Consider the following 226,374-nt stretch of genomic DNA (forward strand, 5'->3'; position numbering starts at 1 on the left):
TAAGAAATCAGTGATCCCCCCGGAATCCATAGCGTTTCAGCACTCGCGAAAGTAGAACTCGCGAATGGAACGGGTAACGGGATGCCGCTGCGGACCGGGCGGATCCCGGCTTTTCGCTGCGCCGCCACATTTTGTGCCAAACTGCACCTGATCCTTGGCACTCCAAAATGCGGGCTCAAAGTCTGCTCTGATTGAAACGGTGGTGACGGGAGGCGCCGCCCAAAAAGGGTAGTTCGTTTGACTGTTGATCAAACCATTTCCTCCCGTATCAATTTGATGCGAATCCTTCTGATCTCGGGCATCGTGTTCGTCCACGTCCCGTTCGATCCGCAGACCAGCCCGTTCCTCGGCCAGAACGGTTTCTTCGATTGGCTCCGCGTGTTTTTTGGCGACAGCCTGTTTCGTATCGGCGTACCGTGCCTCAGCGCGATTTCCGGCTATCTGCTGTTTCGCCGTGGCTGGGATGCTTTCGACTACGGCAAGGTGATGCAATCCAAGGCGCGAACCGTGCTTGTGCCGTTCCTGTTGTGGAACCTCGGCCTGTTCGCCGTCGTCCTTCTGGTGCAGCGCGCCGGCATGGGCATCGGGTATTTCCCGGACCTGTGGAATGCATCCTCCCGTGAACTGGCGAACTATGCGTTTGCGAGCGAGAATTTTCCCGTCGACATCCCGCTCTATTTCCTGCGTGACCTTGTCGTCTGCATCGCCCTGTCGCCAATCCTTGCCTTCTTCGTGCGCAAGGCTGCGGTGCCGACGCTGGTCATCCTGTTCGTGGTGGCGATCTTGCCGGATCTCACGCTCTTCATCGTTTTGAAGAAGTCGATCCTGTTCTCTTTTACCTTCGGCATCTTCCTCGCTTTGAACCGGATCGATCTCTCGGCGCTCGACCGTTTTGCCGTTCCCGGCACTGCGCTGGTTGTGGCCGCCGCCGTCCTGTTGTCGATCGCGCTTTATCAGACGGGACCGGACTATTCCTGGTCGCTTGAGCTTCTGCGCAACGCACTGTCTATCATCGGTGCCGGCGGTTTCTGGCTGATGTCGGCGCTCGCCATCCGCTCGACGCTCGGCAAACGGCTGGCCGCCACCGGCAGCCTCAGCTTCTGGATCTTCTGCGCCCATTACCCGCTGCTCGTGGTGATGTGGATGGTCTGGAACCGCATTGCGGGCGATCAGCTTTACCCGCTGTTCTATGTCGGCGCGATTTCCTCGGCCCTCGTGATCCTGGTGATTTCGAATGCGCTGGTGTCGCGCCTTATGCCCGGCCTTTACCAGACGCTGACGGGCAGTCGCGGCCGCAAGGCAAAGCTTGCGCAGACACAGAACTCCAATTCGTCCGGGCATTCCGCGCATGGCCGCGAGCCCGCCCTGACCCACAGAAGAGGTGAAACATGACGGCACCAGCCAGACAGATTCGACCCGCTTTCCGAGCCGCTGCAACGGCAGTCGCCGCGTTGGCAGTGCTCGCCTGCGCTCCAGCTTATGCCCAGGCACCGCCAGCCCCCGAAGCTCCGGCGACCCAAGCGCAGAATCCGGCCGCAAAGCACCGTCCTGATACCAAACCCCATCCGGGCGGCAAGCCGCAGCCGGATGCCAAGGGCACGTCTTTCGTCGAGAATTTTGATCGGCTCGACCGGTCGTTCTGGTTCGTTTCGAACGGCTGGAACAATGGCGCTCATCAGAACTGCACCTGGTCGCAGCGCCAGGTGACGACCGATGGCGGCAATCTGAAGCTCACCTTCGAGGAGCGCCAGAACAAGGACCGCAAAAACGTCTGCGGCGAGATCCAGACCCGCGCCCGCTTCGGTTACGGTACCTATGAGGCGCGCTACAAATCGGCGACCGGTCCTGGCCTCAACTCAGCCTTCTTCACCTATATCGGCCCGACCGACAAAAAGCCGTGGGACGAGATCGACTTCGAGGTGCTCGGCAAGAATGTCGATCAGGTTCAGCTCAACCAGTATATCAATGGCAAGGGCAAGAACGAGAAGATCGTTCCCGTTGCCGGTGGTGCGGACAAGGGCTTCAACGACTACGCCTTCATCTGGGAGCCGGAGCGGTTGCGCTACTTCCTCAACGGCAAGCTGGTGCAGGAAGTCACCGACCCGTCGAAGATCCCGCAGAACGCCCAGAAGATCTTTCTGAGCCTGTGGGGCAGTGATACGCTGAAATCCTGGATGGGCCCGTTCGCCTATTCCGGCCCCACCACGATGGAAGTCGATCGCATCGCCTATACGGCGCTCGGCGAAGACTGTGCTTTCCCGCAATCCGTGCTCTGCACGCTCGACTGATCTTTCGACAGGGAGTTGAACGACGTGACACTGCAGGTCCTCTATCTGGCCCATGATCTTGCCGACCCGGCCATTCGCCGGCGGGTGCTGACGTTGAAGACCGGCGGCGCCAGCGTCACGGTCGCAGGCTTCAGGCGCGCGGGAAACCTGCTGGGTCAGGAGGAAGGCGTGCGCTCCATCGATCTCGGTTCAACGCAGGACGGACAGTTCAGCCAGCGCATCAAGGCCGTGATTGCTGCCCGGATGCAGTTGCAAAAGAGGCTTGTCGGCGTTCCGATGCCGGATGTCATCATCGCCCGCAATCTGGAAATGCTGGTTCTCGCCGATGGCGCCGCGTCGCTGTTCGGCGGCGACGTGCCCGTCGTCTACGAATGTCTCGATATTCACCGCCTGCTGCTCGACGAGGGTGCCAAGGGCCGGGTGCTGCGTGCCGTGCAGCGGCATTTCGCAAAGTCGGCCCGGCTGCTGATCACCAGCTCGCCGGCCTTTGTCGAGAATTTCTTCAAGCCAAAATCGGGGCTCGATCTTCCCGTGCTTCTGCTCGAAAACAAGGTCCTGCAGCTGGGCGATGCGTCCGTCACACAGCCGCAACCACGTCTGCCGAAGCAGGGTGCCCCCTGGAAGATCGGCTGGTTCGGTGCGATCCGCTGCCGCAAGTCGCTCGATATCCTGACCGCCTTTGCCGAAAAGATGAACGGCGGAGTCGAAGTCATCATCCGCGGACGGCCGGCCTATCGCGAGTTTGCCGATTTCGACGCGCAGGTGAAGAACGCGCCGTTCGTTCGGTTTGAGGGTCCCTACCGCAATCCGGAGGATCTGGCGGAGATCTACAACGAGGTGCAATTCACCTGGGCGATCGATTTCTTCGAGGAAGGGCTGAACTCCGAGTGGCTTTTGCCGAACCGCCTCTATGAAGGCGGGCTGCATGGCGCGGTCCCCATCGCGCTGTCGCGCACCGAGACCGGCCGCTTTGTGGCTAAGCGCGATATCGGCATCCTTCTCGACAACGCGACGCCTTCGGATCTGGAAACCCTGTTCTCGGGCATGACCGACGCACTCTACCTCGATCGGTTCACCCGGCTTGCGGCCGTCGATCGCAGCCAGTGGGTTACTGATGCTGACGATTGCCGCGCCCTGGTCGACAGGCTTGCGGGCCTCAATCGCAATATTTCGCTGGCCGTACCGTCGGTACCGGCCGTTTCAACCGTGCAGTCGTGAGGTGAGATAGGTCATGCGTGTGCCTTCGAATGCCGATGTTTCCCATGGCGACCTGTCCTTGATCCGGACACTGATCGTCGTCCCGTGCCTTGATGAGGCAAAGACCATCGAGCCGCTTTTGCGCAAGCTCGACCAGCAGCGTAGCTCGGCCAGCGACATGATCGTCGTTGCCGATGGCGGCAGCAAGGATGGCACGCAGGAGATCGTCCTTCGCGTCGCGCAGGAACTGCCCAACGTGGCGCTGATGCACAATGCCAAGCGCATCCAGAGTGCGGCGATCAATCTCGCCGTCCAGCGCTTCGGCGCGGAGTTCGAATATTTGATCCGCATCGACGCGCATGGCGATTATCCCGACGATTATTGTCGGACGCTTCTGCAGGAAGCGGTATCGCTGGAGGCGGATTCCATCGTGGTCGGCATGGAAACGGTCGGCTTTGGCCTGTTTCAGCGGGCAACGGCTGCGGCGCAGAATTCCAAGCTCGGCAACGGCGGCTCCAAGCACCGGGCCGGCGGCGGCGGCGAATGGGTCGATCACGGTCACCACGCCCTGATGCGCATCTTCGCGTTTCAGGCTGTCGGCGGCTACGACGAGAGCTTCAGCCATAACGAGGATGCGGAACTGGATTTCCGCCTTCGTCAATCCGGCTTCCGCATCTGGATGACCGGCAAGACCTACATGACCTATTATCCGCGTTCCACCGCGTCGGCGCTGTTCCGGCAGTATCTCGGCTATGGCCGCGGCCGGGCGAAAAACCTTTTGAAGCATCGGTCGATCCCCAAGATCCGCCAGGCCATTCCGCTGGCGGTCGCACCTGTTGTGATCGGCGCGGTGCTTGCGGTCCTCTACTGGTGGGCGGCCATTCCGCTGGTTGTCTGGGCGGTCGCCTGCCTCGGCTATGGCGTCTGGATGGCTGTGGGCCAAAATAACCCGCTCGGTCCGCTTGCTGCGGTGTCGGCGATGATCATGCATTTTGCCTGGTCGGCAGGCTTCTGGCTGGAACTGATCGGCATCAAATCGAGGAGGCGTGCATGATCGTGGCTGGCAGCGGCAAGCTCCGCATCGATATCGGCATCTGTACCTATCGGCGTCCGGAACTGGAGGTCACGTTGCGGTCGCTGTTCGCGCTCGACGTGCCCGAACACACGCAGGTCCGGCTGATCGTTGCCGACAATGACGCGGAGCCAAGTGCGCAAGCCTTGGTGGAGCGGCTGAAAGCCGTCTCACCCTTCGAGATCCAGTATGTTCACTGCCCGAAATCGAACATCTCGATTGCGCGCAATGCCTGCCTTGCTGCCTGCCAGGCCGATTATCTGGCCTTTATCGACGACGACGAGACGGCCGGTCCTGGATGGCTTGCAGCGCTTGTCGACCGCGCCGAAGCGACGTCGGCCGATGCTATCCTCGGGCCCGTGCGCGCCATCTATCCGGATGATGTTCCGGCCTGGATGCGCAGCGGTGATTTCCACTCCACCAATCCCGTGTGGGTCGATGGCCGTATCGTCACCGGCTATACCTGCAACGTGCTTCTCGACATGCGCTCGCCGAAGCTCGCGGCCCGCAAGTTCGCGTTGTCGCTCGGCCAGAGCGGTGGCGAGGATACGCATTATTTCACCCAGCTGACCGATGCCGGCGGACAAATCGAGTTTGCCCGTGACGCTCTGCTGGAAGAGCCGGTGCCGCAGAAGCGCGCCAGCTTCTCCTGGCTTGCCAAACGCCGCTTCCGCTCCGGCCAGACCCATGGCCGCATCGTTGCGGCAAAGAGTGCGGGTCTGTCGCGGATCAAGAAGGCCGCAATCGCTGCGATGAAATTCGCCTATTGCGCCGTGGTGACGGTCGGAGCGGTTGCCGTTCCCGTCACCCGCACACGCTATGCCCTGCGCGCAGCACTTCACGCCGGTTCGGTCATGGGGACGCTCGGCATGCGCGAGATCCGCCAGTACGGCATGGTGGAGGCTACATGACTTCCGTTGTCACCGCACCCGATGTCAGTTTCGTCATCGCCGCCTACAATGCGCAAGATACGCTCGAAAGCGCGATCGATAGCGCGCTCGCCCAGGTCGGCGTGTCCCTGGAAGTGATCGTCGTCGACGATAGCTCCAGCGACGGCACGCGCGAGCTTGCGCTTCGCTGCCGCGATCGCGACGATCGCGTCAAGCTGCTCGTCCAGCCCGCCAATGGCGGACCGGCGGCCGCGCGCAATGCCGGTTTCGATGCCGCAACCGGCCGCTGGATCGCCGTGCTCGATGCCGACGACACGATCCATCCGCAGCGCCTGAAGCGGATGATCGCACGCGCCGAGGCGATGGATGCTCGGATCGTGGTCGACAATATCGATGTCGTCCCGCTCGAGGGCGGTCAGCCCACGGCGATGTTTTCGCGCGCCGATCTCGAGACGCGCAAGGTGCTGGATCTCGCCGATTTCATCCAGTCCAACATCATCTTCGGCAGCACTTTCAATTTCGGCTATATGAAGCCGATCTTCCGCCGCGATTTCCTCAACGAGCACGGTCTGCGGTTTGACGAAAACCTGCGGATCGGCGAGGATTACATCCTGCTTGCCTCTGCGATCGCGAGCGGCGGCATCTGCGCCATCGAGCCCGAGGCCGGTTACGTCTACCATCTGCGCCACGGTTCGATCTCGCGGGTCCTCAAACCCGAACATCTCACGGCGATGCTTGCCGGCGACGAGAAGTTCCTCAAGCGCTTCTCTCTCGAGCCGCGGGCAACGAGCGCCCAGCGCCGCCGCACGCAGAGCATTCGCGAAGCGGCTTCCTTCCTCACACTCGTCGACGAGATCAAGAAACGATCATTCGGCGGGATTCTGAAAACGGCAATCGACAACCCGCGGGCGCTCAAGCACCTGCGCATGCCGATTGCCGTCCGTATGCGCCGGTTCGCAAGAGCTGCCGGCGTTTCTTGACAATCCGATCGACGGGGCGGGGGCGTCCCGGAAAGGACAACGACACTATGGAAATGAGACCTGTTCGCAAGGCGGTCATTCCGGTTGCAGGCAATGGAACACGGTTCCTGCCGGCTACCAAGGCGATGCCAAAGGAAATGCTGACGATCGTCGACAGGCCCGTCGTGCAATATGCGGTCGATGAGGCCATGCAGGCCGGTATCGAGCACATCATCTTCGTGACCAGCCGCAACAAGACTGCGATCGAAGACTATTTCGACAGCAATCCCGAACTGATCGCCAGCCTCACCCGCGCCGGCAAGACGGTTCAGGTGACCCAGCTCGAAAAGATGCTGCCGCTCGCCGGCACCGTCAGCTACACCCGCCAGCAGGTTCCGCTCGGTCTCGGCCACGCCGTCTGGTGCGCCCGCGAACTGGTGGGCAACGAGCCCTTCGCGCTGCTTTTGCCGGATATGGTGTCCTATGGCGCCCGCGGCTGCATGGCAGGCCTCGTTGATCTCTACGAGGAAGTCGGCGGCAACGTCTTTGGTGTCGAGCAGTGCGCGCCCGAGGAGACGTCGAGCTACGGCGTCGTCGCGATCGGCGAAAGCAAGCAGCACGGCTTCGAAGTGACCGGCATGGTCGAAAAGCCGGCACCGGCCGATGCACCGTCGAACTATTACCTTAATGGTCGCTATATCCTGCAGCCGCAGATCTTCGAACTGCTGGAAAGCCAGGAACGCGGAGCCGGCAACGAGATCCAGCTGACCGACAGCATGCAGAAACTGCTGCAGAAGCAGCCGTTCCACGCACAGCCCTATACCGGACGGACCTTCGACTGCGGTTCCAAGCGCGGTTTCATCGAAGCCAATGTGGCCTTCGCGATATTGCGGAGCGATATGGGCGAGGAGATCTATCACTCCGTCAAGGAGCTTCTCGCCAACCACGAATCGAAGGTTAAGGCGGCTTAAGGGCCGCTCCAACGTCGCAGTCAGACCAAAGCCCGAGGAACGGCAGTCCATTTCTGCCGTTCCTCTCGACAATTCCGGAAAGCGGACAAAGCCATGGACCAGGTTAATTATAGGCCGATGAACATCTTCCCGAACGAGCAAAAAGAAACTGACACGTTCATCGACCTCGACAAGCTGTGGTCGGCAGCTATGCGTCGGCTTGGCGTGATCATCATCTGCGTGGTCGCCATGGTCGCGCTTGCGGCAGCCTATCTGTTTACGGCGCAGCCGAAATACACGGCCGCGACGCAGATATTGGTGGACGACAACCTGTCCCGCTATGCGGAAGAGGAAACCGAAGGCCAGACCGCGCAGCAGATCGACAACCGCATGTCCAGTTCGGTCGAGATCCTGAAATCCAAGGCGCTGGCGCTCAGCGTCGTCGACAAGGGCAAGTTTGCGGAAAACGACCTGATCGTCGATCCGCCCAAATCGCCGGTCGATCTTGCCAAGGACATGGTGAAAAGCGTTGTCTCGCTGGTGTCATCAGGCGGCCCGTTGCCGAGCGAAGACCAGGTGCGCGCCGGGCGCCGTGAAAAGGCTGCCGCCATCCTTCAGCAGTCGATCACCGTCGAGCGCGTCGGACGCAGCTCGGTCATCTCGCTCTCCGTCCGCTCGCCAGACCCGGTTCTTTCCGCCCAGCTTGCCAAGACCTATGCCAGTTCCTTCCTCACGGAAGAGCTTAATGCCAATTTCGACGCGACCGAGCGCGCTTCCGTGTGGCTCCAGGAACGTTTGAACGACCTCAACATCCGCGCACAGCAGGCATCGCTGACGGTCGAGCAGTATAAACGCGACAACGGCCTCGTATCGCCGCGCGGCGAGCTGATGTCGGCCCAGCAGCTGTCCGATCTCAATACCCAGCTGATCTCGGCGCAGGCCGAAGTAGCCAGCGCCCAGGCCCGCTACAACCAGTACAAGGTGATCATCGACAAGGGCTCGGAAGCAGCCGTCGAAAACGCCGTCGTTGCCAACCGCGATACCGACAACACGGTGCTGCAGAACCTTCGCCAGCGCTACACGACGGTCAACGATCGTGAAAAGGGCGTGGTCGAGCAGTTCGGCGCCGATCATCCGCAGGCAGTCGCACTTCGCTCCGAAAAGCAGGACCTGGCACAACAGATCCTGCGCGAGTTGCAGCAGCTGACCGGTTCGTTCCGCAACGAGCTGGATGTCGCAAGCTCGCGCGAGCAGTCGTTGCGCGCCAGCATCGAAAGCGTGGCCGGCCGCAACCAGGATGCCAATGTCTCCATGGTGCAGTTGCAGGAGCTGCAGCAGCGTGCCGATGCGCTGAAGACGCTCTACCAGTCCTATCTGCAGCGGTTCGAACAGGCGTCGCAGCTGCAGTCGCTGCCGATCGCCAAGGCCCGCGTCATCTCGGAAGCCGGCGTGCCGATCTCGCCGTCCAGCCCGCGCAAGACGCTCACCATGGCTCTGTCCGTCGTGCTTGGACTGCTGCTCGGCGGCGCACTTGCAGCGCTTCTGGAATTTCGCGAGCGCTTCTTCCGCACCGGCGCCGACGTGCAGGACAAGCTCGGCGTCCGCTTCCTCGGTTACCTCCCGAAGATTGGCAGCGCCCAGACCGACGACAACGGCTCCGACAAGCCGGCCGATGCGATCGACGGCCAGATCCTGCCGGAGGGCGATCCGATCGCGCTTCGTCGCAAGATGCGTGTCGCCGTCGAAGCGCCGCGCTCGCAGTTTGCCGAAACGCTGCGCAATGCCAAGCTTGCCGCCGATATCGTGCTGCAGGGTCGCAAATGCTCGGTCATCGGCGTCGTCTCCTGCCTTCCCGGCGAAGGCAAGTCGATGGTCGCGGCAAACCTTGCCGGCCTGATATCGTCGAACGGCGTTCGCACGCTGGTCATCGATGGCGATCTGCGCAATCCGGGTCTCTCCAAGATGCTGGCGAGCGAACCGGATGTTGGCCTGATCGACGTCGTCCTGCAGAAGGTTCCGTGGACGGCTGCCGCCCGCGTCGACCGCCGCTCGCGCCTGACGATCCTGCCGATGACCACCCGCAGCCGTCAGCTGGCCCATACATCGGAGCTTCTCGCCTCGACCGGCATGAGCCAGTTCCTCGAAAGCATCAAGGACACGTTCGACGTCATCATCGTCGACCTGGCACCGCTGATCCCGGTCATCGATGCGAAGGCCTTCGAGCCCTATGTCGATGGCTTCATCTTCGTCACCGAATGGGGTGTCACGCCGGTCAAGGCCGTGCAGAGCGTGCTTCAGTCGGAACCGCAGATTGCCGCAAAGACGATCGGCGTCATTCTCAACAAGACCGAGATGGGCGAGCTGCGCAAATATGCCGATCCGGGCGCGCCAGAGCGCCTGCATTCAAGCTATTCATCCTATTACAAGGATGCCATTCCCGGCGTGCCGCGCTAAGTTGCGGCAAGTTACTAAAGCATGATCGAAGGCCGCCGCTCCCCTGGAACCGGCGGCCTTTGCGTTTCAATGGTTTGACCTGTCCATTTTCGAGATTTGCGCCAATCCACGCTTCCGTGCGGGAACAAAATTCCCTACCATGTCGCCAGTCCGATGATCAGCGAGGCCGATTTCATGAGCACTCTCAACCGTTTCTCCGTTCAATCGCTGGCATCCATGACGCGGCTGCTTGCCGACGTCGCGTCGGCACGGCGCGAGCCTGATCTGGTCATCCGGGATGCACGGATGCTCTCCACCTATTCGGAACGCATCCTGCCGGGGCGGGAAATCTGGCTCTCCGGCGGGCGTATCGCCGCGGTTAAGCCCACCGGTTCCTACAAGGGAACATCGGCGAAGATCTATGATGCCAAGGGCGGCATTCTGGCGCCTGGCCTCGTCGATCCGCATATCCATATCGAATCCTCGATGGTGACGGCCTGCGCCTATGCGGAGGCTGCCCTTCTCAACGGCACCACCACGATCTTCTGCGACAGCCACGAGATCGGCAATGTCATGGATGTCGCCGGTGTTGAGGCGATGCTGGAAGACGCGCGCATGGCGCCGCTGTCGATCTTCCTGACGGTGCCGAGCACCGTTCCCGCCACCTCGCCGGAACTGGAAACCGCCGGTGGCGACCTGACGCCGGACAAGATCGCGGCGCTGTTCGACAAATGGCCGGAAGCGGTGGCGCTTGGCGAAAAGATGGACTTCGTACCCGTTGCGATGGGCGACGAACGCAGCCATGCGATCCTCGCTGCCGCTCTGTCGCGCGGCCGTCCCGTATCGGGCCATGTCTACGGCCGGGAATTCGTCGCGGCCTATGCGGCCTCCGGCGTCACCGACACCCATGAGGCGATCGACCGCGATATCGCCGACGATCTGCTGGAGGCGGGCGTCTGGCTGTTCCTGCGCGGCGGCCCGCCCACCACGCCCTGGCATTCGCTGCCGCAGGCGATCAAGACGATCACCGAGCTTGGCGCCTCACACAAGCGCGTCGCCGTTTGCACCGACGACCGCGACGCCGAGGATCTGCTCGCCTTCGGCATGGACTGGGTGACCCGCGAGGCGGTCAAATACGGCATGACGCCGGAACAGGCCTGGGCGATGGGTTCGCTGCATGGCGCCACCCGCTTCGGCATGGAAAACGAGATCGGCGGTCTCGGCGGCGGACGCAGGGCGGATCTGGTGCTCCTCTCCGACAACCTGGAGCCGGTCAGTACCTGGTACGGCGGCGAACTGGTCGTGGACCAGAAGAAGATCACGCCTGTTCTCGATGAGGCTTTGTCCAAACCCTATCGCTATCCGGAAGCCGCCTATCATACGGTCAAGCTGCCGAAGAACCTCAAGCTGACGCCTGACCTGCCGACCGAGACCGTCATTGCCCACACGATCAAGACGGAGCTGCCCGGCATCACGCTCGGCCACGTCACCGTCACGCTCGAACCCGCCAACGACTGGCAGACGCAGTTCGATCGCCACGGTCTTTGCTTTGTCACGGTCGTGGAACGTCACGGCAAGTCGCCGGGCAATGTCGCGCATGGTCTGCTCAACGGTTTTGGTCTGAAGAAGGGCGCGGTCGCCTCGTCTGTCGGGCATGACAGCCACAACATCATCGTCGCCGGCACCAATGAACGCGACATGCAGGTGGCGCTCGATGCGATCGAGGCTACCCAGGGCGGCGTCTGCGTCGTGATGGATGGCAAGGTGACGGCCATGGTGCCGCTGCCGATTGCCGGGCTTTTGTCCGACAAGCGCGTCCACGCGGTCGCCGACGAGGTGAAGGCGCTGAAGCTCGAATGGGAAAAGGCCGAATGCACGATCGCCTATATGGGCTTCAACCTCATTCCGCTGTCGGTCATTCCGGATATCCGCATTACCGATAAGGGCCTGGTGCTGGTGCCGGAAATGCAGATCCAGACCCTGTTCGAACCGGCATGAGTTTTTGAGCATGACACCTGAAAACACCGATCTCGCCCGCGTTCTTGCCCATATCGATGCCAACAGCGACAGTTTCGTCGAACGGGTGATGGAGTATGTGAAGCACAAGTCGATCAGCGCCTCCAACGAGGGTATCACGGAGGCCGCCGATATCCTCGTCGGCATCCTCAATGGTCTCGGCATGCAGGCCCAGGCGATCACCACCCGCAACCACCCGATGGTGATCGGCCGCATGGAGAACCAGCCCGGCAAGCCCACCGTGCTTCTCTACGGCCATTACGACGTGCAGCCGCCAGAACCGCTCGACCTCTGGAAAAGCCCGCCCTTCGAGCCCGAGATCCGCGACGGCCGCATCTACGCGCGCGGCATCGGCGACAACAAGGGCCAGCATTTCGCCCAGTTGCTGGCGATTGAATCCTATCTCAAGGTGGTTGGCGAACTGCCCTGCAATGTCATCTTCCTGCTCGAAGGCGAGGAGGAGATCGGCAGTCCCCATATGGCGGAATTCGTCGCCGAACATGTGGACAAGCTCAATGCCGATCTTGTCGTCACCTCGGATGGCTCGCTGCACGACAGCGGTCGCCCGGTCGTCACCTTCGGCGTGCGCGGCGTCGCCTCGTTCGAGCTGCGCGCAAAGACCGCCAACCGCGACGCCCATTCCGGCAATTTCGGTGGCGTCATGCCGAATGCGATCTGGAAGCTCGTGCATCTGCTCGCAACGATGAAGAACGACCGCGGCGAGATCACCATAGACGGTATCTACGATCCCGTCGTGCCGCCGACCGATCTGGAACTGCAGGCCATGGCGGCCTTGCCGCTCGATGTCGAGAAGATCAAGGCCGAGCTTGGTATGACGGCGATCGACGAGCCGCTGGATCGTCCCTATTACGAGCGGCTGATGTTCCAGCCGACGCTCACCATCAACGGCCTGCATGGCGGCTATGGCGGACCGGGGCAGAAGACGGTTCTTCCGAGCGAAGCCTACGCCAAATGCGACATTCGACTGGTCGAGAGCCTGACGCCGGACTACGTGTTCGAAAAGGTCCGGGCGCATGTGGAAAAGCACGCGCCCGATGTGGAGTTCGTGCCGCAAAACTCGATGCTGCCGTCGAAAACGCCGATGGACAGCCCGTTCGCATCCGTGATCCGCGAAGCGATCGTCGCTGCCCGCGGCGTCGAGCCGCTGCTCTACCCAAGCCTCGGCGGCAGCCTCCCGGATTACGTCTTTACCAAAATCCTCGGCAAGCCAGCCTTCGTGGTGCCCTACGCCAATGCCGACCAGGCAAACCACGCCCCCAACGAAAACCTCAAGCTCGACCTCTTCCACGCCGGCATCCGCACCGGTGCTGCGCTGCTGGCGAAGCTGGGTGAGATGAAGGGGTGAATGGTAGGGCAGGGATGGTGGATTTCGCCAAACCGCTCAGTCGATCACCAGCATGTTGGCAATGGTCTGTCGAAGATCTATGCCGAGGCTGTGGTCGTAGGCTGCCCATGCGCTGGTTATAATAAGTGCCCATAGGACGCTGAACAGGGATCCGACCAGAAAATATTCGGCGAATTCACGCTGATCCAGCTTCTGGAACCTGGCGACCGTTTTCAGTGCTATCACGGCGGCGAGGATCTCCCAACTGTGAACAACGATCCCGGCCGCGAGTATCAGCCTCTCCAGAATGCCGATCACTCGTCCGGCGCTGATGGTCGAGGGAGGACTTTCCGAGACCATGTCCTTCAGGCCGGTCAGATCGAAAAGCTTGCGACATAGCCAGTTGCCTCCGTAAGTCAGCAAGCCCAGTGCGACAGCCGTATAGACGAGTGCGTGGATCATGCGTGCTGCCTTTCGAGCGACAAGGAACCGTCCAGTTCGGCAAGGGCCTCTTGAATGGCATTCCATTGAAGCAGGTAAAGATCAAAGTCTCCAGAGTTTCTGACCTTGTAGATGCTGTGCACGGAAACATTGCGTAGTTTCGCGATCTCGCTTGCCGTCTTTCCCGCCAGAAAGGCCTGGATGTCGTGACGCTGGGTCGGCGTCCATCGACGTTCGATGGCGGTCAGCGTTGCGCCGCCTGCCTCCAGCAGGGTCTCGAGCACCTGATAGCCTGGAATGTGGAACCGGTAATAGGTGGTGGCCGCTTTCTCGTTGAGCTTCGCCCTCGTGGCGGCGAGACCCGTCCCCATCATGTTCCAGGCGCGCTCTGGGTTGAGCGGCGTTTTCAACGCGGCAACTCCGATTGCAAACCGGCAGTCGATGGAATCGCGCATCAAATCGTATCGAATCTTGCGGGCAATCCGCATCGCACCAGCAAGCGAGGTCGCGAAACCCTGGAACTCGTCTCCCAAGGTGATCGTAAGCGGCGAGGCCAGGATTCGAGCAGATTCGGTGTTCTGACGGTCGATCGCTGCGTTAAATTGTTCATGGAGGCGTTCGATAGATGGGCTGATCTCGCTTTGAACGATATCACCCATGATGATCGCAAGAGGATTTTTGTTTGACCCTATCATGGGTCAAATCTACGATTTACCCAAAAAAGGGTCAATCAGAAAATTGACCCCAATCTGGTTCAAAGCTCCTGCCCCTTTCCAACCGGTTCAAACCCCACTGCAACGCTGCAGTTTACATTGCCGCGCTGGCCGCCTAGGCAGGGTGCCACATCAGGAACGGGTAGGTTACGGGTCATGTTGATCAAGCAGAGCGACTATCACCGCATTTATCGGGTCATCAACAGCCTGCTCGTAAACGAGAACGCCAACACCGCCGTTGCCGGGATGTATTTCAGCACGTTCGGGGCGTTCATCCTGCGCCAGCATTATGGTGTGACTGCCACGCCGAAAAGCGGGCTGGCCGCCTACAATCTCGGCGGCACCCGCATCCTCTTCGCAGACCAGCGCGAAGACGGGTATGTCACGGGTGCTGGCGAGAATTTTCATTGCTGGGTGGAGGCCGACGGCTGGGCGATCGATTTCATGGCGCCGGCGTTTTCGCAGAGCGCGTCCGAGCTTCGGGTGCCCTCTAAGATGTTCCAGAGGCCTCTTTCGGCCATGGCTTCAAGCATCAACGATCTCGAGCAATCCGGCGATTTCTTCTATCAGTCGGAGCCGCAAGCAAGCGCAAGGCGCTTCGCGGATTGGCACAAGCACGCGATGATCGGTGATCTCGCCTCGGTTGCCGCAAACTGGTTCCGGAAGTCGCCTAAGCAGATGCCGAAGTCACTGTCCATCGCGAGCGAGCCGGGAAAGAGCGTACCGTTGCTGGGGAATGCGCTTTCGGGCGCCTGGTGATGGCGGAGGCTTGCGGGCCGGGACAGGTTCGCCGATAGCGGCCAGCTCCGCTACGGGGGCGTTAGAGGGCGGGATGCTGTCGCACCCCGCCGCACGTGATGTCAGCCCTTCTTCAGCGCCGCATAGGCCACGGCCATCTTGGCGGCGAGGCGGGCGTTGTTTCGGACCAGCTCGATATTGGCTTTCAGGCTTTCGCCCTTCGACAGCTCGTTGATGCGGGCGAGCAGGAACGGGGTCAGTTCCTTGCGGCCGATGCCGCGCTCATCTGCTTCGCGTACCGCATCGGCAATCGTGCCGTCGATGAAGTCAGGGGTCAGGGCGGCTTCTTCCGGGATCGGGTTGGCGATCAGGAGGCCAGTGCCGGTGCCGAGCTGGTGGTGGAAATGCATGGCGCTTGCAATCTCTTCTGCCGTATCCAGCCGGTGATCGGCCTTGTAGCCGCTCTGGCGGGTGAAGAAGGCCGGGAAGTCCTCGGTGCCGTAGGCAATGACCGGCACGCGCTGGGTTTCCAGATATTCGAGCGTCTTTGCGATATCGAGGATCGATTTCACGCCGGCGCAGACGACGGCCGTCTTGGTGCGACCAAGCTCGGTCAGGTCGGCGGAAATGTCGAATGTCTGTTCGGCGCCGCGATGCACACCGCCGACGCCGCCGGTTGCGAAGATCTCGATGCCGGCGAGGTCTGCCAGAAGCATGGTGGCGGACACCGTCGTGCCCGCCGTCTGGCCGCGCACCATGGCAACCGCGAGATCGCGGCCGGAAGCCTTGACCACGCCCTTGGCCTGGGCGAGCTTTTCCAGCTCATCGTGTTCCAGGCCGACGCGGAGTTCACCGTCGATGACGGCGATAGTTGCCGGCACGGCACCGTTTTCACGCACGACTGCCTCGACCGATAGCGCCGTCTCCAGATTGGCCGGGTAGGGCATGCCATGGGTGATGATGGTCGATTCGAGCGCCACGATGGCGCCGCCGTTTGCGAGAGCGTCTGCAACTTCCTGGCTGAGTTTCGGCTTCAGCAGAGACATGGGATTTCCTTTCTGGAAGCAGTTCCGGCAAAGCCGTGGAGCGGTTTTGCGTCTGGACCTGCGTTGGGATTAAACACTGGAAGCACTTTTGTGCTTCAGGACAAACGGTGCATATGGGCCTGCAAAAAGGCCTCGGAGAGTTCGGGGTGGACGCTTGCCGCGCTTTCGGTCGTGAGCGTCGCAACCAGTGCGCCGATGCGGGCAGCGGTGTGAATGTCGTCGCCGGCAATCACGCGGTGCAGGGTGCCGGCAATCATCGCGTCGCCAGCGCCGGTCATGTCGATCGCCTTGGCTTCGACTGCTTCGAAACTGGCTGAAGCGTCGATGCCGGCGACCGCAATGCCGGCCGCCCCCATCGTCACCACCGCCTCGCGGGCACCGGCCGCCTGCAGGCCGCGTGCCGCCTTCAGCGCGTCGTCGATCGTCTCGCGGGCCGACAGGCCGAGAATGGCGTTGGCCTCGTCGATATTCATGAACAGAAGGTCGATACCGGCAAGGTCCTTCGGCAGGCGCATGGCCTTGACGGTCGAGACCGCATCGATCGCCAGCCGGAACCGCGCGTCGCGTCGCCGCGTGATCAGCGCTGCCAGCGTCTCGGCGGGCGGGTTACAGTCGGAGAACACGAAGCTTGCCGACGCCAGATGCGGCCAGACGCGGTCGAGATGTTCGGGTCGCAGCAGATCGAATATGCCCATGTCAGCGATACCGAGCGAAAGATCGCCGCGCGGATCGAGGATGGCCGCATATTCGGCGGTCGGTCGCTCGGTGCTGATGATCATCTGGCTGACGTCGATGCCGCGCTCGCGCATATAGGTCATCAGCGTGCGGCCGCCCTCGTCGTCGCCGACGATCGAGATGAAACCGGTTTGCGTGCCGAGACGGGCGAGGTTTTCAGCCACGTTGCGGGCAACGCCACCCATCGATCGGGTGCTGTCGACGGGGTTGGAGGTGCCCTGAACGATTTCCTGCTTCGCGTGATATTTCCGGTCGAGAACGGCGCCGCCGAGGCAGATGGCGCGCGACGGCTGCGGCATCACATAGCCGCGGCCGAGAACATGGCCCTTCTGCATCAGCTGCACGATATGCGCCGCCACTGTGGAGCGGGCGAGGCCCAGCATCTCGGCAATCTCCTGCTGTCCGGCAAAGGGATTGTCCCTGATAATGCCGAGAACGGCGGCTTCCTGGCTGGTCAGATCGTCCATCGTGGCTTCCCATGAAGGTTCACGGTGTATAAACAACTGTTTCTTTCGTCAACAGTTGTTTTGGATCGCGCTTCACGCCGTCAGCTGCGCACCCGAAGACCGTCCATCAAAAGCATGATCAGACGATTGCCGCTGGCGCGCCACTCGGGGGAATCGGGAATGGAATAGATGCTCGACATGGCATGCATCAGGTCCGCCTGGCCGATATCGCTGCGGATGAGATTTGCCTCGCGACCGTTTGTTAGAAGCCTGTCGAGTGCCTGCCGTATTGTCCCGAACCCCTCCGCAAACAGTGTCGTGTTGGAACTGGCGATGATTTTCAGGCTGTTGGCCATGCCGCGCTTGGTCGCCATATAGCCGACGAAGCGCAGCATCCAGAGCTCCAGTGCCTTGTCGGCCGGATGGTTGGCGGCAAGTTCGTCCGCTGCTGCCGCCAGTGCCGTCAGCTCGCGGCGATAGACGAGTTCGACCAGATGTTCGCGGGTCGGGAAATGCCTATAGAGCGTGCCAATGCCGACGCCGGCCTGGCGGGCAATCTCTTCCAGCGAGGTCTCGACGCCTTTTTCCGCAAATGCCTGGGCTGCCACCTCGACCAGCTTATCGCGGTTGCGGCGAGCATCCGCGCGAAGTTTCGGAGCCGGGGTCTGTGCATTATTCGGCGTGGCCAAAGCCCGAAATCCTGTTCCAGTGGTTAGGCTCTCTGGGGTCGTAATCCTGGTTTCCGGCATCCTGAAACGGATGTTTTCGAAATCCAGCCTTGACTGATCTCAGCGAGCGGCTAGTTTAAACGGAGTTGCCTCCGTTTGAGGCGGCGCATATGTCTTTTTAGATCAGAAGGCGGCCGGATGTCATGTCGAAAGATGTCACTCCGCCTTATCGACCGCGATCGGCGGCGCGCGTTTAGACGATAGTGACGACCAGTGCCCTCGCCAGACGGCCGGTCCAGCCTAATTCTTTGAAATTCTCTTCGTGAAGATTGCAGGAGCCTGTCATGACACGAACCATTCACCTCAACCTCGATATCAACGGCAAGGGTTACGACCTCGATGTCGAGCCGCGCGTGACGCTGCTCGATGCGCTGCGCGACCATCTTGTTCTCACCGGCACCAAAAAGGGTTGCGACCAGGGCCAGTGCGGCGCCTGCACGTGCCATGTGGATGGCCGACGGGTGTTATCCTGTCTCACCCTGGCGGCCCAGGTCGAAGGCCGTCAGGTAGAAACGATCGAAGGACTGTCCGGGGCCGACGGAACCCTGCATGCGGTTCAGGCGGCGTTCCTGGAGCAGGACGCTTTCCAGTGCGGCTATTGCACACCGGGCCAGATCATGTCGGCGGTTGCCTGCATCCGTGAGGGCCATGCGGGATCGGATGCGGAAATCCGCGAATACATGTCCGGCAATCTCTGTCGCTGCGGCGCCTATAACAGCATCGTCGCTGCGGTGCGCCAGGCAGCGCAGGCCGTCGTTCCTGCAACTAAGGAGATGGCCGATGCGTGATTTTTCCTATCTTCGCGCCGCCACCCTCGATGAAGCCCGCCAGGCGGTGCTGCAGGCGGGGGCCTCCATCCTGGCCGGCGGCACGACCCTGATCGATCTTGCCAAATGCGGCGTTGCCGATCCGGAAACGGTCGTCGATATCTCCCATCTCGAAGGTCTCTCCGGCATCGAGGTCACGCCCCAGTCCGTCACCATCGGCGCGCTTTCGCGCATGTCTGATGTTGCCGATCATGCGGGCATCCAGGCGGAACTCCCGGCTGTCTCGGAATCGCTGCTGCTTGCGGCATCGGCGCAGCTGCGCAACATGGCGACGATCGGCGGTAACGTGATGCAGCGCACGCGCTGTCCGTATTTCCGCGATCCCGGCGCGTTCCCGGCCTGCAACAAGCGCAATCCCGGTTCAGGCTGTTCGGCGCTTGGCGGCATCACCCGCAACCATGCGGTTCTTGGAACCAGCGAGCACTGTCTCGCCTCCAATCCGGGCGATCTGGCTGTGGCGCTTGTTGCGTTCGACACGGTCGTCGATCTCGGTTCCCGCACGGTCCCGTTCGACGAGTTCTTCCTCCTGCCCGGCGATACCCCGGACAGGGAAACCGTGCTTCAGCCCGGCGAGATGATCGTCGGCCTGTCGATCCCGAAAAGCGCTGCCGCGAAAAACTCCACCTACCTGAAGGTCCGCGATCGCCAGTCCTACGAGTTTGCGGCCGCAAGCGCTGCGGTCGGCCTGGAACTGGAAGACGATGGCCGCACGGTCAGGGATATCCGAGTGGCACTTGGCGGCGTTGCCACCAAGCCATGGCGGGCGCGCGCCGTCGAACAGGCGCTGATCGGCAAAGTGCTCGACGATGCCACCATCAAAGCAGCGAGCCTGCTTGCCATGGAGGGCGCCGTTGCCCAGGTCGACAATCAATACAAGATCGATCTTGCGCCACGGGTCGTTGCCCGGGCGATCGAGACGGTCTCGACGGACAAATCTGGAGGTCTCGCATGACTATTATTCCCCCCGCAAACACGGCGATGCCTCCGACGGCATGGTCGGCGGACGTCTGACCCGGTTCGAAGGCAGCCTCAAGCTCACAGGTGCTGCCACCTATGCGCTGGAATACCCGATCAAGAACCTCGCCCACGCGGCCCTCGTGCAGAGCACGATCGCTGCAGGCCGCGTCGTCAGCGTCGATGCGACCAGAGCGCTCGCCTCGCCCGGCGTCCTGATGGTGCTGACACCGGAAGACGATCTCGGACTGCGTGTTTCCGCCGACTGGCAGGGCAACCGGCCGGAAGACAAGCCCTATCATCCGCTGCCGCGCGAGGTGCAGTTCAACGGCCAGTCGATTGCAGCCGTGATTGCCGAAAGCCGCGAACAGGCGACGGAAGCCGCAAAGCTTGTTGTCGTCACCTATGAGGAAACGTCGCCGGTCATGAGCATCGACGATCCGGCGGCTGGCGAAGGCAAGCTGATGGACAATCTCACCATCGGCTGGGGAGATGCGGAGGCCGCCCTTGCGGCATCGCCGGTCCGGATCGAAAGCGAATACAGCACGCCGCGCGAGTATCACTGCGCCATGGAGCCGCACGGGCTGACGGCCAAGTGGGATGGCGACGAGCTGACGATCTGGGAACCGAGCCAGTGGTCGCACGGCATGGCCCGCATGTATGCCGAATGGTTCGGCATGGACTATGAAAAAGTGCGGATCATCTCGCCCTATATCGGCGGCGGTTTCGGCTCCAAGGGCCAGCCGCTCGCCTATGGCGCTGTGGCGGTGGCGGCATCAAGAAAGCTCGGCCGACCGGTCCAGCTTGCCGTCACACGGCCGCAGAACTTCACCAGCTACGGCGGTCGTGCGGCAACCCGCCAGACGATCGCGCTCGGCGCCACCGAAGACGGCGTGCTGCAGGCAATCGTCCATCGCGGCCGGACAGAGACATCCGTCTACATGGATTACCCGGAACAGACGGGGGCGGCGACGCCCATCCTCTACAAGGTGGAAAACTTCTCCTCTCAGTCGCGCGTCGTGCCGGTCAACACCGTCACGCCCGGCGCGCTTCGGGGCCCGGGCAAGAACCCCAGCGCCTACGGCATCGAAAGCGCCATGGAAGAGCTTGCCTACAAGCTCGACATGGATCCGCTGGAACTGCGGCTGAAAAACTATGCCGATCACGACTATCAGTCGGGCAAGCCGTGGTCGACGCGGATGCTGCGCGAAGCCTTGACGCAAGGGGCTGCCGCCTTCGGCTGGGAAAAGCGCAGCCATCAGCCCCGCTCGATGCGGGACGGCAAGACGCTGATCGGCTGGGGCATCGGTTGCGGCACGTTCCCGGTTATCCGGGCACCGTCGGAAGCGATGATCCGCGTGCTCGCAAACGGTCGCGTCGAGGTGGTCAGCGGCTCGATCGACATGGGGCAGGGCACCTATACGATCCTTGCCCAGACGGCCGCCGAAGCGCTCGGCGTGCCGGTCTCCCAGGTCGACGTACTGCTGGGTGACAGCCGCATGCCGGGTTCATCGATCGCCGGCGGATCGATGCTGGCGGGATCCATCACCGGTGCCGTGCACAAGGCAGCGATCGCAGCGCGCGACGAGTTGATCGGCCTTGCGCTCAACGAGACCGGATCGCCGTTCCGCGATACCGGCGCCAACACGCTTTCGCTCACAGGCGGGCGGATCGAGGCATCGCGCGGCGGTGGACCATCGCTCTCGCTGCAGGAACTGATGCAGGCTGTCGGCCGCAATGAGCTGGAGATCCGCCGCAACACGCTTGCCGAAAACGCGCAGACGGCTGACGATCAGAAACAGGCCTGGACCACCATGTCGAAAGTGCAGGGGCCGACCTCGGGCGACCTTTCCATGCACAGCTGGGCTGCGCATTTCGTCGAAGTCCGCATCGATGAGGATTTCGGGACGATCCGGGTGTCGCGCATGGTCTCTGCCTTTGATTGCGGCCGCCTCTACAATCCGAAGCTGGTGGAAAGCCAGTGGAAGGGCGGCATCATCATGGGCATCGGCCAGGCGCTGCTCGAGGAAGGTGTCGTCGATCCGCGCAACGGCCGCACCATCAACAGCAACATGGCCGACTATCTGGTGCCGACCAATGCCGACATTCCGGATATCGAGGTGATCTCGGTCGGCGTGCCGGATCTCGACGCGTCCACGCTCGGCGGCAAAGGGGTTGGCGAAGTCGGCATCGTCGGCGTCGCCCCGGCAATTGCCAACGCCGTCTTCCACGCGACCGGCAAACGCATCCGCGACCTGCCGATCACGCTGGAAAAACTGATGTGATCTTATGGGCTGTCGCCTCTGGCGGCAGCCTTTCTCACACTTTGCGGTATCGGCTGGCTGGAATCCCCGTTTGCAGTGTCACCGCAACCCGAGCGGTCCCCACACCCTTACGTCGCCAGAACTTGTTTTCGGATCACCAACTACCGCATGGATGTAGGTGTGGTTAGGCTTCGCATGCGGAACTCTGGAAGGAAACGTCGTGCGCGCATACAGCATGACGCGGGCATCTGCCTTGGGATTTCCAGTCGATTTCCGCATGGAAACTGTGGCCATTTTTCCCGCCGCATCTGTCCTGATCAGGACTTCTCCAATTCTTTCGCCAGGACTGCAGCCGACAACGAGAAAGCTCAGTAAGAATAGGGCTATCGGACGCATGAAAATTCCTGGAGCAACGGAAAGGTGATCAACTTTCCGTTGCATATTCTTTCAGGCAAAGCAACGGGATAGGCTGCAGCCGCTCAATCCTCCGAATACCGTTCCTCGGCCCAGGGGTCACCGCGCATGTGGTAGCCGTTCTTTTCCCAGAAGCCGGCATTGTCGATGCCGAGGAAGTCGATCCGCTTCAGCCATTTGGCGCTTTTCCAGAAGTAGAGATGAGGCACGACAAGGCGCACCGGTCCACCATGCTCTTCCGTCAGCGGCTTGCCCTCCCAGTGGGTCACGATGAGCGCGTCGGGAACTGCGAAATCGGAGAGGAGAACGTTTGTCGTGTAGCCGTCATAGGCCGTCAGCATCACCGCGGTCGCCTTGTCGGTCGGTTCAACGGCATCGAGCAGGTCGCGAGTGGACACGCCCTTCCAGTCGTTGTCGTAGCGCGACCAAGTCGTCACGCAGTGGATATCGGAGCGCATCTCGGTCTGCGGCAGCGCCTGGAAACTGTCCCAGTTGAAGGTCGTCGGCTTGTTGACGAGGCCGTAGATGTCGAGCTTCCACTGCGCCGGCGAAATGCTGGGCTGCTGGCCGAGATCGAGCACCGGCCAGTTCTTGACCAGATGCTGGCCGGGCGGCAGGCGATCGGTATCGGGCCGCGCATGCCGGCCTGTCAGGAATTTCCCCTCATCGGCCCATTTGCGCTTGGTGCTGGTGAGCTTGGAATCCTGCGGAAGATTGTCGTCCATAAGTGGTTCTCCTTGCCTCCGAGGATAATCTGATAAACAACAAGGGCAATCAATTCCTGACTCCCCCGCCCGAGATTTCGTCGAGACCCCATGCCCGCCTCCCATCCGCGCCTGAATGCCCGCTTCAACCCCTTGATCGAACAACTGTCCCTGCCACCGGTTCCCGCCGTCGCGGCCTGGGGTCGTGCCTATGACAAAGCGCTGGGTCCGCTGATCGACCTGTCGCAGGCGGTGCCCGGCTATCCCGCCCATCCGGACATGCTGCGGCTCCTCGGCGAGGCGGCGTCATCCAAGGCCTATACCGGTTACGGCCCGATCGAGGGCGAGACGGTTCTGCGCTCCGCCTATGCAAGCCATGTCGCGGAAGTCTATGGCGCAGCGCTTGCCGAAGAAAACATCCACGTCACCTCCGGCTGCAACCAGGCTTTCGTCTGCGCGGCGATGACGGTCGCGGGCCCCGGCAGCACCATCCTGATGACCGAGCCGTTCTATTTCAACCATGAAACGACGCTTGCGATGATGGGCATCGGCACCGCCTTCGTGCCCTGTTTTGCCGAAAACGGGTTCCTGCCGGATCTGGTGTCGCTCGAAGCGGCGATGACGGATGGGGTCAAGGCGCTGGCGCTGGTGTCGCCCAACAATCCCACCGGCGCAATCTATCCTGCGTCGCTGCTCGAGGCGATCTTCAAACTCTGCCAGGACAAAGGCATCTGGCTGATCCTCGACGAGACCTATCGCGATTTTCTGCCGCAAGCCGGAAACCGTGCCCATGGCCTGTTTTCGCAGTCCGGCTGGGAAGAAACGCTGATCAGCCTCTACAGCTTTTCCAAATCCTTCTGCATTCCCGGCCATCGTCTCGGCGCCATCACGGCCGGCGAAGAGGCGATCGGTCAGATCGCCAAGATCATGGACAATCTGCAGATCTGCGCGCCGCGAGCCGCCCAGGCAGCCGTTGCCGAAGCACTGCCGCTGCTGACTGCCTGGCGCGAGGAAAACCGCCAGGAAATCGGCCGTCGCGCCGAAGCGCTGAAAGCGGTCATGCGCAGTGTCTCCGACTGGAAACTCGATGCGATCGGCGCCTATTTCGCCTTCGTTCGGCATCCTTTCCTGGGCAGGGGCTCGGCGGAAGTGGCCGAACAGCTCGCCAAACGCGCCGGCATCAGCTGCATTCCCGGCGTCTACTTTGGGCAAGGCCAGGATGGCTATCTGCGGTTTGCCTTCGCCAATGCGGATGTCGAAACCATCGGTCTTCTGGAAGAACGTTTGCGGAACTTTTCGCTGTCGTAAAGCGGCGGCCGGTTCTATAAGGAACCATGGTTCAAAGAGCAGGCAGCGCCGATCTTCCGCTTCATGGTGGCCGGGTTCCCCGGTGGCTTGGCGACCGCATGACAAAGCTCGGCGCCGTCATCACCGAAGCCATCGTTCTGCATTACGGCCGTGACGAGCTGCTCAGCCGGTTGGCGCATCCGTTCTGGTTTCAATCCTTCGGGGCGGTGATGGGCATGGACTGGCACTCGTCCGGCATCACCACCAGCGTCATCGGCGCGCTCAAACGCGGGCTGACGCCGATGTCTGGCGAACTCGGCATTCACGTCTGCGGTGGTCGCGGCCGCAATTCGCGGCAGACGCCGGATGAGTTGATTGCCATCGGCAACCGCGTCGGCATCGATGGTTTCGCCCTTGCCAAGACTAGCCGGCTCGTCGCCAAGGTGGACAGCGCTGCGGTGCAGGACGGTTTCGATCTCTATCTGCACGGCTTCATCGTCACAGACGATGGCAAATGGGTCGTCGTCCAGCAGGGCATGAACGGCGACCGGAAACAGGCGCGGCGCTATCACTGGCAGTCGCAGGGCCTGAAAAGTTTCGTGGATTCGCCGCATGCGGCGATCGAGGGCCGCGGCCAGGGCGATATCGTCAACCTCGCCGATCACCGGGCACAGGCGTCGCGGAACGGTCAGCTCGATCTTCTCGCATCGCTTGGCCCCGATCGCATCGTGCGCGAGGTGATCGCGATCGATCCGGGCCGGCAGCGCAAGAAGGATCTGGCGCAGCCGATGCTGCCGCATCTGATCATGCCTGATCATCACGACGTCCGCCAGGAAGACGTCAACATGAAGCGCCTGCATGGCACGCTTGCTGCTGCTGCCGATCGTGGGCCGAAGGATTTCGAGGATCTGCTTCTGACGCCCGGCGTCGGCGCCCGCACCGTGTCGGCGCTCGCGATGGTCGCCGAAGTCGTGCACGGCGCGCCCTGCCGGTTTTCTGATCCGGCGCGGTTTTCGCTCGCCCATGGCGGCAAGGACCGGCATCCGTTTCCTGTGCCGATTAGGGTCTATGACGAGACGATCAGGGTGATGAAATCCGCCGTCGGCAAGGCAAGGCTTGGCCGCGACGAGGAAATGCAGGCGCTGCGCCGCCTCGACGACCAGGCCCGCCAGCTCGAAAAATACGTGACCGGCCCGGACCTCAAGGAAATCGTCGCCGGCGAATTTTCCCGCTCGCACGAATGGGGCGGACGGAGTGTGTTCGGTTGGGAGCCGGAGGCAGAAGACGATAAACGGACGGGGTAGTTGCCTGCTGCGATCGTCCCATATGCACCGAAACTGAAGGCGCCTCGTTTCAGTGGGCGCCGGGAGACCAGCAATTTGTTGCATGAAACGGAGACGCGAAGCGCCGGGTGGCGATCGTTCGCGGCCGATACGTTAGCCCTCATCCTGTTCTTCACCACGACCGGCATCATCAACGAGCGGTTCGTTGCAGGAATGAGCTGGGAGCAGGTGTTTGACGCTCGCCTTCTCGGCGCCGTGCTCATGGTTCCTTCGGGACGGCCATACGGTCTCTGGCGAGACTGGGTGATGCGCTTTGCCGGCCCCGGGCGCATGTCGCAGATCCTGTGGGATACGCTCGCGCTCGTCAGCTTCCAGGTGCCCCTCTATGCGGCGATTCTGGCCATCACCGGGGCTGATAGCGCTGAGCTTTTGCGGGGAACACTGGGTGTGATCGTGATCATGCTGGCATCGGGTCGGCCCTACGGAGCCTTCCTCAACTTCATCAGGCGCCGCTTCGGTCTGTCGCCGGGCGGAACGAAGCCAATGTCGCTCAACACGTGAATGCGCCCGGGAAGAACGCCCGGGCACATGATTCTATCGGCGCTCGCTCCCTTACGGGATCAGACGGTTTGCGCGCAGATCTTCGAACAGATCGAAGAAGGCATCGTCGGTCGGCTGGTATTCGAGGAAGCCGAGGCGACGGCTTTTCGACATGTCGGTGACGACTTCGATCGGGCGACCGAGATCGGCGTCCGTATGCCACGGCGAGACGAGCCGGTTCATATCCGGTTCGGCCAGATTGTGGCGTTCGGCAATCTCGCGCCAGATCGCGGCATCCTCGGCCATCTGCTTCTCAAGCGGCTGTACGGTGCCATCGAAGGTGGCGGGTTCCAGCTCGAACCAGGCGGCAATGCGGCTCCACATCCACTTCCAGCGGAAGACATCGCCATTGACGACGTTGAATTCGCCGTTGGCTGCACCCGGTGTCGTGGAAGCCCAGAGGAGATGGCGGGCGAGAAGGTTGGCGCTGGTCATGTCGGTCAGCCCCTCCCACTGCATCTCGACGCCCGGGAAGCGGAAGGGGCGGCCGGTGTGCTTGCAGATGGCAGCGTAGACGGCAAGCGTCGTGCCCATGTTCATGGCATTGCCGACAGCCTTGCCGACAATCGTATGCGGGCGATGGACGCTCCAGGTAAAGCCGTCGCGGGCGGCTGCCGCAAACACTTCGTCTTCCTGGGCGTAGTAGAAATTATCGACCTCGAGCCGGCCCTGTTCCTCGCGGAACGGCGTCTGCGGCAGGGCGCCCTTGCCGTAGTTCTCGAATGGTCCGAGATAATGCTTGAGGCCCGTCACCAGCGCCACATGCTTGACGGAGCCTGCCGGAGACAGCGCGTCGAGGACATTGCGCACCATCGACGAGTTGACGCGGATGTTTTCGGCTTCGGTCGACTGCCGCAGCCAGCTCGAGATGAACACATGCGAGGGATCAAGACCCGCCAGCGCTTTGGAAAGCGAGGCCGGATCGAGAAGATCCGCTGCCACCGGTGTCACGTTGGTCTGCTGCTGCGGTGTGCGCGACAGGCCGAGAACCTGCCAGCCGTCGTCACCCAGAACCTTTGCCGTTGCGCTGCCGACAATGCCGCTTGCGCCCACGATCAATGCTTTTTTTGTCATAATTGCTCCTGTCGTTCTGAGCCTGATCTAGTGTCTTGCGGCAGACTGTGCCAGAAGGCACCCGAATGGGACATAGGCACCCTGACGTAACCAGATGGGAAACAGATCATGCAGCCAGGCTCACCAGACAACGAATGGCGCGAAGACTGCGCACCGCGCCGCGTCCTCGACCTTTTCTCCTCGAAATGGACGAGCATGATCCTGCATGTGCTCGATACGCGGCTGGAGGGCTGTGCGCGGACCGGCGTTCTGCTGCGCAGCCTGCCCGGCATTTCCAAGAAGATGCTGACCCAGACCCTGCGCGACATGGAAGCCTCGGGTCTTGTCATCAGGCGCGTCTATGGCACGGTGCCCCCGGCAGTCGACTATACGCTGACGCCGCTCGGCAAGCGTTTCGTCGAGCTGATCGATCTGCTCTACGGTTGGGGTCGAGACAATGCCGATGCGCTGGACGCGCTCAAAGCGAAGAAGGGCGAGGGAGCCTAGATCAGGGATTGGGCCTCCCAGTTCGGATGGAACGATGGTGGCCGGCCCGTGTTCTCCTTGGAACAAGGGAGACTTGCTATGTCAGACCACAAAGACGTCGACCCCGCAGCCGATACGGCTTCCAAGGAAGCGACCCGGTTCGGCAGCAGCCAGCCCAAGGTGTCCGAACAGTCAAGGGATAGCATCCACCCGGCCGCCGATGCGGCTGAGGATGTACAGGCTGACCACAAGGTCGAGAAGAGCTTTGGTACCGGCGAGGATGGGTCAGTGCGCAAGACGGATGCGGCAACCGTCGAACTCAATCGCGCCCGCAAGGCGGCTGGAGCCGAAGGCTCCGGTGTCCCAAGCGATCATGAGGCCGACGCCGGCGACATCGGCGGCTGAGTCTCTCACCCGCGGTCGCCGCGGGTGAGAGACTACTGGATATGCGGCGGCGCTTCTTCGCGCGCCGCGATCCGGCCGGCGAGTTCGCCGATGCGGCGGATCGCTCCCTCCAGCACATCATCAGGCACCGTCAGCGATATGCGCAGAAAGCCTGCCGCCTGATCGCCGAAGGATGTGCCGGGCATGACTGCCACCTTTTCCTCGCGCAGCAGTTCCCAGGCAAATTCCTCGCCACCGAGGCCTGTTGCCGTCACGTCGAGCAGGATGAACATCCCACCTTCCGGCGTCATCGGCTTGACCAGATTGTTGCCCTTCAGCACAGTTTCGACGATCGCGGCGCGCCTGTGATAATTGGCGCGCATCACGTCGGCTGTCGGGAAGTTTTCAGATAGCGCCATTGCGGTCATGTCGGCAATGAAGGGCTGCACGCCGAACAGCATGATTTCGGACACCGGCAGCAGACGTTCGCAAAATTCCTCCGGGCCGGCTGCCCAGCCGGATCGGAAACCGGGTGCCGCATGCGACTTGGAGATGGACGAGACCACGATCGTGCGCTCCGCCAGTTCCGCCATGTCAAAGGGTGAGGCAAAGCTGGTGCCGTCGAAGATCAGCTGTTCATAAACCTCGTCGCAGATGATCCAGAGATCGTGCTTGCGGCAGATCTCGCCGATCCTTGCGATTTCGGAGGCTGACAGAACGGCACCGGTCGGGTTGTGCGGCGTGTTCAGAAGCAGCACGCGTGCTTCCGGCGTCACGGCCCGTTCCAGATCGTCCGGCTGCATGTGGAATTTCTTCTCCGGCCGCAGCGGCACGGGGATCATATGGGCGCCGGTGGAGGCAATCACGCCTTCATAGGTCGCGTAGAGCGGATCGCCGACCAGCACGCCATCGCCAGCGCCAACCAGACCGGTCATGACGCAGTAAAGCGCGCTCTGGGTGCCTGGAAAGCAGAGGAAGTTCTTTTCCGTCACGCTGCTGCGGCGTTTCGAATATTTCGCAACAAGCGCCTTCAGCGTATCCGGCTCGCCTCTTCCGTTGGAATAGCGGGTGCGGCCGGCATACATGGCGCGCGCGGCTTCATCCAGCAGCGCCTTGTCGGGCACGACGTCAGGCTCGCCGATCGTCAGCTCGACCACGTCCTCCCCCTCGGCCTTCATGCGCCTTGCGGTCAGATGCAGCGCCCAGCGGCCTGAACCGAGATGGGCGAGACGGTCGGTGATCGTGGCATAGCGCATGAATAGGCCTCATGTTCGAGGATTAGGATGGGCCGCCTCTAGCAAATACGCCGCGCCGGAGCAAATGGCGCGGCATGGGTGATCGGCACTCAATCCTTGTTTCCCGTCCGGTAACGACCGCCCACATGCCGGGCCGGCAATCTCGGTGCACCGAACAGTTTTTCGCGCAGCGTGCCCTCGCGATAGCCGGTTTTGTAGACGCCGCGTTCCTGCAGAATGGGGATCACCAGCTCGATCACGTCGTCGAAACATTCCGGCACCACGGTGCGCGACAGGTTGAAGCCGTCGACATCGGCTTTCTCCATCCACTCCTGGAGACGGTCGGCGATCTGCTCGGCAGAGCCCACCATCGGCATCTGGCGGCTGCCGAGAATCATCTGGTCCAGCAGCTTTCGCTTCGTCCATTGCGGTCCGGCGCTGCGGGTCATCGCCTCGACATTGGAGACGATGGCATCGCTCTTGCCGGTCTGGATCGGTTCGTCGAGATCGTAGCGCGCAAAATCGATGCCGAGCGATGCGCTGGCATGCACAAGGGCCGCCTCGGAACTGGCATGGCTGCGAAAATCCTCGAACTTCTCCTGCGCTTCCTTTTCGGTGCGGCCGGTTATGATCGTCGCGCCGACAAACACCTTCAGGTCTTCCGCCATGCGGCCACCGCTGAGCGCACGGGCGCGAATATCGTCGACGAGGTCGCGCACGCCTTCCATCTTCTGGCCGTTGACGAAGACGCATTCGGCATGGGTTGCGGCAAACGCCCGGCCGCGGGTGGAAGAGCCGGCCTGATAGAGAACCGGCGTTCTCTGCGGGGAGGGGGCGGAAAGATGCATCGCGTCCAGCCGGTACTGCCGGCCTTCGTGGCTGATCTTTCGAACCTTGGCCGGGTCGGCGTAGATACCGGCGGCGCGGTCGAACACGACGGCATCGTCGTCCCAGCTGCCTTCCAGCAGCTTGTAGATCACGTCCATATATTCGTCGGCGAGATCGTAGCGATCGTCATGCGCCATCTGCGCGTCGAGCCCGATCGCCTTGGCCGCGCTGTCGAGATAGCCAGTCACGATATTCCAGCCGATGCGGCCACCGGTGAGGTGATCGAGCGTCGACATGCGCCGCGCAAACAGGAAGGGCTGCTCGTAGGTGAGGTTCGCCGTTACCCCGAAGGAAAGGTGCTTCGTCACCGCCGCCATGGCCGGCACCAGCAGCATCGGATCATTCACCGGCACCTGCACGGCGCCCCTCAAGGCCGCGTCCGGGCTTTCGCCGTAGACGTCGTAGACGCCCACCACATCTGCCAGGAAAATCCCGTCGAACAGGCCGGCCTCCAGCCGTTTGGCGTAATCCGTCCAGTAGGCGAGTTCGGTGTAACGGTTGGACTGGTCGCGCGGATGCGTCCACAATCCGTGCTGGATGTGGCTGACACAGTTCATGTCGAAGGCGTTGAATCGGATTTCGCGCAAAGAGCATTCCCCCGCGTTGCAGATCTGGTGCGTCTCTTATAAGTTCCTATCGTCCACTATAGAAGACGATCGTTCGGAGGCAAGCGGATAAGGCCATGGAAGCAGATGTTGGAGATGCCATCGCATCGCGGCTCAGAACCGAGCGCGAGACACGCAAATGGTCGCTTGCGGACCTCGCCGAACGCTCTGGCGTGTCGAAGGCGATGATCAGCAAGATCGAGCGTGGCGAGGCGAGCCCATCGGCCGCCGTGCTTGGCCGGCTGTCCGGCGCCTTCGGCCTGCCGCTGTCGGTGCTTCTGGCACTGGCGGAAGGCGGGGAGGAGCGGCTGCGCGTCCAGTCCGGTCAGCCGGTCTGGACCGATCCCGAGACCGGCTATACCCGCCGGGCACTGTCGCCGCCCAATGCGCCGCTCGAACTGATCGAGGTTCTGCTGCCGCCTGCCGTGCGCGTTCCCTATCCGGCCTCCGCCTTCGCCTTCCAGCATCAGCAGATCTGGCTTCTCGCGGGCGCGCTCGATTTCATCGAAGGCACGGTGCTGTATTCTTTGAAGGAGGGCGATTGTCTCATGCTGGGGCCGCCCGCCGACTGCGTCTTCTTCAATCCCGGTAAGGTCCCGGCGCGTTACGTTGTGGCGCTTTCCCGAAGGTAACGGAGCAGAACGGCAGACGTGAAAAAGGCGCTTCCCGAAGGAAGCGCCAGTTGGGGAGATTGTGACTTTGCCGGTCGCGCTGATGGATGCGACCTACAAGTCCGTGAACACGAACCCCTAGCGGTTTGTTCCCGCAGAAAGTGTGAAATCCTTTTCTTGCCCGGAACGATCCGATATCCTGTCGGTTACACCGCAAGAACGGATCGAAGCCTGGGAGGAGGATGCGATGCTGGGATTGGGTCATTTCTGGAAACGGGTGCAGGCCCGCAAGGCGGAAACGGCAACGCCCGAGTTTGCCGATCGCAGTGATGCCGGCCGGCAGCTGACCGAGGCACTGCAAATCTCACAATCCTTGTCCTCTGTCGCCGGCGATCCCGTGGTGGTCGCCATGCCGCGCGGCGGCGTGCCGGTGGCGTTCGAAGTGGCGCAGCGGCTTGGACTTCATCTCGATCTCTTGATCCTGCGCAGGATCGCTGCCCCCGGCCACCCGGAATTTAACATCGGCGCCGTTGTCGACGCCAAAGAACCAATCGTCCATATCGACGAGGCAAGCGTGCGGCGCTTTCCCCTGCCTCCCGGCTATCTTAACACGGAGCGGCAGCATCAGATCGCCGAGGTCGACCGCCATCACCGGATGTATTTCGGCGAGGATCACGCCGACGAGCACGATCTTGCCGGGCGTCACGTCATACTGATCGATGAGGGGCTTTCCGATGCCGGGTCGATGGAGGTCAGCATCCACGCGCTCAGGCAGCTGGGTGTCGCGATCATTACCCTTGCCGTACCGGTCGCCTCGCAGGACACGCTCGATGCAATCAGGGACAAGGTTGAAGACGTGGTCTGCCTGTCGATCCCGCCAACATTCGGCGATGTGGGTGACCACTACGAGGATTTCCCGGAAACCACCGATCAGGACGTCGTCCGGCTGCTCAAGGAAGCCAGACGGTCGGAGCGGTTGCTCAACTAGATTTCAATCGTCGCCAACAACGGCAAGTGGTCGGATGCCCGCCGCGTCAGCGGTGTTGAGATCACTTCCGCATCGATGACCTTGATGCTGTCGGAAACAAAGATGTGGTCGAGACGAAGCAGCGGAAAGCGGGACGGAAACGTTGCCCGCCAAGGTTTGACAAGCGCCGTCTGCACATCGGTCAGGCGCTTGGCCGCATGCCGGTAGGTCCTCGTGATCGGTGTCGAGTTGAAGTCGCCGATCAGGATGCGCGCCGGGTTTTCCTTCTCGAGGCCGCCGAGCCAGTCCGGGCCCGTCAGCTCCGCCATCTGCGCCATCCGGTCTTTACCGCGGAGTCCGAGATGGGTGTTTAAGACCTGCAGCGGTTTGCCACCGACGTCGATTTCCACCCAGACTGCGCCGCGCTGCTCGCCGATCGAGGAAAGCATGTCGGCCTTGATCACTTTTAGCGGCAGGGATGTCAGAATGGCGTCGCCGTAGCGTTCCTCGGCCACATGCAGCGCCGCGTGAAAATGGTAGTCCATCTCCACCTCGCGGGCGATGATATCGACCTGGTCGACGCCGCCGGTGCGCGAGCGGCCGACATCCAGTTCCTGCAGGCCGATAATATCAGGCTTCAACTCCGAGATGACGTCGGCGATCCGCGCGGGATCGAGCCGTCGATCCGTGCCGATGCAGCTATGCACGTTGTAGCTCAGGATTTTCAGGCGGCGCCGGGAGGAAGTTTGAGGCGAGGTGTTGAAGGGCGGTTTGGGAAGCGCATCGATCATAGCGCGGGAACACCTTGGACAGTCATTTCGTTCCACCCTGCACAGCATGAATGGAGATGGAATGAAGATCTGGCGGCCCCTCATCAAATGTCTTGTGGTTGCCGCGGTCTGCCTTGCCGCACTCCTCGTCTACCGCAGCCTGCAACGCTACACATGGGACGAAATCGAGGAGTCCGTGCTGTCCATCGCCGGCATTCGGTTGGTGGCCGCGTTCGGCTTCGTCATTCTCTCCTATGCCTGCCTTGGCATGTTCGATGCGCTCGGCGTGCGCTATGCGGGCAAGCCGCTTGCCTACCATAAGACGGCACTCGCATCCTTCACAAGCCTGTCGATCGGCCACAATGTCGGCATGGCAGCGCTCAGCAGCGGCGCGGTCCGTTACCGGTTCTACTCCCGCTGGGGCCTTCAGCCTCAGGACATTGCCAAGGTCATCGTGTTTTGCGGCGCGACTGTTGGGTTGGGGCTTGCCACACTGGGCGGCATTGCCATGCTGCTCGATGTCAATGGATCGGACGACTTCTTCGGCCTTGGCAGGGGAGAGAGGGCCGCCATCGGCGTCGCCTGTCTGGCCGTGCCGGCTGCCTATCTACTGCTTTGCGCTTTCGTGCGCCGGCCGTTGCCCGTCCGCTCCTGGCGTTTCACGCCGCCGGATCTGTCGCTCGCGATCGGCCAGATCATCGTCGGCACACTGAATTTCCTCTGTGTCGCCTCCGCGATCCGCCAGCTGCTGCTTGCGTTTACCGATGTCGGATTCCTGCAGGTCGCCAGCGCCTACGTGACCGCCAATCTCGGCGCGCTGGTCAGCCACGTGCCGGGCGGTCTCGGCGTGCTGGAAGCGGTCATGCTGAACCTGTTGCCGGGCACATCGGCGATCGGAGCACTGATCGCCTTCCGCGTCCTCTACTTCTTCGTGCCGCTCGCGATCGGCGTACCGGTGCTGATCGCAAGCGAGGCCTATTACCGGCGTCAGGGAAGTGCCTATTCAGGCCGCGCGGCGGAAGGAAAGGCGTGAAAACAGCTTCCTGATCCCGGACTTGATCTCCGGGATCGGCCAGAACGGCTGTTTCGGATCGACAATGCCGGTGCCGATGAGCGAGGTGATCTCGCCCTTCAGCGTATCCACCTCGAAAGGCCGCAGGCAACGTGGGTTGACGTTCAGAATGTCGATCGCCGCCAGCATCGATCCGGTCTGCTGAATGATGCGGGAGACGTCTTCCTTGTTGGCGCAGAGATGCTCGGCCAGAAGATCGTCGCGCAGGTCGAGGATTGCTTTTTGCGACGCGGCTTCGACGGTCTCGAGCGCGATATCGCATTCCGTATCGAGCCCTTCCGAGCGGTTGTTGAGGTTGGACGAGCCGACCCGCACGAAGCGGTCGTCGACGACGATCAGCTTGGAATGGACGATGATCTCGCGATCGTTGCCATCGGCATCCGGCGTCGTGGCGTAGTAGATCCGCAGCCGGCCGTAGCGATCGGCGCGCTTCAGGCGGCGAATCAGGCGGGTGCGGTTGTTACCCATCATCAGCTTTTCGAGGAAGCCGTGGGATTCGCGCGTCACGATGATGACGATTTCCGGGCCCTGCGCCGCCTTGAGCTTGCGGGCAAGTGTGCGCGCCACGCCGAAGGAGGCGAGATACTGCGTCTCGATATAGAGGTGCCGCTCGGCTGCCTTCAGCGCATCATGGGTAAGCTTGATCGCCTCGCGATGACCGCGGCGACCCTTCCATTTCCAGGGTTCGGTCAGCGCAAGTCCGCTGCGGCAATTGGTGAGATTGGGTTCGAGATCCTGCGGCCAGGCGGCTTCGCCCGCAACCGTGACCGGTTCGAGCTCGATCTTCGTCACCTTTTTCCAGCGCCGGCGCGTCACGTCGCCGATCAGCCGGGCGATATCGCCGGTGACGATCGTCTGCATGTCGTGAACGGGACCATAGGTCGTGCCGTCGGGGGAGGTGCGGGCCGGGTTGATGCAGGCATGCCCACGGTCGTCCCAGCGGCGCGCGGTCAGATCGATGCCGCCGACAAAGGCGGTCCTGTCGTCGACCACGACGATTTTCTGGTGATGGCTGGCACGCAGCGGATGCTCGAAATCGAAGCGCAATTCGATGCGCGGATGGTCGTTCCAGTCCATCTTGCCGAACATCTTCAGGCTCTTGCCGGAATAGACCGGACCCATGCCCCAGACGAGGATGCGGATTTCCAGTTCCGGCTTTTCCTCGACCATGCGGCGCAGCGTAGCACCAAGCGTCGGGCAATCAGGATCGCGCGGACGCAGCTTGATACCAGGGTTGAAGTCCCAGCCGAGGATCATCACGGACCGTTCGGCCTGCTTCAACACGTCGTCCAGGCGCTGGTAGTATTCCTCGCCATCGATCAGGAAGCCGACGCGCTCGGCCTCGGCGCTGCGCCAGACGTTGCGGCCGGGTCGAATGATCGCACGGCCGGATGGCTCCGACCGGCGCCAGGACGAAAGTGCGGAAGAGCCTGTCTGGCTCGGCGAAGTTTTTGAAGAAAAATTAGACACGTCCACCTTTTGACCCCCGTCAATTGCGTGGCCCATTAACGCGCTAAGTTGCTAGATGTTCCAGGGACGCTGGAACATCGCGGACGTTGACGGGTTTACAGTCGTTGCGTACCAAATCGACCCGGGGGAAGACGTAACGAGGAGGACGTGAACATGACGCATGCGCGGGACAATTTCATTACTTGGCTACGCAATGCCCATGCAATGGAGGAACAGGCAGTCACGCTTCTGACAGCGCAGGCACGCCGGATCGAAAGCTACCCGGATCTCAAGGACCGCGTTCTGGAGCATCTCGAGGAAACCCGCGGCCACGTCGCGGCGCTGACCGAGATGCTGGAGAAGTTCGCCGTGACGACGCCGACCTTCAAGGACATGACCGCCAAGCTTGCCGCGACGGCCCAAGGTGTCGGCGGATTGCTGGTCAGCGACGAGGTCATCAAGACGATGACGACTGCCTTCGCATTCGAACACACGGAAATCGCCACCTATAAGGTGCTGATTGCCGCTGCCGACGAACTGGACGAACCGGAAGCCGTCGCCGTCTTCGAACACATCCTGTCCGAGGAAGAAGACATGGCGGAATGGCTGAACGACAATATCGACAGCATCACGCGGATATTCCTGATGCGCGACGAGCGGGATCTCCAGGCGAAGCGGTAGGAGACGCCTCTGCTTCAGTCCTGACTTTTCAGAAGACCTGACAAGTCCAGCCGATGCTGGAGGGCGCCTTCGTCGCAGGCGCCGTGCTGGTAGAGATCGATGATCTCGGCCGCGAGGTTCTTTGCCGCCGTGCTTTCGCCAGACAAGCCGCGTTCGGCGCAGGCGGCATCGAAGACGTGCTGCAGGAAATCCAGTTCCCGCGGTTCCATTGCCGCATTGAATGCAGGTGTATTCATCTGTGGCCTCCCGTCGTGGAATGGATGTTGGGGGAGATCGCTCTGATGTCTTCCCGTCGCCGGCGGCCTTCGATTGTGCCGACGATGGGTGAAGTCTAAGCAAACTCCCCCCCGTTGCAAAGGGAGGGAGAAGGTTAAATTCCTGTAATGACGGGATTGTCAGTGAGCGCGCCGCAGCGCGTGAACGCCCGTCATTCCGGATGGTTTCGTCAGCCTGCCGGCTTCATCGACTGGACCACGGTCGGCCACAGTTCCGAAACGGTGGGGTGGATGGGCACGGCCCAGCGCAGGGCATCATAAGTCGCGCCGGCATTCATCATGTCCAGCACGCCGTGGATCGCCTCGTCGCCGCCGGTGCCGAGAAGGGCGGCGCCCAGGATCTTTTTCGTCTGCGCATCGGCCACGATCTTCATCAGGCCGATCGTCTCGCCCTTTTCCACGGCGCGTCCCACCTGGCTCATCGGCCGCGTGCCGACGAGAACCTTGTGGCCAGCCTTCACCGCCTGGTGTTCGGTCATGCCGACACGGCCGAGCGGCGGGTCGGTATAGAGCGCATACCCGAGCAGACGGTCGGAGACCTCGCGGCTTTCGCCATCGAACAGATTGGCCGCAACGATCTCGAAATCATTGTAGGCGGTGTGGGTAAACGCGCCGCGGCCGTTGCAGTCGCCCATCGCCCAGATGCCCTCGACATTGGTCGACAGATCGTCGCCCACCTCAATGTAGCCGCGCTCATCGAGCGTTACGCCTGCCTTGTCGAGCCCGAGATCGTCGGTGTTGGGACGGCGTCCGACCGCCAGCAGCACGTCGGAGCCGATGACTTCAGGCTCGCCTTCGTCGCAACTGAGACCGACTGCGATACCGTCGTCGGTCTTCCTGAAGCGGATGCAGTCGGCGCCGGTTCTGATAACGATCCCCTCGGCTTCCAGCATCTCATGGATGGAGTGCGAGATCTCCGGGTCCTCCCGGCTGACGATACGGTCCCCGCGCTCCACCACGGTTACCTTGGCGCCGAAGCGGCGATACATCTGCGCATATTCCAGCCCGATATAGCTGCCGCCGATGATCACCAGATGGTCCGGCACCCGGTCCAGCCCGACGATGTCGCTGTTGGTCATGTAGGGGATGTCGTTGACGCCCTCGAAATCGGGAATGGTGGCGCGCGCGCCGACATTGAGAAAGATCTGCGGTGCCGTCAGCAGCTCGTCGCCGACCCGGATCGTGTTAGCGCGCTCAAAGCGCGCATGGCCGCGGATCAGCGTGCAGTGGGGCATCTTCTCCAGCCAGCTTTCGTTGCTGCCGCGGCTGTCCATCGTCACTTTCAACGCCCGCCGCATCACAGCCGGCATGTCGACCGTCACCTCGCCACCGATGCCGATGCCGTAATCAGCGCTGCGGCGGGCAAGATGCGCGGTGTAGGCGCTTGCCACCAGCGTCTTGGTCGGCTTGCAGCCGGTGTTGACGCAGGTGCCGCCCACATGCTTGCGCTCGATGATGGCGACGGTCTTGCCCGCGTCGTTGAAGCGTCCGGCAAGCGATGGCCCGGCCTGGCCGGCGCCGATGATGATCGCGTCGAATGTCTGCATGATGCTCAGATCTCCGTTAGGCGGCCGGCGTTCCCGGCAAAAGCAGGATGACAATCAGGGCTGCGACGACGGCCACGCCGTCCTCGATAAAGGCTGCCGGTGCATCCTTGCCGAAATGGGCGGCAAGCTTTGCCCGCACTGCGGCGCCACCCAGCGTTCCGATCACGGCGCCGATAATGCCGGAGACGAGGCCGGCCAGCCAGTAGCCGTAGGGCATTCCAATCGCAGCACCCGAGAGCGCGCCGGTCAAGATACGTGCACCGAATTGCTGCGGCACCTTGCGGCTTGGCGTCGATGGCAACTGGTCGGTGATGAATTCGACGATGGCGATCAGCGTCAGGATCAGCACGGCCCATTTGGAGCCCATGAAGGCGAGCCAGGTGCCGGAGAGATCGAGCCAGCCGAGACCGGCCGCCCAGCTGACGATCGCCGGTGCCGTCATGGCGCGAAGCCCGGCCACCGCGCCAATGACGAGTGCAAGCATGTAACTCATGATGATTCCCTTTGCCGCCGCCGACGGATGCCGGTGAAAACAAGTCTTCGCAAGTTTTAGTGGAATTCGCCAGTGCCGGATTTTAAGGTGACGACCGAGGACGAGTTGGGAGGAGGAGCCCGGCATCTGGTGAGATACGCAATCCTTGCAGCGGCGGGCGTGGCGGTCATGATCGGTCTGGGCATCTATGTCCAGGGCGCCGGCATGATCGCGAGCGGCTACATGGAGGAGGCAAAGGCGCAGGCCAACACCACGCTGAGGCTTGCCGTTTCCGGTCTCGACGGGCACCTGAAGCGCTACGAGGCGCTGCCGGCGCTGATTGCCGACCAGCAGAATGTCGAGGCTTTCGTGCTCGATCCGTCTAACACAACCCTGCAGGCCGCCACCAACGCCTATTTGAAAGACACCAACGCGCTCCTCAAATCCTCCGACATCTATCTGATGACGATGGACGGGCAGACGATCGCTGCCAGCAACCATGACAGCGACGTCAGTTTCGTTGGCGAGAATTTTTCCTACCGTCCCTACTTCCAGGAAGCCGCGAAGGGCCGCCAGTCGCGCTTTTATGCGCTCGGCACGACGTCGCTCAAACGCGGCTACTACTTCTCGTCGCCGATCGAGATCGCCGGGGTGATCCGCGGCGTCATCGTCTTCAAGGTCGATATCGATCTGGTCGAGGACAGCTGGGGGAAGGGGACCGCCCAAGGCACCGAAGACCGCATCTTCGTTGCCGACCCCGAGGGCATCATCTTCATGACCAGCCGGCCGGAATGGCTCTATGCCACGACCCTGCCGCTGTCGCCGGGGCGCATCGCCCGCACCCAGACCTCGCGGCGCTATGCGGATGCGAAACTGCGCGAGCTGCCGGTGCGGCGCGGCGAATTCGCCGGTCACGAGGTGATGACGATTGCCGACAACGGAGGCGACCGGGAGTATCTCGTCGTGTCGCAACCGATGCCCGACGCCGGCTGGACCGTCAGCGTGCTGATGGATACCGGGTCCGTGCATGCGCAGGCAAAGACCACCGTCGCTGCCCTGCTTCTATCTTTGTGTCTCGCCGTCCTCGGGCTTGCGGTCATCCTGCAGCGCCGGGCGCGGCTTGCCGAGCGCATGCATCTCCAAGCGGAAGCGCAGAATGCGCTCGAACACCGGGTTGCCGAGCGCACCGCCGATCTTGCCCGCGTCAACGCCCAGATCGAGGAGGAAGTGGCCGAGCGCCGGGCGACCGAACAGCGGTTGCGCCAGACCCAGGCCGATCTCATCCAGGCCGGCAAGCTTGCCGGTCTCGGCCAGATGTCGGCAGCACTGTCGCACGAGCTCAACCAGCCACTTGCGGCCGCGAAAACCTATGCGGAGACGGCCGGCGTGCTGATGGACCTTAACCGCACGGAAGAGGCGCGCGACAACGTTAGACGCATATCGGCACTGATCGATCGCATGGCCTCGATCAGCAAGCATCTGCGCAACTTTGCCCGCAAGCCGAACGAGAAGCTCGGTGCCGTTTCGCTGCAGGAGGTGATGGACGACACGCTGGAAATCGTCGCGGCGCGGCTGAAGGCGGCCGATGCGGATCTCGTCGTCGACATCCCGGCGAACCTGCCGAAGGTGCGGGCCGGTTCGATCCGGTTGCAGCAGGTTCTGGTCAATGTCATCGGCAATGCGGCAGATGCTGTCGAGGGGCTAGCCGACCGGCGCATCGCCGTCTCGGCGTCGAGAACCCACGATACCGTCACGGTGCATGTGCGCGATGGCGGGCCGGGTGTGCCGGCGTCGATCCGCGAGCGCATCTTCGACCCGTTCTTTACCACCAAGGGCATCGGCAAGGGGCTCGGGCTCGGGCTGTCGATCTCCTACAACATCGTCAAGGATTTCGGTGGTAGCCTTTCCGTCACCGATGATCCCGATGGGGGTGCCGTGTTCACCATCGAGCTCGACATTGCCGATGAAAACCTGATGGAGGCTGCCGAGTGAGCGAAGCAAGGGATGCGGCGCAAAGGGTTTTGCTTGTTGACGACGAAGAGGAACTGCGCCGATCCACCGCCCAGGCGCTGGAACTGTTCGGGCTCTCGGTGCAGACCTTTTCCAATGCCGATCATGTTCTCGAACTTGCCGGTTTCGGCTTCGAGGGCGTTATCGTCAGCGATATCCGCATGCCCGGAACAGACGGCATGACGCTGTTGCAGCGGGTTCGTGAGCTCGATGCGGAAATCCCGATCATTCTCGTCACCGGCCATGGCGATGTGCAACTGGCGGTCAAGGCGATGCGCGAAGGTGCCTATGATTTCCTCGAAAAGCCGTTCACACCGCAGCATCTGGCTGGTGTCATCCGAAGGGCGCTGGATCGCCGCGCGCTGGTCATGGAGAACCGCCGACTGAAGGCGGTGGCCGGCAAGCGCGACGATCTGGAAACCCGCATGCCCGGCCGCACTCAGGTGATGGTTGATCTGCGCTACCGGATCCGCGCGATCGGCGCCACCGATGCCGATACGCTGATCATCGGCGAGACCGGTGCCGGCAAGGAAGTGGTGGCGCGAGCGCTGCACGATGTCAGCCCGCGGGCCAACCGGCCGTTTATCGCCATCAATTGCGCAGCCCTTCCGGAAACGCTGATCGAAAGCGAACTGTTCGGCCACGAGGCGGGCGCTTTTCCGGGCGCGATCAGGCCGCGCTACGGCAAGTTCGAACATGGCCGCGGCGGCACGATCCTGCTCGACGAGATCGGCTCCATGCCCTTCGACCTGCAGGCGAAATTCCTGCGCGTCCTTCAGGAGCGTGTGATCACCCGGCTCGGCTCGAACGAAACCGTGGCCCTCGACGTCCGCTTTATTGCCACCAGCAAGGTGGATCTGGAGGCGGAGGTCGCAGCCGGCCGGTTCCGTGCCGATCTCCTCTACCGTCTCAACGTCGCAACCATCCATGTGCCGTCGCTGCGGGAGCGTCGGGCCGATATCGCGCTCCTGTTTCTGCAGCTGGTTCGCGAAGCCTCCGCCCGCTACGGCCGTGACGATCTCGACGTGCCCGTTGACGTGATCGCGACGATCGGCGACCAGGCCTGGCCCGGCAATGTCCGCGAGTTGCGCAACGCCGCCGACCGGCTGGTGCTGGGTCTCGATCTTCCGTCGACAGATTCCAACGGCAGGCTTCGCGATCCGGCCGGGCGATTGGCCGACAAGGTGGCAGCCTTCGAGCGCAGCCTGATCGCCGGAGAAATTGCCGCGCATGGCGGTGCCCTGCGTCCTGTCTACGAATCGCTCGGCATTTCGCGCAAGACGCTCTACGAAAAGATGCAGAAACATGGGCTCGACAAGCGGCTGATCTCGGCCGACCAGATGCTGCAGGACGAATGAACGGGTGACGAAACACCTGCGAACCCCCGTGCTGGGTGGATTTCCACCCAGGCTTTGGCGCGATTGTTCCCTAATCCACCCATGCTGCATTGCACGCCAGCGATAAACTTAGCGGTGCTGCCTCCCGCCCGATTGCGGCCAGCGAAATCACCACTGCAAATGGCACCACGCTGGCGAGGGAGGACTGTCGCCAGCACTCAGTTTGCATGCTGATTTTCACGCTCGGGAGGACAATCCATGAAAATCGTCAACGCCATGATCGGCGCAACGGCTCTTGCCGCCATGTCGCTGTTTTCGGCTTCTGCCAATGCGCAGAGCTATCCGGAACGCCAGATCACGATGATCGTACCGTTTGCGGCCGGTGGCCCGACCGATACGGTTGCGCGTCTTGTGGCCGAATCCATGTCGCGCGATCTCGGCCAGCAGATCGTCGTCGAGAATGTCGGCGGTGCCGGTGGCTCGCTCGGTGCCGGCCGCGTCGCCAATGCGGAAGCAGACGGTTATACCGTCCTCCTGCACCATATCGGCATGGCGACCAGCGCCACGCTCTATCGCAAGCTCGCCTATGACACGCTGAACGCGTTCGAATATGTCGGCCTCGTCACGGAAGTGCCGATGACGCTTCTCGCCCGCAAGGACATGGAAGCCACCGATTTCAAGGGCCTGATCGAATACGCCAAGGCCAACAAGGACAAGGTGACGGTCGCCAATGCCGGCATCGGCGCTGCGTCGCATCTCTGCGGCATGCTGTTCATGAGCTCGATCGAAACGCCGCTCGTGACCGTTCCCTACAAGGGCACCGGCCCGGCCATGACCGATCTTCTCGGCGGACAGGTCGACATCATGTGCGACCAGACCACCAATACGACAAAGCAGATCCAGGGCGGCACGGTAAAGGCCTACGCCGTCACCTCCGCTGACCGCCTCGACATCCTCAAGGACCTGCCGACCGTCAAGGAAGCCGGTTATCCGCAGATGGAAGTGGGCATCTGGCACGGCATCTACACGCCGAAGGGCACGCCGAAGGAAGCCAACGACAAGCTGTCTGCGGCGCTTAAAGTCGCACTGAAAGACCCGAACGTCGTTGCCCGTTTCGGTGAACTCGGCACCAAGCCTTCACCGGAAGCCGACGCCACGCCTGAGGCGCTGAAGACCAAGCTGGAAAGCGAAATCGCCCGCTGGAAGCCGGTCATCGAGGCAGCCGGCCAGTACGCCGACTGATCTCTCGTCACGGCACTGCCCCTCACCCTGGCCCCTCTCTGGGCAGGGTGAGGAGTTCTGCTCGATCGGCCTTGGAGCCCGCAACCTTTCGTCCTTCTCCCCCGCGGGGGAGAAATTGCCGGCAAGCTGATCGCTCAGATCGACCGCTGATCGGCGCGAACGTCTGCAAGGACCCCACCGGCAAGCGACACTCCTGCTAGCGACCATGCCGACCCGCGGCGCAGATCCACAGAGCTCTTCCAATATTTCGGAGCCACCATGAATTCACTCAATATCGACAGGACCAATCTGGTCTGCGGGCTGGCGCTCATGCTGACCGGCCTGTTCTTTGCCTATCAATCGATCGAACTGGAACTCGGCACGGCGCTTCGCATGGGGCCGGGCTATTTTCCGTTCATCCTCGCCTGCGTTCTCGTGCTCTTGGGCGGCGTGATCGTCTTCCAGGCCATTCGCGTTCACGGCGAACCGGTGGGTGCGCTTGCCTGGCGCGGAATGGCCTTCATCCTGCCGGCACCGATCTTCTTTGGTCTCACCGTGCGCGGTTTAGGCTTCGTGCCGGCGATCTTCTTTACGGCGCTGATTGCGGCATTCGCCTCGCACAAGATGAAGCCGTTGATGGCCGTCATCCTGGCGGCTCTGCTCACGGTCTTTTCGGTTCTCGTCTTCAGCTATGGTCTTGGTCTGCCGTTCCGGCGGTTCGGGCCGTGGCTGGGCATGTAAGGGGCTCGGTTCATGGAATTATTCAACAATCTCGCCCTCGGTTTCTCCACCGCCACGTCGATCGAGAACCTGTTCTTCTGCCTCATCGGGGTGCTGCTTGGCACGCTGATCGGCGTCCTGCCCGGCATCGGCGCAACGGCGACGATCGCCATGCTGTTGCCGATCACCTTCCAGCTCGAACCCGTGTCGTCGCTGATCATGCTCGCGGGTATCTATTACGGCGCGCAGTATGGCGGCTCCACCACGGCCATCCTCATCAATATGCCCGGCGAATCTTCGTCGGCGGTCACCGCCATCGACGGTTACCAGATGGCGCGCAAGGGCAAGGCGGGACCGGCGCTGGCCATCGCTGCCATCGGATCGTTCTTCGCCGGCACGGTTTCCACCTTTCTTGTGGCGATCTTCGCGCCGCCGCTGACCTCGATCGCCCTGCAGTTCGGTGCGGCGGAATATTTCTCGCTGATGGTCGTCGGTCTCGTCTCGTCGATCGCGCTTGCTCACGGGTCGATCATCAAGGCGCTTGCCATGGTCTGCCTTGGCCTGCTGCTTGGCCTCGTCGGCACCGATATCTACACCGGCACGCCGCGCTTCACGCTCGGAATACGGGAATATGCCGACGGTCTGAACTTCGTCGCGGTCGCGGTCGGCGTCTTCGGTATCGCTGAAATCCTGCGCAATCTCGAAAGCGAAAAGACCCGCACCGTGCTGATGGCGAAGGTATCCAACCTGATGCCGTCGCGCGAGGACTTCAAGGCGATGGTCGGCCCCGTTCTGCGCGGCACGGCGATCGGCTCCATCCTCGGCATCCTGCCGGGCGGCGGCGCGATCCTTGCGGCATTTGCGTCCTATACGGTCGAGAAGAAGGTATCGAAACATCCGGAAGAATTCGGCCACGGCGCGGTCGCCGGCGTTGCCGGGCCGGAATCGGCCAACAATGCGGGTGCACAGACCTCGTTCATCCCGCTCCTGACGCTCGGCATTCCGGCCAACCCGGTCATGGCGCTGATGGTCGGCGCGATGATCATCCAGGGCATCGTTCCAGGTCCGAACGTTGCCGTCGAACAGCCGGCGCTGTTCTGGGGCATCATCGCGTCCATGTGGATCGGCAACCTGATGCTTGTGATCCTCAACCTGCCGCTGATCGGGTTGTGGGTAAAGCTTCTGACGATCCCCTATTACGTGCTCTTCCCGATCATCATGGCGTTCTGCGCCATCGGGGTCTACAGCGTCAATTCCAACGTCTTCGATCTCTATGCCGTCGCCTTCTTCGGTCTGCTCGGGTACGTGCTTTTGAAGCTGCGCTGCGAGCCGGCACCGCTTCTGCTCGGTTTCGTTCTTGGCCCGCTCCTGGAAGAAAACCTGCGTCGCGCAATGATCCTCTCGCGCGGCGACGCCACCACCTTCATCACCCGCCCCATCAGCGCCGGCCTGCTCGCGCTTGCCGCCATCGTGCTCATCGTCGTCTTCCTGCCAAGCGTCCGCAAGAAGCGCGAAGAGGTGTTTGTCGAAGAGGATTGAGGGGTGGCGGCTCTTACAGGCCGTCGCGGACGAGTATGAGTTGCCGGTAGATCTTGGGGGAGGAGGGGAAGCGTTTCCTCTCCTCCTCATCCCTGTGCCTGTCACAGGGATCCAGCCACGCGAAGTCATTCGCGTGAAAAGACCCTTCAGCGCCGCAGACGCGGCGCTACTGGATTGCTGTGACAAGCACAGGAATGAGGGGGCGGGGGTTGCGGACGCGTCGGCTGGGTTCCTGTGGCGAGCACAAAAATGAGGGGAGGTTGGGGCTGCCGAAGTCCCCTTCATTACACCGTCTGCAGCGCCTGCAGTTCCTCGACCGGCACCTCTCCACCCATCTGCTTCAGAAGCAGCGCGGCCATAAGACGACCCGCCTCCGCGAGGTCCTCGTAGATCGTTTCGATACGCGGGCGGACCTGGTCGAACAGGCCGGACGTCTGTTTGGCGACCAGGCGCACATCTTGGCCGATGATGCGGCCGGTGTCGTAGGCTGCCGACATCACGGCCATGGCGGAGACCTCGCCGCCGCAGATGAAGCCGTCGGGCGCGTCGTCGGCCGCCAGTCGTTCCGCCACGTGATCGCGGATCGCATCGGACTTGCTGTCGAGCGAGACACGGTCGGAAATCTCGAAGGCAACGCCTTCCTCGCGCACCGCCGTCATGAAGCCGTGGCGCATGTGATGGGCGAAGGTGAACTGGGCGGGCGGCAGGATGATGAACAGCCGCCGACAGCCAGCAGCGATCAGGCTTTTCGCGGCACGATAGCTAAAGGCGTAATTGTCGTAATCCACGTAAGGATGCGGCGTCGCAAGCTCGGTGCGGCCGTGGCACACGAAGGGAAAACCCTGTTCCATCAGGAATTTCACGCGCTCGTCGGCGGCTTCGGTGCGGCTGAACAGGATGCCGTCGGCCATCCGGTTGCGGACGATATGCTTGACCGGATCGATCTGCGGCGTGTCTGAAAAATGCGGCGTGATCACCAAGTGGTACCTGGTGCCGCGCAGGGCCGCACTCATGCCGCGGATCATCGATGTGCCGTAGCCGAGGATTTCCTCGTGCGGATCAAGGACGAGGCTGATCACGTTGGTGCGTCCGGTGCGCAACCGCTGCGCCGCGCGATCCGGCAGATAGCCGACATCTTCGGCCGCTTGGCGCACGCGGATGCGGGTTTCGAGCGCAATCTGGGGATCGTCGGAGAGCGCCCTCGACACGGTCGTGACCGCAAGCTCGGTCAGTTCGGCGACGGTCTTCAGCGTCGGTTTCTTCTGGGCTGTATCGCGGGGCAAGCGGTTCGCGTGCGGCCGCGCCGGGCGTCCCTGCTGCAGCGTATCCGGGTCGATGTCCTCACCCCGGTCATCCCGGTCGTCAAGCGGCATTCCTGTCTCCTCCAGCTCCCCTCCAGGCGCCCTGTTTGTATCGTTGCAAAACGCCGCAAATTCGGCAAGTGCAAATAAACTCTTCACCGTCGCAAACTGGAAATATCCCTTTTATCGTTTTATAACAGGGTGATACCGGATCTTTGACATCACTGAAATTCTGTCCGCTACGGGGTTGACACTTACATCAGTTATATCGTTATAAATCGATGTCCGGAGAGGAGCCCGGCTTTGAGGGAGATATTTCAATGACTATTCGTTTGATCGGCAAACTGGCCGCCGGTGCGGCTATGATTGCGCTGACCGCTGGCGCCGCAAAGGCAGCCGAACAGGTTGAAGTTCTGCACTGGTGGACGTCCGGCGGCGAAGCCGCGGCGCTCAACGTGCTCAAGGAAAACCTGGCCAAGCAGGGTATCGGCTGGAAAGACATGCCGGTTGCCGGTGGTGCCGGTTCTGCCGCGATGACGGCGCTGCGCGCCCGTGTGACCGCCGGCGATCCGCCGACCGCCGTCCAGCTGCTCGGCTTCGACCTGCGCGACTGGTCCGAGATGGGCGTTGCCGCCAATCTTGACGATCTCGCCGCCAAGGAAGGCTGGGACAAGGTCATTCCGGAAGCGCTGCAGGCGTTTTCCAAGTATGATGGCCACTGGGTTGCTGCCCCCGTCAACATTCACTCCACCAACTGGCTGTGGCTGAACAAGGCTGCCTTCGACAAGGCCGGCGGCAAGCAGCCGACGAATATGGACGAGCTGTTCACCATGCTCGACGCCTTCAAGGCGCAGGGCATCACCGCGCTCGCCCATGGCGGCGTTCCGTGGCAGGACGGCACCCTCTGGGAAGCCGTGGTTCTGTCCGTTGGCGGTCCTGATTTCTACAAGAAGGCCGTGCTCGACGCCGATCCGACAGCGCTGTCGGGTGATACGATGAAGAAGGTGTTCGACGATATGTCGAAGCTTCGCACCTATTTCGACCCGAACTTCTCCGGCCGCGAATGGAACCTCTCCACCGCGCTCGTCATCGAAGGCAAGGCCGGCGCTCAGGAAATGGGCGACTGGTCGAAGGGCGAATGGCTGCGCGCCAAGAAGACCCCCGGCACCGATTTTGTCTGCATGCGCTTCCCCGGCACACAGGGCTCCGTCCTGTTCAACGCTGACCAGTTCATGATGTTCGACGTGGGTGAAGAGCAGAAGGACGCACAGATGAAGATGGCATCCGCCGTCGAAGATCCCGCGTTCCAGATCGCCTTCAACACGGTCAAGGGTTCCGTGCCTGCACGGACCGACGTCTCGGACGAAAAGTTCGACGATTGCGCCAAGAAGGGCATGAAGGATCTGGCGGAAGCCTCGTCCAAGGGCACGCTGATGGGCTCGCTCGCCCATGGTTACGCCCAGCCGGCGGCCGTCAAGGAAGCCATGCTCGACGTCATCACCCAGCATCTGAATGGCCAGCTGACCACGGATGCCGCGCTGAAGCGCCTGCCGGAAGCGGTTGCTGCCGCGAAGTAGTCAAAAAGCAAAAAGACCCCGCCCCAAACCCCTCCCCACAAGGGGGAGGGGCTTAACCCAGCCGCACTGTCTGGGCCCGATTTGGTCGGTGGGTGCCCACAGGTTTTCTCCCCCCTTGTGGGGGAGATGGCCGGCAGGCCAGAGGGGGTGTTTTTGTTGGCGCACCTTCAAACGTCTCTATTCGCATCCGGAGATCCCCCATGACGACAATCGAACCGGCTCCGATGGTGACGCCGACCAGGCCGCGGCGGTCCATGGCCGATGGTTTGCGCAACGGCTTGCCGAAGCTTGTTCTGGCGCCGTCCTTCGCCATCATTCTGGTGTTCGTCTACGGCTTCATCCTGTGGACCGTCTATCTGTCGTTCACCACGTCGAAGATGATGCCGATCTACAAGTGGGGCGGGTTCGATGCCTATTACCGGCTCTGGTCGCAGCCCAACTGGTATGTGGCGATGCAGAACCTCGCCATTTTCGGCGTTCTCTACATCGTGCTCTGCACGGCGATCGGGCTTTTCATCGCGATCCTGATGGATCAGCGCATCCGCGCCGAGGGCGTTCTGCGGCCGATCTTTCTCTATCCGATGGCGCTGTCCTTCGTCGTGACAGGTACGGCCTGGAAGTGGTTCCTCAATCCGGGCCTCGGGCTTGAGAACACGATGCACAATCTCGGCTGGGAAAGCTTCAAGTTCGACTGGCTGGTCAACCCGAAAATGGCGATCTACACCGTCGTCATTGCCGGCGTCTGGCAGGCCTCGGGCTTTATCATGGCGATGTTTCTGGCCGGCCTGCGCGGCATCGACGGCGAGATCGTCAAGGCGGCCCAGATCGATGGCGCCTCAACGGTCTCGATCTATCGCCGCATCATCATTCCGATGCTGCGCCCGGTCTTCCTGTCGGCCTTCATCGTGCTCGCGCATATGGCGATCAAGTCCTATGACCTTGTCATCGCGCTCACGGGCGGCGGGCCGGGCAATGCCACCGAACTTCCGTCCACCTTCATGTATTCCTACACGTTTACCCGCAACCAGATGAATGTGGGCTCGGCCAGCGCCGTAATGATGCTGATGGGCATTACCGCGATCATCGTCCCCTATCTCTATTCCGAGCTTCGGGAGAAGAACCATTGAGCGCGATCCCTGAAAATGTCAGCGCGGGTTCCGTCCGCACCGTCCGCTATTTCATCTATGGCGCACTGATCATCCTTGCCGCCGTCTATCTGCTGCCGCTCTATGTGATGCTCACCACGTCGCTGAAGTCTCTTGATGAAATCCGCGGCGGCGACATGCTGGCGCTGCCGTCAGATCCGTCGATCGCCGCATGGGTCAAGGCATGGGGCGAGGCCTGCATCGGCGTCTCCTGCGTCGGCATCAAGGGCTATTTCTGGAACTCGCTGAAGATGGTGGTTCCGGCTGTGGCCATCTCGACGCTGCTCGGCGCGCTCAACGGCTATGTTCTCACCAAGTGGCGCTTTCCCGGCCACAAGCTGGTGTTCGGCATGATGCTGTTTGCCTGCTTCATTCCGTTCCAGGCGGTGCTGATCCCGATGGCGCGTCTGCTGGGTGCCATGGGCATGTCCAATTCCACCGCCGGTCTCGTCTTCGTCCATGTGGTCTACGGCCTCGGCTTCACCACGCTGTTTTTCCGCAACTATTACGAGGCGTTTCCGGACGAGCTGGTCAAGGCTGCGATGATGGACGGCGCCGGCTTCTTCAAGATCTTCTGGCGCATTCTTCTGCCAAGCTCCGGCCCGATCATCGTCGTCACGGTCATCTACCAGTTCACCAATATCTGGAACGACTTCCTGTTCGGCGTCTCCTTCTCGTCGGGCGAAGCATCGCCGATGACGGTGGCGCTCAACAACCTCGTTTCGTCTTCCACCGGCGTCAAGGAATACAATGTCGACATGGCCGCCGCCGTGTTTGCGGCATTGCCGACGCTGTTCGTCTATGTCGTCGCCGGACGTTATTTCGTGCGTGGCCTGATGGCCGGCGCAGTCAAGGGTTGATCCAACATGAGCTTTCTCGAGATCAAGAATATCCGCAAGAAGATCGGCAATGTCGAGATCCTCAAGGGCATCGACATCGATCTGGAAAAGGGTGGCTTTCTGGTGCTGGTCGGCCCGTCCGGCTGCGGCAAGTCCACGCTGCTCAACGCCATTGCCGGCCTGCTGCCACCGACATCCGGTGACATCGTCATCGATGGCGAGGTGGTGACGGACCTGCATCCGTCCAAGCGCGACATCGCCATGGTGTTCCAGTCCTACGCGCTCTATCCGAACATGACGGTGGAGGAGAACATCGCGTTTGCGCTGGAGATGCGCGGCATCGACAAGGCGGAGCGGGAAACGGCCGTCGCAAGCGTGGCAAAGACCCTGCAGATCGAGCATCTTCTGAAGCGCCGCCCGAGCCAGCTTTCCGGCGGCCAGCGGCAGCGCGTCGCCATGGGCCGGGCGCTGGTTCGCAAGCCGCGCGTGTTCCTGTTCGACGAACCGCTTTCCAACCTTGATGCGAAGCTGCGCGTCGAGGTGCGGGCGGAAATCAAGGCGCTGCACCAGAACACCAACGCCACGATCGTCTACGTCACCCACGACCAGATCGAGGCGATGACGCTTGCGACCAAGATCGTCGTCCTCAAGGAAGGCATCGTACAGCAGGTCGGAACGCCTGCCGAAATCTACAATCTGCCGGCCAATCTGTTTGTCGCCGATTTCATGGGCTCGCCGGCAATGAACATGCTGAAGGGCAAGGTCGTCTCCGGCGGCGTCGCCCTGTTCGGCGGTTCGACGACGGTTGCCGTGCCGCCAACAGTGACGTCTGCTTTGCCCGCGGGCAAGGATGTCATTCTCGGCCTGCGCCCCGAAGCGATCACCGATTCCGGCCTTGCCGATCCGACGGCGCATGCGATTGCATTCGTTGATGCGCAGGTAACTATGGTCGAGCCGACGGGCTCCGACACGTTCGTGACCGGTCGGATGGACGGGGTGAATTTCACGGGACGCGCTCGCGCCGAAGTACCGGTCACGCTTGGCCAGACATTCCGCTTCGCCTTCAATCTCGACAAGGCCGTCGTGTTTGATCCGGAAAGCGGCAACCGCATCGGCTAAGTCCATGATCGGGCCAGAAAATTGACTTGACAAAAGACAATTTTCCTATCCCGAATCCGGTCGTTACGGGGCAATAGGGAACTATTCCTGTCCGCCCCGTGTTTCCCTTGTGACTGAAACAAGGGAGAGATGCCATGTCGCTGACCCGCGATTTCACGCCCTACGATTCGCGCCGGACCGCTTCCGGCCACGTCTCGTCCGGCGCGCCCGTGCGCCGATCCTTCCCCAAATCCTGGGGTGCCGAACATGTCGGCGAAAACAGCGTTCTGTTCCGCCTCTGGGCGCCGGACATCGAGCGCCTGCGCCTCCGCATCGCCGGCCGCAACCGCGAAATGCTGCCGGCCGGGCAGGGCTGGTTCACGCTGACCGTCGAGGGCGTCGAGCCCGGCACGCCCTACCAGTTCGTCATGCCCGACGGTAAGGCCTTCGCGGATCCCGCATCGCGAGCGCAGGACGGTGGCGTCGATGGCCACTCGATGATCGTCGATCCGGCCTTCTACCGCTGGAACATGCCGGCCTGGAAGGGGCATGCCTGGGAAGAGGCTGTGATTTACGAGATGCATATCGGCACCTTCACGTCCGAGGGCACGTTTCGCGCCGCAGCGTCGCGTCTCGCCGACCTTGCCGATCTCGGCTTCACTGTCATTCAGCTGATGCCGGTCAGCGAATTTCCGGGCGATCGCGGCTGGGGCTATGACAGCGCGCTCCCCTATGCCCCGCACCACGCCTACGGTTCGCCTGATGACATGAAGGCTTTCGTCGATGCCGCCCACCGGGTCGGCCTGTCGGTCATGCTGGATGTCGTCTACAACCACTTCGGCCCGGCTGGAAACCTGATCGTCTCGAACATCCCGTCTTTCTTCGATCCGCAGTTTATCACGCCGTGGGGTCCGTCGATCAACTTTGCCCAACCAGCCGTGCGTGCTTTCTTCATCGAAAACGCGCTCTACTGGCTGGAAGAGTTCAATCTCGATGGCCTTCGCATCGATGCGGTGGACGAAATCCTGGATGAAACGTCAGAGAAGCACATTCTCGTCGAACTTGCAGAGCGCGTTCATTCCGAAACGACGGGTCGGCGGCGCCATCTCGTGATGGAGGACCATCGCGCCATCCTGCGCAACCCGGAGCGTGGCGGTACGCCGGATGCGTTTGTGGCCGGATGGAACAACGACGCCTACCACGCCGCACATGTGATCGCGACAGGCGAGGCCGTGGGCCATGCCGGACCTTTTGCCGCGCAGCCGGTCGCCAAGCTCGCCGCTTGCCTCGCGCATGGCGGCATGCCGTCGCAGGACGATGACGAGCAAGACGCGAGGTCAGACGCGGACGCGGGCGGATCTTCGCCGCTTACCTCGTATATCCACTTCCTGCAGAACCATGATCATGTGGGCAATCGCGCCCATGGCGAACGATTGATCTCCCTGTCGGAGCCGGGGCTTCTCGACGTCATGACTTCAATGCTGCTTCTGTCGCCGCAGGTGCCGATGATGTTCATGGGCGAGGAATATGGGGAAGTGCAGCCGTTCGCGTTCTTTGCCGATTACGAGGGCGACATCGCCATGACCACCTGGGCCAACCGGTTGATCGAGGCGGAAAAATTCGGCGGCCTGCCGGAAGGCGTCACAGAACCTTGGCAGTTGGACAATCCGAATGCGCCGGAAGCGTTCGAGAAATCTAAACTGCGCTGGGAGCGTCGCGACACGGCGGAGGGCTCTGCCGCCTACGGGAAGATCCGGGATCTGATCGGAAAGCGGCGCGAGCACCTGGTTCCGGGCCTTTCCGGCATGCCTCACAGCGTCGGTCGCGTTCTTGCCTCCGCGCCGGAGACGATCGCAATCGACTGGCAGCTGTCGGATCGTCTCGTGCAACTGCGCGCCAATCTGAGCGCGTCTGAGGTCGAAGCACCCGGCATTTCCGGGTTTGTGATCCACCGGGTGCCGGAAACCGTCCTTGCCGATGGAACTGGGCCGCTGGTCATGCCGGCAACGTCGCTGCTTGCGGCGATCTCGCGGCACTGAATATTCGAATATTCATCGGAAAGGTGACGGCCGCATCACCAAGTCCTTGGCCAGTGTTCCAAAAGCCGCTAGAACTCATGGCGTTGCTTTCAAAGCCAAGGGACGGGGCTAAGAATGGATCACCAGCGCGGCGGCTCTGCTGCCTGCCAACCTTCCCGCGCAACGGTCGTGCGGGATGGCTAGGTTTGCGCGGCTCTTCCCGACGGCACCGATCGGGGCTTATCTGATCGCGCTCGTCGTGGGCGTGGCTTTACCGCTGCTTGTCTTCGGCGCCTTTCTCATGCTGCAGCTGGAAGAGCACGAACGGGACATGCTCTCCTCGAATACGGCAGAAGACGCCCAGATGATCGCTCGTGCGGTCGACCGCGAGCTGCAGGACATGGCAACGACGCTGCGCCTGCTGGTCAGTTCTCCCGAGCTGGAGTCCGGTGACCTTCGCGCCTTCCACGAGCGGACCCGGTCGAGCCTGCGTTCCACCAAGCTTTTCGTGATCGTCGCAGACCGGGACGGACAGCTTCGGCTGAATACCCGCGTCCCCTTCGATACGCCGCTCGGCAAGACCGCCAACATGCCAGCGCTCGAATCCATGCTGCGCAGCGGCTTGACGGAAGCCTCCAGCATGTTTCGCGGCACGACCAGCGGAAAGTGGGTCTTCAACGTCGCGATGCCGCTGTCTGAGAAGATAAACGCCTCGGGCGCTGCGATGATCATCACGCAGAATGCCGAGGATCTGCAAAAGCTACTGTCCGTCGATGGCCTGCCGGATGGCTGGTCTGCCGCGGTCCTCGATGGCAGCGGTCAGGTTGTCACCTCGGTCGGTGCCGCAAAGATGGCGGAGGGCGCCAGGTTTCCCAGCGAAACTCTGCGGCTGATGACCGGTTTTCGCGGCACGATCGAAGATGTCGATGGTGCGGGCAAGCAGATGTACGGCTATGCGCAGATTACCGGCTGGGCCTGGAAGACCGTCGTCTGGGGGCCGATCGCGTCCGCGCAGGAAAACATTATCTCCACCTGGCGGCAGCTCGTTGCGGGCGGCATCGTCTTTCTCGCCATAGCCATGGTCGTCGCCTACCTCGTCGCCTGGCAGCTGCGGATCCCGATTAGGCAGATCGCCGACATGGCCGAACGGATCGGCAAGGGCGAAATCGTCTCGCCGGTGGAGACCAAGATCACCGAGGCGAACCAGATCGCCGTCGCGCTTTCGAACGCCTCGTTCGACCGGAGCCAGGCGGAAGACCGTATTCATCTCATCCTGCACGAGCTGGTTCACCGGACAAAGAACATCCTCACGCTTGTCCAGGCTATGATGCGCCAGCTGGCACGCAAGGATACGCCGATGGACGAGTTCCAGAGGGCAATCAGCACCCGCCTCCAGGGGCTGGGGAAATCGATCGAGGCTCTTGCCGAAGAGCAATGGGGCGGTGTTCCGATGCATCGGGTCGTCGAGATCCACATGAGCACGTTTGCGGAAGCGGCGGACCGCGTCCAGATCCAGGGCGAGGATTTCGTGCTGAAGGCGGGTGCAGTTCAGAATCTCGGCTTGGTGCTGCATGAACTCGCCACCAATTCCGTCAAATACGGCGCATTGTCTGTACCCCATGGTACGGTACGGATCTCATGGAGCGATATCGCCGAGGAGACCGTCTCGGGTGGAGACGGCGAGAGCCGTGGTGTGAACCTGCTTCTGGTCTGGGAAGAAAGCGGCGGCCCGACGGTAAAGCCGCCCACCCGCACCGGGTTCGGCACGACCATCATCAAGCGCCACGCCACCGCAGCATTCAGCGGCACTGTCGATATTGATTTCCGGCCCGGCGGCCTTGTCTGGCGGATGACGGTACCGCGTGCCAACCTGGAGCGCCCGGACGCTTCGGAAGGCTTGCGCGACGTCCCTCTTTAAGTTCTCTGGGTGTTTCAATGCGTGGGAACGAAGCGATATCCATCTCAGTTTAGCGGTTATGGATACGTTAGTCAGCACCATTGAAATTGACGTCGAGTCTCTCAAGACGATCGGCCTCACCTATGTCAACGATACCGAACCCGGCATTCGGCGGGAACGACGCGGCAAGGGGTTCAGTTATCGGTTGCCGGATGGTGGCTTGCTGGTCGAGGATGACCACCATACCCGCATCTCCGGACTCGGCCTGCCCCCAGCCTACGAAAACGTCTGGATCTGCCTTGATGCCAGCGGCCATCTCCAGGCAACCGGCTATGACAGCCGCGGCCGCAAGCAGTATCGCTATCACACGGACTGGCAGAATTTCCGCAGCGAGCGCAAGTTCGACCAGCTTGCCCAGTTTGGCGAGGCCTTGCCGCGCATCCGGTCCAGAGCTGCCCGCGATCTGTCGCATGGTCTCGACAAGTCCGAGGCGGTGATCGCCGCACTTGTGGCGCTGATGGACATGACGCATCTGAGGGTCGGCAACCGCGCCTATGCCAAGGAAAACCGCACCTACGGCGCAACGACGCTTCTGAAGCGGCACATGGTTTTGTCCGGCGACGGTATCCTTTTGAAATTCACCGCCAAGGGTGGCAAGCGGGTGCAGCACACGCTGAAACATCCGCGTCTGCAACGTATCCTGGAAGACGTCGCCGACCTTCCGGGACGCCAGCTGTTTTCGTTTCCCGATGAACACGGTACGCCGCGACCGATCGATTCTGGCCGGCTTAACGCCTATCTCGCCAAGGCCGCCGGCTTTCCGGTCACGGCAAAGACGTTCCGCACCTGGGGCGGAAGCCTCGCAGCCTTCATGTCAGCCTGGAATACAATGGCTGAGGACGGACACCGCCCCAAGATCAAGGCACTGTGCAACGCGGCTTCCGAAGCGCTGCACAACACGCCTGCCGTCTGCCGCACCAGCTATATCCATCCGCAGATCCTGGGCCTTGCCGAGGATGTCTCGCCGCTCGAAAAGATCATGAACGCGAAAACCCTGCCGACGGACGGCCGCCGTGGTCTGCGCATGAACGAGCGCCGGCTTCTGGCATTCCTGAAGCAGGAACAGACCTGACCGGACCGGTTCTCGCTCCGTCAGCCAGCGTATGATCTCGTTGCACCCAGACAAGAGAAAGCCCGCACCGACCATGTAGGAGCGGGCTTTCGTTACCAGTCATCCTGCAATCAAGCGGCCTGTCTGTTGTGACGGCCTTCGTTGACTTCCTCGACGATCTTGTCGACGAACTGCTGCAGGTCGTCGGGTGACCGCGATGTGATGATGCCGTTATCGCAGACCACGGCTTCGTCCTGCCAGGACGCGCCTGCATTGCGAACGTCGGTCCGGATCGACGGGTAGGATGTCGCCTTGCGGCCACGCAGGGCATCCGCCTCTATCAGCAGCCATGGACCATGGCAGATGGCAGCAACAGGCTTGCCGCTCGCCACAAAATCTCGCACGACGCTGATCGCCGTTTCATCCTTGCGCAGCACATCGGGATTGATCTGTCCGCCGGGCAGAACCAGCGCATCAAAATCGCTTGCCTTGACGTCCTTCGCTTCAAGGTCGACCGCGACAGAGTCACCCCAGTCGGTCTCGTCCCAGCTTCTGATCTCTCCAGACTTGATCGAAGCGATCTTCACGTCGGCACCACGTTTGCGCAGTTCATCGAGCGGAAACCGGAGCTCCGAGCGCTCGTAGCCGTCGGTTGCTAGAATCAGGATGGAAGCGGACTTCATGTCAGCCATGTTTCACTCCTTTTTATTGTCATGGACTGTTGTCGTGGCCGGCCCGGTTAAAGGCGGCCAGTCGAGAGATCCCTGCCGTTGATAGACGCGGGGACACTGATCTCCTCTCGCGCTGTTCTGGGAAGCGGCAGTACGACGGCATCGGGCACAAGGACCCTAAGCTCTTGCGGGCTTTTGGCCGCAAGATGCTTTGGATGGCCGAAGCTGCGATGCGAAAGGAACCGGTTCTTCAGCATTGTCAGAACGTGATGCATGATGGATCTCCCGTCGTGAACACAAGGTTTTTCGCCCGGTCACTGGATGTCCAACCCGACCGGTGTCATTTCGTTCCAGATCTTACACGATGTAATAGTACGTTACTGAACGACTCGAACGCGCCAAGCTCACAGGAAGTCTCGCCGATAAAAGGTTGGCGTCAGCGAAGAGGCCAGCCACAGTTATGCGTCGCTGGTGTCAGTCAATGGGATGACCGGTCGATCGCTAGATCGGAACGACCATCATGTAACAGGCCGCGATGACCATCACAAAACCTGCAGCCTCGATCCATTCCTTGACCATGATTGCCTCCCGCCACACTCCTAAAGCCTATCAACTGCGATACGGAATCATGGTTCCACGAAATAGCCACAAATGCGGCGAAACGGCCTTATTCATAAAATTTGATTAACTCTTGTCGGCTTCCGCCCTTGCACGTGCCGCTTCCAACACCGAGCGCACTTCGCGGGCCATGGCGTTTTCGATCGCGAAGGCACCATCGGGGGAGAAACCGGGATCTTCCTCGTTGTCCTTGAATGTAGCGTCGTCACGCAGCCGCTGCACGAAACGGGTGGTCGTCAGCTCGCCGCCAATCATTGCAGCGATCAGATCGATCATCAGTTCGCGATGCGCGTTCAGCCGGCCTTCGAGCTCTTCCGGGGGCATGGTCGTCATGGTCTTCTCCCTGTTGTTATGGGTACCAACAGAGAGATAGGGGAGGCGGCCCATCCGGAAACGCGTGCCGCCCTCAAAATTTCGCGGGCAACTTGCGAAACCTCCTAAATTGCAGGGCCTCTGGAACGAATTGCAGCCTCGCACCTTCTATAGGCGAAAGTTTCAATTGGTATGACCAGCGGGGAAATATGGATACGAAATCGAGCCACTTTGTCGTTCACCCGGGTTCCTGGCTTCAGCTGGGTGCAAATTACGACGGCGATGGCGTCAACTTCGCGATTTTCTCGGCGCATGCCGAGCGCGTCGAACTTTGCCTGTACGACCCGAGCGGCAAGGTGGAAATCGCCCGCCTTGAGCTGCCGGAATACACCCACGAGATCTGGCACGGCTATATCCCCGGCCTGAAGCCCGGCGCCCTCTACGGCTACCGCGTCCATGGCCCCTATGACCCGGAAAACGGCCATCGCTTCAACCCCAACAAGCTGCTGATCGACCCCTATGCACGCGAACTGTTCGGCGACGTTGAGTGGAACGAGGCACACTTTGCCTATGACCTCCTTGCCGAAGACAAGGACCTGACCTTCGACGAACGCGACAGCGGTCCCTATACACCGAAGGGCGTCGTCATCGACCCCAATTTCGACTGGCACGATAACAACCGTCCGAAGATCAGCTGGCCGCAGACAGTCCTCTATGAAACGCATGTGAAGGGCTTCACCCAGCTCAACCCCGGCGTTCCGATCGACTTGCGCGGCACGTATGAAGGCATGGGCCACAAGGCGACGGTCGACTACATCAAGAACCTCGGCATCACTTCGGTTGAATTGCTGCCGGTCCACTCCTTCCCGGATGACCAGCACCTGCTCGATCGTGGCCTGAAGAATTTCTGGGGCTACAACACCCTTAACTTCTTCTCGCCGGCCTCGCGCTACTTCGGGCCGAAGGGCATCCAGGGTTTCCGCGAGATGGTGCGGAACTTCCACGATGCCGGCGTCGAAGTCATTCTCGACGTGGTCTACAACCACACCGCCGAAGGCAACGAGCTTGGACCGACCCTGTCGTTCAAGGGCATCGACAACTTTTCCTACTACCGCACCATGCCGGACCAGCATCGTTACTACATCAACGACACCGGCACCGGTAACACCGTCAACACTTCGCATCCGCGCGTACTGCAGATGGTCACCGACTCCCTGCGCTACTGGGCCGAAGCGATGCATATCGACGGCTTCCGCTTCGATCTTGGCACCATTCTCGGTCGCGAGCCGGAAGGCTTCAACGAGCGCGGTGGCTTCTTCGATGCGATCACTCAGGATCCGGTCCTTTCCAAGGTCAAGCTGATCGGCGAGCCTTGGGATATCGGTCCGGGTGGCTACCAGGTCGGCGGCTTTCCGCCTGGCTGGGCCGAATGGAACGACAAGTACCGCGATACGGTGCGCGAATACTGGAAGGGCGACAACGTCTCGACGGACTTTGCGGCGCGCCTTCTCGGTTCCGGCGATCTTTACGATCAGCGCGGTCGTCGTCCCTGGGCATCGGTCAACTTCATCACCGCCCATGACGGCTTCACCTTGAACGACATGGTTTCGTACAACGAGAAGCACAACGACGAGAACGGCGAGGACAATAACGACGGCCATAACGACAACCGTAGCTACAATTACGGTGAGGAAGGCCCGACGGAAGACGAGGGCATCAACGCGGTGCGTGAGCGCCAGAAGCGCAACTTCCTCGCCACGCTGATGTTCTCGCACGGCACGCCGATGCTGCTGGCCGGTGACGAGTTCGGTCGCAGCCAGCTCGGCAACAACAACGGCTACTGCCAGGACAGCGAGATCTCCTGGGTCGCCTGGGAAAACCTGCCGGAAAGCAATGAGCAGCTGCGCGAGTTTACCCGCCAGATCATCAAGCTCCGGCACGAGCAGCCGTTGCTGCGCCGCGAGAACTGGCGCGATGGCATGGACATCAAGTGGTTCAACGCCGGCGGTGGTTTCCAGACCTCCGAACAGTGGGACGAAGGCTCGACGATCGGTCTCTACATTGGCCGTGGCGACCTGAAGGAAGAAGAAGGCATCTGGCACGACGTGCTGCTGCTGTTCAACCCGTTCGAAGGCAACGTGCCGTTCCAGATCCCGCAGTTCGGCGAAGGTGGCTGGGTGCTGGAGATGACCACGTCGGATTATTCCAAGAAGGGTCTCGTGATCACCAAGGAACGGGACTTCGAGCTGGAAGGCCGCAGCCTGGCACTGTTCCGCCGTCCGTGATGGCAGCCTGAATACTCTGATCTCCAAGCCCCGCCGGTATCCGGTGGGGTTTTTCGTTTGGGTGGTATGCCCCAAAGGCAGAACTCACCAGCCTTCAGCCGAACTCATTCGATGACAGCTTTTCCTCATGCTATGTCTCTGTACACACCACGATGCAGGGAAGGGAAGCACAGTATGTCGGCAGAAAAGGTAGCGATCGTCACAGCGGGGGGAAGCGGTATGGGAGCGGCGTCTGCGAAGAAGCTCGCGGCCGATGGGTTCAAGGTGGCGATCCTGTCCTCATCCGGTAAGGGCGAGGCCTTGGCGCAGGAACTCGGGGGGCTCGGCATCACCGGCTCCAACCAGTCCAACGATGATCTCAAGCGGCTGGTCGATACGGTCATGGAGACATGGGGACGGATCGACGTGCTGGTCAACAGCGCCGGCCATGGACCACGTGCGCAGATCGTCGAAATCACCGACGACCAGTGGCATACCGGCCTCGATGTTTATCTGCTCAACGTCATCCGTCCGGTGCGGCTGGTGGCGCCGATCATGCAGGCCCAGAAGTCGGGCTCGATCGTCAATATCTCGACCGCTTGGGCCTTCGAGCCCTCTGCAATGTTCCCGACATCGGCCGTGTTTCGCGCCGGGCTCGCCGCTTATACGAAAATCTTTGCAGATACCTATGCGGCCGACAATGTGCGCATCAACAACGTTTTGCCCGGATGGATCGACAGCCTGCCGGCAACCGATGACCGGCGCGACAGCGTGCCGATGAAGCGCTACGGCACAAGCGAGGAAATCGCCGCAACCGTGGCATTCCTGGCATCCGAAGGTGCCGGGTACATCACCGGGCAGAACCTGAAAGTGGACGGTGGTTTGACGCGGTCGGTCTGAGACCTGCGGTTCTCGTTAGCCGAACGCTGTGTGCGCCGTGTTCGTCAAGGAATCAAACGACGCAGGTGCCGATCACGGCACCTGCCGGATCAGTAGCTCGCTCGTCGATCCGCGGAGGAGTTGCCGGCCTTGCGCACCAGGTTGGTGTAGACGGTGGCGTATTGCTGGGCGCTGCGCTCCCATGAGAATTTCGCCTTCATCGCCTGGTTCTGCAGCCGGGCCCACATTTTTGGTTCCTGGTAGGCGTGCATGGCCCGGCGCAGCGCGAGACGCAGTCCGTCGGTCGTCACAGGGTGGAACTGGAAGCCGGTCGCAACCCGTGCCGACATCGCCGCATCATTCGCATCGATGATGGTTTCCGACAGCCCGCCGGTGCGCGAGACGACGGGCACGGTGCCGTAGCGAAGCGCGTAGAGTTGCGTCAGGCCGCACGGCTCGAACCGCGATGGCTGCACGATCGCGTCCGAACCGGCATGGATGAGATGCGCGGTCGGTTCGTCGTAGCCGATGTGGACGGCCATCTTGCCGGGATAGCGCGCAGCCGTATCCAGCAGCGCCTGTTCGATATCCTTGTCGCCCTGGCCGAACACGATGATACGACCGCCATTGTGGATGACCTCGTCCGCCGTATCGGCGAACATGTCGAAACCCTTCTGCCAGGTGAGGCGGCTGACGGCGGAAAAGATCGGTCCGTTGCCTTCAGGGTCGAGCCCGAACTTTTCCATCAATACGGTCTTGTTGTCGCGCTTGCGCTTTAGCGAGGAGACATCGTAATTGCGCGGAATATGCGGATCCGTTGCCGGGTCCCAGATGTCGAGGTCTGTGCCGTTGACGATGCCGCGCAACACGGTCACGCGCTCGTTCAGGACACCGTCAAGGCCCATGCCGAAACGCGGCGTGAGGATCTCCCGGGCATAGGTGGGGCTGACCGTGGTGATGGCATCGGCCGTCAGCAATCCGCCCTTCAGGTAGCTGATGCCACCGAAATATTCGATCCCGTTGATTGAAAACAGCGAGCTGGGAAGGCCGATCGCGGGAAGGATGTCTGCGGAATACTGGCCTTGGAACGCGATGTTGTGGATGGTGATAACGCTCGGAATCGCGCAGCCCATTTCGCGCATGTAGACCGACGTCATCGCCGATTGCCAGTCATGGGTATGAACGACATCGGGTACGAAACCCGGCAGAAGCCCACCGGCGATTTCCGCCGCAGCCTTCGACAGAGCTGCGAAGCGCCGCCAGTTGTCATGGTGGTCGTTGCCATGCTCGTCGACATAAGGTCCGCCAAGCCGGTCATAGAGTTCCGGCGCGTCGAGCACGAACAGGTTCAGGCCTTCGATTTTCACATGCAGCAGCGACGCGCGGGTACCGAGCAGGTCGTCGAACAGAGCAAGCGGCGTCACGCCGGAGCTTACCTGGGCCATCACTTTCGGATAACCCGGAATGAGCGTTATGGTATCGATCCCGAGGGCAGCAAGCGCCTTCGGCAGCGATCCTGTCACATCGGCCAATCCGCCGGTCTTGACCAGCGGGAAGATTTCCGAGGTGACCGACAATACTTTCATCGCGAAATTTTCCCCACTGCGTCCCCCAAGGCTCCGCTGCGTGCTACGCCCGGGAACGGCGTCCGACGAGTGCGAACGGTCAGTACTCTGACTGGCAACCGGGTCATCAACTGATGCTATTTCGATGGGGCCATCCAAGGGGCCGTACGCGTCCATCATGCCAACTCCCACCCTTGTCCATGCCATTTCACATCAGTGCCGGAGGGGAGACCTGTGTCAGCGACCGCCGAAATGGGAAAACCAGTCAGAGAAATACACGAATACGCAAAAGCCATTGCCGTCTTTCAGATGTAATGATTACCCCGCGGCAGAGACTGCCGCGGCCCGTCATGTCCGCTCTTGTCTGCGTGACCCGGCTGGCGTCAAAGGCCAGCCCGGCCTATCGGGACCGCTTCTTGGCAGGCTGTTTGCCCGCGGGAACCGGGGCCGGAGAAACCGGCACGGACTTCTTTTCGCTTGAGGCCTCGGAGGCGAGCGCTTTTTTCGATTTTTCGGACCCCGCCGCCGCTGACTTGGCAGGCTTAGCTGCTTTGGCGGTGGAATCCTTGGCATTTGCGGTGGGCAGTTTCGGCGCGGATGCTGCAGGCTGTTCGTGGGCGGCCGGTGCCGACGCAGTCGGCTTCAACGTCGCAAACTCCAGTTTTGCGCGCTCCCAGTGCTCCGTATCTTTGCCTGAAGGATACCCCTCTTCCTCCCAGAGCGCATACGCGCGGTGCTTGATCCAGTCTTGTTCGGAATCAGCCATCTTTGTCTCCATTCACCCAAAAGCCGAAACGACCTTGTTGGGAATAAGTTCCATGGATTTCACGACAGAAATTCGATTGATTCAAATCGTGTTGGCACAAACAACCGACCGGACGGAACTATTCGAGGAGTTACGCGTTCGAGACCGCCGGGAGGAGACGCTGCAATGCAAAACTACTGCGATATTGTTCCAGACGCAACGGGCTGGGTCTATGTAATTGATGGGGTACATTCAACTTCGTACTTCCATACAGTGGAACTTGCCGTGGAGGCGGCGAAGGTCCAACTGCTGCGGCGTGGACGATTCCATGCCGGAGTTTTCCGCAGGCTTGGTGTGGATGGAAAGATGGCTCCGATCGAAATGCTGCCGAAATCCGGCATTCCGAAAGCCGCTTACCATAGCTGATTGACACCATTTTTTAGCTGCCACGTCATCCATACGTCTTCGCAATCCTGTGGGACTGCGGAGCGTTTTTGTTTTGGCGATAGTCCGGGCGCCGATGTCGCTGATCGCAACTCAATCCAAAAAAGTCCGGCATGTGCCGGACGTTTTCGTTTTTCTGGCGTCACGTTCGCGAATAAACGCCCGATCTGGTGACCGGGCGTTTGTCGCTGTGGCGATCAGGCTGCCTTCTTGGCAGCGGCGTTGACGGTGGACTGTGCCAGTGCAGACAGCGCTTCGTCGGTCTTGCTTTCTTCGGCAAGCGTCTCGTCGAGAAGCTTTGCCACGTCCTTCAGGCCGAGTTCGGTCGCCCATGTGCGCAGCGTGCCGTAACGGCTGATCTCATAGTGTTCGACTGCCTGTGCAGCGGCCAGAAGGCCGGCGTCGAGAGCCGATGTGCCCTTGAATTCTTCGAGGATTTCCTCGCCTTCGGACAGGATGCCTTCGATCGCGTCGCAGGTCTTGCCCTGAGCGCGCTTGCCGATCAGTTCGAAAACCTGCTTCAGGCGTTCGATCTGGCCTTCGGTCTCTTCCTTATGGGTCTCGAAAGCGGCCTTCAGCTTCGGATCCTGGGCACCGCGGGCCATTTTCGGCAGCGCTTTCACGATCTGGCGCTCGGCGTAGTAGATGTCCTTCAGCGTTTCGTAGAACAGGTCTTCGAGGGTTTTGTCTTTAGCCATGGTGGATCTCCTTGAGAGTCGAATTCGCACCCAATGAACCAAAGCAGAAGCTGAAAGTTCCTCACATATTTGTGAAAAAGGTCGAGATGGGGCGACAGCTTGCGGTTGGTCCGCAGATCAGATGTTCGCGCATGCAAAGGCGGGCGCTCATCTCGAGGTCAGGCGGTCAGCTGCCTTTACCGTCGAGCTTTTCGGACAATTCCTTCTGAAGCTGCAGGGCAAGACCGAGCAGGCGATCGGGCACGTCTTCCTTCTCGATCTCCGCCAACAGAACGGAAACCTTGCGGTTGACGCTGCGTCCGAAACTCGCGTCTTTTTCTTCCACCGGCTTGCTCTGCTTCTTCATTCCGACCTCTGACGTCACCGCCACCGAAAACACCCTCTGCCGGACGCTTTCGCCCGCATTCCCGAGCCCTTTAGAAACCTCTTATACCAATAAGATTAATTTCGGATATCCCGAAAAAGTCACAGCGAAGAATGAAAAAGGGCGACCTCCTATTCGGAGGCCGCCCACTTTGTTCCAATGGTCCGGGTCGGTATCAGTTCTTCGGCGGCTCCGGGGTGCCGGCCGGAATGGACGTTATTGTTGCGGCGACCGGATCGCTCGCCGGAAACGTATCTTCCAGGCCCTCGTCGAGCTGCTGTTCGAGGTCAGCGTCGCTGCCCTTTTCGCGCGCCGACTGCTCAGCCTTCTTGGCCTTCCACTCGTCGCTCTGTGCGCTGTTCTGGTCGTTGTCGTTGGTTTTGTCGGTAAAGCTCATGACATTCCCTCCTTGGTGTTGCCGATGATGCGGAAAAAACGGCTTGCTGCTTCAGTTTGTTCCGGCAGGCCGGCAAGAGCCCCATATTTTCAAGGTGATCTGCCGGCAATCTCCGGGTGGGGTTGAGAGGGCGGAACCAAAATGAAGGGGCACGCGTTTGCAGAAGTCAATCCGGCCGTCGAGACTTGGGAGAGGTAGGCAACGGTGTCTGAATCACAGTTGAATGGCGATCCTGCGCGGGCAGATATCGTGAAGCTTATACCGGCGCTTCGTGCCTTCGCGCGTACGTTCTGCCGCAATACGACGGATGCCGACGATCTCGTGCAGGAAACGCTGATGAAGGCGCTGGCCAACCTCGACAAGTTCGAGCGCGGCACGCGGCTGAAGTCCTGGCTCTTCACCATCATGCGCAACACGTTCTATACCCGATCCAAGATTTTAGGCCGCGAGGCTCCAGGGCTCGAAGAAAACGTGTCGGGCGATACGCCGATAGCTGCTTCGCAGGAAATGGCAATCAGGGCGAAGGAAGTTCGCGACGCTCTCGTAAAGCTGCCTCCCCATTACCGCGAGGTACTGACGCTGGTTGCAATCCTCGGCGAGAGCTACGAGGCAACGGCCGAAATCTGCGGCTGCGCTGTTGGAACGGTCAAGAGTCGTCTCAATCGCGCACGGCACCAGATCCTTCAGGAACTGGGGGAGGAAGCAAGATAACCCCGCTCGTAATTCAAACTCGGCTGCCCGAAGAGGTTGCCATCAATGCCCAGGAGCGCAAGGACATGAAGTTCGTACTGATCGCGACCGCGATCATGATAGCCACGGTCGCTCCTGTCTTCGCATTTATCTAGCCATAAACGTCAAGGCGCCAAAGCGCCTATGCCGGATCCTCGTCGAGTTCGGGATAGTGGCGAAAGATACCGCTCTCGTTGAAAGCGATGCGTCGCTCCGATTTGAGATAGGCGGCGATCCTCGGCCTTTTCCCGACGGCGTCGCGAAGTCTGGCCACATTCGGATACCGGCTGTCCAGCGATGCCATTGCCCGCGGGAAAGCGTAGGTCAACCCTTCGGCGATCTGGAAGAGCGACAGGTCCACATAGGTGATCGCGCCGCCGACAGCCCAGCCTTCGCCGGTCGGGTTTGATCCGATCACGCCGTCGAAATAACCGAGAAACTTTGGCACCCGCTGCGCAAAAAACCCCTTTGTGCGCGCCTTGGCTTCCGGCTTCTGATCCTCGTAATATTCCCCGGTGCTGATCGGATGGTGGGTGTCGTGAACCTCGGCCACGAAGTCGGTGATCGTCAGCTGCAGACCCTGCGCAAACACACGCAACCGTTCGTCATCGGGAGCAAGCCCGAGCTTCGGGCCGAGATAGTGCAGGATGTTGGCGACATGCGAGACGACGATCTCGCCATCTTTCAGAAACGGCGGAGCGAAAGGCAGGTCGGGATAGGCTTGGTTGCCCTTCAGGTAATTCATCATCTTTTCGGACCCGTCCGTGGTTCTCGCCACGTCGAGATAGTCCGCACCGGCGTCTTCCAGCGCCAGTCTGACGAATTCGCCGCGACCCTGCAGGCCGTCCCAGTAGTAGAGTTCATATGCCATGGCTGTGCTTGCAATCCCTGTTTGAGTGGGTCACCGTCGATCGCTGCGGCGTTCTCTTTCCGAACGAGCATAGCGCCCGTTTGTTCTCGCACTTCTGCACGGCTGGCATTCCGTATCGTATCTTGAACATCTCCGGAGAGCGCTAGATTACCACGCGACACCGGCTGAATGTCCGGCTTGCCACCTATAATGCCCGTCTTCAGTTCGGAACGGAAACCACCATGGCTCTCAAGATCACCGCCATCATCTTCACCCTGCTCGGGCTCGCTCTCGCCATCGGCGGCGGACAGCTCGTCATGCTGGGGGGTAGCGTTTATTATCTCATCTGCGGCCTTGCCTTCGTGCTGACCGCCATTCTGCTTTTCCTTAAGAAACGCGCGGCACTGCATGTCTATGCCGGTATTGTCATCGTTTCGCTCGTCTGGGCGCTTTGGGAAGTCGGTTTCGACTGGTGGCAGCTCGGCCCGCGCGGCGGTCTCATCATCGTCCTCGGCTTCTGGCTGCTGACCCCGTGGATCCGCAAGCCGCTCGGCTTTCTCAGCCCATCCGGCATGCAATACAGCGCCAGTGCCGTACCGCTGGCCATCGCCTCGGTCATTGCCGTGGTCGTCGCCGTCGCCTCGATGTTCTTCGATCCCTACGACCAGAGCGGCGAGCTGCCGGACCAGTCGGTCGCAGCCGCCCCGAAGCTCGGCGGTGATGTGCCGGATGGCGAATGGCACCAGTATGGCCGCACCCCCTATGGCCAGCGCTATTCGCCGCTCGACCAGGTCAATGTGGACAACGTTGCCAACCTCACGGAAGTCTGGCGCTACCAGACCGGTGACGTGAAGCGACCGGACGACGTGGGCGAGACGACCTATCAGGTCACGCCGCTCAAGGTCGGCAGCTCGCTTTATCTCTGCACGCCGCACAATCTCGCCATCGCGCTCGATGCGACGACCGGCAAGGAGAAATGGCGCTACGACCCGAATTCCGGCATGAACCCGGATCGCCAGCACCAGACCTGCCGCGGCGTCAGCTATTACAAGGACCAGGCGGCAGCCGCGGGTTCGGCATGCGCCGAGCGCGTCTATCTCCCGACATCCGATGCCCGTCTGATCGCGCTTGATGCGGCCAACGGTCAGGTCTGCCCGGCCTTTGCGCAGAACGGCACGCTGCGTCTGGAAACCGGCATGCAGCACAATCCGGCCGGCTACTACTATTCCACATCGCCGCCTGCGATCGTCGGCAACAAGATCATCATCGGCGGCGCCGTCAACGACAACTACTCGACGCAGGAACAGTCCGGCGTCATCCGCGCCTTCGACGTCAACACCGGCGCACTGATCTGGAACTGGGATTCGGGCAATCCGAGCCAGACCCAGCCGATTGCCGAGGGCCAGACCTACACGACCAATTCGCCCAACAGCTGGTCGGTGTTCTCGGTCGATGAGGAACTCGGCCTCGTCTACATTCCGCTCGGCAACCAGGTGCCCGACCAGCTCGGCATGAACCGTTCGGAAAGCGTCGAGAAATACTCGTCCTCGATCGTTGCGCTCGACATCAATACCGGTGCCGACCGTTGGGTTCGCCAGACGGTGCATCACGATCTCTGGGACATGGACGTGCCGGCCCAGCCGGTGCTGATCGACCTGTCGCGCCCGGATAATTCCGTGGTGCCGGCGCTGGTCGGCCCCACCAAGCAGGGCGACATCTACGTTCTCGACCGTCGCACCGGCGAGCCGATCTTCCCGATCACCGAAGAGCCTGCTCCGAAGGGTGCCATTCCGGAGGACTTTTCCGCACCGACCCAGCCCACCTCGGCCGTCTCCTTCAAGCCGGAGCCGCTGAAGGAAAGCGACATGTGGGGCGTTTCGATGCTCGACCAGATGGTGTGCCGCATCTGGTACCACCAGTATAACTACGAGGGTCGCTATACCCCGCCGTCGCTCAACGGTTCGATCATCTATCCCGGCAATTTCGGCACGTTCAACTGGGGCTCCGTCGCAGTCGATCCCGAACGCCAGGTGATGTTCGGCATGCCGACCTATCTCGCCTTTACCTCCAAGCTGGTTCCGCGTGCGGATATTCCGGCCAAGGGTCAGGACGAGAAGGGTTCGGAACAGGGCCTCAACCGCAATGATGGCGCACCTTACGGCGTGTTGATGGGTCCGTTCCTCGGTCCGTTGAACATTCCCTGCCAGGCACCGCCATGGGGTTATGTCGCCGGCGTTGATCTTCGCACCGGCAAGACCGCCTACAAGCATCGCAACGGTACTGTCCACGACATGACCCCGCTGCCGCTGCCATTCAAGGTCGGCGTTCCCGGCATCGGCGGCCCGATGATCACCAAGGGCGGCGTTGCCTTCCTCGGTGCCGCTGTCGACAACTATCTGCGTGCCTATGACCTGAAGAATGGCAAGACGCTGTGGGAAGCCCGGCTTCCGGCGGGCGGTCAGGCGACGCCGATGACCTACGCGGTCGAGGACGGACGCCAGTTTGTCGTCATGGTCGCAGGCGGCCACGGCTCGGTCGGCACCACACCCGGCGACTACGTCATCGCCTACGCGCTGCCGCGTTAAGCGGCAGTCGATCAGGCGGCCTGCTCTTAGCCAACAAAAAAGCCCGGAAGCGTCTGCTTCCGGGCTTTTTGCATTGAAGGCTTTCGAACCCTCAGGTGAGATGGCTGCCGGCTTCGGCGGTGATGCTGTTGCGCACCTCGGTCACGCCTTCAACGCTGCGGACCACTTCCTCGGCGCGGGCGATCTCGCGGGCGTCGGCGACCCGGCCTGCGAGAGCAATGGAGCTTCCGGTGACGGTGACGGTCACTTCGCTTGCATCAATGCCGCCCGCCGAGGCAAGCGCGTCGGCGACCTTGCCTTCCAGCTGGGCGTAAGCCGGGAACTCGACTTCGATCTCCGGCGCGGTTTCGTTAAATTGCGGATGTTTGAATACCATGTGACGTTCTCCCTGATGTCGTCGCGTCCAGCAGGAGATGAGGGCGAAACGACCCTCGCGCGGCACCTGCGGATCATCAGGAGATACAACGCAGCGCACAGCCGTTGGTTCAGCTCGCGCTTCCGAGCATGGTGGCGATCACGTCCGCCAGCTGGTTCTGGGAGAACGGCTTCGGCAATCGCGGCAGTTGCAGGCGGTCGTCCTCGCCGGGCGGCAGTTCGGCATAGCCGGTGGCCAGCACCACCGGCAGGCCCGGCCACTGGCGGTTGATCTCCGACGCGAGTTCGCTGCCGGTCATTCCCGGCATGGAATGGTCCGTGACGACGAGATCGATCGTATCCGTGCGGGCTAGCGCAGCCAGCGCTTCGCGGCCGTTATAAGCTTCGATCACCGTGTGGCCGAGATCCTCCAGCATCAGGGATGTGTTCATCAGCACCAGCGCGTCGTCGTCGACGGCCAGCACCGTCAGCCTCTCCTTCGGTCGCGCCGCAGAGAGATCCGAGGCGGGCTTCTTCTCCTCCGGGCAGTCTTCAAGACGGGCAACGGGCAGAAACAGGGAAACCGTGGTTCCCTTGCCCTCTTCGCTGTCGATCGAAAGCCGGCCGCCCGACTGCTCGGTCAGGCCCTGCACCATGGGCAGGCCGAGACCCGTTCCCTTGCCGACGCCCTTGGTGGTGAAGAACGGTGTGGTAGCGCGGGCAAGCGTTTCCGGATCCATGCCTTCGCCCGTATCGGAAACGCTGATCTTGACGTAGTGACCCGGCTGGAGCTTGTCGTCGCCTTGCGCGAAGTGCACATCAATGGCGGTGATCGTCACGGTTCCGCCTGTTGTCATCGCGTCACGGGCATTGACGACGAGGTTCAGAAGCGCGCTCTCGAGCTGCACCGCGTCACTTAGAACCGGGGGCAGGCTGTCGGGAATGTCGGTTCTGATTGTGAGGTCCGATCTCAGCGAACGCTCGAAGAAATTCATCATGCCATCGATCAGACCGGCGACACCGATCGGGGCCATGTGGAGTTCCTGCCGCCTCGAAAAGGCCAGCATGCGCTGCGTCAGCGCTGCACCGCGCTCGGCGCCCTGAATGGCGTTTTGCAGAAGCGGCATTAGCGACGGGTCGTCCGGCAATCTCTTCTTGAGGATTTCGAGGCTTCCCAGCACCGCCATCAGCAGGTTGTTGAAGTCATGGGCGATGCCGCCAGTCAGTTGGCCGATCGCTTCCAGTTTCTGCGCCTGGAACAGATCCTCACGGGCGACGGTCAGCGCCTTCTGCGCCTCGACCTTTTCCGTGATGTCGCGGGTGATCTTGGCGAACCCTTTAAGCTCTCCAGTCTCGTCGCGGATCGCGTCAATGATCACATGCGCCCAGAAACGGGTGCCGTCCTTGCGGTGGCGCCAACCCTCGCCCTCGAAGCGGCCGTCCCGCAGGGCCGTTGCAAGATTTTTTGTCGGTTCGCCGGCGGCGCGGTCGTCCACCGTGTAGAAGGTCGAAAAATGCTCGCCGACGATCTCCTCGGCGCGGTAGCCCTTGATGCGTTCGGCACCGTGGTTCCAGTTGCTGACATTGCCTTTGCCATCGAGCATGTAGAGCGCGTAGTCGCTGACCCCTTGCACCAGGACCTCGAACTGCCGCTCGCTGCGTTTCAGGTCTGCTTCGGCATTCCTGCGCTCGGTGAGATCGCGGGTGACCTTGGCAAAGCCGAGGAGCTGGCCATCGCCGTCGCGGATAGGATCGATGATGACATGCGCCCAGAAACGGCTGCCGTCCTTGCGAACCCTCCAGCCTTCGTTCTCGAACCGGCCTTCCGCCGCGGCAATCCTCAGTGCGCGTTCCGGCAGATGGTCAAGCCGATCTTCTTCCGTATAGAATCTGGAGAAATGCTGGCCGAGGATTTCGGATTCCTCGAACCCCTTGAAGCGCCGGGCGCCCGGATTCCAGCTGGCGATGTGGCCTTTCGGATCCAGCATGTAGATCGCGTAATCCGTGATGGAATCAATCAGAAGCCGATACCGCTCCTCGTTAAACGGGGATACCTGATGGCCTTCCTGCACGGTCTTCAACTTTCCCACCGCCCAAACTCAATATGCGATGTACCCCGAGCTTACGTCTCGAGGCGCCAGTGGGTCCACCATGCCTTGCATTGCAGAAAAATACGAGTGCCTTGACACAATGAGGTTAAAGATGAATAGTGACGAAAAATGAAATTCGTCAGTCGTTAATTGAAAGCCATTCCGTTATGGACGTTCCCGTCAGCACTCCCGAGGATACACGCCAGGAAAACGTGGTCCGCATCCTCGAAGCGGCCGAGCGACTGTTCAAGCATTACGGTTACGCCAAGACGACAGTGGCCGACATCGCCAAGGATCTCGGCATGTCGCCGGCCAATATCTACCGGTTCTTCGGGTCGAAATCCGAGATCCACAAGGCGCTTGCCAACCGGATGCTCGAGGCGAGCCGAGCCGTTGCCTGGGAGAATGCAAAGCGCGCTGTCAGTGCCACCGAGCGACTGCGTGACCATTTTCTGCAGCAGCACCGCATCACGGTCGAGACGCTGCTGCACGAAAACAAGGTCCACGAGATGGTTGTCGTAGCGATCGAGGAACAGTGGTCGGTGATCGAAGACCATATCATGCAGCTTCGAGCGATCGTCGCAGGCCTCGTCGAGGAGGGGATTGCAATGGGAGAGTTCCGCGCACAGGACGCTGAGCTTGCCGCAGAATGCCTCTGTGATTGCACGGTTACGCTGTGTCACCCGCAGATCATTGCCGAATGTCTGTTTGAAACCCGGCGCGCCGCGCCGGCCGATGTCGTCGACTTCGCCCTCAGGGCGCTGAAATAAGAACCTGCGCTTGTCGCGCTCACCGTAACCCGCCTTATGGAGTGGGATCATGTCTTTCCGAGGAAAGTCTTTCGTCGCAGCCCGTCATTTTTCTTCCGCCTTGAAAGGCGTTGCAGTCGCTGCGGCGCTTCTTTCGCTCGCGGCATGTTCCGAAGAGAAAAAGGCCGAGGCGCCGGAGATCGTGCGGCCGGTCAAGGTGACGCAGATCGGTGCGCCGGATGAGGGCCGCAAGCTCGTCTATTCCGGTTCCGTGCGTGCCCGCACCGAAATGAATCTCGGCTTCAGGGTCGCGGGCAAGATCACCGAGCGGCTTGTGGATGTAGGCGACCGTGTCACGCCGGGCGAAGTGCTCGCCCGGATCGATTCCACCGATTACAAGCTTGATCTCGGCAGCGCCGAAGCCGATCTCGCATCGGCCACCAAGCAGGTCGAGATCTCCGGTCTGGCGCTGCGCCGCGCGGAAACGCTTGCGGCCAAGGACGTCACGTCGAAATCGCAGCTGGAACAGGCACAGCTCAGCAGCGAGCAGGCCCTGGCACAGCGGGATTCAGCGCAGTCTGCGCTCGAAAAGGCCCGCAATCAGGTTGCCTATTCCGAACTCAAATCCGACCGCGACGGTATCGTCACGGCCGTCAGCGCCGATCGTGGCCAGGTGGTGAGCACCGGCACTTCCGTCGTCACGGTCGCTGTGGATGGCGAGAAGGAAGTCCAGATCGCGGTTCCGGAAATGGATGTCTCGCATTTCAAGCCGGGCGACGGGGTCAAGGCGCGGATCTGGTCGTCTGCCGATCTCGTGATCGACGGCAAGGTGCGTGAAGTCGCGCAGAGCGCCGATGCCCAGTCGCGCACGTTCGCGGTGCGGGTGAGCCTTCCCGCCGACCCGAAGATCCTGCTCGGCATGACCGCATCGATCGAGGCTGTCGCCGGCAACGCGGTCAAGGCCTTTGCCATTCCGCTTGCAGCGCTTTCCAAGAAGGGTGACCAGCCGATCGTCTGGGTGGTCGATCGCGGCAAGGGAATTGTCGCGTCGCGTCCGGTCAAGGTGGCGGATTTTTCCGATGACGGCGTGCGCATCTCGGAAGGCCTTGCCGAAGGCGATCTCATCGTCTCGGCCGGCACCCAGTTCATGAAGGACGATATGAAGGTGAAGCTGCCGGAAACGGTCGCGACACGCTTCGGCTCGGTGTCGAGCCAGTCCACCGCTTCCGTCCAGCCCTGATATTTCCGGTTAGAGGATCAAGATCATGAGTTCCGATCATCAGGCCAATCCGCTGGAAAAGCAGAAGGAAAAGGGCAGTTTCAACCTGTCCCGATGGGCCATCGGCCATCCCAGCATCGCGCGTTTTCTGTTCGGTCTCATCATCGTCATGGGTGCGCTTGGCATCATGAACATGGGCCAGAAGGAAGATCCGGACTTTACCTTCCGCGTCATGGTCGTGCAGGCCCAGTGGCCGGGTGCCTCGATCGAGGACATGCAGAACCAGGTGGTCAACAAGATCGAGCGCAAGCTGCAGGAAACCCCGCATCTCGACTGGGTCAAATCCTACACCCGCGCCGGCATCTCGATCACCACGATCCAGGTGAAGGGCGACACGAATGCGCAGGACGTTGCAGATGCCTTCTACCAGGTGCGCAAGAAGATCGGCGACATTCGCCAGGATCTCCCGTCCGGTATCTACGGGCCCTATTTCAACGACGAGTTCGGCGATACCTATATCACCCTCAACGCCATTATCGGCCAGGGCTACAGCTATCCGGAGCTGAAGCAATACGCCATCCAGGCCCGCGACATGCTGCTGGCCACGCCGGGCGTCGAAAAGGCAACGATCCTCGGCGACCAGCCGCAGAAGATCTTCATCGACGTGTCGTCGCAGGCGCTTGCCGAGCGCGGCCTCACCGTCAATGACATCAGCACCGCGCTGGCCGGCCAGAACGATGTCGATGCGTCCGGCTCGGTGGAAACCGCCGATCGCTCCGTGCGGATCTCGGTCGAGGGTGGCGTGACCACGCCAGATGATATCAAGGCGCTGCGGCTGCGCGCCGGCGACCAGGTCTTCCGTCTCGGCGATATCGCCACGGTGAAGGAAGGTCTCGAGGACCCGTATCAGCGCAAGTTCCGCTTCAACGGCCATGACAGCGTGCAGCTCGGCGTGGTGATGGCGAACGGCTACAAAGTGACCGACGTCGGTCATGCGGTGGAGGAAACCTACAAGCGCTTCGAGGAGACGCTGCCGGTCGGCGTCCAGGTAGAGCAGATCTCCAACCAGCCTGAGGTCGTCACTGAAGCCGTCGGCGAGTTCACGCAGGCGCTTCTCGAAGCGCTGGTCATCGTGCTGGTCGTGTCGCTGATCTCGATCGGCTGGCGCTCGGGCATCGTGATTGCGATCGCCATTCCGCTGGTTCTGTCGGCAACGCTTGCCATCATGTTCTATCTCGGCATCGAGCTGCAGCGTATCTCGCTCGGCGCGCTGATCATCGCGCTTGGACTGCTCGTCGACGATGCGATGATCGTCGTCGAGTTGATGGAAAGAAAGCTGGAGGAGGGGTTCGAGCGGCTCGATGCGGCAAGCTTTGCCTATTCCTCCACCGCCTTCCCGATGCTGACCGGGACGCTGATCACCACCGCCGGCTTTATCCCCGTCGGCTTCGCGGATTCGACCGCCGGCGAATACGTACGGTCGCTGTTCTACGTCGTCGGCATCGCGCTCGTCGTATCCTGGTTCGTGGCCGTCTATTTCACCCCGTGGCTCGGCTACATGATCCTCAAGCAGCGGAGCCATGCGGGCAGCGGCGATCATCACGATGCCTATGATACCCGCATGTATCGCGGCGTGCGCCATGCGGTTGGCTGGTCCGTGCGCCACAAGGCGATCGTGCTCATCGCCACGCTCGGCGCGTTTGCAGCCAGCCTCTGGTCGTTTCAGTTCATTCCGCAGAGCTTCTTCCCGCAGTCGTCGCGACCAGAAATTCTGGTCGACATGTGGCTGCCGGAGGGCACCGCGATCAAGGAAGTGGAACGTCAGGCCAAGGCGCTCGAAGACCGGATCCTCGACGACCCCGACAAGAGCTTTGTCGCCACCTATATCGGCGAGGGTGCGCCCCGGTTCTTCCTGCCGCTCGACCAGCAGTTGCGCAACCCGAACTACGCCCAGCTCCTGATCATGTCGAACGGTCTCGAAGAACGCGAGCGGATGATCGTCAAGCTGCGAAAGATCCTTGCCGAAGAATTCCCGACGGTCCGCGGCAAGGTCGACCGTCTCTTCCTCGGCCCGCCCACGGGCTGGGCCGTGCAGATGCGCGTCGTTGGCCCGGACAAGGCGGAAGTCCGCCGCATCGCCGACCAGGTCAAGGCGCGGTACGAAAGCCAACCAGATTTCGGCGCCATTCACGACGACTGGATGGAGCCGGTCGCGGGTATGAAGCTCGTCATCGACCAGGACCGCGCCCGTGCGCTCGGCGTCTCGTCGCAGCGGGTTCGGCAGATGCTGCAGGCGGCAACGTCGGGCGCTCCGATCAGCGATTTCCGCGATGGCGAGGAGACCGTTTCGATCGTGGTGCGCGAGCCGGATGCCACCCGCAACCTGCTGGCCGCCGTCCAGTCGGTCTATATTCCGACCGATCTCGGCACTTTTGTGCCAGCTTCGCAGGTGGCCCGTGTCGAGCCTGTCCTCGAACAGGGTATCGAGTGGCGTCGCGACCGTCTGCCGACGATTACCGTCAAGGCAACCCTGCCTGACGGCGTCGAGCCGACGCAGGCCTCGGTAAACCTCTATAACTCGATGGCCGACCTGCGCGCGGCCCTGCCGGCCGGCTATTCCGTGGACATCCAGGGCGGCGCCGAAGATGCGGCCGAAAGCCAGGCCTCGATCGCGGCAAAGGCCCCGATCATGCTGCTTGTCATCATGCTGCTCCTGATGATGCAGCTCAAGCATTTCGGCAAGGCGATGCTGGTTCTGTCGACCGGTCCGCTCGGCATCATCGGTGCTGCGATGGCGCTTCTGATCACCGGTGCACCGTTCGGCTTCGTCGCCATCCTCGGTGTCATCGCGCTGCTCGGCATCATCATCCGTAACTCGATCATCCTGATCGACCAGATCGACCAGGATATCGCGGCGGGTATGCATCGCCAGGAAGCGATCGTAGGCGCCGCCGTCAGGCGTTTCCGGCCGATCATGCTGACCGCGCTCACGGCGGTGCTGGCACTGATCCCGATCTCGCGCGGCCTGTTCTGGGGACCGCTCGCCTATGCCATGATGGGCGGCATCCTCGTCGCTACCGTCCTCACCATCATCGTGCTGCCTGCCGGCTACTCCCTCTTCTTCGGCCGCGAGCCGAAGGCGAAGAAAGACGACAAGTCCGAGACGCCCGCCAACCAGGGCGAGCTGTTCGAGGACAAGCATGATATGCCGATGGCGGCGGAGTGAGGGGCTTTCCCGGTGGGACAGCGCCATAATCTCCCTCATCCCTGTGCTTGTCACAGGGATCCAGCTGCCCCAAGTCCTTGGGGCTGCAAACCCTCTTTCGCCACGCAGACGCGTGTCGGCTGGATTCCTGTGACAAGCACAGGAATGAGGGTCGGTGGGGTAGAGGATGGAGGACACAATGGCCAATCCAGTGCAACCTGGAACTGAAGCCGAGGTGCTGTTCAGTCGCCGCGGGTCTGCCGCGGTGATCTCGCTCAACCGGCCGAGGGCGCTGAACAGTCTCAACCTTTCCATGGTGCGGGCGCTGGACGACATACTCGATCGCTGTGCTGCCGATACCGATATTTCCTGCGTGATCATCAAGGGCGAGGGAGAGCGTGGTCTGTGTGCGGGGGGTGATATCCGGGCCATTCATCAGGCAGGGCGGGCGTCCGACCCCGAGGTGACGCGGTTCTGGCGGGAGGAGATGCCGTTTAATTATCGCATCTCGCGCTATGAGAAGCCCTATGTGGCGCTGATGGACGGGATTGTGATGGGCGGCGGTGTCGGCATTTCGGCGCATGGGAGCCACCGCATCGTTACCGAGCGCACGAAACTCGCCATGCCTGAAACCGGGATCGGCTATGTGCCGGATGTGGGCGCGACGTGGCTTTTGCCCCGGGCGCCCGGCGAGGCGGGAACCTGGATGGGCCTGACCGGTGACGTGGTTGACGGTGCCGATGCGATTCATGCCGGGTTGGCAGATTTTCTTGTCCCGTCAGAGAGGCTGGGTGATCTCGTCGACGCACTCGGGCAGCTTGCTGGAGACTCAGAGGCTGAGGCAGTGCAGGCCGTGATCGATGCTTTTGCCGTGTCTGGCGAAGGTAGCAGGCTTGCGCAGAACCGTGACGTAATCGACCGAACCTTTGCGCATGATACGGTCGAGGAGATCCTCGCGGCGCTCAGCCGCGAGACGGGAGAATTCGCCGCCCGAACCCTCGAGACTCTGTCGAAACGCTCGCCGACCAGCCTCAAGCTGACGCTGAAACTGCTGCGGCTCGGCCGTGACAGTTCAAGCCTCGTCGAATGCCTGGAGCGGGAATTTACCGCCGCTTGCGAACTGCTGAAACACCATGATTTCTACGAGGGCGTACGGGCCGCCGTGATCGACAAGGACCGCAATCCGCGCTGGCAACCGGCAAGCCTTGCCGAGGTGACGGAAGCCGATCTTGCTCCTTATCTTGCAGCCGATCACCCGGTCCTGTTTGCCGATCATCGGTTGTAGCAGCAAAACCGTCCACACCGGCGAAACCGGCATGGTTGAAACGGGAGTGGGGCAGGCAGCGGTATCGTAGGTATGAGGGAGATGATGATCTGCCTGCCCCGATCGAGTTTCCTGCGATATTTTCGGGAGATGTCAGTTCCCGAGAGACCGCATGTCGTTCGACCATCACCGGAAACCGAGCTTCGTCCTCAGAAGCGCTGAACCGTCGGGGACCGGTTCGCGAAAACGGTTTCCCATCCGATGACGACGCCATTATCGCGTGGCTTTCAGGCGTGAGGATGAAAAAGGCTACGACGAATTTTTCTTCGCTTGTCTTTCAGGGGCTTAACAAAAACATGCTGCCCGTTTCGTCCTCACGGCCCAAAACAGCCGTATCCTCTTTGCCCCCGGATCGGGGCGATCCACTGCGCTTTGGCGCCTTCCGGCAAAACCATCGCCGAATGCTGCGATAAATGGATGAAATTTCTCCGTGTATCACCTGCAGGAGAGGGCGGTTCCTCGCGGTCTACCGATACTCCCGGTAGTGTCGCCTCAACTTCCCATTCCGGAGACACTGATGAACCGCCTTCTTATCCTCGGCACGGCACTTGCCGCCCTCCTCGTGCAGCCGGCGTTTGCGCAGGAGCAGAAACTGCTCAACGCTTCCTATGACGTCGCCCGCGAGCTGTTCGTGGCCGAGAACGAGGCCTTCGTGAAGGCGCATCCGGGCGTCACGATCGATCAGTCGCATGCGGGTACGTCCAAGCAGGCACGCTCGATCGTCGAGGGGCTCGAGGCTGACGTCGTCACCTTCAACCAGTCGACCGACGTCGATTTCCTGGCAAAGCAGGGTTTTGTTGCAGCAGACTGGAACAAGGCGTTCCCGAACAACGCCTCGCCCTTCTATTCCTTCCCGGCCTTCCTGGTGCGCGCCGGCAATCCAAAAAATATCAAGGACTGGGGTGATCTCGCCCGTGACGACGTCCACGCGATCTTCCCGAATCCGAAAACATCCGGCAACGCCCGCTACACCTATCTCGCGGCAACAGCCTGGGCGAAGGAAGAGTTCAAGGACGACCAGGAGAAGATCGAAGCCTATATCACCAAGATCTTCGACAATGTTCCGGTGTTTGATACCGGTGGCCGCGCCGCCACGACGACCTTCGTCGAACGCGGCCAGGGCGACGTGCTGATCACCTTTGAGGCCGAAACCCGCGGCATCGAAAAGCAGTTCGGCAAGGACAAGGTCGAAAACGTCATTCCGTCGGTCTCGCTGCTTGCGGAATTCCCGGTCGCAGTCGTCGACAAGGTCGCAAAGAAGCATGGCACGGAAGCGCTGGCAAAGACCTATCTGGAATTCCTCTACACGGAGGAAGGCCAGAAGATCGCCGCCGAATTCGGCCACCGCGTCCATAACGAAAAGGTCGCGGCCGAGTTCAAGAGCCAGTTCCCCGAAATCCGCCTCGTCAAGGTCGACGACGTATTCGGCGGCTGGTCCAAGATCCAATCCGAACACTTCGCCTCCGGCGGCACGCTCGACAAGCTCTACGGCAGCCGTTGAGTGGCTGTTGTTGCTTGGCTGAGGTGAGTTGTCTCGCAATGACTGCCACCTTCGCTCCCTCATTCCTGTGCTTGTCACAGGAATCCAGCCAGCCTAAGTCCTTAGGCTGAAAAACCCTTCACCCCGGCACGCGTCGGGTTCTGTGTGACCGCCACAGGAATGAGGGACGTTAAAGAACTGCGAAACCAGACCGGTGGATATTTGTCCGCCGGTTCTTGCTGTTGAAGACTTTGTTGCAGTTGAAAACGAGGAATTGATCATTTGAGACGACGCAATGTCCTGCCTGGCTTGCCGTTATCGCTGGGCGTGACCCTGTTTTATGTCGGCCTGATCGTCGTGCTGCCGCTGGCGGCGCTTGTCATCAAGGCCGCGAGCCTGGGGCCTGAAGAATATTGGCGGATCGTCTCCTCGTCGCGGGCGCTTGCCAGTTACCGGGTGACCGTGCTGTCGGCGCTTGGTGCCACCGTGTTCAACCTGTTTTTCGGGCTGTCCCTTGCCTGGGTGATTACCCGCTACCGGTTTCCCGGCCGCCGCATCATCGATGCGATGGTCGATCTGCCGTTTGCGCTGCCAACGGCGGTTGCCGGCATTGCGCTAACGGCGCTGTTTGCCAACAATGGCTGGTTCGGTTCGGTGCTGGAAGGTTACGGCATCAAGGTCGCCTATACGCCGCTCGGCATCATGATCGCCATGTGTTTCACTTCGCTGCCGTTTATCGTGCGCACGGTGCAGCCGGTGCTGGAGGATCTTGATCCGGCGCTCGAAGAAGCGGCGCAATCGCTCGGCGGTTCCGACTGGACGATTTTTACCAAGGTCATCCTGCCGCTACTGACACCGGCACTGCTGGCCGGCCTTTCCCTGTCGTTTGCCCGCAGCCTTGGCGAATTCGGGGCGATCATCTTCATCGCCGGCAACCAGCCGATGTCGACGGAAATCACTGCTCTACTGATCTTTATCCGGCTTGAGGAATACGATTACCAGGCGGCCGCCGCCATTGCCTCGGTGCTGCTGCTCGCCGCCTTTACGATGCTGGCCGTTACCAACTGGCTGCAGTCGCGGGCGCTGCGTTACACGGTGAAGGGATAAGACCATGAGTGCCGTTTCCTCCCATCGCAAACCGCCCCGCGTTGGCGACAACACAGTGTTTCGCCGCACGCTGATCGGCATCGTGGTGGTGCTCGTCGGCTTCGTCATCGTCGCGCCGCTGATCATCATCGGCGTCGAGGCCTTTTCGAAGGGCTGGGCTGTCTATCACGACACGATCCTTCATCCGGATACCCTCCACGCGATCATGCTCACGGTTCTGGCGGCGCTGATCGCCGTTCCAGTCAACACCGCCTTCGGCATCGCCGCCGCCTGGGCGATCACCAAGTTCGATTTCTGGGGGCGTAGGTTTCTGCTGGTGTTGATCGAGATCCCGTTTTCGGTCTCGCCCATTGTCGCCGGCGTCGCCTATCTGTTCGTTTATGGCCTGCAAGGCCTGTTCGGGCCGGTGCTCGATGCCTACGGGATCAAGATCCTGTTTGCGGTGCCCGGCATCATCATCGCCTCGATGTTCGTGACCGCACCCTTCGTTGCGCGCGAACTCATTCCGCTGATGCAGGCGCAGGGACGCGATCTTGAGGAGGCCTCGACCTCGCTTGGCGCATCCGGCTTCCGCACCTTCTTTTCGGTGACGCTGCCGAACGTCAAATGGGCGCTGCTCTACGGCGTCATTCTCTGCAATGCGCGCGTGATGGGCGAATTCGGCGCCGTTTCGGTCGTGTCGGGCAATATCCGCGGCCAGACCAATACGCTGCCTTTGCATATCGAGCTGCTCTATCACGACTACCAGGCGGCAGGCGCCTTTGCGTCGGCTTCCATTCTGGCGTTGATCGCCGTCCTTACCATCATCGCCAAGGTCGCGCTCGAGCGCCAGGGTGCGGGCCGCGTCCGCAAAACCGCCAGTCCGGCAGAGAAAACAGCATGAAGATCCGTCTCGAAAACGTCGTCAAAACCTTCGACACCTTCCGTGCCGTGAAGGGCGTGTCGCTCGATATTGAAAGCGGCGAACTGGTGGCGCTGCTCGGCCCCTCCGGCTCCGGCAAGACGACCATTCTGCGCATGGTGGCGGGTCTCGAATATGCCGATGGCGGCGCCATCTATTTTGGCGATCAGGATGCGACCGACATTCCGGTGCGCGACCGCGGCGTCGGCTTCGTGTTCCAGCATTACGCGCTGTTTCCGCATATGACGGTGGCGCAAAACATCGCCTTCGGCATGAAGGTTTCCAAGGTGAAGCGCGACAAGGCGGCGATCGATGCCCGCGTCACGGATCTGTTGCGGCTGGTGCGGCTGGATGGTTTAGGCGACCGTTTCCCGGCGCAGATTTCCGGCGGCCAGCGGCAGCGCGTGGCGCTTGCACGGGCGCTGTCGGTCGATCCGAAGGTGCTGCTGCTCGACGAACCGTTCGGCGCGCTCGATGCCAATGTCCGGCACGACCTGCGCCGCTGGCTGCGCGAGATCCATTCCGAACTCGGCATCACCACGATCTTCGTCACCCATGACCAGGAGGAAGCACTCGATCTCGCCGACCGGGTGGTGATCCTGAATGATGGCCAGATCGTGCAGCAGGGCACGCCGCAGCAAGTCTGCCGCGATCCGCAATCGGCCTTCGTGATGAAGTTCCTGGGCGATGCCAACGTGCTCTCAGCCCAGGTCCGCGACGGCCGCGCCCATGCCGGCGGCCTTTCGGTCGATGCATCGGGGATACCAGACGGCAAGGCCGAACTCTACGCCCGCCCCGCAGATCTCGACTGGTCGGCGCAGGCACCCGGCATTGCCGCAACGATCTCCCGCGTCCTCGACCGCCCCGACAGCCGACGCGTGCTGGCGGTAACGGGAACCGGCGAACAGCTGGAATTCGACGTGGAACCGGAACGCCAGGTTTCAGCCGGCGAGGGCGGGTTTGTGACGCTGCGGCGGGGGAAGGTGTTTGCGGTTTAGGGGGACGCCCCACCTACACCCCTCATTCCTGTGCTCGTCACAGGAATCCAGACACGCGAGTGGAAAGACCCTTTCGCGCCGCAGACGCGACCCTGCTAGGTTCCTGTGAGGAGCACAGGAATGAGGGAGGTCAGACGTCGGCATCGCAAGACGCGGGCATTGCGGATGATCGCGAGGCATCATCATCTGCCGGACGCATGACCGTCGTCAGTGAACGTGAAGCGTCAGTTTTCAAACGTTGAGATTGGCGACTTCTCTAATCCGCCATTTGCCGTCATCGCAGCGCTCCTGTCGCAAATCGGTGGTAGCGTCGCCAAACTGCGTCTTTCTACGATTGCCGAGGACAGAATGAGTGCGACCTTCAAGGAGCTGAGTGACCGGATTGGTCAAGTCGGCGACCTCTATGCCAGAGTGCATGCCATTGAACGGAGCGCCGATTGGTATCTTCTGAAGCTCACCGAGGAACTTGGCGAACTGACCGCTGAGCATCTCCTGATCGCCGGTCGGGCGAAGCCAAATGCTAATGGTTCAGGCGGCACTCGCGAAGCCCTGGAAAACGAAGCGGCCGACCTGTTCGGGCAGTTCGTTTTGTATCTTCGCGCGAACGAAATCGACATCGAGGCCGCCATCGAGCGCAAATGGCTCAGGCATCTCGATAAGTATGTTGCTCTCGGCACGGAAATTTAAGCGCTCTGGCGGCTATGACAGGTCGTGGAGGTCTTTGCCCAACGCCTGACCAATCTGCCACTCACTGAATCTTACCTCTAGGCCTGCTCTTTCGGGAGTACAGCACATCGGGCCAACGAAATAATGATCCGCTTTTGGGAATGGGCAAAGGCGGACGAGTGGCCAAGTCTTGCCATCGGCTGACGCTTGTATTCTGAGAACGCCGCTCTGGACGGTCACCCTTATCCAAAAATCTGATGGGTCGCCGTCGTATCGTCCCGTGGCCCAGTCGGAGGCGTCATCCGTCAGCACACTGCCGAGCAAGCCATAGCCGTCCGAGAACTCAATCCCGGTCTTGACCCACCGTCTTTCGTCAAGCCTGACCATGAGGCCAGCCTGGTCGTAAAGATGCTCAAAATGGGCCTGGACTCGAACCTGGGCGGTGAAATCGCCGTCGGTCTGGAATGCGTAGAAGTGGCCGTTGTCGCGGACAAAGCCATAATGTGTCTCTCGCCAGAAATCCGTGCTGGCGTCAGTCGTGACAGAGAGTGCGAGATCCGAAGCTTCTGAATTTGCGGGCTGATTGATCCACTGTCCATTCTTAAGGCTTTGCAATAGTGGCTCCTACGACAACCGGCGGATTTGCTTTGCCGCATATTTCGTCGAGAGATTATTGCTAGAGCGCATGAACTGCCAACAAAAAAGGACTGACAGAGAATTTCTGCGTTGTGCCAAGAGCGTGTTATTCCCGAGAGAATGCGGAACGAGAGCGCACGACGATCACTTTTCCTTCGGCCAGCAGCAGAGCGGCTGCGCGGCGCTGGAGTGGTCCGGGTGGGATATAAACAGATAGGGCATTCCTCTCTCATTCGGGCCGAACTCAGCTCCGCGTCCTGACATCGGTCGGGGTGAGGGACAGATTTACTCGCGACCAACCGTAACCCCGCGGCCACCCATCCTTTGACTTTTCGCGCCGAAGCCTATAGGGACGGCGCAAACGTTCGGCTGCGATCGTTGCAGCCATGGGGCCTTTGAGCCCGACATATCCGAAAGACAGATTTGATGACCGATATCAACGGCGCCGCCCCGGCGATCGCGAAGGCTTTGCAAAAGCGCGGCTATGAGACGCTAACCCCCGTCCAGCTGGCCATGCTCGATCCTGCGCTCGAAACCGCCGATGCGCTCGTTTCCGCCCAGACAGGCTCCGGCAAGACGGTTGCCTTCGGCATGGCCATGGCGCGCACGCTGCTCGACGATGGTGAGAAATTCGGCCGGGCTGCTGCACCTCTCGCACTTGTCATCGCGCCGACCCGCGAGCTTGCCATGCAGGTGAAGCGCGAACTTGACTGGCTCTATGCCGAAGCGGACGCCGTGATCACCTCCTGCGTCGGCGGCATGGATATCCGCGCCGAGCGTCGTTCGCTGGAACGCGGCGCGCATATCGTCGTCGGCACGCCTGGCCGTATCTGCGACCATATCCGCCGCAACGCGCTCGACATGACGGAAATCCGCGTGGCCGTGCTCGACGAAGCCGACGAGATGCTCGATCTCGGTTTCCGCGAAGATCTCGAATACATTCTCGAGGCAGCCCCTGCCGAACGCCGTACGCTGATGTTCTCGGCTACCGTTCCGTCGGCCATTGCCAAGCTTGCCAAGAGCTACCAGCGCAATGCCGTGCGCATTGCCACCGCGTCGGAACAGAAGCAGCATGTGGATATCGAATATCGCGCGCTGGTCGTGACCCCGTCGGACCGCGAGCATGCGATCGTCAATGCGTTGCGTTTTTATGAGGCGCCAAACGCGATCGTGTTCTGCTCGACGCGTGCTGCCGTCAACCATCTGCATGCCCGTCTTGCCAATCGCAATTTCTCCGTGGTGGCGCTGTCGGGCGAGCTGACGCAGACCGAGCGCACCCATGCGCTGCAGGCCATGCGTGATGGCCGCGCCCGCGTCTGCATTGCAACCGACGTCGCTGCCCGCGGCATCGATCTGCCGGGTCTCGAACTCGTCATCCATGCGGACCTGCCGACCAATTCGGAAACGCTGCTGCACCGTTCGGGCCGCACCGGTCGTGCCGGCCGCAAGGGCGTCAGCGCCCTGATCGTTCCGGTCAGCCAGCGCCGCAAGGCCGAGCGGCTTCTCGCCGGTGCGCAGGTCGAGCCCACCTGGGCCCGCCCGCCATCGGCCGAAGAGGTGACCGCGCGCGACGAGGAACGTCTGTTTGCCGATCCGATCTTTGAAGAGATCGCCAAGGACGAGGAAGAACAGGGCCTGATCGACAAGCTGGTGGCGCGTTTTGACGCGACGAAGCTGGCGTCCGCCTTCGTCAGCCTCTATCGCGGCAAGAATTCGGCGCCGGAAGATATTACCGAAGTGTCGCTGGAGACCCGCAAGCCCCGCGAAGGCGGCAACGATTCCGCACCGCGGCCGCTGACGCCGCGTGGCGATTTCGGCGCAGCCGTATGGTTCTCGCTGTCGGTCGGTCGCAAGCAGCGCGCCGAACCGCGCTGGCTGATCCCCACCATCTGCCGCGCCGGTGATCTCACCAAGCACGAGATCGGCGCGATCAAGATGCAGGCCGACGAGACTTTCGTGGAAATTGCCGCCGCCCATGCCGACAAGTTCATGGCCAAGCTCGGCAAGGACGGGATGATGGAACGCGGCGTGCGCGTGACGCGTCTCGACGGCGTTCCGGATTTCAGCAAGTTCTCGCGCGGCGATGACGAAGGCTTCGTCAAGCGCGAAGGCCCGCGTCTCGACAAGCCCTACAAGGACAACAAGCCGTTCAGCAAGGATGGCCCGCGCAGCGACAAGCCGTTCAACAAAGACAAGCCCTACGGCGACAAGCCTTTCAACAAGGACAAGCCGGCCGGTGCCAAGCCTTACGGCGATGCGCCGCGCAAGGACTGGAAAGCCAAGCCCGCCGGCGCCAATGCCGATCGCCGCGTCGATGACGAAGTCTGGGGCGAAAAGCCGAAGTCCAGCTTCGCAAAGAAGCCGGGCGACAAGCCGTTCAACAAGGCTGGCAGCGACAAGCCATTCAAGAAGCCGGCCCCCAAGGGTGGGTTCGACAAGCGCAAGTAGTTGATAGCGGGGGGCGAGGTTTCGTCCCCCGTTTGCTTATTGGGATACCTGGCGGGCAGGTTACATCCCCTAGCCCTCAAAGCTGCCGCCATAGTCCTTCGGGACGAGGTCGGCTTGCGCGTTGCCACTACGCACAAGCTCAAGGATCATGTCTGCCACACGTTCCGGCGGGTGTGCGAAAGATGATGTCTGGGTTTCCTGCTCCTTGGCGGATTCCAGCCCAGATCTGACCGCGCCGTAAAACTCGGTCGCGGTGATGAACGGATGCGTGATCGAGACGGCAATACCGGCATCGGCAAGCTCCAGGCGCGCCACACTTGAAAGCATGTTCAGCGCTGCCTTGGAACTGGTATAGGCAGCCGAGCCCGGATAGGTGGCAAGCGTTGCGCCCGAGCTGACATTGACGATGCTGCCGGCACCTTGCCTGCGCATATGGGGAATGACCGCCTGCATCATGACCAGCGGCGCGACGCAGTTGAGATCGAGCACATCTTTGAAATCATCAATGCCGATGTCTTCGATCGTGGCATGCAGGCCCTGTCCGGCGTTGTTGACCAGAACATCGATGCGACCGTATTTCTGAGCGGCGGCCTGGACGGCGTGTTCAACCTGCTCAGGGTGCGTGACATCACACACCACCGCGAGCGCCTCATTGCCAATCTCCCGTGCCAGCGCTTCGATGCGATCTTTCCTGCGGGCCAGCAAAACGACCCGCGCGCCGGACAAGGCCGCAGCGCGCGCCGTTGCTTCGCCGATACCCGAGGAAGCGCCGGTGACAATCACAACTGCGTCTCTGATTTCCATCTGCATTTTCCTTCATGAAATGGTGTGCCGCGCAGCATCGCGACAAGGCTGCGCGGGTGAGTATCCGTAGACCGGAGGCGATCCCGTCGCGCGTCCGATCCGGTCTGAAATTTGCACATTCCTGCTTATGCGTTGCTCTGGACGGAAAGCCGTGCCACATCTCTGCTCATGAGCGATGCCATCAGGATGTTGAAGGAGTTTGTGGAAGAACGCGCTGCAGGCGTGCTCACGACCACGGGCATTCCCCGCGTCGACATCCTCAAGGTGACCGAACCGACCGAGCTGTTTCCCGAAATCTATCAGCCTCTGGTTAGCCTGATCCTGCAGGGAGAAAAGCGCCTGCTGATCGGGAGCGAGGTGATGAATTACACGGCCGGGCAGACATTCATCGCCTCCGTGGCGCTGCCTGTCATCGGCGAGATCGTTCATGCGAGTGTGAAGGGCCCCTATCTCGCGGTCAGGCTCACCTTCGATCGCGCGATGATCGCCGATTTGCTGCTGGACGATCCCGGCCCGGCTGTGTCGTCTGACACGCCCAGCTTTTGCGTCAGTCACGCAAGCGACAGACTTATCGACGCCTGGCTGAGGATGCTGCGCCTGATGGAGGAGCCGGATGAGATTGCGGTGATGGCACCCTTGCTGGAACGGGAAATTCTGTTCCGACTGCTGCGCGGCCCGCAAGGCGCCGTGCTGCGGCAAGTCGCCAGCATCGACGATCGGTTCGCGCAGATCAGGAACGCGCTGGTCCGGCTGCGCAAGGACTATGCCACCACCTTCCACGTGGACGAGCTTGCCTCCGCTTCAAACATGAGCCCATCCGCCTTTCAGCGGCGCTTCAAGACGAGCACCGGCCTGTCGCCGATCCAGTATCAAAAGCAGATCAGGCTCTACGAGGCGCGCGGCATGCTGTTTGCACGGCCGGGCGATGTGGCAGCCGTCGCACTCGCCGTCGGCTATGAAAGCCTGTCCCAGTTCACCCGGGAATACGCAAGAATGTTCGGATCGCCGCCGGCCCGTGACATCAGGAATTTGCGGGCGACCTCGCCGGTGGGGCCGCCGGGGTATGGTGAACCACTGTTGGGGTAGGTGGCTTTGTGGCTGCGGTTGTGAGCGGCGGGGAGCTATGGCCGGGCTTTAGGTTCGACCAAGGAGTTTAACGCATTGCCTCTGCTATACGGAGCAGGGCCGCGTATATGATCTCCGGGTTGTCTTGTGCTACGGCATTTCGGGCAATGGTTTCGGCGTCAGCGGCGATTTTATGGGCCGCACACAATGCGGTCCGGCCCTTCGGTGTCAGTTCGGTTGTGAGAACCCGGCCGCGTACCGGATGAGCCATGCGCTTGATCAGGCCGTCCCGTTCGAGTGTGGCTATGATGGACTGCATCGTCTGCGGTGTCACGAAGGCGCGCCGGGCCAAGTCCGCACTTGATAAGCCCGCGCTGAACTCCAATCCCGCCAGTACCGAATATTGTGGGGTCGTCAGTCCGATATCTCTAAGCTTGTTGTCGAGATGGCCCCGCAGCGCTTGCTGCGCTCGCTTCAGCGCATATCCGAGCGAGCGGTATGTATCATCGACCGGTGGATCCATGAGAGTGGACATATCAGGGCCCTTACTATTGGATGTCAGTACCCTGATAATAGCGGGTCTCATTGAAAAGGATAGGCAGGCTATGGCTCGATTAATTGGACCGGATTTCATCGGCATCCAGACGAAGGATCTGGACGCCGCACTCACCTTCTATCGGGATGTCGTCGGGCTTACGCCCTCGGCAAAGGCACCTCCCGGCGCGATTGTTTTCGAAACCCACCGTATTCCATTCGGCGTTCGCACGCCGATCGAGGACTTTGATGAGACGGTAAAGCTCGGAACGGGCGTTGCAATCTGGTTTGGTTGTGACGACGCTGACGAATTGCACGCGCATCTTTCCGAGAGGGATGTGCAGATAGTATTCCCGCCCAAAGACGGGCCGTTCGGGCGCTACTTCGCATTCATTGATCCATTTGGATATACGATAACGGCGCATAACGTCTCAACGCTGTGATGAGAGCATTTGGCCTTCAGGGTGACGGCAGCCTGAGGCGGATCAAATGCTTTAGCGTTATAAGACTAGAGCGAAGTGCGTTCGATGAAAGCACTTCGCTCTAAAACAGCGCCCTAAAATCCCGACACCTGCCATTTTGTGTTTTCCGCCAGAAGGAAGCGCAAGCAATATGAACACGTTGAGCTAAGTTAAGAGCAACTCTTCTAATTTTCATACCATTATTATGAAATATTCGAAAATATTATTGATTTAGGTCTCTCTCCGAGGCCGAGACGTCAAAATGCTTGGCGCAAGCTTTGCATTCGATAGTGCAGTACCATTTATATACTTAAGGTATTGCTACAATGAAAATCGACACATCAACAAGTCGCCTCTACGCGAGCCAAAGCGCGCAGCTATCTACTGCTTCCGACGACACCTCGGCATCGTTTTCGGCCGCGCTGAACTCGGCCACAGCGGGTACGTCCCAGTCGGATGCAGAGGACGCCGAACAGACTGACTTTACCAGCATGACCCGCCAGGAAATGCAGGAGTGGAGCAATGAGCAGATCCGCAGCGGGAATATGTCGCTTGATGAAGGCCTTCCTTTTATGGCGATGACGATGAAAATTCCGGTGGGTGGGGGTACTGCCGGCGAGTTGCAGGCTTCCGATGATAGCGAACGCGTTGATTTTACGGAAAAGGTTCGCGCCGGCATCGAGGGTGCGATGTCGCGCAACGACGAGGACGCGCTCACGATGCTCGAGAAGGCCATGGAGACTATGCAGCAGTATCAGGACGAAACATCCGGCGACGACGCCCGGGGTTAAAACCCCTCAGCCGAACATGCCTGCCTCAACCCACACCATCGCCCAAAACAAAAAAAACGGCCGGAGCTTTCACTCCGGCCGTTTCGCATTTCACCAATCAGCCGATCAGTTCATCTGGCTGACATACTTCGTTTCCAGATAGGCCGCGACGGCTTCGGAGCCGCCTTCGGTGCCGTAGCCGGAATCCTTGACGCCGCCGAAGGGGACTTCGGGCAGCGCGAGGCCGTTGTGGTTGATGGTCAGCATGCCGGCTTCGACTTCACGGCCGAGTGCGTGGGCGGTCTTGACCGAGCCGGTGAAGGCATAGGATGCGAGGCCGAAGGGCAGGCGGTTTGCCTCGGTGATGGCTTCTTCATAGGTCGAGAAGCGGTTGACGATGGCGATCGGGCCGAAGGGCTCGTCGTTCATGATCTTGGCAGAGGTCGGCACGTTGGCAAGAACCGTCGGTTCGAAGAAGTTGCCCTTGTTGCCGATGCGCTTGCCGCCGGTCTTCAGTTCGGCGCCGGACGAGACGGCGTCCTGGATCAGCGCTTCCATGGCCGGGATGCGGCGTTCGTTGGCAAGCGGGCCCATCGTGGTGCCGGCGTCCATGCCGTTGCCGACCTTGAGAGCTTCGGCAGCCTTGACGAAGCCTTCCATGAACTTGTCGGCGACGCCGTCCTGGATCAGGAAGCGGGTGGGCGCGACGCAGACCTGGCCGGCGTTGCGGAATTTCGACATGGCGGTCACTTCGATCGCCTTGTCGAGATCGGCGTCATTGAAGATCAGGACCGGTGCGTGGCCGCCGAGTTCCATCGTGGCGCGCTTCATGTGCTTGCCGGCGAGGCTCGCGAGATGCTTGCCGATCGGCGTCGAGCCGGTGAACGAGATCTTGCGGATGACCGGATGCGGAATGAGATATTCCGAAACTTCCGACGGGATGCCGTAGACCAGGCCGATGACGCCTGCAGGCACGCCGGCATCTGCAAAGGCGCGGATCAGTTCGGCAGGCGATGCCGGAGTTTCCTCAGGTGCCTTGACGATGATCGAGCAGCCGGTGGCAACCGCTGCAGACAGCTTGCGGACGATCTGGTTGATCGGGAAGTTCCACGGTGTAAACGCCGCGACCGGGCCGACCGGCAGCTTGATCGTCATCTGGTTGACGCCGGAGAAACGGGCCGGAATGATCTGGCCGTAGGTGCGGCGGGCTTCTTCGGCAAACCAGTCGATCGTATCGGCGGCGCCCATGATTTCCATCTTCGACTGGGCAAGCGGCTTGCCCTGTTCGCGGGTCATCATGAAGGCAATGCTATCGGCGCGCTCACGCAGCAGGTCGGCTGCCTTGCGCATCATCTTGGAACGATCGAAGGGCGCGGTGTCGCGCCAGATCTTGAAACCCTTGTCGGCCGCTTCGAGCGCGAGATCGAGATCCGCCTTACGGGCATGGGCAATTTTGCCGATCACTTCGTCGGTCGCGGGATCGGTGACTTCGATCGTCTCGCCGGCGATCGCATCGCGCCATTCGCCGTTGATGAAGAGCTTTACGTCGGGATAGGTCTGCATAGGGTCCACTTTCGTTCGTGAAATTCGCGCAAGGGCAAGCGGTAAGGAGGTGCATCCGGCCGCCGGCAGAGGTGTCAAATGTTCCGGTGCCTGAGTTAAGACAAAGACGGGAGACAATCAACGGCGGGCATCGAATAAGTCATACTTATATCGATTAAACCGGGCAGCGTTTTCAGCTGCCGTGCCCCCGCGTGTTCTATAGATAGGGAGGCGTGACGGCGCTGACCACCTCGCAGCGCACAGGTCCGACATTTCGGTAGCGATGCGGCAGGCGGCTGTCGAACAGATAGGCATCGCCGCGCTTCAGAATACGGGTCTGCGTGCCGACGGTGACTTCCAGTTCGCCGGCAACCACGACGCCGCCTTCTTCCGCCTCGTGGGAAAGCATGGTTTCGCCGGTATCGGCTCCGGGCTCATAGAATTCGTGAAAAACCTGCACGCTGTGGGATTTGGCATCGCCCACCTGCAACAGCGTCAGCGCGCCGGTCGAGAGCGGCGTCAGTTCGTCGGCACGGTAAAAAATCTGGTCGACGGGCGGCAGCGTCAGGGCGAAGAAATCGGTCATCGGGTAGTTGATCGCTTCCAGGATCTTCTTCAGCGAGGCGACCGAGGGGCTGACCTTGTTCTTTTCAATCAGCGACACCAGCGAATGGGTAACGCCGGCCTTCACCGCCAGGGCCCGCTGCGACAGCCCGTGCGCCTGGCGCACCAGCCGGAGCCGATCGCCGACATCGAACGCCGCTTCGGGTTCGCTCAGCGGGTTATCGGCTTCCGGTTTTTCCGTTCCGTGCATTCTTCCTGCGCGCCTTCATGCATCGCCACGCCCGAGCGGCGGCAGCGATTTGTGATACACCGAAGGGTGGGAGATGGCCAATGACGAAAAGCGGCGTGGGTGGTGAGGGGGAGGGGGTGAGTGCTTGCGAGGAGGGGGCGGGCAGACGGTTATGTGCGCAAGAGGAATGCAGCGGGAGTGTTGTCCTTCTATTTCGCTGCAGTATCATCCGTGTACCTTCTTTTCTTCGTCGTTCCGCCTTGCCAAGTAGCGGTGACGTAGCGTTTTGAAGGATTGAAATCGATGAACCAGACAGTTTCCAATGTGAAGTCACGAAACATTCTCGTGCTCGGGGCCGGGGAACTCGGCATGCCCGTCCTTCGCAATCTGGCCCGTCGCGCCAAGGGCATTGAAGACGCAAAGATAAGCGTTTTGCTTCGCGCCAGTACCATCAAATCAGACACGATAGCCAAACAGCGCGACGTCACCGAAATCCGCGACTTGGATATCGAGATCGTCACAGGTGATCTGGTCAATAGCTCAATCGATGAACTCGCATCTCTGTTTGCACAGTACGACACCGTGATTGGCTGCGCTGGCTACGCGGCTGGTATTGATACACCGATGAAGTTGGCCAAGGCGGCGTTACAGTCCGGTATTCCGCGCTATTTCCCCTGGCAGTTTGGTGTCGATTTCGAGGCAATTGGTCGAGGCGGTCCGCAGGATATCTTCGACGCTCAACTCGATGTGCGCGAACTCCTTCGCTCCCAGAGCAAGACGGACTGGGTCATCATCTCCACCGGCATGTTCATGAGTTATCTTTTCGAACCGGAATTCGGCGTCGTTGATCTGGAAAAGAACGCAGTCAACGCTCTTGGCAGCTCCGATACCGCTGTCACGCTGACGACGCCCGACGACATCGGCGTGCTCACCGCTGAAATCGTCTTCTACGAGCCGACCATCAGCAACGAGATCGTCTTCCTGGCGGGCGACACCGTCACCTATGGCGAGCTTGCCGACAAGCTGGAGGCGGGTTTGAACCGGCCCTTCAGCCGGTCCGTATGGACTGTGCCCGTCCTTATGGAAGAACTGGCAAATGACCCCCAAAACATGATGCGCAAGTACCGGGCAGCCTTTGGTATTGGGCGAGGAATGGCATGGGACAAGGCAGGCACATTCAACGCGCGCGAAGGCATCAAGGTGACGGATGTGTCCGATTGGATCAACGCGAACCTGAGCGGCAAGTGACATAGCCTCTGAGATGCAGATCAATGGAAGATAACAGACCGGGAGCGCGGTATAGCCGCGCTCCCAATGAGAGTTGATCCGAAACAATATCATTACGAGGTCGAACACCGTGCCGCCGACACCAGCGGAGCGGGCGCATGTCTCGATTGCTAAAACGTCTGCCAGGAGGGCTTTTCTGGCGGACGGGCATCAAAATCCTCGCGTGACGTTCGAAACTGCTCGGAATTCTCCACGACCCACGTCCACAACGGGATCATGCGAATGAGAAGACCCATTCCCAGTTCGGTCAGTTCGTATTCCACCCGAGGCGGCACCTCAACGAGATCGTGACGCGTGACGAGACCATCTCTTTCGAGTTGGCGTAGCGTGCGCGTGAGCATCCGCTGCGTTACGCCGTGCATTCGTTTTCCGATGTCTGCGTGCCGAAGCCTGCCATAGACGCCGAGCGTGTGTATGACGCCGAGCGACCACCGGCTTCCCGCATGGGTGAGAACCTCGCGTCTCACCCCATCGTCGTCCTCACGAAGACCATCACAAACCGCTTGGGAATAGCTAAGAATTTCTTCTCTGGTCATTGCTCTTGCCTCCGGTATTGCTGCCTGTCGTATTACCAGCCTTCCAAGGGCATTTCACCTGTCTCCCCGACGTGTAGGAACGTTCAAAAAGTCGGCAGGGAGATCCGCGTCGTTGGTGTCACCGATGGCCGAGGACATCAGCTGTTGGTGCAAAGCTGCCACCCCATCCGCATATCGCGAAAAAAGCCCGGCACGCAGTGGCGGACCGGGCATGGTTCGCAACAAAATCCGCCTCAGAAGAACGCTTGAATTCCCGTCTGGGCGCGGCCGAGGATCAACGCATGCACATCATGCGTGCCTTCATACGTATTGACCGTTTCCAGGTTCTGGGCGTGGCGCATGACGTGGTATTCGATCTGGATGCCGTTGCCGCCGTGCATGTCGCGGGCCTGGCGCACCAGCCGGAGCCGATCGCCGACATCGAACGCCGCTTCGGGTTCGCTGTGCGGGTTATCGGTTTCCGGTTTTTCCGTTCCGTGCATTCTTCGTGCGCGCCTTCATGCATCGCCAGCGCCTCAAGCGGCGGCAGGGACTTGTGATACACCGAAGGGTGGGAGATGGCCAATGACGAAAAGCGGCGTGGGTGGTGAGGGGGAGGCGGATGAGGGTCGCAATGAAGGGTTTGACGCTTAAGGCACGACGCTTCGCCAGTATCGTCGGGGGGCTATTCCGTAAATTCGTTTGAACGCGTGCCCGAAAGCGCTTTCTGAAGAATACCCGACCTCTGAGGCAACGGTCGCGACGGTTGATCCACGGCGCAACGCATTTCGCGCCAGCCGCATCCGCCAGCGGAGAAGGTAATCAAGTGGCGCCAGACCCACCAAAGATTTGAATCGTTTGGAAAAGGCCGATCGTGACATCGCTACCGATGCTGCCAAAGTTTCCAGGCTCCAAGGATAGGCAGCATCTCCATGCATCAACCCGATTGCCCTGCCGATCCGGGGATCGGCCAGTGCGCTGATCCAGCCCAAACTGTCGCCATCGTCCTGGATCAATGCCGCCCGCAAGACCTGGACGAGGAGAATATCGACAAGCCTGTCGGTGAGGACGGCGGCGCCGATCTGCGTCCCCTTGATTTCGATATCGAGAATAGCGAGCGTGGAGCGAACGACGGTTGCCGAAGCATTGCTCGACGGAATCAGCAGAAAGGTTGGCAGCGAATCCAGCAGCAGGTCAGCATCGGATTCTTCAAAGCTGAAGGTGCCAGCGATCAACACGGTGTCATTGCCTTCGTGGCGAGCGACGTCAGATTGCGCCCAATCGAATGCCGACATTCCATCGTCGGAAAGGACGTGATCATCGTTCGCCAGGACGTAGCTTGGCGCGTTGGCCAGCAGGAAACAGTCCCCTGCGCCAAGCTGGTGACGTTGCCCTTCGCCGAAGTCGATCCAGCAGTCACCGGCCAGGACCGCGCCGAACTTGACTGCAGGCTTGGCAGGAAAGCGATAAGACCATCGCCCGCTCGCCTCAAACCGTGTGCAGCGTGCGCCTCGTATGTTGATGAGGGAAAAGACTTCGGACAGCGGGTCCATCAGATTGAGCCGATCGCGACGATTTTAGGGTCGTTGCAACATAGATCGCCTCGATTCGTCATGCAAAGATCAGCCTTCAAGAAAAGGATGATTGAGCATGATGGGTATCGAGGGAAAAGTCGTCGCGATCACCGGGGCAAGCAGCGGCATTGGCGAGGCCACGGCGCTGCATCTGGCGGAACGGGGAGCGATCCTTGTCCTTGGTGCGCGGCGTGCCGACCGGTTGGAAGCCCTGTGCAGTTCTATCGTGTCACGGGGTGGGACGGCATGCTTTATCGTCACCGACGTCACGCGTCGTCAGGACGTTGACGGGCTTGTGGCCCTTGCGGTCGAAAAATTTGGCAAACTCGATGTTCTCGTGAGCAATGCCGGGATAGCGCCGATCTCGCCGCTGGACGCCCTGAGGGTCGAGGACTGGGAGGCGATGATAGACGTCAACGTCAAGGGCGTCCTTTACGGGATCGCAGCCGCCTTGCCGCTCTTTCGTCGTCAGGGCTTCGGCCACTTCATCAACACACTTTCAACAGCGGGAATCAAGATCGTACCGACGATGGCTGTCTATGCTGGGTCGAAGAACGCCGTGAGGACAATCACCGAAGCGCTTCGTCAGGAGGCTGGTCCATTGCTGCGCGTGACGGGCATTTCACCTGGGTACGTCGACACAGAGCTCCCATCCTCGATGACCGACCCCGCGACGCGGGCACAAGGGGAAGCCAGCATGAAGGCCACGGCGATCCCGGCATCCGCCATAGCTGATGCCATTGCGTTTGCGATCGCTCAGCCCTCGAATGTCGATGTGGGAGAGATCGTGCTGCGACCGACCGCACAGGGATAGGTGGCCGAAACGCTGTACGGGTGAGGACCGTATGGCGCTTCCACCCCAAACCGGCCGCCCGGCTCGTAGAATTCGTGAAACACCCGAACGATTCCAGGATCTTCTTCAGCGCGGCGACCGAGGGGGTGATGCCGGCCTTCACCGCAAGGCCCGCTGCGAGAGCCCGTGGGCCTGGCGCACCAGCCGGAGCCGATCGCCGACATCGAACGCCGTTTCGGGTTCGCTGTGCGGGTAATCGGGTTTTCCGTTCCGTGCATTGTTCATGCATCGCCACGCCCGAGTGGCGGCAGGGACTTGTGATACACCGAAGGGTGGGAGATGGCCAATGACGAAAAGCGGCGTGGGTGGTGAGGGTGGAGGCCATGTATGGTTGCTGTTGTGTTGCCGCTATGCGCGATTTTGTCTGCCATAGAGGTCGTCGCCGTACCTGCACAAAAGCAGACATCGTCTCGGCGGCGGCGTCATGTCCCCAGTGCGCCAAATGCGGTTACCCGAGACTGCCGGCAAACTGCTCTGGCCAGCGATTGCGCTCTGCCAGAGCTGCCACAAAATCGATGAAGACACGGGTCTTTGCAGGGAGCTGTGATCGGCTTGCGAAGTACACCGAAATCGCGCCTGCGTCGGAATACCACTGCGGCAACAGCCGGACCACACGCCCGGCCTCGAGATGAGGCTGGGCGTCTGCTTTCGGAACCAGCGCGACGCCCACCCCTAGAACGGTAGCACTGAGCATTGCGGCGGGATCGTTGACGACCAGAGTTTCGGATAACTCCGCAGCCGCCTGACGGCCAGCCGCATCGCGCATCGTCCATTGGCGGATGCGTCCGCTCTGCCTCAAACGCATCACGATGCTATCCAGCGCCTTCAACCCCGCCGGGTCGAACGGCGGCACGCGACCTGCCATATAGCCCGGTGATGCCACCGCAATGATGTGCACCGGAGCGAGCGTTCGGGCGACAATGCCCGGGTTCAGATCGAAGCCTCCGCCGATCGCTGCATCATAGCCATCGGCCACAAGGTCGACGGGTCTGGCATCGAAATGACATTCCGGCTTCACACCCGGATAGAGCTTCAGAAACTCAGGCAGATGGGGAAGGATATGCAGCACGCCGAGGGTGGGCGGCAGGCTGACCTTGAGCACGCCCTTCGGCTCACCCTGCACAGCCGCACCTCCGATCGCAGCCTGGAGTGTGTCCAGGCTATCGGCGACCGACAGCCTGAAGCTTTCGCCCGCCTCGGTGAGAACCAGCTTGCGCGTCGAGCGATGGAACAGCCGGATACCGAGGTTGCGCTCCAGCATGGCGACGTTGCGGCTGACGGCGGCCGGAGTGAGCGACATGCGTCTGGCCGCTTCTGAAAAACTGCCATGCTCGGCGCTCCGCACGAAGGATTCAAGATTCGCCAGTGTCTCCATCGCCGCACCCTTCAAATGATCGTTGAAGATATAACAAGCGAGTTCCAGCTAATCAAAGGGAATTGGATCGTCCATATCTGCGTCATCAAACATCGCAAGGAGCGAGCAGATGACACGGAATTCGCAGCCTCTTCTCGGCAAGGTTGCTCTCGTGACCGGCGGGTCGCGGGGCATCGGCGCAGCCATCGTCAAGCGCCTGGCCGATGACGGGGCGGATGTGGTGTTCAGCTATTCAACTTCTGGCGACAGGGCAGAGGAGATCGTGCGCGCGGTCGAAGCCCTTGGGCGTCGGTCTCTGGCAATCAAGGCGGATCAGGCCAATGCGTCCGAGGTCGCAGACCTTGTGCGACAGGCGCACGAAGCGTTCGGCCGGCTGGACATCCTGGTCAATTCGGCCGGTGTCTTCGTCACCGGCGGGGTCGGCGACCCGGACGCAGATATCGCGGCGTTCGATCGACAGATCGACATCAACGTCAAGGGTGTCGCGGCCGCGGTCCGCGCCGCAGTTCCTCTGATGGAGGACGGCGGACGGATCGTCTCGATCGGGACAACGGGCGCAGTTCACATTCCCTTTCCAGGTGCAGCCGACTACATCGCAACAAAGGCTGCAGTGGGCGCCTATACGCGCGGCTGGTCCCGTGATCTCGGCCCGCGTAACATTACCGTCAACCTGGTTCAGCCCGGTGCAATCGATACCGACATGAACCCGGCAAACGGCCCCTTTGCAGACACTTTAAAAGGGCTTGCGGCGCTTGGGCGTTACGGCAAGCCCGAAGACATTGCCGCGGCGGTCGCCTTCCTCGCCGGCCCGGACGCCAGCTACATTACCGGAGCAACACTCAACGTCGACGGCGGACAGACAGCCTGATCGACCATTTTCAACAAGGAGACAAATCCATGACATCCATCGGAATTATCGGCGCTGGAAACATTGGTCGCGCCATTGCGACAACTCTCGCAAGGAAGGGCATCGCAGCCACGCTTTCCAACAGCCGCGGCCCTGAAACGCTTGCCGAACTCGTCGCCTCGCTCGGCCCATCGATTACCGCCGGATCGCGCGAGGAAGCCGCATCGAAAGACATCGTCTTCATCGCCGTCAATTGGTCGAAGCTTCCTGCGGCGATGGCCGGTCTGCCCAACTGGAACGGTCGGATCGTCGTCGATACCAACAACCCGATCGAAGCGCCACTGTTCCAGCCCGCAGACCTCGGCGGCCGGACGTCGTCGGATGTGTTCGTCGAGATGGTTCCTGGTGCTCGGGTCGTAAAGGCGTTCAACCATCTGTCAGCCGCTGTGCTCGCCGGTGACCCGACCAGCGAAGGCGGCAGACGCGTGCTGTTTTATTCCGGCGATGATGCATCGGCCAAAGCGGAGATCGGCGCGCTGATCGACCGTCTTGACTTCTTCGGCATCGATCTCGGTGACCTCGCCGTTGGGAGCCGCCTCGTCCAGTTTCCGGGCGGCCCGTTGCCGGCGCACAACCTCGTCAAATTCGGCTAAGGTTTAAAAATCTTCCGCGCCGTCTCTTCAACAATTCAGGAGCCCGCTATGTCCACCACAGCCATCGAAATAGCACAGACGTTTTTCGACCACTGGAGCGCCAATCGGATCGACGAGGCCATCGCCATGCTCGCCGAAGACGTCCTCTACGACAACGTGCCCTTTCCCGATGTCACCGGCCGCGAGAACGTTCGAAAATTTCACCGCGATTTCGGCATCGGCAACAAGTTTACTGTCGACTGGAAGGTGGTGCACATCGCGGCGGCGGGAAACGTCGTGCTGAACGAGCGGATCGACATCTTCCTTCACGAAAACGGCGGACGGATCACGCTGCCCGTCATGGGCACAGTGACAGTCGAGAACGGCATGATCACCGTCTGGCGTGACTATTTCGATCCGGCGGACTTCGACCGGCAATTGAACCAGATCGGCAAATAGTCGGATCACGATCTCCGACAAGAGGTTGCCTTTGGGTCAAAGTTGGACCGAAGCACCATCACATGATTCGAAGTCCGATGTCGCCCTTCGGCACCCAGACTTCGGTCAGTCCGCTTACGACGCCAACTCGGTCTTTTCTCTAGGTCGCAGCCATGGCCACCTCTTGTGAGAACCAGCCCCCCCATCCCCATCTCGCACAAAAAAAGCCCGGCACGCATCCGCGCGCCGGGCACGGTTCCACCAAAATCCCGTCTCAGAAAAACGCCTGAATCCCCGTCTGTGCACGGCCGAGGATCAGGGCATGAACGTCATGCGTGCCCTCATACGTGTTGACCGTTTCCAGGTTCTGGGCGTGGCGCATGACGTGGTATTCGATCTGGATGCCGTTGCCGCCGTGCATGTCGCGGGCCTGGCGGGCGATATCGAGTGCCTTGCCGCAATTGTTGCGCTTGACGATGGAGATCATTTCCGGGGCCATCTTGTGCTGGTCCATCAGCTGGCCGACGCGAAGCGATGCCTGCAGGCCGAGCGTGATTTCGGTCTGCATGTCGGCGAGCTTCTTCTGGTAGAGCTGGGTGCCGGCGAGCGGCTTGCCGAACTGTTTGCGATCCAGCCCATACTGGCGAGCGCGGAACCAGCAGTCTTCGGCAGCGCCCATCACACCCCAGGAAATGCCGTAGCGGGCGCGGTTGAGGCAGCCGAACGGGCCTTTCAGGCCCGACACGTTGGGCAGGATGGCATCTTCGGTCACCTCGACGCCGTCCATGACGATTTCGCCTGTGATCGAGGCGCGCAGCGAAAGCTTGCCGCCGATCTTCGGGGCCGAAAGACCCTTCATGCCCTTTTCGAGCACAAAGCCGCGGATCTCGTTGTTATGGGCTTCCGATTTCGCCCAGACGACGAAGACGTCGGCGATCGGTGCGTTGGAGATCCAGGTTTTTGCGCCGCGCAGGCGATAACCACCCTCGATTTTTTCGGCGCGGGTCTTCATGCCGCCGGGGTCGGAGCCGGCGTCCGGTTCGGTCAGGCCGAAACAGCCGATCAGATCACCGGAGACGAGGCCGGGCAGATACTTCTGTTTCTGCTCATCGGAGCCGTAGGTGAAGATCGGATAGATCACCAGCGAGGACTGGACGCTCATCATCGAGCGATAGCCAGAGTCGATGCGCTCGATCTCGCGGGCGACGAGGCCGTAGGCGACATAAGAAGCGTTGGCGGCGCCATATTCCTCGGGCAGCGTCACGCCGAGAAGGCCGGTCTGGCCCATCAGCTTGAACAGGTCCTTGTCGGTGGTCTCGTCGAGATAGGCATCGTTGATGCGGGGCGCGAGTTCGGCCTTGGCAAAGCTTGCGGCCGCATCGCGGATCATCCGCTCTTCGTCGCTCAGTTGGTCTTCGATGAGAAAGGGATCGTTCCAGTTAAACGCCATGCTTCTCGGGCCTCCGGATTTCAGCAATTCTGTTGATGGCGATTATCGCCGTGGGGCGCGCAAGGGCAAGACCCGTTTACTCAAACCGTCATGATCTATAGTCATAGGGCATGCTCACCCTGTCGCGAAAGCTTCTGCCGTCCACCTCGGCGCTTGCCGCCTTCGATTCCGTTGCCAGGCTCGGCAGTTTTTCGGCGGCTGCCGAAGAGCTGTCCTTGACGCAAGGCGCCATCAGCCGGCAGGTTTCCGGGCTTGAAGAGCAGCTGGGCATGCCACTGTTCGAGCGCACCAGCCGCGGCGTGGTGCTGACCGAGACCGGGGCGGACTATGCCAAGTCGATCAGCGTGGCGCTTTCCCAGATCCGCTCCGCCTCGCTTGCCGCCATGAGCAAACGGCATGGCGACCAGCTGAACCTTGCGATCTTGCCGACATTCGGCACCCGCTGGCTGATGCCGCGCATTCCGCACTTCGTGGCCCGGCATCCGCAAGTGACGCTGAATTTCGCGACCCGCATCGGCGTGTTCGATTTCGACCGCGAAGGCATCGACATGGCGATCCATGTGGGCACTCCCGACTGGCCGGGGGCCGAGTGCACCTATTTGATGAGCGAAATGGTGGCGCCGGTCTGCTCGCCGGAGTTTCTGGCCAGCCATCCGATCCGCGCAGGCGAAGACCTGCTGCGGCTGCCGCTTCTGCACATGGCCTCGCGGCCCGGTGCCTGGAGCCACTGGTTCGCAAGCCTTGGCATCGACACGGCCCCCTCTCAGGCGATGCGCTTCGAACAGTTCTCAAGCGTCGCCCAGGCAGCGATCGCAGGGCTCGGCGTCGCGCTGATGCCGCTGTTCCTGATCGACAGCGAACTGGCGAGCGGCCAGCTGGTCGAAGCCTTCCCGCATGAAGTCACAAGCCCCAGCGCCTATTACGCGGTGGCACCCATCAGCAAACGCGATTTCAGGCCGGTGGTGGCGTTTCGGGAGTGGCTGCTGGAAGAGGTGGCGCGGTATGGGCAGGAGGTGGTGGGGTGGTGAAGAGTGACGGAACGGTGCGTCTCGCCCCTTCACCATAATCCATCCGTCGCTCCTTGAACCTATTCATCGTTGATGGTCGCTAACAGCAACGACCGGTGAGCAGCCACGCCCGCCAGGCTTCCATCGGCGACCGCGAGTGCAACTGAGGCCATGGGACGCGCGGCGTCGCCGCAGGCGAAGACGCCGGGCAGGCTGGTTTCCTTCATCGCATCAGTCTTGATGGTGGCGCCAAGGGGGCCTTGCTCCATATCGAGGCCGAGCTGCTGCGCGATCGAGGTGGAGACCTCGAAGGGAGCAAGTGCGAACAGGCCGGAGAAAGACAGGGTCCTTCCATCTACAAGCTGCACATCGGCGTGATCGGTGAGGGCCTTCACGGGGGAGCGCTCGATGACGACGCCGCGCGCTGCGAGCGATTGAAGCTGATCTCTATCCGGCTCGAATGCCTGGTTGAGAAGCAGGGTTGTCGGTCCCCAGTCAGGAAGCATCAGCGCATGGTGCATCGAGAGCGCCGAGCCGGCGATGACGCCGATCTTGCCTTGGTTGAGTTCGTAGCCGTGGCAGTAGGGGCAATGGAACACGCTTTTGCCCCAACGCTCCTTCAACCCCTCGATGTCAGGAAGAATGTCGCGTACGCCCAGCGCCAGGATAAGCCGGCGTGAACGGTAACGGGTGTCCCTCACCAAAACGGTGACATGAGCCGCTCCAGAGCCTTTCTCACCGTTGCGCTGAACGGTCTCTGCACGACCCGAGACCCAATCCACCGTTGGGTACTCCATGACCTGTGACCGGGCCTCGGCTGCAATTTCAGCGGGATCGACATGGTCCTGGGTGAGGAAGCCATGCGAGTGGGATGCGAACCGATTGCGCCTGAGGCCTTCGTCGATCATCAGAACCTTCCGACGCGCGCGGCCGAGTTGAAGCGCTGCCGACAGCCCGGCGTAGCTGCCTCCGATGATGATGACGTCATAGATCGTGTCGCTCATGATTTTCTCCTCTGTCTCGCAACAACATAAGTGTCGTGAAAAGACGGGTCAAGCCTCATGACACTTCGATTGTATCGTGAATGACGATTGTGCTAGTGTCGGTGGGGAAAGAACGCGAGGGAGTAGAACATGAGGCAGGATAGTCGGCTATCGCGCATGCTGCATGTGTTGATCCATATGGGGCGACATGACGGGGCGATGACATCCGAGATGATCGCACAGATGCTCGACGCCAACCCTGTCGTCATCCGGCGCACCATGGCGGGATTGCGCGACGAAGGGTATGTCAGCTCCGTAAAAGGGCATGGTGGCGGCTGGACGCTGGCGCGTCCTCTCGAGGAGCTGACGCTTCTCGATATCTACCGGGCGGTCGGAGAACCGTCGATCTTTGCGGTTGGACCCGCTTACGACATGCCGGGATGTCCGATCGAACAGGCGGTCAACGGGACTTTGACGGACGTCTTCAACGAAGCCGAGGAGCTGTTGCGCAAGAGGTTTGCCGGGGTAACGCTTGCCGATATCGCCAACGGGTTTCGAGGATCGAGCGAACAGGACGACGGTCAACGATGCACGCCATGACCGCAGGCGACATCCCAACCATGTCTTCGGCCGCGGACTAGTCCCTCTGTAGATCAAGCCCTCCGCTTCACGCCGGGTGCGCCCCCAAGCGCATGCTGTGGTGCTGGATTTTCGCTCTGGCCGCCCAGGGCGTGAGTTTGCAACCGTCCGGCGGGACTCAACTCCTTATCCGTTTTCTGCTTTTCTGATTAAACGATTAATCAGAGCGCCTCGATGGCTCCCATCCGCCCCGGTTCGAACATGAGTGCGATAGCGAGCGCCCTTGGCGTGTCGGCGGCCACCGTGTCGAATGCGTTGTCGGGCAAGGGGCGGGTTTCGCCGGAGCTTGGGGCGAAGATACGGGCGAAGGCCGAGGAGCTTGGGTATGTGCCGAGCGTGACGGCGCGGGCGCTTCGCACTGGGCGCAGCCGCGTCATCGGGCTGGTGCTTCCCGATATCGCCAATCCGCTTTTCCCGCAAATCGCCCAGGCGATCGAGAATGCTGCAGCCAATGCCGGTTACGGCGTTTTGATCGCCGACAGCCGTGGCGACAGTTCGATGCAGACGCTGGCGATCCAGCGTCTGGTCGAGCGCCAGGTCGATGGTATCGTCATCGTGCCGCGGCTCGGCACCCGCATTGCCGATCTCGGTTGCCCGGTCGCGGTCATCGACAGCCCGTCGACTCCAGGCAATACGGTTTCTTCCGATCACTGGCAGGGTGGCCAGGTGGTGGCCGATCATCTGGTCTCGCTCGGGCACAGTAATTTCGTGCTGATCGGCGCCAATCCGCTTTCGAACGTTCAGAACGACCGTATCGGCGGCATGAAATCACGCCTGCCGAAGGATGCCCGCTTTGAGACGATCTGGATCGAAAAGCTTGAGACGCTGGCGGGAGCCGGCTGTTCGCTTGGGTTGAAGCAGAAGGTCGAGCTCGGCTTTACCGCTTTTGCCGCCACGAGCGATCTGCATGCGCTGCGAGCGCTGACCGAACTGCAACAATCCGGCATCCGCATTCCGCAGCAGGCAAGCGTTACCGGCTTCGACGATCTCGTCTGGTCGTCGGTGGTTTCGCCGGGCCTTACCACCGTGCGCCAGGATATGGCGGCGATTGCCGAGATTGCCGTCGGCGCGCTGGTCGGCGTGATCGGCGAGGATGCGGCCGAGCCTGATGCTGCGACCATCACGGTCGGCGTCACAGCCGTTGCAAAGACCGATCGCGTGCCGATGACACTCGTTGCCCGCCAGACCACCGCATCGGTTTCCAGCCCCCAATTTTCACCCGCATCCCCACCCTTGGAAGGGAATGACCCATGAAGACCCTGATTACCGCATCCGCCACCCTGTTGCTTGCCACGACGGGCCTTGCCCAGGCCCAGGAAAAGACGCTGACCATTTCCGTCTATGCGTTGGCGCAGGACGAGTACAAGCAGATCGTCTATGATCCCTTCCAGGCGATCTGCGGCTGCAAGCTGGTGGTCGAGACCGGCAACAGCGTCGAGCGGGTGGCCAAGATGGAGGCCAACAAGGCCAATCCGGTCATCGACATGGCCGTGGTCTCGATGGCCGATGCGCTGTCTGCGTCCCGCAAGGATCTGACCGACACGATCGACACAGCCAAGCTCAAGAGCTTCAACGCGCTGTACGACATCGCCAAGGATCCGAACCAGGACGGCAAGAGCGTCGGCTACACGTTCTACGCCAACTCGATCGTCTACCGGTCCGACAAGATGAAGATCGAAAGCTGGGCGGATCTGTTCAAGCCGGAATATGTCGGCCATATCGCGTTTCCGAACATCACTACCAATGGCGCGGCACCAACGCTCTACATGCTCGGCCAGGCGCTGGGCAAGGATACGCCTGACCTTGCCGCCCCGATCGCGACGATCGGCGAGAACAAGGACGAGATCGTCACCTTCTACGAGAAGTCCTCGCAGCTGGTGCAGCTGATGAAGCAGGAAGAGATCTGGGCAGCGCCCGCCGGTCGTTTCGCCTGGGCGCCGTTTACCAAGCTCGGCCTGCCGATGGCATGGGCGACGCCTAAGGAAGGCCAGGCCGGCGGCATGAATGTCATGGTCGTCACCAAGGGTTCCAAGAACCGCGACCTGGCGCTGCAGTTCATGGATTTCTGGCTGTCGACCGAGATCCAGACCAAGCTTGCGGAAAAGCTGGTGGACAGCCCTGCCAATAGCGAGGTGAAGGTATCCGACGAGATCGCTGGCAACCTTACCTTCGGCAAGGCAACCGCCGAAAGCCTCAAGTTCATCCCCTCGGCCATCGCTCTCGATAACCGCGCCGGCTGGATCAAGACCTGGAACGACAAGGTCGGGCAGTAAGCTTCAGCAAACCGCGCGCCTTGCGGCGCCGCAAACCTTTCGGCCCGGGTTCCGGGCTGAAAGGGCGCGGCCTGCGAAGCGCGCGGGAATGATGACGTGACACAGTTCGACGATACTACCGGAGACCACGCATGTTTCAAAACCGGGCCGAGGCGTTTGCACTTGCGCTGCCTGCCGCAATTTTTGCGGCGGCGGTGTTTATTGTGCCCGTGCTGATCCTTCTGTCCGATGGGTTCAGGAGCCTTGATGGCGGCTGGACGTTTGCGGCTTACGGCGAGTTCTTCTCCTCGCCGCTCAATCAGGCGGTGTTCCTGCGCACGCTGAAGCTAGGCGCGCTGGTGACGGTGGTTTCGGCGGTGATCGGCTATGCGGCGGCGTTTTCCATCGTCAGCCTGTCGCCCGCTGCAAAGGGCCGGATGACCGGGCTGGTCGTGCTGCCGCTGATGATTTCGCCGGTGGCGCGCACCTATGCGTGGATCGTCATTCTCGGCCGGACCGGCATCGTCAACCAGGCTTTCCAGGCGCTGGGGCTGAGCGAGGCGCCGCTGCGCATCCTGTTTTCCGAAACGGCAATCTTTATCGGCCTGCTGCAGCTGTTTCTGCCGCTGATGATCATCTCGCTGATCTCGGCGCTCGAGAATATGCCCAAGGATGCGGTTCCGGCAGCAAGAGTGCTCGGCGCCAACTGGTTCCAGGTGTTCTGGAAGGTCATCCTGCCGCTCACCAAGGAGGGGTTGGTCATCGGCGGTACGCTGGTCTTCACCGGTTGCCTCACCGCCTATATCACGCCGGCCATCCTTGGCGGCTCCAAGGTGCTGATGCTGGAAACGCTGATGTACCAGCAGGTTGCCGTCAGCAACAATTTCGTCGCCGCAAGCGTCATCGCCTGCATCCTGATTGTCATGAGCTTTGCCGCCAACCTTCTCCTGAAGCGGGTGGCAACGGCGCGCAACACGCAGAGAAAGGCCGCCCGATGACCGCTCGCAGCCTGTTCGTCCCCGCCACGCTGTTTCTGCTGGCGACCTTTCTGATCGGGCCATTTCTGATCATCGTCGCGGCGTCGTTTTCGGCTGGCGAGACATTGGCGTTTCCGCCGCAGGGCTTTTCGCTGCAGTGGATCCTCAAGGTCTTCACGGTCGAAAGCTTTCGTGCCTCGTTCGCGATGTCGATGTTTCTGGCCATCGGCGGCACGGCGGCAGCGCTGGTGCTCGGCATTCCCGCATCCTACGCGCTGTCGCGCTACCGGCTGCCGGGGGCGGAAATCATCCGCACCATCGTTTCCGCGCCGATCATCGTGCCCGGCATCATCGTCGGCCTTTCGCTGCTGCGCTATGTGGTCGTGCCGTTCGGCGTCGGCATTACGCTTGCGCTGTTTCTGGCCCATACAGCGCTGATCCTACCCTATGCGGTGCGCGTCGTTTCGGCGAGCCTCGACAATCTGCGCTCGGATATCGAGGAGGCGGCGGTTCTGCTGGGGTCGTCCCGGCTCGGTGCCTTCTTCCGGGTGGTCATGCCCAACATCAAGGGCGGCATTCTTTCGGCATTCATCCTCGGCTTCGTCACCTCGTTCAATCAGGTGCCCGTATCGCTGTTCCTGTCCGGTCCCGGCGTGCGCACGCTGCCGATCGACATGATGGCCTATATGGAAATCGTCTTCGATCCGTCGGTTGCGGCGCTCTCGTCGCTGCTCGCCTTCCTGTCCATCGGCATCGTCTTTGCTGCTGAACGCTTTCTCGGATTTTCCCGCTATGTCTGATCAATCCTATCTCTCGCTTGAAAAGCTGACGCTTGCCTATGGCGACAGCGTGGCCGTTGCCGATCTCGACCTGTCGGTCCGGCGTGGCGAACTCATCGCGCTGCTCGGCCCCTCCGGCTGCGGCAAGACGACGACCATGCGGGCAATCGCCGGGCTGTTGCCTGTGAAATCCGGCAAGGTCATCCTCGACGGCGAGGACATGACGCGCACGGCGCCGAACAAGCGTGCCGTGGGGCTGGTGTTCCAGTCCTATGCACTGTTCCCGCATCTCTCCGTCTACGAAAACGTTGCCTTCGGGTTGCGGCTGAAGGGCATGAAAGGCGCCGAACTGGATGCCAAGGTGCAGTCCGGCATCACCTCCGTCGGTCTGGCAAAATTTGCCGACCGCAAGCCGGCCGAGCTTTCCGGCGGCCAGCAGCAGCGCGTGGCGCTTGCCCGCTCGATGGTGATGGAGCCGAAGGTTCTGCTGCTCGACGAGCCGCTGTCCAACCTCGATGCCCGGCTTCGGCTGGAAATGCGCACCGAACTGCAGCGCGTCCAGCGCGAAACCGGCGTGACGATGATCTTCGTCACCCACGACCAGGCGGAAGCCCTGTCGCTTGCCGACCGGATCGTCGTCATGAAGAACGGCGCGATCGAGCAGATCGGCACGCCTGAAGATATCTACAACCGGCCGACGTCCTCGTTCGTGGCGGATTTCGTCGGGTTCGAGAACATCTTTGCGCTGGAAGGCGGCGGGCTGAAGACGGACAACGGCAGCGTTCCGCTCTCGGTCGCACCCGGCCTGGAGGCGCCTAAGGCTGCGGGTCTCGCCTGGCGTCCGCGCATGGTGACGCTTGGAACCGGTCCGTTTCGCGGAACCGTGCGCGGCACATCGTTTGCCGGCCATTCCCGCGAATATTTGCTGGACAGCGCGCTCGGTCCGATCAAGGCTGAGGTGGATGCTTCCGAACCGGTGCATGTGTCCGGCTCGGACCTGTCCTTCGACCTGCCGGTACACAAGGCCGCGCAACTTTCGCGCATTGCCTGAGGAGATATAGCCATGGGCATCTGGATCGACACCGATATGGGCTTCGACGACATCGCAGCGATCATGGTCGCAGCGCATGCCGGCCTCGGCGTGGACGGGGTTTCGCTTGTGTTCGGCAATGCACCGATTGAACGGGTGCGCGGCAATGCGGCCGGTGCCTGTGCGGCCTTCGTCTGGCCGTTCCCGGTTCACGCGGGCCGCGCCTTTCCAGTGATGGGCAGGCTTGAGACGGCGCAGGACGTGCTGGGCGATGAAGGCATGCCGAGCGCCGGTCTGCACCTGCCGGACATGCCCGACACATTTCACGACGATGCTTTCGAGGCGCTGTGCCGGTGGCTGGAAACGAGCGACGGCGACGCGCGCCGGATCCTGGCGCTGGGGCCGCTCACCAATATCGCAGCCGTTGCGCTGGCACGGCCGGATCTTGCCGCCAAGATCACCGATCTCACCTGGATGGGCGGAAGCCTGACGGCCGGCAATCACACCGCATCTGCCGAATTCAACGCCTGGGCGGATCCGGAAGCTGTGGCCATCGTGCTTGCGCATCAGATCCCGCTCAGGATGGTCGATCTCGATATCTGCCGCAAGGTTTTGTGCTTTCCAGACGATGTGGCGCCGATCCGGGCTGCCGGCGGACGCAATGCGACGCTGGTGGCCGATCTCCTGGCCGGCTTCGTCGAGATCGCCACCAGCCGCGGCCGGCCGGCGATGGCGCTTTACGATGCGGTTGCCGCTTTCGCCTTCGCCTATCCGGATCACGTCACCTGGCGCGAGGCGCGCATCGACATGGAAACCGCCGGTACCGTGACGCGTGGGCGGACCGTGGTGGAGACCCGGGCGGCCAAGGTTAGCGGTTTCAACGGATCCTATGCGGCCGAGATAGACGTCGAAAAGGCGCGCGATACGATCCTTGAAACCCTCAAGGCGGAGGCAACGTGGTGATGAGCGGCGAGATGAAGACCATCGTGACTGACATCTACGGGTTTACCGATGCGGGCTTGCGCGACCGGGCCGTGATCGCTGCCCGCGGCGATGCGCCTTTCGATATCCTGATCACCGGCGGCACCCTCGTCGACATGGTGACGGGCGAACTCCGCGCGGCCGATATCGGCATTGTCGGGCCGCTGATCGCCAGCGTCCACGCGCCTGCTAGCCGCAGCGATGCCGACCGGGTGATCGATGCCGGCGGTGCCTTTGTGTCGCCGGGGCTGATCGATACCCATATGCATATCGAAAGCTCGATGGTGACGCCGGCCACCTACGCACAAACCGTGCTGCCGCGCGGCGTCACAACCGTCGTGTGGGATCCGCACGAATTCGGCAACGTCAACGGTGTCGATGGCGTGCGCTGGGCGGTCGAGGCAGTGAAGTGCCTGCCGCTGCGGTGCCTGGTTCTCGCGCCGTCCTGCGTACCGTCTGCACCGGGGCTCGAAATGGCGGGCGCCAGTTTCGAAGCTGATGCGATCGAGGAAATGCTTTACTGGCCGAAGATCGCCGGTCTGGCCGAAGTGATGAACATGCGCGGCGTGATCGATCGCGACCCGCGCATGAGCGAGATCGTCCAAGTGGCGCTGGCTGCGGAAAAGCTGGTCTGCGGCCATGCCCGCGGCCTTGCCGATGCGGATCTCAATGCCTTCATGGCATCCGGCATCACCTCCGACCACGAGCTTGTTTCGGGCGCAGACCTGATCGCCAAGCTGCGCGCCGGACTGACGGTGGAGCTGCGCGGCAGCCATGACCATCTTCTGCCGGAGTTCGTCGCAGCGCTTGGCGAACTCGGCCGTCTGCCGCAGACGCTGACGCTCTGCACCGACGACGTGTTTCCCGACGATCTCGTCGATGGCGGCGGGCTGGACGATGTGGTGCGCAGGCTGGTGCGCTACGGCATGAAGCCGGAATGGGCGCTTCAGGCGGCAACGCTGAATGCGGCCCAGCGCATCGGACGCGCCGATCTCGGCCTGATTGCCGCCGGGCGCCGTGCCGATATCGCTATCTTCGAGGATCTTACGGATTTCCGCGCCCGGCATGTGTTCGCCAGCGGTACGGAAGTTGGCTGCCGCGGAGCGATTTCGGTCGAGATCAAACCGACCGATCCGGCCCCGCTGACGGCTTCGGTCAAGCTCAAGCCTTTGCAGGCAGACGATTTCCGGGTTCGGTCGGAGGGCACGAAGGTGCGCCTTGCCACGATCGACCGGCCACGGTTTACCCGCTGGGGAAGCGCGGATGCCGATGTCGTCGATGGTTTCGTGGTGCCGCCTGAGGGTGCGACGCTGATTGCCGTGACCCACCGCCACGGTCGGGCGGACTGCCGCACCCGGGTCGGTTTCCTCACCGGCTGGGGCACATGGCGCGGCGCCTTTGCCACCACTCTTGCGCATGACAGCCATAACCTGACCGTATTCGGTGCCGATCCGATCGATATGGCCGCTGCCGCCAATGCCGTCATTTCTGCCGGCGGCGGCATGGCGGTGGCGATCAACGGCAAGGTGGAGGTGCTGCTGCCGCTGCCGCTTTCCGGCCTCGTCTCGGAAGCGCCGATGGAAGAGGTGGCCGACGGCTTTCGGGCCATCCGCGCCGCGATGGACGGCATCGTCGACTGGACGCCGCCCTATCTCGTGTTCAAGGCCTGCTTCGGCGCAACGCTTGCCTGCAATCCCGGGCCGCACCAGACCGACAGGGGCATTGCCGATGTCACGACTGGCAAGGTGCTGGAGTGCCCCGTTCTCGAAATTCTCGGATAAGGGGCGCTGATGCAGCCGCACGACTTCTGGCAGGAGCTCCACCCGGCGGGCACGTTTTCAAGCGAGCCACCGTTTTCCGGCTTCTTTCCCGTCAGTCTCGATGACGGGCGACAGCTGCGCCTGCCGATCCGCCCGCTTTCCGACGGCAAACACGCACTCGCCTCGCTGATCATCAACCAGGCGAGTTTCGAGGTGCAGGACGCGCTGGCCGCGGATCTCGCAAAGAAACTCGAACCCTACCGCCCTGAGGTAATTATCGGCCTGCCGACGCTTGGCCTGACGCTCGCCTCAGCCGTCGCCCGCGCGCTGGGCTTGCCGCGCTACGTTCCGCTCGGGACCTCGCGCAAGTTCTGGTACGATGAGGCGATGTCCGTGCCGCTGTCGTCGATCACCACACCCGACCAGGTGAAGCGCCTCTATGTCGATCCGCGCATGCTGCCGCTGATCACGGGAAAGCGCGTGGTGCTGGTAGACGACGTGATCTCCTCCGGCACCTCGATCGTCGCCGGTCTGACGCTGCTGGCGTCGCAGGGCATCGAGCCCGTCGCAATCGGGGCGGCAATGCTGCAATCGGTGCGCTGGCATGACAGGCTCGACGGGTTCGGGGCCGAGTGGCGGGAGAGGGTTGTAGGGGTGTTTGGGACGCCGATGCTGGTGACGGCGGGTGAGGGGTTGTGGGGTTTGTGACGTCAGTCCAAAAAGTGTTCTCTCACGCGAAGGACTTCGCGCGGCTGGGTTCCTGTGACGAGCAAAGTGATGAGGGAGCTTGTCACAGGAATCCAGTGCCATCGCGTCCGCAATGCGGGGAGCTCTTGATTGGCTATGATTTCGACAGGTGCATCAGAGCGCATTTCCACCTTGCGAAACACGGCCGGCGGGATAGGATCGCGATTACCCACCGCTTCTGACAATCACGATATCGGGAATGAAATCATGCAATTGGTGTTCGACGGCCATAACGATGTGCTTTTGCGGCTCTGGCGGAACATGAAGGCTGGTGGGGATCCGGTGGCGGAGTTTGCCGGGGGGACGGCGGGGGGGCATATTGATGCGCCGCGCGCGAAAAAGGGCGGTCTCGCAGGTGGGCTCTGCGCCATCTACATTCCCTCGGGCGATCTGGTTCTGTCGGATCCGGATGCGGACGGACATTATGCGACGCCGCTGGCAGCGCCGCTCGACTATGCGCCGTCGCTCGATATCGCACTGGAAATGGCGTCCATCGCACTGCGGCTCGACCGGGCCGGGGCTTGGCGGTTGTGCCGGTCCGTCAGCGAAATCCGCAAGGCGGTCGAGGACGGTGTGTTTGCCGCCGTGATGCATATGGAGGGCTGTGAGGCGATCGATGCGGATCTCGTCAATCTCGACGTGTTCCATGCGGCGGGCCTGCGGTCGCTCGGTCCCGTCTGGAGCCGCCACAACATTTTTGGCCATGGCGTGCCGTTCGCGTTTCCTATGACGACCGATACGGGACCGGGACTGACCGATGCCGGCTTCCGGCTGGTTCGCGAATGCAACCGGCTCGGGATCGCGATCGACCTTTCGCATATCACCGAAAAGGGGTTCTGGGATGTGGCGAAGACCAGCGACCAGCCGCTGATCGCCAGCCATTCCAACGCGCATGCGCTGACGCCGGTTGCCCGCAACCTGACGGACAGGCAGATGGACGCGATCAAGGACAGCGGCGGTCTGGCCGGGCTGAACTATGCGGTGACCATGCTGCGGCCCGACGGGCGCGACGATGCGGAGACCCCGCTTTCCGACATGGTGCGCCACATCAACTACATGGTGGAGCGAATGGGGATCGACTGCGTGGCGCTCGGATCGGACTTCGACGGCGCCACGATACCGCAGCAGATCAGCGATGCTGCAGGCAATCAAAATCTGGTTGCGGCCCTCAAAACTGAGGGATACGCTGACGAGGATCTCGCAAAGCTTTGCCGTGAAAACTGGTTGAGGGTTCTGGGCAAGGCTTGGCAGGAATAGGCTCGTAAGACGGGCTTCGAACGGGTTAGAAACAGGCTTCCGCAACGTACGGAACAGGGGAAATCACATGCTTCATCTTCGCTCCCACACTCTTCGAATGCTGTCGGCGACCGCCGCGCTGTCGCTGCTTTCGTTTGCCGCACCCTATGGTCTTTCCGGAGAGGCGATGGCCGCGACGCCGGCCGATACGCTGGTCGAGGGCTTTGCGATCGACGACATTATCAGCATCGATCCGGGCGAAGCCTTCGAGCTTTCGGCGGCTGAAGTGACCGCCAACAGCTATAGCAAGCTCGTGACGCTCGATCCGTCCGACACGTCGAAGGTGATCGGCGATCTCGCCGACAGCTGGACGGTGTCCGATGATGGCATGACCTATACGTTCAAGCTGAAGCCCAACCTGAAATTTGCGTCCGGCAACCCGATCACCGCAGAAGACGTCGCCTTCTCGTTCGAGCGCGCCGTGAAGCTCGACAAGTCGCCGGCGTTCCTTTTGACCCAGTTCGGCCTGAAGGCTGACAACGTCACCGAAAAGGCGAAGGCATCCGGCGCCGACACGTTTACCTTCGTGGTCGACAAGGCCTATGCGCCGAGCTTCGTGCTCAACGTGCTGACCGCAACAGTGACCGCGGTGGTCGACAAGAAGGTGGTGATGGAGCATGCGAAATCCGTCACCCCGACGGCCGAATACAAATTCGACACCGATTTCGGCAATGAGTGGATGAAGACCGGCTATGCGGGGTCCGGCCCGTTCAAGGTGGTCGCATGGCGCGCCAACGAAGCCGTCGTGATGGAAGCCAACCCCAATTATTACGGCGAGAAGCCGAAGCTGAAGCGGGTCATCTACCGCCACATGAAGGAAAGCTCAGGCCAGCGCCTGGCGCTTGAGAACGGCGATATCGACGTTGCGCGCAATCTCGAGCCGAACGACATGGATGCCGTGTCGAAGAAGGAGGGCATCTCGCTCACCTCAGCGCCGAAGGGCACCGTCTACTATTTCAGCCTTAACCAGAAGAACAAGAACCTCGCCAAGCCGGAAGTGGTCGAGGCGATGAAGTATCTCGTCGACTACGATGCGATCGGCGCAACGCTGATCAAGGGTATCGGCGAAATCCACCAGACCTTCCTGCCAAAGGGCCAGCTCGGCGCTCTCTCGGAAAACCCCTACAAGCTGGATGTGGCAAAGGCGAAGGAACTGCTGGCAAAGGCCGGTCTCGCCGACGGCTTTACGGTGACCATGGACGTGCGCAACACGCAGCCGGTGACCGGCATTGCCGAAAGCGTGCAGCAGACGCTGGCCCAGGCCAATATCAAGCTGGAAATCATTCCGGGCGACGGCAAGCAGACCCTGACCAAGTACCGCGCCCGCACGCATGACATCTATATCGGCCAGTGGGGTTCGGACTATTTCGATCCGAACTCGAATGCCGAGACGTTTACCGTCAACCCTGACAATGCCGATACGGGCACGACGAAGACGCTCGCATGGCGCAATGCCTGGGACGTGCCGAAGGAACTGTCTGACGCCAGCAAGGGTGCGCTTCTCGAAAAGGATGCCGCCAAGCGTGCGGCCACCTACGAGGACCTGCAGAAGAAGGTTCTGGCCACCAGCCCGTTCGTGATCGTCTTTCAGCAGACGGAAGTGGCCGGCTATTCATCCAAGGTGAAGAATTACAAGCTCGGCCCGAGCTTCGACACCAACTTCGTTGCTCCGGTCTCGAAGGAATAGCCGATAGGGGACGATTTCCTTGACGCTTCCCGATGTAACGACTGTGACACGGCGCAACAGGCGCCGTGCTCCCTCCATTGTCAAAGGTACGCTGCGGTTTCTGATCACCGCGGCGACCACTTTCCTTGGCCTGTTGGCCGTCACGTTCTTCATCGGCCGCGTGGTGCCGATCGATCCGGCACTGGCGATCGTTGGTGACCGTGCGCCGGCGCATGTGGTGGAACGAGTGCGCGAGCAGCTGGGCCTCAACCTGCCGCTCTACCATCAGTTCTGGATCTACATAAAACAGGCGCTGACCGGTGATTTCGGCACCTCGGTGCTGACAACGAACCCTGTGATGACCGATATCGCCCGGGTGTTTCCGGCAACGATCGAGCTTGCCACGATCGGCACGCTGATCGGTGCCGTCATCGGCGTGCCGCTCGGCGTGCTGGCGGCCGTCAAGCGGGGCTCGATCGCCGACCAGATCGTGCGTATCATCGGCCTGATCGGCTATTCGGTGCCAATCTTCTGGCTGGGACTGCTGTCGCTCGTGGTGTTCTATGCGAAGCTCCGGTGGGTCGCCTATCCCGGCCGCATCGACATCGCCTACGAATACACGTTCACGTCCGTGACCGGCTTCTTTCTGGTCGATGCCATCTGGCAGCGGGAGTGGGAGGTGGTCTGGGACCTGTTCCGTCACATCATCCTGCCCGGATGCCTGCTCGGCTATTTCTCGCTCGCCTATATCAGCCGCATGACGCGCTCGTTCATGCTGACTGAGCTTTCGCAGGAATATGTGGTCGCGGCGCGGGCCAAGGGCCTTTCGGAAACGCGGATCATCTGGTTCCACGCGCTGCGTAACGCGGCCGTGCCGTTGATCACCGTCATCGCGCTCTCCTATGCGGGACTGCTGGAAGGCTCGGTTCTGACCGAAACCATCTTCTCCTGGCCGGGGCTTGGCCTCTACATCACCAACTCGCTGCAAAATGCCGACATGAACGCGGTGCTCGGGGGCACACTTGTGATCGGCATGGTGTTTGTCGCCATCAACCTGTTTTCCGATCTTCTCTATCGGACGCTCGACCCGAGGACGCGCCGATGAGTGTCGTTGAACCGTTGAAACCCTATAGCCGGGCGTGGCTTCTGTCCGACCGGCCGACCTCCCGCCATCAGGCCCGCGTCGGCCGCGCCTATGTGGTCTGGCGGCAGTTTTCCGAAAACCGGCTGGCACTGCTTGGCCTGTTCATCATTCTAGGCCTGATTTTCATCGCCATCTTCGCCAACGTTCTTGCGCCGCATAACCCGGTGCAGGGCGACCTGCGCAATTCGCGGCTGCTGCCGCCGGGTTCGGCCGGCTTCCTGCTCGGCACCGACGACCAGGGCCGCGATATCCTTTCGCGGCTGCTCTACGGATCGCGGCTGACGCTGTTCGTGGTGGTGCTGGTCGCGGTCATCGCCGCGCCGGTCGGGCTGATCGTCGGCACCGTCTCCGGTTACGCCGGCGGCTGGGTGGATGCGGTCCTGATGCGGATCACCGACATCTTTCTCGCCTTTCCGAAGCTCGTGCTGGCTCTGGCGCTGGTCGCAGCACTCGGGCCCGGCATTGAGAACGCGGTGCTTGCCATCGCGGTTACGTCCTGGCCGCCCTATGCGCGTATCGCCCGCGCCGAAACGATGACATTCCGCAATTCGGAATTTATTTCGGCGGTGAAGCTGATGGGTGCCTCGCCGTTTCGCATTGTGCTGCGCCACGTCATGCCGCTCTGCATGTCGTCGCTGATCGTGCGTGTCACGCTCGATATGGCGGGCATCATCCTGACCGCCGCCGGCCTCGGCTTTCTGGGTCTCGGTGCACAGCCGCCGCTGCCGGAATGGGGCGCGATGATCGCATCCGGTCGCCGTTTCATTCTCGACCAGTGGTGGGTAGCCGCCATGCCCGGTATCGCCATCCTGATCGTCAGCCTCGGCTTCAACCTTCTCGGCGACGGATTGCGCGATGCGCTGGATCCGAAGGAGGCCGGACAATGACGGAGAAAGGCCAATGATGATGGGCAATCCTTCCGTCAACATGACTGCTACCACCGAAGCGCCGCTGCTTGCGGTCGACGACCTGCGCGTGACGTTTCCGACCCGCACCGGCGAGGTAACCGCTGTGCGAGGCGTTTCGTTCACGCTCGGCAAGGAACGTCTCGGCATCGTCGGCGAATCCGGTTCCGGCAAGTCGCAGACCGGTCGCGCCATCATGGGGCTGACGGCGGGGCATGCGAAGATCACCGCGAACAAGCTGGAATTTCGAGGTCGCGATCTTCTGTCGATGCCGAAGTCCGAGCGTCGGCATATTCGCGGCAAGCAGATCGCGATGATCCTGCAGGACCCAAAATATTCGCTCAATCCGGTCATGACCATCGGCCGGCAGATCGTCGAGACGCTGAAGACCCATGAGAAGGTCTCGGGAGCGCAGGCGAAGGAGCGGGTGATCACGATGCTGGAATCGGTGCAGATCCGCGATCCGGGCCGTGTCTACGATCTCTATCCGCACGAGGTTTCCGGCGGCATGGGGCAGCGGGTGATGATCGCGATGATGCTGATCTGCGGGCCGGAGCTTCTGATCGCTGACGAACCGACGTCCGCGCTCGACGTGACCGTGCAGCTCGACGTTCTCGACATTCTCGACAAGCTGGTGTCCGAGCGCGGCATGGGGCTGATCTTCGTGTCTCACGATCTGCGTCTGGTCTCCTCCTTCTGCGACCGGGTGCTGGTGATGTATGCCGGACGGGTGGTGGAGGAACTGGCGTCGGCCGATCTTTCCAAGGCGAGCCATCCCTACACACTGGGTCTTTTGAATTGCCTGCCGACGATAGGCTCGAACCGGCATCCGCTGCCGGTGCTCGACCGCAAGCCGGAGTGGTCGCTATGAGTGCCATCATCTCCATCCGAGACATGCTCGTCACCTATGACGACTTTGCCGCACTCGATCATGTCAGCATGGATGTGGAAGAGGGCGAAAGTTTCGGGATCGTCGGTGAATCGGGCTCGGGGAAATCGACGCTGTTGCGCGCCGTTTCCGGGCTGGCAGCATTTGACGCCGGCACGCTGATGGTCGCGGGAAAATCCTATTCGGGGCAAAGCCGGACCAAGGAATTCTACCGCACCGTCCAGATGGTGTTCCAGGATCCTTACGGATCGCTGCATCCCCGACAGACGGTGGACCGGCTGCTGTTGGAGCCTCTGGCGATCCATGGCTTTACCGATGTTGATGTGCGGATTGCCCGCGCGCTGGATGAGGTCGGGCTGGGGGCTGGTTTCCGGTTCCGCTATTCGCACCAGCTTTCTGGCGGACAGCGGCAGCGGATTGCGATTGCCCGGGCACTCATCCTCGAACCGAAGATCCTGCTGCTGGATGAGCCGACCTCGGCGCTCGATGCGTCGATCCAGGCGGAAATCCTCAATTTGCTGGAGCAGGCAAAGCGCGACCGCGGATTGACCTTTGTGATGGTCAGCCATGATCTCGGAGTCATCAGCCATATGTGCGGCCGTCTTGCGGTGATGAAGAGCGGCAAGGTGGTGGAAACCGTGCCGGCGCAGGCGCTGGAAAACCGCGAGTTCTCGGCGGATTACACCCGACAGCTGCTGGTGGCGAGCGAAGGCTTCAGCCGCGGCTAATCCTTGTGGCGGGCGGCAGAATGCTATTGTGCACCTGCGAAATGCCCGTAAGATCGCGGTTAAGAGATCAATAAGCAGGGGAACAATGCCATGAAGACGGTTGCTGGTTGGGGTGTGTTTTCGCGCCGGAGCGTGATTGCGGCGTCTGTTGCGCTTGGCCTTGCCGCCTCGATGGGAAGCGGGGCGTTTGCCGCGGCAAAGACGTCGGTCACGATCGGCATGACGATCGAACCCATCGGTCTCGATCCGACGATTGCCGCCCCTGTGGCGATCGGCCAGGTGAGCTGGCAGAATATCTTTGAGGGCCTGACGACGGTCGACAGCGCCGGCAAGGTGCAGCCGCAGCTTGCGGAAAGCTGGGAGATCTCCCCGGACGGAAAGACCTATACGTTCAAGCTGCGCCAAGGCGTGACCTTCCACAATGGCGTCGCCTTCGACTCGTCCGTTGCGAAATTCACGATCGACCGGGCTCGCGGCGCCGACAGCGTCAATCCGCAGAAGCGCTATTTCGCCTCGATCGAGACAGTGGAGACGCCCGATGCCGCAACGCTGGTGCTGAAGCTGAAGCAGCCGGCGGGCAGCCTGCTCTACTGGCTCGGCTGGCCGGCATCTGTCATGGTCGAGCCGAAATCCGCTGCCGACAACAAGACCACGCCGGTCGGCACCGGTCCGTTCAAGTTCGTGTCCTGGCAGAAGGGCTCGAAGGTCGATCTGGCGAAGAACACTGACTACTGGAACAAGTCCGTTTCGGTGAAGCTCGAGACAGCGGTTTTCCGGTTCATCGCCGATCCGCAGGCGCAGGCAGCGGCCCTGAAGGCCGGCGATGTCGACGCGTTTCCGGAGTTCGGCGCGCCGGAACTGGTCTCCTCCTTCGAGGGCGACACGAAGCTCACGACCGTGATCGGCAATACCGAGCTCAAGGTCGTGGCTGGCATGAACAATTCGCGCAAGCCATTCGACGACAAGAAGGTTCGCCAAGCGCTGATGATGGCGGTGGATCGTGCGACCGTTGTCGAAGGTGCATGGTCGGGTTACGGCACGCCGATCGGCAGCCACTACACGCCGAACGACCGCGGCTTCAAGGACTTAACCGGCGTCTACCCCTACGACGCCGAAAAGGCGAAGGCGCTTTTGAGCGAGGCCGGATATCCGAACGGCTTCTCCTTCACCATGAAGGCGCCGCAGATGGCTTATGCGCAGCGCTCGTCGCAGATCCTGCAGGCGATGTTTGCCGAAATCGGCGTCACGATGAATATCGAAACGACCGAGTTTCCCGCAAAATGGGTATCGGACGTGCTGAAAGCCGGCGACTACGACATGACCATCGTTGCCCATGCGGAGCCGATGGACATCGATATCTACGCCCGCGACCCCTATTACTTCCACTACAAGAACCCCGCCTTCAACGAGATCCTCGCCAAGGTCGAGGCGACCGCCGATCCTGCGGAACAGGACAAGCTCTACGGCGAGGCGCAGACGATCCTCGCAGAGGACGTGCCGGCACTGTTCCTGTTCGTAATGCCGAAGCTCGGCATATGGGACGCGAAGCTGAAGGGGCTGTGGGAGAACGAGCCGATCCCATCGAACGTGCTGACCGAGGTGTTCTGGGAAGAATGACGATGCGTCTCGCCGTGATCTGCGCCGGTGACGTTCCCGACAACGCGAGAGGCGTTAAGCTTTGCGATGAGGTGGCCTTGGGAAAGATGGGGCTTAAGCGCGGATGACTGAAATCCCCCTCTGGCCTGCCGGCCATCTCCCCCCCCCCACAAGGGGGGAGAAGGTATGCGGCACCCGATTGCCTCGATCGTGGCCCGGCGGTTCGGCTGGGTTAAGCCCTCCCCCTTGTGGGGAGGGTGGGGAGGGGCGACTGGCGTAGGCATGGTGGATCTTGGAGGGTGTGCCCCATGATCTCCATCCTTATCCGGCGCATCCTGTCGCTCGTCGTCACGCTTCTCGTCGTGTCGTTGCTGATCTTCGTCGTCATGGGTCTCTTGCCGGGGGATCCGGCGGCGATTGTGCTCGGGACGTCGGCAAGCCCGGAAACGCTGGCGGCGCTTCGAACCCAGATGGGGCTCGATCAGCCGCTGCCAGTGCGTTATCTCGCCTGGCTCTGGGGTGTTCTTCAGGGCGATCTCGGGCAGTCCTATACCTATGGCGTACCGGTCGCGGGGCTGATTGCGGAGCGGTTGACGGTGACGCTGCCGCTGGCGTTGATGGCGGTTCTGCTCTCCGTCGGGATCGCGGTTCCGCTCGGCGTGCAGGCGGCGAAAAAGCATAACGGCATGTTCGACGCCATTGTCGGCGCGGTGTCCTATGTCAGTATCGCCGTGCCGGCCTTCTGGGTGGGGTTGCTGTCGATCATCCTGTTTTCGACGCTGCTCGGCTGGATGCCGGCGGGTGGATTTCCGGGCTGGGACGCGGGACTGCTGGCCGGGCTGCAGGCGCTGCTGCTGCCGGCGATCGCGCTGGCACTGCCGCAGGCGGGCGTGTTGACGCGGGTTGCGCGGGCCGCGGTGCTTGACGTGATGAACGAGGAGTACGTGCGCACCGCCCGCGCCAAGGGACTGGGCGAGGGGGCAGCCCTCTGGCGCCATGCGGTGCCGAATGCGCTTGTGCCCGTGGTGACGATGATCGGCATGCAGTTCACCTTTCTGATCGCCGGTGCAGTTCTGGTCGAGAATGTCTTCAACCTGCCGGGTCTCGGTCGGCTCGCCTACCAGTCGCTGGCGCAGCGCGATATCGTTGTGATGCAGGACGTCGTCCTGTTTTTCTCGGCCCTTGTCATCGTCGTCAACTTCCTCGTCGACCTCCTTTACCTGGTGATCGATCCTCGGCTGAGGGTGGGGGTGAAATGAGGCATCTGCTGCGCCGTCCCGTTCTTCTTGCCGGACTTGTCGTTACGTTGCTCCTGATTCTGGTGGCGCTTCTGTCGCTGGTCTGGACGCCCTATCCGCCGTCGAAGATGAACATCGTCAACAAGCTGAAGCCGCCGTTCGAGTTCGGCCTGCTCGGGACCGACCAGTTCGGACGCGATGTGGCTTCCGCGCTGATGGTCGGCGCCTGGAATTCGCTGTCGACGGCGCTGCTTGCGGTGGCGATCGGCGCCACGATCGGCACGGCGGTCGGCACCGTGGTGGCAATGCGGCGCGGTTGGGTCGAACAGATCGTGATGCGCGGCTGCGACATCATCTTCGCGGTTCCGCCGATCCTGTCGGCGATGATGCTCGGCGCCTTTATCGGATCCGGCCGGTTTACAGTGGTCATTGCCATTGCCACGTTCATGGTGCCGGTGTTTGCGCGGCTGACGCTTGCCGCGGCGCGCCAGATCTGGACGCGCGACTATGTAGCAGCGGCTGTCGGCATGGGGCGTTCGAAGCTGAAGATCACGTTCGTTCACATTCTTCCCAATATTTCGAACCAGATCATCGTGCAGGTGACGATCCAGCTCGGTCTCGCGATCCTGACCGAGGCGGGGCTTTCCTATCTCGGGCTCGGCATGCCGCCGCCGAACCCGACCTGGGGGCGGATGCTTGCGGATTCGCAGACGTTCCTTGGACAGGCGCCTTGGCTCGCCTTGATGCCGGGTCTGGCGATCGCGATCGCGGTGCTGGGCCTCAACATGCTCGGCGATGGTCTGCGCGACCTTCTCGATCCGCGCTCGACACCCTGATTTTAAACGACGACCTGAGTGAAAGACTTTTCATGAACGCCCTTTTGAAACTGACGATCCGGGACATTCTTTCTCTTTATGCGCAGAAGAAGCTTTCGCCGCTGGAATACTGGGAGGTGGTCGAGGCACGGGTTGCGGCGTTCGAACACCAAGTTCAGGCGCTCTACCTCTACGATCCGGAAAGCGCACGGCAACAGGCGAAAGCGTCCACCGAGCGCTGGGCGAAGGGCGAGACGCTTGGGATGCTCGACGGCATTCCGGTGACGATCAAGGAACTGATCGCCACGAAAGGGCATCCGGTGCCGCTCGGGTCCGCCGCGACGGAGCTGACGGCGGCGGCCAGCGATGCGCCCGCCGCTGCACGGCTGCGCGAGGACGGCGCGGTGATCTTCGCAAAGACCACTTGTCCCGATTACGGCATGCTGTCGTCAGGTCTTTCCAGCTTTCACCCTTTGAGCCGCAATCCCTGGGACCTGACGCAGAACCCCGGCGGATCCAGCGCCGGCGCCGCGTCTGCTGCGGCTTCGAGCTTCGGACCCCTGCATATCGGCACCGATATCGGCGGTTCGATCCGGCTGCCGGCCGGCTGGACGGGGCTTTTCGGCTTCAAGCCCAGCCAGGGCCGCATTCCGGTCGATCCGTTCTTTGTCGGGCGCTGTGCCGGGCCGATGACGCGGACGGTGGAAGACAGTGCGATCGCCATGGCGACCCTGTCGCGCCCCGACTGGCGCGACGCGACATCGCTGCCGCCCAACGCCTTCGACTGGGTGGATCTCGACATCGACGTCAAGGGGATGAAGATCGGGCTTATGCTGGATGCGGGCATCGGGATCTCTCTCGACGACGAGGTCCGCGCGGCGGTGACGGCTGCGGCAAAGCGGTTCGAGGCGGCGGGGGCCGAGATCGTGGAGGTTGCGCCCGTCATGACGCGGACGATGCTGGACGGGCTCGACAGTTTCTGGCGGGCGCGGTTCTGGGGCGATATCGAGGCGATGCCGGACGAGCGCAAGGCGCAGATCCTGCCCTACATCTTCGAATGGGCAAAGGGCGGGGCTTCGGTTTCCGGCGTCGAGGCGGTGCGCGGTTTCAACCAGACGATCGAGATGCGCAAGGCCTGTGCGAGACTCTTCTCCGGCGTCGATGCGGTTTTGTCGCCGACCAACCCAATCGTCTCCTATCCGGCCGACTGGGCATCGCCGACCAACGATCCCTTGAAACCGTTCGAGCATATCGGCTACACGGTGCCGTGGAACATGTCGGAGCAGCCGGCCGCCTCGATCAACTGCGGTTTCTCCCGCAGCGGAATGCCAATCGGGCTGCAGATCGTCGGGCCCCGGTTCGCAGACTTGCTCGTTCTGAAGCTGTCGCATGCATTTGAGCAGTGGACCGGCGGCGTGACCAACTGGCCAGACCCGAGACTTACGCCCTGATCTGCGCATCGAGTGACGGTCCGAGCGCAAAAATCGGCGATGGAACCTTCACGGTTTCGCCGCGTTTCATTTTGGCAGACGAATGCGTGCACTTTGCGTCTGGTGGAGTATGATGTGCGAGAGGCAACCTTTCGAACATGACCGGGCCTGATATCCCGATCTTCGCCAAGCCTCACAGTTTGCATGTCGTTTGAACCTTTCCGCAAAGCCCGCGCCTTCCGCGCGGCGCCAAGATCCGTAGAAACAGGAGATCTCCATGGCCGCAGCTACTTCCACGAATGCCGAAATTGCCCGCGCTTGCACCGCCGCCGGTGCTGCTACGACGTCTGACATCGAAGCGCAGCTGCAGCAGCTCCGCGAAGATATCTCGTCGCTTGCCAAGACCGTCGGCGCCGTCGGCAGCAGCACGGCGAGTGAAGTGAAGGGCAAGGCCCGTCGCGCCGCATCCGATGCGACCGATGCGTCCATGCAGATGGTTGAAGCTGCCCGCGAGCAGGCGATCTCGTTCGAGCGCGACCTGGAAGCGAAGATCCGCAAGGCACCGATCCAGTCGATCGCGATCGCAGCCGGCGTTGGCTTCGTCTTCGCTCTTCTGTCGCGTCGCTAAAGATGATGGGCCTTGGTCCCCTTATCGCTTCGTTTGCCGCGATGGATATCGCGGCATTTACGGAGCGGCTGAAGCGCAACATCATGCTGTATGGGCTCGCTGCACTTTTCGTGCTGACGGCCTATGTGCTGGGCGTTGCGGCACTTGCCGTTCATCTGTCGCAGTTCTGGGGCCTTCCCATAGCGCTTCTGGTGGTTGCAGGCGGCGCATTGCTGCTGGCCGTGATTTTCTACCTTTCGGTGACGCTCACCGCGAGAGCGGAAGTCAAGCGCAAGAAGCAGGCAGTGGCCGCCAATAGCGGCAAGACGCTGGCTTTGACGGCAGCACTCACAGCGGTTCCGCTTCTTCTGAAGTCGAAGCCCCTGATGTTTGCATCGATCGCGGGGGGCCTCGGCTTCCTCGCCCTGAGCGGTGGCAGGACGCGTCGCCGCTTTACAAATCCTGGAGAGTAACACCAGCCGTTACTCGTCTTTCGATCATCGAGCTGCCGGACAAATTCCGGCAGCTTTTTTTGTGTCTTGTCGGATTGTCATGAGGCTCTGGTCGACGCTCGCGCGGAGCGAAGGGATGCGTGCTATTCAGAATTCTGCAAACACGGGGAAGGGCAGTTGTCTGGCGCTACGCGAACCAAACAAAAACGCCGCCCGTGAAGGCGGCGTCTATGAGTTTACATGTACTTCGCTGAACGTTCAGCCGCCGAAGGCGCGGGACGTGATGGCTGCGTCACCGGCATCCGGGCCATAATCGACCTCGCCGGATACGCCAAGCAGTTCCTGTAGGCGTGTACGGGCGCGCGAGACACGGCTTTTGATCGTGCCGACAGCGCAGCCGCAGATCTCTGCGGCTTCCTCATAGGCAAACCCTGCGGCGCCGACGAGAACAATCGCTTCACGCTGATCGTCCGGAAGCTTGTCGAGCGCTGCACGAAAGTCCTGCAGATCGAGGCGACCATACTGTTCGGGGTGCACGGAAAAGCGTTCGGAAAACAGGCCGTCGCTGTCTTGCACTTCGCGGCCACGCTTGCGCATCTGGCTGTAGAATTCGTTGCGCAGGATCGTGAACAGCCAGGCCCGCATGTTGGTGCCGGCCGTAAAGCTCTTCTGGTTCGCCCACGCCTTCATGATCGTGTCCTGGACAAGGTCATCGGCCTTGTCGTGACGACCGGTCAGCGAGACGGCAAAAGCGCGTAGGTTCGGCAGCGACGCCAAAAGGTCGCGCTTAAAGATGCGATCGTCGTTGTCTTCTTCCTTGCTCATTTCGCATCCACCGACTTGGCGTTGCGCTCGGCATGGTCGAGCCGTTCGAGCAGATCGAGGAAGCGATCGGGGATACCCTCCTCCTGGACTGCGTCATAAAATTCACGCAGTTTGCGAGAGATCGAGGCGTTGGGAGACACTGACCCAGGCCTTGCTTCTTGAGATTGGCTTGTTGTCATGTCATCTTTTTTTGTGTTGTCGTCACTCATCACTCAAATGGCCTGTTCGATATCGTCACCTCACAATTCGCGGATCGAAAAAAAGTTCCACCCTTGCGGAACTTTTTTTAAGTACCCACGTTATTAGTCCGTCAATTGCCCTCATTGGGTCCCGGGGAGTATTTTTTTATGTCACTGACCTCACGCGTTGCGTCTCATCTTCCATATCTGCGCCGCTATGCGCGGGCCGTTACCGGATCGCAGACATCGGGAGACGCCTATGTCGCGGCGGTCCTCGAGGCCCTGATCGCGGACGTCTCCATCTTTCCGGAGTCGTCTAAGGATCGTGTATCGCTTTACAAACTGTTCGTCGCAATTTTTGGTTCCACTTCAATCGAGATCCGGCCGATCGACTCGCCGTTTGCTTGGGAACAGCGCGCAGCGGCTAACCTTTCGAACCTTCCGTCGCAGTCCCGTCATGCCTTCCTTCTGATTTCGGTCGAAGGCTTCACGATTGAGGAAGCGGCTGAGGTTCTCGATATCAGCGTTGGTGAAGTGAACAAGCTTCTCGACGAAGCCTCGCGCGAAATCTCCCGCCAGGTCGCGACCGATATCATGATCATCGAAGACGAGCCGCTGATCGCGCTCGACATCGAGCAGATGGTACAGGACCTTGGTCACCGCGTCACGGGTATCGCCCGTACCCACAAGGAAGCGGTATCGCTGTTCCAGACATCGCAGCCGAAGATGGTTCTCGCCGATATCCAGCTGGCGGACGGAAGCTCCGGCATCGACGCGGTCAACGAGATCCTGAAGTCCTCCAATGTCCCTGTGATCTTCATCACGGCATTCCCGGAGCGTCTGCTGACCGGCGAGCGGCCTGAGCCTGCTTTCCTCGTCACCAAGCCTTTCAATCCGGATATGGTGAAGGCTCTGATCAGCCAGGCCTTGTTCTTCAATGACGCGGTTAAGGCTGCTGCCTGATCTATCTGCCATCGATCGATTTTAGGCAGGAACAAACCCCAAAGAGAGGCGTTCTGGGATATCGGAACGCCCCGCTTGCTTTCCCGTTATGATGCCGAGCGATGTCTTCCCTTGATTTAAAGCGTCCGTGGGATACTTACCTGCGGATATTGAAAAAGAGATTTGGCCTGGTTGGTACGTCTCGTTAGAGCTAAGGATTACCAAAGGGTTGGGTTGTTTCAACAAGACCGACACTTTATAAGATTTTGAACTTGAATGAGTTGCGGAAGTCTATATTCAGACTTCCGTTCGCCTGGAAGTCGCAACGGAGTTTACCAAGTGACGCATCCGCTGACATGGCAGCAAGCTGGTCAGAGTGATGACAAGTTGCGTGAGTTTTTCATGCCAGCGCTGATTGATCTCGGCGCATGCATCATTATCCAGGACACCCAGCAGAATTACCTTCTCGTTGCCAACCTGCCTCAGGTCTGGTCGCTTCAAGGCGTGGATGCGCCAAGCGATGCGAGCCTGTTCGGCGACGACGTGGCCGCGAAACTCCACACGCTGAAATCGGAAATGACCGAGCTTGGCCGCAAAGGCCATATCGAGGTCACGGCGGGTTCGGACCAGGTCTTCGAATTCCGCGTCCAGGCCGTCGGCGTCGAAGGCGGGAACCTGCATCTGGTCACCACGATCAATGACCGGTCGGAAGAGCGGCATCGTGAGCGGTTGCTCCGGGCCTTGCTACGCGAAGTCAGTCACCGCTCCAAGAACCTGCTTGCGATCATCCAGAGCATCGCGCTGCAGACGGCGCGCTATTCAGGGTCGCTCGATCTTTTCCTGCACAAGTTCCGTGGGCGGCTCTATTCGCTGTCGCAGAGTCAGGACCTTATCACCGATTCGAGTTGGCGCGGCGCCTATCTTTTCGATCTGGTTCAGCAACAGACCGAAAAGTATCTTCCTGATAACAAGCATCTCGTCCGCATGGGCGGTGACAACGTGCTGCTGACGCCCAATGCATCGCTGCATGTGGGGCTGGCACTGCACGAACTGGTGGTCAACGCCGTCAGTCACGGCTCCGTCATGCGCAGCCGCCTGCCGATCGAAGTGGCGGCCAACCGGGTGCACGTGGATGGGCATGACGTTCTTGAGATCGTTTGGGACGAGGCGTTGATTGAAAACGACAGCGTCGACGTCAGCGAGGACGGGATGCGATCGCATTTCGGCAGCACCGTTCTCGAACGGGTGGTACCTGCGTCCGTCAACGGGAAGGCACGATATGTGATCTCCAACGATCGCATTCAGTACCGCCTGAGCTTTCCGCTCGAAGGCGCCAGCGACTGAAGGTCGGGCCAACCAATTCCCCACATGATGCGAAGGCCCGATGATCGAAGCATCGGGCTGTTCGCGAATGTCGAGCCACGGGGATAGCCCCATGCGAGGCTCGTTGCTTGGCGCCATGTTTTCACGTCACAAGGGAACAAGTCGTGCCGGCGATAGCGGCTGCCCAAAACGGAGCTGGCTCGGTTCCACTAGGGAGCCGAGCCAGTTCTTCTCTTCGAGGGGGATTGAAGAGTATGTCCGAAGGCTCTTTGTAGGGCGGGGGACGGGGGGTCGCCTTCAGACATCAGTAGAACGGGCGTCTGGGAATTAGGTTCCGGCATATTTTCAAAAAATCGAAGAAAAAATGAGAGCGGACGACGCAACGGAAAACGGCGGCTTTCGCCGCCGTTCCGGGTCGTATCTGGAGCGCTGAAATCAGCGCTTCAGGGTTCTCGGATCGAGCGCATCGCGGATTGCATCGCCCATGTAGTTGACGCTCAGAACCGTTGCAGAAATCGCAAGGCCTGGCCATAGCACGCGTGATGGCGTCAGCTGCAGGAAGTTGGCGCCGTCAAACAGCAATCGTCCCCATGTCGGAAAATCCGACGGGAAGCCGAGGCCGAGGAAGGACAGCGACGATTCCGTGATGATGGCCGAGGCAATGCCTAGCGTCGCAGACACCATGATCGAGGACAGGACGTTCGGCAGGATATGCCGAAGCACGATCCGGTATTCCCGCATGCCGCTCGATTTCGCCGCCAGGATGAATTCCTGGCTTTTGACCGCAAGCACATCGCCACGCACGATACGTGCCGTGTGCATCCAGCTCGTGACGCCGATGACGACCACGATCAGGATGAAGATGCCGGTCTCCGGTCCGAAGGCTGCGCGCAGCGTATCGCGGAACAGAAGCAGGATCACGAGCAGAAGCGGCAGAAGCGGCAGGGCCAGGAACAGGTCCGTCAACCGCATCAACGGCCCATCCAGCCTGCGGAAGTAGCCCGAGAGGACCCCCACCAGCGTGCCGAGGAAGAGCGCGAGAAGCATGGCGGTGATGCCGACCGCAAGCGAGATGCGGCCGCCGGCCAGAACCTGGGCAAGCATGTCCTTGCCGAGGTTATCGGTGCCGAACGGATGCGCCAGCGACGGCCACTGGTTCTTCTCGCGGATGTTCAGCTGGTTGGGCGCGACCCTGTGGATATAGGGGCCGACATAGACAGCCAGAACGATGAAGGTGAAGACGATGAGGCCGGCGACGCCGCCCTTGTGCGCCCGGAACTGCCGCCACATGTCGGCCATTGCGGAGCGTGTTGGGGATGACGCCCTGGCGGGTGCGGGGTTTGCGATTGTCGCGTCAGTCATACCGGATCCTCGGGTCAAGAATGCCGTAGAGAACGTCGGCGATCAGGTTGAAGAGTACGATCAGCACCGCGAAGATGAAGGTCAGTGTCTGAACGAGAGGAATATCGGCGCCCTGGACGGCGACGATCAGCAACTGCCCCAGCCCGTTCACGCGGAAGATCTGTTCGGTGATGATGGCGCCGGAGAAGATGGTGGGTACGCCGAGCGCAATCACCGTCACGACCGGGATCAGGCTGTTGCGCAGAACGTGGACGAGCAGCACGACGTTTTCCTTGACGCCCTTGGCGCGGGCGGTGCGGACATAATCCTGATGCAGGTTGTCGAGCATGGATGCGCGCACGAACCGGGTGATCTGCGACGCATTGTAGAGCGCCAGAACCGCCACCGGCATTGCCATCTGCTTTGCCTGCGCGACGAAGGTGGCAAAGCTCGTGACCTGCAGATTGGTGTCGTAGACCGATGGGAACCACTGGAGGTAGGACGAGAAGATGACGATCAGAAGCACGCCGGTGAAGAAGGTGGGTACCGAATAGCCAACCATCGACACGAACGTGCCGACCTGGTCGAAGATCGAATACTGCTTGTAGGCGGAGATGACGCCGATCGGAACGGCGATCAGAATGCCGAACAGATAGGCGAGGCCAACGACCCAGAGCGTCTGCGGCAGGCGCTGCACAATGAGGTCGACGACAGGGCTCCGGGTTGCCCAGGACAGGACACGCATGCGCTGACCATCGCCGAACTGCCAGCCTGTCAGACGTTCGAGAATATTCAGCGGCTCGTTGATGAAGAACTGCTGCAGCCAGTAGAGATAGCGCAGGAGGAAGGGCTGATCCATGCCGAGCGAGGCACGGATCTGTGCGCGGACTTCCGGCGGGATCGTCAGGGGCAGGTCGCCAGTCGGATCGTTTGGTGCCAGATCGAGCAGCGCGAAGATGACGAAGCTGATGATCAGCAGGGTCGGTATTGCGAAGAACAATCGTCGCAACGTGTATGTGAACATGTACGAATTTCTCCAGACGACGCCGGATCATGCCGCAGAATGCGGTGATAGGGCGCGAAGTCCTGATGTGCCGCATCAGATTTTCCCGGGCCGATGAGCCCCGGGAAGATCATGCCATACGAAGAGTGAGACAGAGCGCCGGCAACCGCTGAGGGCTGCCGGCTGTCTCCTTACTTCTTGCGCGACCAGTCTGCGATGTTCCAGACCTGGCTGTCCCAGGAGTTCATCTTGATGCCGTCGAGCGTGAGCGCGAAGGACGACTGGTCACCGCGGTGGACGAGCGCGATATGTGCGCCTTCCTCGGTCAGCATGTCGTTGAGCTGCTTGGCGATTGCTGCGCGCTTGTCGAGATCGGCGGTTCTGGACAGTTCGCTGACCAGCTTGTCGTAGTCAGGGTTGCAGTAGCGCGGGATGTTCTGCCCCTGCCAGCCGTTTGCCGGGCCGGGGATCTTGTCGCACAGCCATTCCGCCATGTACTTTTCAGGATCGGTGCCATCGAAGTTGTTGGTGTACATTTCAACGTCGGCATAGAACTTCTGGAACGTGTCCGGGCTTGCCGGGTCGCCACCGAAGAAGACGGAGGCAGACGCGTTGCGGAGTTCCGCATCAACGCCGATTTCCGCCCACATCGCCTTTACCAGTTCCTGGGTCGCCTGGCGAACCGAGTTGGTCGAGGTGGAGTAGAGGTAGGAAAGGCGTACGCCATCCTTGGCGCGGATGCCGTCAGCACCCTTCTTCCAGCCGGCATCTTCGAGCAGCTTGTTGGCGCCCTCGATATCCTGCTTCAGGCACCAGCTGTCGTTCTTGGTGGAGGCGACGACTTCCGGAGCGGGCAGGATGTTGCAGGTGGCCCTGCCGGACTGGCCGTAGCCGGCCTCGACGATGATGTCGCGGTCGATGGCAAGCGACAGTGCACGGCGAACGGCCGGATCCTTGAGCGACGGATGCGGGCCGGCTTCCTTGGTGGAGCGCTTGGCGCCCAGCGAAGGATCTGCATTGAAGTGGTTGAGGTTGATACGCTCGACTTGGGTGCCGAACGAGATTTCAAGACGGCCCTTGCCGGCAGCGAGCATGGTCTGCAGCACTTCAGGCTCGACCTGGGCATTCCAGGCGTAATCGTATTCGCCGGTTTCAAGCACGGCGCGGGCAGCAGAGGCAGCGTCGCCACCGCCCTTCAGCGTGATCGAGGCGAAGGCTGGCTTTGCCGGATCGCGATAGTTCGGGTTGGCCTTGAAGGTGATGACGTCGTTCGGCTTGAAATCGGCCACCATGAAGGCGCCGGTGCCGATCGGTCCGAAGTTGGCGGCCGTGCAGCCGGGAGCCTTGGCGCCGACGCAATCCTTGAACTGCTTGGCCTGAATGACCGGCGACTGGGCGCCCACAAAAGCCGAGTAGGGGTAGGGCTTGGGCTCGGTAAAGGTGATCTTGACGGTGTTCGGGTCGATCGCCTCGACGTTCTTGACGCCTTCGTACTGAGCCGCCTGGGCGCAGCCGCCATCCGGCGCCGTGCAGTATTTCCAGGTGAAGATCACGTCTTCAGCGGTAAACGCCGTTCCGTCGGACCATTTGACGCCCGGCTTGATCTTCCAGGTCATGCTGAGAAGGTCTTTTGCCACGCCGCCGTTTTCGACGGTCGGGATCTCGGTCACGAGCCACGGAACCAGTTCACCCTTCTCGTCGTAGCGGGCAAGGGGCTCAATCACGATCGAGGACGCATAGACTTCCTTCGTGCCGGCGGAAAGATACGGATTCAGTGTGGAAACCGCCTGCCAGAACAGGGCCTTCAGGTCTCCGTCAGTGCCGCGCTCGGCGTGGGCTGCGGTGCCACCCAGGGCGAGCACGGCCACCGTGCCGACCAATAGGTGCTTCAACTTCTTCATGCTGCTATTCCCCTTGATGTTGATTTGTCTCGATTTTAGTGCCCGGATCGCCCGTTTGCCGGTGTCGATGCCGTCGAGCTGCATGGCGCCCTGTCTTCCCTGGCGCGTCGCAGATTAGAATTCCCGCATCCTCCTGAAAAGTAGGTCGTATATTACATTTGATACCCGCAATATGCTGAGGTGATCAAAATTTGAGCCATCTAAGCATAGGCCTATTTTGTGTTCAAGGGCGAAAATTGACGCTTGCAAATTCCAACGAAGCCGTCGCAATATCGCAGCCTTCGAGACTGGAAATACCAATAAATCTAGAGGATTGCCCAAATGCCTGTCATCAATCGCGTCGCCGAAATGCAGGATCAGGTTGCAGAATGGAGACGCCATCTGCACGAGAATCCGGAGCTTCTCTACGACGTTCACTACACATCCGCCTTCGTTGCCGAGAAGCTGAAAGCCTTTGGTTGCGACGTGGTTGAGAGCGGCATCGGCAAGACGGGCGTCGTCGGCATCATCAAGGGCAGCCAGGGCGATGGCCCGGTTATCGGCTTCCGCGCCGACATGGATGCGCTGCCGATCCTTGAGACATCGGGCGTGCCGTGGGCTTCGAAAACGCCGGGCAAGGCGCATTCCTGCGGCCATGACGGACATACCGCAATGCTTCTGGGTGCGGCCCAGTATCTCGCCGAGACCCGCAATTTCAAGGGTTCCGTCGCTGTGATTTTCCAGCCGGCCGAAGAGGGCGGTGCGGGCGCACTTGCGATGATCGAGGACGGCATGATGGACAAGTTTTCCATCAAGGAAGTCTACGGCATGCACAATGCACCGGCGCTCCCGGTCGGCAGTTTCTCGATCCGCAAGGGCGGCATCATGGCGGCGGCCGATACTTTCGAGATCACCATTTCCGGCCGTGGCAGCCATGCCGCCCAGCCGCATCTTTCGATCGACCCGGTACTGACCGCGTCGCACGTGGTGATCGCGCTACAGTCGGTCGTTTCGCGCGAGACGGATCCGCTCAAATCCCTCGTCGTCACCGTCGCTTCCATCCATGGCGGCCAGGCGAGCAACGTTATCCCGGCCTTCGTGACGCTGGCCGGCACCGTGCGCACGCTGCTGCCGGAAACGCGCGACTTTGCCCAAAAACGCCTGAAGGAAGTGGCCGAGGCGACCGCGATTGCACACGGCGCAACGGCCGAGGTCGTCTATAATCGCGGCTATCCGGTCACCTTCAACCACGACAACGAAACCGATTTTGCTGTAGGCATCGCCTCGAAAGTGGCGGGTCAGGGCAAGGTCGACGCCAATGCGGCACCGCATATGGGGGCTGAAGACTTTTCCTACATGCTGGAGCAGCGGCCGGGTGCCTTCATCTTCCTCGGCAATGGCGATACCGCCAATCTTCACAACGCGGCCTACGACTTCAACGACGAGGCCATTCCCTACGGCGTGAGCTACTGGGTTTCGCTTGCCGAAACGGCACTCGCCGCCTGATCGTCACCTCTTCCGAGCGGCCCCTCGCGATACTGTCACCCGTCGTGACGGGGCCGCCCAAATCAAGGAAACATGCATGCTGCTTTCCGGACCTGCGATGGAACAGTCTGGCGGATCGGTCACTCCGGTCCTGTCTGTGAAGAACCTGACGACGTCGTTCAAGGTGAACGACGAATGGAAGACGGTTGTGCGCAACATCTCGTTTGATGTGGCACCGCGCGAGACGGTTGCGATCGTGGGCGAAAGCGGCTCCGGCAAATCGGTAACGTCGCTGTCGATCATGCGGCTGTTGCAGAAGAATTCGAGCCGGATCGAGGGGCAGGTCTTCCTGCAGGGCAAGGAGCTTCTCGGTCTGCCGGAGGAGGAGATGCGGCGCGTGCGCGGCAACGACATCTCGATGATCTTCCAGGAGCCAATGACCTCGCTCAATCCGATCTTCCCGATCGGAAAGCAGATCGCCGAGGCGCTGACGGTTCACACCAACATTTCCAAGGCCGAGGCGAAGGCGGAGGTAATACGGCTTCTCGAAAAAGTCCGCATCCCCAACGCCAAGAGCCGGTTCGACGAATATCCGCACCAGTTTTCCGGTGGCATGCGCCAGCGCGTGATGATCGCCATGGCGCTTGCGGCCAAGCCGAAGCTTCTGATTGCCGACGAGCCGACGACGGCACTGGACGTGACGATCCAGGGGCAGATCCTCGACCTCATCAAGATGCTGCAGGAAGAAGAGGGCATGTCGGTCCTGTTTATCACCCATGACATGGGTGTGGTGGCGGAGGTGGCCGACCGGACGATCGTGATGTTCCGAGGCGATGCGGTGGAAACCGGGCAGACCGGCGATATCTTCCATCGCGGCCAGCATGCCTATACGCGAGCGCTTCTGTCCGCCGTGCCGAGGCTCGGGTCTATGGGGCAGAGCAAGCTGCCGATGCGGTTTCCGCTGATCGACGTCAATACGGGCGAACAGCAGGTTCTCGGCGAAGTGTTCGACACGGTCGCCAAGGGCAAGACGCCGATCCTCGACGTGAAGGACCTGACGACGCGGTTCGACATCCATTCCGGCCTTCTCGGACGCAAGTCCGGGGCAGTGCATGCGGTGGAAAAGGTCTCGTTCGATCTCTATGCCGGCGAAACGCTTGCGCTGGTGGGTGAATCCGGTTGCGGCAAGTCGACCACCGGACGATCCGTGACGCGGCTGATCACGCCGACCAGCGGTACCGTTCAGGTGGACGGCTACGACGTGATGAGCCTCGACCAGCATGCGCTTCGAACCATGCGCCGGTCGATCCAGATGGTGTTCCAGGATCCGTTCGCCTCGCTCAACCCGCGCATGAGCGTGGGGTCGGCTGTCGCCGAACCGTTTATCGAGCACAAGCTCGGCACCAAGGCGCAGGCGCGTGAAAAGGCGGCGAACCTTCTCGAAAAGGTCGGACTTTCGGCCGACATGATGCGGCGCTTCCCGCACGAGTTTTCCGGCGGCCAGCGGCAGCGCATCGCGATCGCCAGGGCTTTGATGCTCGATCCGAAGGTGATCGTTGCCGACGAAGCGGTGTCGGCGCTGGACGTGTCGATCAAGGCGCAGGTCTGCAACCTGCTGCTCGACCTGCAGCAGTCTCTGAACCTCGCCTTCCTGTTCATCTCCCACGACATGGCCGTGGTGGAGCGCGTGAGCCACCGGGTGGCGGTGATGTATCTGGGCGAAATCGTCGAGATCGGCCCGCGGGCGGCGGTGTTTGAAAACCCGCAGCATCCCTACACGAAGAAGCTGATGTCGGCAGTGCCGGTGCCGGATCCCTCGCGACGCCGGATCAAGCGCAACCTTTCCACCGAGGAAATCAAGAGCCCGATCAGATCGGTCGATTTCGTGCCGCCGGTGCGGGAATATCGCGAAGTCGGCGCAGGCCACGTCGTGCAGGTGGCCTGACGGCGGACGGCCCGGAACGAACGCGAAGGCGGCGCCAACTGGGGCGCCGCCTCGGATCTATCATTTGTCGGATTTCGCGATCTGCAGTATGATGGCTGCATGAGCGACAGGGATGATATCCGCCAGCGGACACTGGAAGCAGCGCATTTGCAGACGATCGAGGGCAACCCCCTTGATGCTGACGATATAGCCATGTTCGAGATGTTCGATCGGGAGGGGTTTTCCGTCGAACAGCAGCTCGATTATGTGCGCCGAGACTTGAGGCGGCGAGCAGACTTGGACGCTCAAGAACAGGCGCCAGCGGCGTCCAGCCGATGATCCGCACCCCCGATGAGCGACGATCCTTACGTCTATCCGGGGACCAGGCTGCTACGAAACAAGTTCGATATTCGTGATGCATCCGAGCTGGACTTTGCAGAACGTCGATTTTCCACCATCCGCAGCCGCCAAAACATTCCCGTGGGTGATTTCGACCTGAAGCATCTACGGGCCATCCACCGTCATCTCTTTCAGGATATATACGACTGGGCGGGCGAGATCCGGACGGTGGAGATTTCCAAAGGGTCGAGCCAGTTCCAGTTCCTGCAGTATATCGAGACCGGCATGGCCGATGTGCATCGACGCATCAAGGCGGGCAGGTATCTGCGTGGTCTCCAGAGATCGGAATTTGCCGCAAAAGTCGCGCCGATCATTGGTGATGTGAACTATGTCCATCCGTTCCGCGAGGGCAATGGGCGCACGCAGGCACATTATCTGAAACAGCTTTGCGGACAGGCCGGACATTGGCTCGATCTGACGAAAATCGATCCCGCAGGTTGGATCGAGGCTTCGAAACAGGCGCAGATTAGCAATTATCAAATGATGGAGACCGTCCTCTCCGAGGCTTTGGGCAAAAGCTCTCCCTAAGGGCATGGTTTCCCCATCGCCATTTGACAGCCCCTCGAAAAACATGTCAGCAAATCGACCAGAGGAGATTTACTGCCATGGCTAAGCGGAGTGACACCCAAGGCCGGCTCGACGATGCTGCGCGCGCGGGCTGGCTCTATTACGTCGCGGGGAGGACCCAGGACGAGATCGCCAATGCCATGGGCATTTCCCGCCAGTCGGCCCAGCGGCTCGTGTCGCTTGCGGTTGCCGAGCGGTTGATCAAGGTCCGGCTCGACCATCCGATCTCCGCCTGTCTCGAACTCGCTGAAGGGCTGCGCAAGAAATACGATCTCAAGCATGCGGAAATCGTGCCGAGCGATCCGGGCGGCAGCTCGTCCACCGTCGGTATCGCCGAAGCCGGGGCGGGCGAGATCGAGCGCTGGCTGAAACGGCCGGATCCGATCATCATCGCCGTCGGGACAGGTCGGACGCTGAAAGCCGCTGTCGATCAGCTGCCGCCGATGGAATGCCCGCAGCACCGTATCGTGTCGCTGACCGGCAATATCGGGCCGGACGGGTCGGCCGCCTATTACAACGTCATCTTCTCGATGGCCGATGCCATCAAGGCGCGGCATTTTCCCATGCCGCTGCCGGTCCTTTGTGCCTCCATCGAGGAGCGCGACACGCTGCATGACCAGGCGCTCGTGCGCTCGACACTTGCGCTCGGGGCACAAGCCGACGTCACCTTTGTCGGGATCGGCGAACTCGGCGTCGATGCGCCGCTTTGCGTCGACGGATTTCTGGATCGCGACGAAATGGTGTCGCTGGTGGATCGCGGTGCCGCGGGTGAAATTTGCGGCTGGATTTACGATCAGCAGGGTGAGTTGCTCGACAGTGCCGTCAACGGCCGGGTGGCCTCCGTGCCGATCCCGTCGCGCGAGACCTGCTGTGTCATTGGCATTGCCCAAGGCAAGAAGAAGTGGGTCGCCATGCGCGCAGCCCTGAAAGGCGGACTGCTCAACGGCATCATCACCGACGAGGCCGCAGCGCGGTATCTGCTTACTGCTTAAGCGCGGCAGATAGAATTCTGCCTGAAATTTCAGTGAATTGTCGCTTTCGGTTGCATCGCAGCGATGAATTCCCATTGACTTGCGCTAGCTTTATGTGGGTAATTGCCCATGAGCAAAGCGAATGCTCGCATTCCATCTTCTCGGGAGGAAGATATGACTATGAAAACTATTCTGCTGGGCGCCTGCTCAGCTCTGGCCTTTGTGGGCACGACTGCATCTGCCGAAACCCTCACCATTGCGACAGTCAACAACGGCGACATGGTCCGCATGCAGGGCCTGACGTCCGAGTTCACCAAGGCGAACCCGGACATCCAGGTCGAGTGGGTCACGCTCGAAGAAAACGTCCTGCGCGAACGCGTGACGACGGATATCGCGGCCGGTGGCGGCCAGTACGATATCGTCACGATCGGCAACTACGAAGTTCCGATCTGGGCCAAGCAGAAGTGGCTTCTGCCGCTCGAAGGTCTCGGCGACAAGTACGACATGGACGACCTGCTGCCGGCGATCCGCGGTGGTCTTTCGGTTGAAAACAAGCTCTATGCGGCACCGTTCTACGGCGAATCCGCCATGATCATGTACCGCAAGGACCTGTTCGAAAAAGCCGGCCTGAAAATGCCGGAAACCCCGACCTGGGAATTCATCGCTGACGCTGCCAAGAAGATGACCGACCGCAAGGCCGACATCAGCGGCATGTGCCTTCGTGGCAAGGCCGGCTGGGGCGAGAACATGGCCTTCGTTTCGGCGCTGACCAACTCGTTCGGCGGACGCTGGTTCGACGAAAACTGGAAGCCGCAGTTCGATCAGCCGGAATGGAAGGCAGCACTTACCTTCTACGCCGACATGATGAAGAATTCCGGCCCGTCAGGCGCTTCGTCCAACGGCTTCAACGAAAACCTGACGCTGTTCCAGCAGGGCAAGTGCGGCATGTGGATCGACGCGACCGTCGCTGCATCGTTCGTATCGAACCCGAAGGACTCCAAGGTTGCCGACAAGGTCGGTTACGCGCTCTTCCCAAGCAAGGAAGGCGTCGCCAACCACGGCAACTGGCTGTGGTCCTGGAACCTTGCCGTTCCGGCATCGTCCAAGAAGGCTGAATCGGCTCAGAAGTTCATCTCCTGGGCAACCAGCAAGGAATACACGACGCTTGTTGCTGCCAAGGAAGGCTGGGCCAACGTTCCTCCGGGCACGCGCACCTCGCTCTACAAGAACGCGGACTACCAGAAGGCCGCTGCCTTCGCAGCTCCGACGCTTGCTGCCATGGACGCTGCCGACATCACCAAGCCGACCGTCAAGCCGGTGCCTTATACGGGTGGCCAGTTCGTCGCGATCCCTGAATTCCAGGCTCTCGGCACCACGGTCGGTCAGTTGTTCTCGGCTGTCGTCGCTGGTCAGTCCACGGTCGACGACGCGCTTGCCGCCGCTCAGGCAACGGCAACCCGCGACATGACCCGCGCCGGTTACATCAAGTAAGCTTGGTCAAGACACTGCTGTCCGGCATCCGTGCCGGGCAGCAGATCACAGGATGACGATTGGATGCTGAACCGCATCTCGCTGTTCCAGCACGCTACCCTATAAAAACAAGATCATGCCTTCGCGTCCTCCTCTGGCCGCGTGCGGCGCGCTTACCTCCGGGGAGGGGCCTCAAAGATGGCAACGCAAAATACCAAGACGTTGGCACGCCTGATGATGGCGCCCTCCGTCATCGTTCTTTTGGTTTGGATGGCCGTACCGCTCGCAATGACGCTGTACTACTCGTTCCAGAACTACAACCTGCTGACGCCGCAGAACGTGAGCTTCGCAGGCTTCTTCAATTACCAGTATTTCTACACGGACCCGGCCTTCTTCCAGTCGATCTGGAACACGATGCTGCTGGTGCTCGGCGTGCTCGGCATTACCGTCATCGGCGGTGTCGCGATCGCGCTTCTGCTCGACCAGCCGATCTTCGGCCAGGGCATTGTCCGCATTCTGGTGATCTCGCCGTTCTTCGTGATGCCGCCGGTGGCCGCGCTGATCTGGAAGAACATGATCATGCATCCGGGCTACGGCGTGCTGGCGGATCTCGCGCGGTTCTTCGGGGTTCAGCCGATCGACTGGTTTGCCCAGTATCCGCTGTTTGCGGTGATCATCATCGTTGCCTGGCAATGGTTGCCGTTTGCGACGCTTATCCTTCTGACGGCGCTTCAGTCGCTCGACAGCGAGCAGCGCGAAGCAGCCGAAATGGATGGCGCCAACTTCTTCAACCGCTTCATCTACCTGACGCTGCCGCATCTTTCGCGCGCGATCACTGTCGTCATCCTGATCCAGACGATCTTCCTGCTCGGCATTTACGCTGAAATCCTGGTCACCACCAATGGCGGTCCGGGCTATGCGTCCACCAACCTCACCTTCCTCATCTACCGCACCGCACGTCTCGGCTATGACGTCGGCGGGGGTGCAGCGGGTGGTATCATCGCCGTCGTGCTTGCCAACATCGTCGCGTTCTTCCTGATGCGCGCCGTCGGCAAGAACCTGGACAAGTAGGAGGAACGATCATGGCTCGCAAAGTAACAACCGGAGCGAAGATCGGCTGGACAATCCTGGCCTGGGTCGTCGCACTCCTGATCTTCTTCCCGATCCTCTACGCGCTGATCACCAGCTTGAAGACAGAGCAGGAGGCGATTGCCGGCTTCAGCCTCATCCCATCGGGCACGCTTGAGAACTACATCACGGTGCAGACGCAGCGCGATTATTTCAAGCCGTTCATGAACTCGGTGATCCTGTCGGTCGGCTCCACCATTCTGGCGCTGATCATCGCGATCCCCGGTGCCTGGGCGATGGCGTTTGCGCCGGGCAAGCGCACCAAGGACATCCTGATGTGGATGCTGTCGACCAAGATGATGCCGGCCGTCGCGGTGCTGCTGCCGATCTTCATCCTGTTTCGCAATTTTGGCCTGCTCGACAGCCGCATCGGCCTCACCATCATGCTGACGCTGATCAACCTGCCGATCGTGGTGTGGATGCTCTACACATACTTCCGCGAAATTCCGGGCGAAATCCTGGAAGCGGCACGGATGGACGGCGCCAACCTGTGGAAGGAAATCGTCTACGTGCTAACGCCGATGGCGGTTCCCGGCATCGCCTCGACGCTGCTCCTCAACATCATCCTTGCCTGGAACGAAGCGTTCTGGACGATCCAGCTGACCACGACAAACGCGGCTCCGCTCACGGCCTTTATCGCGTCCTTCTCCTCGCCGCAGGGTCTGTTCTGGGCAAAGCTTTCGGCGGCCTCGACCATGGCCATCGCGCCGATCCTCATCCTCGGCTGGTTCAGCCAGAAGCAACTCGTTCGCGGCCTCACGTTTGGCGCGGTTAAGTAAGGATCACTTTCATGGGCAGCATTACTCTTTCCAAAGTGTCGAAGACGTTCGGCGAAGCCAAGGTCATCCCGTCGATCGATCTCGAAATCAACGACGGCGAGTTCGTCGTGTTTGTCGGACCGTCGGGTTGCGGCAAGTCCACGCTTCTGCGTCTCATTGCGGGGCTTGAAGACGTGACCGGCGGCCAGATCAAGATCGACGGTCGCGACGTGACGGACGCCGCTCCGGCCGAACGCGGCCTTGCGATGGTGTTCCAGTCCTATGCGCTGTATCCGCATATGAGCGTGCGCAAGAACATCGCTTTCCCGCTCAAGATGGCGAAGATGGAACAGTCGGCGATCGACAAGAAGGTCGCCGATGCGGCGCACATCCTCAACCTCACCGATTATCTCGAGCGTCGCCCCGGTCAGCTGTCGGGCGGCCAGCGCCAGCGCGTGGCCATCGGCCGTGCGATCGTGCGCGAACCTTCGGCCTTCCTGTTCGACGAGCCGCTCTCCAACCTCGATGCGGCACTGCGCGGCACGATGCGTCTGGAGATCAGCGACCTGCACAACCAGCTGAAGACCACGATGGTCTACGTTACCCACGACCAGATCGAAGCCATGACCATGGCCGACAAGATCGTGGTGCTCAACCGCGGCAATATCGAGCAGGTCGGCTCGCCGCTCGAGCTCTACAAGTCGCCGCGCAATCTGTTTGTCGCAGGCTTTATCGGTTCGCCGAAGATGAACCTGCTCGAAGGTGACTACGCCAAGGCGAAAAACGGCAAGACCGTGGGCGTTCGTCCCGAACATATCGGGCTTTCCAAGGACAGCGGTCTGTGGAAAGGCCGGGTTTCGGTTGCCGAACATCTGGGCGCCGACACGTTCCTGCATCTCGACGTCGATGGTATCGGCCCGATCACGGCGCGTGCCGGCGGCGAGTTCGGCGCGAGCTACGGCGACACGGTCTACCTGACGCCGGATGAAACCAAACTGCATCGCTTCGACGACAAGGGTCTTGCGATCCGGGCCTGAATGATCCCAAAGGCCTGAACAGCAGGCCAATCGGAGTATGAGAAAATGACTGTGAAGCTTTCGTTGGCAACTCTCAAGGATGCCGCAGCGACCGCTGGCGTGCCCGCCTACGATCCGAAGACGCTCTCCCCCGGCATCGTGCATTTCGGCGTCGGCAATTTTCACCGCGCCCACCAGGCGATCTACCTGGACGACCTGTTCAACATCGGCAAGGGCCACGACTGGGCCATCATCGGTGCCGGCGTGATGCCGTCCGATGCGACCATGCGCGACAAGCTGAAGGCGCAGGATTTCCTCACCACCGTCGTGGAGCAGGACAACAACAAGACCGGCGCCCGCGTGACCGCCCCGATGATCGACATCATCGCGCCTGACGACAAGCAGGCGCTGATCGAGAAGCTGGCCGATCCGACCATCCGCATCGTTTCCATGACGATCACCGAGGGCGGCTATTTCATCGACGCGTCCGGCCATTTCAACCCGGCCCATCCGGCTATGGTGGAAGACGGCAGCAACCCGGATGCTCCGAAGACGGTGTTCGGCCTGATCCTTGCCGGCCTCAAGCTTCGCCGTTCGCGCGGCCTTGCGCCATTCACGATCATGTCTTGCGACAACATTCCCGGCAACGGCCACGTGACGGAAAACACCGTCGTCGGTCTCGCCAAGCTTTCGGACCCGGATTTTGCGACCTGGATCCACGACAATGTCGCCTTCCCGAATTCGATGGTCGACCGCATCACGCCGGCCACCGGTCAGCGCGAAGGCGATATCCTCAAGAACGACTACAATATCGACGATAACTGGCCCGTGTTCTGCGAAGAGTTCAAGCAGTGGGTGATGGAAGATCATTTCCCGCTCGGCCGTCCGCCGCTGGAAGAGGTCGGCGTGCAGTTCGTGGCCGACGTCGCGCCCTACGAGCTGATGAAGCTGCGCATTCTCAACGGCGGCCATGCGACGATCGCCTATCCCGGCGAGTTGCTGGATATCCATTTCGTGCACGAAGCGATGGAGCACCCGCTGATCCGGGCTTTCCTTGCCAAGCTCGAGAAGGAAGAGATCATCCCGATCGTGCCGCCGGTTCCAGATACGAGCCTCGACGACTATTTCGCCCTGATCGAGCACCGCTTCCTCAACCCGAAGATCGGCGACACTATTCCGCGCCTGGCGCAGGACGGTTCCAACCGCCAGCCGAAGTTCATCCTGCCATCGACCCGCGACCGGCTGGACCAGGGTCTCGATATCGTTGGCCTGTCGCTTGTATCGGCGCTGTGGTGCCGTTATTTTGCGGGCACGTCGGACAGCGGTCGCCAGATCGTGTTCAACGATACGAGTGCCGAGAAGCTGCAGGCGGCCGCGATCAAGGCCAAGGACGACCCGGATGCGTTCCTGGTGTTCGACGAGATCTTCGGCGAAGTCTCGACGTCTGAGCTGTTCCGCAAGCGGTTTGCGCATGCGCTGAAGACGCTCTGGACGGAGGGCACGGCCAAGACGCTGCAGCTCTATCTCGACGACCAGCTCGTCAAGGATTGAGGTGAACACCGTGACGGGAATTAGCGCAATCAAACCACGCCATCTCGTGATCTTCGATTGCGACGGCGTCCTTGTCGACAGCGAGCCGTTGTCGGTGCGGGTTCTGGTGGCTGCGCTCAACCGCCACGGTATCGAAATGGCCGAGGAGGAAGCCTATGAGCGCTTCCTCGGCCGCAGCCTGGCGACCATGCGCCAGGTCATGGACGAGGAATACGGTTTCCACACCGGGCCGGAATTTCTCGAGGGTATGCGCACCGATCTCTACAGCCTGTTCAAGGCCGAGCTGAAGCCGATCCCCGGCATCGCCGAAACGCTCGAGGCGCTCGGGCTTCAAGCCTGCGTCGCATCCTCCAGCAATCCCGACCGCATCCGGCTGTCGCTGACGATCACCGGCCTGATCGACAAGCTCGATCCCCATATCTTTAGCGCCACAATGGTGAAGAACGGCAAGCCCGCGCCGGACCTCTTCCTGCTGGCAGCAAGCGAAATGGGGTTCGCGCCGGAGGATTGCATCGTCATTGAAGACAGCCCCGCGGGCATCGAGGCGGCCCAGCGGGCGGGCATGGCGTCATTCGCCTTTACCGGCGGATCGCACACCCACACTTCCGGATACCGTGACCGGATCGAGGCGCTATCGCCCGACGTCGTGTTTGACGCGATGCCGGATTTGCTCCACCTTGTCCAAAAATATATCGAGGATCGCAACGGTTCGGTTTCCGCGAACACCTGAAGCTCGGCTTTCAGGCTGGCGGGACGCGACGGGGACAGTCTGCGCGACTTACAGGGACAGGAAACAAATCGGGATGCGTGATTTTCTCGTTGCGGTCGATATCGGCACGGCAAGCGCCCGTGCCGGCGTGTTCGGCCGCGACGGAACGCTGATTGCGAAATCCAAACATCCGATCCTGATGTTCCGCCCGCGGGACAAGCACGCCGAACATTCCTCCGAAGACATCTGGTCCGCAACCTGCATCTCCGTGAGAGCGGCGTTGGCCGAGGCTGGGATTTCTGCATCCCAGGTGGGGGCCATCGGCTTTGACGCGACTTGCTCGCTTGTGGCGCGGGACCGCGATGGGGAACCGCTGAGCGTTTCGGTCAGCGGGAACGCGCATCAGGATACGATTGTCTGGCACGACCACCGGGCGATCAGTCAGGCGGAGACGCTGTCAAGAAGCGGCCATGCGGTGCTCGATTTCGCTGGCGGATCGATCTCGCCGGAAATGGAAATGCCCAAGCTGATGTGGCTGAAGCAGAACCTTCCAGACAGCTGGAGCCGGGCCGGTTATTTCTTCGATCTTGCCGATTTCCTGACCTGGAAAGCCACAGGTTCCGCGTCGCGTTCGCGCTGCACGCTGACGGCCAAATGGAACTACCTAGCGCATGAGACGCCGGGCTGGAGCGCCGATTACCTGGCGCTTGCCGGGCTCGACGACCTTATTGAGAAGGGCGGTCTGCCGGACGATACGATCGGTGTCGGCGGCTCGATCGGACCGCTCAGCGAAACGGCGGCGGCCGAACTTGGCCTCGATACCAGCGTTCAGGTCGCGCCGGGAATGATCGACGCTTACGCGGGTGCCTATGGCGTGCTTGGCGGTGTTGGGGCGAAAAGCCTGCCAGGCTCGTCGCTGGAAACGAGCGTTGCGCTTATCGGAGGTACATCGAGCTGCATCGTCGCCTTCACCAGGGAGCCGAAACCCGGTCGCAGCCTTTGGGGCCCGTATTACGAGGCGGTACTGCCCGACCATTGGCTGGTCGAAGGCGGACAGTCGGCGGCGGGCGCTCTGCTCGATCATATCGTCATGATGCACGCAGCCGGCGGCGAGCCGACCACCGATCTGCATGAGAGAATCATTGCCCGAGTCGGCGAGATGCGTGCGGCAGCAGGCGATGACGAGATTGCGCCGGATCTGCACATTCTGCCCGACTTTCACGGCAACCGGTCGCCGCTTGCGGACCCGCATGCGACCGGCGTCATCAGCGGGCTGACGCTCGATACGTCCTTCGACGGGCTTTGCCGCCGCTATTGGCGGACCTGCGTGTCGATCGCGCTCGGCATCCGTCATATTCTCGATGCGATGGCTGACTTTGGGTACCGGTTCGAGACGCTGCACGTGACCGGCGGGCATGTGAACAATCCGCTGCTGGTGGAACTCTATGCGGATGTTACGGGCTGCAGGGTAGTCATCCCGAACAACCGCGACGCGGTTCTGCTTGGAACGGCCATGGCTGCCGCGGTCGCGGGCGGTCTGCACGGCTCGTTGCTTGATGCCGGACATGCGATGAACAGCGGCGGCAGCGAGCGGCTACCCAGCACGGGACGAGACCTTTATGAGCGCGACTACCGGCGGTTCCTTGCGATGATCCGTCACCGCGAAGAGCTGCGGTCGCTGGACTAAGCTGCAACTCAGCCCGAAAGCTGATCCGCCTCGACGATGCGCTCTCCCTTTTCACCGCCGATTGCCGCATCCAGCAGAACTTTTGCCACCACATGGGCCGGGCTGATGCGCAGCCGTCGCGGCAGGATGGGATGGGCGATCTTCAGCGCCATGCTGGCAAGCCGTTCGCCGAGCCGGAATTCGCTGCGGTCGCCACCCAAAAGGCCGGGCCTGACGATGGTGAGCATGGAAAAGCCGGTGGCGCGGATGGCATCTTCAAGCTCGCCCTTGGTGCGCAGGTAAAGCAGGCTGGACTTCGAATTGGCGCCGGTGGACGAGACGAGCGAGAAACGGGTCGCACCTCGTTCATGCGCGCGCCGGGCCGCACCGAGCGGCGTGGCGTAATCCACCAGACGGAAGGCCTCGTCCGATCCCGCCTTTGCCCGCGTGGTGCCGAGCGCCGAAATGACCGCGTCGACGGTCCACCAGTCCGCGTCGGGAAGACCGCTGCTAAGATCGGTGATGGGATTTTCGAGCTTCGGATGGGCCGGCAAGGCGGTCGGAGGCAGCGGCCGGCGGGTGGGCGCGACGACGCGGGTGACCCGGTCGTCCTTGAGCGCCAGTTCGAGGACGTGGCCGCCGACCAATCCGGTCGCGCCAAGGAGCAGCAGGCTTGTCATGCGGATCTCCGTCACTACCACGCCCGGTGCGGGTGTCTGCCGGTGAGTATATGATTCTCGCGGCGAGATTCCTATATCCACCGGCGCTTGTTCCAGGGCGATGGTTGACCTACATGCTGCGAGCCTAACCTGGAGACGCCGATGATCCTCGACGCCGCACGCCTATCGCTGATGAACCTGTTTGCGCCCGAGACGAGATCGGCCTTCTGGAAGACGCTGGGGCTGACATTCCTGATCCTGATCGGGTTGTGGTTCGGCTTGCGCGAGCTCTTCGCTCTCTACCTCTGGCCGTGGTTTGCCGCCTTTTTTCCGGATGTGCCTGATTGGACGGGATGGCTGACGCTGTTTGCGGCGATCGCGGCCGGCATCGGACTGGCGCTGGTGCTGGCTCTGCTGATCGCGCCGATCACTGCGCTGATTGCCGGCCTGTTTCTCGACGACGTGGCGGCGGTGATCGAGAAGCGCGACTATCCCGGTGATGTGCCGGGCCGGGAAATGCCGCTCGGTCAGGCGATCCTCGGGTCGATCCAGTTTCTCGGCATCGTCATCATCGGCAATGTCATCGCGTTGCTGCTGCTGTTCATTCCCGGCGTCAACCTGATCGCCTTCTTCCTGGTGAACGGGTATCTGCTGGGGCGCGAGTTCTTCGAGTTCGCCGCGATGCGGTTCCGGCCGCCGGCAGAGGCGCGGGCTTTCCGCTCGAAGCATTCCTCGACCGTGTTCATGGCGGGCCTTTTGATCGCCGGCTTCCTGGCGATCCCCTTCATCAACCTGCTGACGCCGCTGTTTGCGGCCGGGCTGATGGTGCATCTGCACAAGAAGGTATCGAAGCGCGATCCGTCCTTCCGGCTTCAGACGCCGATCACCTGAGGCGGTAGCTCGACCAGCGGTGCTGGTATGGGACAGGTCTTTTCGGGCGATCGACAGAGGTCCGCGATGACGCAGTGCTCGCATTCGGGCTTGCGTGCCTTGCAGGTATAGCGGCCGTGCAGGATCAGCCAGTGATGGGCGTGGAACAGGTACTGGTCGGGGATGACTTTCAGGAACTGCTCCTCGACCTCATCCGGCGTTCTGCCCGGCGCCATCAGGCAGCGGTTGCCGATGCGGAACACATGCGTGTCGACCGCAAGCGTCGGGATGCCGAAGGCCATGGACATCACCACATTGGCCGTCTTGCGACCGACGCCCGGCAGGCGCACCAGGTCCTCGCGCGTGCTTGGCACCTCGGATCCGAACTCGTCGATCAGCATGCGACAGAGCGCGATGACGTTCTTGGCCTTGTTGCGATAGAGGCCGATCGTCCTGATATGGGCGATGACGCCGTCCTCGCCGAGCGCCAGCATCTTTTCCGGCGTGTCGGCAATCTTGAACAGTTCGCGGGTCGCCCTGTTGACGCCGATATCGGTTGCCTGCGCCGACAGCGCCACGGCAACGACGAGCGTAAACGGGTTCACGTGCTCGAGCTCGCCCTTCGGCTCCGGCCGCTGCACCGAGAAGCGGCGGAATATCTCCACCATTTCGTCAGGCGTATAGGCCGGCTTGAAGCGCTTGGGCTTCCGGCCTTTGGAGATGCTGCTTTTTGTCGCCGGGGTTTTCGTGGATTTGATTTTCGCAAGGGCCATGACACTGTATAGTCTCGCCCCATGACGGAAATCAACGCGCAGCCGATGGATGAGAAACCGGTCTTTGCGGCCGAACTGACGCCCTATCGGTCGCTCGGCCGACGCGGGTTTTTTGTCGTGCTGTCGATATCGGGTGCCGTCTGCATGTTCTACGGCCTTTTCTTCCTGGCGACCGGCGCCTGGCCGATCGGGCTGTTCCTCGGTTTTGATTTCCTGCTTCTCTATGGCGCGCTGAAACTCAGCTACCGTTCCGGCCGGCAGCGCGAGGAAGTCACGGTGTCGAGGACCAATCTTTCGATCCGGAAATTTTCACCAACGGGGCGGATGGTGGAGCATCGCTACAACCCGTTTTGGGCGCGATTCAACGTCAGCAGGCACGAGGAATTCGGGATTACGGCGATGCAGGTCTCGGGTGAGGGACGGCAGACCGAAATCGGTTCGTTTCTCAACCCGGACGATCGTGAGAGCTTTGCGAGGGCATTTCGCGGAGCGCTGGCGACCGTCACGAGACGATTGTGACCCCGACAAGAAACGGGTGGCTCTGATGGGATCGAGCGTGCATCTATAGGGCACAGGGAGATTGCCATGAACGCTCTTGCTTCGCTTTCCAGGCCCGACATGTCCGCACCCGGCATCGACGTGACGCCTGATGGCTCCGACTATGAAACCGTGCGGCGTGTCATCGAGATGCTGACGCTCGATTATCGCGCGCAGCCTTCGCTCGAAACGATCGCGGCCGAACTTGGCCAGTCGCCGACGCAGTTGCAGAAGGTGTTCACCCGTTGGGCAGGCCTATCGCCCAAGGCATTCCTGCAGGCGGTGACGCTCGATCATGCCAAGCGGCTGCTCGGCCAGGAAGGTCTGCCGCTTCTGGAGACGTCCTATGAACTCGGACTGTCGGGACCCGGCCGCCTGCACGATCTGTTCGTGACCCATGAGGCGATGTCGCCGGGCGAATGGAAGGGAAGGGGCGCGGGTCTGACGATCCGCTACGGGTTCCATCCGTCGCCATTCGGCATGGCGCTGGTCATGGCGACGGAGCGTGGGCTTTCGGGACTGGCGTTTTCCGATCTCGGCGGCGAAAAGCCGGCCTTCGAGGACATGGTGAGGCGCTGGCCGAATGCCGCCTATGTCGAGGACAGAGAAGCGACGGCGCCTTATATCGGCCCCATCTTCGACCGGGGCCAATGGACGGCCGACCGGCCGCTCAATGTCGTTCTGATCGGCACTGATTTTCAGCTGAAAGTGTGGCAAAGCCTGTTGAAGATCCCGTTCGGCAAGGCGGTCACCTATTCCGCCGTCGCCTCGGACATCGGCCAGCCGACGGCAAGCCGGGCAGTGGGTGCCGCAATCGGCGCCAACCCGATCTCCTTCGTCGTGCCCTGCCACCGGGCTGTGGCGAAGAACGGGGCTTTGACCGGGTATCACTGGGGTCTGACCCGCAAGCGGGCGATCCTGGGCTGGGAGACAGGCAACGCCTGAGCCGCACAGTCCGCCCGACAACCTGCCGTCCTTCAGGTGCGTGTCAGCAAACAGGCCGAAATGATTGCCATCCTGCACTTCAACGGACGGCAGCATGGAACAGTCACGCGTCAGAAGCTGGTTTCGCATGGGAGCCTCGGCGATTTTCGCTGCCGCTCTGGGGTTGGGGGCCTATCTCGGGTATCTGCAGCTCAGCGGCAATTTCCATACGGTGATCGACGGCGAGCTCTACCGGTCTGCCCAGCCGGGTGCCGCCGATATCGAGACCTATGCAAAGACCTACGGCATCCGCACCATCGTCAACTTGCGCGGTGAGGACGACAAGGCCGGATGGTATGCCGAGGAGGTCTCCGCCGCAAAAAGGCTTGGCCTGACGCATCTGGATTTCCGGATGTCGGCTTCCAGGCAGTTGAGCGAAGCGGAGGCGGACCAGCTTGTCACGATGATGCGGGACGCACCGAAGCCGATCCTGATCCATTGCCGCTCGGGTTCCGACCGCACCGGCCTTGCCGCCGGACTTTACAGCAGCGAGATTGCCGGCATGTCCGAAGAGATCGCCGAGCGCCAGCTTTCCCTCTACTTCGGCCATATCGGTATTCCGGTCATCTCGTCGGCCTATGCCATGGATAGGACATGGGAGCGGCTCGAGCACCATTCCTGGCGCGACAGGATTGCATTGCTGACAACGGATATCGATCTCTGACGTCGTTGCGGCCGAGGCTGGGAAACTCTGCCGGCAGTTGGCGGGTCGTGCCCAATGCGCTGGGATCTCGGCCAGTTCCAAGGAGCCAACATGCCAACATGCAACGTCGTTCTGACAGAGCACCACCAGCAGGTGATCGCGCGGCTTCTGGAAACGGGACGCTATCAGAACGCCAGCGAAATCGTGGGCGATGCACTGCGGCTTATCTGCCCAGGCCGACATCATCAAGATCATTGCCTATACGGATGAGAACTTCGGACGCGGCGCAAGGCGCCGTGACGTACAGCTTCTCGTGACGGCCTTTCGCGATTTGTCGCAAGACCCGACCGGGTTCAATCGATAGGGCGGAGCTTGGGTTAGGCATACGCAGCTTCCATCTCAGGCGTAGCCGGACGAGGGCGAAGCACGCAAGCGGACTGGTCGTGCAGCCTCGCCACTTCATTCTCTATCGGTATCTTGAATCGTCGCTTATCGGGATCGGTCGCGTGTTTCATGACGCTGTCGATCTCGAAAGGCACCTCCCGTCAGCATTCGACGATGAAAGCGGGCGGTCCTAATCCACCTCCGCCAGCCGCAGCAGTTCCACTGCGGCGGTTTCGTCGGTGATGAGGGTGTTGCAGCCGATGCGGCGGATGGTGGCGCGGATGGCGATGGCGCGGTGTGTGCCGCCGGAGGAGAGGACGATGTGTTTTGCCTTGGCGAGCGTATCGAGGTCGACAGACATCACCCGCTCGTTGAGCTTCTGATCGACCGACCGGCCTTCCTCGTCGAGAAAATTGAACATCGTATCGCAGACGCAGCCGGCGGCGATCAGCCGCTCGAGTTCGGTGGCTGAAATGAAGCCTTCCGACAGCGAGGTCGAATGCGGGCCGATATCACCGCAGCTGACGACGGCGAGATCGAGGTTCTCGGCGAGGTCATAGACGGCATCGAGGCCGCATTTGTCGATCAGCGCCCGCTTGGTGGCGACGCTGTCGACTAGAAGCGGGGCGAGGAACATGAAGCATTCGGCGCCCAGCTGGCCTGCAAAGCGCCAGGTGAAATCGATCGGGTTGGTCTGGTGGACGGCGACGATGCCGCCGAGCAGCGAGACGACCTTGCAGCGTTCGCGACGGGGCGGGCGGAAGCTCGAAAGCGCCGCGGTCATCGTGCGGCCCCAGCCGACGCCGATCGTCATGTCGTTCTGGATCGCTTCCGACAGGAACTGGCCAAGCGCCAGACCGACGGCGCCGGCCAGCGCATCGGCGCTGTTGTCACGCGGGGCAGGCACCACGACCGCCTCGTCCAGTCCGTAGGCGCGTTCCAGCTTGGTCGCCAGCTCGACACAGGTTTCGATGCCTTCCGAGATCCAGATCTGTACTTCGGAGCGTTTCATTGCCTCGTCGAGCAGGCGGATGACGGTCGAGCGACTGATGCCGAGCCGCTCGGCTACCTCCTTCTGCGTCAGGCCCTGGTTGTAGTAGAGCCAGGCAGCGCGAAGCCGCAGCGAGGACGCTTCCGAATATGCGGTGTGGGTATCGCGTCTCAGCTTGGCCAAATTCTGATGTCCTTTTTCATTCAGGACCATAGGGCTGACGTGAAACATATGTCAATTGTGAAGGACAAATGTCTTGACTTCTTTACCCTGAAGGGTTGTTATCCGGTCAACAGCGATCCAGAAACCATACGACGCCCCGAGCGTTTGTATTCGCTTAACAAGGATTTATTCGGATGACGTCGAAACTAGAGCAGCTTCGTTCCATGACAACGGTCGTCGCCGACACGGGCGACATCGAGGCGGTGACCCGCCTCAAGCCGGTCGATTGCACCACCAACCCGTCGATCGTTCTGAAGGCGATTGGTTCGCCGGCATTTGCCGACACGTTCCAGGAAACGGTTGCCTGGGGCCGCAAACAGGGCGGCAGCGACGACGCGATCACGGTTGCCATAGCTGACAAGCTCGCCATCGACGTGGGCGCGGCGCTTGCTGGAATTGTCCCCGGCCGCGTTTCGACCGAAGTGGATGCCGACCTTTCCTTCGATACCGAAGGTTCGATCACCAAGGCGCACAAGATCATTGCAGCCTACAAGGATCGCGGCATCGAGCGCGAACGCATCCTGATCAAGCTTGCCTCCACCTGGGAAGGCATCAAGGCTGCCGAAGTCCTGCAGGCCGAAGGCATCGACTGCAATCTGACGCTTCTGTTCAGCCATGCCCAGGCCGTTGCCTGCGCGGACGCCAAGGCGTTCCTGATCTCACCTTTCGTTGGGCGCATTCTCGATTGGTACAAGAAGTCGACCGGTGAAGACTACACGTCCGAGACCGATCCGGGCGTCGTCTCGGTGCGTTCGATCTACAATTACTACAAGGCGAACGGCATCTCGACGATCGTCATGGGCGCCTCGTTCCGCAATGTCGGCGAGATCGAAGCTCTTGCCGGTTGCGACCGCCTGACGATTTCGCCGAACCTGCTCGACGAGCTCGACAAGGCTGAAGGCACGCTCGAGCGCAAGCTTTCGCCTGAAAAGTTCGAGCCGGCCGCGCCGATCAAGATGGACGAAAAGACCTTCCGCTGGATGCTCAACGAAGACCAGATGGCGACCGAAAAGCTTTCGGACGGTATCCGGGCGTTCAACAAGGATCTCGGCGCGCTCCGCGAGCTCGTGAAGAAGGAACTGGTCCGCGCCGCGGCCTGATTTCCTCAACGTTTTCCAATGACAAGGCCCGCCTCGTGCGGGTCTTTTTCGTTTTCCTAATGTGCACGGCCGAGGCACAGGGTTAACCGAACGTTTAGCCGGAACTCCTAGATCTTTCAGCCTACAAATCACTTTGAAGCTGGAGCGCATCGATGGCTGGGATTTCTTTTGGCCGTATCTTGTCCAACGCCGCCGTGATCAAGGCCCTCAACCGGTCGCAGGCGATCATCGAATTCGACCTGAAGGGCATTATACTCGATGCCAACGAAAACTTCTGCAATGCGCTCGGCTACCGCCTGGACGAGATCGTCGGCAGGCATCACAGCATGTTCGTCGATCCGGCCGATGCAGCTTCCTCGGATTACGCGGCGTTCTGGGCACGGCTTTCCACAGGCGCGTTCGATCAGGGCAAATACAAACGCGTGGGCAAAGGCAACCGCGAGATCTGGATCGAAGCCACCTACAATCCGATTCTGAAAGGCGGCAAGCCTTACAAGGTCGTGAAGTTTGCGACCGACATCACGGAAGCGCGCAAGCGGGCGCTCGAGGACCGGGGCAAGCTTGAGGCACTGTCGCGGGCGCAGGCGATCATCGAATTTTCGCCGACAGGCGAGATCCTCAACGCCAACGACAATTTCTGTGCCGCCGTCGGCTACCGTCTCGATGAGATCGTCGGCAAGCACCATTCTATCTTCTGCGAACCCGACTATGCGCGCTCGTCGGACTATCAGGAGTTCTGGAAGAAGCTCGGACGCGGCACATTTTCGGCCGATCAGTTCACCCGCATCACCAAGACCGGCGAGAAGATCTATATCCAGGCATCCTACAACCCGATCATCGACGACAGCGGACGGGTGTTCAAGGTCGTCAAGTTCGCAACGGATGTGAGCGAACGGGTAAGGGTGGTCAACGATCTCGGCACCGGACTTGCACGTCTCGCCGATTGCAATATCCAGCAGACGCTGGATACGCCCTTCATCGTGGAATTCGAGCCGCTGCGCCGGGACTTCAACGCCTCGATCGGGGCGTTCCAGAAGACGCTGATGGGGGTCCTGCAGCAGACTTCCAGCCTCAACGACAGCAGCCAGGACATGCAGGTGGCGGCCGACCAGCTGTCCGCCCGCACTAAGGAGCAGGCAGCGTCGCTTCGAGAAACGACGGCGGCGCTGGAGCAGGTGACGGAGACGGTAAGGTCCTCCAACACCAATGCGGAGGAAACCCGCAAGCTGGTCAAGGGCGCGCTGCAATCTGCGACCACGTCCTCCTGCGTGGTGCAGGAAACCATCACGGCGATGAAGCGGATCGAAGGCGCATCGTCCGAGATTACCAAGATCATCAGCGTGATCGACGAGATCGCGTTCCAGACCAATCTTCTGGCGCTCAATGCCGGCGTCGAGGCGGCCCGTGCGGGCGAGGCGGGCAAGGGCTTTGCGGTTGTGGCACAGGAGGTGCGTGAACTGGCGCAGCGTTCCGCCAAAGCCGCCAAGGAAATCAAGGGACTGATCGAGAATTCCGGCCGGCAGGTCACGGAGGGCGTGCGCCTTGTCGACGCGACGGGCGCCGCGCTGCACGAAATCGAACGTTTTGTCGCCTCGATCGACCAGAATGTCCAGTCGCTGGCCACTGCGGCGCAGGAACAGTCGGGTGGCCTGTCCGACATCAACCAGACGGTTTCGCAGCTGGACCGGATGACGCAGCAGAACGCGGCGATGGTGGAGCACACGACCGGCATCAGCCGCCAGCTTGCAAGCGGCGCGGCTCTGTTGTCGGAACTGGTCGGACATTTCAAGCTCAACAGGCGCGGCGAAATGCGCGAAACGGGTTCACCGCGTGCCGGCGGCGGCCGCAGGGCCGCCTGACGCAACAGCGAGCGGACCGGTGGAGAGGCCCGCGTCATGCGGGCCTTTTGTCGTCTGAAGGTCAAGCATGATGGGCGATGGGCCGGCCGGAGCGTGGATGCGCCTCGTGAGCCTCATTCCGGGACAGGCGTTGGGCGAAGGAAAAGCCCAGGCTTAAAGCTTCTTCAATCAGAGTAGCGCAGACTGCGGCTTGAGTATTCCATGTCTTGTTGTGCGTGATGGGGTGAAGATGCCGGAGTTCGGCGCGTGAAGATACGGCTATCGAAGAAGCTGCTCGCGGTCGTCGGCGGTGTTTCCGTGCTCTGTGCCGGCAGCGGCGCGGCGGCCGTGTTCGTGGGCAAGGAAAAGTTTTTCGGCCCGTCCTACGCCGATCTCAACGGCCTGACCTGTTCGGTGTTGCAGACGTTCACGACCAAGCGCGACGGACGCACCTGGGTGCGCCGCTATGTGAATGCCGACGAGGTTGCCTCGGCGGATGGCGTTGGTGACGGCATGGCCCGCATCCGCACCGCATTGCGCGTGGCAAAATCCATCCAGGAGAAGGAAAAGGCCGACATCGTGCAGGTGGCGATGGTCGACAAGGCGGGTCCGAAGGACCGCGCCGAAATGCGCGGCCGCATGATCGGCGCGCAGGTCGTCTACATTCCAGATGTTTCCAAGGCACCTGATGGCGCAGCGCGGGAACCCTATTCCGCATTTTATGTCGAGGGTGCTGCGACATCCAAGGGCGAGTATTACGGCCAGCGCATCGACATGCCGCTCGCCGATATCGAGCATCTCGAAGCAAGTCTCACCGACAAGACCGATTGTATCGACCCCGTGGCGATTGCCGCGGCCGAGGCTGCTGCCGCAGAAGGACACGGCGCGGCCAAGGGGCATGACAAGAAGCCTGCCAAGGGGCATGAACCTACCGGACATGGCGAAGCCTCCGGTGGGTATGACGCGCCAGCCGCTGACGGAGCGGCGCCGGCAGCCGAGCACGGCAGCGCGCCTGCGGAAGGACATGGCGAGGCAGCGGCCTCGGGCCATGGCGAGGGCGGGGAACCTGCCGCCAAGGAAAGCGGCGGTCTCCTGAGTTCGGTGACCGGCCTGATCTTCGGTTCGAAAGAGGAAGCAGCGCCTGCCGCCGCCGCGCATGCGCCGGACGGCGAGGGGCACGCTGCACCGCAAGGCGGCGAGCATCCAATCGACTCGAAGCAGGATGGTCATGCACCAGCTCCAGCCGCAGCGGGGGATGACACAGCCGAGGGTTCGAAAGAGCATGCCGCAAAGGGTGAGCCTATCTCTGCGCCGGCAGAAACACCTGCACCGACCGAAGAGAAGAGTTTTGTCTCTTCCATGAAGGAGATGCTCTTCGGTTCCAGTGACAAGGCTCCGGACGCGGCGCCGGATGCCACACATGACGAAGCCTCGGCTGAGCCGGCTTCGCCAAAGACCGAGCCCGCGCCAGAGGCCCGCACCTCTGCCGAGGGCGGCAAGCGCTGGTCGAAGCAGGATGGCAACGACGAGATCCGTTCCGGCGGGCCTTCGGCTGCCGACGCCGTGCATGACGACAAGGCCGCTGAACCAGCCGCTACGGTCGAGTCGGATCAGCCGGGCGCGGCAGCAGGCGGGTCCAATGCCGCGGATGCGGCCGGTGCCGCGTGGCTTGAGAAGCTGCGGGCGCAACAGGCTGGTTCGGCCAGCAAGCCCTAGTCAAAAAACAACCTATCGGTTGCTCCATCGTCCAGAGAGGCCCTTGCCATCGAGCCCCGTTGGCGCGGCGGGGCGGGGACAGCATGTTGGCTGTTGCTGCGTATGATCGGAACTTGCGAGAAGATCCACTAATCCTCTGCCCGTTTCAGGGAGAGGAGTCAGGCTGCTGACAAAGGTTTTATCAAACAACTCTTGATGTCACTTTGGAACCGATGCGGTTCGCAACCTCCCCTCATCCTCGCCCTTTTGGCGGGGATCCCGTCAGCTCAAGTCCTTGAGCTGAGAGAGTCTTTGACCCGACGGACGTCGTGTCGCTGGCTCCCCGCCACAAGGGCGGGGATGAGGGAGAGTGTGGTGTCCCTCTCGCCAAACAAGCTTATTCAGCGTTTGTCGGCAGTCTGACCCTCTCCCTGTTTCAGGGGAGAGGAGCAGGTCTGTCTGATCAGTCCGCCTTGGCGCGGCGGGCCGGGAAGAGGATGACGTCGCGGATGGACGGGGCGTTGGTGAGCAGCATGATCAGGCGGTCGACGCCGATGCCGAGGCCGCCGGCGGGGGGCATGCCCTGGTCGATGGCGTCGAGGAATTCGTCGTCGAGCTGCTTGTCCTTCTCGCCGCGGGCATGGGCCTGCTCGAGCTGCTCGACCATGCGCTTGCGCTGCTCTTCAGGGTCGTTCAGTTCCGAGAAGGCATTGCCCAGTTCCCAGGCGTTGCAATAGGTCTCGAAACGTTCAACGAGGCGCGGTTCGCCCGGGACTTCCTTGGCAAAGGGCGAGATGTCCTTCGGGAAATGGGTGACGTGGCTCGGCTGGATCAGCGTGGCCTCGACCTTTTCCTCGAAGATGAAGGCGAGGCATTCGCCCCAGGTCCAGTCCTTCTCGACTTCGAAGCCGGCGGCCTTGGCTGCAGTGCGGGCTTCCTCGTCGGTCTTCATGGCGAGGAAGTCGATGCCGGTGACTTCCTTGACGGCGTCTGGCATCGGCACGCGCTTGAACGGGCCCTTGAACGACAGTTGCTTGTCGCCATAGGCGAACTCGGTCGAGCCGTGGATCTTCATGGCAAGGTCGGCGAACAGGCGTTCGACGAGGTCCATGATGTCCTCGTAGTCGGCATAGGCCCAGTAGCATTCCATCATGGTGAATTCAGGATTGTGCCGGGTGGAGACGCCTTCGTTGCGGAAGTTGCGGTTGATCTCGAACACCTTGTCGGTGAGACCCGACACCAACGTGCGCTTCAAGAACAGTTCCGGCGCGATGCGCAGGTACATGTCGAGCTTCAGCGTGTTGTGGTGGGTCTTGAAGGGTTCGGCCGTGGCACCGCCATAGACTGAGTGCAGCATCGGCGTTTCGACTTCCATGAAGCCGTCGTCTTCCATGAAGCGGCGGATGCCGGAGACGATCTTGGAGCGCTGCTGGAAGCGGAGCTTGCTTTCCTCGTTGCTGAGGATGTCGAGGTGGCGCTTGCGGTAGCGGATCTCGACATCGGCAATGCCGTTCCACTTTTCCGGCATCGGCAAAAGCGACTTGGTCAGCATGGTGATTTCGCGGGCGCTGATCGACAGTTCGCCGCGCTTGGTGCGCCGCACGATGCCGGTGACGCCGATGATGTCGCCAATGTCGATCAACGCCAGCATCGCCCTTGCTTCCTCGGGCGTCACGTCCTTGTGGGAGAAGATCTGGATCTTGCCGCCGGCGTCATGGATATCCATGAACATTCCGGAATTGCGCGAGGAAAAGACGCGGCCGGCAACCGTGACGACATCGGTGGTTTCGACGTCGGCCTCGAGATCCTTGTACTTTTCCGCCAGTTCCGCATTGGTCATGGTGCGGTGGAAATGCGCCGGATAGACGTCGCCGACGGTTTCGCGCAGCTTTGCCAGTTTCTGGGCGCGCACTTCTGTGGCGTCGGAGGAGAGGGCGGTTTCGGTCTTGGTGTTCTCGGTCATGGTTTTATTCCTGTAACGGCGCTGCCGCGGCGAGCTTCGCTTCCGTATCCCTCATTCCTGTGCTTGTCACAGGAATCCAGTGCGGCCAAGTATTTGGGCGCGGAATACTCTTTTCATTCTTTCACGGCGCAGACGCGCCGTGGCTGGATTTCTGTGACAAGCACAGGAATGAGCGAGGCGAAGGTGAGACCTCGCCTCCGCAGTTGTTACTTCTGCGCACCCACCATGGATGACACCACGGCGGCGGCGATCTTCAGGCGCTGGCGCACGACCGAGCGGCCGAGGATTGCCATGCTGTCGAACAGCGGCAGCGAGCGCTGCGAGCCGGACATGGCGATGAACAACGGCGGGGTGACGACGCGCAGCTTCTTTTCGAGCTTGTCGGCAACGGCGCGCAGTTCGGCATCGATCGCCTCGACGTTCCATTCGATCATCTTCTCGATGTCGGCCTGGACCATGGTGATGATCGCGAGCGTGTCTTCCGGCGAGGTCTTCAGACCCGCGAACGAGGCCGGTGTCAGGTTGACGTCGGCGGCGAGCAGGAAACCGGCGAGGTTGGGCAGGTCGCCGAGCTTGGAAACGCGGCTCTGCGAGTGCTTCAGGCCCTCGATCAGGCGCTGATTTTCCATCGCCCATTCCAGCGTGCGCGACACGAACTCATCCGGCGACAGCTTTTCGCGCAGCCAACGGCCGTTCACCCAGTCCAGCTTCTGCAGGTCAAAGATGGCGCCGGCCTTGGACAGAGCTTCCGGATCGAAGCTGCTGATCATCTCATCCATGGTCAGAAGCTCTTCGCCTTCTGCGATCTGCACGAAGAACAGACCGAGGAAGTTCATCAGGGCTTCCGGCAGGTAGCCGAGCGCCGAGTAATAGCTGATCGAGGTCGGGTTCTTGCGCTTCGACAGTTTCGACTTGTCGGCATTTCTCATGAGGGAGAGATGCATGAAGACCGGCGCTTCCCAGCCGAAATAGCGATAGAGAAGAATGTGCTTGGGCACCGATGCCAGCCACTCTTCGCCGCGAGCGACGTGGGTGATCTTCATCAGATGGTCGTCGATGACGTTGGCCATGTGATAGGTCGGCATGCCGTCGCCCTTGATCAGGACCTGCATGTCGACCGAATCCCACGGGATCGAGACATCGCCATAGACGCCGTCGGTAAAATCGCACGAGCCTTCGGTCGGGATCTTCATGCGCACGACCGACTGTTCGCCGGCCGCCATCTTTTCGGTGACTTCCTCGGCCGAGTATTTCAGGCAGAGACCGTCATACTTCGGCGGCTTGCCGGCGGCGCGCTGGCCTTCGCGCATCTGCTCCAGACGCTCCGGCGTGCAGAAGCAGCGGAAGGCGTGGCCCTTGTCGAGCAGATCCTGCGCGTGCGGCCAGTACATGTCCTTGCGGTCGGACTGGCGATAGGGGCCGTAGGGGCCGCCGATATCAGGTCCTTCCGCCCAGGTAAGCCCGGTCCATTTCAGCGCGTCCAGCACCTTCTGCTCGTATTCGAGCGTCGAGCGGGTCGCGTCGGTATCTTCGATGCGCAGGATGAATTCGCCGCCGTGCTTTTTCGCGAAGAGGTAGTTGAAGAGGGCGATGTAAGCGGTGCCGACATGGGGCTCGCCGGTGGGCGATGGAGCGATGCGGACGCGAGGGGTCGGATTGATCATGGATGCTGCTCTTTCCACGGCGCGCATGGCTGCGCAAAGCCTGTGCCTTTGAATAGGGATTGGCGCAGGCTTAGGCCATATTCAGGCGGGAGCGTCAAGGTTTTTGGCGAAAACGGCTGCCCCGATCCACTCGTTGAAGGGACGGGGTCAGCCTGGGTGGGTCGAGCTCGGGGAGGACTAGTTTACCGGCCAGATATAGAGGAGGGCCGGGACGCTGACGACGATGATCAGGAACGACAAGGGCAGGCCTAGCCGCGGATAATCGGAGAACTTGTAGCCGCCGGGGCCGAACACCAGTGTGTTGCACTGGTGGCCGACGGGGGTGAGGAAATCGCAGCCTGCGCCGATCGCCACCGCCATCAGGAAGGGCTCGGGGCGAAAGCCGAGATTGGTGGCAAAGCTTGCGGCGATCGGCCCCATGACGAGCACGGTTGCGGCGTTGTTGAGGAACGGCGTGACAGCCATGGCGGTGATGAGGATCAGACCGATCGCGCCCCAGGCAGGCAAGGTCGCCGCGGCTTGGCCAAGCCAGCCGGCGATCAGTTCACTGCCACCGGAGGTTCGCAAAGAATCCGAAACCGGGATGAGCGCCGCCAGCATGACGAGGATCGGGCCATCGACGGATTTGTAGAAATCGGTCAACGGAATGGCGCGGAAAACCACCATACCGAGAGCGGCCGCGAAGAAAGCGACCGGCACAGGGGCAAGCCCGACGGCCGTCGTGCCCATCGCCAGTGCCAGGATGATCAGTGGAATGAAGGCCTGCCTCCGCGTGCCGAGCAGCACTTCGCGCTGAGCGAGCGGCAAAAGCGAGAAGTCCTGCATCACCGTCGGCATGTTCTTGCGGCTGCCCTGCAACACGATCACGTCGCCCGCCATCAGGGTGATGGTGCCAAGACGCTGCTTGAGGCGTTCGCCATGCCGGCTGATTGCCAGAAGATTGACGCCCCGAGTGTAGGACAGTGCCAGTTCCTTGGCGGAAAGCCCCTTGAGCGGCGAATCCTGGGTGATGATCGCCTCGATGGAGATGACATCGGCCTGGGCCTGTCCGTTTTCCATCAGCGGCTTGCCGGAGAGCTGCAGCCTGCCGCCGGAGACCATCCGGTCGAGCGCCTTTGACGGGCCTTCGAGCAGCACGACATCGTTTTCACGCAGGATGAGGTCCGGGAACGGCGCCATGCGCGATGGACCGCGCAGGACGGCATTGGCAATCACCTCGCCATCGCCGATCTTCAACAGCTCGGCGACCGTTTTTTCAAGAACAGTCGACAGCGGGGTAATCATCACCTCGGACGTATAGTTGGTGATCTCGACTGCTTCCTCGAGGGAATCATTCTGCTTTGTGCGGCTGGGCACCAGCCAGTGGAAGAACAACAGGAAGGTAATACCGACAAACGCCAGGATCGCACCCATCGGGGTGAAGTCGAACATCGTGAAGGATTCGCCGGTCAGTTCCTGGCGGATCCGCGACACGACGATATTGGGCGAGGTGCCGATCTGCGTCATCAGGCCACCGAGCAGAGCGGCGAAAGCCATCGGCATCAGGTATTTAGACGGCGAGGCGCCGGATTTGCGGGCGAACTGGAACGCCACCGGCATCATGATGGCAAGCGCACCGATATTCTTGATGAAGGCCGACAGCACGGCGACGACGATCATCAGCAGTGCCAGCTGGGTGTGCAGCGTGTTGAGGTTGGGGAAGAACTTCTTGATCGCCATGTCGACGATGCCGGAGCGGGCAACGCCTGCCGAAACGACCAGCGCGCTGCCGACGATGATGACGATATCATCCGAGAAGCCGGAAAACGCCTGGTCGACCGGAACGATCCCCACCGTCACCGCCACGACGAGCGCACAGCAGGCGACCACATCGTAGCGGAAGCGATCCCAGATGAAGACGGCCATCATCACGGCGATGACGGAAAAGGCAAGGATCTGCTGGGTTGTCATGTGGCTCCGGGGGCGCTGGGAATGGGATGCAGCGAGAGGCGATGATCGGCGTGGTGATAAGATCGTGCCCTAGAATGCCCCAGTGCCACAAATGTTGCAAAGTCTGATGACGTTTCGCAAAAGGCGTCTATCGCCGCTCAGGGCGTGTCTGCTGGACAAACCGTGGTGAACGCATAAGTAGACAATATCAACTGCAGTTGTTTGCGCCAATTCCCCTGCGCCAAAGCCCCCCGGAGCCGTCATGACCGATATCCTTGCCATCCCCGTCAAGCTTGCCGACGGCCGGAACACGACGCTTGCCGAATACCGTGGAAAAGTCATGCTGGTGGTCAACGTCGCGTCCAAATGCGGCCTGACCACGCAGTACGAAGGGTTGGAAAAACTCTACGAGCAAAAGCGGGACAGAGGCTTTGTCATCGCAGCCTTTCCTGCCAACGACTTCATGGGGCAGGAGCCCGGTTCGGATACGGAGATCGTCGAATTCTGCCAGCTGACCTACGACGTGAAGTTTCCGATCTTCTCAAAGATTTCCGTCAAGGGCGATGCCAAGCATCCGCTCTACAAGGCGCTGACCGCAGATCCGGTGCCCACCACCGGCGACGGTCCGATGAAGGCGCGCCTGCGCGGCCGCGGCATGGACATCAAAGATGGCGAGATCGTCTGGAATTTCGAAAAGTTTCTGATCGGACGCGATGGCCGGATCAAGGCACGCTTCGCGCCTGACGTGACCGCAGACGATAACCGGCTGCTCGAAGCGCTGGACCGGGAACTGTCCGAGCGGTGATCCGCCGGGACCAGGCGTTTGGACTGAACACAAAAAGGGCGCCTCGCGGGCGCCCTTTGCGTGTCGATGTTTGTAGCAACGTCAATGCAGCGTGCCGGAGGCCTTTTTCTTGGCGCGGGCGCCCTTCGCGAACATGTTGAGGGCCTCGACGCCGGCCGAGAAGGCCATGGCGGCGTAGATATAGCCCTTCGGAACGTGCACGCCGAAGCCTTCGACGATCAAGGTGCCGCCGATCATCAGCAGGAAGGCGAGAGCCAGCATGACGATGGTCGGGTTTCTCTCGATGAAGTTGGCAAGCGGGGTTGCTGCCAGAAGCATCACGGTGACAGCGGCGACGACGGCCACGATCATGATCGGCAGATGCGGCGTCATGCCGACTGCGGTGATGATGCTGTCGATCGAGAAAACCAGGTCGAGGATCAGGATCTGCACGATGGCGGCGCTGAAGCTCATCTGCACGACTTCCTTGCCGGCGCCGACCATGTCTTCCTTGTTGTCGACCACATCCACGGAATGGTGGATTTCCTTGGTCGCCTTGTAAACGAGGAACAGACCACCGGCGATCAGGATCATGTCCTTCCAGGAGAAGGGGTGACCGAAGGCTTCAAAGACCGGATTGGTAAGCTGTACAATCCAGGCAACGGTGCCGAGCAGACCAAGACGCATGACCAGCGCCAGGCCGATACCGATCTTGCGTGCCTTTTCCCGATGCTCAGGTGGCAGCTTGTTGGTGAGGATGGAGATGAAGATCAGGTTGTCGATGCCAAGCACCACTTCCATGACCACAAGTGTAACGAGCGCTACCCAGGCCGTCGGGTCTGCTACCAGCGCTGCAATGTCCATCCATCTCTCCTGTTTTCAATCAAAGGGCGCAATTTCCCGCCGCATTTGGGGATCGACCCATTAAAAACAAGAGTAGGTTGAATATGGACCGACCAGAATCAGGCGGAATCAGCCCCATTATCGATCACGGGTTTGTTATGACAACCATAGGCCGCCATGAAAACGCGGACTGCACCTTGGATGGTCCGGTGGATTTCCTCGTCTGACGGGGCGTCTTCCATCGACCCGAACAGACGAACCTTGAAATAGCCGCCGCTGACGAGGTCGATATACTGGCCTGCGGCAAGTTCGATATCGTCGATATTCAGCCTGCCGGCCTCGACGTGGAGGGCGAGAAAGTCGCGCATCACGGTGCGCAGATTTTCGGGTCCGCGGAAAAAGCGCCGACACAGGTCCGGCATACGCTCGCGGACGCCAAGCACGGTCCGCATCGCGGTGATGATTTTCTCTTCCGTCATGTGGCTGAGGAACGAGACGCCAAAATCGTAGAGGCTCTTTTCCACGTTGCCGTTGGTCGACAGAACGGACCGAACAGTGGCGAGGAAGGCGGCGCGCTCCTGTTCCACCATGGCGACGAACAAATCTTCCTTGTTCTGGAAGTAGACGTAGATCGTTCCCTTCGAAACGCCGGCCTCGCGCGTGATGTCGTTCATGCTTGCGGCTTCGAAACCAAGCTTCATGAAAACCCGCGTCGCGCCTTCCATGATCTGGCTGCGCTTGGCTGGATCCTCGCCCGCGGCAAAACGCCCTGCAGTGCGGGGGGACGTGTCTCGCGGCGCGGATCTCTTTAACGGTTTCGGCATTATAATTCAGCATTCCGATTTTTTTCGAACCGATTGGTTCGATGTGGTCTTGATATGTGTGATCGAAGGCTTTATGTCAACGCTCCGAACTGATCGGTTCGATCGGTTTTCGCTTTTCAAAGATGGTTACGACAATGACGGCCTCCAAGAATGCCGGCGCGCTGCGCACCGTAAAAAACGAAGATGTGAATGCCGATGACACGGCGCGCGACGACGCGTCGCCGGCTGCCGAGAAACCTGCGGCACCTGTTGCAACGCCATCGCCCGAAGCCAAGGCCGACGCACCCGCAAAGAAGGGCAAGCGCGGCCTTATCCTGCCGATCATCGTGCTGGCGCTGCTCGCCGGTGGCGGCTGGTATGGATATCAGTGGTGGACGACGGGCCGGTTCATGGTGTCGACGGACGATGCCTATATCGAAGGCGATATTGCCACGATTTCCCCAAAGGTCACGGCTTTCGTTTCGAAAGTGAATGTCGCCGCCAACCAGCAGGTCAAGGCCGGCGATGTGCTGGCGACGCTCGACAATGGCGATTACCAGAACGCGCTTGATCAGGCCAATGCCGCCATCGAAACCGGCAAGCTGTCGCTGACCCGCATCGATGCACAGGTCGAAGGTGCGCAGGCAACCCTTGCCCAGGCGCAGGCCTCCAAGGTTGCACTGCAGGCAGCGGTCCGCGGTGCCGAGATCACGCTCAAGCGCCAGACCGAGCTTGCGGCCAAGTCGGTCGGCACGACCGCCGATCTCGACAGCGCCACGATTGCGCTCGATCAGGCCAAGGCCAACCTTGTCGGCGGCGATGCGTCGATCAAGTCGGCAGAAGCCAACATCACCATTCTTGAAGCGCAGCGCAAGGAAGCAGAAGGCCAGGTCCGGACGCTCGAACTGCAGCGCGACAAAGCGGCCCGCGACTTGTCCTTTACCGTTCTGAAGGCGCCCTATGACGGGATTGTCGGCAATCGCTCGGTGCAGGAAGGAGATCTCGTTTCGCCGGGACAGCGGCTGATGGCGCTGGTGCCGACGCGTCAGCTCTATATCGACGCCAATTTCAAGGAAACGCAGATCCAGCATCTGGAGATCGGCTCCAAGGTGGAAGTGCATGTGGATGCCTATAGCGAGGAGCCGATCATCGGGACGGTAGAATCGCTTGCGCCGGCTTCCGGCTCGGTATTCTCGCTGCTGCCGCCGGAAAACGCGACGGGCAACTTTACCAAGATCATACAGCGCGTTCCGGTCAGGATCGCCCTGCCGCAGGATGCGCTCGACAGCGGTCGTCTCAGGGCGGGTCTGAGCGTTGTCGTCGACGTGGACATCCGCACCGCACCCAAGAAGTAACTGGGCTTTGGCCTAACAGCCCCATCGGGGCGGAGGTGGTCCCATGGCTGGGAGCGCAACGACAAATGCAGGATCGATATCGTCTGCCGCGCCGGCATCGGCTGCGCCAAAAGTGGACGAGAAAATGCCGACCGGCCGGCTGATCGCGTTTTTTGCGATGGTGGTCGGCATGTTCATGTCGATCCTCGACATCCAGATCGTGTCTGCGTCGCTGTCTGAAATTCAGGCGGGCCTTTCGGCCGGTTCGGACGAGATCGGCTGGGTGCAGACGTCGTATCTGATCGCCGAAGTCATCATGATCCCGCTTTCTGGCACCTTGGCGCGTATCGTCTCGACGCGCTATCTGTTTGCGTTCTCGGCTGCCGGCTTTACGGCTGCGAGCGCGCTTGCGGCGACCGCATCCAATATCGACCAGATGATCGTCTACCGCGCGATCCAGGGCTTTATCGGCGGCGGTATGATTCCGTCTGTGTTTGCGGCAGCCTTCACCATTTTCCCGCCATCGAAGCGGGCGTTCGTCTCGCCGATCATCGGGCTCATCGCGACGCTTGCGCCCACGATCGGACCAACGGTCGGCGGTTATCTCTCGAACGCGTTTTCGTGGCACTGGCTGTTTCTGGTCAACATCATTCCCGGCATCTTCGTGACGATCCTGACCTGGCGGTTCATCGACTTCGACAAGCCGGAACTGTCGCTGTTCAAGAAGTTCGACTGGTGGGGTCTTGTAGCGATGGGCGTGTTCCTCGGCGGTCTCGAGTATGTGCTGGAAGAGGGCAATTCCAACGACTGGTTCAACGACCACATGATCGTCATCGGTGCCATCGCATCGGGGCTTGGCTGCCTGGTCTTCTTCTATCGCGCCTTTACCTCGGAATTTCCCGTCGTGGACCTGACGGCGTTTACGAACCGGAACTTCGCGTTCGGCTCGATCTTCTCCTTCGTGATGGGTATCGGGCTCTACGGACTCACCTATATCTACCCGGTCTATCTCAGCCGCATCCGCGGTTACGACAGCCAGATGATCGGCGAGACCATGTTCGTCTCGGGCCTTGCCATGTTCGTCACGGCGCCGATCGCAGGCAAGCTGTCGACCAAGATGGACCTGAGAGCGATGATGGTGATCGGTTTCATCAGCTTTGCCTCCGGCACCTATATCATGACCGGCATCACCGCCGATTGGGACTTCTACGAGCTTCTGATCCCGCAGATCCTGCGCGGTTTTGGCCTGATGATGTGCATGGTGCCGATCAATAATATCGCGCTTGGCACTTTGTCTCCGGCCCGCATCCGGGGGGCGTCCGGCCTGTTCAACCTGACCCGCAACCTTGGCGGCGCGGTGGGGCTTGCGATCATCAGCACGCTTTTGTCCAACCGCCAGGACGTGCATTACGAGCGGCTGCGCGAGCATCTCGACTGGGGCAACCGGATCGCTTCCGACCAGCTCGACTCGATGGCGTCCAATCTGAACACCTACGGTCTTGATGGCGCGACCGGCGCGATCCGGCAGATGGTGCAGCTGGTGACCAAGCAGGCCGTGGTGATGTCGTTCTCGGACGTTTTCCTGATCCTGACCGTGCTGTTTGCGATGATGATCCTCGGCGTTGCCGCCATCGAAAAGCCTGCACCCCAGGGCGGTGGCGGTGGCAGCGGCCACTGAGCGCGAATTTCGCGCATAAGATTTCAAAGAACCACCGCCTGCAGAGGGGTCGTCGCAAACCGCGGCGGCCCCTTTGCGATTCGTAAGGCGGAGTGTGATGAAATAAATCTGATTTACGTACCTCAAAAACTCCGTTACGAAGATCGGCGGAGGACCGCATGAAGCCAACCGTACACGATATCGCGCGTAGCGCCGGCGTCAGCCTGGCGACCGTCGACCGTGTGCTCAACGGTCGGCCTGGCGTGCGGCGCATCACCCAGGAGAAGGTCGAGGAGGCGATCGCCGTCCTCGGCTACGTGCGCGACGTGGCGGCTGCGAACCTTGCCAAGGGACGGACTTACGCCTTCACCTTCGTGCTGCCTGAGAACGACAACTCGTTCATGATCGGCTTGCGCGAAGAGGTGGAGCAGGCGGTCGGTCGCTCCGGTGCCGAGCGAACCCGTATCCGCGTCGTCGACGTGCCGCCTTTCGACGGGCAGGCCTTGTCTAACATGCTGGACGGCGTGCTTGCCGACAGGCCTGACGGCGTTGCGTTCGTGGCGGTGGAAAGCAGCGACGTGCAGGCCGCGGTCGCAAGGCTGCGGGAGGCGGGCATCGCCGTCGTGACGCTGGTGTCGGACCTGCCGGGCTCGCAGCGGCACCATTTCGCCGGGATCGACAACCACGCGGCCGGGCGCACCGCTGCCAATCTCCTCGGGCGGTTTCTCAGCGGTCGCGACGGGCGGGTGGCGATGGTTGCCGGATCGATGCTGGTGCGCGATCACCGCGAGCGGCTGGAAGGGTTTCTGTCCGTGCTATCGGAGGATTTTCCGCGGCTTGCGATCCTTCCCGTGATCGAGGCCCGCGACGATCCTGCTATTGCCGAGGAATTGGTGACGGGCCTGTTCCGTCGCTATCCGGATGTGATCGGACTCTACAGCCTCGGCGCCGGCAATCGCGGCATCCTGAAGGCTGTGCGCAGCCTGCCGGAAGCACGCAGACCTGTGATCATCGCGCATGAGCTGACGCGATCGACGCGGGCAGCGCTTGCCGACGGTGTCGTCGATGCGGTGCTGAACCAGGATGCGGGCCATGAAGTGCGCAGCGCCATAAGGGTGCTAAAGGCGAAGGCGGACGGGCTTCCCGTGATCGCCGCGCAGGAGCGCATTCGTATCGACATATTCTTGAAGGATAACCTGCCCTGACGGGCAAATCGCGCTCCGGAACGTGTTAAGCGGCTCGGACACGACGCGTGGCGAAACAAAGATCTGCCGAAACGCGGCAGCAACAGGAGAAGGCAAGCATGTATCTCGGTCTCGATCTGGGCACTTCCGGCGTCAAGGCGATGCTGATCGACGGCGATCAGACGATCATCGGCTCGGGGAACGGGACGCTCGACGTATCGCGCCCGCATTCCGGTTGGTCGGAACAGGAGCCGGCTCACTGGATCCGCGCCTGCGAAGAGGCGATCGACGGGCTGAAGGCGAAGTTTCCCAAGGAGCTTGCCGCAGTAAAGGGCATCGGCCTTTCCGGCCAGATGCATGGTGCGACCTTGCTCGATGCCGACGACAAGGTGCTGCGGCCCTGCATTTTGTGGAACGACACACGCTCGTTTAAGGAGGCGGCAGCGCTCGATGCGGATCCGCGTTTCAGGGCCATCACCGGCAATATCGTATTTCCGGGCTTTACGGCGCCGAAGCTTGCCTGGGTGAAGAACAACGAGCCCGAGATCTTTGCCAAGGTCGCCAAGGTTCTGTTGCCGAAGGATTACCTGCGGCTATGGCTGACCGGTGAGCACATTTCGGAAATGTCCGATTCGGCCGGCACGTCCTGGCTCGATACGGGGGCCCGAAAGTGGTCCTCCGAACTCTTGGCAGCGACCGATCTTACCGAGGATCAGATGCCGTCGCTGGTCGAGGGCACCGAGGAAGCCGGTCGCCTGCGGGGCGAGCTGAAGTCGAAATGGGGGATTGCCGGCGATGTGGTCGTGGCCGGCGGTGCCGGCGACAATGCGGCATCGGCCTGCGGCATGGGGACGGTCGCCGAGGGAAATGCGTTCGTCTCGCTGGGAACATCCGGCGTGCTGTTTGCCGCCAACGCCTCCTATCTGCCGAAGCCGGAAAGTGCCGTACATGCGTTCTGCCACGCGCTGCCGAAGACCTGGCACCAGATGGGCGTCATCCTGTCAGCCACGGATGCCCTGAACTGGCATTCGAAAGTGTCCGGCAAAGCCGCTGCCGATCTGGTGGCCGAGCTTGGCGATGGCCTCAAGGCCCCGACCGGCGTCACCTTCTTGCCCTACCTTTCCGGCGAGCGCACGCCGCATAACGATGCCGTCATCCGCGGCGCCTTTCTCGGGCTCGAACATGAGAGCAGCCGTGCGGTGCTGACCCAGGCGGTGCTCGAAGGCGTGACCTTTGCGATCCGCGACAATCTCGAAGCGCTGAAATCGGCGGGAACCTCGATTTCCCGCGTGACCGCGATCGGCGGCGGTTCGCGCTCGCGCTACTGGCTGTCGTCGATTGCGACCTCGCTTGGCGTTCCCGTGGATATTCCGGCCGACGGCGATTTCGGTGCGGCGTTTGGCGCGGCCCGGCTCGGACTGATCGCGGCAACCGGTGCCGATCCGGTTGCCGTTTGCTCCGCTCCCAAAACGGAAGCGGTGATCGAGCCGGAGGCTGGGCTTCACGATGCCTATGAGGCTGCATACCAGCGCTACCGGGCTGCCTATCCAGCAATTCGCGGCTTGCTGAACTAACCGGCAAAGGGGAGGAGACATCTCCTCCCCCAAGTCGGGCAACTCGAACCACGCTTTACCGGCTACAGTGAGGTACGTACCTCACCTTGACGCACTTACCAGAACCAAGTTTCTACCAAGGAGGAAACCACCATGAGCACAGGCTTTTTCGGCGATATCACCAAGATCAAGTACGAAGGTCCTGACAGCACCAATCCGCTGGCATTCCGGCACTACAACCCGGATGAAATGGTCGGCGGGAAGCGGATGGAAGACCATCTGCGCTTTGCCGTTGCCTATTGGCACACGTTCACCTGGCCGGGCGGCGATCCCTTCGGTGGTCAGACATTCGAGCGTCCGTGGTTCGACGACAGCATGCAGGCAGCCAAGCTGAAGGCGGATGTCGCGTTCGAATTCTTCGATCTGCTCGGGTCGCCTTACTACTGCTTCCACGATGCGGATGTGCGTCCTGAAGGCGCAAACTTTGCGGAAAACACGAAGAACCTCAACGAGATCGTCGACTACTTCGAAAAGAAGCAGGCCGACACCGGCGTCAAGCTTCTGTGGGGCACGGCGAACCTGTTTTCGCATCGCCGCTATATGTCCGGCGCTGCCACCAATCCCGATCCTGATGTGTTTGCCTTTTCGGCGGCGACCGTCAAAACCTGCCTCGACGCCACCAAGCGTCTCGGTGGTGCGAACTATGTCCTGTGGGGCGGCCGCGAAGGTTACGAGACGATCCTCAACACCGATTTCACCCGCGAACTCGACCAGATGGGCCGCTTCCTCAACCTCGTCGTCGAATACAAGTACAAGATCGGCTTTGAAGGCACGATCCTGATCGAGCCGAAGCCGCAGGAGCCGACCAAGCACCAGTACGACTACGACGTTTCCACCGTCTATGCCTTCCTGCAGAAACACGGGCTAGACAAGGAAGTGAAGGTCAATATCGAGCAGGGCCACGCGGTTCTTGCCGGCCATTCCTTCGAGCACGAAATCGCCATGGCGAACACGTTCGGCATTTTCGGCTCGATCGACATGAACCGCAACGACTACCAGTCGGGCTGGGATACGGACCAGTTCCCGAACAACGTGCCGGAAATGGCGCTGGCCTACTATCACGTGCTCGCCGGCGGCGGGTTCAAGAACGGCGGCACCAACTTCGACTCCAAGCTGCGCCGCCAGTCGCTCGATCCGGCAGATCTGCTGATCGGTCATATCGGCGGTATGGATTGCTGCGCCCGTGGCCTGAAGGCTGCGGCGAAGATGATCGATGACGGCGCACTGAAGACGCCGCTCGATGCGCGCTACGAAAAGTGGGACAGCCCGGAGGCGCAGAAGATGTTGCGCGGCGAGTACAAGCTCGACGAAATCGCTGCTCGCGTGGAGAAGGAAGGGATCAATCCCGAGCCGAAGTCCGGACGCCAGGAATATCTCGAAAACGTGATAAACCGCTACGTCTGAGACAAGCAGCCTCGTCCCCCTGTGACAAAGGCGTGAACGGCCCCGGAATGGCGAGAAATCGCGCAACATTTCGGGGCTGGAAACGTTTGATGCTGTGCTTATGTTACGGCTTGGCGAACGGGATTATCCTGCGACCCTTTCAAACGTGAGTTCTGCCGGGGCCTTGGTCGCGAAAGCGGCCGGCAAAGGCCTCCAACGACACGAAGGAGAATGACATGAAGTGGACTGCACCTAAGTTTGTTGAAGTAAGCTGCGGCATGGAAATCAACCGTTACGCACCTGCAGACGGCAGCGAGCCGGTTCTGTTTTAATTATGAAGAGCACGGGACCCATGACCGGTCTCCGGTTTCTGGTGCTCGGCTCTGCAGCCGGCGGCGGATTACCGCAGTGGAACTGCAATTGTTCCAACTGCGCCGCCGCCCGCGATCCGTCTTCGGGACTTCAGCCGCAGACGCAGTCGTCGCTCGCCGTCAGTATTGACGGAGAGACCTGGGCGATCTTCAACGCCTCGCCGGATATTCGCCAGCAAATCCAGCAGACGCCGCATCTTCATCCGAAAGCCCTCCGCCACAGCCCGATCCAAAGCGTCGTCATCACCAATGCCGATGTGGATCATATCGGCGGTCTCCTGACGATCCGCGAGAAGCAGGCGTTTTCACTGTTTTCGACGGCCGCGATCGGCTCCGTTCTCGATGCGAGCCCGGTCTTCCGAGTCCTGGATCCTGATTTCGTGGCGCGCAAGACGATCCGTCTCGACGAGGATTTTTCACCGCTCGATGGGCTTGAGGCGCGCATTTTCGCGGTGCCCGGCAAGGTCGCCCTGTTTCTTGAGGATGGCGAGCCGGAGCTTGGTCTCGAAGGCGAGCAGACAATCGGCGTCGAATTCGTGGCGAACGGCAAACGGGCCTACTATATTCCGGGCTGTGCGACGCTTCCGGACTGGCTTTGCGAGCGCATAAGCGGCGCCGACCTCGTGTTCTTCGACGGCACCGTGTTTACCGACGACGAGATGATCCGCGTCGGCACCGGCATCAAAACCGGGCAGCGCATGGGGCATATGCCGATTACTGGCGACGACGCCGGGGGCGGCGGTAGCCTGGAAGCGCTGTCGAAACTTGGCATAGGTCGCATGGTCTATGTCCATATCAACAATACGAACCCGATCTGGCGCCAAGGCCCGGAGCGGGACGCTGTTACCGAAGCCGGCTTCGAAGTCGGCCATGACGGCATGGAGATCGAACTTGCCTGAAGCACAGAATGTTGCCCTGAACAGAACCGATTTTGAAGCCCGGCTGCGCGCCATCGGTGCTGCGCGCTATCACGACAAGCATCCGTTTCACGGCATGCTGCATGGTGGCGGATGCTCGATGACGCAGGTGCGCGCCTGGGTGATCAACCGGTTCTATTATCAGAGCCGTATTCCGCTGAAGGATGCCGCCTTTATGTCGCGCTGCGAGGATATCTCGATCCGGCGCGCGTGGCGCAAGCGTATCGAGGACCATGACGGCGGGCGGGAAGAGGGCGGCGGTATCCGGCGCTGGCTGAAGCTTGCCGAGGCGGTCGGGCTTGATCCGGATTACGTCGAATCAACCCGGGGCGTTCTGCCGGGCACGCGGTTTGCCTGCGATGCCTATGTGCGTTTCGTGCGTGACATGCCGATGCTCGATGCGGTTGCCGCGTCGCTGACCGAGCTTTTCGCGCCCACCATTCACAAGAACCGCATTGCAGGACTGCTCGAGCACTACGCTTTCGCCAATGAAGACGCGCTCTCTTATTTCCGCAAGCGGCTCGATGAGGCGCCGGTCGATGTCGCCTTCGGGCTCAACTACGTTCTCGACCATGCGGACACGTTGGAAAAGCAGGATGCGGCCGCGGCTGCGCTGACCTTCAAGACGGACGTTTTGTGGGCGCAGCTTGATGCGTTGCAGAGCGCTTATGTATCGCCGGCACTTCTGCCGCCGGGTGGATGGGACGGCAAGGAGGGCGTGATTGGCGCTCTCGATCAGCCGGCTCTGAGAGAACCTGCGCGGGGAGCGGCGGAATGAGCGAACCTTCCGCAGTCACCGTGACCGCGCAGACGGTCGCCAAACTTGCCCGCGGCGTGCGGCTTCGGGAGGACCCGGTGCGCGGCCAGACGGTGCTGCTTGCGCCGGAACGGGCGCTGGCGCTCGACGAGATCGCTGTGATGATCGTCAACGCGCTCGACGGCGAGCGTGATCTCGATGCGATCGCGCAGGAGTTCTCCGTGAAATTCGAAGCGCCCAAGGAGCAGATCCTGGTCGACGTGATTGCCTTCGTCGACGAGTTTTCCAAGCGGCGCATGCTGGAGTTGAAATCGTGAACGAGCATGTCAGCATTGCGCGGACAAGTGCCAAGACCACCGACAGAACGAGCGAATGGACCGACCGGGACGGCGTGACGGGTCGTATCCGCATCCCGGCACCGATCGCTATGCTTGCGGAGCTGACGCATCGCTGTCCGCTGGCCTGCCCCTATTGCTCCAATCCGCTGGAGCTCGAAGGCATCAGCACCGAGCTTTCCACGCAGGAATGGATCCGGGTGTTTCAGGAAGCAGCAGCGCTTGGCGTTCTGCATCTCCATCTCTCGGGCGGCGAACCGGCATCGCGGCGCGATCTGGTGGAGCTGACGGCGGCTGCCGCCAAGGCCGGGCTCTATACCAACCTGATCACGTCCGGCATCGGCCTCAATGAGAAGCGCATCGCCGAGCTGTCCGCAGCCGGGCTCGACCATCTGCAGCTCTCGATCCAGGGCGCGACGCCTGTTCTGGCCGACAAGGTGGGTGGTTACAAAGGCGGTTACGATCGCAAGATCGCGGTGGCCGAGTGGACGCATGCGGCCGGCATTCCGCTGACCGTCAACGCCGTTTGCCACAAGCAGAACATGGACGAGCTGGGCGCCATGCTGGATCTTGCCGTCGAACTCGGTGCCCGCCGCATCGAGATCGCCACCGTGCAGTTTCACGGCTGGGCCGAGAAGAACCGCAAAGCGCTGATGCCGACCAAGGAACAGGTGCTGCACGCCAACGCTTTCGTTGAGGAAGCGCGCAAGCGGCTGGAAGGCATTATCGTGATCGATTACGTGCCGGCCGACCACCATTCGACCTTTCCGAAGGCCTGCATGGGCGGCTGGGGACGCACGGGCCTGAATGTTACGCCATCGGGCAAGGTCCTGCCCTGCCATGCGGCCGAAAGCATTCCGTCGCTCAACTTCGAGACCGTGCGCGACATGTCGCTGACCGACATCTGGTATGACAGCCAGGCGTTCAACGCCTATAGGGGCGACAGCTGGATGCCGGATCTTTGCCGGTCCTGCGATCGCAAGGGCGTGGATTTTGGCGGTTGCCGTTGCCAGGCGATGGCGTTGGCCGGCGACGCCGCGACCACCGACCCGGTCTGCATCCTGTCGCCGATGCGCCATCTTCTGGTCGAGCAGGCAGAGATCGACAGCCGCGCCGAGCCGCCTGAATTCGTCTATCGCGGCCGCTAACGCCACTTCCGGTGGTGTCGCGAATGTGAACGAAGCTCATGAGCTGAAACTGCTTTACGTACCTCAAATTCTTCGATAGCCTGAAATTCAGGGAGGAATTTCAGTGCATCACACCACTTGCGAGGAGGCAGGTGTTGTGGGCGTGCCGCGTTGCGGCTGCTTCACGACGCTTCTGATTTTGAGGCCGGTGCATGGTTGATGCGTCCGGGCATACGGCTGCGCCTCTGCTCGATGCGCGCGGCCTTTCAAAGACGTTCGGCATTGTCGAAGTCCTCAAGGATATCGCGCTCACCGTTCACGCCGGAGAGGTCCACGCGATCATCGGCGAGAACGGCGCCGGCAAATCCACCTTGATGAAGATTCTTGCCGGCAACCATCAGCCGACCCACGGCGAACTCGCGATCGACGGACAGGTCGTCAGCTTTTCGGGGCCGGTTGATGCGGAAAAGCATGGCATCGTGCTGGTGCACCAGGAAATCCTTCTCGCACCGGATCTGACGGTGGCGCAGAACATCTATCTCGGACGCGAGGTTCGAAAGGGCATCGCGCTGGACGACCGTGCGATGAACACGGGCGCCGCAGAGGCGATCCGCGATCTGGGCGCCGATATCGATCCCGAGACCATCGTCTCGCGGCTTTCGATCGCGCAGCGCCAGCTGGTGCAGATCGCGCGGGTCCTGCTGGTGCCGCATCGCATCGTCATCTTCGACGAACCGACGGCGTCGCTGACGCCGCACGAAACCGAAGCGCTGTTGAAGGTCATCACCGATATCCGCGCCAAGGGCGTCGGCGTGCTCTACATCTCGCACCGGCTGCCGGAGGTAAAGGAGATCGCCGACCGCGTGACGGTGCTGCGCGACGGGCGGCTGGTCGCTTCGCACCCGACAAGCGAGCTGGAACCGGCCGACATGGCGCGGCTGATGGTGGGTCGCGACGTGGCAAAGCTCTATCCGGACCGGCAGGCGGCCATCGCGCCCGAAACGGTGCTCGAGGTTCAAGGTTTCGACGTGCCGGGCTATGCGCGCGATGCCGGGTTTACCCTGCACAAGGGTGAGATCCTCGGTTTTGCCGGGCTGATCGGCGCCGGTCGCACGGAGCTCATGGAAGGGCTGGTCGGACTTCGACCGGCCAAGGGCAAGGTGACGCTGCGGGGGCGGCCGGTTCAGTTTACCGACGTGCATTCGAGCCTCAAGGCGGGCGTCGCCTATCTTTCCGAAGACCGCAAGGGCAAGGGCCTGCTTCTCACCAAGGACCTCACCGTCAATCTGACGCTCGCCTCGCTTGGCAAGTTCATCCGCGGCCTGCAGATCGATCGCAAGCGGGAAGCACAGGCGCTCGACAAGGCGATCGAGGATTTCGACATCCGGACCGGCACGAAGACGATCCTTGCGGGCCAGCTTTCTGGCGGCAACCAGCAGAAGCTGCTGCTTGCCAAGATGATGCTGCTCGATCCGCAGGTCGTCATCATCGACGAGCCGACGCGCGGCATCGATATCGGCAACAAGGAACAGATCTACAAATTCATCGCCGCTCTGGCTGCGGAAGGGCGCTCGATCATCGTCGTCTCTTCCGAAATGCCGGAGCTGATCGGCATCTGCGACCGCATTCTGGTGATGCGCGGCGGCCGGATCGTCGGCGAAGTTCACGGAGACCACATGACGGAAAACGAGATCGTCCAGCTTGCAACCGGTGTCAATGTCGGCGCGGGGGAGGCGGCATGAGTGCGGTCGTAACCGAGACGAAGGCGCCGAAGACTTCGCGCGACTGGGACATGGCGGCCGTCGCGCCGTTTGTTGCGCTGGCGCTGCTTCTGGTGCTCGGCTATTTTGCCAACCCGAATTTCGTGTCGCTGGCCAACCTCACCAACGTCATCACCCGCAGCGCCTTTATCGCCGTGATCGCGCTTGGGGCGACCTATGTGATCTCGGCGGGGGGACTGGATCTGTCGGTCGGGGCGATGGTGGCGTTTGTCGCCAGCCTGATGATCCTGTTCATGAACTCAGGCGTAGTTGCCGATCCGATGCTGATGCTGATGGCCGGCATGGCGGTGGCGCTGGTTCTGGGGGCGGCCTGCGGGCTGGCGAACGGACTGATCACGACGCTCGGGCGGATCGAGCCGTTTATCGCGACGCTCGGCACGATGGGGATCTATCGCGGCCTGACGACCTGGCTTTCCCAGGGCGGCGCGATCACGCTCAAGGACCGGCAGTTGCAGCAGCTTTACCGGCCGGTCTATTTCGGCGATGTGTTCGGCGTGCCGATCCCGATCATCGTGATCTTCGTGACGGCGGCGCTCGCGGCCTTCGTGCTCTACCGCACCCGGTATGGCCGTCATGTGATCGCCGTCGGATCGAACGAGGAAGTGGCGCGCTATTCGGGCATTTCGGTCAACAAGGTGCGCACCATCGCCTATGTGGTGCAGGGGCTCTGCGTGGCTGTTGCTGTCATGATCTACGTGCCGCGGCTGGGATCGACGTCTGCGACGACAGGCATCCTGTGGGAGTTGCAGGCGATCACGGCCGTGGTCGTCGGCGGGACGGCACTTCGGGGCGGGGTGGGTCGCATCTGGGGCACGATCTGCGGCGCCTTCATTCTGGAAATCGTCGGCAACATCATGATCCTGTCGAACTTCGTGTCGGAATATCTGATCGGGGCGATCCAGGGCGCGATCATCATCATTGCCATGCTGGTGCAGAGGTCGCTGATGCGAAAGTAAGAGGTTGTTACGGGACCCCCTCCGGCCTGCCGGCCATCTCCTCCACAAGGGGGGAGAAGACTTGCCGCAATCGCCTGCCTCGATCGAGTGTTGGCGTTAGCTGCCGGGTTAAGCCCGCCCCCTTGTGGGCAGGGCGGGGAGGGGTTTCGGGTCGCTGAGACCAATGGTTTGGCCGGGCCTCTGGGGCGGGTCCGGTTTCGGGAGGATGACCCCTTAAACTCTGGGAGAGAGAACATGCATAGAAGAACATTCGGTCTCGGCGTTGCAGGTCTTGCAGCGTCGGTTGCCGCCGCACCAAGCCTCGGGCTTGCACAGGAGGCGAAGAAGGTCACGATCGGCGTGTCCATTCCGGCGGCCGACCATGGCTGGACGGCTGGCGTGGTGTTCCATGCCGAACGCGTCGCGAAACTTCTGATGGCCGAGCACAAGGGCCTCAATGTCATCGTGAAGACCTCGGCGGATCCGGCGAGCCAGGCAAACGCGGTGCAGGATCTGGCGGTGCAGGGCATCGATGCGCTCGTCATCCTGCCGAGCGATCCGGATCAGCTGGTCACCGCGATCCAGCAGGTGAAGGACGACGGCAAGTTCGTGGCGCTGGTCGACCGTGCACCATCGGTCAACGACAACACGATCCGCAATCTCTACGTGGCCGGCAATAACCCGGCGCTTGGCGAAGTGGCTGGAAAGTACATCGCCGAGAAGACGCCGGAAGCGCAGGTCGTCGTGATCCGCGGCCTGCCGATCCCGATCGACCAGCAGCGCCAGGACGGTTTCGACAAGGGGATCGCCGGTTCCAAGGTGAAGGTGCTGGAGCGTCAATACGGTAACTGGAGCCGCGACGACGCCTTCAAGGTGATGCAGGATTTTCTGACCAAGCATCAGAAGATCGATGTAGTCTGGTGCCAGGACGACGACATGGCCGTCGGTGTGCTGGAAGCGATCGAGCAGGCCAAGCGCACCGACATTCAGTATGTCGTTGGTGGTGCCGGCTCCAAGGACATGATCAAGCGCGTCATGGACGGCGACAAGATGATGCCGGTCGACGTGCTCTATCCGCCGGCGATGGTGGCAACCGCCATGCAGCTGACGGCGGCCAACTTCTACGATCAGGTCCCGGTCAGCGGCAACTATATCCTCGACGCCACGCTGGTGACGAAGGAGAATGCGCAGAACTTCTACTTCGCCGACTCGCCGTTCTGAGATCACCAAGGCGAGAGGGGGCGTTTGTCGCAAGACGCCCTCTTTCCTCGCGTCATCCCTGTGCTCGTGACAGGGATTCAAGCCAGCCCAAGTCGCTGGGCTGAAGAAAATTGCTCTGACCCGACGGAAATCGGGTCACTGGATTCCTGTGACAAGCACAGGAATGCCGGAGAGTTTGCGGAACGCACCGAGCCCGACATCGAGGGCGGCATATCGGAAAGGAAACACCATGAAGACGATCAAGGGTCCGGGCATTTTTCTCGGTCAGTTTGCCGGAGACAAGGCGCCGTTTGACAGCTGGGACGGCATCACCAAATGGGCGGCCGACAAGGGTTATCTCGGTGTGCAGGTGCCGACCTGGGCTGGCCAGCTGATCGACCTCAGACAAGCTGCCTCGTCGAAGGATTACTGCGACGAGTTCGCCGGTGTCGCCCGCCAGAACGGTGTCGAAGTGACCGAATTGTCCACCCATCTGCAGGGCCAGCTGGTCGCCGTGCATCCGGCCTACGATGACGCCTTCGACGGCTTCGCGGCGCCGGAAGTGCGCGGCAATCCGAAGGCACGTCAGGAATGGGCGGTCGAGCAGGTGAAGATGGCGATCACAGCCTCGAAGCATCTCGGCATCACGGCGCATGCCACCTTTTCCGGCGCGCTCGCCTGGCCCTACATCTATCCCTGGCCGCAGCGCCCGGCCGGTCTGGTCGAGACCGCCTTCGACGAGCTTGCCCGCCGCTGGACGCCGATCCTCGACCATGCGGACGAAAACGGCGTCGACGTCTGCTACGAAATCCACCCCGGCGAGGACCTGCATGACGGCGTCACGTTCGAGATGTTCCTGGAGCGGGTAAAGAACCATCCGCGCGCCAACATGCTCTACGACCCCTCGCATTACGTGCTGCAATGCCTGGATTATCTCGACAACATCGACATCTACAAAGACCGGATCAAGATGTTCCACGTCAAGGACGCGGAGTTCAATCCGACCGGGCGGCAGGGCGTCTATGGCGGCTTCCAGAGCTGGGTGAACCGGGCCGGACGGTTCCGTTCGCCGGGCGATGGCCAGGTGGATTTCGGGGCGATCTTTTCGAAGATGGCGGCCAACGATTTCGACGGCTGGGCCGTGGTCGAATGGGAATGCGCACTGAAACACCCCGAAGACGGTGCCCGCGAAGGCGCGGAATTCGTCAAGCATCACATCATCCGGGTGACGGAACATGCATTCGACGATTTCGCCGCCGGCGGCACGGACGAGGCGGCCAACAGGCGGATGCTGGGGCTTTCATAGAAACCCCTCCCCACAAGGGGAGGGCTTAACCTGCCGCACCCTTCGGTCATGACCCGAGACGGTGCGGAGGGGTCTCTCCCCCTTGTGGGGGAGATGGCCTGCAGGCCAGAGGGGACTTTCCCCGCAATGAATTTCCAAGGAGACATCATCATGACCATCGAAGCCAAGGACGAACAGACACGCGCACCCCGTATCCGGCTCGGCATGGTCGGCGGCGGATCCGGCGCCTTTATCGGCGCGGTGCACCGGATGGCGGCGCGGCTGGATGACCGGTTCGAACTCGTCGCGGGCGCTCTCTCCTCGACGGCGGAAAAATCGGCGGCATCGGGGCGGGAACTCGGGCTTGATACGGAGCGGACCTACGGTTCCTTCGAGGAGATGGCAAGCCGCGAGGCGGAGCGCGAAGACGGCATCGAGGCGGTGTCGATCGTCACGCCGAACCATGTTCATTTTGATGCCGCCAAGGCGTTTCTCAAGCGCGGTATCCACGTCATCTGCGACAAGCCGCTGACCTCCAACCTTGCCGACGCGAAGGCGCTGAAGCAGGTAGCCGACGAGAGCGGCGCACTGTTCATCCTCACCCACAACTACACCGGCTATCCGATGGTGCGCCAGGCCCGCGAGATGGTCGAGAGTGGCGTGCTCGGCGATATCCGTATCGTCCAGGCGGAATATCCGCAGGACTGGCTGACCGAGGCGGTCGAACAGACCGGCGCCAAGCAGGCGGTGTGGCGTACCGATCCGGCCCAATCGGGTGCCGGCGGCTCGACCGGCGATATCGGCACGCATGCCTATAACCTCGCTTGCTTCATCACCGGACTGACGCTGGATAGCCTTGCCGCGGATCTCGACAGTTTCGTTGAGGGCCGCCGGCTCGACGACAATGCGCATGTGATGCTGCGGTTTGCGGCGAGACACGACGAGAAGCCGGCCAAGGGCATGCTCTGGTGCAGCCAGGTGGCGCCGGGCCACGAGAACGGCCTGAAAATCCGCGTCTACGGCACCAAGGGCGGCATCGAATGGGTGCAGGCCGATCCGAACTACCTGTGGTTCACGCCGTTTGGCGAGGAGAAGCGGCTGATCACCCGCAATGGCGCCGGTTCCGGCGCCGCTGCTGCGCGTGTCTCCCGCATTCCATCGGGTCATCCGGAAGGTTATCTCGAAGCCTTTGCAACGATCTACACGGAAGCGGCACTGGCAATCCACGCCCACCGGACGGGCGCGAAACTGGACGAGGCGGTTATCTATCCAACCGTCGACGACGGCGTGAAGGGCGTCGCCTTTGTCGAGGCCTGCGTGGAGTCGTCTCGGAACAATGGTGCTTGGGTGAAGGTGTAAAGACTTGGTGGGCGGCGTCTGCCCCTCACCCTAACCCTCTCCCCGTAGACGGGGAGAGGGGACGTGGCTCGATCGGGGCAAGGCGCGTGCGGCAAAGGACCTTCTCCCCAACTGCGGAGAGAAGGGTCCGCAGGACGCAGCCGGATGAGGGGCCTGGGGAAGAGGTGGCGGCACCCGGATAGGCGTTGGAACCCTCGCCGCGGCCGGATCTACCTCCAGTGTCAGGAGACCAATGTTGACATTTCCATTCAATCTGTACAGATACATGTACATTGTCGGAGGATAGCATTTTGGCCCACGTTCGTTTGACCGAGTTTAGGCAGAACATTGCGACCCACTTCGACAACGTGATCGCCTCTCGCGCTCCTTTGCTGGTCACCCGTCAAGGATCAGAGGCGTTGGTTCTGATTGCTGAGGGCGAGTACGAGAGCATGCTGGAAACTCTGCATCTTCTTTCCACCCCAGCGAATTCTGATCGGTTGCGCGAGAGCATTGCGCAGCTTCGCGGAGAAGAGGTGATCGCAACAGACCCGACCTTGTAGGATGAACCTTCTCTGGACGGGATACGCCTGGGAAGAGTACCAATACTGGCAAAGCGTCGATCAATCGATGGTCGAGAAAATCAACGAGCTGATCAGGGATACGAAGAGATCGCCCTTCAAGGGGCTTGGAAAACCGGAACCGCTGAAGGGCAGTCTCTCCGGGTTTTGGTCGAGGCGCATTCATGGGGAACACCGACTGGTGTATTGTGTGTCGGGCAAAGCAAGCACCCAGCAACTCGAAATCATCCAGTGCCGTTTTCACTATGAGAGATAGTATAGAGCGCACTTAAGGCGACAATCCCGAACGACATCTTCGCGCTGAACCGGTTTTCGCGCTGCAAAACCTGTACAACGGGCGGGCATTTGGTTACACGTCGCTGCTATGACGGCCGGGGTCATTGTCTCGGTCGCACCTCCATATGGCGGCATCCTGATGACTGATCCACAGACCCTCGCAGCCCGTTTCCCAGGCGATTTCACCTTTGGCGTTGCGACCGCCGCCTACCAGATCGAGGGATCGACCAAGGCGGATGGCAGGAAGCCTTCCATCTGGGATGCGTTTTCCAACATGCCGGGGCGGGTCCATAACCGCGACAATGGCGATATCGCCTGCGATCACTACAATCGCTGGGAAGCGGATCTCGACCTGATCGCCGAGATGGGTGTTTCCGCCTACCGGTTCTCGCTGGCCTGGCCGCGGATCATTCCTGAGGGCACCGGCCGGATCAACGAGCAGGGGCTCGATTTCTACGACAAGCTGATCGACGGATTGAAGGCGCGTGGCATCAAGGCATTTGCGACGCTCTATCACTGGGACCTGCCGCTTTCGCTGATGGGCGACGGCGGATGGGCCGCGCGATCGACGGCTTACGCCTTCCAGCGCTACGCCAAGGTGGTGATGGCGCGTCTCGGCGACCGGCTGGACTCGGTTGCGACATTCAACGAACCGTGGTGCTCTGTGTGGCTCAGCCACCTCTATGGCGAGCATGCGCCGGGCGAGCGCAACATGGAGGCGGCCCTTGCCGCCATGCATCACACCAACCTTGCGCATGGACTGGCGGTCGAGGCGATCCGGCATGTGACGCCGAATGTGCCTGTTGGTATCGTCCTCAACGCGCATTCCGTCATTGCCGGTTCCGATAGCGCCGATGATAGCGCTGCTGCCGAGCGTGCCTTCGACTTCCACAACGGCGCCTTTTTCGGCCCGGTGTTCAAGGGCGAATATCCGGCGTCGCTGATGTCGGCGCTTGGCGATCGCATGCCGAAAGTGGAAGACGGCGATCTTGCCGTCATCAGTCAGAAGCTCGACTGGTGGGGCCTCAACTACTATACGCCGATGCGCGTTCTTGCAGATACCGCTGATGGTGCGGAATTCCCGGCGACAAAGCCTGCGCCTTTCGTCGAAACAGCGGTCACCGATATCGGCTGGGAAATCTATGCGCCCGCCATGAAATTGCTGGTCGAGGATCTCTACCGCCGCTACGACCTGCCGGAATGCTACGTCACCGAAAACGGCGCCTGCGACAATACCGACCTTGGCGCCGACGGCACGATCGATGACACGATGCGGCTTGACTACTATGTCGAGCATCTCGGCGTCGTTGCTGATCTCGCCCGCGACGGTTATCCGATGAAGGGCTATTTCGCCTGGAGCCTGATGGACAATTTCGAATGGGCAAAGGGCTACCAGATGCGGTTCGGCCTTGTGCATGTCGACTATCAGACGCAGGTTCGTACGATCAAGCAGAGCGGCAAATGGTATCGCGAACTCGCGGCCCAGTTTCCCAAGGGTAACCACGCCCCGGCATGATTTCTCGAGAGTGTAGAAGATTTTTTCTCGTTTTCGCCGAATTTGAAATCTCATCCCTGTAAAATGTGGCGCAGGCGGGGCATTGATGCGCCATCAATAACGAGGCCTCCCGGCTTCCATTGAAAGCCGATCGAATGCTCCGCAAAGTCACCTGTCATCGAATGTGCCGCCTGGCTGCATGAATTGAGACGGCGACCCTTGTCGCCGGGATGACCTGACTGAACGTGTGAGCTTATCATGACACTTGTTACTGCCGTGGCCGATGCCGCTTCGCCTGACGTGGCGAATGCTGCGCCCATGGTGTCGTTCGAAAAGGTGGTGAAGCGGTTCGGCGGTGCGTCCGGGCAGCCCGAATTCACCGCGCTCGACGGTATCGATTTTTCGGTCGCCCGCGGCTCCATCGCCGGTATCATCGGCCGATCCGGGGCCGGAAAGTCGACTCTGATCCGGCTGGTCAACGGGCTTGAAAAGGCGACGTCCGGCACGGTCGTGGTCGATGGCGTCGAAGTGGGCGGGCTCGGCGAAGATGGTTTGCGTTCGCTGCGCCGCCAGGTCGGCATGATCTTCCAGCATTTCAATCTGCTGTCCTCGCGAACCGCGTTCGACAATGTGGCGCTGCCGCTCGAGATTGCCGGTGTGGACAAGGCGGCGATCAAGGCCAAGGTCGGGCCTCTGCTCGATCTCGTCGGTCTCGGCGACAAGGCCGGGCGTTACCCGTCCGAGCTGTCGGGTGGGCAAAAGCAGCGCGTCGGCATTGCCCGCGCGCTGGCGACCGATCCGAAACTGCTGCTCTCAGACGAAGCCACCTCGGCGCTCGATCCGGAGACCACGCATTCGATCCTTGATCTTCTGAAGCGCATCAACGCCGAACTTGGGCTGACGGTGCTCCTGATCACGCACGAAATGGAAGTGGTGAAAACGGTCGCCAGCCATGTGGCGGTGATCGATGCCGGTCGCATCGTCGAGGCCGGGCGCACGTTCGAAGTCTATGCCGATCCCAGGCACGAGACGACGCGCACGCTGCTTGCCTCGTCACTCAACCTGCCGGAATGGCTGCGCAACGGCATCAAACGGCAACCATCGGCGGGGGACCGGGCGCTGGTGCGGCTGGTGTTCTTCGGCGATACGGCCTTCAAGCCTTTGACGGGACGTCTGGTTGCCGAACTCGGCGCCGACGTCAACATTCTGGCGGGCGCGATCGAGGAGATCGCCGGCGAGCCGTTCGGATCGCTGGTCGTTTCCTATTCCGCGGACCCGGCCGTGATGGCGCGGGCGCAACAATTCTATGCCGAGACCGGCCTGAAGACGGAGGTGCTCGGCTATGTCGCTTGAGATGCTCATCAACCTTCTCACCAAGGCGCTGACCCAGACGCTGCAGATGGTGGCGATCGCCGGCTTGATCGGCTCGGCCATTGGGCTGCCGATCGGCATTTTTCTTGCCACCAGCGGCCGTGGCGAGCTGTTTCCGGCACCGGCGGCCAACCGCGTCATCGGCCTCATCGTCAACGCCGCGCGCTCGACGCCGTTCATTATTCTGGTCGTTGCGATCATACCGTTTACCCGGTTGATCACGGGAACCTCGATCGGCACCAATGCGGCTATCGTGCCTTTGACGATCGCCACCATTCCGTTCTTTGCGCGGCTCGTGGAGGCGGCGATCCGCGAGATCGACAGCGGTCTCATCGAGGCGGCCCGCGCCATGGGGGCTTCGCCGATGCAGATCGTCTTCAAGGTGCTGCTCGCGGAAGCCCGGCCCGGCCTGATCCTCGCGCTCACCATGACCATGGTCAGCCTGATCGGCTATTCGGCGATGGTCGGTGCGGTCGGCGGCGGTGGTCTCGGCGATCTCGGGATCCGCTACGGTTACCAGCGCTTCATGCCGGAAGTCATGCTCGCTGTCGTCGTGGTGCTGATCGTTCTCGTTCAGCTGGTCCAGAGCGCCGGCGACAGTCTCGCCCGACGGTTCGACAGGCGCAACCGCAAGACCTGATCAAGAACAAGCCATTCATTCTTTAAAATCCAAGGAGACAGACATGAAGAACATCATTCTCGCGGCCGCCTTCAGCGCCATCACTGCCGCATCGGCTTTTGCCGAAGACATCAAGATCGGCGTGACGCCCGGTCCGCACGCGCAGATCATGGAAAAGGTCAAGGAAATCGCAGCCCCCAAGGGCCTCAACATCGATATCCTCGAATTCTCCGACTATGTCGTCCCGAACCAGGCGCTGGCTGATGGCGAGCTTCAGGCCAATTCCTTCCAGCACAAGCCGTATCTCGACAATCAGGTGACCGACCGCAAGTTCGACCTGATCGCCGTCGGCACAACCGTCAACTTCCCGATGGGTGTCTATTCCAAGAAGGTGAAGAGCCTCGACGAACTGAAGGAAGGTGCTACGGTTTCGATCCCCAACGACCCGACCAATGGCGGTCGCGCGCTGCTGATCCTGGCCGACAAGGGTCTCATCAAGCTCAATGCCGAAAAGGGCCTTAAGGTAACGCCGGCCGACGTCACCGAAAACCCGAAGAAGATCGAATTTGCCGAGCTCGACGCAGCTCAGCTTCCGCGTTCGCTCGATGACGTCGATGCGGCCGTGATCAACACCAACTTCGCGGTCGAGGGTGGTCTCAACCCGGCCAAGGACACGATCGCCAAGGAAGGCGAAAAGGCACCTTACATCAACATCATCGCGATCAACGCGAAGGACAAGGATGCCGCCTGGGTGAAGACGCTGGTCGACAGCTATCACAGCCCTGAGGTGAAGCAGTTCGTGCTCGACACGTTCAAGGGCGTCGTCATTCCGTCCTGGTAACACGTCGAAAGACGGTAGGATCTCAGATTGAAGTGATCTAATCGAGGCCGGTCTCCGCGGAGACCGGCTTTTCTTATTGAAGTTAACGATATCTGAAGAGATCGCCGTCCAATGTGGCCCCCTTAATGAAGGGGCGGGCTATTGTTGTTCATGCCGTCACATTTCCGGCGTTCCGTTCCGGCCGGCCGTCGGTCTGTCGTGGCGATGCAACTTGTCCTGTTCGCAGTCGTCGTCACGCTCGTGACCGTCTTCATTCTGACGGCCGTCGGCCGCATTGCAGATTATGCCAACCGGTATGACGACAGCCGCTCGATGCAGACCACCGAAGGCGCGCTGCAGACCTTCCGAACCCAGCTTCAGGCCACCCTCAACGATTATTCGGCATGGGATGATGCTGCCCAGTTCGTCTATGCCCAGGACGGACAGGATTGGGTTGTCAGCAATTACGGCGATATGACGTCCAACAGCGGCCTGTTCGATATCGCGATCGTGATGGACACCGAGCGCAACGTGCTGATGTCCTATCAGGAGGGACGTCCGGCAGAATGGAACCCGCGCGAGTATTTCGATACGTCGCTCTGGACCTTGTTCGATCGGGTCCTGTCCACGGGTCGCGACGGTCTGCCGGAAGCCACGGGCTTTGTTCAGACACGCGACGGCGTTGCGGCTGTCGGCGTCGCCCTGGTGCGCGAAAAATCCGGCGCGCTCGACAAGCCGCTCTCGGAGAGACGGTTTCTCGTCTTTGCCCGCCAGCTGGACGAAAAAAAGGTGGCGGAACTTGCAAGGACCTATGTTGTCGAGGGTTTGCGGTTCATCGACAAGACAGATCAGACCAGCAACAGCGTCGAACTTCGCAACCTGCACGGCAAGCTTTTGGTCAAGCTTTCGTGGCAGCCGCGGCGTCCGGGCGACCTCGGCTTCTCCCAGGTGCAGCCTCTGGTCTACGGCGCGCTTGCCATGGTCGGGCTGTTTTTCCTGCTGCTCGTGGTCAGTGGCAGCATCACCCTAAACCAGCTCAAGCGCGACGAAGCCGATGCGAGACGGCTCGCGATGTGCGACCGGTTGAGCGGGCTTTTGAACCGTTCAGGTTTCTTTACCGCTCTCGACGCCCTTGTTCTCGAAAGCCGGGCGCAGGGCGCGCATGTTTTGCTTCTCTATCTGGATCTCGATGGCTTCAAGGAAGTCAACGATGCCTATGGTCACGGGACCGGCGACAAGCTGATCCGCGGCGTGGCGGCCGGGTTGAAGACGCTTGTTGGCAGCGAGGCGATCCTGGCGCGCGTCGGCGGCGACGAATTCGCTATCGCTCTTCCGGTGATGGGGGCATCTCCGGTGGCACCTATTCTCTGCGACCGCATTCTCGGCTTCTTCGGCGAGCCCTTCGTCATCGGCGAACGGGTGGCTGTGATCGGAACCAGTATCGGTGTCGCCATCTCGCCGCGCGGCAACGTGCCGGGAGAAGAGCTTGTCCGTCGGGCCGACATGGCGATGTACCGTGCCAAGGAAACCGGCCGCGGCCGCTATGAGAATTACCGGCCGGAAATGGATGCCGAGCGCGAGGAGCGCAACCGGCTGGAAGTGGACCTGCGGATCGCCATCGAGCGGCGCGAAATCAACATCGTCTACCAGCCCGTGGTGGATGCGACGAACTGGCGGCTGATCGGCGTCGAGGCGCTGGCCCGCTGGACCCGCAAGGGTTACGGACCGGTGCCGCCGGATGTGTTCATTCCGATTGCGGAATCAAGCGGACTGATCGACCAGCTGGGTCTGTTCGTCATGCACCGGGCCTGCGAGCGCATCGCCGACTGGCCCGGCATCAAGCTTGCCGTCAATATCTCGCCCGGCCAGTTCCGTGATCCCGAATTTTCGCAGCATGTGGCCTCGATGTTCCGCAAGACCGGAACCGATCCGTCGCGCATCACGCTGGAAATGACCGAGGGGTATTTCATCCAGAACCCAGACCGCGCTCGCGCAGCGATTGCCAGGCTGAAAAAGCTCGGTGTCGAAATTGCTCTTGACGATTTCGGCGCTGGTTTTTCGAGCGTCGGATATCTGCGGCAGTTCGGTTTCGACCGGATGAAGATCGATCGCTCGCTGGTGCATGCGATGTCCGAGGGTGACCACGCGGTTCAGACGTTGCAGGCGACCGTGGCGCTTGCCCGTTCGCTCGGCATGCCGGTGACGGCGGAAGGCGTCGAGAGCGAGGACCAGGCGTTGAAGTTGCGGATGACGGGCTGTGATGAATTGCAGGGCTATTTCTTCGGTCGGCCGATGGAAGCCCATGAGATCGACGTCATTTACCGCACCGACCGGGGACGGGACGGAAAGCGGATTGCCTGAAAACGTCTCAGGCTAGAGATGCCGCAACACCTTTGTCTTCAGGATTGCAATCAGGCCCGCATCCATGAAGTCGTAATCGTCGGGTATATCGAGACAGATCAGCCGCTTGCCCTTGAGCTGCGATCGGTATCTCTGCTGGATCTTTGCCCGGTGGGTCCGTTCCATGACGAAGAGGGTGTCGGCCCATTCGATCAATTCGGCTGAGAGAGGGTTTTCGGCATCATTGTTGGTGCCGGCGGACGACACCTCGATGCCGGGCCATTCTGCAAAAACCTGTTCGGCCGTCGGGCTGCGCAGCTTGTTCTGGCTGCAGACAAAAAGGATGTTTTTCAGTCTAGTCCATCCTTCTCGCGGACGCTCAGCTACCGATATGCTTGACGCCGCGCTGTTTGGCGAGGGCGATCTGGAGCTGCCGCTGACGGTAGCGCAACCGGTCTTCCTCGGTGCGGCTGTCGTAGCAATGGGAGCAGGAGACGCCTTCCTCATATTTGGGCGAGGTGATCTCTTCGGCGGTGATCGGATTGCGGCAGGCGTGGCAGAGCTTGTGGTTGCCTTCCTTCAGGCCATGCTCGACGGAGACGCGCTCGTCGAACACGAAACAGGCGCCTTCCCAGAGGCTTTCTTCTTCCGGCACCTGTTCCAGATATTTCAGAATGCCGCCCTTCAGGTGGTAGACGTCCTCGAAACCCTGCTGCTTCATGAAGGCTGTCGCCTTTTCGCAGCGGATGCCGCCAGTGCAGTACATGGCAATCTTCGGCTTGTTGTGCAGGCCGGTATTGTTCTTCACCCAGTCGGGAAATTCGCGAAACGTCTTGGTGTTGGGATCGACAGCGCCCTTGAAGATGCCGATCGCGGTCTCGTAATCGTTGCGGGTATCGATGACGATGGTCTCGGGATCTGAGATCAGCGCGTTCCAGTCCTTCGCCTCGACATAGGTGCCGACGATTCTGTTGGGATCGATATCCTCGACCCCCATCGTGACGATTTCCTTCTTGAGCTTTACCTTCATGCGCACGAAGGGCATTTTCGATGCGCGGCTTTCCTTGTGCTCCAGACTGGTGAATTCGGGCTGGGCGCGCAGGAATGTCAGAAGCTCGGCGATATCAGTATCGGAACCCGCCACCGTACCGTTGATGCCTTCGCGCGCGATCAGCAGCGTGCCCTTGATGCCGCGCGCGTCGCAAAAGGCCTGCAGCGGCGTCTGGAAATCCGCAAATCGTTCGAACCGCGCAAAGTGATAGAGCGCGGCAACGAGAAATGCGCCCGTGGCTTCGGGGCGGGGGAGAAGGTGGCTTTCGGTCATGCCGGTCCCATACAACCAGATGCGCTGTTGCGCAATGGATTGGGCGCTGTCGTCTTCACGACGCCGCGTGTTTCCAGAGGAGCGCGATCATCCTGCTTTCGGTGGCGGCACTATCGGAAAACACCGATTGGGCGATCGGCAGTGCTTCCTTCCGGAGCGCCTGCTGGCGGGCGATGATGGCGGCGAGTAGCCGCGCCAGCGTGTCGCTGTCGCCGAAAAGGTCGGGGCTTTCGTTGACGAGGCCCGAGAGAACGGAAAGATCGTGCTCGTGACCTAAAAGATCGACCAGTGATTTCGCCTCGGCCTGTTTGGCGCGCATCGCCGACGGCCAGATGTCGCGCAGGAGGGCAAGATGCATCCAGTAGGTCTGGCCGCTCTTGCGCAATTCGTGGAATGCCTCGGCATGGGCATTGCCCTCGCATTCCCTGATCGCGGCAAGCGCCTGCAGGCGTTGTTTCTTCCAGACCTTGGCAAGCCGGTTGGCGGTCTTTTCCGGCCGGTCGTCGAGGGAGAGGCCGTGCAACGCGTCGATGGCTTCGTGGCAGATGATCACCGCCGTCGCCATGCGGGCGGGCAAGTCTTCCTGGTGCTTGGCAATCTCGTCGCGGCGTTTGGAAAGGGCGTCGCGGGCAAAGGCAAGTGCTGCCTGTTCTTCCGGCAACGTGGACTGGCCGGCAAGATAATCGACCGTTTCGACGAGCGCCGTTGCATCGCGCACGGCAGAGAGGCTGCGGGCCATGTCGCCGATCCGGGTGTTTTCCCGGCTTCTGAATTCCTTGGCGTCCGGCTGGATCAGGCGGTACAGCGCCCGCACGCGCTTGAAACGCTTGCGCGCATCGTGGATCGCCGTGTGAGCCCCATCGGGCTTGTCGGCGAGATAGCGGACCGCCTTCGACAGCTGCTGCTCGGCAACCGCGACAAACTCGACGGTAAACGGCTTATCGGGTCGCAGGTGGTAGGCCATCGAGAAGCTCCCGGCTCAGATCCTGGTTGGCCATGACGGCGTTGGAATAGCGGCGATCGCCTGTGACGTCGTCGCCGATCCAGTCCGGTATCGGCGGACGTTCGGTTTCGCTTTGAAGTTCGACCTCGGCGACAACCAGGCCGTTATAGACGCCTTCATACACATCCACTTCCCAGGTGTAGCCCTGATGCTCGACATTGAAGCGGGTCTTGTCGAGGACGATGCCGGTGGCACCAGCTGCCATGTCCTTGGCATCGGCGAGCGGAATCTCGTACTCGAACTCCGAGCGCGAGAACAATTCCGAGCCGATCTTGATCGTCAGCTTGGCCTTCTCGTCATCCATGATGCGAACGCGAACCGAGCGATCAGCGGCAACGGCGATATAGGCCTGCAGGAACCGCGAGGAGGATGCGACCTCGTTCCGCCAGGCATCGTTCTTGACCAGATACTTGCGCTCGATTTCCTGTCCCATGGGCCTCGTCTTGGTTGTGGAGATGTACCGTAGCGCAAAGATGCACAAGGGCAAGAGTATCGGCAAGAGCATGGTAAAGCGGTGCTTCGGCCGGGTGCTTAAGAGAAGTCGGCAAGGGGCCCGAGGTTGCGTGGATCGGGGGATTTGTTCTCGACAATGACGTGATCGACCGTTATTTCCGGGCAAGGGATTTCAATCGTTTTAGGGAGTGTTCTTCATGGCTGACCAGAATCCGGGCCAGAACCCAAGCAAGACTGAAAAGCTGCTGACCATCCTGAAATTGCAGCCCGTCGTTCCGGTGCTGATCGTTGATGATGCGAAGTCGGCTGTCGGGCTTGCGCGGGCGCTGGTCGCCGGCGGACTGCGGGCGATCGAGATCACCATGCGCACGCCGGCAGCGCTCGACGCCGTGAAGGCTGTTGCAGCCGAAGTCGAAGGCGCCAATGTCGGAGCCGGCACGATCCTCAACGCGAAAGACTGGGAAGCCGCCGTCAAGGCCGGTTCGACCTTTATCGTGTCTCCGGGCGTTTCTCCGGGTGTTCTCGCGGCCGCCAAGGATTCGCCGGTTCCGCTTCTTCCGGGTGCAGCGACTGCCAGCGAAGTGATGACGCTCCGGGAAGCCGGTTACAACGTGATGAAGTTCTTTCCTGCCGAACAGGCCGGTGGCGCCGCCTATCTGAAGGCCCTTTCGTCGCCACTCGCAGGCACGCTGTTTTGCCCGACTGGCGGCATTTCGCTGAAGAATGCCAACGATTACCTGTCGCTCCCCAACGTCATCTGCGTCGGCGGTTCCTGGGTAGCCCCGAAGGAACTCGTCGCAGCCGGCGACTGGGCCGCCATCACCAAGCTCGCCTCCGAGGCATTCGCGCTCAGGGCTTAAATCCGTTCTGACATTTTCGTTATCGGCGGCGCGGGAAAATTGTTTTCCTGGGCTGCCGTTCCTATCTCCGGGTTCGAATTCAACAGTAGGAGATACGGATGTTCGACGCGAAGAAGCTTCTTGACCAGTTCCTGGGTTCGCAGGTCCCCGGTCTTTCGGGAAGCGTGAAGGGCCGGGCTGGGCAGTTCGGCGATATGGCGAAGAACAATCCGTTGAAGTCTGCCGGCATTGCCGCAGCACTTCTCGGCACCAAGACCGGCCGCAAGATTGCCGGCAATGTGGTGACCGTGGGTGGCATCGCAGCCGTCGCGGGTCTCGGGTATCTCGCCTACAAGAACTACAAGTCCGGGCAGTCGCCGCAGGCAGCGATTCAGCCGACGCCGTCTGCTGCCGAGCCGATTGCGCTGCCGCCGCCGGACAGCCCGTTTTCGCTTCAGTCACCTGAGCTTACCAACGATTTCGCCCTGACCCTGGTGCGCGCCATGATCGCTGCCGCCAAGGCGGACGGCCATATCGATGCGGCCGAGCGGGCCAACATCATGAACAAGGTGCATGAGGTCGATCTCGGCGACGAGGCGGAAGCCTTTATCCGCGACGAGCTTGCCAACCCTGTCGATATCGACGATCTAGTCGCCGCTGCCCGCACCGAGGAGCAGAAGGTGGAGCTTTACACCGCGACCCGCATGACGATCGATCCGGATACGCGGGCCGAGCGCGGTTACCTCGATCTTCTCGCCGGACGCCTCGGCCTGCCCGATGCCTTGCTCGAGCACATCGATGCGACGGTCACCGCAGCAAAAGTGCCCGCTTAAAGGGCGAGAACATGGGTAACGATCTCGGTGACGTCTACCGCGATTACATCCATTGCCTGAACCGGCAGGACTGGGGGCGGCTCGGGGACTTTGTGGATGACGATGTCATCCATAATGACCGGCCGCTCGGGCTGTCCGGCTACCGCGATATGCTCGTCGGGAATTTCAGCGATATTCCCGACCTCCGCTTCAGCATTGATCTGCTGGTCGTCGATCCGCCGCATGTGGTCAGCCGGTTGCTGTTCGAGTGTTCGCCTCGGGCCGAGTTTCTGGGGCTTCCGGTCAATGGGCGCCGGGTGTCGTTTAGTGAAAACGTCATTTATCGGTTTCGCGACGGCAAGATCGTGCAGGTCTGGTCGATAGTCGACAAGGTCGCCATCGAAGCGCAGCTGTGAGCTCCATCGATCGTCTCAGCCGGTTGCCTTTCGACAGGTGCTGGCCTAAGCCTTGACGCCTCATCTGCAGCGATTGCGACGCAGCCGCTGCGCATCTTGCTGGACCTGCCCGAATGCGCGATCTTTCCAATTACAAAGTTGCCGCCCCCAGCCCCGTCACCCTGACCGGACGGTTCTTGACGCTCGAGCCCTATGACCGTGAAAAGCATCTGGCTGATCTCTGGGAGGCGCTGGGCGGTGCCGAGGGGATCAACGAGCTGATCCGCTATTTTCCGAACGATCAATATTCGACCGCCGAAGAGTTCGGCGCGTGGCTGGACAATGTGAATGCGAACCTTGGCTTCGTGACGCTGGTTGCGCGTGAAAACGCCTCTGGCGCGGTTGTCGGCATGGCGAGCTATATGCGGCCGGACCCGAAAAACGGTGTGATCGAGGTGGGGTCCGTGGCGCACGGCGTTGCGATGAAGCGGTCGCCGATGTCGACAGAGCTGCATTACCTGATGGCTCGCCACGTGTTCGAGACGCTTGATTATCGTCGCTACGAATGGAAATGCCACAACGAGAACGAGCCTTCCAAGGTGACGGCGCTGCGTTACGGCTTCACATTCGAAGGCGTGTTCCGCCAGCACATCATTTCGCGCGGCGCAAACCGCGATACGGCCTGGTTCTCGATGATCGACAGTGAGTGGCCGGTGATCAAGGCCGGGTTCGAGGCCTGGCTCTCGCCCGATAATTTCGATGAAGACGGCCGGCAGAAAAAGCGGCTGGAAGATCTCAGGGCCGAATTTGCCGGCGGGAAAACCACATGACGCCAGAAGCGAAATCACAGGCGATCGCGGCTGCCGCCATTCTCTTCGGCGCGGCGGTGGTCATCTATCTCATGCCGACCATCGTGTTGTGGATCGGCAATTACTCGCCGCTGCTGGCGTTTTTCGTCGGCGCGCTGCTGGTTCTCGGCTTCTTCCTGATCTTCTGGCTGCGAGCAAGGTATCAGCGGCGGAAGTAATTGCAGGGTATGGTCGGGCGCAAGCGTGAAGACGTTCTCATCCCTGTGCCTGTCACAGGGATGAGTGTGGAAAGCTAGCCGCTCGCCCTTAAGCCGCTTTGGCGCCGATCGCTTCCAGCTCCGCCATCACATCCGCCGACAGTTCGATGTCGGCGACGGCGAGGTTTTCGCGCAGGTGCCCGCGCGACGAGGTGCCCGGGATCAGCAGGATGTTCGGCGAGCGCTTCAGCAGCCAGGCCAGTGCCACCTGCATCGGCGTTGCGTCGAGCTTTGCTGCTACATCCGACAGCGTCGAGGATTGCAGGGGCGAGAAGCCGCTGAGCGGGAAGAAGGGGACGTAAGCCGTGCCTTCTGCCGCCAGATGATCGATGAGGTCATCGTCATCGCGGTGCGCGAGATTGTACTGGTTCTGGACGCAGACGATCTCGGTGATCTTGCGGCCATCCTCGACCTGCTTTCGCGTCACGTTCGAGAGGCCGATATGCTTGATGAGGCCCTCGCGCTGGAGTTCGGCGAGGACCGTCAGCGGTTCTTCCAGCGAGCCTTCGGCGGGGCCATGGACATCCAGCATGGAACGCAGATTGACCACCTCCATCGCATCGAGACCGAGGTTCCTGAGGTTATCGTGGACGGCCTTCGTGAGTGCTTTTTTCGAAAAGGCCGGGTTCCACGATGCGTCGTCGCCTCTGATGGCGCCGACCTTGGTGACGATAACGAGATCGTCGCTATAGGGATGCAGCGCTTCGCGGATGATCTCGTTGGTAATATGCGGACCGTAGAAGTCGCTGGTGTCGATATGGTCGACGCCGGCTTCGATGGCCTCGCGCAGCACCGCAACGGCTTCCGCGCGGTCCTTCGGCGGGCCGAACACGCCCTTGCCGGCAAGCTGCATGGCGCCGTAGCCGAGACGTTTTACGGGGCGGTCGCCGAGTTTATAGGTGCCGGCTTTTTCAAGATTGGTCATGGTTTTACTCCCTATCGGTGAGGCAGAGATAGGGCTATCCAGCCCGCGCGATAATCGGTTACAATTCGGACGGGCTGTACGGCAGGGCGGACAATGAAATACGACGCTGGTGATCTCGGAGCATTCGTCGCGGTGGCGAGGACGAAAGGGTTTCGCGATGCGGCCCGGCTGACTGGCGGAAGCGCTTCCGGGCTGAGCGATGCAGTCCGGCGTCTGGAAGAAAAGATCGGCGTCCGGCTTCTCAACCGCACGACCCGCAGCGTGACGCCGACGGAGGCGGGGAGGGCACTGCTCGACCGGCTGGGACCGGCGCTATCGGAAATGGAAGCGGCGCTCGACATGGCTGCCGGGTTTCGGGGGCGGCCGGCGGGACTGTTGACGCTGAATGTGCCGGCCAGTGCGGCGCGGATCGTCCTGCCGCAGATCGTGCCGGCGTTTCTGGCTGCCTATCCGGACATCCGTCTCGACATCATGACCGACGAGAGCTTCGTCGATATCATCGCTGCCGGCTGCGACGCCGGCATTCGCTATGACGAGCGGCTGGAGCAGGACATGATCGCCGTGCCGATCGGTCCACGCGTTCAGCGTTTCGCGCTTGCGGCATCGCCCGCCTATCTTGCCGCGCGGGGCTATCCGGACCATCCGCGCGATCTGTTGGCGCATTCCTGCATCCGGAGTCGGTTCAGGGACCGTCCGGTCACGCCCTGGGAGTTCGAACGCGATGGCGAGGAGGTGGTGGTGGATCCATCGGCGCAGCTGATCGTGCAGGCGGGTGGCGGGTCCGATCTCGGTGTGGACGCGGCGATTGCCGGCACCGGTATCGTCGCGCTGTTCGAGGACTGGCTGAAGCCGCATTTTGACAGTGGTGCGCTGGAACCGGTGCTCGAGCCGTGGTGGCCCTCATTCTCAGGGCCGTTTCTCTATTATCCCGGGCGACGACTGGTACCGGCTCCGCTGCGCACCTTCATCGATTTTATCAAGGCGATGCCGCAGCCGGGTTGAGCGTTCAGCCCTGCAGCGAGGCGCCGAGCAGGGAAAGGCCGATCAGCAGGATGAACAGGGCGCCGCCGATCTCGATCGCATGGCCGATGCGTCGTCCGCTGCGCGAGCCGGGGCCTGCGAACTTGAGCGCGATATCCTTGGCGCCGACGGCTAGCGTTGCGAGGATCGTCACCGTGATCGCCGTGCCGATCGACATGGCGAGGACAGACAGCACGCCGCCGAGATAGAGGCCATTCAGAAGCGAGAAGCTCATGACGAGGATGGCGCCGGAGCAGGGGCGAAGTCCGACAGCAATGATCGCCGACCAAGCTTCCTTGAGGTTGAAGTTGCGGGCGCCGAGCGTCGACGGGTCAGGCATGTGGCTGATGCCGCAGGCCTCGCAGGTGTCGCTGTCTCCCTGAAATGCGTGGTCGTTGATCTCGACCGCCTGGAAATTGAGACCGGTCGCGCGTCGTCCGTTGGAAGAGCCGTCGAACAGCATGGCGGTCGATCCGCCGGCTGAAGTCGCCGCTGCCGCCGTGCGGCCGCGGTCTGGAGCGCGCACGACCCGCATGCGGAGTGCCCGGATCTTCTTGACCAAAAGCCAGGCGCCGAACAGGGAGACCATGGCAAAGCTTGCAACCTCCATGGTCCAGGTGGCCTGGGTCATGGTGATGCCGGTGCCGCGGAGCAGGACGAAGGCAGCGCCGACCACGAGGATCGCGACCAGGCCCTGCAAAAGCGCGGAGATGAAGGAGATCGTGACGCCGCGGCGCAGTTCGACTTCGTTGGCGATCATGTAGGAGGAAATCACCGCCTTGCCGTGGCCGGGGCCGGCGGCGTGGAAGACGCCATAGGCAAAAGACAGGCCGATCAGGCCGACAAGTGCAGACGGATCCTCGCGCATCGCCCGCAGCGCGCCGGTCAGAGAGCGGTAGAAGCCCTGCTGGTAGGCGTTGATCCACTGGAAGAAGGGGGCAAGCGGCCCGCCCACCGAGAAAGAGGGTTCCGCTGCACCGACGCCGAGCGGCGACTGGGCGTGCGCGGCGGTGGCGACCAGCGCCGCCGCGAGAGCGGCAAACAGCAGGCCGGTCGACGCTTTCCTCAGCATGTCACTTCCATGCGGGTGGCAAAGAGCTTGGTCATGTCGGTCCCCGTCGGATCGTTGAAGAAAGCATCTGTCAGAGACGCGCTGTTTTGCGAAATCACGTCGTCGGGATCGGGCCGTACGACCTTGTGCTCGCACTTCTCGAAGCCCGCACCCTTCAGCACCAGATCCTTGTCGGTGGGGAAGTCGATCGCCGTGTACATGGTGGGGTCGTAGATGCCGAAGGTGAGCTTTCCCTTGAGAGGGACCGGCTTTTCAGGCTTCACCGCAAAGATCAGCATCAACTGCTTGTCCTGCATCGTGGTGTGAAAGACGTCCGGCTTCTTTATGCCGATCTGGGCGCCATCCAGCGTCACGGTGGAGAAGTAGTGGTAGTCGGCAAGCGAGGTGCGGATGGTTTCGCCGAGTTCGGCGAGCTCATGCGGATCGAGCTTGAGATCGCCGTTCTTGTCGAAATCGAGGATGACGCTCGAGGAGAACACTTCATCGAAGCGCCAGACATTGCGCAGTTCCTGCACGGTGCCATCGGCGCCTGCGACAATTTCCAGCCGCGCCTCGGCGAAGATATGCGGATGGGCAAGAGCCGGTGCGGGAACGGCCAGGGGTGCAGCCAGGGTCGCTGCCGTCAGAATTGTCGCAAGTCTGTTTCGCATATCCGAGCAGGTCCAGCATAGTTGCGCAGCGGCATTGCGTCCGGACCTGCGCCAAATCAAAAGGGGTGTCGTTCGTCCGTCCGCAAGCTGTGGTCTGGCCCCGAAATGGGACGGAATTTCGACTGTGGCGTTACAGCATTACAGGTCAGCGCGGTTGGCGGAACCAGTTGGCGAGGAAATCCACGAAGCTTCTCACCTTGGCCGGGAGGTAACGGCGATGCGGATAGACCGCATAGATGCCGCGTTCACGGGTGATGTATTTGTCGAACAGATTGACGAGTTCGCCCGACTGGATCGAGGCCATGGCGACGAAGTCGGGGATGATCGCGACGCCGAGACCGGCGCGGGCCGCGCGCAAGGTTGCCTGCGGACTGTTGACCTCGATCGGGCCGGAGACCGCGACCGAAATCATCGAGCCATCAGGATCGACGAAGCGGATATTGTTGTGCCAGCGCGAATTGGTGTCGATAATGAACGGCACCTTGTTCAGCTGCTGCGGATGCGTAAGGGGCCCGTATTGCGCCACGACATCGGGCGTTGCCACCGCATGGACCCGGAAATCGGCGAGCTTCTTGGCGATCAGGCCGGAATCCTCCAGCCGGGTGATTCGGATCGCCAGATCGAAATTTTCCTCGATCAGGTCGACAAACCGGTCATCGGCGACGATTTCCAACTGGACGTCCGGATGCGCCTTGGCGAAGTCGATGAACGACTGGCCGACATCCGCATCGATGAAGGTGCGCGGCACGGAGATCCGCAGGCGGCCCTTGAGATCGGCATTGTTCTCGCGCACGAGGTCCGCGAGATTGTCGATCTCCTTCAGGATATCGGCAGCTGTGCGATAATAGGTGTGGCCCGCCTCCGTCATCGAGAACTGGCGGGTGGTCCGGTTGAGAAGAAGCGCGCCGAGATCGTCTTCCAGTTCGCGGACATATTTCGACAGCAGCGCCTTGGAACGGCCTGTGCGACGGGCGGCGGCCGAAAAGCCCTCGGCCTCGACCACGTCGATGAAGGCGCGCATGCGGGTGAGTGTGTCCATGGGCGAAGGGTGCTCCCGATCTCAGAAGTCTTCTGTCTCCGCCAGGGCAAGCAGAAATACAAGCGCTGTGCTGAGCCGACGCATGTCTTTCTGGCTGAAGGCCCCTATCTTGCTGCCAATTTTCAAGCAAGAGACGCCAATGAACTTGTCCGTCATGACCTGTGACGGATGCCGCAGGCCATTTTCCCGATCGGGTTCGACAAGGATGCGGAAGTCGAGATCAAGACGTGTCGATGTCATGGGCCAGACGACGACCGAAGGATAGGTATCCGACAAAGCGTTCGTCTAGATCACGATGGCCGGGCGCGGCTTCCCGTAGTCGCCGGAGATGGAAAGGGTGACGATGTCGCCTCGTTTCATTCTTGCCGCGTCCCGCCTGGCTCGTCCTCATTCCAATCCGCAACCCTCTCCATCCATTCGAGGATCTCACGTTCCTCTTCCGGACCAAGGCTTGCGATCGCGGCTGCCAGCCGAGCCTGGGCCTCGGGGCTTTTCAGCTCCAGAAGCTGCTCCCGAATTTCAGGCGAGATCACCGTTGAGGACGGTGATCTATGTGTGGTCTGCTTCCTAACCGTCGGCATCCAGTATCTTCAACGCTGGCCTGTTTCACCAGTCGAATCGTGCGCGTGCCCTCGCGGAAATTCTACCGGGGGCTGCCTTTTGATTATTTTCCCCCCGGCCCAAAATACCGCTTGATTATGACCGCGAATATTCTTATCTCCCGTGCAGCCCAAAGTCGCACGTGCCCGTGGGTGTCCGCCGACCCTCTATTTGGTGAGGTCATCGGTAAGGTACCTGGAACTAACCCCTCCAGTCGCTATTCCGGCCATCCGGGAAATGCGAGGACATCTAAAGCAACGACGGTGCGGGCCTTTTTGTTCTCTCCCGGCTTTCCAACAGCCGGGGTTACTGAAGAGGCACACCATCATTGCCGGAAGTGCGGTAGGGACCTCCCTCCAATCCATGGCAGACAAAGCCGGATTTTCGTTCTTGGCAGAACGTTGATCCACTTACCGCGCGTTTGAGCGTGTCAGGGAACCGGTGTCTCCACCGACTGGATCCTGGCGCATGTTCATCCGTCCTTTGTCCTCCGGTTCGCAAGCCGGAGCCTTTGAGATTTGGAAGGGATTGACCATGACCACTGCCCGCATCCTCGACTTCATCAAGACCCAGCGTCCCGATGGTCCCTACCTCGTGGTCGATCTCGATGTCGTGCGCGACAATTTCAACGCCTTCCGTCATGCCCTGCCGGACAGCGCGATCTACTACGCCGTGAAGGCCAATCCCGAGCCGGCAATCCTCAAGCTTCTTGCTTCGATGGGTTCCAACTTCGACTGCGCCTCCGTCGCCGAAATCCAGATGGCACTCGATGCCGGTGCAAACGCATCGCGCATCTCGTTCGGCAACACGATCAAGAAGGAACGCGACATTGCGCGTGCTTTCGCGCTCGGCGTTGGCCTCTATGCCGTCGACAGCCATGAGGAAGTCGAAAAGATTTCCCGTGCTGCTCCCGGTGCAAAGGTGTTCTGCCGCGTGCTGACCGATGGCGAAGGCGCCGAATGGCCGCTGTCGCGCAAGTTCGGCTGCGTGCCGCAGATGGCCGTCGACGTTCTCGTCTACGCACACCAGCTTGGTCTCGAAAGCTACGGCGTCTCGTTCCATGTCGGTTCGCAGATGACGAAGGTCGATGCCTGGGATGCGGCTCTGGCCGATGCCAAGCGCGTGTTCAGCCAGCTCGCAAAGCAAGGTATCGTTCTGCAGATGGTCAACATGGGCGGCGGTTTCCCGACCAAGTACCTGCGCGACGTGCCGAAGGCTGAAGAATACGGCCAGGCTATCTTTGCTTCGCTGCGTAAGCATTTCGGCAATAACCTGCCGAAGACGATCATCGAGCCGGGTCGCGGCATGGTCGGCAATGCAGGCGTCATCAAGGCTGAAGTCGTTCTCGTCTCGAAGAAGTCCGACAACGACAACCACCGTTGGGTCTTCCTCGACATCGGCAAGTTCGGCGGTCTCGCCGAAACCATGGACGAGGCTATCCGTTACCCGATCCGCACCGAGCGCGACGGCGACGCGATGGAGCCTTGCGTTCTGGCCGGTCCGACCTGCGATTCGGCCGACGTGATGTACGAGAAGAACATGTACCCGCTGCCGATCTCGCTTTCGATCGGCGACGAGGTTCTGATCGAGGGCACCGGCGCCTACACGACCACCTATTCGGCGGTTGCGTTCAACGGCTTCGATCCGCTCAAGGCCTACGTCATCTAAGGCGTTACAAGCGTCACTACTTTCGCGGTTCCCGACCTCCAGACGGGAGCCGCAAATTCACAATGATCGTCCGATACCGTTTGAAACGGTTTTAAGTGCGGGAGGCCAAGATGGCCACTGTTCTTGATTCTGTCCGTGCGCTGTTTGCGCCCGCGTCCACATTCACCATCACTGCCGAAACTCCGGCCGACGTGGTGGCTCGTGAAACTCTGCTCGATCGCGCCATGGGCGCCGACCGACGCTTGAAGTCGTCCGAAAAGATCCGCCAGAACCGCGTGCCTGCCGAAGGCCTGGCGCTGGTTGCGCGCGACGAGGACGGCCACGTCATCGGCACGGTGCGCTTGTGGAACATCGAGGCCGGCATTTCGCCAGAAGGCAACGCCATCGACGCGCTTCTGCTCGGACCGCTTGCCGTCTGCTCGTCGCATGAGGGCAAGGGCATCGGTGCGGCTCTGATGCGTGCGGCGATCGGCCAGGCGCATGATCGTGGCCATGGCGCCGTGCTTCTGGTCGGTGACGCCGCCTATTACGAGCGCTTCGGCTTCTTCGGTGGCAAGACCCAGCATCTGGTGATGCCCGGCCCCTGCGACCGTGCGCGCTTCCTGGCGCTGGAGCTGAAAGCCGGTTGGCTCGAAGGTGCAGCCGGCATGATCGTTGCGAGTGGGCGCAAGCTCGCCTGAGCCGCTGCTGATCGAAATAACCATAGACCCCGTCTTCTTATAGAGGAGGCGGGGTTTTTCGTTTTCCGGCCGGCGACGGGTGGCGCAATGGTCTCACGCTCCGTCACCTTCGCGTGAATCTCGGGGCTCGGCCATAGTCGCGTGCGGGTCTCGACCTAGATTGGCATCCATGATCACACGCCGCACAGCTCTTCTTGCCACTCCCTTCGTCCTCACATCCATGCGGGCCTTCGCGCAGCAAACCGGCGGGACTGGCGTGGCGCAGGCGCCGCAGACGCTGAAGGCCGTGCTCGGCCGGGCGGCTGACCTCGAGCCGTTGAAGGTCGTGATGGTGTCGCGCAAGGGCGAGACGATCGCGAGGGAAGCGTTCAACGGCAGCGGCCTCAACGCCTCGACCAACATCAAGTCGGCGTCGAAATCGATCATCTCCTGCCTTGTCGGCATCGCGATCGATCGCAAGCTGCTTGAAGGGCCGGACCAGAAGATTGCCTCGATCCTGAAGGCCGATCTGCCGCGCGATGCGGATCCGCGTCTCTCCGAGGTCACCATCGGCAATCTTCTCTCCATGCAGGCCGGTCTGTCTCGGATGTCGGGTCCGAATTACGGGCGCTGGGTGGCGAGTTCCAACTGGGTGCGGTTTGCACTGTCGGAACCGTTCGATGGCGAGCCGGGCGGTCAGATGCTCTATTCGACGGCCTCGACGCATCTTTTGTCGGCTATCCTCACCCGGGTCGGCAAGCGGCCGACGCTTGCGCTGGCGCGGGACTGGCTGGAGCCGGTCGACGGGTTTCGAATCGGGGCCTGGGAGCGCGATCCGCAGGGCATCTATCTCGGCGGCAACCAGATGGCGATGACGGCGGCATCCCTCCTGGCATTCGGCGATCTCTACCGCAACGGCGGGAAAACCAAGGGCGGCCGGCAGGTGGTCTCGCAGAGCTGGATCGACCAATCCTGGATGCCACGCACGAACTCGCGCTTTTCCGGCGATGGCTATGGCTATGGCTGGTTTCTGCGCCAGATCGGCGGACAGGATGTGAAGTTCGGCTGGGGTTATGGCGGGCAGATGGTCTACGTGGTTCCGGCGCTCGACATTACCGTGGTGATGACGTCGAAGGAGAGCGGTCCGTCTGCCCGGAACGGCTACCGTGACCAGTTGCACGACCTTCTCGCCGAGATTATCGGCGCTGTCGCGTCAGCGTAAGCGCCAAGCGTTCGCATAGCAGAGGTCGTCCTGACATGCGCTACGAGCATGCGGGGCCGTGTGAGCCCCGCATGTTTCATTGCAAATTGGACTGCCGGCTTAGCCGGAAATGTCGATGACGCCGCAGTCGCCGGCTTCCGAGGAAAATGCCAGCAGCTTGCCGCTGGCGCTCCACCTCATGCCGGTGATGGCGCCCTTACCGGGCCGGCGCAGCAGCGCTTCCTTGCCGTCAGCGATACGCACACCGAGGACCATGCCATCGATGAAGCCGATGGCGAGCACTTCTTCCAGCGGATGAAACGCCACCTGCGTCACCATGATGTTGGCGCGCGTGCCAAGTTCCATCGGTGCCTTGCCCATCGGGCCGTCCTTGGCCGAAAACGGCCAGACGATCGCGGCTGGCGCACCGGAGGAGGCGAGCCACTTTCCCTTGACCGACCAGGACAGCGATTTCACCTTGGCCGGATAGCCGGTCATCCGCATATGGCGGCTTTCGCCCGACTTGCTGTCGAGCTTCCAGCCGTGCAGGGCGTTTTCCTGCATCATGGTGACGAGGAAACGGCCATCAGGCGAGAAGGTGACGCCGGTATGGGCGCCCTTCCAGTCGAGATCCTGCATCGGACTGTTGGTGCCGACCCAGTGCAAGGATACGCCGTTATAGCGCGCTGCCGCTATCCGCAGCCCCTTCGGCGCGAAAGCGATCGCTTCGACACTGCGCTCTTCCTTCACTTCCTTGACGGTGCCGTCAGACAGCTTGACGAAGCTCGATTTCCCTTGCGCCCAGGCAACAGCGCCCTGCGGCCCGCCGGCAACGACGGAAATCCACTTGCGCGGCGTTTCCGAAATCGTGGTGACGGTGCCATCATGGGAGATGCGCTGCACCCTGCCGTCTTCGCCGCCACTCAAAAGCGTGGCGCTGAAGGGGTCGCGGATACAGGTCAACAGGCCATGATGCGCGTCCGTTACCTTTTCACCGCCGTCGAGGCGGTGAATGGTGCCGGCTGCGGTAGCAAAGATCGGGATATCGCCGAGAAAGTGAGCCGCGACGACATGACCGTCGATATCAAGAGGTGCAACGGTTGGCATCAGGCGACAACAACCTCAGCCTGGCAAGCCATGAAGCTCTTCTGGATCTTGTCGAAATCGAGCTCGCGGCCGATGAAGACAAGGCGGCTTTCACGCTTTTCGCCATCCTTCCACGGACGCTGGTGATCGCCTTCGACGATCATGTGGACGCCCTGGATGACATAGCGTTCCTCGTCGCCCTTGAAGGCGATGATGCCCTTGAGGCGCAGGATGTTCGGACCTTCCGCCTGGGTGATCTTCTGGATCCACGGGAAGAAACGATCCGGGTTCATCTCGCCGCCGCGCAGGGAGACAGACTTCACCGTGATATCGTGGATCGGCGACATCGCATCGTGATGCGCATGATGGCCGTGGTCATGATGGCCGTGGTCATGATGGCCGTGGTCATGATGCTTGTGATCATGATGATCGTGGTCGTGCGCGTGATGGTCATGCCCGTGGTCGTGGTGATCGTGGCTATGGTCGTGACCGCAATCGGGGCCGCAGACATGGTCTTCGTGGTCGTGGTCGAGGAAATGCGGATCGTTTTCCAGCGCCCGTTCCAGATTGAAGGCGCCCTGATCGAGCACGCGGGCGAGATCGATCCCCGAACGGCTGGTGTTGTAGATACGGGCAGTCGGGTTGATGGCGCGAACCACGTCTTCGACGATCGCCAGCTCTTCCGGCGTCACGAGATCGGTCTTGTTGATCAGAACGACGTCGGCGAACGCGATCTGGTCTTCGGCCTCGCGCGAATCCTTGAGGCGCAGCGGCAGATGCTTGGCATCGACCAGAGCGATGACGGCGTCGAGTTCGGTCTTTGCGCGAACATCGTCGTCCATGAAGAAGGTCTGGGCAACAGGAACCGGATCGGCCAGGCCCGTCGTCTCGACGATAATGCCGTCAAAGCGGCCCGGGCGGCGCATCAGGCCCTCGACGACACGGATCAGGTCGCCACGAACCGTGCAGCAGACGCAGCCGTTGTTCATCTCGTAGATCTCTTCGTCGGACTCGACGATCAGATCGTTGTCGATGCCGATTTCGCCGAATTCGTTGACGATCACGGCGTATTTCTTGCCGTGGCTCTCCGACAGGATGCGGTTGAGCAAGGTCGTCTTGCCGGCGCCGAGATAGCCGGTCAGCACGGTCACAGGAATTGGCTTTGCAGCGACGGGAGCGGTGTTTTCAGTCATGGGAAACCTCTAAGGGTTCTGGAGCGCTCGGGGGAGCGCGGAAGCGTGTTGGCCTCATATAAGGGCAAGGCCGCGCGAGTTCAAAGGGGTTTTGAATGTTATATGATCACATCAAGGCAATGTCGACGCGTCGGTTTGCCGAAGAAGCTGGTCGAGCGTGAGAAGCGGCTCGCCGGCCACTTTCGCATGCGCGCAATGGAAACAGTCGAAGTTGCTCAAGTGCCGCTTACCGGCGCCATGTTTCTGAGCCACCGCGACAGCAAAGCTTAAGAGCGCACGCGGCGAGCCCGCCTCACGGATATCAATGCCGCGCGCGTCGAGCCATTCCACGACAGCGCTTTCTGCCTGGCCGTAGGCGCAGTCTAATTGGTCGGGCCGAGAAAGCACGATAATTGCTTCCCAGGCAGCGAGAGGAGACGTGAATGGCAGTGTCGATTTTGCCAACGCCCTTTCATAGGCTTCCGCGGTATCTTCGCCAGCCATCAACGATACGATCGCACAAGCATCGACAAACATGTGCGATCAATCCAGGTCGTGGTCGAGATCGTGATAGGCGGAAGCTGGGGGCACGGGTCGAGTCTGTTTGAAGGAAAGCCCGTGCTTTGCAAGGATGCGGCTGGCTGTCTCGCCTGGCGTCTCCTGCTGCGCGCGCTTGTCGATGGTTTCCCGCAGTGCGGTGACCACCGCTTGCGTGATTGTCGTTCCATCTATCTGCGCGAGCTCTTTCGCAAGTGCCTGAGCTTCTTCACTGCTAATGTTGAGGGTCATGAGACACCACCTTCGTGTGCGCAAGTCTCGCACATTATGCGGCTCAGCGCTACTTCAACGCGTCAACATCAAACCGTGCCACATCCCGTAGCAACTCTATGATGCCGTTCACCGCGTGCTTCACCAGCTGCTCGCCCCGTTCTGCGGTGGCGGCGGTTGCGTTGCCGGCGGCGCCCTTGGCGCTGAGGTCAGACATCTTCCACCCGAACGCATGTGGGCCGTAGGCGCGCAGGTGACGAAAGTCTTTCGCGAAATCTGTCTGGCGCGATGGGAAGTTTTCGGCCCTCTCCATGTTCACCCGGTCCGGCCACAGTGCCAGCATGACGGAGGTCTCGATATCGCCGCCGTGGATATCGATTGCCTTGTTTTCCGGAGCGATCCAGCCTTCGGGCTGGCCGAAGCGCGTCCAGCTCGTCGCCACCGCCAGCATGTTGAAACGGACGCGGGCCTCTGTCGTGACGATCGTCAGCAGCGGCGCGTTGCCGCCATGGGCATTCAGCATCACCAGTTTGCGGATGCCTTGCTGGTGAAGTTCATCGGCGATGCCGAGCCAGCGGTCGATGGCCTCGGCGGCGGCCAGCGTCTTCGTTCCTGCCACATCCATGTGCTCGATCGAGTAGCCGACTGGCTCTACCGGCAGGAACGTCACCGGAAGATCAGCCGGAAGGGCAGGGATAATGCGGTCGACAAGGCCCTGTGCGATCAGCGTATCGGTCTCGAAAGGCAGGTGCGGACCGTGCTGTTCGTGGGCGCCGAGCGGCAGAACGGCGATCCAGTCGCCTCTTTTAGCGCTTTCTGTGGACGGGGGCGTAACATCGTTGTCATGATAGCGCGGCAAGGGATGCGGCATCTGGCGGTCAATTCCGGGTTTCGATAAGGGTGGCGTGGTATAGTTATAGCGCCGACTTCCATGACGCAAAACGGGCGGAGCCTATGAGCAAGAAAAAAGGCGACAAGAAATCCAAGTCGGGCAAGAAGAAGGACGGCGCTGGTCTTTCCGCAACCGACCTTGCGCCTGTCATTACACAGACCGCCCGGTCGATGCGCACCGCCTTGTCCCGCAGTCTGGTCGAAAGCGGCCTTTATGCCGGGCAGGACGGGGTGATCCTGGCGCTTTCCGAGGAAGACGGCATGACGCCGGGTCATCTTGCCAACCGCATGGGCGTCAAGGCTCCCACCATGACCCGCACGATCGGACGCATGGAAGCGCAGGGTTTTCTGGAGCGCCGGTCGGATGGAACGGATGGTCGCCTGACCAAGGTGCATCTGACGGAGACTGGTCTGAAGAGCGTCGAGCAGATCGGCCGCGCGGTGGCCGAGTGCGGCGAACTGGCGGTCAAAGGTCTTTCGGACAAGGAAGTTCGCACCCTTCTCAAACTTCTCAAAGCCGTCGAGCATAATCTTCAGTCGGATGAGGGCGATCGCGACTGAGGGTTGCGTTTGCCAACCTGCTCGTCCGAAAAATCCCGTCACAGGATTGTCGCATGGAATTAAATTGTTTATTTAAACTTTAATTCGGGTGCTCTGTGTGGGAATGCAGGCTGCATGGGAACGCGGGGGTAGATGGCGCAGAAAATCAAACTGTCGACGATTGCCGAAAGTCTCGGTCTTTCTACAGCCACGATTTCGCTTGCACTCAGGGACAGTCCGCTCGTGGCTTCCGATACCCGCGAGAAGATCAAGGAACAGGCGCGGGCGCTTGGCTACATCTACAATCGCCGTGCCGCCAGCCTGCGCACCTCGCGCTCCGGGATCATCGGTGTCGTCGTGCATGACGTGATGAACCCGTTCTACGGTGAAATTCTGAAAGCGATCGAGAGCGAGCTCGACCGCAGCCGGCATACGTTCATTCTCTCCAACCATTACGATTCGGTCGAAAAGCAGCGCACGTTCATCGAGACGCTGCTGCAGCTGGGTGGCGACGGCGTGATCATGTCGCCGGCGATCGGGACGCCGATCGAGGACATGAAGCTTGCCGAAGAAAACGGCATGCCGGCCATTCTTGTCGCCCGCTCGATGGAAGGCCTCGACCTGCCGACCTATCGCGGCGACGATGCTTACGGCATTTCGCTTGCCACCAACCATCTTATCGGACTGGGCCACCGGGCGATCGCCATGATCGGCGGCACCGACCAGACATCGACCGGTCGCGACCGTTACCAGGGCTACGTCAACGCGCTGCTGAAAGCCAATATCGAGGTCGATCCGAACCTGCGCATTCCGGGACCCCGTTCGATGCAGGGCGGGTTCGAGGCGGCGGTGCATTTCCTGTCCCTGCCGCAAAAGCCGACGGCTGCGGTCTGCTGGAACGATCTGGTGGCGATCGGCCTGATGAACGGCATCGCGCGGGCCGGGTTGACACCGGGCGTCGATATTTCCGTCACCGGCTATGACGATCTGGAACAAGCTTCGATCTCGACGCCGTCTCTGACCACCGTTTCCAACGGACAGGCCGATGTCGGGCGCTTAGCGGCGCGGGCACTGCTCGATCGTCTTGCCGGGAGCCATGAGCCTGACGGTCTCCATCTGATCAAGCCGGAAATGCGTCTGCGCCAGTCGACCGGCGTCTTTCGTCCACGCTGATTATTCTTCATAAAGAGGTTGCTGCATGTCTGAGAATCCTGCCACCATCTTCGTGCCGGGCCGTATCCATCCGCGCGTTCTGGAGCGTCTGAACGACAGTTTCGAGGTCATCTCGGCTCCGCATGCCGAACTGGCATCCGTCGACGCCGAGACGAGGGCGCGCGTGCGTGGCATCGCGGTTTCCGGCAAATGCGATGCTGCCGTCATCGACGCGTTTCCCAATCTCGAAGTCATCTCCAGCTTCGGCGTCGGTTACGACGGGACCGATACGAAGAAAGCTGCCGAGCGCGGCATCATCGTTACCAACACGCCTGACGTTCTGAACGACGAAGTGGCTGATACTGCCATTGCGCTGCTCCTCAACACGCTGCGCCAGTTTCCGAAGGCGGAAACCTATCTGCGCGAGGGACGCTGGGCGAGCGAAGGCCCGTTTCCGCTGTCGCCGTTTTCACTAAAGGGCCGCAGCATTGGCATTCTCGGCCTTGGCCGCATCGGTCTCGAGATCGCAAAGCGGCTTGAGCCGTTCAAGGTGACGATCGGCTATTACAGCCGCAGCCAGCGCTCGGATGTCGGCTATATCTACTATCCGTCCCTGAAGGAGATGGCTGAGGCCGTCGATACGCTCATCTGCATCGCGCCCGGGACGCCGGATACGTTCAAGATCATCAATGCGGAGATCTTCGAAGCGCTTGGCCCGGGTGGCGTGTTCATCAATGTCGGCCGTGGATCGAGCGTTGACGAGGAAGCAATGATTGCCGCCCTCAGCGACAAGACGATTGCCGCGGCCGGGCTTGACGTGTTCTTCGACGAGCCGAACGTACCGGCGGAGCTGATCGCTCTCGATAATACCTGCCTTCTGCCGCATGTCGCATCCGCGTCGGTTCAGACCCGCAATGCGATGGCCGATCTTGTCGTCGACAACCTGATCGGCTGGTTCAAGGATGGCCGCGTGCTGACCCCGGTTCCGGAAACCCCCGTCAAAGGATAACTGGCAAACACGGCGAGGGCGTTTGCTTCACGCGGTGCGGGCAACCGTTGGGCTGGTCGCACCGCTCGCCGATGCCGCGTAGGCGCGGACCGCATCGCCGAACGCCTTGAACAGGGCGCCCGACGGTGCGTCGGTTTCGGCCCAGTATTCCGGATGCCACTGGACGCCAACGGCGAAATTCTTCGCGTCGATCACCGACACCGCCTCGATCGTGCCGTCTGCAGCCGTCGCCTCCACCTTCAGGCGGGGAGCGGTCTTTGCAATCGCCTGGCGGTGGAGCGAATTCACCTGGACTTCGCCGGCAAATCCGAGGAAATCCGCGATGCAGGAGCCTTCCTTGACGAAGACCGGCTGGCGGATCGCGTACATCGCGTCGCGGTCTGGCACGTCGGGCTTGCGGTGGTCCCACTTGCCCGGCTGATCCTGGATCTCGCTTGCCAGCGTGCCGCCCAGCGCAACGTTCAGTTCCTGGATGCCGCGGCAGATGGCAAGAAGCGGAATACCGCGTTCGATCGCGCGGCGGATCATCGGCAGCGAGGTGGCGTCGCGGCCGTGATCGAAGGGGCCGTCTCCCTCGGTCGCTTCGCGGCCGTAGAGCGACGGGTGGACGTTGCTGACGGCGCCGGAAACCAGCACGCCGTCGACCCGGCCGAGGATCGTGTCGACATCGTTGCCCTCCTCGAAGGCGGGAACGATGAAGCTCATGACGTCCGCCACTTTCAGCGCCGCATTGACATACTGGTTGGGTGTGGCGTGCCAGAGGGCGCCTTCGAATTGCCTGAGATCGGCGGGAACGGCGACGATGGGCTTGCGGCACGAGACGGGCATGAACAATCTCCAGGCGGGGCAGTGGTTCTCATCCCGTATTGCTGCCGGAGGCGGGGTGAAGTCAAGCCGTAGCGACGCCGTGCAGCGTGAACCACGACGATCGCGGAAGACGAAAGTATAATGCGGTTTAACCTTGGCCCGCCGTCATTGTTACATGGTCTGCTTGCAAGCATTCAAGCAACATGATTACCTCATCTAGGACTGGCGAGGTATGGGAGGAGACATCTTCGCGGTCTGTTCAACCCGGGAGGATTTTTGATGGATCGTCGTTCATTCCTGAAAAAGACGGCAGTCGGCGGCGCGGGAGCCGCTGCAGCCACAGTGCTTGCTGTTCCGCTTTCGACACCTGCCATTGCCCAGCAGAACCCGAAGATCAACTGGCGCCTGACATCGTCATTTCCGAAATCGCTGGACACGATTTATGGCGGCGCCGACGATATCGCGAAGCATGTCGCAGCCGCCACCGACGGCAATTTCACGATCCAGCCGTTTGCAGGTGGTGAGATCGTCCCGGGTCTGCAGGCGGCCGATGCGGTCTCCGCTGGCACGGTCGAGATGTGCCATACCTGCTCCTACTATTTTGTCGGCAAGGACCCGACCTTTGCGATCGGCACGGCGATCCCCTTCGGCATGAATGCGCGCCTGACGAACTCGTGGTTCTACCAGGGCAACGGCAATACGCTGATGAACGAGTTCTATGCCAAGCATCAGATCTACGGCATGCCCGCCGGCAATACCGGGGCCCAGATGGGCGGCTGGTTCCGCAAGGAAATCAACACCGTCGACGACTTCAAGGGCGTGAAGATGCGCATTGCCGGCATTGCCGGGAAGGTGCTTGAAAAGCTCGGTGCCGTACCGCAGCAGATTGCCGGCGGCGATATCTATCCGGCGCTGGAAAAGGGCACGATCGATGCGGCGGAGTGGGTCGGTCCCTATGACGACCACAAGCTCGGCTTCTACAAGGTGGCCAAGTATTACTACTATCCGGCTTTCTGGGAAGGCGGCCCGACAATCCATGCCTTCATCAACCTCGACAAGTGGAACAGCCTGCCAAAGCATTATCAGTCGGCGCTGACCGATGCCTGCGCTTTCGCCAATACCAACATGATGGCGAAATACGATCTGAAGAACCCGATGGCGATCAAGCAGATCGTATCGCAGGGGACGACGTTGCGGCCATTCAGCCAGGATATCCTCGAGGCCTGCTACACGGCTGCAATGGACGTCTACAAAGGTATTTCCGCAACCAACGCGGATTTCAAGAAGGTCTACGACGACCAGGTCGCATTCAAGAAGGAAGGTTACCTCTGGATGCAGCTTTCGGAGTACACGTTCGACACGTTCATGATGATCCAGCAGCGCAACGGCAAGATCTGAACGTCTACAGCGTTGCTCAGACACGTACCCCGGATCGCAAGGTCCGGGGTTTTCTTTTGCAGCCGAGGGATGGCGCCAGACTGGATTCACGCAATAGACGCGCTGCACGTATGCCCGGTTGTGTCGGCTCGAAAATCACACGCTGGTATCTATGATGGTGGCGTTCGAAGGCAAAAGCAGAGCACTCCGTGGCCAGCCGGAGTATCGGTGAAGACGGGCTTCACCGACTTAAGGCAAAAGCCTTGCCGTCGAACAGGAGGTGATGCGATGTGGTTTCCACTGAGCATTACGTTGCTGGTTAGGAAATACCGGACGGGCTGGTCAGTGTCCGTCCGGTTCATTTTCTACATCAGATAACAAAGGGAGAGCAGAGTTCGCGCTTTGCTCTCCACTCCAATGTACTACTGCGCCGGTTTTCTGGCAAGACGAAGCCGTTAAGGGTTGATCTTGGGTGGCTCGCCGAAGTTGGGCATGCCGGGTAGTCCGGGGGCAGGTTGCGCGCCGCCGCCCTGACCGGGCGCACCATCCATCGGCGGCAGGCCAAAATTGGGCATCTGGTTGTTGCCGCTATCATTGCCGAAGCCGGGGATTTCGATCTTGATCGTGTTGAGATCGACGTCCGGCGCCTTGTCCAGCCAGTAGGTGACGGATTCCGGCCAGAAGATGATGATGGCGACGAGGATCAACTGCATCCCGAGCCAAGGGATGGCGCCGAGATAGATGTCCTTCGTCTTCACAGTCTTCGGCGCGATCGAGCGCAGGTAGAAGAGTGCGAAGCCGAATGGCGGGTGCATGAACGAGGTCTGCATGTTGACGCAGAGCAGCACGCCGAACCAGATCAGGTCGATGCCAAGCGCCGTTGCGACCGGTGCCAGCATCGGCAGGACGATAAAGGCGATCTCGAAGAAATCCAGGAAGAACGCCAGGAAGAAAATGAAGATGTTGACGAAGATCAGGAAGCCGAGGGCGCCGCCCGGAATATGAGACAGCAGGAATTCGATCCAGAGCCCGCCGTTCATGCCCTGGAAGACCAGGCTGAAGCAGGTGGCGCCGACCAGGATGAAGACGACCATCGAGGTGATCGTCATTGTCGAATGCATGGCCTGCTTGACGAGGTCCCAGGTCAGGCGGCGGTGCATGGCAGCAAGCGCCATGGCGCCGACGACGCCGAGCGCGCCGGCTTCCGTCGGTGTGGCAAGTCCCATGAACAGGGTGCCGAGGACAAGGAAGATCAGCACGACCGAAGGGACCATGCCCCACAGCACTCTCAACACCAGCGCGGCATTGAGCTCGCCGCGGGCCTCCGGCGGCAGCGCCGGAACATCCTGGGGGCGGACGATCGAGGTGAAGAGAATGAACAGCAGGAAGATCACGACTTGCAGGATCGAAGGACCGATGGCGCCGAGATACATGTCGCCGACCGAACGGCCGAGCTGATCGGCCAGAACGATGAGGACGAGCGACGGCGGAATGACTTGGGTGATCGTACCGGAGGCTGCGATTACGCCGGTCGCGAGACGCGGATTGTAGCCGTATTTCAGCATGATCGGCAGGGAAATCACACCCATCGTGATGACGGATGCGGCAACCGTGCCGGTGATGGCGCCGAGAATCGCGCCGACGATGATCACCGCATAGGCAAGGCCGCCGGGAATGGCGCCGAACAGTTTTCCGGTGCCTTCGAGCAGGTCCTCGGCAAGCCCGCAGCGTTCAAGAATGGCACCCATGAAGGTGAAGAAGGGAATGGCGAGAAGCAGGTCGTTGGAGACGATGCCGAAAATGCGCAGCGGCAGGGCCTGCATGAACGCATATTCGAAATGACCGGTGTAGATACCCAGGAAGCCGAAAAACAGCCCGACCGCCGAAAGGGAAAAGGCGACCGGAAAGCCGTAGAGCATGAAAATGATCATGCCCAGAAACATGGCCGGTGGCATTACGCCGTATTCAAACATGAGCTTGGTTTCCCCCCGGAATGGCGCGGTCTTATTGCAGTGGCTTTTCGTAGGTCGTGTCGACCTGGAGGGTGCCTGTGAGGCCGGCGATGCGCTTGATCAGCTCGGACAGGCCCTGAAAGGCAAGGAGCACGAACCCCGAGACGATGATGAATTTGACGGGCCAGCGGATCAGGCCGCCGGCATTCGAAGACACTTCACCTTGCATGAAAGACAGGGAGAAGAACGGCCAGGACAGCCATGCCAGAAAGAGGCATGCCGGGATCAGAAAGATCACCAGGCCGATCGCATCGATCCACAACCGCTTGCGATCCGAGACGGCGCCGTAGATCAGATCGACGCGGACGTGTTCGTTGAGACGAAGCGTATGGGATGCGCCCAAGAGAACGATAAACGCGAACAGATACCACTGGATTTCCAGCCAGCCATTCGAGCTGTAGTTGAACGCATAGCGGATGCAGGCATTACCGGCACTGATCAGGCAGCAGGCCAGAACGAGATAACCCGCAAATTTTCCGACGATTTCGCTGACACGGTCAATTAACGCGCTGAATTTCAACAGGCCCGCCATACTCACTCGCTCCCCAGCAGGTCTTTACCTCTGCCCGAATGAGGCGATGTAAACGAACGCTTATTAAAAGAAAAGACCCCCATAGGTCGCATAAATGCCGTTTCCAGGCATTGCGCGAAATATTATTGCGAAGGTGGTCGCGAGAGCGCATAATTGAGTTTGGAGAGTTTTAGCAATCCCTGTTACCGTTCATTGATCGCTTTTCGACGAACCCCCACAATCCAAGGGGTCGCACTCCGACAACAATCAATTTTTAAAACGTTTTCTCCATTGTCGGTCTGATGGCAAGGGAATGTGCCCCTATGAAGAATGCGGAAGCGCAAACGCTGCCGACAGAAGTGTATCTGTCGTTCGTCGAATCGCTGTTTAGAAATCGTGGAACGCTGTGGACTGGAATGGTGGTCCATATCCTGTCGTGCGCAGTGATTTTTGCGACGACGGGCTCTACCTTCTATATCATGCTGATTGCGGTGTTCTTGGCCGTCTTCACGTTCCGGGTCATCTCGTTCCGCCGCTTCGACAGTCTCGACCGTGCGGTTCTTTCCCGCGACGAGATCGAAAGCTGGGAAACACGCTACGTCTACGGCGCCGCGGCGACTGCTTTCCTTCTTGGTATCAGCAGCGCCTATGCGGTTCTTGTCCTGCGGGACATGATGGCCGCCTTCATGTGCATCGCGGTCACCATGGCGTCGATGGTGTCGATCGTCGGCCGCAACTACGGGTCTGCTCGCGCGGTTGCGCTGCAGACGACCGGCTGCTGCTTGCCGCTGATCATTGCCTGCGTGCTGACCGGCGAAATCAATCTTGCGCTGATGGCGCTCTTTCTCGTGCCGTTCGGGTTGACCACCCAGTCGATGGCGACGGGGGTGCGGGAATTTCTCTACAAGAACGTCATCGTTTCGCGCGAGATGAAGACGGTTGCCGACCAGCTCGACAGTGCGCTCAGCACCATGACGCATGCGCTGATCATGCTGGACGCCGATGGCCGGGTGCAGGTCGTCAACCGGCGCGCGCACGAATTGCTGGGACTGGGCGATGCCGAAGACCTGATGGGCGCGAGTTTCATTGCCGCCCTGCGCGACCGCGAAAACGCGTTTCCGGACGAGATCCTGACGCAGATCGGCGGCCTACTGGAAGGGCAGGCGGGCAAGACGCTGCTGCGTCTCAATGACGACACCTATCTGGAATTCTCGCTCAGCCGCCGTTCCGAGGGCGGTCTCGTGATGATCTTCGAGGATGTCAGCGCAAGGGTCGCTGCCGAAGAGAAAATCCTTCACCTTGTTCGTTTCGACACGCTGACCGGCCTGCCGACGCGGGGACATTTCACCGAACAGGTCAAACGGCGGCTGGCAAATGCAGGTCCGGAGATGTGGGCCGGGCTTGCTATTCTTGATGTCGACGGGTTCAAGCATGTCAACGACATGCGCGGCCACGTGGTGGGCGACAAGCTTCTTGCAGCAATTGCCGAACGGGCAGCGGCGTTTGCGAGCGACGAGGTTCTGATCGGCCGGCTGGTCGGCGACGAGTTCGTTCTGCTGGTGACCGGCAAAGACGGTTCTTGCGCGATCGAGGCGCGTATCCGCGAGATTCATCGGACATTCGAGGGGGATTACCGGGTCGACGGGCTTAGTCTTTCGGTATCGCTCAACAGCGGTTGCGTCATTCTGCCCGCTGAAGATTTCGACATGGAATCCTGGCAGATCAAGGCCGACCTTGCCCTCAACGAGGCAAAGTCGACCGGCAACGGCACGGTTCGAACCTTCAGGCCGGAAATGGATGGTCGGTATGTGGCCGAGCAGCGTCTGCGGACCGATCTGCGCCATGCCATCGAAAACGGCCATCTGTCCGTCGTCTACCAGCCGATGTACCGGCCGGACGGGTCCGAGATGGAATGCTGCGAGGCACTGGTGAGATGGTCGCATCCCGAGCGCGGCTGGATCGGCCCCAACATCTTCATCCCGCTTGCCGAAAGCATGGGCCTGATTTCGGACGTCACCCGGTTCGTGCTGGACAAGGCATGCGCCGACTGCGCCGAATGGTCGGGCGGCATGGCGGTCTCCGTCAATCTCTCGGTCAAGGATCTTCGTGGCGGTGCGATCACGGCAATGGTGGCCGAGACTTTGGCGCGCTACAGTCTGCCTGCCGCACGGCTGCATCTGGAGGTGACCGAAAGCTGCTTCATGGAGGAGCCTGTCGCCGTGAGTGCGACACTCAGCCGGTTGCGTGCCAACGGCGTGACGATCGCAATCGACGATTTCGGCACCGGGTTCTCGAGCCTCAGCTATCTGGATTCCCTGCCGATCGATATCGTCAAGATCGACCGCGCCTTCGTGCGCGACATCGGTACCGATCCGCGCCGCATGAAGCTTTTGAGCGGCATCGTGCATCTTTCACGCGAGCTCGATCTCCGCATCGTTCTCGAAGGCGTCGAAACCCAGGAACAGCTGGATCTCGTGCGCAAGCACAATTTTGCGGACCTGGTTCAGGGCTACATCTTCTCGCCGCCGGTGCCGGTCGATGCGCTGGAGAGTCTGCGCGTCAACGGCGTTGCTCTCAGCAAGGCAGGTAGTCGTGCCGTATCGGGCCGCAAGAACGACGCGCCGCGGTCACTGAGCGCGGCTGGGTAGACGCGTTTCCCCATATCTTCACGGGCTATTTTTTGCACCCGCGGCATAAGGTTACCGCTGGCGGTTAACTATTTCTGTTTAAAATTTGTTAAACATAATTTCGGCGATTGCGATCAAGGCTCAGTTCACGGTTAATCCTGGGTTAACGTCCCATGGATAATTCACATGCCGATAAAGCAATCTGTTCCTGAAGCACCCTTTTCCGAAAAGCTCCTCGCATCCCTCGACCACATCGAATACCGCCGCATTCAGAGCGCCGAAGATTTCGAAGATATCGCCAGATTAAGATACAAAGCCTACAAGGCGCAGGATGTTCTCCCCGTTGGTGCGGTGGACATGCTCGATGAGATCGATTTCGACCGCAACGCCTATGTCTTCGGCATTCATCATTACGAAGAACTGATCGCGACGATCCGCGTCCATTACGTGACGCCTGACCATCGTGTGTGCCAGTCGACAGGCGTGTTTCCCGATGCGGTCCACGCTTTCCTCGATGCCGGGATGACGCTGATCGACCCGGCCCGGTTTGCGGTCGATCCGGCTGTCGTCGCCGAATTGCCGACGATCCCTTATATCACGCTGCGGCCCAGCATCATGGCTGCGATCCATTTCGATGCCGACCGGGTGTTGCAGCATATCCGCCCGCCGCATGCCTCGTTCTACAAGCGCATCTTCCTGGCGGATATCGTCGTGCCGCCAACGATGGCCGGCATCTACGGCTTCGAGCTCACGCTTCTTGCGTCACGCGTCAAGGAGGTAAGGCCGCAGTTGATGCGGCGGTTCCCGTTGTTCCGGTCGGAGGCCTATGAACGGCGGATGATGTTCGGCAACGAAGCGCAGTTCGACAGTCCGCCACTCACCGTTCTGCCGACCGCGAGGATCGCGGGAAGGCCGACCTCTCAGGAAATGGCGTTCGCCGAGTAGGGGTTAAAGCACCAGCCGCGGCGTGGCGCGATTGCGCTTTGAAGCGGTGTGTGTAATCTGGATCGAGAGGCGCTTTTCGGTGATCTGCCAAGGATTCGAAGAGCGAGGAGGAGGCTACCGCGCCACCCCGCCGTGATCGGCTCGTGGGCGCGGCGTTGAAGGAGATCGATGATGGACAATCACCAGAGCGGACCTATGGAGACCGGTGCTCCCATGGATTATCGCGAGCACGAGAAAACCTACGAGGGTTTTCTGGCCGCTGCAAAATGGGGCACGATGTCTACCGTCGTTCTGATGATCGCCATGGCGGCCGGCTTCTTCGGCGGCGCCGGACTTCTCGGCGGCCTCATCGTTTTCATCATCCTGAATATCGCTGGCGTCTTCCTGCTGCGCTAAGCTGGATCTGTTTCTGTCGGAGCGCGGGTGTGACGTTGCACCCGCGCGACCCTGCCGGCAGGTACTCCAGGCGCTATTTCATTCCATCTTCACAGACTTCGTTCGCAATCTGCGAACAATCCGTCTGCGCCCAATTCGCGGCAGGGCCCTAACGGATGCTGCTGCGGCATGCCATGTAGGGGGCAACACCTCTTCTCATGCGCATATTGCCGGAGCCCTCTTATGAAGAAAATCGGTTTCCTATCATTCGGCCACTGGACGCCGTCGCCACAATCGCAGACGCGCTCTGCGGGCGACGTGCTGTTGCAGTCGATCGATCTTGCCGTCGCTGCCGAGGAACTCGGTGCCGACGGCGCCTATTTCCGCGTTCACCATTTCGCCCGCCAGCTGGCCTCGCCGTTCCCGCTTCTGGCGGCTGTCGGTGCGCGCACGTCGAAGATCGAGATCGGCACCGGCGTCATCGACATGCGCTATGAAAACCCGCTCTACATGGCGGAAGATGCGGGATCGGCGGATCTGATTTCGCAAGGGCGCCTGCAGCTTGGCATCAGCCGCGGTTCGCCGGAACAGGTGATCGAGGGCTGGCGCTATTTTGGCTACGAGCCGGGCGAAGGAATGACGGATGCCGATATGGGCCGCCGCCACGCCGAAGTCTTTCTCGACGTGCTGAAGGGCGAGGGTTTTGCCAAACCCAACCCGCGCCCGATGTTTCCTAACCCGCCGGGCATGCTGCGTCTGGAGCCGCATTCGGATGGGTTGCGAGACCGCATCTGGTGGGGCGCAAGCTCCGATGCAACGGCAGTCTGGGCGGCCGGGAAGGGCATGCACCTGCAGAGCTCGACCCTGAAGAACGACGAGACGGGCGAGCCTTTCCACATCCAGCAGGCAAAGCAGATCCGCGCCTATCGCGACGCCTGGAAGGCGGCCGGCCATCAGCGCGAACCGCGGGTATCGGTCAGCCGCTCGATCTTTGCGCTGACGGACGATCGCGACCGGGCCTATTTCGGCCGCGGCGGCAAGGAGCAGGACTCGGTCGGATATATCGACGACAGCACGCGGGCGATCTTTGGTCGTTCCTATGCGGCAGAACCGGAAGCCCTGATCGAGGAGCTGCGCCAGGATGAGGGCATTGCCGAGGCCGATACGCTGCTTCTGACCGTGCCGAACCAGCTCGGCGTTGACTACAACGCCCATGTCATCGAGTCGATCCTGAAGCATGTGGCGCCGGCGCTCGGCTGGCGCTGAGGGCTGTCAGCTAAAGCGCGACAGACGGTAGGGGGCGAGAAGAGGTTCTTGCGCCCCTTCCAGGATTTCGGTGGCGGCAAACAAGCCGATCGCCGGAGCGAGTGTGATGCCCGAATGGGTGACGGCAATGTAGAGGCCGGGGAGGGTTTGGCCGGTCTGATCTTCGGCACGTCCGATGATCGGAAAGCCGTCCTTTGGCATGGGGCGATAACCGACGGTGTAGAAGTCCATGACCAGGCTGTCGCCGCCTTTGGCGAACCGCTTCAGTTTGCCGAACAGTTCCTCCGCCGCGCCATCCGGATCGGTTCCGGGATCCATGCCGCCGAAATCGGTTCCGGCGACGAGCCGACCGTCGGCGGTTTGCCGGACATGCAGTTCCGGCGCAATGACGAGGCCGTTGAGCATCGGTGCGACCGGCGTCGAGTGGACGAGGAGACCCGGTGGTGTTTCGACCGGGACCTCTATTCCGACAGAAGCGGCAAGGGTCGCTGTCCCGGCGCCGGCGGCGAGCACGATCTCACGGGCTGTGTACTCGCCGCTGTCGGTGACCACAGTTGCAACATGGCCTTCGCCATTGCGCCTGAGGGCAGTGACCCGGATGCCTTCGGTGAGAAGCATGCCGCGTCTTTGGGCGTCTGCGATGAGGATCTCGGCGCTCGCCTGCGGCTCGGCTACACCCTCCATCGCGGCGTAAAGCGCGGTGTTAGGCACGTCGTTCAAGGCCGGTTCGATGGCGGCAATCCTAACGGCATCGACCTCAGCGATATCGTAGCCCCAGCCGGAATGCTGGCTGGCGTAGGTCGTCAAGTCAGCCTGCGACATGTCCCAGCATAGGCCGCCCGCGAAAGATAGGGGCAGGGTGGGGACGTCCTTCGCAAGGCGTTTCCATTCGGCGATGGAGCGCATGCGCAGGTCGAAATAGGCGCGCGGATTGCCCCAGCTGGCGTTGATCCAGGCGAAGGAATTCGGCGTCGCTATGCCGCCTGGTTTTTCAAAGAGAAGATGGACTTTGGCGCCTGACACTGTGAGGTGCCAGGCAATCGAGGCGCCGACAATCCCGCCGCCGATGACGATGATATCATGGCGACCGGACTGCTGCATCGTCATGGCTCCGCTTAGCTATTGCCGCCGCGCGTACGTGCCGCGCCGTCCTGGGCCGGCTTGTAGTTCGGGTCCAGACGGACGGCATGCGAGAACGAACGGTTGGCGCGGGCACGGTCGCCGCGATGCTCATACACCAGTGCCTGGTTGGCCCAGGATTCGGCAAGCTTGTCGTTCAGCTCGATGGCACGGTTGAAGTCGGCAAACGCATTCTCGTCGTCGTTCATGGCGAGATAGGAGATGCCGCGACCGTTATAAGGCTCGGCCGAGCTGGAGGAGAGCGAGATCGCCTTGGAGAAGTCGTCGATCGCCTGCGCATGCTGATTGCGGGCCTGATAGATCAGGCCGCGGTTGTGATAAGCGCGACCATCGGTCGTATCGAGATCGATTGCCTTGTTGAAGTCGCTGAAGGCTTCGTTGAGGCGGCCGGCCTGGCGATAGATATTGCCGCGGCCGATCAGGGCTACGTCGTAATTGGCATTGATCTGGAGCGCGCGGTTGTAATCGTTCGCGGCTTCGACAGGCTTGCCCATGTTGCGATAGACGAGCGCCCGGTTCGCATAGGCCTGGTAGAACTGCGGATTGATCTGGAGCGCGCGATTGAAATCGTCCAGCGCCCGCTTGAATTCGCCGGCGCGACCATAGGCCGACCCGCGGATGTTGTAGCCTTCCGGATCAGACGGGTTGGAGCTGATGACGGAGGACAGGGACGAGATGTTCTGTTCCGACCCCTGGGCGCGATCGACGCTGATCATGTCCGTCGACGTGGTCGTCGAGCAGCCGGCCAGCGCGAGCACTGCCACGATACCGATCGGAGCGAGGGCCTTGCGAATTGGGGCGACGGTCAAGGAATGGCCGGAGTTTCGGGTTCCATCGGAAAAAACGGCAGTCTTGGCGGCCATCAGGCGCATGTCCTCGTATCGGGCTGTCGGGATCGGCAGAACGGTGTCGGAATGTCGTCCGTTCCGAATCAAAAAAGCGGCGGCGCCCATGTCGCCACCGCTCATAATCACATGAAAACGTCGAAAAAACGACCGATCAACGAGCAGCCGGACGGGCGGTTGCCGGGCGCGGCGTTGCCGGAAGAAGACCTTCGCGCTGCATGCGCTTGCGGGCCAGCTTGCGGACGCGGCGAACGGCTTCAGCCTTTTCGCGGGCGCGCTTTTCCGAAGGCTTTTCGTAGTAATCACGCATCTTCATTTCACGGAAAATGCCTTCGCGCTGCATCTTCTTCTTGAGAGCGCGGAGAGCCTGATCAACGTTGTTGTCGCGGACAAGTACCTGCACGTGAAATCCCGTTCCTTTGGTTTGTTATCGCCAGGGAATCTGCAGGATTCGAGGCGAAAGAATGTCGGAGCCCGGCGGATAGCCGAAGCGATTGGTGAAGGCACTTAACAGAGGAGATGTCAAAAGTCTACCCGCGGCTGCGGGCTTCTCAAGAATTTTACAGCCGCTGCTCCGCGCGGGGTTATATCAGCCCAGCGATGTCCTATATCCGCCACCAAGCCATAGTCGATTTGCGCCCATGCGGGAACCTGTTCCCAACCGGCCCAAGCCTTGTCCTGCCGAGCCACGCGGGACCGAACGGAGAAATCTCATGCGTAGTGCCATTCATTCCAGTTTCGGCGATCCGTCTTCCGTCCTGTCGATCGAGGATCGCCCAATTCCGCAGCCCGGCCCCGGCCAGATCCGGATCCGCATGTCGATGGCGGCGATCCACAACCACGATCTTCTGACGGTTTCCGGCGATTACGGCTACAAGCCCGACCTGCCCGCCGTCGCCGGCACCGAAGGAACCGGTATCGTTGATGCGCTGGGCGAGGGTGTCTCGCACCTGAAGGTCGGGCAGCGTGTGGCGGCCTCAGGGCAGGGCACCTGGGCGGAGTATTATATCGCGTCGGCCATGGCGGCCGTGCCGCTTCCCGATTCGATTTCCGATGAGGCCGGCGCGCAGCTGATCTCGATGCCGCTCAGCGCCCTGACACTGCTCGATTTTGCGGGTGTCGAAAAAGGTGACTGGATCATCCAGAACGCGGCCAATGGTGCGGTCGGCAAGACGCTCGCGATGTTTGCCAAGCCGCGTCAGATCAATGTCATCAACCTCGTCCGACGTGACGAGGCGGTGCGCGAACTGGCGGATCTCGGCATCCAGAATGTCGTCTCGACGTCGCAGACCGGATGGCGCGAGACGGTCAATGCGCTCTCGGGCGGAGCCGCGATCAAGGCGGGGGTTGATGGCGTCGGCGGCCCGGCCTCCGGAGACCTGCTGTCGGTGCTTGGCGAAAACGGCCTGCTGATCTCGTTCGGACTCATGTCGGGAACGCCGATGCAGCTTTCAGCCAGCGACATGATTTTCAAGCAGGCTGTGGTCAAGGGTTTCTGGCTCGCCAAGATCGCGCCCAAGCTTCCTGCGGAAAAGATGAAGAGCCATATCAGCGAGATTGTCGAGGCGGTCGCCAACGGCACCGTGACCCTCACCGTCTCCGAGGTCTTTGGTCTCGATGACATCGCCAAGGCGGCCAAGGCAGCCGGCGAGCACGGCCGCACCGGCAAGGTGCTGCTCCGGGCCTGATTTTGCCTCTCGATGACAAACCGGGGAAACTTTCCCCGGTTTCTGTCTTTCCAAATTTCACAGGAAGCCTGTGGCCGCGTTAACGGCCGGTCGCTCTAACGTCACGACCCCATCTTCCCTCCGCCGTCGTCACATGAACGTCGGCCGGGCCTTTCGTCCGAGGTTCCCGGGCCTGTTTTCCGTGTGTGTCGAAACAATCCTCTGAGGCGTCGCAAAACGGCCATTGCGGCGCATATTGATTTGCGATGGGTATGGTTCTACCCAAGAGCCTTACCGGCGGATCAAGGAGAAGCGGCCTCATGCGCAAATATTCGGTTTTCGCCATAGCCCGCGAGGCACTGCGCGCCCACAAGGGATGGGAGGCGCAGTGGACCTCTCCCGAGCCGCGCAGCTCTTACGACGTCATCATCGTCGGTGCCGGCGGTCATGGTCTCGGTGCCGCCTATTATCTCGCCAAGGAACACGGCATCACCAATGTCGCGGTGATCGAGAAGGGCTGGCTCGGCGGCGGCAATACCGGCCGCAACACGACCATCATCCGCTCGAACTATCTCTACGAAGAGAGCATGGACATCTACGAGCATTCCCTCAAACTGTGGGAAGGCCTGAGCCAGGAGCTCAACTACAACGTCATGTATTCGCCGCGCGGCGTGATGATGCTGTCGCACAACATCCATGACCAGCAGTCGTTCAAACGCCATATCAATGCCAACAGGCTTTATGCCATCGACAACGAGTGGCTGACGCCGGAACAGGCGAAGGCCTTCGTGCCGGTTCTCGATATTTCGAAGACGGCACGCTACGCCATCAATGGCGCCGCCCTGCAGCGCCGCGGCGGCACAGCCCGCCACGATGCCGTTGCCTGGGGCTATGCGCGCGCGGCGGCCGATCGCGGCGTCCATATCATTCAGAACTGCGAAGTCACCGGCATCCGCCGCGGACCGGGTGGCGAAGTTCAGGGCGTCGAGACTTCCAAGGGCTTTATCGGTGCCAACAAGGTCGGCGTATCGGCTGCCGGCCATTCGTCGGTCGTGATGGAAATGGCGGGCGTTCGCGTGCCCCTGCATTCCAACCCGCTGCAGGCGCTGGTGTCGGAACCGCT

213 protein-coding genes and 1 pseudogene (1 of these 214 cut by a window edge) are annotated in these 226,374 nt (G+C 61.2%); 144 read left to right on the forward strand and 70 right to left on the reverse strand.

From position 1 onward, the window contains the following. The first annotated feature begins 237 nt into the window (after window positions 1-237). The 10 genes from ACQY1J_RS06250 to ACQY1J_RS06295 all read left to right on the forward strand — a co-directional run bounded on the left by ACQY1J_RS06250 (window position 238) and on the right by ACQY1J_RS06295 (window position 13,171). Window positions 238-1,392, forward strand: coding sequence for an acyltransferase family protein (locus ACQY1J_RS06250; RefSeq protein WP_430242115.1), 1,155 nt, complete (start codon window positions 238-240; stop codon window positions 1,390-1,392). Continuing rightward, the gene (locus ACQY1J_RS06255) at window positions 1,389-2,288 is read left to right on the forward strand and encodes a family 16 glycosylhydrolase (protein WP_430250967.1); all 900 of its coding nucleotides are present in this window, start codon (window positions 1,389-1,391) and stop codon (window positions 2,286-2,288) included. Before ACQY1J_RS06250 ends, ACQY1J_RS06255 begins: the two co-directional genes overlap by 4 nt. Before the next feature lie 24 nt (window positions 2,289-2,312). Next, window positions 2,313-3,506, forward strand: a complete 1,194-nt coding sequence (locus ACQY1J_RS06260) for a glycosyl transferase family 1 (protein WP_430250968.1) — start codon at window positions 2,313-2,315, stop codon at window positions 3,504-3,506. 13 nt (window positions 3,507-3,519) lie between these two features. Next, entirely contained in the window at window positions 3,520-4,539 is a 1,020-nt protein-coding gene (locus tag ACQY1J_RS06265; RefSeq protein WP_174197067.1) for a glycosyltransferase family 2 protein, read from the forward strand. After that, window positions 4,536-5,468, forward strand: coding sequence for a glycosyltransferase (locus ACQY1J_RS06270; RefSeq protein WP_430250969.1), 933 nt, complete (start codon window positions 4,536-4,538; stop codon window positions 5,466-5,468). The genes ACQY1J_RS06265 and ACQY1J_RS06270 overlap by 4 nt, the downstream gene beginning before the upstream one ends. Continuing rightward, complete coding sequence (locus ACQY1J_RS06275) at window positions 5,465-6,427, forward strand: glycosyltransferase family 2 protein (RefSeq protein WP_430250970.1); 963 nt, start codon at window positions 5,465-5,467, stop codon at window positions 6,425-6,427. Before ACQY1J_RS06270 ends, ACQY1J_RS06275 begins: the two co-directional genes overlap by 4 nt. 47 nt (window positions 6,428-6,474) lie before the next feature. Then, window positions 6,475-7,377 (forward strand): UTP--glucose-1-phosphate uridylyltransferase, encoded by a 903-nt coding sequence (locus ACQY1J_RS06280; protein WP_430250971.1) that lies wholly within the window; start codon window positions 6,475-6,477, stop codon window positions 7,375-7,377. 93 nt (window positions 7,378-7,470) lie between these two features. Then, complete coding sequence (locus ACQY1J_RS06285) at window positions 7,471-9,810, forward strand: Wzz/FepE/Etk N-terminal domain-containing protein (protein ID WP_113166844.1); 2,340 nt, start codon at window positions 7,471-7,473, stop codon at window positions 9,808-9,810. 174 nt (window positions 9,811-9,984) lie between these two features. Continuing rightward, window positions 9,985-11,787, forward strand: a complete 1,803-nt coding sequence (locus tag ACQY1J_RS06290; RefSeq protein ID WP_430250972.1) for an adenine deaminase — start codon at window positions 9,985-9,987, stop codon at window positions 11,785-11,787. Window positions 11,788-11,797: 10 nt separating this feature from the next. Beyond that, window positions 11,798-13,171 (forward strand): M20/M25/M40 family metallo-hydrolase, encoded by a 1,374-nt coding sequence (locus ACQY1J_RS06295; protein ID WP_430250973.1) that lies wholly within the window; start codon window positions 11,798-11,800, stop codon window positions 13,169-13,171. Window positions 13,172-13,207: 36 nt separating this feature from the next. Here the strand turns inward: ACQY1J_RS06295 and ACQY1J_RS06300 are convergent, their stop codons facing one another. Next, window positions 13,208-13,612 carry a hypothetical protein gene (locus ACQY1J_RS06300; RefSeq protein ID WP_062581889.1) on the reverse strand — a complete coding sequence of 135 codons (405 nt, stop codon included), beginning with the start codon at window positions 13,610-13,612 and terminating at the stop codon, window positions 13,208-13,210. After that, window positions 13,609-14,250, reverse strand: coding sequence for a SatD family protein (locus ACQY1J_RS06305; RefSeq protein WP_113111834.1), 642 nt, complete (start codon window positions 14,248-14,250; stop codon window positions 13,609-13,611). Before ACQY1J_RS06305 ends, ACQY1J_RS06300 begins: the two co-directional genes overlap by 4 nt. Before the next feature lie 210 nt (window positions 14,251-14,460). On the opposite strand from ACQY1J_RS06305, the gene ACQY1J_RS06310 reads away from it, so the two are divergent. Continuing rightward, a complete protein-coding gene (locus ACQY1J_RS06310) occupies window positions 14,461-15,063 on the forward strand; it encodes a DUF2026 family protein (protein WP_092659498.1) in 603 nt (200 codons plus the stop codon). A 101-nt stretch (window positions 15,064-15,164) separates the two neighbouring features. On the opposite strand, the gene ACQY1J_RS06315 is transcribed toward ACQY1J_RS06310, so the two are convergent. From ACQY1J_RS06315 to ACQY1J_RS06325, 3 genes are all read right to left on the reverse strand, one after another. Continuing rightward, window positions 15,165-16,088 (reverse strand): pseudouridine-5'-phosphate glycosidase, encoded by a 924-nt coding sequence (locus tag ACQY1J_RS06315; protein WP_062581895.1) that lies wholly within the window; start codon window positions 16,086-16,088, stop codon window positions 15,165-15,167. A gap of 95 nt (window positions 16,089-16,183) precedes the next feature. After that, complete coding sequence (locus ACQY1J_RS06320; RefSeq protein ID WP_430250974.1) at window positions 16,184-17,290, reverse strand: carbohydrate kinase; 1,107 nt, start codon at window positions 17,288-17,290, stop codon at window positions 16,184-16,186. A gap of 80 nt (window positions 17,291-17,370) precedes the next feature. Continuing rightward, window positions 17,371-18,018, reverse strand: a complete 648-nt coding sequence (locus ACQY1J_RS06325; RefSeq protein ID WP_192085863.1) for a TetR/AcrR family transcriptional regulator — start codon at window positions 18,016-18,018, stop codon at window positions 17,371-17,373. A gap of 263 nt (window positions 18,019-18,281) precedes the next feature. On the opposite strand from ACQY1J_RS06325, the gene ACQY1J_RS06330 reads away from it, so the two are divergent. From ACQY1J_RS06330 to ACQY1J_RS06340, 3 genes are read left to right on the forward strand one after another with little or no spacing between them, the layout of a single operon-like run. After that, entirely contained in the window at window positions 18,282-18,785 is a 504-nt protein-coding gene (locus ACQY1J_RS06330) for a (2Fe-2S)-binding protein (protein WP_062461544.1), read from the forward strand. After that, window positions 18,778-19,776 carry an FAD binding domain-containing protein gene (locus ACQY1J_RS06335; protein ID WP_430250975.1) on the forward strand — a complete coding sequence of 333 codons (999 nt, stop codon included), beginning with the start codon at window positions 18,778-18,780 and terminating at the stop codon, window positions 19,774-19,776. The genes ACQY1J_RS06330 and ACQY1J_RS06335 overlap by 8 nt, the downstream gene beginning before the upstream one ends. 40 nt (window positions 19,777-19,816) lie before the next feature. Continuing rightward, entirely contained in the window at window positions 19,817-22,063 is a 2,247-nt protein-coding gene (locus ACQY1J_RS06340) for a xanthine dehydrogenase family protein molybdopterin-binding subunit (RefSeq protein ID WP_430250976.1), read from the forward strand. A 458-nt stretch (window positions 22,064-22,521) separates the two neighbouring features. Here the strand turns inward: ACQY1J_RS06340 and ACQY1J_RS06345 are convergent, their stop codons facing one another. Then, window positions 22,522-23,181 (reverse strand): sulfite oxidase-like oxidoreductase, encoded by a 660-nt coding sequence (locus ACQY1J_RS06345; RefSeq protein ID WP_062581908.1) that lies wholly within the window; start codon window positions 23,179-23,181, stop codon window positions 22,522-22,524. Window positions 23,182-23,271: 90 nt separating this feature from the next. On the opposite strand from ACQY1J_RS06345, the gene ACQY1J_RS06350 reads away from it, so the two are divergent. The 3 genes from ACQY1J_RS06350 to alaE all read left to right on the forward strand — a co-directional run bounded on the left by ACQY1J_RS06350 (window position 23,272) and on the right by alaE (window position 26,291). Further along, the gene (locus ACQY1J_RS06350) at window positions 23,272-24,468 is read left to right on the forward strand and encodes an aminotransferase (protein ID WP_430250977.1); all 1,197 of its coding nucleotides are present in this window, start codon (window positions 23,272-23,274) and stop codon (window positions 24,466-24,468) included. Between the two features lie 26 nt (window positions 24,469-24,494). Next, window positions 24,495-25,751 (forward strand): DUF763 domain-containing protein, encoded by a 1,257-nt coding sequence (locus ACQY1J_RS06355; protein ID WP_430250978.1) that lies wholly within the window; start codon window positions 24,495-24,497, stop codon window positions 25,749-25,751. A gap of 75 nt (window positions 25,752-25,826) precedes the next feature. Further along, the gene (gene alaE / locus ACQY1J_RS06360; protein WP_430250979.1) at window positions 25,827-26,291 is read left to right on the forward strand and encodes an L-alanine exporter AlaE; all 465 of its coding nucleotides are present in this window, start codon (window positions 25,827-25,829) and stop codon (window positions 26,289-26,291) included. Between the two features lie 51 nt (window positions 26,292-26,342). Here the strand turns inward: alaE and ACQY1J_RS06365 are convergent, their stop codons facing one another. Continuing rightward, window positions 26,343-27,404: an SDR family oxidoreductase gene (locus ACQY1J_RS06365; RefSeq protein ID WP_062581917.1), complete on the reverse strand. Its 1,062-nt coding sequence runs from the start codon at window positions 27,402-27,404 to the stop codon at window positions 26,343-26,345. 108 nt (window positions 27,405-27,512) lie between these two features. Between ACQY1J_RS06365 and ACQY1J_RS06370 the strand changes: the two genes are divergently transcribed. Together ACQY1J_RS06370 and ACQY1J_RS06375 are read left to right on the forward strand one after the other, a co-directional pair. Continuing rightward, window positions 27,513-27,890: a winged helix-turn-helix transcriptional regulator gene (locus ACQY1J_RS06370; protein ID WP_062581919.1), complete on the forward strand. Its 378-nt coding sequence runs from the start codon at window positions 27,513-27,515 to the stop codon at window positions 27,888-27,890. 78 nt (window positions 27,891-27,968) lie between these two features. Beyond that, window positions 27,969-28,274 carry a hypothetical protein gene (locus ACQY1J_RS06375; protein ID WP_092659522.1) on the forward strand — a complete coding sequence of 102 codons (306 nt, stop codon included), beginning with the start codon at window positions 27,969-27,971 and terminating at the stop codon, window positions 28,272-28,274. Between the two features lie 32 nt (window positions 28,275-28,306). Here ACQY1J_RS06375 and ACQY1J_RS06380 read toward each other — a convergent pair whose 3' ends face one another. Both ACQY1J_RS06380 and ACQY1J_RS06385 read right to left on the reverse strand, forming a co-directional pair. Further along, window positions 28,307-29,509, reverse strand: coding sequence for a pyridoxal phosphate-dependent aminotransferase (locus ACQY1J_RS06380; protein WP_430250980.1), 1,203 nt, complete (start codon window positions 29,507-29,509; stop codon window positions 28,307-28,309). 89 nt (window positions 29,510-29,598) lie between these two features. Continuing rightward, the gene (locus ACQY1J_RS06385) at window positions 29,599-30,963 is read right to left on the reverse strand and encodes an LLM class flavin-dependent oxidoreductase (RefSeq protein ID WP_430250981.1); all 1,365 of its coding nucleotides are present in this window, start codon (window positions 30,961-30,963) and stop codon (window positions 29,599-29,601) included. Window positions 30,964-31,058: 95 nt separating this feature from the next. Here ACQY1J_RS06385 and ACQY1J_RS06390 point away from each other — a divergent pair, with 95 nt between their 5' ends. After that, the gene (locus ACQY1J_RS06390) at window positions 31,059-31,613 is read left to right on the forward strand and encodes a helix-turn-helix domain-containing protein (protein ID WP_430250982.1); all 555 of its coding nucleotides are present in this window, start codon (window positions 31,059-31,061) and stop codon (window positions 31,611-31,613) included. Window positions 31,614-31,755: 142 nt separating this feature from the next. Beyond that, a complete protein-coding gene (locus ACQY1J_RS06395; RefSeq protein ID WP_430250983.1) occupies window positions 31,756-32,580 on the forward strand; it encodes a phosphoribosyltransferase in 825 nt (274 codons plus the stop codon). On the opposite strand, the gene ACQY1J_RS06400 is transcribed toward ACQY1J_RS06395, so the two are convergent. Continuing rightward, entirely contained in the window at window positions 32,577-33,350 is a 774-nt protein-coding gene (locus ACQY1J_RS06400; RefSeq protein WP_430250984.1) for an endonuclease/exonuclease/phosphatase family protein, read from the reverse strand. The two genes, ACQY1J_RS06395 and ACQY1J_RS06400, sit on opposite strands and share 4 nt — an antisense overlap. 61 nt (window positions 33,351-33,411) lie before the next feature. Here ACQY1J_RS06400 and ACQY1J_RS06405 point away from each other — a divergent pair, with 61 nt between their 5' ends. After that, complete coding sequence (locus ACQY1J_RS06405) at window positions 33,412-34,362, forward strand: UPF0104 family protein (RefSeq protein WP_430242161.1); 951 nt, start codon at window positions 33,412-33,414, stop codon at window positions 34,360-34,362. On the opposite strand, the gene ACQY1J_RS06410 is transcribed toward ACQY1J_RS06405, so the two are convergent. Beyond that, window positions 34,333-35,871, reverse strand: a complete 1,539-nt coding sequence (locus ACQY1J_RS06410) for a phospholipase D-like domain-containing protein (RefSeq protein ID WP_062583051.1) — start codon at window positions 35,869-35,871, stop codon at window positions 34,333-34,335. The genes ACQY1J_RS06405 and ACQY1J_RS06410 overlap by 30 nt on opposite strands. Before the next feature lie 153 nt (window positions 35,872-36,024). On the opposite strand from ACQY1J_RS06410, the gene ACQY1J_RS06415 reads away from it, so the two are divergent. Continuing rightward, complete coding sequence (locus tag ACQY1J_RS06415) at window positions 36,025-36,531, forward strand: ferritin-like domain-containing protein (RefSeq protein WP_062461507.1); 507 nt, start codon at window positions 36,025-36,027, stop codon at window positions 36,529-36,531. A 14-nt stretch (window positions 36,532-36,545) separates the two neighbouring features. Here ACQY1J_RS06415 and ACQY1J_RS06420 read toward each other — a convergent pair whose 3' ends face one another. From ACQY1J_RS06420 to ACQY1J_RS06430, 3 genes are all read right to left on the reverse strand, one after another. Beyond that, window positions 36,546-36,767: a hypothetical protein gene (locus ACQY1J_RS06420; protein WP_062461504.1), complete on the reverse strand. Its 222-nt coding sequence runs from the start codon at window positions 36,765-36,767 to the stop codon at window positions 36,546-36,548. A gap of 209 nt (window positions 36,768-36,976) precedes the next feature. Further along, complete coding sequence (locus ACQY1J_RS06425; protein ID WP_430251867.1) at window positions 36,977-38,356, reverse strand: FAD-containing oxidoreductase; 1,380 nt, start codon at window positions 38,354-38,356, stop codon at window positions 36,977-36,979. Between the two features lie 13 nt (window positions 38,357-38,369). Beyond that, window positions 38,370-38,846, reverse strand: a complete 477-nt coding sequence (locus ACQY1J_RS06430; RefSeq protein WP_062461499.1) for a DUF4126 family protein — start codon at window positions 38,844-38,846, stop codon at window positions 38,370-38,372. Window positions 38,847-38,975: 129 nt separating this feature from the next. Between ACQY1J_RS06430 and ACQY1J_RS06435 the strand changes: the two genes are divergently transcribed. The 5 genes from ACQY1J_RS06435 (at window position 38,976) to ACQY1J_RS06455 (ending at window position 45,652) form a co-directional block, all read left to right on the forward strand. Continuing rightward, on the forward strand, window positions 38,976-40,817 hold the full coding sequence (locus ACQY1J_RS06435; protein WP_430250986.1) for a sensor histidine kinase: 1,842 nt from the start codon (window positions 38,976-38,978) through the stop codon (window positions 40,815-40,817). Continuing rightward, complete coding sequence (locus ACQY1J_RS06440; protein ID WP_430250987.1) at window positions 40,814-42,193, forward strand: sigma-54-dependent transcriptional regulator; 1,380 nt, start codon at window positions 40,814-40,816, stop codon at window positions 42,191-42,193. Before ACQY1J_RS06435 ends, ACQY1J_RS06440 begins: the two co-directional genes overlap by 4 nt. 237 nt (window positions 42,194-42,430) lie before the next feature. Then, window positions 42,431-43,414 carry a tripartite tricarboxylate transporter substrate-binding protein gene (locus tag ACQY1J_RS06445; protein WP_062461492.1) on the forward strand — a complete coding sequence of 328 codons (984 nt, stop codon included), beginning with the start codon at window positions 42,431-42,433 and terminating at the stop codon, window positions 43,412-43,414. 258 nt (window positions 43,415-43,672) lie between these two features. Beyond that, window positions 43,673-44,134, forward strand: coding sequence for a tripartite tricarboxylate transporter TctB family protein (locus ACQY1J_RS06450; protein ID WP_062461489.1), 462 nt, complete (start codon window positions 43,673-43,675; stop codon window positions 44,132-44,134). A 12-nt stretch (window positions 44,135-44,146) separates the two neighbouring features. Further along, window positions 44,147-45,652, forward strand: coding sequence for a tripartite tricarboxylate transporter permease (locus ACQY1J_RS06455; RefSeq protein ID WP_062581938.1), 1,506 nt, complete (start codon window positions 44,147-44,149; stop codon window positions 45,650-45,652). Window positions 45,653-45,936: 284 nt separating this feature from the next. Here the strand turns inward: ACQY1J_RS06455 and ACQY1J_RS06460 are convergent, their stop codons facing one another. Then, window positions 45,937-47,025: a LacI family transcriptional regulator gene (locus tag ACQY1J_RS06460; RefSeq protein WP_082471978.1), complete on the reverse strand. Its 1,089-nt coding sequence runs from the start codon at window positions 47,023-47,025 to the stop codon at window positions 45,937-45,939. A 248-nt stretch (window positions 47,026-47,273) separates the two neighbouring features. Here ACQY1J_RS06460 and ACQY1J_RS06465 point away from each other — a divergent pair, with 248 nt between their 5' ends. The 7 genes from ACQY1J_RS06465 (at window position 47,274) to ACQY1J_RS06495 (ending at window position 56,659) form a co-directional block, all read left to right on the forward strand. After that, window positions 47,274-48,530, forward strand: coding sequence for an ABC transporter substrate-binding protein (locus tag ACQY1J_RS06465; protein ID WP_062581941.1), 1,257 nt, complete (start codon window positions 47,274-47,276; stop codon window positions 48,528-48,530). 200 nt (window positions 48,531-48,730) lie between these two features. Continuing rightward, entirely contained in the window at window positions 48,731-49,657 is a 927-nt protein-coding gene (locus ACQY1J_RS06470) for a carbohydrate ABC transporter permease (RefSeq protein WP_082471979.1), read from the forward strand. Then, window positions 49,654-50,535, forward strand: a complete 882-nt coding sequence (locus ACQY1J_RS06475) for a carbohydrate ABC transporter permease (RefSeq protein ID WP_062461481.1) — start codon at window positions 49,654-49,656, stop codon at window positions 50,533-50,535. Before ACQY1J_RS06470 ends, ACQY1J_RS06475 begins: the two co-directional genes overlap by 4 nt. A gap of 6 nt (window positions 50,536-50,541) precedes the next feature. Further along, complete coding sequence (locus ACQY1J_RS06480) at window positions 50,542-51,633, forward strand: ABC transporter ATP-binding protein (RefSeq protein WP_092659538.1); 1,092 nt, start codon at window positions 50,542-50,544, stop codon at window positions 51,631-51,633. Between the two features lie 134 nt (window positions 51,634-51,767). Then, the gene (gene treZ / locus ACQY1J_RS06485) at window positions 51,768-53,651 is read left to right on the forward strand and encodes a malto-oligosyltrehalose trehalohydrolase (protein ID WP_430250989.1); all 1,884 of its coding nucleotides are present in this window, start codon (window positions 51,768-51,770) and stop codon (window positions 53,649-53,651) included. A gap of 175 nt (window positions 53,652-53,826) precedes the next feature. Continuing rightward, window positions 53,827-55,548 (forward strand): HWE histidine kinase domain-containing protein, encoded by a 1,722-nt coding sequence (locus tag ACQY1J_RS06490; RefSeq protein WP_430250990.1) that lies wholly within the window; start codon window positions 53,827-53,829, stop codon window positions 55,546-55,548. 85 nt (window positions 55,549-55,633) lie between these two features. Then, the gene (locus tag ACQY1J_RS06495; protein ID WP_430251869.1) at window positions 55,634-56,659 is read left to right on the forward strand and encodes a DNA topoisomerase IB; all 1,026 of its coding nucleotides are present in this window, start codon (window positions 55,634-55,636) and stop codon (window positions 56,657-56,659) included. 110 nt (window positions 56,660-56,769) lie between these two features. Here ACQY1J_RS06495 and ACQY1J_RS06500 read toward each other — a convergent pair whose 3' ends face one another. Both ACQY1J_RS06500 and ACQY1J_RS06505 read right to left on the reverse strand, forming a co-directional pair. Continuing rightward, on the reverse strand, window positions 56,770-57,330 hold the full coding sequence (locus ACQY1J_RS06500) for a type 1 glutamine amidotransferase domain-containing protein (protein WP_062461469.1): 561 nt from the start codon (window positions 57,328-57,330) through the stop codon (window positions 56,770-56,772). A 663-nt stretch (window positions 57,331-57,993) separates the two neighbouring features. Beyond that, window positions 57,994-58,260, reverse strand: a complete 267-nt coding sequence (locus ACQY1J_RS06505) for a hypothetical protein (protein WP_192077734.1) — start codon at window positions 58,258-58,260, stop codon at window positions 57,994-57,996. 188 nt (window positions 58,261-58,448) lie between these two features. Between ACQY1J_RS06505 and glgX the strand changes: the two genes are divergently transcribed. Together glgX and ACQY1J_RS06515 are read left to right on the forward strand one after the other, a co-directional pair. Beyond that, window positions 58,449-60,524, forward strand: coding sequence for a glycogen debranching protein GlgX (glgX, locus tag ACQY1J_RS06510; RefSeq protein WP_062461460.1), 2,076 nt, complete (start codon window positions 58,449-58,451; stop codon window positions 60,522-60,524). A gap of 174 nt (window positions 60,525-60,698) precedes the next feature. Continuing rightward, window positions 60,699-61,403: an SDR family oxidoreductase gene (locus ACQY1J_RS06515; RefSeq protein WP_092659550.1), complete on the forward strand. Its 705-nt coding sequence runs from the start codon at window positions 60,699-60,701 to the stop codon at window positions 61,401-61,403. An 89-nt stretch (window positions 61,404-61,492) separates the two neighbouring features. On the opposite strand, the gene glgA is transcribed toward ACQY1J_RS06515, so the two are convergent. Beyond that, window positions 61,493-62,968 carry a glycogen synthase GlgA gene (glgA, locus tag ACQY1J_RS06520; RefSeq protein ID WP_062461454.1) on the reverse strand — a complete coding sequence of 492 codons (1,476 nt, stop codon included), beginning with the start codon at window positions 62,966-62,968 and terminating at the stop codon, window positions 61,493-61,495. Between the two features lie 379 nt (window positions 62,969-63,347). Further along, window positions 63,348-63,713, reverse strand: coding sequence for a DUF2934 domain-containing protein (locus tag ACQY1J_RS06525; protein ID WP_062461451.1), 366 nt, complete (start codon window positions 63,711-63,713; stop codon window positions 63,348-63,350). Between the two features lie 165 nt (window positions 63,714-63,878). Here ACQY1J_RS06525 and ACQY1J_RS06530 point away from each other — a divergent pair, with 165 nt between their 5' ends. Continuing rightward, complete coding sequence (locus ACQY1J_RS06530) at window positions 63,879-64,118, forward strand: hypothetical protein (RefSeq protein WP_139283771.1); 240 nt, start codon at window positions 63,879-63,881, stop codon at window positions 64,116-64,118. A gap of 215 nt (window positions 64,119-64,333) precedes the next feature. Here ACQY1J_RS06530 and ACQY1J_RS06535 read toward each other — a convergent pair whose 3' ends face one another. From ACQY1J_RS06535 to ACQY1J_RS06545, 3 genes are all read right to left on the reverse strand, one after another. Beyond that, window positions 64,334-64,834 carry a ferritin-like domain-containing protein gene (locus ACQY1J_RS06535; RefSeq protein ID WP_062461448.1) on the reverse strand — a complete coding sequence of 167 codons (501 nt, stop codon included), beginning with the start codon at window positions 64,832-64,834 and terminating at the stop codon, window positions 64,334-64,336. 166 nt (window positions 64,835-65,000) lie between these two features. Beyond that, a complete protein-coding gene (locus ACQY1J_RS06540) occupies window positions 65,001-65,180 on the reverse strand; it encodes a hypothetical protein (RefSeq protein WP_062461446.1) in 180 nt (59 codons plus the stop codon). 193 nt (window positions 65,181-65,373) lie between these two features. After that, window positions 65,374-65,595, reverse strand: a complete 222-nt coding sequence (locus ACQY1J_RS06545; RefSeq protein WP_062581961.1) for a hypothetical protein — start codon at window positions 65,593-65,595, stop codon at window positions 65,374-65,376. 246 nt (window positions 65,596-65,841) lie between these two features. Here ACQY1J_RS06545 and ACQY1J_RS06550 point away from each other — a divergent pair, with 246 nt between their 5' ends. Further along, a complete protein-coding gene (locus ACQY1J_RS06550; RefSeq protein ID WP_430251871.1) occupies window positions 65,842-66,306 on the forward strand; it encodes a sigma-70 family RNA polymerase sigma factor in 465 nt (154 codons plus the stop codon). 160 nt (window positions 66,307-66,466) lie between these two features. Here the strand turns inward: ACQY1J_RS06550 and ACQY1J_RS06555 are convergent, their stop codons facing one another. Next, complete coding sequence (locus tag ACQY1J_RS06555) at window positions 66,467-67,195, reverse strand: glutathione S-transferase (protein ID WP_430250991.1); 729 nt, start codon at window positions 67,193-67,195, stop codon at window positions 66,467-66,469. 221 nt (window positions 67,196-67,416) lie between these two features. Here ACQY1J_RS06555 and ACQY1J_RS06560 point away from each other — a divergent pair, with 221 nt between their 5' ends. Then, complete coding sequence (locus ACQY1J_RS06560) at window positions 67,417-69,759, forward strand: glucose/quinate/shikimate family membrane-bound PQQ-dependent dehydrogenase (protein ID WP_092659556.1); 2,343 nt, start codon at window positions 67,417-67,419, stop codon at window positions 69,757-69,759. A gap of 91 nt (window positions 69,760-69,850) precedes the next feature. On the opposite strand, the gene ACQY1J_RS06565 is transcribed toward ACQY1J_RS06560, so the two are convergent. Beyond that, window positions 69,851-70,135, reverse strand: coding sequence for a BON domain-containing protein (locus tag ACQY1J_RS06565; protein WP_430250992.1), 285 nt, complete (start codon window positions 70,133-70,135; stop codon window positions 69,851-69,853). A gap of 109 nt (window positions 70,136-70,244) precedes the next feature. Then, window positions 70,245-72,185 carry a hybrid sensor histidine kinase/response regulator gene (locus tag ACQY1J_RS06570; protein ID WP_062461957.1) on the reverse strand — a complete coding sequence of 647 codons (1,941 nt, stop codon included), beginning with the start codon at window positions 72,183-72,185 and terminating at the stop codon, window positions 70,245-70,247. A 185-nt stretch (window positions 72,186-72,370) separates the two neighbouring features. Here ACQY1J_RS06570 and ACQY1J_RS06575 point away from each other — a divergent pair, with 185 nt between their 5' ends. From ACQY1J_RS06575 to ACQY1J_RS06615, 9 genes are all read left to right on the forward strand, one after another. Continuing rightward, window positions 72,371-72,973 (forward strand): TetR/AcrR family transcriptional regulator, encoded by a 603-nt coding sequence (locus tag ACQY1J_RS06575; RefSeq protein WP_062461428.1) that lies wholly within the window; start codon window positions 72,371-72,373, stop codon window positions 72,971-72,973. Window positions 72,974-73,022: 49 nt separating this feature from the next. Then, window positions 73,023-74,192: an efflux RND transporter periplasmic adaptor subunit gene (locus ACQY1J_RS06580; protein ID WP_062461426.1), complete on the forward strand. Its 1,170-nt coding sequence runs from the start codon at window positions 73,023-73,025 to the stop codon at window positions 74,190-74,192. A gap of 25 nt (window positions 74,193-74,217) precedes the next feature. Continuing rightward, window positions 74,218-77,397 carry an efflux RND transporter permease subunit gene (locus tag ACQY1J_RS06585; protein ID WP_430250994.1) on the forward strand — a complete coding sequence of 1,060 codons (3,180 nt, stop codon included), beginning with the start codon at window positions 74,218-74,220 and terminating at the stop codon, window positions 77,395-77,397. A gap of 178 nt (window positions 77,398-77,575) precedes the next feature. Continuing rightward, window positions 77,576-78,661, forward strand: a complete 1,086-nt coding sequence (locus ACQY1J_RS06590) for an enoyl-CoA hydratase/isomerase family protein (RefSeq protein WP_430250995.1) — start codon at window positions 77,576-77,578, stop codon at window positions 78,659-78,661. A 556-nt stretch (window positions 78,662-79,217) separates the two neighbouring features. Next, window positions 79,218-80,201, forward strand: coding sequence for a thiosulfate ABC transporter substrate-binding protein CysP (gene cysP / locus ACQY1J_RS06595; protein ID WP_430250996.1), 984 nt, complete (start codon window positions 79,218-79,220; stop codon window positions 80,199-80,201). 261 nt (window positions 80,202-80,462) lie between these two features. Further along, window positions 80,463-81,287, forward strand: coding sequence for a sulfate ABC transporter permease subunit CysT (gene cysT, locus ACQY1J_RS06600; RefSeq protein WP_430250997.1), 825 nt, complete (start codon window positions 80,463-80,465; stop codon window positions 81,285-81,287). 4 nt (window positions 81,288-81,291) lie between these two features. Continuing rightward, window positions 81,292-82,170, forward strand: coding sequence for a sulfate ABC transporter permease subunit CysW (cysW, locus tag ACQY1J_RS06605; RefSeq protein WP_430250998.1), 879 nt, complete (start codon window positions 81,292-81,294; stop codon window positions 82,168-82,170). Continuing rightward, window positions 82,167-83,186, forward strand: a complete 1,020-nt coding sequence (locus tag ACQY1J_RS06610) for a sulfate/molybdate ABC transporter ATP-binding protein (RefSeq protein ID WP_430251000.1) — start codon at window positions 82,167-82,169, stop codon at window positions 83,184-83,186. Before cysW ends, ACQY1J_RS06610 begins: the two co-directional genes overlap by 4 nt. A 210-nt stretch (window positions 83,187-83,396) precedes the next feature. Further along, window positions 83,397-83,873, forward strand: coding sequence for a hypothetical protein (locus ACQY1J_RS06615; protein WP_430251002.1), 477 nt, complete (start codon window positions 83,397-83,399; stop codon window positions 83,871-83,873). Window positions 83,874-83,885: 12 nt separating this feature from the next. Here ACQY1J_RS06615 and ACQY1J_RS06620 read toward each other — a convergent pair whose 3' ends face one another. After that, the gene (locus ACQY1J_RS06620; protein ID WP_430251003.1) at window positions 83,886-84,467 is read right to left on the reverse strand and encodes a DUF1349 domain-containing protein; all 582 of its coding nucleotides are present in this window, start codon (window positions 84,465-84,467) and stop codon (window positions 83,886-83,888) included. A gap of 447 nt (window positions 84,468-84,914) precedes the next feature. On the opposite strand from ACQY1J_RS06620, the gene ACQY1J_RS06625 reads away from it, so the two are divergent. Further along, window positions 84,915-86,936, forward strand: coding sequence for a DEAD/DEAH box helicase (locus ACQY1J_RS06625; RefSeq protein WP_430251004.1), 2,022 nt, complete (start codon window positions 84,915-84,917; stop codon window positions 86,934-86,936). A gap of 69 nt (window positions 86,937-87,005) precedes the next feature. On the opposite strand, the gene ACQY1J_RS06630 is transcribed toward ACQY1J_RS06625, so the two are convergent. Further along, the gene (locus tag ACQY1J_RS06630; RefSeq protein WP_430251005.1) at window positions 87,006-87,746 is read right to left on the reverse strand and encodes an SDR family oxidoreductase; all 741 of its coding nucleotides are present in this window, start codon (window positions 87,744-87,746) and stop codon (window positions 87,006-87,008) included. A gap of 180 nt (window positions 87,747-87,926) precedes the next feature. Between ACQY1J_RS06630 and ACQY1J_RS06635 the strand changes: the two genes are divergently transcribed. Further along, on the forward strand, window positions 87,927-88,826 hold the full coding sequence (locus tag ACQY1J_RS06635; RefSeq protein ID WP_430251006.1) for an AraC family transcriptional regulator: 900 nt from the start codon (window positions 87,927-87,929) through the stop codon (window positions 88,824-88,826). 67 nt (window positions 88,827-88,893) lie between these two features. Here ACQY1J_RS06635 and ACQY1J_RS06640 read toward each other — a convergent pair whose 3' ends face one another. Continuing rightward, the gene (locus ACQY1J_RS06640; protein WP_430251007.1) at window positions 88,894-89,340 is read right to left on the reverse strand and encodes a MarR family winged helix-turn-helix transcriptional regulator; all 447 of its coding nucleotides are present in this window, start codon (window positions 89,338-89,340) and stop codon (window positions 88,894-88,896) included. Between the two features lie 16 nt (window positions 89,341-89,356). Here ACQY1J_RS06640 and ACQY1J_RS06645 point away from each other — a divergent pair, with 16 nt between their 5' ends. Together ACQY1J_RS06645 and ACQY1J_RS06650 are read left to right on the forward strand one after the other, a co-directional pair. Further along, the gene (locus ACQY1J_RS06645; protein ID WP_430251008.1) at window positions 89,357-89,782 is read left to right on the forward strand and encodes a VOC family protein; all 426 of its coding nucleotides are present in this window, start codon (window positions 89,357-89,359) and stop codon (window positions 89,780-89,782) included. Window positions 89,783-90,126: 344 nt separating this feature from the next. Continuing rightward, the gene (locus ACQY1J_RS06650) at window positions 90,127-90,591 is read left to right on the forward strand and encodes a hypothetical protein (protein WP_430251009.1); all 465 of its coding nucleotides are present in this window, start codon (window positions 90,127-90,129) and stop codon (window positions 90,589-90,591) included. A gap of 105 nt (window positions 90,592-90,696) precedes the next feature. Here ACQY1J_RS06650 and ACQY1J_RS06655 read toward each other — a convergent pair whose 3' ends face one another. Both ACQY1J_RS06655 and ACQY1J_RS06660 read right to left on the reverse strand, forming a co-directional pair. Further along, window positions 90,697-92,133 (reverse strand): NAD-dependent succinate-semialdehyde dehydrogenase, encoded by a 1,437-nt coding sequence (locus tag ACQY1J_RS06655; protein ID WP_062461387.1) that lies wholly within the window; start codon window positions 92,131-92,133, stop codon window positions 90,697-90,699. A 196-nt stretch (window positions 92,134-92,329) separates the two neighbouring features. Continuing rightward, window positions 92,330-92,926 (reverse strand): cupin domain-containing protein, encoded by a 597-nt coding sequence (locus ACQY1J_RS06660; RefSeq protein ID WP_430251010.1) that lies wholly within the window; start codon window positions 92,924-92,926, stop codon window positions 92,330-92,332. Between the two features lie 282 nt (window positions 92,927-93,208). On the opposite strand from ACQY1J_RS06660, the gene ACQY1J_RS06665 reads away from it, so the two are divergent. Beyond that, window positions 93,209-94,153 carry an aromatic alcohol reductase gene (locus ACQY1J_RS06665; protein WP_430251011.1) on the forward strand — a complete coding sequence of 315 codons (945 nt, stop codon included), beginning with the start codon at window positions 93,209-93,211 and terminating at the stop codon, window positions 94,151-94,153. 149 nt (window positions 94,154-94,302) lie between these two features. Here ACQY1J_RS06665 and ACQY1J_RS06670 read toward each other — a convergent pair whose 3' ends face one another. The 3 genes and pseudogenes from ACQY1J_RS06670 to ACQY1J_RS06680 form a co-directional block, all read right to left on the reverse strand. Continuing rightward, a complete protein-coding gene (locus ACQY1J_RS06670; RefSeq protein ID WP_062456648.1) occupies window positions 94,303-94,728 on the reverse strand; it encodes a winged helix-turn-helix transcriptional regulator in 426 nt (141 codons plus the stop codon). Between the two features lie 233 nt (window positions 94,729-94,961). Continuing rightward, a pseudogene (locus tag ACQY1J_RS06675) lies at window positions 94,962-95,129 on the reverse strand (acyl-CoA dehydrogenase family protein); the annotation flags it as partial. Window positions 95,130-95,357: 228 nt separating this feature from the next. Beyond that, the gene (locus ACQY1J_RS06680) at window positions 95,358-96,263 is read right to left on the reverse strand and encodes an AraC family transcriptional regulator (RefSeq protein ID WP_430251873.1); all 906 of its coding nucleotides are present in this window, start codon (window positions 96,261-96,263) and stop codon (window positions 95,358-95,360) included. A 94-nt stretch (window positions 96,264-96,357) separates the two neighbouring features. Between ACQY1J_RS06680 and ACQY1J_RS06685 the strand changes: the two genes are divergently transcribed. Further along, complete coding sequence (locus ACQY1J_RS06685) at window positions 96,358-97,095, forward strand: SDR family oxidoreductase (RefSeq protein ID WP_113112322.1); 738 nt, start codon at window positions 96,358-96,360, stop codon at window positions 97,093-97,095. A gap of 138 nt (window positions 97,096-97,233) precedes the next feature. Here ACQY1J_RS06685 and ACQY1J_RS06690 read toward each other — a convergent pair whose 3' ends face one another. Next, window positions 97,234-97,359 carry a hypothetical protein gene (locus ACQY1J_RS06690; RefSeq protein ID WP_430251012.1) on the reverse strand — a complete coding sequence of 42 codons (126 nt, stop codon included), beginning with the start codon at window positions 97,357-97,359 and terminating at the stop codon, window positions 97,234-97,236. A gap of 223 nt (window positions 97,360-97,582) precedes the next feature. After that, window positions 97,583-98,509 (reverse strand): LysR substrate-binding domain-containing protein, encoded by a 927-nt coding sequence (locus ACQY1J_RS06695; protein ID WP_430251013.1) that lies wholly within the window; start codon window positions 98,507-98,509, stop codon window positions 97,583-97,585. A 109-nt stretch (window positions 98,510-98,618) separates the two neighbouring features. Here ACQY1J_RS06695 and ACQY1J_RS06700 point away from each other — a divergent pair, with 109 nt between their 5' ends. The 3 genes from ACQY1J_RS06700 to ACQY1J_RS06710 are packed head-to-tail and all read left to right on the forward strand — an operon-like array spanning window position 98,619 to window position 100,447. Beyond that, window positions 98,619-99,377, forward strand: coding sequence for an SDR family oxidoreductase (locus ACQY1J_RS06700; protein ID WP_430251014.1), 759 nt, complete (start codon window positions 98,619-98,621; stop codon window positions 99,375-99,377). A gap of 29 nt (window positions 99,378-99,406) precedes the next feature. Then, entirely contained in the window at window positions 99,407-100,009 is a 603-nt protein-coding gene (locus tag ACQY1J_RS06705) for an NADPH-dependent F420 reductase (protein ID WP_113112319.1), read from the forward strand. A gap of 48 nt (window positions 100,010-100,057) precedes the next feature. Beyond that, complete coding sequence (locus ACQY1J_RS06710; protein WP_430251015.1) at window positions 100,058-100,447, forward strand: limonene-1,2-epoxide hydrolase family protein; 390 nt, start codon at window positions 100,058-100,060, stop codon at window positions 100,445-100,447. A 253-nt stretch (window positions 100,448-100,700) separates the two neighbouring features. Here ACQY1J_RS06710 and ACQY1J_RS06715 read toward each other — a convergent pair whose 3' ends face one another. Beyond that, window positions 100,701-101,876, reverse strand: coding sequence for an acyl-CoA dehydrogenase (locus ACQY1J_RS06715; protein ID WP_062461376.1), 1,176 nt, complete (start codon window positions 101,874-101,876; stop codon window positions 100,701-100,703). A 110-nt stretch (window positions 101,877-101,986) separates the two neighbouring features. On the opposite strand from ACQY1J_RS06715, the gene ACQY1J_RS06720 reads away from it, so the two are divergent. Beyond that, window positions 101,987-102,904: a LysR family transcriptional regulator gene (locus ACQY1J_RS06720; protein ID WP_430251016.1), complete on the forward strand. Its 918-nt coding sequence runs from the start codon at window positions 101,987-101,989 to the stop codon at window positions 102,902-102,904. A gap of 59 nt (window positions 102,905-102,963) precedes the next feature. Here ACQY1J_RS06720 and ACQY1J_RS06725 read toward each other — a convergent pair whose 3' ends face one another. After that, window positions 102,964-103,887: an NAD(P)/FAD-dependent oxidoreductase gene (locus ACQY1J_RS06725; RefSeq protein ID WP_430251017.1), complete on the reverse strand. Its 924-nt coding sequence runs from the start codon at window positions 103,885-103,887 to the stop codon at window positions 102,964-102,966. 129 nt (window positions 103,888-104,016) lie between these two features. On the opposite strand from ACQY1J_RS06725, the gene ACQY1J_RS06730 reads away from it, so the two are divergent. The 21 genes from ACQY1J_RS06730 (at window position 104,017) to ACQY1J_RS06830 (ending at window position 125,818) form a co-directional block, all read left to right on the forward strand. Then, complete coding sequence (locus ACQY1J_RS06730) at window positions 104,017-104,466, forward strand: Rrf2 family transcriptional regulator (RefSeq protein WP_325263324.1); 450 nt, start codon at window positions 104,017-104,019, stop codon at window positions 104,464-104,466. Window positions 104,467-104,679: 213 nt separating this feature from the next. Next, window positions 104,680-105,759 carry a LacI family DNA-binding transcriptional regulator gene (locus tag ACQY1J_RS06735; protein WP_430251018.1) on the forward strand — a complete coding sequence of 360 codons (1,080 nt, stop codon included), beginning with the start codon at window positions 104,680-104,682 and terminating at the stop codon, window positions 105,757-105,759. Beyond that, entirely contained in the window at window positions 105,756-106,778 is a 1,023-nt protein-coding gene (locus ACQY1J_RS06740; protein ID WP_430251020.1) for an ABC transporter substrate-binding protein, read from the forward strand. Before ACQY1J_RS06735 ends, ACQY1J_RS06740 begins: the two co-directional genes overlap by 4 nt. A 131-nt stretch (window positions 106,779-106,909) precedes the next feature. Further along, window positions 106,910-107,755, forward strand: a complete 846-nt coding sequence (locus ACQY1J_RS06745) for an ABC transporter permease (protein WP_174196871.1) — start codon at window positions 106,910-106,912, stop codon at window positions 107,753-107,755. Further along, window positions 107,752-108,534 (forward strand): ABC transporter permease, encoded by a 783-nt coding sequence (locus ACQY1J_RS06750; RefSeq protein WP_092659627.1) that lies wholly within the window; start codon window positions 107,752-107,754, stop codon window positions 108,532-108,534. The genes ACQY1J_RS06745 and ACQY1J_RS06750 overlap by 4 nt, the downstream gene beginning before the upstream one ends. Next, the gene (locus tag ACQY1J_RS06755) at window positions 108,527-109,564 is read left to right on the forward strand and encodes an ABC transporter ATP-binding protein (protein ID WP_192077708.1); all 1,038 of its coding nucleotides are present in this window, start codon (window positions 108,527-108,529) and stop codon (window positions 109,562-109,564) included. Before ACQY1J_RS06750 ends, ACQY1J_RS06755 begins: the two co-directional genes overlap by 8 nt. Before the next feature lie 12 nt (window positions 109,565-109,576). Further along, complete coding sequence (locus ACQY1J_RS06760) at window positions 109,577-110,506, forward strand: nucleoside hydrolase (RefSeq protein ID WP_430251021.1); 930 nt, start codon at window positions 109,577-109,579, stop codon at window positions 110,504-110,506. Next, window positions 110,506-112,305 carry an adenine deaminase gene (locus ACQY1J_RS06765; RefSeq protein ID WP_430251022.1) on the forward strand — a complete coding sequence of 600 codons (1,800 nt, stop codon included), beginning with the start codon at window positions 110,506-110,508 and terminating at the stop codon, window positions 112,303-112,305. The genes ACQY1J_RS06760 and ACQY1J_RS06765 overlap by 1 nt, the downstream gene beginning before the upstream one ends. Window positions 112,306-112,314: 9 nt before the next feature. Continuing rightward, a complete protein-coding gene (locus ACQY1J_RS06770) occupies window positions 112,315-112,992 on the forward strand; it encodes a phosphoribosyltransferase (RefSeq protein WP_430251023.1) in 678 nt (225 codons plus the stop codon). 246 nt (window positions 112,993-113,238) lie between these two features. After that, window positions 113,239-114,288 carry a dipeptidase gene (locus ACQY1J_RS06775; RefSeq protein WP_430251024.1) on the forward strand — a complete coding sequence of 350 codons (1,050 nt, stop codon included), beginning with the start codon at window positions 113,239-113,241 and terminating at the stop codon, window positions 114,286-114,288. A gap of 67 nt (window positions 114,289-114,355) precedes the next feature. Beyond that, entirely contained in the window at window positions 114,356-116,014 is a 1,659-nt protein-coding gene (locus tag ACQY1J_RS06780; RefSeq protein WP_430251026.1) for an ABC transporter substrate-binding protein, read from the forward strand. A 43-nt stretch (window positions 116,015-116,057) separates the two neighbouring features. Beyond that, window positions 116,058-117,098 (forward strand): ABC transporter permease, encoded by a 1,041-nt coding sequence (locus ACQY1J_RS06785; RefSeq protein ID WP_430251875.1) that lies wholly within the window; start codon window positions 116,058-116,060, stop codon window positions 117,096-117,098. After that, a complete protein-coding gene (locus ACQY1J_RS06790; RefSeq protein ID WP_062582012.1) occupies window positions 117,095-118,024 on the forward strand; it encodes an ABC transporter permease in 930 nt (309 codons plus the stop codon). Before ACQY1J_RS06785 ends, ACQY1J_RS06790 begins: the two co-directional genes overlap by 4 nt. A 19-nt stretch (window positions 118,025-118,043) precedes the next feature. Then, on the forward strand, window positions 118,044-118,913 hold the full coding sequence (locus ACQY1J_RS06795; RefSeq protein ID WP_425503210.1) for an ABC transporter ATP-binding protein: 870 nt from the start codon (window positions 118,044-118,046) through the stop codon (window positions 118,911-118,913). Further along, window positions 118,910-119,659, forward strand: a complete 750-nt coding sequence (locus ACQY1J_RS06800) for an ABC transporter ATP-binding protein (RefSeq protein ID WP_430251027.1) — start codon at window positions 118,910-118,912, stop codon at window positions 119,657-119,659. The genes ACQY1J_RS06795 and ACQY1J_RS06800 overlap by 4 nt, the downstream gene beginning before the upstream one ends. Before the next feature lie 90 nt (window positions 119,660-119,749). Beyond that, window positions 119,750-121,276 (forward strand): ABC transporter substrate-binding protein, encoded by a 1,527-nt coding sequence (locus ACQY1J_RS06805; RefSeq protein ID WP_430251028.1) that lies wholly within the window; start codon window positions 119,750-119,752, stop codon window positions 121,274-121,276. Window positions 121,277-121,563: 287 nt separating this feature from the next. Further along, the gene (locus ACQY1J_RS06810; protein ID WP_430251029.1) at window positions 121,564-122,514 is read left to right on the forward strand and encodes an ABC transporter permease; all 951 of its coding nucleotides are present in this window, start codon (window positions 121,564-121,566) and stop codon (window positions 122,512-122,514) included. Next, complete coding sequence (locus ACQY1J_RS06815) at window positions 122,511-123,329, forward strand: ABC transporter permease (protein ID WP_430251030.1); 819 nt, start codon at window positions 122,511-122,513, stop codon at window positions 123,327-123,329. The genes ACQY1J_RS06810 and ACQY1J_RS06815 overlap by 4 nt, the downstream gene beginning before the upstream one ends. A gap of 32 nt (window positions 123,330-123,361) precedes the next feature. Beyond that, window positions 123,362-124,759 (forward strand): amidase, encoded by a 1,398-nt coding sequence (locus ACQY1J_RS06820; protein ID WP_113167290.1) that lies wholly within the window; start codon window positions 123,362-123,364, stop codon window positions 124,757-124,759. A 256-nt stretch (window positions 124,760-125,015) separates the two neighbouring features. Beyond that, window positions 125,016-125,366, forward strand: coding sequence for a DUF883 family protein (locus ACQY1J_RS06825; protein WP_430251031.1), 351 nt, complete (start codon window positions 125,016-125,018; stop codon window positions 125,364-125,366). Window positions 125,367-125,368: 2 nt separating this feature from the next. Beyond that, window positions 125,369-125,818, forward strand: a complete 450-nt coding sequence (locus ACQY1J_RS06830) for a hypothetical protein (protein ID WP_062461309.1) — start codon at window positions 125,369-125,371, stop codon at window positions 125,816-125,818. A gap of 237 nt (window positions 125,819-126,055) precedes the next feature. On the opposite strand, the gene ACQY1J_RS06835 is transcribed toward ACQY1J_RS06830, so the two are convergent. Together ACQY1J_RS06835 and ACQY1J_RS06840 are read right to left on the reverse strand one after the other, a co-directional pair. Continuing rightward, the gene (locus ACQY1J_RS06835) at window positions 126,056-126,622 is read right to left on the reverse strand and encodes an RNA polymerase sigma factor (RefSeq protein WP_062461307.1); all 567 of its coding nucleotides are present in this window, start codon (window positions 126,620-126,622) and stop codon (window positions 126,056-126,058) included. Further along, window positions 126,619-126,801 (reverse strand): NepR family anti-sigma factor, encoded by a 183-nt coding sequence (locus ACQY1J_RS06840; protein WP_062461941.1) that lies wholly within the window; start codon window positions 126,799-126,801, stop codon window positions 126,619-126,621. Before ACQY1J_RS06840 ends, ACQY1J_RS06835 begins: the two co-directional genes overlap by 4 nt. Window positions 126,802-126,969: 168 nt before the next feature. Between ACQY1J_RS06840 and ACQY1J_RS06845 the strand changes: the two genes are divergently transcribed. Together ACQY1J_RS06845 and ACQY1J_RS06850 are read left to right on the forward strand one after the other, a co-directional pair. Beyond that, window positions 126,970-127,764: a response regulator gene (locus ACQY1J_RS06845; protein WP_062461304.1), complete on the forward strand. Its 795-nt coding sequence runs from the start codon at window positions 126,970-126,972 to the stop codon at window positions 127,762-127,764. Window positions 127,765-128,145: 381 nt separating this feature from the next. Next, entirely contained in the window at window positions 128,146-129,087 is a 942-nt protein-coding gene (locus tag ACQY1J_RS06850) for an HWE histidine kinase domain-containing protein (RefSeq protein WP_244474087.1), read from the forward strand. Between the two features lie 414 nt (window positions 129,088-129,501). Here ACQY1J_RS06850 and ACQY1J_RS06855 read toward each other — a convergent pair whose 3' ends face one another. The 3 genes from ACQY1J_RS06855 to ACQY1J_RS06865 form a co-directional block, all read right to left on the reverse strand. After that, complete coding sequence (locus tag ACQY1J_RS06855; RefSeq protein ID WP_092659653.1) at window positions 129,502-130,428, reverse strand: ABC transporter permease; 927 nt, start codon at window positions 130,426-130,428, stop codon at window positions 129,502-129,504. Further along, window positions 130,421-131,431 (reverse strand): ABC transporter permease, encoded by a 1,011-nt coding sequence (locus ACQY1J_RS06860; protein WP_062582030.1) that lies wholly within the window; start codon window positions 131,429-131,431, stop codon window positions 130,421-130,423. The genes ACQY1J_RS06855 and ACQY1J_RS06860 overlap by 8 nt, the downstream gene beginning before the upstream one ends. Window positions 131,432-131,601: 170 nt before the next feature. After that, complete coding sequence (locus tag ACQY1J_RS06865) at window positions 131,602-133,311, reverse strand: peptide ABC transporter substrate-binding protein (protein WP_192077698.1); 1,710 nt, start codon at window positions 133,309-133,311, stop codon at window positions 131,602-131,604. A gap of 321 nt (window positions 133,312-133,632) precedes the next feature. Between ACQY1J_RS06865 and ACQY1J_RS06870 the strand changes: the two genes are divergently transcribed. The 12 genes from ACQY1J_RS06870 to ACQY1J_RS06925 all read left to right on the forward strand — a co-directional run bounded on the left by ACQY1J_RS06870 (window position 133,633) and on the right by ACQY1J_RS06925 (window position 146,955). Beyond that, window positions 133,633-134,796 (forward strand): M20 aminoacylase family protein, encoded by a 1,164-nt coding sequence (locus tag ACQY1J_RS06870; RefSeq protein ID WP_430251032.1) that lies wholly within the window; start codon window positions 133,633-133,635, stop codon window positions 134,794-134,796. A gap of 76 nt (window positions 134,797-134,872) precedes the next feature. Beyond that, on the forward strand, window positions 134,873-136,720 hold the full coding sequence (locus ACQY1J_RS06875; protein ID WP_092659659.1) for an ABC transporter ATP-binding protein: 1,848 nt from the start codon (window positions 134,873-134,875) through the stop codon (window positions 136,718-136,720). Between the two features lie 99 nt (window positions 136,721-136,819). Continuing rightward, a complete protein-coding gene (locus tag ACQY1J_RS06880; protein WP_430251033.1) occupies window positions 136,820-137,038 on the forward strand; it encodes a hypothetical protein in 219 nt (72 codons plus the stop codon). A 12-nt stretch (window positions 137,039-137,050) separates the two neighbouring features. Continuing rightward, a complete protein-coding gene (locus ACQY1J_RS06885) occupies window positions 137,051-137,626 on the forward strand; it encodes a Fic/DOC family protein (protein WP_430251034.1) in 576 nt (191 codons plus the stop codon). Window positions 137,627-137,703: 77 nt separating this feature from the next. After that, a complete protein-coding gene (locus tag ACQY1J_RS06890) occupies window positions 137,704-138,657 on the forward strand; it encodes a sugar-binding transcriptional regulator (RefSeq protein ID WP_062461275.1) in 954 nt (317 codons plus the stop codon). A gap of 153 nt (window positions 138,658-138,810) precedes the next feature. Then, entirely contained in the window at window positions 138,811-140,127 is a 1,317-nt protein-coding gene (locus ACQY1J_RS06895; protein WP_430251035.1) for an ABC transporter substrate-binding protein, read from the forward strand. Window positions 140,128-140,304: 177 nt separating this feature from the next. Next, window positions 140,305-141,177 (forward strand): carbohydrate ABC transporter permease, encoded by an 873-nt coding sequence (locus ACQY1J_RS06900; RefSeq protein WP_062461269.1) that lies wholly within the window; start codon window positions 140,305-140,307, stop codon window positions 141,175-141,177. Window positions 141,178-141,188: 11 nt separating this feature from the next. After that, window positions 141,189-142,013 carry a carbohydrate ABC transporter permease gene (locus ACQY1J_RS06905; RefSeq protein ID WP_062461266.1) on the forward strand — a complete coding sequence of 275 codons (825 nt, stop codon included), beginning with the start codon at window positions 141,189-141,191 and terminating at the stop codon, window positions 142,011-142,013. Window positions 142,014-142,024: 11 nt separating this feature from the next. Continuing rightward, window positions 142,025-143,029, forward strand: coding sequence for an ABC transporter ATP-binding protein (locus tag ACQY1J_RS06910; RefSeq protein ID WP_062461262.1), 1,005 nt, complete (start codon window positions 142,025-142,027; stop codon window positions 143,027-143,029). 45 nt (window positions 143,030-143,074) lie between these two features. Continuing rightward, window positions 143,075-144,559 carry a mannitol dehydrogenase family protein gene (locus tag ACQY1J_RS06915; protein WP_430251037.1) on the forward strand — a complete coding sequence of 495 codons (1,485 nt, stop codon included), beginning with the start codon at window positions 143,075-143,077 and terminating at the stop codon, window positions 144,557-144,559. Window positions 144,560-144,578: 19 nt separating this feature from the next. Continuing rightward, entirely contained in the window at window positions 144,579-145,289 is a 711-nt protein-coding gene (locus ACQY1J_RS06920; protein ID WP_174196854.1) for an HAD-IA family hydrolase, read from the forward strand. A gap of 73 nt (window positions 145,290-145,362) precedes the next feature. Then, on the forward strand, window positions 145,363-146,955 hold the full coding sequence (locus tag ACQY1J_RS06925) for an FGGY-family carbohydrate kinase (protein WP_430251039.1): 1,593 nt from the start codon (window positions 145,363-145,365) through the stop codon (window positions 146,953-146,955). Window positions 146,956-146,963: 8 nt separating this feature from the next. Here the strand turns inward: ACQY1J_RS06925 and ACQY1J_RS06930 are convergent, their stop codons facing one another. Then, window positions 146,964-147,614: an NAD(P)H-binding protein gene (locus ACQY1J_RS06930; protein ID WP_430251040.1), complete on the reverse strand. Its 651-nt coding sequence runs from the start codon at window positions 147,612-147,614 to the stop codon at window positions 146,964-146,966. Window positions 147,615-147,755: 141 nt separating this feature from the next. On the opposite strand from ACQY1J_RS06930, the gene ACQY1J_RS06935 reads away from it, so the two are divergent. Then, window positions 147,756-148,484, forward strand: a complete 729-nt coding sequence (locus ACQY1J_RS06935; RefSeq protein ID WP_430251041.1) for a sulfate transporter family protein — start codon at window positions 147,756-147,758, stop codon at window positions 148,482-148,484. Here the strand turns inward: ACQY1J_RS06935 and nth are convergent. After that, complete coding sequence (gene nth, locus ACQY1J_RS06940) at window positions 148,466-149,236, reverse strand: endonuclease III (RefSeq protein ID WP_430251042.1); 771 nt, start codon at window positions 149,234-149,236, stop codon at window positions 148,466-148,468. The genes ACQY1J_RS06935 and nth overlap by 19 nt on opposite strands. Before the next feature lie 21 nt (window positions 149,237-149,257). Between nth and ACQY1J_RS06945 the strand changes: the two genes are divergently transcribed. The 4 genes from ACQY1J_RS06945 to ACQY1J_RS06960 all read left to right on the forward strand — a co-directional run bounded on the left by ACQY1J_RS06945 (window position 149,258) and on the right by ACQY1J_RS06960 (window position 151,670). Continuing rightward, window positions 149,258-149,755 carry a DUF2244 domain-containing protein gene (locus tag ACQY1J_RS06945; RefSeq protein WP_113111918.1) on the forward strand — a complete coding sequence of 166 codons (498 nt, stop codon included), beginning with the start codon at window positions 149,258-149,260 and terminating at the stop codon, window positions 149,753-149,755. A 66-nt stretch (window positions 149,756-149,821) separates the two neighbouring features. Beyond that, the gene (locus ACQY1J_RS06950; RefSeq protein WP_430251044.1) at window positions 149,822-150,718 is read left to right on the forward strand and encodes a methylated-DNA--[protein]-cysteine S-methyltransferase; all 897 of its coding nucleotides are present in this window, start codon (window positions 149,822-149,824) and stop codon (window positions 150,716-150,718) included. A gap of 94 nt (window positions 150,719-150,812) precedes the next feature. Continuing rightward, window positions 150,813-151,421, forward strand: coding sequence for a dual specificity protein phosphatase family protein (locus ACQY1J_RS06955; protein WP_430251046.1), 609 nt, complete (start codon window positions 150,813-150,815; stop codon window positions 151,419-151,421). A 90-nt stretch (window positions 151,422-151,511) separates the two neighbouring features. Then, on the forward strand, window positions 151,512-151,670 hold the full coding sequence (locus ACQY1J_RS06960) for a type II toxin-antitoxin system ParD family antitoxin (RefSeq protein ID WP_082471984.1): 159 nt from the start codon (window positions 151,512-151,514) through the stop codon (window positions 151,668-151,670). A gap of 304 nt (window positions 151,671-151,974) precedes the next feature. On the opposite strand, the gene ACQY1J_RS06965 is transcribed toward ACQY1J_RS06960, so the two are convergent. Continuing rightward, window positions 151,975-152,958 (reverse strand): sugar-binding transcriptional regulator, encoded by a 984-nt coding sequence (locus ACQY1J_RS06965; protein ID WP_430251048.1) that lies wholly within the window; start codon window positions 152,956-152,958, stop codon window positions 151,975-151,977. A 173-nt stretch (window positions 152,959-153,131) separates the two neighbouring features. Between ACQY1J_RS06965 and tal the strand changes: the two genes are divergently transcribed. The 3 genes from tal to ACQY1J_RS06980 all read left to right on the forward strand — a co-directional run bounded on the left by tal (window position 153,132) and on the right by ACQY1J_RS06980 (window position 157,651). Then, window positions 153,132-154,097, forward strand: coding sequence for a transaldolase (gene tal / locus ACQY1J_RS06970; RefSeq protein ID WP_062461231.1), 966 nt, complete (start codon window positions 153,132-153,134; stop codon window positions 154,095-154,097). A gap of 152 nt (window positions 154,098-154,249) precedes the next feature. Beyond that, the gene (locus ACQY1J_RS06975) at window positions 154,250-155,956 is read left to right on the forward strand and encodes a methyl-accepting chemotaxis protein (RefSeq protein WP_430251050.1); all 1,707 of its coding nucleotides are present in this window, start codon (window positions 154,250-154,252) and stop codon (window positions 155,954-155,956) included. 246 nt (window positions 155,957-156,202) lie between these two features. After that, window positions 156,203-157,651, forward strand: coding sequence for a hypothetical protein (locus tag ACQY1J_RS06980; RefSeq protein WP_430251051.1), 1,449 nt, complete (start codon window positions 156,203-156,205; stop codon window positions 157,649-157,651). Window positions 157,652-158,093: 442 nt separating this feature from the next. On the opposite strand, the gene lysS is transcribed toward ACQY1J_RS06980, so the two are convergent. From lysS to ACQY1J_RS06995, 3 genes are all read right to left on the reverse strand, one after another. Next, entirely contained in the window at window positions 158,094-159,593 is a 1,500-nt protein-coding gene (gene lysS / locus ACQY1J_RS06985; RefSeq protein WP_174196076.1) for a lysine--tRNA ligase, read from the reverse strand. Window positions 159,594-159,799: 206 nt separating this feature from the next. Beyond that, on the reverse strand, window positions 159,800-161,257 hold the full coding sequence (gene gltX, locus ACQY1J_RS06990; RefSeq protein ID WP_062582070.1) for a glutamate--tRNA ligase: 1,458 nt from the start codon (window positions 161,255-161,257) through the stop codon (window positions 159,800-159,802). Between the two features lie 177 nt (window positions 161,258-161,434). Further along, window positions 161,435-163,207 (reverse strand): SLC13 family permease, encoded by a 1,773-nt coding sequence (locus ACQY1J_RS06995; protein ID WP_062461221.1) that lies wholly within the window; start codon window positions 163,205-163,207, stop codon window positions 161,435-161,437. 241 nt (window positions 163,208-163,448) lie between these two features. On the opposite strand from ACQY1J_RS06995, the gene ACQY1J_RS07000 reads away from it, so the two are divergent. Further along, on the forward strand, window positions 163,449-163,991 hold the full coding sequence (locus ACQY1J_RS07000) for a glutathione peroxidase (RefSeq protein WP_174196078.1): 543 nt from the start codon (window positions 163,449-163,451) through the stop codon (window positions 163,989-163,991). A gap of 81 nt (window positions 163,992-164,072) precedes the next feature. Here the strand turns inward: ACQY1J_RS07000 and ACQY1J_RS07005 are convergent, their stop codons facing one another. Together ACQY1J_RS07005 and ACQY1J_RS07010 are read right to left on the reverse strand one after the other, a co-directional pair. Next, a complete protein-coding gene (locus ACQY1J_RS07005; RefSeq protein ID WP_062461215.1) occupies window positions 164,073-164,834 on the reverse strand; it encodes a TerC family protein in 762 nt (253 codons plus the stop codon). A gap of 98 nt (window positions 164,835-164,932) precedes the next feature. Next, window positions 164,933-165,637 (reverse strand): TetR/AcrR family transcriptional regulator, encoded by a 705-nt coding sequence (locus ACQY1J_RS07010; protein WP_062461212.1) that lies wholly within the window; start codon window positions 165,635-165,637, stop codon window positions 164,933-164,935. A 134-nt stretch (window positions 165,638-165,771) separates the two neighbouring features. Between ACQY1J_RS07010 and ACQY1J_RS07015 the strand changes: the two genes are divergently transcribed. The 22 genes from ACQY1J_RS07015 to ACQY1J_RS07120 all read left to right on the forward strand — a co-directional run bounded on the left by ACQY1J_RS07015 (window position 165,772) and on the right by ACQY1J_RS07120 (window position 190,356). Next, window positions 165,772-166,971, forward strand: a complete 1,200-nt coding sequence (locus ACQY1J_RS07015; protein WP_062582076.1) for an HlyD family secretion protein — start codon at window positions 165,772-165,774, stop codon at window positions 166,969-166,971. 43 nt (window positions 166,972-167,014) lie between these two features. Next, window positions 167,015-168,628 carry a DHA2 family efflux MFS transporter permease subunit gene (locus ACQY1J_RS07020; RefSeq protein WP_430251052.1) on the forward strand — a complete coding sequence of 538 codons (1,614 nt, stop codon included), beginning with the start codon at window positions 167,015-167,017 and terminating at the stop codon, window positions 168,626-168,628. Between the two features lie 158 nt (window positions 168,629-168,786). Beyond that, window positions 168,787-169,812 (forward strand): LacI family DNA-binding transcriptional regulator, encoded by a 1,026-nt coding sequence (locus ACQY1J_RS07025; protein ID WP_184654439.1) that lies wholly within the window; start codon window positions 168,787-168,789, stop codon window positions 169,810-169,812. A 98-nt stretch (window positions 169,813-169,910) separates the two neighbouring features. Beyond that, entirely contained in the window at window positions 169,911-171,365 is a 1,455-nt protein-coding gene (gene xylB, locus ACQY1J_RS07030; RefSeq protein ID WP_430251878.1) for a xylulokinase, read from the forward strand. Window positions 171,366-171,497: 132 nt separating this feature from the next. Next, window positions 171,498-172,808 (forward strand): xylose isomerase, encoded by a 1,311-nt coding sequence (gene xylA / locus ACQY1J_RS07035; protein WP_113111907.1) that lies wholly within the window; start codon window positions 171,498-171,500, stop codon window positions 172,806-172,808. A 215-nt stretch (window positions 172,809-173,023) separates the two neighbouring features. After that, window positions 173,024-173,119 (forward strand): pyrroloquinoline quinone precursor peptide PqqA, encoded by a 96-nt coding sequence (pqqA, locus tag ACQY1J_RS07040; protein WP_062461193.1) that lies wholly within the window; start codon window positions 173,024-173,026, stop codon window positions 173,117-173,119. A gap of 20 nt (window positions 173,120-173,139) precedes the next feature. Beyond that, window positions 173,140-174,057: a pyrroloquinoline quinone biosynthesis protein PqqB gene (pqqB, locus tag ACQY1J_RS07045; protein ID WP_430251053.1), complete on the forward strand. Its 918-nt coding sequence runs from the start codon at window positions 173,140-173,142 to the stop codon at window positions 174,055-174,057. Then, window positions 174,029-174,853 carry a pyrroloquinoline-quinone synthase PqqC gene (gene pqqC, locus ACQY1J_RS07050; protein ID WP_430251054.1) on the forward strand — a complete coding sequence of 275 codons (825 nt, stop codon included), beginning with the start codon at window positions 174,029-174,031 and terminating at the stop codon, window positions 174,851-174,853. Before pqqB ends, pqqC begins: the two co-directional genes overlap by 29 nt. Continuing rightward, window positions 174,850-175,149, forward strand: a complete 300-nt coding sequence (gene pqqD / locus ACQY1J_RS07055; protein ID WP_430251055.1) for a pyrroloquinoline quinone biosynthesis peptide chaperone PqqD — start codon at window positions 174,850-174,852, stop codon at window positions 175,147-175,149. The genes pqqC and pqqD overlap by 4 nt, the downstream gene beginning before the upstream one ends. Before the next feature lie 74 nt (window positions 175,150-175,223). Beyond that, on the forward strand, window positions 175,224-176,315 hold the full coding sequence (gene pqqE / locus ACQY1J_RS07060; protein ID WP_325263582.1) for a pyrroloquinoline quinone biosynthesis protein PqqE: 1,092 nt from the start codon (window positions 175,224-175,226) through the stop codon (window positions 176,313-176,315). A gap of 191 nt (window positions 176,316-176,506) precedes the next feature. Next, complete coding sequence (locus ACQY1J_RS07065) at window positions 176,507-178,036, forward strand: sugar ABC transporter ATP-binding protein (RefSeq protein WP_430251056.1); 1,530 nt, start codon at window positions 176,507-176,509, stop codon at window positions 178,034-178,036. After that, the gene (locus tag ACQY1J_RS07070; RefSeq protein ID WP_430251057.1) at window positions 178,033-179,031 is read left to right on the forward strand and encodes an ABC transporter permease; all 999 of its coding nucleotides are present in this window, start codon (window positions 178,033-178,035) and stop codon (window positions 179,029-179,031) included. Before ACQY1J_RS07065 ends, ACQY1J_RS07070 begins: the two co-directional genes overlap by 4 nt. 234 nt (window positions 179,032-179,265) lie before the next feature. Continuing rightward, complete coding sequence (locus ACQY1J_RS07075; RefSeq protein ID WP_062582095.1) at window positions 179,266-180,231, forward strand: substrate-binding domain-containing protein; 966 nt, start codon at window positions 179,266-179,268, stop codon at window positions 180,229-180,231. Window positions 180,232-180,460: 229 nt separating this feature from the next. Further along, complete coding sequence (locus ACQY1J_RS07080; protein WP_062461174.1) at window positions 180,461-181,516, forward strand: sugar phosphate isomerase/epimerase family protein; 1,056 nt, start codon at window positions 180,461-180,463, stop codon at window positions 181,514-181,516. A gap of 150 nt (window positions 181,517-181,666) precedes the next feature. Continuing rightward, window positions 181,667-182,854 carry a Gfo/Idh/MocA family protein gene (locus ACQY1J_RS07085; protein ID WP_430251058.1) on the forward strand — a complete coding sequence of 396 codons (1,188 nt, stop codon included), beginning with the start codon at window positions 181,667-181,669 and terminating at the stop codon, window positions 182,852-182,854. Window positions 182,855-183,144: 290 nt separating this feature from the next. Further along, window positions 183,145-183,396, forward strand: coding sequence for a type II toxin-antitoxin system Phd/YefM family antitoxin (locus ACQY1J_RS07090; RefSeq protein WP_430251059.1), 252 nt, complete (start codon window positions 183,145-183,147; stop codon window positions 183,394-183,396). A gap of 1 nt (window position 183,397) precedes the next feature. Further along, the gene (locus tag ACQY1J_RS07095; RefSeq protein ID WP_430251060.1) at window positions 183,398-183,670 is read left to right on the forward strand and encodes a Txe/YoeB family addiction module toxin; all 273 of its coding nucleotides are present in this window, start codon (window positions 183,398-183,400) and stop codon (window positions 183,668-183,670) included. 159 nt (window positions 183,671-183,829) lie between these two features. Beyond that, a complete protein-coding gene (locus tag ACQY1J_RS07100) occupies window positions 183,830-185,206 on the forward strand; it encodes a GH1 family beta-glucosidase (protein ID WP_430251061.1) in 1,377 nt (458 codons plus the stop codon). 297 nt (window positions 185,207-185,503) lie between these two features. Beyond that, window positions 185,504-186,538 (forward strand): methionine ABC transporter ATP-binding protein, encoded by a 1,035-nt coding sequence (locus tag ACQY1J_RS07105; protein WP_113167550.1) that lies wholly within the window; start codon window positions 185,504-185,506, stop codon window positions 186,536-186,538. Then, on the forward strand, window positions 186,528-187,196 hold the full coding sequence (locus ACQY1J_RS07110) for a methionine ABC transporter permease (protein WP_062461169.1): 669 nt from the start codon (window positions 186,528-186,530) through the stop codon (window positions 187,194-187,196). Before ACQY1J_RS07105 ends, ACQY1J_RS07110 begins: the two co-directional genes overlap by 11 nt. A 43-nt stretch (window positions 187,197-187,239) precedes the next feature. After that, the gene (locus tag ACQY1J_RS07115; RefSeq protein WP_113167546.1) at window positions 187,240-188,016 is read left to right on the forward strand and encodes a MetQ/NlpA family ABC transporter substrate-binding protein; all 777 of its coding nucleotides are present in this window, start codon (window positions 187,240-187,242) and stop codon (window positions 188,014-188,016) included. A 150-nt stretch (window positions 188,017-188,166) separates the two neighbouring features. Continuing rightward, the gene (locus ACQY1J_RS07120) at window positions 188,167-190,356 is read left to right on the forward strand and encodes a bifunctional diguanylate cyclase/phosphodiesterase (RefSeq protein WP_244508729.1); all 2,190 of its coding nucleotides are present in this window, start codon (window positions 188,167-188,169) and stop codon (window positions 190,354-190,356) included. Window positions 190,357-190,368: 12 nt separating this feature from the next. On the opposite strand, the gene ACQY1J_RS07125 is transcribed toward ACQY1J_RS07120, so the two are convergent. Genes ACQY1J_RS07125 through ACQY1J_RS07140 form a run of 4 tightly spaced genes read right to left on the reverse strand, consistent with a single transcriptional unit; the run spans window position 190,369 to window position 193,095 of the window. Next, window positions 190,369-190,689, reverse strand: a complete 321-nt coding sequence (locus ACQY1J_RS07125; protein ID WP_430251880.1) for a low molecular weight protein tyrosine phosphatase family protein — start codon at window positions 190,687-190,689, stop codon at window positions 190,369-190,371. A 25-nt stretch (window positions 190,690-190,714) separates the two neighbouring features. Next, window positions 190,715-191,659 (reverse strand): rhodanese-related sulfurtransferase, encoded by a 945-nt coding sequence (locus ACQY1J_RS07130; protein WP_430251062.1) that lies wholly within the window; start codon window positions 191,657-191,659, stop codon window positions 190,715-190,717. Between the two features lie 55 nt (window positions 191,660-191,714). Then, entirely contained in the window at window positions 191,715-192,623 is a 909-nt protein-coding gene (locus ACQY1J_RS07135) for a CHAD domain-containing protein (RefSeq protein ID WP_430251063.1), read from the reverse strand. Then, complete coding sequence (locus ACQY1J_RS07140; protein ID WP_113109712.1) at window positions 192,598-193,095, reverse strand: CYTH domain-containing protein; 498 nt, start codon at window positions 193,093-193,095, stop codon at window positions 192,598-192,600. The genes ACQY1J_RS07135 and ACQY1J_RS07140 overlap by 26 nt, the downstream gene beginning before the upstream one ends. Window positions 193,096-193,312: 217 nt before the next feature. On the opposite strand from ACQY1J_RS07140, the gene ACQY1J_RS07145 reads away from it, so the two are divergent. The 5 genes from ACQY1J_RS07145 to ACQY1J_RS07165 all read left to right on the forward strand — a co-directional run bounded on the left by ACQY1J_RS07145 (window position 193,313) and on the right by ACQY1J_RS07165 (window position 196,188). Further along, on the forward strand, window positions 193,313-193,975 hold the full coding sequence (locus ACQY1J_RS07145) for a 2-dehydro-3-deoxy-phosphogluconate aldolase (protein ID WP_113109713.1): 663 nt from the start codon (window positions 193,313-193,315) through the stop codon (window positions 193,973-193,975). 98 nt (window positions 193,976-194,073) lie between these two features. Beyond that, on the forward strand, window positions 194,074-194,787 hold the full coding sequence (locus ACQY1J_RS07150) for a tellurite resistance TerB family protein (RefSeq protein ID WP_062461148.1): 714 nt from the start codon (window positions 194,074-194,076) through the stop codon (window positions 194,785-194,787). An 11-nt stretch (window positions 194,788-194,798) separates the two neighbouring features. Then, entirely contained in the window at window positions 194,799-195,182 is a 384-nt protein-coding gene (locus ACQY1J_RS07155) for an ester cyclase (RefSeq protein ID WP_430251064.1), read from the forward strand. A gap of 113 nt (window positions 195,183-195,295) precedes the next feature. Continuing rightward, window positions 195,296-195,991: a GNAT family N-acetyltransferase gene (locus ACQY1J_RS07160; protein WP_430251065.1), complete on the forward strand. Its 696-nt coding sequence runs from the start codon at window positions 195,296-195,298 to the stop codon at window positions 195,989-195,991. Further along, window positions 195,988-196,188: a hypothetical protein gene (locus ACQY1J_RS07165; protein WP_062582124.1), complete on the forward strand. Its 201-nt coding sequence runs from the start codon at window positions 195,988-195,990 to the stop codon at window positions 196,186-196,188. Before ACQY1J_RS07160 ends, ACQY1J_RS07165 begins: the two co-directional genes overlap by 4 nt. 88 nt (window positions 196,189-196,276) lie before the next feature. Here ACQY1J_RS07165 and ACQY1J_RS07170 read toward each other — a convergent pair whose 3' ends face one another. Further along, complete coding sequence (locus ACQY1J_RS07170) at window positions 196,277-197,152, reverse strand: aldo/keto reductase family oxidoreductase (RefSeq protein WP_430251066.1); 876 nt, start codon at window positions 197,150-197,152, stop codon at window positions 196,277-196,279. Window positions 197,153-197,245: 93 nt separating this feature from the next. Between ACQY1J_RS07170 and ACQY1J_RS07175 the strand changes: the two genes are divergently transcribed. Then, window positions 197,246-198,154: a LysR family transcriptional regulator gene (locus ACQY1J_RS07175; RefSeq protein WP_430251067.1), complete on the forward strand. Its 909-nt coding sequence runs from the start codon at window positions 197,246-197,248 to the stop codon at window positions 198,152-198,154. 4 nt (window positions 198,155-198,158) lie between these two features. Here the strand turns inward: ACQY1J_RS07175 and ACQY1J_RS07180 are convergent, their stop codons facing one another. The 4 genes from ACQY1J_RS07180 to ACQY1J_RS07195 all read right to left on the reverse strand — a co-directional run bounded on the left by ACQY1J_RS07180 (window position 198,159) and on the right by ACQY1J_RS07195 (window position 201,209). Further along, window positions 198,159-199,244 (reverse strand): nickel/cobalt transporter, encoded by a 1,086-nt coding sequence (locus ACQY1J_RS07180; protein ID WP_430251068.1) that lies wholly within the window; start codon window positions 199,242-199,244, stop codon window positions 198,159-198,161. Then, entirely contained in the window at window positions 199,238-199,894 is a 657-nt protein-coding gene (locus ACQY1J_RS07185; protein ID WP_430251069.1) for a DUF1007 family protein, read from the reverse strand. The genes ACQY1J_RS07180 and ACQY1J_RS07185 overlap by 7 nt, the downstream gene beginning before the upstream one ends. A gap of 145 nt (window positions 199,895-200,039) precedes the next feature. Beyond that, on the reverse strand, window positions 200,040-200,933 hold the full coding sequence (locus ACQY1J_RS07190) for a LysR family transcriptional regulator (RefSeq protein ID WP_430251070.1): 894 nt from the start codon (window positions 200,931-200,933) through the stop codon (window positions 200,040-200,042). Window positions 200,934-200,954: 21 nt separating this feature from the next. Further along, window positions 200,955-201,209, reverse strand: coding sequence for a type II toxin-antitoxin system PemK/MazF family toxin (locus tag ACQY1J_RS07195; RefSeq protein WP_430251071.1), 255 nt, complete (start codon window positions 201,207-201,209; stop codon window positions 200,955-200,957). Window positions 201,210-202,067: 858 nt separating this feature from the next. Between ACQY1J_RS07195 and odc2 the strand changes: the two genes are divergently transcribed. The 3 genes from odc2 (at window position 202,068) to ACQY1J_RS07210 (ending at window position 205,082) form a co-directional block, all read left to right on the forward strand. Continuing rightward, complete coding sequence (gene odc2, locus ACQY1J_RS07200) at window positions 202,068-203,201, forward strand: ornithine/lysine decarboxylase (RefSeq protein WP_062461910.1); 1,134 nt, start codon at window positions 202,068-202,070, stop codon at window positions 203,199-203,201. Between the two features lie 110 nt (window positions 203,202-203,311). Next, window positions 203,312-203,881 (forward strand): GNAT family N-acetyltransferase, encoded by a 570-nt coding sequence (locus ACQY1J_RS07205; RefSeq protein ID WP_062461118.1) that lies wholly within the window; start codon window positions 203,312-203,314, stop codon window positions 203,879-203,881. 169 nt (window positions 203,882-204,050) lie between these two features. Continuing rightward, window positions 204,051-205,082 carry a serine hydrolase domain-containing protein gene (locus ACQY1J_RS07210; RefSeq protein ID WP_430251072.1) on the forward strand — a complete coding sequence of 344 codons (1,032 nt, stop codon included), beginning with the start codon at window positions 204,051-204,053 and terminating at the stop codon, window positions 205,080-205,082. A gap of 99 nt (window positions 205,083-205,181) precedes the next feature. Here ACQY1J_RS07210 and ACQY1J_RS07215 read toward each other — a convergent pair whose 3' ends face one another. From ACQY1J_RS07215 to ACQY1J_RS07235, 5 genes are all read right to left on the reverse strand, one after another. Next, window positions 205,182-206,168, reverse strand: coding sequence for a WD40 repeat domain-containing protein (locus tag ACQY1J_RS07215; RefSeq protein ID WP_430251073.1), 987 nt, complete (start codon window positions 206,166-206,168; stop codon window positions 205,182-205,184). Beyond that, complete coding sequence (locus ACQY1J_RS07220; RefSeq protein WP_430251074.1) at window positions 206,168-207,340, reverse strand: CobW family GTP-binding protein; 1,173 nt, start codon at window positions 207,338-207,340, stop codon at window positions 206,168-206,170. The genes ACQY1J_RS07215 and ACQY1J_RS07220 overlap by 1 nt, the downstream gene beginning before the upstream one ends. A 111-nt stretch (window positions 207,341-207,451) precedes the next feature. Next, window positions 207,452-207,856 (reverse strand): type II toxin-antitoxin system VapC family toxin, encoded by a 405-nt coding sequence (locus ACQY1J_RS07225; RefSeq protein WP_430251075.1) that lies wholly within the window; start codon window positions 207,854-207,856, stop codon window positions 207,452-207,454. 6 nt (window positions 207,857-207,862) lie between these two features. Then, the gene (locus tag ACQY1J_RS07230) at window positions 207,863-208,108 is read right to left on the reverse strand and encodes a type II toxin-antitoxin system VapB family antitoxin (protein ID WP_062461108.1); all 246 of its coding nucleotides are present in this window, start codon (window positions 208,106-208,108) and stop codon (window positions 207,863-207,865) included. Between the two features lie 49 nt (window positions 208,109-208,157). Continuing rightward, entirely contained in the window at window positions 208,158-208,958 is an 801-nt protein-coding gene (locus ACQY1J_RS07235; protein WP_209901931.1) for a creatininase family protein, read from the reverse strand. A gap of 83 nt (window positions 208,959-209,041) precedes the next feature. Here ACQY1J_RS07235 and ACQY1J_RS07240 point away from each other — a divergent pair, with 83 nt between their 5' ends. The 3 genes from ACQY1J_RS07240 to ACQY1J_RS07250 all read left to right on the forward strand — a co-directional run bounded on the left by ACQY1J_RS07240 (window position 209,042) and on the right by ACQY1J_RS07250 (window position 211,679). Beyond that, window positions 209,042-209,539 carry a MarR family winged helix-turn-helix transcriptional regulator gene (locus ACQY1J_RS07240; RefSeq protein ID WP_062461102.1) on the forward strand — a complete coding sequence of 166 codons (498 nt, stop codon included), beginning with the start codon at window positions 209,042-209,044 and terminating at the stop codon, window positions 209,537-209,539. A gap of 132 nt (window positions 209,540-209,671) precedes the next feature. Beyond that, a complete protein-coding gene (locus ACQY1J_RS07245; protein WP_062461099.1) occupies window positions 209,672-210,691 on the forward strand; it encodes a LacI family DNA-binding transcriptional regulator in 1,020 nt (339 codons plus the stop codon). A 25-nt stretch (window positions 210,692-210,716) separates the two neighbouring features. Next, window positions 210,717-211,679, forward strand: coding sequence for a 2-hydroxyacid dehydrogenase (locus ACQY1J_RS07250; RefSeq protein WP_062461092.1), 963 nt, complete (start codon window positions 210,717-210,719; stop codon window positions 211,677-211,679). A 27-nt stretch (window positions 211,680-211,706) separates the two neighbouring features. Here ACQY1J_RS07250 and ACQY1J_RS07255 read toward each other — a convergent pair whose 3' ends face one another. Next, a complete protein-coding gene (locus ACQY1J_RS07255) occupies window positions 211,707-212,507 on the reverse strand; it encodes a gamma-glutamyl-gamma-aminobutyrate hydrolase family protein (protein ID WP_430251076.1) in 801 nt (266 codons plus the stop codon). A 258-nt stretch (window positions 212,508-212,765) separates the two neighbouring features. On the opposite strand from ACQY1J_RS07255, the gene ACQY1J_RS07260 reads away from it, so the two are divergent. Further along, window positions 212,766-213,884: a TRAP transporter substrate-binding protein gene (locus ACQY1J_RS07260; RefSeq protein WP_062461086.1), complete on the forward strand. Its 1,119-nt coding sequence runs from the start codon at window positions 212,766-212,768 to the stop codon at window positions 213,882-213,884. 434 nt (window positions 213,885-214,318) lie between these two features. Here the strand turns inward: ACQY1J_RS07260 and ACQY1J_RS07265 are convergent, their stop codons facing one another. Beyond that, the gene (locus tag ACQY1J_RS07265; protein WP_062461083.1) at window positions 214,319-215,836 is read right to left on the reverse strand and encodes a TRAP transporter large permease; all 1,518 of its coding nucleotides are present in this window, start codon (window positions 215,834-215,836) and stop codon (window positions 214,319-214,321) included. 31 nt (window positions 215,837-215,867) lie between these two features. Beyond that, entirely contained in the window at window positions 215,868-216,407 is a 540-nt protein-coding gene (locus ACQY1J_RS07270) for a TRAP transporter small permease subunit (protein WP_062461080.1), read from the reverse strand. 302 nt (window positions 216,408-216,709) lie between these two features. Here ACQY1J_RS07270 and ACQY1J_RS07275 point away from each other — a divergent pair, with 302 nt between their 5' ends. The 4 genes from ACQY1J_RS07275 (at window position 216,710) to ACQY1J_RS07290 (ending at window position 221,599) form a co-directional block, all read left to right on the forward strand. After that, window positions 216,710-219,034, forward strand: a complete 2,325-nt coding sequence (locus ACQY1J_RS07275; protein WP_062461077.1) for a putative bifunctional diguanylate cyclase/phosphodiesterase — start codon at window positions 216,710-216,712, stop codon at window positions 219,032-219,034. Window positions 219,035-219,199: 165 nt separating this feature from the next. After that, a complete protein-coding gene (locus ACQY1J_RS07280) occupies window positions 219,200-219,958 on the forward strand; it encodes an N-acyl amino acid synthase FeeM domain-containing protein (protein ID WP_180215465.1) in 759 nt (252 codons plus the stop codon). Between the two features lie 171 nt (window positions 219,959-220,129). Next, window positions 220,130-220,354, forward strand: a complete 225-nt coding sequence (locus ACQY1J_RS07285; protein ID WP_062582159.1) for an aa3-type cytochrome c oxidase subunit IV — start codon at window positions 220,130-220,132, stop codon at window positions 220,352-220,354. Between the two features lie 222 nt (window positions 220,355-220,576). Further along, on the forward strand, window positions 220,577-221,599 hold the full coding sequence (locus ACQY1J_RS07290) for an LLM class flavin-dependent oxidoreductase (RefSeq protein ID WP_430251077.1): 1,023 nt from the start codon (window positions 220,577-220,579) through the stop codon (window positions 221,597-221,599). A gap of 6 nt (window positions 221,600-221,605) precedes the next feature. Here the strand turns inward: ACQY1J_RS07290 and ACQY1J_RS07295 are convergent, their stop codons facing one another. The 3 genes from ACQY1J_RS07295 to rpsU form a co-directional block, all read right to left on the reverse strand. Then, window positions 221,606-222,700 carry an NAD(P)/FAD-dependent oxidoreductase gene (locus ACQY1J_RS07295; RefSeq protein WP_430251078.1) on the reverse strand — a complete coding sequence of 365 codons (1,095 nt, stop codon included), beginning with the start codon at window positions 222,698-222,700 and terminating at the stop codon, window positions 221,606-221,608. Window positions 222,701-222,714: 14 nt separating this feature from the next. Next, complete coding sequence (locus ACQY1J_RS07300; RefSeq protein ID WP_092659760.1) at window positions 222,715-223,611, reverse strand: tetratricopeptide repeat protein; 897 nt, start codon at window positions 223,609-223,611, stop codon at window positions 222,715-222,717. A 127-nt stretch (window positions 223,612-223,738) separates the two neighbouring features. Then, a complete protein-coding gene (rpsU, locus tag ACQY1J_RS07305; RefSeq protein ID WP_062461068.1) occupies window positions 223,739-223,987 on the reverse strand; it encodes a 30S ribosomal protein S21 in 249 nt (82 codons plus the stop codon). A gap of 310 nt (window positions 223,988-224,297) precedes the next feature. Between rpsU and ACQY1J_RS07310 the strand changes: the two genes are divergently transcribed. Next, window positions 224,298-225,272, forward strand: a complete 975-nt coding sequence (locus tag ACQY1J_RS07310) for a zinc-binding dehydrogenase (RefSeq protein WP_184654413.1) — start codon at window positions 224,298-224,300, stop codon at window positions 225,270-225,272. Window positions 225,273-225,571: 299 nt separating this feature from the next. After that, a protein-coding gene (locus tag ACQY1J_RS07315) for a sarcosine oxidase subunit beta family protein (RefSeq protein WP_430251079.1) crosses the window boundary here: on the forward strand, window positions 225,572-226,374 show its 5' portion. The gene runs 451 nt beyond the window's last position; only the first 803 of its 1,254 coding nucleotides appear in the window; it begins with the start codon at window positions 225,572-225,574; its stop codon lies off the right edge, out of view.

It is taken from the genome of Neorhizobium sp. DAR64860/K0K1 (assembly GCF_050500205.1).
Classification (GTDB): domain Bacteria; phylum Pseudomonadota; class Alphaproteobacteria; order Rhizobiales; family Rhizobiaceae; genus Neorhizobium; species Neorhizobium soli.

Excerpts from the sequence above, each read along its gene's own strand:
- ACQY1J_RS06825 (WP_430251031.1), top strand. The coding sequence starts at position 125,016 with ATGGCCGCAGCTACTTCCACGAATGCCGAAATTGCCCGCGCTTGCACC.
- ACQY1J_RS06670 (WP_062456648.1), bottom strand. The coding sequence starts at position 94,728 with ATGACCAGAGAAGAAATTCTTAGCTATTCCCAAGCGGTTTGTGATGGT.
- ACQY1J_RS07150 (WP_062461148.1), top strand. The coding sequence starts at position 194,074 with ATGTTCGACGCGAAGAAGCTTCTTGACCAGTTCCTGGGTTCGCAGGTC.
- odc2 (WP_062461910.1), top strand. The coding sequence starts at position 202,068 with ATGACCACTGCCCGCATCCTCGACTTCATCAAGACCCAGCGTCCCGAT.
- ACQY1J_RS07095 (WP_430251060.1), top strand. The coding sequence starts at position 183,398 with ATGAACCTTCTCTGGACGGGATACGCCTGGGAAGAGTACCAATACTGG.
- cysP (WP_430250996.1), top strand. The coding sequence starts at position 79,218 with ATGAACCGCCTTCTTATCCTCGGCACGGCACTTGCCGCCCTCCTCGTG.
- ACQY1J_RS06515 (WP_092659550.1), top strand. The coding sequence starts at position 60,699 with ATGTCGGCAGAAAAGGTAGCGATCGTCACAGCGGGGGGAAGCGGTATG.
- ACQY1J_RS06690 (WP_430251012.1), bottom strand. The coding sequence starts at position 97,359 with ATGAACAATGCACGGAACGGAAAACCCGATTACCCGCACAGCGAACCC.
- ACQY1J_RS06870 (WP_430251032.1), top strand. The coding sequence starts at position 133,633 with ATGCCTGTCATCAATCGCGTCGCCGAAATGCAGGATCAGGTTGCAGAA.
- ACQY1J_RS06415 (WP_062461507.1), top strand. The coding sequence starts at position 36,025 with ATGACGCATGCGCGGGACAATTTCATTACTTGGCTACGCAATGCCCAT.
- ACQY1J_RS07170 (WP_430251066.1), bottom strand. The coding sequence starts at position 197,152 with ATGACCAATCTTGAAAAAGCCGGCACCTATAAACTCGGCGACCGCCCC.
- ACQY1J_RS06740 (WP_430251020.1), top strand. The coding sequence starts at position 105,756 with ATGAAGACCCTGATTACCGCATCCGCCACCCTGTTGCTTGCCACGACG.
- ACQY1J_RS06470 (WP_082471979.1), top strand. The coding sequence starts at position 48,731 with ATGACGACAATCGAACCGGCTCCGATGGTGACGCCGACCAGGCCGCGG.
- ACQY1J_RS07080 (WP_062461174.1), top strand. The coding sequence starts at position 180,461 with ATGAAGACGATCAAGGGTCCGGGCATTTTTCTCGGTCAGTTTGCCGGA.
- ACQY1J_RS06875 (WP_092659659.1), top strand. The coding sequence starts at position 134,873 with ATGCTGCTTTCCGGACCTGCGATGGAACAGTCTGGCGGATCGGTCACT.
- ACQY1J_RS06405 (WP_430242161.1), top strand. The coding sequence starts at position 33,412 with ATGAAGATCTGGCGGCCCCTCATCAAATGTCTTGTGGTTGCCGCGGTC.
- ACQY1J_RS07010 (WP_062461212.1), bottom strand. The coding sequence starts at position 165,637 with ATGCCGAAACCGTTAAAGAGATCCGCGCCGCGAGACACGTCCCCCCGC.
- ACQY1J_RS06705 (WP_113112319.1), top strand. The coding sequence starts at position 99,407 with ATGACATCCATCGGAATTATCGGCGCTGGAAACATTGGTCGCGCCATT.
- ACQY1J_RS06540 (WP_062461446.1), bottom strand. The coding sequence starts at position 65,180 with ATGAAGAAGCAGAGCAAGCCGGTGGAAGAAAAAGACGCGAGTTTCGGA.
- ACQY1J_RS06420 (WP_062461504.1), bottom strand. The coding sequence starts at position 36,767 with ATGAATACACCTGCATTCAATGCGGCAATGGAACCGCGGGAACTGGAT.
- ACQY1J_RS06750 (WP_092659627.1), top strand. The coding sequence starts at position 107,752 with ATGACCGCTCGCAGCCTGTTCGTCCCCGCCACGCTGTTTCTGCTGGCG.
- ACQY1J_RS06445 (WP_062461492.1), top strand. The coding sequence starts at position 42,431 with ATGAAAATCGTCAACGCCATGATCGGCGCAACGGCTCTTGCCGCCATG.
- ACQY1J_RS06950 (WP_430251044.1), top strand. The coding sequence starts at position 149,822 with ATGAACGCTCTTGCTTCGCTTTCCAGGCCCGACATGTCCGCACCCGGC.
- ACQY1J_RS06840 (WP_062461941.1), bottom strand. The coding sequence starts at position 126,801 with ATGACAACAAGCCAATCTCAAGAAGCAAGGCCTGGGTCAGTGTCTCCC.
- ACQY1J_RS07215 (WP_430251073.1), bottom strand. The coding sequence starts at position 206,168 with ATGCCAACCGTTGCACCTCTTGATATCGACGGTCATGTCGTCGCGGCT.
- ACQY1J_RS06805 (WP_430251028.1), top strand. The coding sequence starts at position 119,750 with ATGAAGACGGTTGCTGGTTGGGGTGTGTTTTCGCGCCGGAGCGTGATT.
- ACQY1J_RS06255 (WP_430250967.1), top strand. The coding sequence starts at position 1,389 with ATGACGGCACCAGCCAGACAGATTCGACCCGCTTTCCGAGCCGCTGCA.
- ACQY1J_RS06780 (WP_430251026.1), top strand. The coding sequence starts at position 114,356 with ATGCTTCATCTTCGCTCCCACACTCTTCGAATGCTGTCGGCGACCGCC.
- ACQY1J_RS06945 (WP_113111918.1), top strand. The coding sequence starts at position 149,258 with ATGACGGAAATCAACGCGCAGCCGATGGATGAGAAACCGGTCTTTGCG.
- ACQY1J_RS06635 (WP_430251006.1), top strand. The coding sequence starts at position 87,927 with ATGTTGAAGGAGTTTGTGGAAGAACGCGCTGCAGGCGTGCTCACGACC.
- ACQY1J_RS06915 (WP_430251037.1), top strand. The coding sequence starts at position 143,075 with ATGACTGTGAAGCTTTCGTTGGCAACTCTCAAGGATGCCGCAGCGACC.
- ACQY1J_RS06380 (WP_430250980.1), bottom strand. The coding sequence starts at position 29,509 with ATGCGCTATGCCACGATCACCGACCGTCTCGCCCATCTCGGTTCAGGC.
- ACQY1J_RS06505 (WP_192077734.1), bottom strand. The coding sequence starts at position 58,260 with ATGACGACCATGCCCCCGGAAGAGCTCGAAGGCCGGCTGAACGCGCAT.
- ACQY1J_RS06885 (WP_430251034.1), top strand. The coding sequence starts at position 137,051 with ATGAGCGACGATCCTTACGTCTATCCGGGGACCAGGCTGCTACGAAAC.
- xylA (WP_113111907.1), top strand. The coding sequence starts at position 171,498 with ATGAGCACAGGCTTTTTCGGCGATATCACCAAGATCAAGTACGAAGGT.
- ACQY1J_RS07235 (WP_209901931.1), bottom strand. The coding sequence starts at position 208,958 with ATGCCGCATCCCTTGCCGCGCTATCATGACAACGATGTTACGCCCCCG.
- ACQY1J_RS06835 (WP_062461307.1), bottom strand. The coding sequence starts at position 126,622 with ATGAGCAAGGAAGAAGACAACGACGATCGCATCTTTAAGCGCGACCTT.
- ACQY1J_RS07245 (WP_062461099.1), top strand. The coding sequence starts at position 209,672 with ATGGCGCAGAAAATCAAACTGTCGACGATTGCCGAAAGTCTCGGTCTT.
- ACQY1J_RS07065 (WP_430251056.1), top strand. The coding sequence starts at position 176,507 with ATGGTTGATGCGTCCGGGCATACGGCTGCGCCTCTGCTCGATGCGCGC.
- ACQY1J_RS07220 (WP_430251074.1), bottom strand. The coding sequence starts at position 207,340 with ATGACTGAAAACACCGCTCCCGTCGCTGCAAAGCCAATTCCTGTGACC.
- ACQY1J_RS07295 (WP_430251078.1), bottom strand. The coding sequence starts at position 222,700 with ATGCAGCAGTCCGGTCGCCATGATATCATCGTCATCGGCGGCGGGATT.
- ACQY1J_RS06710 (WP_430251015.1), top strand. The coding sequence starts at position 100,058 with ATGTCCACCACAGCCATCGAAATAGCACAGACGTTTTTCGACCACTGG.
- ACQY1J_RS06490 (WP_430250990.1), top strand. The coding sequence starts at position 53,827 with ATGGCTAGGTTTGCGCGGCTCTTCCCGACGGCACCGATCGGGGCTTAT.
- ACQY1J_RS06555 (WP_430250991.1), bottom strand. The coding sequence starts at position 67,195 with ATGGCATATGAACTCTACTACTGGGACGGCCTGCAGGGTCGCGGCGAA.
- ACQY1J_RS06575 (WP_062461428.1), top strand. The coding sequence starts at position 72,371 with ATGGACGTTCCCGTCAGCACTCCCGAGGATACACGCCAGGAAAACGTG.
- ACQY1J_RS06295 (WP_430250973.1), top strand. The coding sequence starts at position 11,798 with ATGACACCTGAAAACACCGATCTCGCCCGCGTTCTTGCCCATATCGAT.
- ACQY1J_RS06650 (WP_430251009.1), top strand. The coding sequence starts at position 90,127 with ATGAAAATCGACACATCAACAAGTCGCCTCTACGCGAGCCAAAGCGCG.
- ACQY1J_RS07210 (WP_430251072.1), top strand. The coding sequence starts at position 204,051 with ATGATCACACGCCGCACAGCTCTTCTTGCCACTCCCTTCGTCCTCACA.
- ACQY1J_RS06280 (WP_430250971.1), top strand. The coding sequence starts at position 6,475 with ATGGAAATGAGACCTGTTCGCAAGGCGGTCATTCCGGTTGCAGGCAAT.
- cysW (WP_430250998.1), top strand. The coding sequence starts at position 81,292 with ATGAGTGCCGTTTCCTCCCATCGCAAACCGCCCCGCGTTGGCGACAAC.
- ACQY1J_RS06735 (WP_430251018.1), top strand. The coding sequence starts at position 104,680 with ATGGCTCCCATCCGCCCCGGTTCGAACATGAGTGCGATAGCGAGCGCC.
- ACQY1J_RS07290 (WP_430251077.1), top strand. The coding sequence starts at position 220,577 with ATGAAGAAAATCGGTTTCCTATCATTCGGCCACTGGACGCCGTCGCCA.
- ACQY1J_RS06775 (WP_430251024.1), top strand. The coding sequence starts at position 113,239 with ATGCAATTGGTGTTCGACGGCCATAACGATGTGCTTTTGCGGCTCTGG.
- ACQY1J_RS06960 (WP_082471984.1), top strand. The coding sequence starts at position 151,512 with ATGCCAACATGCAACGTCGTTCTGACAGAGCACCACCAGCAGGTGATC.
- pqqA (WP_062461193.1), top strand. The coding sequence starts at position 173,024 with ATGAAGTGGACTGCACCTAAGTTTGTTGAAGTAAGCTGCGGCATGGAA.
- ACQY1J_RS06890 (WP_062461275.1), top strand. The coding sequence starts at position 137,704 with ATGGCTAAGCGGAGTGACACCCAAGGCCGGCTCGACGATGCTGCGCGC.
- ACQY1J_RS06525 (WP_062461451.1), bottom strand. The coding sequence starts at position 63,713 with ATGGCTGATTCCGAACAAGACTGGATCAAGCACCGCGCGTATGCGCTC.
- ACQY1J_RS07135 (WP_430251063.1), bottom strand. The coding sequence starts at position 192,623 with ATGGCCTACCACCTGCGACCCGATAAGCCGTTTACCGTCGAGTTTGTC.
- ACQY1J_RS07240 (WP_062461102.1), top strand. The coding sequence starts at position 209,042 with ATGAGCAAGAAAAAAGGCGACAAGAAATCCAAGTCGGGCAAGAAGAAG.
- treZ (WP_430250989.1), top strand. The coding sequence starts at position 51,768 with ATGTCGCTGACCCGCGATTTCACGCCCTACGATTCGCGCCGGACCGCT.
- ACQY1J_RS06270 (WP_430250969.1), top strand. The coding sequence starts at position 4,536 with ATGATCGTGGCTGGCAGCGGCAAGCTCCGCATCGATATCGGCATCTGT.
- ACQY1J_RS06730 (WP_325263324.1), top strand. The coding sequence starts at position 104,017 with ATGAGGCAGGATAGTCGGCTATCGCGCATGCTGCATGTGTTGATCCAT.
- ACQY1J_RS06545 (WP_062581961.1), bottom strand. The coding sequence starts at position 65,595 with ATGAGCTTTACCGACAAAACCAACGACAACGACCAGAACAGCGCACAG.
- ACQY1J_RS06400 (WP_430250984.1), bottom strand. The coding sequence starts at position 33,350 with ATGATCGATGCGCTTCCCAAACCGCCCTTCAACACCTCGCCTCAAACT.
- ACQY1J_RS06530 (WP_139283771.1), top strand. The coding sequence starts at position 63,879 with ATGCAAAACTACTGCGATATTGTTCCAGACGCAACGGGCTGGGTCTAT.
- ACQY1J_RS06305 (WP_113111834.1), bottom strand. The coding sequence starts at position 14,250 with ATGGGTGATATCGTTCAAAGCGAGATCAGCCCATCTATCGAACGCCTC.
- ACQY1J_RS07020 (WP_430251052.1), top strand. The coding sequence starts at position 167,015 with ATGGCTGGGAGCGCAACGACAAATGCAGGATCGATATCGTCTGCCGCG.
- nth (WP_430251042.1), bottom strand. The coding sequence starts at position 149,236 with ATGGCCCTTGCGAAAATCAAATCCACGAAAACCCCGGCGACAAAAAGC.
- ACQY1J_RS06340 (WP_430250976.1), top strand. The coding sequence starts at position 19,817 with ATGGTCGGCGGACGTCTGACCCGGTTCGAAGGCAGCCTCAAGCTCACA.
- tal (WP_062461231.1), top strand. The coding sequence starts at position 153,132 with ATGACGTCGAAACTAGAGCAGCTTCGTTCCATGACAACGGTCGTCGCC.
- ACQY1J_RS06500 (WP_062461469.1), bottom strand. The coding sequence starts at position 57,330 with ATGGCTGACATGAAGTCCGCTTCCATCCTGATTCTAGCAACCGACGGC.
- ACQY1J_RS06665 (WP_430251011.1), top strand. The coding sequence starts at position 93,209 with ATGAACCAGACAGTTTCCAATGTGAAGTCACGAAACATTCTCGTGCTC.
- ACQY1J_RS07270 (WP_062461080.1), bottom strand. The coding sequence starts at position 216,407 with ATGGCGGGCCTGTTGAAATTCAGCGCGTTAATTGACCGTGTCAGCGAA.
- ACQY1J_RS06720 (WP_430251016.1), top strand. The coding sequence starts at position 101,987 with ATGCTCACCCTGTCGCGAAAGCTTCTGCCGTCCACCTCGGCGCTTGCC.
- ACQY1J_RS07145 (WP_113109713.1), top strand. The coding sequence starts at position 193,313 with ATGGCTGACCAGAATCCGGGCCAGAACCCAAGCAAGACTGAAAAGCTG.
- ACQY1J_RS07280 (WP_180215465.1), top strand. The coding sequence starts at position 219,200 with ATGCCGATAAAGCAATCTGTTCCTGAAGCACCCTTTTCCGAAAAGCTC.
- ACQY1J_RS06335 (WP_430250975.1), top strand. The coding sequence starts at position 18,778 with ATGCGTGATTTTTCCTATCTTCGCGCCGCCACCCTCGATGAAGCCCGC.
- ACQY1J_RS06565 (WP_430250992.1), bottom strand. The coding sequence starts at position 70,135 with ATGGTATTCAAACATCCGCAATTTAACGAAACCGCGCCGGAGATCGAA.
- ACQY1J_RS07005 (WP_062461215.1), bottom strand. The coding sequence starts at position 164,834 with ATGGACATTGCAGCGCTGGTAGCAGACCCGACGGCCTGGGTAGCGCTC.
- ACQY1J_RS06480 (WP_092659538.1), top strand. The coding sequence starts at position 50,542 with ATGAGCTTTCTCGAGATCAAGAATATCCGCAAGAAGATCGGCAATGTC.
- ACQY1J_RS06910 (WP_062461262.1), top strand. The coding sequence starts at position 142,025 with ATGGGCAGCATTACTCTTTCCAAAGTGTCGAAGACGTTCGGCGAAGCC.
- ACQY1J_RS07275 (WP_062461077.1), top strand. The coding sequence starts at position 216,710 with ATGAAGAATGCGGAAGCGCAAACGCTGCCGACAGAAGTGTATCTGTCG.
- ACQY1J_RS06955 (WP_430251046.1), top strand. The coding sequence starts at position 150,813 with ATGGAACAGTCACGCGTCAGAAGCTGGTTTCGCATGGGAGCCTCGGCG.
- glgA (WP_062461454.1), bottom strand. The coding sequence starts at position 62,968 with ATGAAAGTATTGTCGGTCACCTCGGAAATCTTCCCGCTGGTCAAGACC.
- ACQY1J_RS06285 (WP_113166844.1), top strand. The coding sequence starts at position 7,471 with ATGGACCAGGTTAATTATAGGCCGATGAACATCTTCCCGAACGAGCAA.
- ACQY1J_RS06865 (WP_192077698.1), bottom strand. The coding sequence starts at position 133,311 with ATGAAGAAGTTGAAGCACCTATTGGTCGGCACGGTGGCCGTGCTCGCC.
- ACQY1J_RS06795 (WP_425503210.1), top strand. The coding sequence starts at position 118,044 with ATGGGCAATCCTTCCGTCAACATGACTGCTACCACCGAAGCGCCGCTG.
- ACQY1J_RS06760 (WP_430251021.1), top strand. The coding sequence starts at position 109,577 with ATGGGCATCTGGATCGACACCGATATGGGCTTCGACGACATCGCAGCG.
- ACQY1J_RS07255 (WP_430251076.1), bottom strand. The coding sequence starts at position 212,507 with ATGCCCGTCTCGTGCCGCAAGCCCATCGTCGCCGTTCCCGCCGATCTC.
- pqqC (WP_430251054.1), top strand. The coding sequence starts at position 174,029 with ATGACGGCATGGAGATCGAACTTGCCTGAAGCACAGAATGTTGCCCTG.
- ACQY1J_RS07165 (WP_062582124.1), top strand. The coding sequence starts at position 195,988 with ATGACGCCAGAAGCGAAATCACAGGCGATCGCGGCTGCCGCCATTCTC.
- ACQY1J_RS06725 (WP_430251017.1), bottom strand. The coding sequence starts at position 103,887 with ATGAGCGACACGATCTATGACGTCATCATCATCGGAGGCAGCTACGCC.
- ACQY1J_RS06460 (WP_082471978.1), bottom strand. The coding sequence starts at position 47,025 with ATGCCGCTTGACGACCGGGATGACCGGGGTGAGGACATCGACCCGGAT.
- ACQY1J_RS06370 (WP_062581919.1), top strand. The coding sequence starts at position 27,513 with ATGCAGCCAGGCTCACCAGACAACGAATGGCGCGAAGACTGCGCACCG.
- ACQY1J_RS07100 (WP_430251061.1), top strand. The coding sequence starts at position 183,830 with ATGACTGATCCACAGACCCTCGCAGCCCGTTTCCCAGGCGATTTCACC.
- ACQY1J_RS07190 (WP_430251070.1), bottom strand. The coding sequence starts at position 200,933 with ATGGACACACTCACCCGCATGCGCGCCTTCATCGACGTGGTCGAGGCC.
- ACQY1J_RS06390 (WP_430250982.1), top strand. The coding sequence starts at position 31,059 with ATGGAAGCAGATGTTGGAGATGCCATCGCATCGCGGCTCAGAACCGAG.
- ACQY1J_RS07300 (WP_092659760.1), bottom strand. The coding sequence starts at position 223,611 with ATGCGCCTGATGGCCGCCAAGACTGCCGTTTTTTCCGATGGAACCCGA.
- ACQY1J_RS06300 (WP_062581889.1), bottom strand. The coding sequence starts at position 13,612 with ATGATCCACGCACTCGTCTATACGGCTGTCGCACTGGGCTTGCTGACT.
- ACQY1J_RS06755 (WP_192077708.1), top strand. The coding sequence starts at position 108,527 with ATGTCTGATCAATCCTATCTCTCGCTTGAAAAGCTGACGCTTGCCTAT.
- ACQY1J_RS06895 (WP_430251035.1), top strand. The coding sequence starts at position 138,811 with ATGACTATGAAAACTATTCTGCTGGGCGCCTGCTCAGCTCTGGCCTTT.
- ACQY1J_RS07175 (WP_430251067.1), top strand. The coding sequence starts at position 197,246 with ATGAAATACGACGCTGGTGATCTCGGAGCATTCGTCGCGGTGGCGAGG.
- gltX (WP_062582070.1), bottom strand. The coding sequence starts at position 161,257 with ATGATCAATCCGACCCCTCGCGTCCGCATCGCTCCATCGCCCACCGGC.
- ACQY1J_RS07070 (WP_430251057.1), top strand. The coding sequence starts at position 178,033 with ATGAGTGCGGTCGTAACCGAGACGAAGGCGCCGAAGACTTCGCGCGAC.
- ACQY1J_RS06310 (WP_092659498.1), top strand. The coding sequence starts at position 14,461 with ATGTTGATCAAGCAGAGCGACTATCACCGCATTTATCGGGTCATCAAC.
- ACQY1J_RS07160 (WP_430251065.1), top strand. The coding sequence starts at position 195,296 with ATGCGCGATCTTTCCAATTACAAAGTTGCCGCCCCCAGCCCCGTCACC.
- ACQY1J_RS07025 (WP_184654439.1), top strand. The coding sequence starts at position 168,787 with ATGAAGCCAACCGTACACGATATCGCGCGTAGCGCCGGCGTCAGCCTG.
- ACQY1J_RS06745 (WP_174196871.1), top strand. The coding sequence starts at position 106,910 with ATGTTTCAAAACCGGGCCGAGGCGTTTGCACTTGCGCTGCCTGCCGCA.
- ACQY1J_RS06365 (WP_062581917.1), bottom strand. The coding sequence starts at position 27,404 with ATGACAAAAAAAGCATTGATCGTGGGCGCAAGCGGCATTGTCGGCAGC.
- ACQY1J_RS06640 (WP_430251007.1), bottom strand. The coding sequence starts at position 89,340 with ATGTCCACTCTCATGGATCCACCGGTCGATGATACATACCGCTCGCTC.
- ACQY1J_RS07185 (WP_430251069.1), bottom strand. The coding sequence starts at position 199,894 with ATGCGAAACAGACTTGCGACAATTCTGACGGCAGCGACCCTGGCTGCA.
- ACQY1J_RS06860 (WP_062582030.1), bottom strand. The coding sequence starts at position 131,431 with ATGTTCACATACACGTTGCGACGATTGTTCTTCGCAATACCGACCCTG.
- ACQY1J_RS06815 (WP_430251030.1), top strand. The coding sequence starts at position 122,511 with ATGAGGCATCTGCTGCGCCGTCCCGTTCTTCTTGCCGGACTTGTCGTT.
- ACQY1J_RS07015 (WP_062582076.1), top strand. The coding sequence starts at position 165,772 with ATGACGGCCTCCAAGAATGCCGGCGCGCTGCGCACCGTAAAAAACGAA.
- ACQY1J_RS06290 (WP_430250972.1), top strand. The coding sequence starts at position 9,985 with ATGAGCACTCTCAACCGTTTCTCCGTTCAATCGCTGGCATCCATGACG.
- ACQY1J_RS07180 (WP_430251068.1), bottom strand. The coding sequence starts at position 199,244 with ATGCTGAGGAAAGCGTCGACCGGCCTGCTGTTTGCCGCTCTCGCGGCG.
- lysS (WP_174196076.1), bottom strand. The coding sequence starts at position 159,593 with ATGACCGAGAACACCAAGACCGAAACCGCCCTCTCCTCCGACGCCACA.
- ACQY1J_RS06900 (WP_062461269.1), top strand. The coding sequence starts at position 140,305 with ATGGCAACGCAAAATACCAAGACGTTGGCACGCCTGATGATGGCGCCC.
- ACQY1J_RS07075 (WP_062582095.1), top strand. The coding sequence starts at position 179,266 with ATGCATAGAAGAACATTCGGTCTCGGCGTTGCAGGTCTTGCAGCGTCG.
- ACQY1J_RS06905 (WP_062461266.1), top strand. The coding sequence starts at position 141,189 with ATGGCTCGCAAAGTAACAACCGGAGCGAAGATCGGCTGGACAATCCTG.
- ACQY1J_RS06315 (WP_062581895.1), bottom strand. The coding sequence starts at position 16,088 with ATGTCTCTGCTGAAGCCGAAACTCAGCCAGGAAGTTGCAGACGCTCTC.
- ACQY1J_RS06770 (WP_430251023.1), top strand. The coding sequence starts at position 112,315 with ATGCAGCCGCACGACTTCTGGCAGGAGCTCCACCCGGCGGGCACGTTT.
- ACQY1J_RS06655 (WP_062461387.1), bottom strand. The coding sequence starts at position 92,133 with ATGCAGACCTATCCCGACGTAAAGCTCTTCATCAACGGCGAATGGCGC.
- glgX (WP_062461460.1), top strand. The coding sequence starts at position 58,449 with ATGGATACGAAATCGAGCCACTTTGTCGTTCACCCGGGTTCCTGGCTT.
- ACQY1J_RS06660 (WP_430251010.1), bottom strand. The coding sequence starts at position 92,926 with ATGCACGGAACGGAAAAACCGGAAGCCGATAACCCGCTGAGCGAACCC.
- ACQY1J_RS06560 (WP_092659556.1), top strand. The coding sequence starts at position 67,417 with ATGGCTCTCAAGATCACCGCCATCATCTTCACCCTGCTCGGGCTCGCT.
- ACQY1J_RS07230 (WP_062461108.1), bottom strand. The coding sequence starts at position 208,108 with ATGACCCTCAACATTAGCAGTGAAGAAGCTCAGGCACTTGCGAAAGAG.
- ACQY1J_RS06765 (WP_430251022.1), top strand. The coding sequence starts at position 110,506 with ATGAGCGGCGAGATGAAGACCATCGTGACTGACATCTACGGGTTTACC.
- ACQY1J_RS06715 (WP_062461376.1), bottom strand. The coding sequence starts at position 101,876 with ATGGCGTTTAACTGGAACGATCCCTTTCTCATCGAAGACCAACTGAGC.
- ACQY1J_RS07140 (WP_113109712.1), bottom strand. The coding sequence starts at position 193,095 with ATGGGACAGGAAATCGAGCGCAAGTATCTGGTCAAGAACGATGCCTGG.
- ACQY1J_RS06580 (WP_062461426.1), top strand. The coding sequence starts at position 73,023 with ATGTCTTTCCGAGGAAAGTCTTTCGTCGCAGCCCGTCATTTTTCTTCC.
- ACQY1J_RS07120 (WP_244508729.1), top strand. The coding sequence starts at position 188,167 with ATGCCGTCACATTTCCGGCGTTCCGTTCCGGCCGGCCGTCGGTCTGTC.
- ACQY1J_RS07260 (WP_062461086.1), top strand. The coding sequence starts at position 212,766 with ATGGATCGTCGTTCATTCCTGAAAAAGACGGCAGTCGGCGGCGCGGGA.
- ACQY1J_RS06455 (WP_062581938.1), top strand. The coding sequence starts at position 44,147 with ATGGAATTATTCAACAATCTCGCCCTCGGTTTCTCCACCGCCACGTCG.
- ACQY1J_RS06465 (WP_062581941.1), top strand. The coding sequence starts at position 47,274 with ATGACTATTCGTTTGATCGGCAAACTGGCCGCCGGTGCGGCTATGATT.
- ACQY1J_RS06265 (WP_174197067.1), top strand. The coding sequence starts at position 3,520 with ATGCGTGTGCCTTCGAATGCCGATGTTTCCCATGGCGACCTGTCCTTG.
- ACQY1J_RS06320 (WP_430250974.1), bottom strand. The coding sequence starts at position 17,290 with ATGGACGATCTGACCAGCCAGGAAGCCGCCGTTCTCGGCATTATCAGG.
- ACQY1J_RS06450 (WP_062461489.1), top strand. The coding sequence starts at position 43,673 with ATGAATTCACTCAATATCGACAGGACCAATCTGGTCTGCGGGCTGGCG.
- ACQY1J_RS06590 (WP_430250995.1), top strand. The coding sequence starts at position 77,576 with ATGGCCAATCCAGTGCAACCTGGAACTGAAGCCGAGGTGCTGTTCAGT.
- ACQY1J_RS06345 (WP_062581908.1), bottom strand. The coding sequence starts at position 23,181 with ATGGACGACAATCTTCCGCAGGATTCCAAGCTCACCAGCACCAAGCGC.
- ACQY1J_RS07130 (WP_430251062.1), bottom strand. The coding sequence starts at position 191,659 with ATGACCGAAAGCCACCTTCTCCCCCGCCCCGAAGCCACGGGCGCATTT.
- ACQY1J_RS06585 (WP_430250994.1), top strand. The coding sequence starts at position 74,218 with ATGAGTTCCGATCATCAGGCCAATCCGCTGGAAAAGCAGAAGGAAAAG.
- ACQY1J_RS07285 (WP_062582159.1), top strand. The coding sequence starts at position 220,130 with ATGGACAATCACCAGAGCGGACCTATGGAGACCGGTGCTCCCATGGAT.
- ACQY1J_RS07225 (WP_430251075.1), bottom strand. The coding sequence starts at position 207,856 with ATGTTTGTCGATGCTTGTGCGATCGTATCGTTGATGGCTGGCGAAGAT.
- ACQY1J_RS07105 (WP_113167550.1), top strand. The coding sequence starts at position 185,504 with ATGGTGTCGTTCGAAAAGGTGGTGAAGCGGTTCGGCGGTGCGTCCGGG.
- ACQY1J_RS06610 (WP_430251000.1), top strand. The coding sequence starts at position 82,167 with ATGAAGATCCGTCTCGAAAACGTCGTCAAAACCTTCGACACCTTCCGT.
- ACQY1J_RS06350 (WP_430250977.1), top strand. The coding sequence starts at position 23,272 with ATGCCCGCCTCCCATCCGCGCCTGAATGCCCGCTTCAACCCCTTGATC.
- ACQY1J_RS07085 (WP_430251058.1), top strand. The coding sequence starts at position 181,667 with ATGACCATCGAAGCCAAGGACGAACAGACACGCGCACCCCGTATCCGG.
- ACQY1J_RS07265 (WP_062461083.1), bottom strand. The coding sequence starts at position 215,836 with ATGTTTGAATACGGCGTAATGCCACCGGCCATGTTTCTGGGCATGATC.
- ACQY1J_RS06850 (WP_244474087.1), top strand. The coding sequence starts at position 128,146 with ATGCCAGCGCTGATTGATCTCGGCGCATGCATCATTATCCAGGACACC.
- ACQY1J_RS06880 (WP_430251033.1), top strand. The coding sequence starts at position 136,820 with ATGAGCGACAGGGATGATATCCGCCAGCGGACACTGGAAGCAGCGCAT.
- ACQY1J_RS06325 (WP_192085863.1), bottom strand. The coding sequence starts at position 18,018 with ATGCCGGAAACCAGGATTACGACCCCAGAGAGCCTAACCACTGGAACA.
- ACQY1J_RS06930 (WP_430251040.1), bottom strand. The coding sequence starts at position 147,614 with ATGACAAGCCTGCTGCTCCTTGGCGCGACCGGATTGGTCGGCGGCCAC.
- ACQY1J_RS06790 (WP_062582012.1), top strand. The coding sequence starts at position 117,095 with ATGAGTGTCGTTGAACCGTTGAAACCCTATAGCCGGGCGTGGCTTCTG.
- ACQY1J_RS06830 (WP_062461309.1), top strand. The coding sequence starts at position 125,369 with ATGATGGGCCTTGGTCCCCTTATCGCTTCGTTTGCCGCGATGGATATC.
- ACQY1J_RS06855 (WP_092659653.1), bottom strand. The coding sequence starts at position 130,428 with ATGACTGACGCGACAATCGCAAACCCCGCACCCGCCAGGGCGTCATCC.
- ACQY1J_RS07110 (WP_062461169.1), top strand. The coding sequence starts at position 186,528 with ATGTCGCTTGAGATGCTCATCAACCTTCTCACCAAGGCGCTGACCCAG.
- ACQY1J_RS06820 (WP_113167290.1), top strand. The coding sequence starts at position 123,362 with ATGAACGCCCTTTTGAAACTGACGATCCGGGACATTCTTTCTCTTTAT.
- ACQY1J_RS06275 (WP_430250970.1), top strand. The coding sequence starts at position 5,465 with ATGACTTCCGTTGTCACCGCACCCGATGTCAGTTTCGTCATCGCCGCC.
- ACQY1J_RS06935 (WP_430251041.1), top strand. The coding sequence starts at position 147,756 with ATGATCCTCGACGCCGCACGCCTATCGCTGATGAACCTGTTTGCGCCC.
- ACQY1J_RS07310 (WP_184654413.1), top strand. The coding sequence starts at position 224,298 with ATGCGTAGTGCCATTCATTCCAGTTTCGGCGATCCGTCTTCCGTCCTG.
- ACQY1J_RS07250 (WP_062461092.1), top strand. The coding sequence starts at position 210,717 with ATGTCTGAGAATCCTGCCACCATCTTCGTGCCGGGCCGTATCCATCCG.
- ACQY1J_RS06630 (WP_430251005.1), bottom strand. The coding sequence starts at position 87,746 with ATGCAGATGGAAATCAGAGACGCAGTTGTGATTGTCACCGGCGCTTCC.
- xylB (WP_430251878.1), top strand. The coding sequence starts at position 169,911 with ATGTATCTCGGTCTCGATCTGGGCACTTCCGGCGTCAAGGCGATGCTG.
- pqqD (WP_430251055.1), top strand. The coding sequence starts at position 174,850 with ATGAGCGAACCTTCCGCAGTCACCGTGACCGCGCAGACGGTCGCCAAA.
- ACQY1J_RS06925 (WP_430251039.1), top strand. The coding sequence starts at position 145,363 with ATGCGTGATTTTCTCGTTGCGGTCGATATCGGCACGGCAAGCGCCCGT.
- ACQY1J_RS06845 (WP_062461304.1), top strand. The coding sequence starts at position 126,970 with ATGTCACTGACCTCACGCGTTGCGTCTCATCTTCCATATCTGCGCCGC.
- ACQY1J_RS06800 (WP_430251027.1), top strand. The coding sequence starts at position 118,910 with ATGAGTGCCATCATCTCCATCCGAGACATGCTCGTCACCTATGACGAC.
- ACQY1J_RS06375 (WP_092659522.1), top strand. The coding sequence starts at position 27,969 with ATGTCAGACCACAAAGACGTCGACCCCGCAGCCGATACGGCTTCCAAG.
- ACQY1J_RS06535 (WP_062461448.1), bottom strand. The coding sequence starts at position 64,834 with ATGGCTAAAGACAAAACCCTCGAAGACCTGTTCTACGAAACGCTGAAG.
- ACQY1J_RS06685 (WP_113112322.1), top strand. The coding sequence starts at position 96,358 with ATGATGGGTATCGAGGGAAAAGTCGTCGCGATCACCGGGGCAAGCAGC.
- ACQY1J_RS06695 (WP_430251013.1), bottom strand. The coding sequence starts at position 98,509 with ATGGAGACACTGGCGAATCTTGAATCCTTCGTGCGGAGCGCCGAGCAT.
- ACQY1J_RS06810 (WP_430251029.1), top strand. The coding sequence starts at position 121,564 with ATGATCTCCATCCTTATCCGGCGCATCCTGTCGCTCGTCGTCACGCTT.
- ACQY1J_RS06355 (WP_430250978.1), top strand. The coding sequence starts at position 24,495 with ATGGTTCAAAGAGCAGGCAGCGCCGATCTTCCGCTTCATGGTGGCCGG.
- pqqB (WP_430251053.1), top strand. The coding sequence starts at position 173,140 with ATGACCGGTCTCCGGTTTCTGGTGCTCGGCTCTGCAGCCGGCGGCGGA.
- ACQY1J_RS07000 (WP_174196078.1), top strand. The coding sequence starts at position 163,449 with ATGACCGATATCCTTGCCATCCCCGTCAAGCTTGCCGACGGCCGGAAC.
- ACQY1J_RS06330 (WP_062461544.1), top strand. The coding sequence starts at position 18,282 with ATGACACGAACCATTCACCTCAACCTCGATATCAACGGCAAGGGTTAC.
- ACQY1J_RS06995 (WP_062461221.1), bottom strand. The coding sequence starts at position 163,207 with ATGACAACCCAGCAGATCCTTGCCTTTTCCGTCATCGCCGTGATGATG.
- ACQY1J_RS07115 (WP_113167546.1), top strand. The coding sequence starts at position 187,240 with ATGAAGAACATCATTCTCGCGGCCGCCTTCAGCGCCATCACTGCCGCA.
- ACQY1J_RS06700 (WP_430251014.1), top strand. The coding sequence starts at position 98,619 with ATGACACGGAATTCGCAGCCTCTTCTCGGCAAGGTTGCTCTCGTGACC.
- ACQY1J_RS07155 (WP_430251064.1), top strand. The coding sequence starts at position 194,799 with ATGGGTAACGATCTCGGTGACGTCTACCGCGATTACATCCATTGCCTG.
- ACQY1J_RS06975 (WP_430251050.1), top strand. The coding sequence starts at position 154,250 with ATGGCTGGGATTTCTTTTGGCCGTATCTTGTCCAACGCCGCCGTGATC.
- ACQY1J_RS06625 (WP_430251004.1), top strand. The coding sequence starts at position 84,915 with ATGACCGATATCAACGGCGCCGCCCCGGCGATCGCGAAGGCTTTGCAA.
- ACQY1J_RS06430 (WP_062461499.1), bottom strand. The coding sequence starts at position 38,846 with ATGAGTTACATGCTTGCACTCGTCATTGGCGCGGTGGCCGGGCTTCGC.
- ACQY1J_RS07205 (WP_062461118.1), top strand. The coding sequence starts at position 203,312 with ATGGCCACTGTTCTTGATTCTGTCCGTGCGCTGTTTGCGCCCGCGTCC.